The organism is Rhodococcus sp. MSC1_016, assembly GCF_023667485.2.
GTDB lineage: Bacteria > Actinomycetota > Actinomycetes > Mycobacteriales > Mycobacteriaceae > Rhodococcus_F > Rhodococcus_F oxybenzonivorans.
This window is the reverse complement of sequence record NZ_JAMOZI020000001.1, coordinates 3,274,571-3,505,256: the sequence shown is the minus strand read 5'-3', so window position 1 is coordinate 3,505,256 and position 230,686 is coordinate 3,274,571. Positions and strand designations below refer to the sequence as shown.

Here is a 230,686-nt window from a genome sequence, read left to right as displayed (position 1 = left end):
CAGGAACTGGGATTGACCGTGTCGTCCGAGCAAGTGATCAGCGGCTCCGACTGGGACACCCTGTCGCATCGTGGTCAGGAGGAGGCCGTCGAGAAGTGCCTCGTGTTCGCGCGGATGACTCCGGAGAACAAGGTGCAGGTGGTGCAGACTCTCGAGCGCGCCGGACGGGTGTGCGCCATGGTCGGGGACGGTGCCAATGATGCGGCGGCCATCCGCGCGGCCAGCGTGGGTATCGGTGTCAGTTCTCGCGGCAGCGATCCGGCCCGCAGTGCGGCCGATGTGGTCCTCCTCGACGGCCGGGTGGACGCACTGCTCGACGCCCTGGACGAAGGGCGGCAGCTGTGGCGGCGCGTTCAGGCGGGGGTGTCCGTCCTCCTCGGCGGCAATGCCGGTGAGGTGGCGTTTGCACTGATCGGGAGCGCGACTGCGGGTAAGTCGCCGCTGACCGCGCGTCAGCTGCTCCTGGTGAATGTCCTCACGGATGCTTTGCCTGCGGCGGCGCTCGCGGTGAGTCCGCCCAACGAGGAGGCGCGAGGAGAAGGTCGCGGACCCGACAGTGCGGCCTTGTGGCGCACAGTCGCGATCCGCGGTGCCGCGACTGCAATGGGTGCGACGACGGCGTGGACGATGGCGAGTCTGACGGGAAGGCAGCGCCGCGCCTCCACCGTGGGATTGGTGGCATTGGTCGGAACGCAGCTCGGGCAAACGCTCATCGATTCACGCAGCCCGTTGGTGGTGCTCACAGCGGGTGGTTCGCTCGCCGCCCTGACGGTGCTGGTGAGCACGCCCGGCGTCAGCCAGCTACTCGGGTGCACACCCCTCGGTCCGGTGGGGTGGACGCAGGCACTGGGGTCGGCGGCTGCCGCCACCGCAGCCGCCGCATTCGCACCGGGAATCCTGGCGAAGCTGGCGGGAGATCAGTCGACGATGTCGAGTACGCCCGCCCTCACCAATACGGCATACACCTCGTGCAACGGGGGAGTGAGCGCGCGTGTCACCGCGCCGGTCCAGAAGTCGCCGGGGGCGGAGACGGCACCGACAGCGGTCCGGGCTGCAGATATCAACACATCGGTCACAGTCCTCGATCAACGTGACCGGCAGGTGAACAGCACCGACTAGGGAGGCGAACTATGGCCGACGACACACCGAGGGCCGAAGAAACACCGAGCCGCGACGCACACCGGGACGCCGTCGCACGGGTGCGGGAGGCGTCCGGCTTCACCGTCCAGTTACCGGTACTCGGACGTGTACCCGTCCCACGTCCCGAACAGTTGGCGTTCTTCGCCGCGATCGGGCTCCTCGCGGCCGTCGAAATCATCGAATGGCCGGTTGCGCTGACCATCGCGGCCGGGCACATCCTGATCGCCGATCAGCACAACAGAGCTGTTCAGGAGATCGGGGAGGTCCTGGAAGCGGTGTGAACGCACACGATCAGGCAGGGCATGCCGGTGAGGTGAGCTGTGCGATGGCCACGATCGAGCACGCCGTCGCCTTCGACAGGCGCCACGTCCCGTTCGGTCCCGGTACGAAAATTGCCGGAAGGTTGTTCTGCTGAACCTGTCCGTTGATGGTGAGCTGCAGCTGAGCGCTGGCGCTCCCGTCACCGTTGTCGATCACGGGGTCCAGAACCTGTACCTGCGCACCAGCCTGCTGCGCGGCCGCGGCTACCTGAGCAAACAGATTCGGATCCTGCTCGGACCCTTCCACCATTGCGACCTTCTCCTCGACGGGCGTTGCAGGATCGAGTCCCCTCTCCATCAACTCGTTGAGCTCGGCCGCTGTGGGCAGTTCGAGTGGGGGCGACGTTTCGGCGGTCGACGTTGCCGATGTCGTGGTGGTGTTCGGTGGGGCGGGATCGTCCGACCCGCATGCGGACATGGTCAGCGCTGTGGCGATCGCCATTGCGGCCACCGTCATTCTTCGAAGCGACACTCGCTTACCCCTTCGCTGTGGGCTCTCGATGCGGGACGGTCTCACTATCGAGTGTGGGGGTTCGGCGGCCCCTTCGCCGTCGAAGCAACCGATTTCTCAGAGTTTTGCCACTATTGCCGCGCGCCGCGGCGTCTCGTCGTCGCCGCAGGGCTTCGTCGACGCGCGGGCAGCAGAGCGTCGACGGCATTGTTCACCGCGCTTTTCCCTTACGGTGGGAACATGGCTACCGTCTGGACGATCCCGATCGACATCACTTCTCGCTGGCTCGACTCCGCCGAGGTCCAGGCCTTTCTCGCGTCCAACGACCTGGACAACGCATCCCCCGACCCCCTCGTACGGTTCGCTCAGTTCTCCGACGTCACGAAGTCGCTGCAACGGAACATCGGGCACACCTATTCGTCGGTGCAGGGTGCGGCCACCGCGCTCTTCGACGGAATCGACGGTGGGGTGCCGGTTGCCCTGAAGCTGGCGGCGCTGCGTCTGATCCTTCGTGAGGTCTATCAGACCCGCCGCGCCCCGGAACCGTTTCCGAAAAGGGTGGGCGACGAGCTCGGGTCCTACGTCTACGCACTCCTCGACCCACGGAACCGGTCGGTCTTCTACGTCGGGAAGGGTCGGGGTACCCGGGTCTACGGCTACGTGTGGGAGGCGTTGGCCGTGGACGAGCACAGGAAGACGCTCGAAGACTCCGAGAAGGACGCCCCCGAGGTGACAGCGGCCACGATCGCCCGCATCCGGGAAATCTACGACTCCGGCCACGAGGTGGAGCACTACATCGTGGCGCACCGGCTGAACGCAACCGGTGACGTCGCGGAAGCCATCAGTGATGGGCTGATCGGGGCTCTCGGTCTGCTGGAAGGGTCCGTACTCACCAACCTCGCCGCTGGTGCCGGCGAGCACCGCGCCGTACCCGTCGACGACCTGGTGTTGCAGTACGCGGCTGAGCCCGTGCCCAACCTGCCGACACCCTGCGTGCTTCTCGAGGTGCCGCGCGCCGCCGAGCGCGGAGTGACCCCGGACGACATCTACGAGCGCGCCCGTGGACCGTGGGCGGCCGGTGCCGCCGTCCGCAACAGCGAGAACATCCCGGTGATCGTGTTCGCCGACAACATTGTTCGCGCCGCCTACCGGGCGAAATCGTGGTCCGGAGTCGCTCGGCCGGGTGACGCGCAGTTGTGGAAGCTCACCGGTGACGTCGACCCCGACCTCGAGGCACAGTTCGTGAACAAGCGGATCGTGCCCGCACAGGTCAATCTGAAAAAGTGGCCCTCACACGGGTGGGTGCCGCACCTCACCCAGGCCCGCCCCGGCCGTTGACCGCCAGAGTGGGTACTCGTTGCAGCTCTGCCGGGGTTGTGTCCGACACCGTGATCACCAGTCCGTACCGATCGGACTCGGGAATCGGCTGACCCCGGCGGAAGAACCGTAGTCGGTGGGGGTCGGCTGCCTCGGCTTCCATCGCCTCGCGGTCTTCGGGGGTCGGCTGACGGGCGATGGACGGGGTCGGCGCTTTCGCCACCTCCTGTATTGCGGCTGGAGTCGGTTCCTCGTCGTCCGGAACCGGGTCGGCGTCCAGAATCACCGCGGTCAGGCCGGGACGTACCAAGCTGGCCGCCACGATCGTCGAGGGCGTGGCGGTCTCGGTCGACACGGATTCGCCGCGGTGCAGCAGCCGCAGCACATCCCAGTTGTCCGCGCCCTCGACAAGGGTTTCGGCCTGCACCGGCGGCAGCACCTCGGCCGGGTCGGCGGTGCGGAGCGGCCACCGCGGGTACACCGGGGTCGGCCACACGTACCCGCCGTCACCGCGCCACTGCGGGGGATACGCGTCCGGCGCCTTCTCGGCGAGGACCCGTCGATGGCTGGCGTGCACGTCTGCTCTGCCGAGCCAAGGGGGTAGCAGTCCGTGGTCGCGTAGATGGGCGAAGGTGTCGGTGCGACCACCGCTGTACTCGAGGAGTTGCGGCGCGAGCGCCTCGGTGTGACCTCGCGCGGCCCACTCGCCGCACATGGCGACGCCATAGGCGACCAGGGCGGGGGTGAAACCTCGCCACATCGCCGTCGCGGGATGATTCTTCCAGCCGTACGACGGCCAGACGAGGGCCCGCAGGATCTGGAAGGTCTCGACGCGCTGCTTTCCGAGGCGCCGGTCGTCGAGCAGCTTCGCACTGCGCACGAAGCCGGAGTCGGGCACGAACGTCTGCATCCGCGAACCTTTCCGGGGCCGCGGCGCCGTCGGGCCCCTCTCGAACCAGACTCCCACAGGCGAGCGTTGCGTGCGCCGGAACGTATTCGGCCTCAGCTTCGCAACGTAAGTCGGTGCTCTGTGGTAAGTCTGACCCGACACCGGAGTGGGGAGCGAAGGAGGGTGGTTGCGTGTTCGTACTGCATCGTGCCGAGCGTTCGACCACCCTCGCCGCAGCGCTGGGCGATGTCCTCGCCACTCCACTTGCCGATCCGTTCGCGCGCGAGGTGATCGCGGTTCCCGCGAAGGGTGTGGAGCGCTGGCTGACGCAACGGCTCTCGGCGGTGCTGGGCGCGCGAGCAGACAACGGCGACGGTGTGGCCGCGAACATCGACTTCCCGTCCCCGACACGGCTGGTCGACGACGCACTCGCTGCGGCCACCGGCCTGTCCGCCGATGATGATCCGTGGAATCCCGCCCGACTGCTGTGGGTGCTGCTCGAGGTCGTCGACGGTTGCCTCGACGAACCCTGGTGCGCTGTCCTCTCGAAACACCTCGGGTCCGGCCTGTCGGCGCAAGGTCGAGACGATCACCGGCCGGGTCGCCGGTACGCCACGGCGTCGCACCTGGTGGAACTGTTCCGGAGTTATGCCGCCCAGCGGCCGGCGATGCTCGTCGGCTGGGCGGGTGGCCACGACATCGACGGAACCGGTGGGGCGCTCGACGAGGATCTCGTGTGGCAAGCCGAACTGTGGCGTCGACTACGGACACGCATCGGCGCCCCGAGCCCCGCGGAACGGCTCGACTCCGCCTGTTCCCGGCTGCGGGACGAGCCCGGGCTCGTGGATCTCCCGCAACGCCTCTCGCTGTTCGGGCCCACCCGCCTCGCCACCGACCAGATTGCAGTGCTTACTGCACTGGCCGCGCACCGCGACGTACACCTGTGGCTGCCGCACCCGAGTCCGGCCATGTGGGCCACTCTGACGACAACGCAGGAGGTGACTGCCCGCGCCGACGACCAGAGTGCGCTCGCCGTCCGTCACCCGCTCCTCTCGAGCCTGGCCCGTGACGTCCGCGAACTCGAAGCGCGCCTCGTGCGCCTCGACCTCGACGACGTCCACCACGACGCGCCACCGGGTCCGCAGACGCTACTGGGTCGCCTGCAAACCGACATCCGGGACGATCGGACACCGGTGCATGCCGGGATGGATCCCGACGACTCCGTGCAGGTGCACGCCTGTCACGGGCCGGCCCGCCAGGTCGAGGTCCTGCGTGAGTGCCTCCTTCATCTGTTCCAGGACGACCCCACCCTCGAACCCCGCGATGTCGTGGTGATGTGCCCCGACGTCGAGTCCTACGCACCGCTGATTCGTGCCGCATTCGGCCAGGACGTGCTCGGGCATCCCGGACACCGGCTGCGGGTACGTCTCGCCGATCGTGCTCTGCACCAGACCAATCCGGTGCTCGCGGTGGTCGCGACGCTGCTGGGGCTGGCCGATTCCCGCGTCACCGCCAGTCAGGTACTCGATCTCGCCGCCGCGGTCCCGGTGCGCAAGAAGTTTCGTTTCGACGACGACGATCTCGAACGTATCCGGGAATGGGCTACCACCACCGGTGCGCGGTGGGGGATCGGGCCACGTCAACGCGCGGCCTACGGCCTGGGTGACTTCCCGCAGAATACCTTCACGACGGCACTCGATCGGATTCTGCTGGGCGCCGCTGCCGACGAGTCGGACAGCGAATGGCTCGCGCTGGCCCTGCCCCTCGATGACGTCGACAGCAACGACATCGACCTCACCGGCAGGCTGGCCGAGTTCGTCGATCGCCTCGACGTCGCCCTGCGAGGACTCGGTGGGCCACAATCGGTGGCGGAGTGGTCGCGGGCGCTGGCCAGGGCTCTGGACCTCCTCGTGGAGGTGGGTGCGGCAGACGCCTGGCAGTCGGCGCAGGCGCGGCGCGAGTTGGGCGCCGCGATGGAACACGGGGGAGAGATGGTGCTGCGGCTGTCGGACGTGCGCGCCATGCTCGCCGGCAGGCTGGCGGGACGCCCCACACGGGCCAACTTCCGTACCGGCGAACTGACGGTGTGCACGATGGTGCCGATGCGGTCCGTCCCGCACCGTGTCGTCGTTCTCCTCGGGCTCGACGACGAGGTTTTTCCCCGTTCGGCAGGCGTGGACGGGGACAACGCTCTCGCCCGCAATCCTCTGCTCGGCGAACGTGATCCGCGCAGCGAGGATCGGCAACTCCTCCTCGACGCGGTGATGTCCGCCGGTGAGAAACTGTTGCTCTTCTACACGGGCGCCGACCCGGTCACCGGTATGGTGCGGCCGCCGGCGATCCCGTTGTCCGAGTTGCTCGACACGGTGGCCGTCACGCTCGGCGGCGACGCGTTGAGCCAGGTGATCACCCGTCATCCCCTGCAGCCGTTCGATGCGCGCAACTTCGAGCCCGAGCATCCGTTCAGCTTCGATCGTGTGGCCCTTGCCGGGGCTCGGGCGGCTCGGTCTCCCTCCGTGCCGAATCCGGCTTTCCTTCCGGACCCGCTGTCCGCGCCGCCGCCCGAAGACGTCGACCTGGCAGACCTCATCGCCTTCCTCGTACATCCCACGCAGGCGTTCCTCCGGCAACGGCTGGGTCTGCGCATTCCCGAGGTGGCTGAGGACATCGCCGACGCACTCGATATCGCGCCCGACCCCCTCGCGCGGTGGGATCTCGGACAACGGATGCTCGTCGCGCGGCTCGCCGGAACCGAGCCGGCCGATTTCCGCGCCGCCGAGTGGCGCCGCGGCACACTGCCGCCGTTCAAGCTGGGGGAGTCGGTGCTCGGGGCCATCGAACACGGTGTCGAGGCGCTCGTCGCCGTCAGCGCACCCGTCCATGTGGGCCGCGCGCAGACCGTGGATGTGGACGTCGACCTCGGCTCCGGCCGGCGTCTCACCGGGACCGTCGGCGGCGTCCACGGTTCGGTGATCGCGAACACCACCTATTCACGGCTCGGTCCGAAACATCGCCTCGCCGCGTGGGCGCAACTGCTGGCAGTCGCGGCGTCGTGCAAGGGCGGCGCATGGTCGGCCGTCACCACGGGCCGCGGCGCGTACAGCAGACCCGCGTGGCGTTCCACGATGACCGCTCCGACCGACGCCCTCGAGCAGCTCACTCGCCTCGTCGAACTCCGCGACCTCGGGTTGCATGCGCCGCTGCCGATCGCGACCGGCGCCTCGGCGGCCTATGCGGAGCGGCGGTACGGCGGAAGCAGCGTCGAGGATGCGATCGAGGCGGCGCGGCGGGAATGGAGCAGCGACTTCGGGGATGCCAAAGACCGTCACATCGTCTATGTTCACGGACCCTCGCCGAGTATCAACGTTCTCGGTGATTCGGTGGTGTTCGACGACTACGCCCGGAGACTGTGGGCGCCGCTGCTGGCGGCCGAGACATTGGCGCAGCCATGACCGACACCCGAGGCTTCGATCTGCTCGGACCGCTGCCGTCGGGCACGACCGTGCTCGAGGCCAGCGCTGGGACGGGGAAAACCTACGCGATCGTCGGACTCGCCGCCCGCTTCGTCGCCGAAGGTGGAATCGACCTCTCGCGACTCCTGCTGGTCACCTTCAGCCGCGCGGCAACCCAGGAACTGCGCGAGCGCACCCGGGAACGCTTCCGCAGTGCGGCAACCGAATTGGCCGATCCTCGGCAAGCTCTCCGCGGCGAGGACCAGGTCATCCGGCATCTGGCCGACGCCGACCCCGAGGAGGTGGCACTGCGACGTCGACGACTTCTCCAGGCTCTGTCCGACTTCGATGCGGCCACCATCGTGACCACCCACAGCTTCTGCCAGCGCATGCTCGACGGCCTCGGCATCGCCGGTGAGCGGGACCCCGACGCGGTGCTAGTCGAGGCCGCCGACGACCTCGTCACCGAGGTGATCGACGACCTCTACCTCAGCGCCTACAGCCGCGCCGAGTCCGCACCGTTCACCCCGGCGGAGGCCACCGCCGCCGCACGGGCCGCCATCTTCGATCCCCAGGCCGTGCTCGCACCGGAAGACGCGCGCGGCACCCCCGCAGGCGAACGGGTTGCGTTCGCCGAGGCGGTGCGTGCCGAGGTGGAATGTCGCAAACGCGCTGTGGGACTGCGTGACTTCGACGATCTGCCGGCACTTCTCCATCGCGTGCTCACCCATCCCGAACACGGTGAGGCCGCCTGCCGGCGAGTGCGGGACCGGTACGACGTCGTCCTCGTCGACGAGTTCCAGGACACCGATCCGCTGCAATGGGACATCCTCGGTAGAACGTTCCACGGGGGCGGTCAGGCTTCTCGGCACCGCGCGGGAACGTTGGTGCTCGTCGGTGATCCGAAGCAGGCGATCTATGCGTTCCGTGGAGCCGAGGTACTCAGCTACCTCGACGCAGTCCAGTCGGCCGACAGTCACGAAGAACTTGTCACCAACTGGCGCAGCGATCAGGAACTGCTCGACGCACTGGAGTACCTCCACGGAGGAGCGGCCCTCGGCCATCCCGACATCGTGGTGCACCGGGTGGACGGCGCCCGGCCGAAGTCGCGGCACACCGGGTCGGCACCGCTGCGTCTGCGTTACCTGCCTCGCACCGGCGCGGGTGCGATCAACAAATCGGGCTACCCCGCCGTCGGTCCGCTGCGCAACCGGGTAGCCGCCGACCTCGCAGCAGACATCGTCCGCACCCTCGACGGCGGTGTCACACTCGACATCGGCGGCGTGTCCCGGGCGGTTCAACCGGGCGACATCGCCGTTCTGGTGCGGACCAACGCGCAGATCACGCTGGTGCACGATGCCCTCGACCGCGCCGGGGTCCCGTCGGTCCTCGCAGGCGGAGCCAGTGTGTTCACCACACCCGCTGCGCAGCACTGGCTGTGGGTTCTGCAGGCACTCGAGCAACCGCACCGTTCCGATCGCGTCCGGCTCGCCGCCCTCACACCGTTGCTCGGACACACCGCGGAGGAACTCGATGCCCGCGGTGACGACATCGTCGCCGAAGTCGGTGGGTTGCTGCGTGAACTCGCCTCGGTGTTCGCGCTGTCAGGTTTCGCGGCCCTCTTCGAACGCCTCGCGGCGATAAAAGGGCTCGAGGCGCGGCTGCTCGCCGTCTCCGCCGGAGAGCGCGCCCTCACTGATCTCCGCCACGTGGCGCAGTTACTCAACGGCGCCGCCGTGGAGCAGTCCCTCGGACTCACCGCCATCACCCGGTGGCTCACCGAACGGATGAAGGACCCGTCGTCCGGCGGCGTCGACCGCAGCCGGCGTCTCGACAGCGACGCCGCGGCAGTGCAGATCGCCACCGTCCACGCCAGTAAGGGTCTCGAGTTCCCCCTCGTCTACCTGCCCTACGCGTGGGATGCTGCGAAGAATCCGAAACCGAACAAGCTGCTGCTGCACGACGAGAACGGGCGGCGCATCCTCGATGTCGGAGGCCCGAACAGTCCGGGCTATGCGGAACGTAAAAGCAGGCACGACGCGGAAGAAGCGGGCGAGGAGCTTCGCCTGCTGTATGTTGCGCTCACCCGGGCGATGTGCGGACTCGTGCTGTGGTGGGCGCCCGCGTTCTCGACGGCGGGTGCGCCCCTGCACCGGATGATCCTCGGCCGCACGCCGGGACAGCGCGACGTGCCACAGAAAGCGAACGTTCCGGAAGACCCGGTCGTCGCCGATCGATTGTCGGCCTGGGGTGCCGGCGGCCCCGACACCGTGCACGTCGAGCCCGTCGGCTCAGAGGCGGTGCCACCCGCGCAGTGGTCACCGCCCAAAGAGACGGGTGGTGACCTCGAGGTCGCCCGGTTCCAGCGCCTTCTCGACACTCGGTGGCGGCGAACCTCGTACTCGGCGTTGACTGCGTCCGCGCACGAAAGCCCGGCAGTGGGCAGTGAAGCGGAGGTCGATGTCAAAGCGGACGAACCAGACGAGCCGCCGCTGCACGCGCCGGAAGACGGGGGCACCGGTATCGCCTCGACGATGAACGACCTCCCCGGCGGCGCGACGTTCGGAACCCTCGTCCACGCCGTGTTCGAAATCGTCGACACCACCGCCGCCGACCTCGAAGCCGAACTCGTGCGCTGCTGCAACGACGTGATCGCTTCGACCATGTCGGCGATCGATCCGGCGCGGCTCGCTGCCGCCCTGCTGCCCGTACTGCACACACCCCTCGGATCCGCGGCGACACGGACGCTCGCTGAGGTTGCGCCGGCAGACCTGCTCGCGGAACTCGAATTCGAGCTTCCCCTCGCCGGCGGAGACACACCCTCGATCACGGTGATGCTCGACGGCGTGGGCAGACTGTTGCGCACCCACCTTGCCGCCGACGATCCGCTGCGGCCGTACGCGGATGCCGTGACCACTCTGGAACCGACGCCGTTGCGTGGATACCTCACCGGCAGTATCGATGCCGTGATACGGCTGCCCGGCCCTCGCTACGTCGTCGTCGACTACAAGACGAATCGACTGGCGCAGGGTGAGCTGACCACCGCCCATTACACGCGGGAGCGGATGGCCACGGAAATGATCCGGTCGCACTATCCGCTTCAGGCGCTGTTGTATTCGGTTGCACTGCATCGCTATTTGCGGTGGCGTCAGCCCGGCTACGACCCAGCCCTACATCTCGCCGGCGTGCAATATCTGTTCGTCCGCGGAATGGTCGGGCCCGACACGCCGCCGGGATGCGGGGTCTTCGACTGGGCGCCCCCGGCCGCGCTGGTGACCGAACTGTCCGACCTGTTGTCCGGGATCGAGGCGACGCCATGACCGACGTCCGGGTAGCCCAGCGCGGCAAGGGTGTGCTGCGAATCTTCAACGAGGCAGGAGTGCTCGCGGCTGCGGATGTCCATGTGGCGCTGCGGTTGTCCGCTCTCGCCGGGGAGACGTCGCCGGACGTCTACCTGGCCACCGCCCTCGCGGTCCGGGCAGTGCGGGCCGGCTCTGTGTGCCTAGATCTGACTCGGCTTCGGGAAGTGACGGTCGACGAGGAGTCCGAGGTCGACCTGGACGATCTGCCGTGGCCGGACGACTCCACGGTCATCGAGGCGCTGCGCCGCAGCCCGCTCGTCGTCGGTGGACCGGCCGGACCGCTGCGACCGCTGCGACTGGTCGACACCGCTGAAGGCGAATTGCTCTACCTCGACCGGTATTTCCGGCAGGAGCAGACGATCCGCCGCGTCCTCGACCAGCGCGTTTCCGGGCACCCCGTCGTCGACGAGGCATCACTACGCCGCGGGTTGGACTCTCTGTTCCGGGATCAGAACGATCCGGCCGGCTCCTCGGCCCCGCCGGATCGGCAACGGATCGCGGCCGCTGTCGCCGCGACCCACTGGACCTCGGTGATCGTGGGAGGACCGGGTACCGGAAAAACACACACCGTGGCCCGCGTGCTGGCCCTGCTGTCAATGCAGACCGACCGACCACGACGCATCGCCCTCGCCGCACCCACGGGCAAGGCGGCGGCGCGGTTGCAGGAATCGGTGCGTGATCAGGCCGGCGAGCTGGGCTTGCCACCCGATCTGACAGCGATGACGCTGCACCGCATGCTGGGCTGGCAACGTGGACCGGGCAGCCGATTCCGCTACAACGCCGACAATCATGTGCCCTACGACGTGATCGTGGTGGACGAGACCTCGATGGTGTCGTTGACCATGATGTGCCGGCTCCTCGAGGCGCTTCGTCCTGACACACAACTCGTGCTCGTCGGCGACCCGGACCAGTTGACGTCCGTCGACGCGGGCGCGGTGCTGGCCGACCTGGTGGCTCGACCCATGTCGGGGAAGGAGAATCCGCTACTCGCACGTCTGGTCGGGAAGGACCTGAATGCGGCGGACGACCCGGACGAGGCTGCGCTGAGTGCGGCGGAACGGGATCGGCTGCGTGGGGGAGTCGTGCGGCTCAGCCGGGGCCGCCGTTTCGGCGGTGGCATCGCCCAACTCGCTGTCGCGGTGCGAGACGCGGACGAGGACCGCGTGATGGAGTTACTGCGCAGTGATGCCCCCGAGGTGTCGTTCCACGACGTCGACGATCTCGGGGCGCTGCGGAAGGACGTGGTCGACACTGCAGCGGGTGTCACCGAGGCCGCGTCGGGCGGCGACGCCTCGGCGGCACTGCAGCTTTCGGAGGCGCATCGCCTGCTCTGTGCGCACCGGGAGGGTCCGTACGGTGTCGCGTGGTGGGCGCGGCAGGCCATGGAGTGGATCGGTGAGGCTTCAGGGGAGCGGCTGGACCCGGAGCGTTGGTATCCCGGTCAGCCGCTTCTGGTCACGGCCAACGATCACGAGACGCGCATTTACAACGGTGACACCGGGGTGATCGTGCGACGCGCCGATGACGAGCTCGTTGCCGCCTTCGCGCGCGGCAACGAACCGTTTCTTCTGCATCCCACGCACCTGTCGGCGGTGCAGACCGTCTACGCGATGACGATTCACCGCAGTCAGGGCAGTCAGTACGACACGGTGTCCGTGGTGCTACCGGGAGCGGAGTCGTCGCTGCTGACCCGGGAACTGCTGTACACGGCAATCACGCGGGCCCGTCGGCACGTGCGGATCATCGGGACGGAGGAGGCGGTGCGGGCGGGAGTGCAACGCCGGGTGCTGCGGGCGAGCGGGCTGCGGCGAACCTTCCGGTAGACCGGCTTTGCCGGGAGGTGACCATGACGGCGAGGGTCGCGCTCACGAACACGATCTGCAGGAGGGTGCGGGGCAGGAGTTCTTCGAACGGACCGGACGAAAGTCCTTCGGCCGCAGCGTACACATTCGCCGGGAACATCAGAATCAGCAGAAGGGTGAGGCATCCAGCCGCCGAACTCGCAGTTCGTCGTATCAGCAGTCCCGCAGCACCGGCCAATTCGAGCAGGCCGGTAATGGTAACCAGCAGCTCGGGATTCGGCAGGGCGGGCGGGACCATCGCGACGAGTTCGGCACGCAATCCGAAGAAGTGGGCGCCTCCCGTCAGTGCGAACATTGCCGCGAGTCCGCCCCGCAGCGCAACCGGCCACGGTCGCAGACGATCGATCCCCGCGGCGCCGGCGAGAAGGAGTGCCGCGGTGACGGCGACGAGGGTGATCAACGGCTCCATGGCTGTCTCCTCAACTGTGAGTGCTTGCTGTTGGTGTGGTGTGGGCCAGTCGATTGCGGGCCCGATTGCCTGCCGGTGTGACGGGAACGCGTGCGGTGAACCGCGCCAGCCCGAGCGCCGGGGCGCCGACATAGATCGACTCCGCGCGATCGACCGAATAGGTTTCGTGCCACACCCCCACTGCTCCCGGCGCCCGGCGGGCCCGTCGATTGAAGGCAGCCCAGGCAGGCCGGTGTCGGGCGTCGGGGTTGCTGGCGTAGGCGTACAGCTTGTCGGCCGAACTCCAGTACTGGATCAACGTGGGTCCGCGCCCCTCGATCACCAGGCGGTAACCCAGCAAACCCGAGTCGGTGTCCTGCGACAGTTCACGCAACATCTTCGGCATGGCGAGGAAGGCGGGCAGCCACAAATCCGGGCGCCACGGTCGGTTGATGGTCATCCCGATCAGGAAGAGCACCAGGTCACCGTCGTAGTGGTGGGTGGAACGGCCGGGTTCGATCGTCGACATCGGATGCCTCCCGAGATTGGATAGCTTCACTATCCAATAGTGGATAGTAAAGCTATCCAATGTCAAGGGGTAGGGGCATGTAAGTTGCCGGGATGCGCACTGCGCAGCCCGGTCGTGAGGTCGCGGATGGGGACTACGGGGACGGAGCGGGAGGCGTTACCGGGACGACGGAGGCGAGCGCGCGCTCGTGGGCGTCGGTGGACCAATTCGGGTCGGTCGTGATGTCGAGGTCACCGACGATTCGGCCGAAGATGTCGATGCCCGTGCTGTACAGGACCATGGCGTTGCGCTGCGAGTCCGTAAAATTCGTGTCCGTGAGGTTGGCGTCGCTCAGATTCGCGTACGACAGGTTCGCCGCCGTGAAGTTTGTGCCGGCGAGATTGGCGAACGTCAGGTTTGCGCCTGACAGGTCGGCGAAACTCAGATTCATGCCCGCGAGATTCGCCCTGCTCAAATCGGCGCCGGGGCAGGTCGTGCGATGCTCGGGTGTCGGGTCGGCCACGATCGTGCAGCCGTTGATCTGGGTGTCTGCGGAGGCAGCGCCCACACCGCAGGTGAGCGCGACACCAGCGGCCACCGCCACCGCCACAGTTCCGAAATATGTCCTGCTCATGCCGGACCGCCCCCTCACCGATAAAACTCAACCGTCACCGCCGAACATAGTGCGGAGCGCACTGCCTCGCACGAGGAATGGTGACACCGGTTCGTCGTGCGAGGCGTTGCGAGACTGCGAGGTGTTGTGAGACACCCACGCACCCCTTCTCGGTAGACGCACCCGTTCTAGGGCCCGAAAAAGGGTGCGTGGGCGCAGAAGGGGTGCGTGTGTGGGTGCGGCGCCGTGGGATCGACGGTGCGTGGGTGGGTGCGGTGCCGTGGGATCGACTGCGCGGGCTTCTACGCACCGGGGAGCATCCGTGCGTCGATTGCCTCTGCGATGGTGTGCCAGATCCGGCTTGTCGGATCGATGACGGCGAAGTGATCGCCCGGCCCCTCGATCAGGGCGACGTCATCGGTGGTCGCCGCGGCGGCCGCGGAGTACTCCCTGCTCATTTCCAGCATGTCCGGTTCGTCCTCGAGGGCGCAGGCGACCACCTGTGGGATGCCGAGGGGGAGTCGGTCGATCGGCGATGACGCCTCGTACGTCTCGCGGTCCTCGGACCAGTGATTGCCGACGGCCATCGCCACGGCACCTTCGCCGAGGTGGCGATTGTCGGCAAGTCGCAGGTTGAGCACACCGGCGAGGCTGACGGCGAGCGCGAGGGGAACTGCTGGCGCATCGGCGGCGGCGCGAAGCGCGAGCTGAGCACCGGCCGAGTGGCCGAGTACGACGAGGCGGCTCGGGTCCACACCAGGAAGAGTCGATACGGCCGCAACGGCGGCGGCGACATCGGACGACATGTCCGCCCAGCGATGTTCGGTGTTCCGTCGATACTCGACGTTCCACGTGACATACCCGCGGGCGGTCAGATCGACCGCGAGGGCATCCATCAGGTCGAACTCCCACCGTGTGCGCCAGAACCCGCCGTGGATGAGTGCGACGGCGGGGAAGGGGCCGTTCCCGTCCGGGATTCGGAGTTCGGCGCGCTGATCCGGGTGGCTTCCGTACCGGATCAGCGTCCCGGGATGGAAGCGGTGGTGGTACCAGCTGTCGACGGCGTACCGCAGGCCGTCGAGTCCTCTGCCGCGAATGTGGGCGCGGACGCCCGCCGAGCGATCGGCGTCGCAGCCACCGAAGTCGACGCGGATCACGCCGCCTTTCGGGGGTGTGAAGGATTTCCCGGTACCGGGTACGACGATGAACTCGCCTCGCCTCGCCGCCGAAAGCGTGGCCCGCTCCAGCTCGGCGGTGTCCGTGGTGAACGTCAATTCGCCGGTCAGCCCGCGTGCACTCAGTGCCCGGTGCAGGAGCTCTTCCACGGTTCCGCGGTGTGCCACGACCCCGGGGGCGAAGACGACATCGACTCGGCGAGTGGGTGCATTCACGGATCCACCGTACTTTCCGATAATGACATCTGCCTAGCGGTCGCCACGATTATGTAATATGAAGGGCGAGGGCTCGGTACTCGAACACCAGCAGTGAGGACAGTCATGGGCGTGCAGGCCAACACCAGAGCCATCGAGAAAGACATCGTCACCGACTTCAGCGAGTGCATGAGCTATGGCTCGTACCTGGACCTCGACACCCTGTTGAGCGCCCAGAAGCCGGTGAGTCGCCCGGAGCACCACGACGAACTGCTGTTCATCATCCAGCACCAGACCACCGAACTCTGGCTGAAGCTCGTCCTTCACGAAACCCTCGCGGCGCGTACCTCTTTCGACGACGACGACATCGGTAAGGCGCTCAAGTGTGTGGCGCGCGTGAAGCACATCCAGAAGACGCTGACCGAACAGTGGTCGGTCCTCGCCACGCTGACGCCCACGGAGTACTCCGAGTTCCGCCAGTTCCTCGGCAATTCGTCCGGGTTCCAGTCGTACCAGTACCGCGCGGTCGAGTTCGTGCTCGGCAACAAGAACGCGGGAATGCTGAAGGTGTTCGAAGCGGATCCTGCCGCCCACGATCTGCTGGGGCGGCTCCTCACCGAGCCCAGTCTCTACGACGCGTTCTGGCAGTGCCTGTCGCGGCGGGGGTACGACGTGCCGGCATCCGCGCTGAATCGCGATGTGACCGCCGCCTACACACTCAACGAGGACTTGATGCCCCTGATCAAGTTCGTCTATGAGAACCACGACGACCACTGGGCCGTCTATGAGGCGTTCGAGGAGTTCGTCGATCTCGAAGAGAACTTCCAACTGTGGCGCTTCCGGCACATGCGCACGGTGCTGCGCACCATCGGCATGAAAACCGGGACCGGAGGTTCGAGCGGAGTGGGATTTCTGCAGAAGGCACTGGAGCTGACATTCTTCCCGGAACTGCTGGCCGTGCGCACCGAGATCGGACGATGATGACCACGTCCACCGATGCGCTGACCACCCGCGCCGAGCACCTCGACGCCGCGGACCCGCTGCGTTCCTACCGTGACCTGTTCATCGGCGCCGATGATCCTGCGGTGGTGGCGTACCTCGACGGCAACTCGCTCGGACGGCCCACCCGGGCGAGTGCCGAGCGGATCAACTCCTTCGTCACCGGGGCCTGGGGTGGCCGGCTGATTCGCGGCTGGGACGAGGAGTGGTTCGAACTCCCGATCACCATCGGCGACACCCTCGCGCGGGTTGCGCTCGGAGCGGCCCGTGGGCAGACGACCATCGGTGATTCGACGACGGTCCTGCTGTACAAGCTTGCCCGCGGCGCCCTCGCGTTGCGGCCGGGGCGCACCGAGATCGTCGTGGACCGCGACAACTTCCCGACGGACCGGTACGTGCTGGAGTCCATTGCCGGAGAACTCGGGCTCACGTTGCGGTGGATCGAGTCGGATCGGCGCGGTGGCGTCAGCGTCGACGACCTGGAATCCGTCGTGTCGGAACACACGGCGCTCGTCGTTCTCAGCCATGTCGCATACCGCTCGGGTTACCTGGTGGACGCCGCCGGGGCCGCGTGCGTGACTCATGAGGCGGGCGCACTACTGCTGCTCGACCTGTGTCACTCGGTGGGGTCGGTTCCACTCGAGCTCGACAGCTGGGGTGTGGATCTGGCGGTCGGGTGTACCTACAAGTACCTCAACGGCGGGCCCGGGTCACCCGCGTTCGCGTACGTCCGAGCCGAGCACCAGGGGAAATTTGTTCAGCCGATCTGGGGTTGGATGGGTCGCGACAACCCGTTCGCGATGGCCCAGGGCTACGAACCGGCCCCCGGCATCCGTCGGGTGATCAGCGGAACGCCGTCGGTCCTCGGCATGCTCGCGATGCAGGACACTCTCGCACTGATCGACGAGGTCGGTATGGCGGCCATCCGGGCCAAGTCGGTGACCCTGACGGAGTACGCGCTCGAGCTCGTGCGAACGTTGCTGTTTCCGCTGGGCGTGGAGATCGGATCGCCGGAGGATCCTGCCGAGCGGGGTGGTCACGTCATCATCGATCACCCGCAGTTCGAGGCCGTCATCGAGAAGCTGTGGCGCAAGGGCGTCATCCCCGACTTTCGTGCCCCCCACGGGTTGCGTCTCGGCCTCAGCCCTCTGAGCACGAGCTTCTCCGAGGTGTGCGCCGGAATATTGGCGATCCGTAATGAACTCACCGCCTGAACCGGCAAGCGCGATCCTCGACGACTTCGATTCGCGGCCCGGCAGCGCGACGTCGCTGATCCGAACCGTCCTCGGCGCGTACGTGCGCGACCTCGGCGGGTGGGTGGCGATCGCCGACTTCGTCGGATTGATGCAGGCCGTGGGCATCCCGTCCGAATCGACGCGCATCGCGGTGACCCGCTTGAAGAAGAAGGGGGTGCTGCGGGCCCGCGTCTGCGACGGGCGGAACGGGTACGAGGTGACCGAGCAGGCGGAGGCGATGTTCCGCCGCGGCGATCCGCGGATCTTCGGCTTCCGTCAGATGGCGGAAGGCGACCCCTGGCGTCTGATCTCGTTCACCATTCCCGAAACGCAACGGGCCGCGCGACACCAGTTGCGCAGGCGGCTCGGGTGGATCGGGTGCGGAACGGTGTCACCGGGTCTGTGGATTGCCCCCGAATATCTTGCGGAGGAGGTGGGGGCCATCGTCGACGCGCTGGGTCTGTCCGCGTATGTGACTACCTTCGTGTCGACGTCGATGTTCGTGCCCGACTCGCAAGCGGATGCGGCAGCGAGGTGGTGGGATCTCGACGGCATTGCTGCTCGCCACCGGGACTTCCTGACCCGTCACCGCGCCGCTCTGTCGACGACAGAGGAGGTTTCACCGCGCGAGGCCTTCGTTCGTTTCGTTCCGCTGCTCGACGAATGGCGGATCATCCCGTACATCGACCCGGGACTCCCTGCCGGAATGTTGCCCGACGACTGGCCCGGCTCCGACAGTGTTCGCCTGTTCGCGTCGGCGCGGGACCGTTACCTCACCGGAAGCCGAGAGTGGGTGCGCAGCATCCAGTCCCGACTCCCGGCGTGAGGCGGCTATGCCAAAAATTCCTCACCGATGATCTTGGCCCATTCCTCGGCCTGGTCCTTGGGGCGGATGCTGCTCGAGCCGTCGTGCCGGCCGTGTTCGCCCACCTGGACGGCGCCGAGGGAGACGAGCTTCTCGGCGAGGATCTCGCCGCCCCGGTTGTAGGTGTCTTCGTAGACCTTGTCGCCGAGGCCGAAGAGCGCGAAGCGCAATCCGTTCAGGTCCGGTTCGTCCTCGTCGAGTCCCTCGAAGAAAGGTTCAGCGCCGGTGGGCAATTCACCCTCACCGTAGGTGGAGCACACGATGACGTGGAAGTTCTCCGGGTCGAGATCACCGGCGTCGTACTCCATCATGTCGTACAGGGACGTGTCGTCGTAGGTGCCGAGCACGTCGGCGAGATGATCGGCAACCAGTTCGGCGGTACCGCCCTCGCTACCGTACAGAATCACCACTGCCATGGTTCTTGCTTCTCCTCGTAAGTCGGTGCGGCCGTGCTCAGTACACGTCGCGTAGGTAGCGCTTGTCCTTCTTGAGCTTGTTGACGTACTCCGACGCGTCCTCGGCCGAGAGACCGCCGTGGGTGGCGATCACCTTGTGCAGCGCGCGGTCGACGTCCTTCGCCATGCGGGTGGCGTCGCCACACACGTAGAAGTGGCCGCCGTCCTCGAGCCAGGCGAAGAGGTCCTTGCCGTTCTCGAGCATCCGGTTCTGGACATACACCTTCTCGGCCTGGTCACGGGAGAAGGCCAGGTCCAGGCGGGTGAGGAGACCGCTGTCGCTCATGGCGCCGATCTCGTCCTCGTAGATGTAGTCGGACGCGCGGTGCTGGTCGCCGAAGAACAGCCAGTTGCGCCCTGCCGCGCCCCGCGCCCGGCGTTCCTGCAGAAACGCGCGGAACGGTGCGATCCCGGTTCCGGGCCCCACCATGATCATCGGCGCGTGGTCGTCGGCGGGCACGCGGAACGACTTGTTCTTCGACACGAAGATTCCACTGGTACCGCCCTCGGCGACGCGGTCGGCCAGGTACGTCGAGCACACACCACCGCGGTCGCGCCCCGCGGAGGTGTGCCGGACGCTGGCCACGGTGAGGTGCACGCTGCCCGGGTCGGCGAGGGGACTCGACGAGATGGAGTACGCGCGGTGCTGCAACGGCTTGAGCACGCCCACGAACTCGTCGGCGGTCATCGACAGCGCGGGAGCGAGGAGGAGCAGATCGAGGACGTCCTTACCCCACAGCCACGCGTCGAGCGCCTCCTTGTCGCCGTGCCGGAGAACGTGAGTCAGTTCGTCGTTTCCGGCCCGCTTCTCGATTTCGTCGAGGAACTCGTGGGACGGCGTGGAGATTTCGTAGCTGTGCATCAGCAGATCGCTGAACGGGCGTTCCTTGCCGGTGACGGCGGCGTCGGCGGGAATGCCGAGCCGCGACACCAGAGCGTCCACGAGCTGCGGATCGTTGACCGGCATCACGCCCAGGGCGTCGCCGGCCTCGTACTCGAGACCGCTGTCGGTGAGCGCGAACTCGTAGTGCCGGATCTCCTTCGCGGAGGCGTCACCCGACAGTCTCCGATTGACGGCCAGCGTGGACACATAGGGATTCTTGCGATTCCACTGCGAACGCTTGCGCGCGGGCTTCGCGTCCGGTGCCGCGACATCGGCGACCGGCGACTCCCCGCGAATGCCCTCGACCGCCGCCAACAACGGCAACGTTTCCGCCACCCAGGTGGCAGCGGCGTCCTCGTAGTCGACGTCGCAGTCGACGCGCGGAGTGACGCGGCGGGCGCCGAGCTGCTCGAGCCGGGTGTCGATCATCTTGCCGGCCTGGCAGTACCCGTCGTAGCCGGTGTCGCCGAGTGCGAGCACCGCGAAGTCCGTGGCCTCGAGACGGGGCGCGGTCTCGGCCGACAGTGCCTGCCAGAACAGTTCCGCGTTGTCGGGCATCTCGCCCTCACCGTAGGTGGAGGTGACGACGAGAACACGCTGCATCGACGCCAGGGCGTCGACCTCGACGTCGTCGAGCGCACTGACCACCGGTGCGAAGCCGTGCGAACGTGCCGCGGCGGCAGCATCTTCCGCGACGCCCTCGGCATTGCCGGTCTGGCTGCCGTACAGCACGTGGACAGCGGGGAGTTGCCCACCGGAGGCGGCGGGTGCGGCGGAGCTGCTGCCGACCGCGAGACGCGAGCTCATTCCGGCCAGGAAGCCGGTGAGCCACACGCGCTGATCGTCGCTGAACGGCGCGTCCTGGGGGATGTACGGCATCTTCATGAGGGAACAGCGTCCTTCGTGGGGATCAGGTCGGGCAGAGCGTGCTGAGCGAACAGTTCCTCGAAGCCGGGCAGCCGGCCGATCTTGTCGACGTTCTTCGCGTCCTGGTGCAGGATCCAGCCGTACGTGCCGGGCGCGTCGATGGACCGGACGTTGCGTTTGCGCAGGGCGTCCTTGTAGTCGGCGAGGCGCTTGGCCGCCACCATCACCGCCAGGTCCTCGTCGCTGTAATCCTTCAGGGCTTCGCGGGCGTACCGCTGCAGTCGCTGCATCAAGAAGAAGTCCTCGGTGAGCAGCAGGTTGCGCACGGCCTTGTCGACCGCCGGATCGGACGGGTCGGCGGCGCCCGGCAACTTCGACAGCGCCATTTCCTGCGCGGCATTGAGCACCGTGTAGTTGTTGAGCAGCGCGAACATGGCTTCGGTGTCGGCCTCGCCGTAGCCGGGAACGGCGCCGCCCAGAACTGCGTGTCCGTCGCGGTAGTCCAGCTTGAACTTGCGCACCTGGTGGGCCACCAGCGCGGCCGCGAGTTCGTCGGCCAAGTCCTTGCGCGACTTGGCTTTCAGGATCTCGTCGCTGTCCTGGTACTGCAGCAGCGCACGCGGCATGCCGTACACGAAGTGGTGCTGTTCGGTCTCCCAGTTTTCGAGTAGCCAGGCCGCCTTCGCGGACCCGGTGGCCTCGAGGTGCCAACCGAGCAGCAGGTGCACAGCCTGGTGGTGCAGTGCCGCGTGCTCGTCGTCACCGGTGATCGAACCGAGCAGGATGGAATCGGCGCTGGCCTTGCCGGCGAGCTTGCCCTCGGGGTCGTACTGGTAGACGAACCCACCGCTCATGCCGTTGCCGACACCCTTGCCGAACCCGCCGAGGTTGAGCACCGCGCCGTTGGTCATGTACTCGCAGGCGAAGTCACCGACGCCCTCCACGACTGCGGTGGCGCCGGAGTTGCGGACGGCGAAGCGGTCACCGGCCTGACCCTCGACGAACAGGCGTCCGCCGGTGGCCCCGAACAACGCGAAGTTGCCGATCAGGACGTTGCCGCCGGCTGCGGTCGACCCGCCGCCGGGGGAGCGGACGACGATGCTGCCGCCACACGCCCCCTTGCCGACACCGTCGTTGGCGGTGCCGGTGTGGACCAGCGACATGCCGTCGTTGCTGAACGCACCGTAGGAGAGGCCGGCGGACCCGGAGGTGGCGATCCGGACGCTGCCCTCGCGCAGGTAGCCGCGACCGCGCTCGTCACGCAGTACGGCCGGCAGATCCTGTTCGGTCAGTTCGTGATTGAGCATGCGTTCGATGTCGACGGCCAACTGTGCGCCGACGCTCTTGTTGCGGTTGCTCAGTCGTACATCGTCACCGAGTTCGACGGTGCGCTCGCCGTGCTCGACCAGGGCCGCCCGCAACTGGACGAGCCAGCCGTCGTCGAGCGTGTAGTCCTTCTCGAGGTATACCGGATCGCCGATCGTGACCTCGTCGACTACAGCGAGCATCGCCCGCAGGTCGAGCTGGCCGACGCTCGACGGGTGATCGAGCAGGTGCAGCAGGTCGGACCGGCCGCGAGCCTCTCGCAGCGAGGTCATGCCCAGTTCGGCGAGCACCTCCCGCGTCTCGTGGGCGATGTTGAGCAGGTACTGCGCCATCGCCCGCGGGTCACCGTCGAACAGTTCCGGGTTGGTGGTGAGGCCGGCGGGGCACTTGACGTTGCAGTTCTTGGCCATGACGCACTTGAGCATCATCAGCGCGGTGGTCCCGAACTCGAAGCTGTCGGCCCCGAGGAGCGCAGACTTCACCACGTCGCTCGCCGTCTGGTGTGCGCCGGAACACCGGAGCAGCACCTTCTGCCGTAAGCCGTTGGCGCACAGCGCCTGGTGAACCTCGGCCACGCCGATCTCGGCGGAACGCCCGGCGTACTTGAGGCTGGTGACCGCAGCGGCGCCGGTGCCGCCGGTGTTGCCGGCGACGTTGATGACATCTGCGCCCGCCTTCGCGACACCGACCGCAATGGTCCCGATGCCCTCCGACGACACCAGCTTGACGATCACGCGGACCCGCGCGGCCTTGCAGTCGTGGATCAGCTGAGCCAGATCCTCGATCGAGTAGGTGTCGTGGTGCGGGGGCGGCGAGACCAGCTCGACGCCGGGGGTCCCGCCGCGCGCGGCCGCGATCTCGACGGTCACCTTGGGGGCGGGAAGCTGCCCGCCCTCACCGGGCTTGGCGCCCTGCGCGATCTTGATCTCCAGCTCTTCGAGCATGGGATCGGCCAGGTAGCCGGCCCACACGCCGAACCGGCCCGAAGCGAACTGCTTGATCCGCGAACCGCGGATGGTGCCGTAGCGAGAGATGTGCTCGCCGCCCTCACCGCTGTTCGACATTCCGCCGACCATGTTGGTGCCGTGCGCGACAGCCTCGTGCGCATTGGAGTTCAGCGCGCCGTGGCTCATGGCCCCGGAGGTGAGGAACGGCGTGATCTCACTGGCCTTCTGGACCGTGGCGAGCGGGATGCTGGGGGGTGCGGTGCGCAGCAGGGCCAGGCATCGCAGCGCCTCTCCGGACGCCCGTACCACCAGGGCATCACCGTCGATCCGGTGCTCGCACAGGTTGTCGCCGAACCGCAGGACCAGTGACTCGCCCAGTGCGGCAAGCACGGTGGGGTCGCCGGCGTGCGGGCCGGTGAGCCGCAGGCGGAACTCGTCGCCCCCGACCTGCTCGGAGGCGAGCCCACGGACCGCGAAGCTGTTGTTGCCCTTACGGGAGAACCGGCCCATCTGCCGGCGGAACTCCTGCGCGGTGGTGAGGAAGGTGACGTCGGCGGGCAGGTCGAGGACGTCTCGCAGCGCGGCGGGGCGGCGGGTGCGCTCCTCGGCCATGGTCCGGACGAATGCCCGGTAGCCGGGGGTGATCTCGAACCCGTCGATCGCCTCGGGGGTGAGCTTCTGGAAGCCGGCGTTGCGGTAGGCGTCGTCGTCGAGACCGAACGCGTCCTCGAGCCGGTTCAGGGGAAGCAGGCGCAAGGACTCGGTGTGGTCCTGGGTGCCGGCGGTGTCGAAGGCGATCGGCTCCTCGGTGAGGTCGACGAAACCTCGTACGGCAGCCGTGCCGTACGAGTGCCCGGCACCTTCGGCGCGTTCCTTGAAGAGTCCGAGCAGGGGGACGTCCTTTTCCCCGGTGACGGTCGCAGCCCTCGCGTGCCAGTCGGCGACGGCCTGGGCGATCACGGCGAATCCCACGCCGCCCACGGGCGTCTTGACGTTCGCGAAGAAGCGGCGCAGAACCGGGTCGTCGGTGTCGAGGTAGTTGGGTTCGAAGAACTCGCCGCCGATGTAGCTTTCGGCGGTGCACAGACCCACCCGGCCCATCGTCTTCATCAACGACTTCTCGGCCGCCTTGGCGAAGCGGGTGAACGCCTCGTCCGCGTTGTCCGCGAACTTCTCCTCGGCCCGCAACCGGACGGCGAGGGGGTAGATCGCGGCGGCGCCGAACCCCAGGGCAGCGGCGACGTGGTGCGAGGACGAAATCTGCCCGCTCTCGGCCACCACCGACACCCGCAGGCGCAGGCCCGCCTCGATCAGCCGCTGATTGACGGCCGAGATCGCGATGATCATCGGCAGGGCGGCGCGGTCCGTGGCGACGTGCCGGTCCGTGAGGATGGCGATGCCGCCGCGCTCCCGGGCGAACGCCTCCACCTCGTCGCACAACCCGTCCACCGCCGCCTCCAGCGCGGCCGCGTTGGCAGCGGCGTCGCCGGGAACAGGGCTGTAGAGCATCGGGAAACGCTGCACCGGTGTGTCGGTCTGCTTGCGGATCCGCAGCATGTCCAGGTGAGTGAGGATCGGCGACGGCACCACGATCTGCGGGGCAGATTCCGCACCACTGTGCAGCTTGGCGCCCAGCGCGACTCGCAGAGTCATGCCGTCCGACTCCCGGATGCTGTCCAGTGACGGGTTGGTGACCTGCGCGAACCGCTGCGAAAAGTACTTGGCCACACCGCCTTCCTGATCGGACAGTGCGTTGATGGCGTTTCCGTAGCCCATCGCGGAGATTTTCTCCTGACCCGAAGCCAGCATCGGGTCCATCATGAACTTGAAGCTTTCCTGGTTGTGCGAGTACGCGACGTACCGCTGATGGCGTTCCAGGTCGCCGTTGTAACGCAGAGGGCCGGGCTCGGCCTCCACCTCGGGCAGGGCGTCGATCGTGCGGCGCGCCTCGGCGACGAGGGCGCGGTAGTCGTGCCGTGCGGCCAGCAACTCGAGCGCCTCGTCGGAGGAGTACGCGCGGCCCTCCCTGTGGTCGAAGTACAGCATGCCGCCCGCCTCGATGCGGCCGCGGTGACGCACCGTCTCGGGGTCGAAGTCGATCTGCCCGGCCTCCGAGGTGACGCACAGGTAGTCGTCTGTTTCCACGCTGCGCAGCGGACGCAGCCCCAGCCGGTCGAGACGCGCTCCGACGACGGTGCCGTTCCCGAAGATGACCGCGGCCGGGCCGTCGTTCTTCTCCTCGTAGAGAGAGAAGTACTCGAGCATCGCCCGCACCTCGGGGGAGAGGTTCGTGTCGTTCTCCCATGCCGGGGGCATCATCGACACCACGGCGGTGACGAGGTCGAGACCGTCCTCGACGACCCGGCTCTGCAGCGTCTGATCGAGACGGCAGCTGTCCGACTGGCCGTGCGGACGCACGATCTCCCGGTTCCGGGCACGGGCCACGGCCGTCTCGGAGAGGCGGTTCTTCTTGTCGGTGTTGAGTTCGCCGTTGTGCGCCATGAGCCGGAACGGCTGCGCCATCGTCGGGTGCGGGTCGGTGTTCGTGGAGAACCGGGTATGGAAGAACAGGGTGTGAACGGCGTGCGCCGGATCGACCAGGTCGCAGAAGTACGGGATCACCTCGTGCGAATTGAGGCGACCCTTGAGCACCTGGGTGCGGGCGCTGAGCGAGAGCGGGTACATCCCGGCGAGGTCGGGCTGGGTGTAGGCGACGGCCTCGATGGCGAGCAGGGCGTCGTGGATGCGGCGGTCGAACTCGACCCCATCCGTACACGCCTCGGGAGCGGTGAACACCCACTGCCGAATGGGCAGCTGGTACTTGATCGCGGCCGGACGCAGGACGGTGGCGTCGACGGGGACGTCACGTTCGAGCAGCACCTCGAAGCCCTGCGCGGCGAGTGCCTGCTCGATGACGGCCTCGGCGTCGGCGTGGAACGCGACGTCGGTGGGGAGGAAGAAGTTGCCGACACCGAAGCGGCCGGATTCCAGCTCACCCCGCCCGGTGAGGGCGCGGAAGAAGGGCACCGAGAGGTCGACACAGATTCCGGCCCCGTCGCCGACGCCCTCGGCCGACATGCCACCACGGTGAGGAACAGCACACAGGGCCTCGTTGCCCAGGGTGAGAATCTCCGGGGTCTGCACGCCATCCTTGCGGGTGATGAAGCCCACGCCGCAGCTGCTCTTGTCGAGCGTCTTGTCGTACAGGCCGAACTCACTGGCACTCGTCTTCAACGGACTGTCTCCTCGCGATACTCGCCGAAATGGGGTCCGTGCAGCAGCACACGGGTGGCGTCGGCGAGAGGATCACGGCGGAGAACCGGCCCCGAACCGATACGCCGGTGAGGCAGACGTCGTTGTCTGTGGTGCGGACCCTGACGAGTCCACGCGAAACCGCAGATTAGCGGAGGCTAAGTCCCTACTGCAAGCGGCTCGTTTCCCAGCCGCCGAGCGCTCGCAAATCCGCTCCCGACGTGCGGGCAGAACGCCTAGTTGCGAATGTCACACCTGGCCAGGACGCTGGGCCGACTCGTAGATGCAGGGACATTGGTCGGGTGCCGACGCTTCTGCGGGTGCGGATGACTATTCCGTGGGCGGATGTGAGGGCATCTCAGTCGGTGAGATCGATCCGCACGGTCAGGAGGTCGGTGCCGACCGCCCGGACCGCCGCGCTGTTGAGCCGCGGGAGCTGCGCCAGCCGGGCGACGGCGTCGTCGTCGGGTAGTAGCGTCGCGGTGCCGGTGTGCCAGGTGCCGTGCAGTCGCAGCCGCACCGCGTTGTTCGCGCGAATGTTGCGGATGTAATGAGAACGCTCACCGAACTCGGACACCAGCCAGAATTCGGTGCCCTGTCGTCGGCCACCGATGGGCGTGACGCGGGGCTGTCCGCTGACGCGGCCGGTGGTCTCGAGGAGCGTCTGGCTCGACAGTCGCGTGGAGAGCGGGTTGGCGACGTGCCGCTGGAATTGCATGACGATCCGTCGTTTGATCGCGTCGAGGTCGGCCATGACGAGAGCCTTCCACGTGGGGAAGGCTCTCGTCGAGCGTTTGGCTACGACGCTGCGACCGCGTCGTCGTCCTGGAACGGGTCGCCGGTCCGTTCGGCGTTGTACCGAGCCTCGTCGAGGATGCCTTCACGCTTGGCGACGATCGTCGGGACGAGTGCTTGACCGGTGACGTTCACCGCGGTGCGGCCCATGTCGACGATCGGTTCGACGGCGAGCAGGAGGCCCACTCCGGCGAGGGGCAGTCCCAGCGTCGACAGGGTCAGCGTCAGCATGACCGTGGCACCGGTGGTGCCTGCGGTGGCCGCCGACCCGATTACCGACACCACCACGATCAGCAGATAGTCGGTGACGGACAGCGGCACTCCGTAGAACTCGGCGACGAAGATCGCGGCGATGGCGGGGTACACGGCGGCGCAGCCGTCCATCTTGGTGGTCGCTCCCAGGGGGACCGCGAACGACGCGTACTCCCGGGGAACGCCGAGATTGCGTTCGGTGACGCGCTCGGTGAGGGGGAGTGTGCCGATCGACGACCGGGAGACGAACCCGAGCTGGGTGGCGGGCCACACGCCGGAGTAGAAGGCACGCACCGACAGCCCGTGCGCGCGGATCAGCACCGGGTAGACGACGAGAAACACCAGCGCCAGCCCGATGTAGACGGCTGCGGTGAACCAGCCGAGCGAGCCGATGGCATCCCAGCCGTAGGTGGCCACCGCATTGGCGATCAGTGCGGCGGTGCCGATCGGAGCAAGGCGGATGATCCACCACAGCACCTTCTGCACGATCGCCAGCAGCGAGGCATTGAACTGCAGGAACGGCTCCGCCTTGGCCCCGACCTTCAGCGCGGCGATACCGATGGCGGCGGCCACGACCAGCAGTTGCAGGACGTTGAAGCTCAGTGACGTGCTCGCGACGCCTTCGGTGACAGTCGTTTTCGCGCCCAGGCCCAGGAAGTTGCTGGGCACCAAGCCGGTGACGAACGCCCACCACGATCCGGTGGTCGCCGGCTCCTTGCCTTCGCCGGACACCGTCGTATGGGCACCGGGCTGTGTGAGAAGCCCGACGACAATTCCGATGACCACCGCGATGAATGCGGTGATCGCGAACCACAGAAGGGTCTGCACCGCCAGCCGGGCGGCGTTGGCCACTTCCCGTAAGTTGGCGATCGAACTGACGATGGCCGTGAACACCAGCGGGATGACCGCAACGGTGAGGAGTTTGACGTAGCTCGTGCCGATGGTGTGGACGGTGCCGACGAGCCAGTTCTCGTTGCCGTCGGCGGCCGCGGGGAGGCTTCGGGCGACAAGCCCGAGGATGACGCCGACGACGAGGCCGGCGACGATCTGCGGGCCGAACGAGCCGGCCCATTTCGGTAGGCGCCGAGAGGTGTTCTCGGCGCGCGTGGACAGCGCGGAACTGGGCATGGGTGTGCCTTTCGCATGAAGCCGTCAGCCGATGCCGGGTAAGGCGGGATGCGGCGGGGAAGGTTCCTGAGAGGTGTGGGAAGGGTCCGTCAGAGCGGGTGCGGACAGATGGCGCTCGCCTGCAGCCGGAGGTCGACGTAGCGTCGAGAAGTCAGGAACAACACCGAAGCGACTGTACTCGCCGACTCGATCACTTCACGAGATGGGCGGCGTCCGCGCGGGCTTGCCGGGCATTCTCGAGTTCGAGTGCGTACAGCAGGCCGAAGGTAAAACCGTTCTCGCCCTCCGTAACTCCGGCGCGCGCTCCGAGAGCGCGAAGGTTGTCGGCGGCGAGGACGCTGTCCTGGTGCTCACCGAGCACCTTCTGGACGTGCTTGAACTCGGACACCTTCTTCTCCGCTTTTCCGCCGAGCAGTGGTGTGGCCAGCTCGGCCGCGTACCTGGCGCGTTTGGCCGCTTTCCGGGCGCGGTGCAACTCCGTCGCGTCGGAATCGGCCACAGCGGCAGTGAGTCGTTTCCGTGCCTTGCGCCCCGCCCTTGTGACAGCCTTGGCGATCACTTTCGGACCGGCGCCGGGTTCGATGGTCAAGGGTGGGGCCGTACGCCATTGCGCGAGCGTCACGAGAAGATCGCGGTAGCGTGCGTCGTCGAGAGCGGACATGACGACGGTCAGGCAACGCTGCTGTTCCCCCAGCAGGTCCTGTTCGATTCGTGCGGCGACGGGACCCATGACCAGCTCGACGGGCAGGCCGGCGACCAATTCCCCGAGCCGGTGCCGTTGCACCTGACGATCGCGCACCTCGCCGAGTAGCCCCGCGTACCAGACGAGTTCGTCCTCGAGCCTCGACCGAGCATCCGGGTCGACCAGATCCTTGAACACGCGGAGAGTACTGCGGAACCGGCGAATGGCCACGCGGGTGGCGTGTATCGGATCGAGTCCGCGGCGCAGCCACACATCACCCGCAACGATTTCGTCGATCTGGGTGCCGAGATAGTCGGTGAGTGCTCGCCGTGCCGGGTTCTCGGAATCGTCGTCCGCGCGGTGCGGCTCGAGTGCCAGCGCGCGCGCCAGTTTCGACGCGTACGACGACGTGTGCGCCCCGCTCCGAACGAGGCGGCCACCGATGTCGCGCAGCAGTCGTTCTTGACCGTGCTCCCCGAGTTCCACCTCGACTTCGCGCCACTGACTGGCAATGGCTCCACCGTTGTGGGCGGTTGCGGTGGCGCGCACCGAATCGTCCGCCAGTTCGGCCAGCGAGTTACCTGAGGAGTCGACTACACGGTGGCGCCGCCGGACGGTCGAGAGCGAGGCCACCCGCAGGAGAGGTTTGCCGAGCGCCACACCCGATACCGCGTTCGCCAGCTCGTCCGGGACGGACTCGTCACTTGTGGGCGGAAGCCGGACCTCGGTGCGGGCGTCGCCGGCGGGCACCTTGAGCTGCCATCCGAGGTCGTCGTCCCCCGAGCGGCGGCGAAGTGTCAGATGGTGACGGAGAAGGTCACGGTCGGCGGTGTCGAAGTAGACACTGTCGAGCCGGATGGTGTCGATGTCTTCCCGGCCCTGGTCGGGAACCAGGTCTCCGAGAGCCGGTACGACGAAGTCGAGGCTCACGTCGTATTTGTCTTCGCGTTCTGTCTGCTCCGCCGCCATCAGTCCAGTTTGCACCCCGCCTCTTTCGGATACCACCGGCGGAAAACATCGGGGTGCGCGCGGGTCCGGCTCTTCCACGCGTTCTCGCCGTATGTGCGGTACAACGGGTTGGCGGGGTCCCGTTCGACTCCGCGGGCTCGCGACGCCAGGTGCGGGGGCAGGGTAATCGTCGGAACTGTCGCGTCGAGTGCGGGATTGAGGAAGTACGGCACCGACAGCCGCTCCGGTGCCCCCGCCGGTGTGAGTACCCGGTGTCGGGTGGCCCGCAGATATCCACCCGTCGCGACCTCGAGTAGTTCGCCGATGTTGACCAGGAACGAGCCCGCGCGCGCCGGAGCGTCGATCCAGCTGCCGTCCTCACTCTCCACCTGCAGTCCCGTCGAGCCGGGCTCGAGGAGTAGGAGGGTGAGGACGCCCGAGTCCTTGTGGGCGCCCACACCCTGCTCACCGGTGTGATCGTCGCTCGGCCGTGCCGGGTACCGCACTACTTTGATGAGCGTGGCCGGGGCGTGAGCGAAGGCGTCGTCGAAGATGCCCGGATCGGCGTCGAGGGAGGCTGCCCAGTGTCGGAGCAGACGCATCCCGACCTCGGCCAGTGCCGCGTCGAACTGCTCGATTGTGGACTTCAGTGCTGGTAGTGCTGCGGGCCACTGGTTCGGGCCCTGCAACCGCAGGTAGTCGGTCGCATCCGGAACCGGGTCCCGTTCCGGTCCGATGTCGATCTGTTCACGCCAGTCGATCTCGCCGTTGGTCAGTTCCCCGCCGACCCGGTTATAGCCGCGGAAATGGGGACTGTCGATCATGGCGATCGACATCTTCGACTCTTCGGGCAGCGCGAAGAACTCCCGGGCAACCGAGAACACCCCGTCGAGGAGGCTGCGATCGACGCCGTGACCGTCGAGGTAGAAGAACCCGACGTGATGGGTGACCTCCCGCAGCCGCTCACGCCCGGCGGGGGTGTCCAGGTCGGCGAGGTCGATGACGGGAAGCACGTCTCCACGGTATCCCCGTGGTGAACTCCGGGCGAATGTACCTTTCGACGCGACCAGTGAGTCCGAAGGTACATTCGCCCGGCGTACTACGGGGCCGTGATCAGCGATTCAGCACTGGCTCGCTCTCGTGGACGATCACTGCCGGGGGAGCGTCGACCTGAGCGATCCTGCGGGGAATCAGCGCGGCGAGGATCGCTCCCACGGCGGCCGCGACGGCGCCGATCAGGAACGCGACCTGGAATCCCCTGTCGGTGTACAGGATTGCGCCCTGCGTCACCTCCGGCGGGATCGGGGCGATGTACGAGTTGTTCATCACCGTGAACGCGACCACCGGCAGGACCGCGGCGACGATGCTCTGTGTCACGCTCACGATGCTCGCCGTTGTGGCCTGCAGTTGCGGCGGAACGGCCTCGATCAGCAGGTTCGGCACCGCTGCGTAGGCCAGCCCCATGCCTGTGCCGGTCAGGCCGGCGAAAATCAGAAGCAGCGCTTTGGAGTCGTGCAGCTGGGCGGTGAGCAGGAATCCGGCCGACATGAACAACATGCCCACGATCATCAACAGTCGGGGTCGGACGTTCTTGCCGACCAGGATGCCGACGACGATGCCGCCGACCACGACCATGCCCCCCAACGGAACCTGAAAGATCGCGAATCCTTCGGCGCTGACCCCGAACCCGTAACCCAACCCCAAAATCGCGGGAGTCATGGCCATCATCGGGAGCAGGATGGTGAACAGCGCGCTGCAGCCGTACGCGAGCCCGGAGCCCATCGACGTCAGCAGGATCGGCCGCCTGCGGAGGACGTCGAGGTCGACGAGGGGTTCCCGCACGATCCGGGCGGAGACGAGCCAGGCCGCTACCAATGCGACGCCGCCGGCGAGGAAGGCGAGCGTCGACGAGTTCGACCAACCCCAGATCGGTCCGAAGCTGACCGCGATCAGAATGCCCGCGATGCCGCCGCCGAGGAGGACCGCACCGAGGACGTCCATTCTCGACTGCAGACGTACCGGTGATTCGTCCGTGCTGAGCAGGATGAGCATACCGACGACGCCGAGTCCGACGACGAAGAACCAGAAGATGCTGCGGAAGCCGTGATTGTCGAGGAACCAGCCGGTGAGAAACGGTGCCGGGATGGCGATGAGGCCCATGCCGCTGGTGGCGACACTGACCGACAGGGCGACGGTTTTCGGCGGGAAGATGTCCCTGATCAAGGAGTAGCTCAGGAAGATGCAGGGAATCAGCACGCCGGACAGCGACCGGCCCACGATCAAGACCGCGTAGCTGGGTGCGACCGCGGAGACGAACGATCCGAGTGCGGCAATGAACGTGCACGCCAGCAGAATCTTGCGCTTTCCGTACACGTCGGCCGATTTGCCGAGGAGGGGCCCGGTGACGGCTCCGACCAGCAGGAACGAGGTGAGCAACCACGCGCCCTGCGTAGTGTGGTAGTGCTGGGAAATCGCCGGAACCGCCATCGAAATCATGATGTAGCTGACCGCGAGAATCTCCAGCAGCAGCATGATCGAGGCCAGGGAGAAAAGTAGCCGCGGCGACCAGTTCGGTGGTTCTCCGGGCAAGTCGATGGACGTGGTAGCAGGATCTATCATCGGGGTCCTCTCGGGTACCCACACGGTCCCTGTTCGGGATTGCGCCGTGCAGTGTGTCGGTGACCGCACCCGCCCTCCATTAGATGGAAGTGCGTGGGGTGAGAAGTGCGTGTTCGATATCACACTTGGCCACGGACGCACCCACCATGGGTGTGACCGCTCAGCGGAAGAACTGACCGCGTTGCGTCCGCTCACCGGAACAGTGCGCAGGCGAACGGGTCTAGAACCCCCAGCCCATCTGCGCGGAGTATTCGGAACCGAAGGCGCGGTCCAGGGCGTCGAGGGTTGACGAGTCGACGGCCCACAACCTGTTCGCTGCGGCGAACGCGCGTGCGCGGTGCGCACCGAGGTACAGGCTGCCCAGCACGTCCAGGGCGAGCACCACCTGCGGGTCCGCTTCGGTGCGGGTGCACACCGCGCGGCCGTCCCGCACGCGCAACGCGAATCGGCCGCCGGCATCGAGGAAGCCATCGTCGACCTGCATCACGACGTCGAGATCGCACCGGTATACCCGAGCCTCCAGCGCGGCGGGAACGTCCATGATCCGTACCCACAATTCGTCGTGACGGGAGGTCGTACGGACCAGCCTGCTGTCGGTCAACAGGTACGGCAGCGGATCGTCGGGAACAACGGAGGCCTCGATCCGCCGGACTAGGTCCAGTCCGAGCAGGGCCCGCCACAGGGCGATATGGCTGTCGTCGGTGACCGAGCGGAACTCCTGGACGCGCGCGGTCGTCCCGTGCTCTCCGGAGACGCAGCGGTAGAGGACGTACCCGTCGTCGTGGAGCAGTCCGAACAGACTCGTACCGCCGCCGCGCTCGTTCTCCGGGTCGGCGAAAATTCGGTCCCACACGTTGTCCGGGCGTACCTGGGCACCGGGTGTACGTCGCTGCCACTGGTCGTAAATATCGGTGATCGACGGACGCGCCTCGACTGGGCGGACCATGCGCACACCACCGGGATCGGGGACATCCTGGTGTAGTGCAGCGAACCGGCGATCGATTCTGACCGTGGATTCGACAGTGGCTGGACCATACCCGAACCGGCCGTAGATCCCGCCCTCGCTGGCGGTCAGAATCGACAGCGGCACACCCGCCCGCCGGAGACGCGCGTGTTGTTCTGTGTAGAGCGCGCGAAGGATGCCCCGCCGGCGATGTGTGGGGGCAACGGTCACCGCGGTGATCCCGGCCGCCGGGACGCCGACACCACCGGGCACTGTGACCGTCATCGGAATGTCCATGGTGGCGCCCACCACGGCAGCACCGTCCAGTGCGATGACAGGACGGTCGGCGCCCACCAGTCCTTTCCAGAAGGCTGTGAGCTCCGGCGTCTGCGGCGTCGCAAAACAGATTTCGTTGAGCAGCACGATCTTCGGCCAATCCTGCTCCGTCGCCGTCCTGATCGTGATCCCGCCGGTGGTGGTCGTCATGCCCCGACACTGGCACACCACACTCTGCGCTGCACGCGAATATCAGCCGACCCGTGAGCGACGACGGCGCACAAGCTCAGGCTTGTTCGGCGGCGATCCGTCCCGAGTGCACCGCGTCGACCAGTACCGCGTGGTCGGCTTCCGTTCGATCGGCGTAGCGGACGGCGTACCGCCCGATCGCTTCGTCCAGTTCTTCGTCGCCGGCGAAGTAGCCGGCGAGTAGCCGCGGATCGAGCGAGCGGGTGTGTGCACGTGCGAGGAGGGCGCCGGCCAGGCGGCCGTAGTCGTCGAGATGGTCCTGCGCGAGACCGGTGGGATCGATGTCACCTTTGAGGTTCCGGAACTGCCGCACGATGTAGGGAAGGCCGTCGATTGTGGTCCAGCCCAGGAGAATATCCGACTCCGCCTGCACCAGCCGGGCGCCGTGCACGATCCGCTTGCCTTCGTGTTTCGGCGTGCTGACAGGCAGGTACGGCGACAGCGCCGACGGCCGAGCCTGCTTGAGCTGCAGGACGAGCGCCTCGTCCCGGTTGCCCTGCAGCAGGGCGATGTAGCTGCGCAGTCCCACACTGCCTGTTCCGACGATCCGGAAGGCGACATCGGAGACCGCGAACCGGCTGATCAGGTTGCGGCGCGACTCGCGCAGTGATTCGACATACAGTTCGAGTCCGTCGATCACGGCATCGGCAGTGGCCTGTTCGACACGTGTGAGAACCGGCGGGTTCTCCACGAATCGCCGTCGCCGTGTCCCGGTCTCGTGGTCGTCGAGTTGCTCGGTCCATTTGGCCGCCACCTTTTCGCTGGTGTTGCGGCGGGCCTTCTGCGCGGCCTTGTCGAAGTCGTCGAGCAAGTCGTCTGCTTTCGCCCGTTCGAGCGCCGACTTGTCGGGGAGAGCGTTCCACGACTGCAGGAATGGCTGTTCGGCGAGCTCACGAATGGTGCGCCGATACGAGGTGACTGCATCCTCGGCGGCCTCGATGCAGCCGCGCTCGGGAACACTGCCCTCGCGTCCGGCGAGGACCAGGCTCGCGGCGAGACGTTTGAGGTCCCACTCCCACGGACCCGGGAGCGTCTCGTCGAAGTCGTTGATGTCCATCACGATCTGTCCGTCCGGTGTCCCGTACAGGCCGAAATTGGCGGCGTGCGCGTCGCCGCACAGTTGCGCCGTCAACCCGGTGACCGGTGAACCGGCGAGGTCGGCTGCCATGAGACCGGCAGCGCCTCGGAAGAACGAGAAAGGGGAGGCGATCATCCGCCCGATCCGCAGCGGCAGCAGAGAAGTCAGCCTGCCCTCGTTGGTGGCGTCGACGAACTCGAGCACGCCGGGCCGGTCTGCCCCGGCGGCGGGGTGGTCGTGCGCCCTGGACGGCACGGATGCCCGCAGTGCGTTGCCACGCGCAGCGACGTCGTCCGCCTCGACCCTCGTTCGCAGGTCGACCCGCGCTCGGTCGGTCGTCACGATGGTGACCATATCCCAGGCACTCGGCATTCGACTAAGGTCCGGTGCATGCGGAGCAAGTGTGGCAACCGTGCCGCAGGGTGAGGCCGGAACCTTCCGACGTCGGGAACCGGTCATGCGCCGGGAATCGTGGGGTTTCGCTATCGGGTCGGTGTTGTTCGCGCTCGGGGCACTGCAGGTGTACGGGGACGCCGTCGGCCGGGAGATCGACAATGCGACGTATTTCGTCGGATCGCTGTTCTTCACGTCCGCCGCGTACATCCAGCTCCGACTCAGTGGGCGACCGGTGCCCGGTGCCGAATCCTTACGCGTCGAGCGCTACGACTGGTGGGCGGCGCTGATCCAGTTCGCCGGCACACTTCTGTTCAACCTCAGCACGGGGGTGGCACTCGTCCACGGCCTGACGGTCGAACAGGACGAAGCGTGGCAGTGGCGGCCGGACCTGTTCGGGTCGACCGCCTTCCTCGTTGCCAGTGGCCTGGCGGTAGTGGCCACCACCGAAACCGACAAATTGTGGGATCCCCATGCTCGCAACTGGCGGAGCACCTGGCTGAACATGATCGGGTCGGTGGCGTTCGGCGTGTCGGCCGTCGGCCGTCGGCTCCTTCATATTGCCTGGAACGGACATGCCGGCCGATCCGGTGGCTGCAGATCTCGGAACGTTCGTGGGCGCGCTCTGCTTCTTGGTGGCCGCGCTGTTGATGCGCCCGCCTCACCGCACGTATTCGTCGAACCAGTCGAGTACCCGGTCGTAAGCTTCGCTCGCCGCCGCGGGGTTGTAGCGTTGCCCGGTGTCGTTGAAGAAGGCGTGGTCGGCACCCGGAATCGTGACGACCTCGTGGGGCAGTGCGGCACGAGCCAATGCGGCGGCTGCGGCGTCCCGGCTCGCGTTCACCCGGGCATCGTGCTCCGCATAGATGGCCAGCACCGCGGCCCGGGAACTCGAAAAATTCGCGTTCTCCGGCAGGGGTCCGTAGAACGGGACGGCGGCGGCCAGTCGGGGTTCACCGGAGGCCAGAAGTAGCCACACCATTCCACCGCCGAAGCAGAACCCGACCGCGGCCGTTTTCTTGTTCGGCACCCGTCGTTCGAGTTCGTCGACGCCGGCCTTCATGTCCGCGACGAAGCGTTCCGGCGGCACCTTCGCCAGTGTCGCCGTGGCCTGAGCGGGATCCGTGAAGGACGCGGTGCCGCCCTCTTCCGACAACAAGTCGACAGCGAGAGCAGAGTACCCTTCCCCTGCGAATCGACCTGCCACCGAACGAATATGGTCGGTGAGCCCTTTGTTCTCATGGATGACGAGTACTGCTCCGCGGGGCGAGGCCGCCGGCGCCCAGGCTCCTTGGAGGGTTCGTCCGTCGGGTCCGGGTAGCGTCACCGATTCTGTGGCGACGGCGCCTGCCGCACCGGGTGGTGGGGATGCCTCACTGGACGCGGTGCTCGCCGTGGTCGTGCCTGGGTCGTTGGTGCAGGCGGCGAGGAGTGAGGTGGCGGCAGCCACACCGAGGCCTATCAGGCCCAGTCTTCGCAGGGCTTCCCGTCGGGTGAGGAGGCCGTCGGCATGGTCGACCGCGATCTCCTCGGCGATATAGCGTTGCAGTGGCGTCATGATCGTCCCCGTCCGAACGGCCGTTGCAGAGCATTTTCGCGCGTCCGCGCCCCTACCGGAGCTACGCCGGTGCGAAGAATTCCAACGCGATGTTGTCGGGATCGCGGAACGAGATACCCGATCCGTAGTGGGCGGTCTTGATGCCTCCGTGCTCGATGCCGAGGGCGTCGAGCCGATCCCGCCACACCACCAGATCGGAACACTGGAACGCCACGTGGTCGAGCCCCACCTGCCGTTCGTCGAACGTGCTCTCGGAACTGCCGCCGGTGTGCGCGTGTAACCCGAACAGCATCCCACCGTCCAGTGCGAACACGGTGTGATGGAAGGTCCCCGACTCCTCGTCCTCGTCGAGGACGGGTGCCGAATCGAACAACGCGCTGTACCAGGCGGTGCTGGTCGGCAGGTCGGAGACCGTGATCGCGATGTGGGCCAAGCCCGGGAAACTGGACATGTGTGGCATCCCTTCTCCGGCGAAGTTCGTGCGCGGATCCATACGACAGTATCGACTTCCGCCACCCGGCACACCCAGAAACCGCTCGAGCGCACTCGGCTGGGGCGGCTAGCCTGGGACGATGCGCACCGTGGGCGTCGATCTCGCCGCCGAACCGAACAGAACGGCAATGGCAGTCGTCGAGTGGTCGGAAGGCGAGGCCCGCGTCGAATCGGTGATCCTGGGCGTACGCAACGACGCCATCACCGCCGCAATCCTCGACAGCGACCGGGCGGGAATCGATGCACCTTTCGGCTGGCCCGACGCCTTCGTGCAGATGGTGTCCGCACATCATGCCGGCCGGATGGCGGCCACCGAAGAACTGTCACACCGCGCCGGCCGGCGACCCCTGACGAAACGTCGGACCGACCTCGTCGTCCAGGCTGCCACCGGCATCGCACCGCTCAGTGTCTCCGCTGACCTCATCGCGCACGTGGCACTGCGCTGCGCCGGAATTCTCGCCGAACTCGGCGACCTCGGCGCCGACGTCGACCGCGTCGAAGGCCGGGCCGTGGAGGTGTATCCCGCCGCTGCCCTGCGGCGGTGGGGACTGCTGTCGCGCGGCTACAAGCGGTCCGCGAATCGGGTGACCCTGGGGGAGTTGGCCGACACCCTTCTCACCTCGGCGCCGTGGATGGACCTCGGGGCGCACGAACCACTCTGTCGCACCTCGGACGACGCCCTCGACGCCGTCCTGTCCGCTGTGATCGCGCGCGCGGCGGCCGTGGGACGCACGGAGATGCCCGACGACGCGGACCGCAGGATCGCCCGTCGCGAGGGCTGGATCCACGTGCCCGTGGGCAGCCTGCAGTCGCTGCGGCCGACGCTGTGAACCGAAACCAGGCAAAGTGGACAGCACACGCACAGTGCGTGGCGAGGACAAAGGAGACCCATGGCTTTCTGGGATCAGCTGAAGGCAAAGGCGTTCGAAATGAACGGCCAGCTCAAGACGAAAACGGCACAGTTCCAGAACAAGGAGTTCGCCAACGCCAGCATGGCTATGTGCGCGCTCATCGCCGCGGCTGACGGCACGATCGACCCGTCGGAACGACAGAAGACTGCGACGCTGATCACCAGCAACGAAGCGCTCAGTGTCTTTCCCTCGGACGAGCTGCGTCAGAAGTTCGAGTGGTACTGCAGCAAGCTGCAGTCGGACTTCGAGTTCGGCAAGATCGAAGCCACCGCCACCATCGCGAAGTTGAAGTCCAAGCAGGATCAGGCGCGGGCCGTGATTCAGATCGGCATCGTCATCGGCGGCGCGGACGGCAACTTCGACCAGCACGAGCGAAATGTGGTGCGCGACGCCTGTTTCGCCGTCGGGATTGCTCCGGCGGAATTCGAACTGTGACGTAAACGGTGGCGCGCCCCTAGAGGTGGCGCGCCACCGACTGCGACGTCGATCCCATGATCGAACAGTGGCTGACACGAGAAGTTGGCGTCACCCGGCGCAGCGGAACCTCCACGCCGGGGGCGTGCTCATCCGGGTCGCGGGTGTCAGCGGCACCAATGCCGAAGGACCTTTGCCGTGAGCTCGGCCCGACTCAGGTGGTGATGGTGATGGCGCGGTCCCCGCTGGTGCTGCACCTCGGAATGGACTTCGCGAATGATTTCGAACATCCCTCCGCCCTCCATTCTCTGCATCCTGCCCCGGAGCAGGACGCACCGGGGCGTCTAATTCCGTTTTACCCCATCGGTGGGCTTTCAGACGGGTTTCGGGCATACCTTTTCCAGCGTCGTTCAGCGGGGCCGCCGTAGGGTCGAGGCAGTGGCACAACCCGATATCGATGGAGGCTGACCGATGACCGAAGTTCTGGACCGCAGCAAGATCTACATCGACGGAGCGTGGGTCGATTCGCAGGGGACGGGGCGTATCGATGTCGTCAACCCCGCCACCGAAGAGGTCATCGCTGTGGTCGCGGACGGCACCGCAGAGGACGTCGACCGCGCCGCCGAGGCCGCCCGCGCCGCGTTTCCCGCGTGGTCGGCGCTCAGCGGAGAAGAGCGCGGCCAGTACCTGCGCAAGGCGGCCGGTCTCGTGAAGGAGCGAGTCGACGAACTCGCCGCCCTGGTATCGAGCGACATGGGGATGCCCGTGCGGCTAGCGAAGCCTGTGCAGATCGGGATGCCATTGGCGAACCTCTCTGCCTTCGCCGAACTGGCCGCCAACTACAACTTCGACGCCCAGGAGGTTGGGAATTCGCTGATCGTGCGGGAGCCGATCGGCGTGGTCGGTGCCATCACCCCGTGGAACTTCCCCCTCCATCAGGTGGTCCTGAAGGTCGGTGGCGCCCTCGCCGCGGGTTGCACCGTGGTGCTCAAGCCGACCGAGGTGGCACCCCTCATCACCTACGCCCTCACCGACATCTTCCACGAGGTCGGTCTGCCGGCCGGCGTGTTCAACCTCGTCAGCGGGTACGGCCCCGTGGTCGGGGAGGCAATCGCCGGACACCCCGAGGTAGACATGGTCTCCTTCACCGGCTCCACCCGCGCCGGTAAGCGCGTCGCCGTCGTCGCAGCCGAGACGGTGAAGAAGGTGGCGCTCGAGCTGGGCGGCAAGTCGGCCAACGTCATCCTCGACGACGCGGACCTCACCAAGGCCGTCACCGACGGGGTGGGCAAGTGCTATTTGAACTCGGGTCAGACGTGTTCGGCCCTCACCCGCATGCTCGTCCCAGCCGACAAGGTGGACGAGGCGGCCGCGATCGCTGCGCAGGTCGCCCAAAATTATGCCGTCGGCGACCCGACCGCGGCCACGTCGGTCCTCGGGCCGCTGGTCAATTCGAATCAGCTCAAACGCGTCCGAAGCTACATCGAGCAGGGAATCGCCGAGGGTGCCGAGCCTGTTCTCGACGGACGCGAAACCGGTCAGGAGAAAGGTTATTTCGTCGGCCCCACCATCTTCTCCGGGGTCACCGAAGACATGACGATCGCCCGCGAAGAGATCTTCGGACCTGTGCTCTCCATCCTCGGGTACCAGGACGAGGAGGACGCGGTCCGGATCGCCAACGCCACCGAGTTCGGGCTCGCCGGCGGCGTCTGGTCCGGCGACAAGGACCGTGCCGATCGCGTCGCCCGGCGGCTACGGGCCGGCCAGGTCGAGGTGAACGGCGGCGCCTTCAACACCAACGCCCCGTTCGGTGGGTACAAGCAGTCGGGTATCGGGCGTGAAGCCGGTGTACTCGGCTTCGAAGAGTTCCTCGAGGTCAAGTCGATCCAGCGGTAGGCGGCTCCGCCGCCTGTGCGCCTTTTTGGTAGTGACTGCTACCAAAAAGGCGCACAGGCGCGAAGCGCCATTGGCCTCACGCTGAACCGAATCCGTGACCGCACCTCCGCCTGGTCCTACCCTCGAATCGAGGGGTGGACAGCGGAGATGAGGAGAACGACATGGATCTCGGTCTAGGCGGCAAGCGGGCGATCGTCACCGGCGGCAGCCGCGGAATCGGTCTCGCGATCGCGCGCAGCCTCGCGTCGGAGGGGGTCGACGTGGTGCTCGCTGCCAGGGGCGTCGAGGCGCTGGAATTGGCGGCGAAGACGCTGTCGCAGGAGACCGGACGGCGGGTGCTCGGGGTTCCCACCGACACCGGCGACGACGACTCGGTGCGCGCCCTCGTACAGCGAACGGTGGACGAACTCGGTGGTGTCGACATCCTCGTGAACGCCGCCGCAACCCCGTGGAGTGCGGGCAAGCCGAGCGACTTCGCGTCCACCACCGACGACGTGGTGCGCGGCGAACTCGAGATCAAGGTGCTCGGATACCTGCGGACCGCCCGGGCCGTGGCACCGCACCTCGTGGAAGAGGGGTGGGGGCGGATCATCAACATCAGCGGACTCGGTGCACGCCAGGCCAACTCCATCGCCCAGACCGTGCGGAACGTCGGTGTGTCGGCGCTGACGAAGAACCTCGCCGACGAACTCGGACCGCACGGCGTGAACGTCACCGTGGTGCATCCGGGACTGACGCGGACGGAACGTCTCGTAGACCGCCTTGCCAAGCAGTCCGAGGACGAAGGTGTGCCGGTGGCCGAACTGGAGTCGCGGCTGGCCACCAACTCGATCCACCGGTTGATCGACGCGAGCGAGGTTGCCGACGTCGTCACGTTCCTCGCGTCACCGCGCAGCGTCGGGATCACCGGCGACGCGGTTGCCGTGGGCGGCGGTGTTCCGGGGGCCGTCTACTACTGAGGTCGGGCGAGGGACAGCGCGCGGTCGCGTTCGGTGACCTCCCGTGCGGCGCGTTCACCGGACCGGACGGCTCCGTCGATCCAGCCACACATTACGGACGAACTTTCCGTGCCGGCCCAGTGAATGCGGCCGCAGGGCTCGCGGAGGGTGTAACCGAACTGGGTGAGGACACCCGTCGGCGCATGGCTGAGCATGCCGCCGCCGGAGTACCGCTCGACGCTCCAGTTCTGCTCGATGTAGTCGACGGGGGAGGCAGTCTTGGCTCCGAACCTCGCGGTCAACTCGCCGAGCACTGCTTTCTTCCGCTCGGCCTCCGAGAGTCGTCCCAGCCGGCGGGCGATCGGTCCCTCGACGATCACGCACAGAACACCGGGACGTCCTGTGTCGGTACTGGCGTCGATGGTGATCGTCGCGGGGGAGTCGGGTGCCGCCGACTGTCCCGACAGTCCGGCGGCGCGCCAGAAGGGTTCGTCGTAGAGGACGGCGATCTTCATGACGGCACCGCTCGGCATCCGCTGGTGCAGGAACGACCGATCCATCGGCAGCAGCGGTTCGTAGAGGATCTGGCTCGCGATCGCGAGGGGTACCGCGACGATCGCCCTCCGGGCCCGGACGGCCAGATCCGCCGAGCGGACGGTCACGCCGTCGCCGTCCTGCGTGATGTCCCGGACGGGTTGTGACAGATGGAGTGCGTCGCCGATCTCGGCTGCCATCGGACGGTAGACGGCACCCATTCCACCGACAGGTCGCGCGTCCTCGGCGGCGTCCTTCACACCGAGGACGAAACTCGGACCGCCGCCGGACGCCATCTGGTACAGGACGAACAGCATCGACACCTCGGACGCCGCGGACGTGTAGCAGCCGGCGATGGCGGTCTCGAGAAGGTCATGGGCCGGCTTGGACAGCGTGTTGTCGCCGAGCCATTTGGCGAGGCTGATCGAGTCCCACTTCGCTGCCTTCTTCGCCTCCCACGGCGCGTCGAGCGGGATCGTCTTACACATCTCACCCAGTTCGACGAACACGGCCCCGAGATTCGCTGCCGCCCAGGGACTCATCGTCAGGGGAATCGTGCCCTTGTACCGGTACTGTTTGCCATCGACGACCATCATCGACTCGCCGTCGGTGTACTGCTTGTAACTCTTGACGCCGAACTCGTCCATCAGGGCGTAGATCCGGTCCTGTCCCGGCCCGATCCACGCGCCGCCCCGATCGATCCACGAACCGTCCTCGCGGACCTCGGTGAAGGTCCGCCCCCCGATCCGGTCACGCGCCTCCACCAGCGCGACCGATTGTCCGGCCTGCTTCAAACGCAGTGCCGCCGTCAGTCCGGCGAACCCTGCGCCTACGACGCAATAGTCGACTTCGATGTCTGCCATGACAAATTCCCTCGCGCTCGCCCCGCGACCTCGTGCGGCCGTATTAATGGATGCGTCGCGATTGGTCCTGGGGTGTGAATTCCTCTCTCCGGGAGCGAAACCGCCGCGCACAGAACGTCTTCATCCTTACTCGCGGCGAGTAGTGCGGTCAAGGCCCGACCCGTGAGTACTTGTTAACCGCCCGCGGTTAACAAGTACTCACGGGTGGGGACCAGCGGAAACACCTGCTCGGCGATGCGCTCGAGCTCTTCGTGCGCGGGGGAGCACTGGATGAGCAGCAGAGTGAGACCGGCGTCCTGGTAGGCGCGGATCTTTTCGGCGACTTGTTCGGGGGTGCCGACGAGGTCGGGTCGCAGTCCGCGCGTGCCGACGGAGTATTCGCGCTTGGACAGCTCGACGTCGAGTTCGGAGTTCTTCACGAATTCCTCGAACGACGCGTACCCGGGCGAGTGGGGGTCGACGGTGGTGATGCGTTCGAGTTCGGCGCGGGCCTCGGCTTCGGTGTCGCGCACGATGATGTATGTGGACATGCCGAATTCGGCCATGTCCCGCTGGCGGATTCGCTGTGACCGCGCGTTCATGTCCGCGATCTTCGACCGCACCTCGTCGACGGTGCCGCCGTGCAGCACGTACGAGTCGGCGAAGGTGGCGATCGATTCGCGGCCGCTCTCGCTCTCCCCGCCGGCGAAGACCGGGGGATGAATTCCGGGCTTCGGCGACAGAATCGAGTCGCGCACGCTGAAGTGCTCGCCCTGGTAGGTGAACGGAGTGTGCTCCCAGAGCCCACGGAGAACGTCGACGAATTCGCCGGCTTGCCGGTATCGGTCGTCGTGCCGGGTGAAGGCGCCGCCGTACTGCCGGGCTTCCTCCTCCCACCACGCGGCGACGACGTTGAGCGCGAACCGTGCCGTACCGGCATCGGTTGTTCCGGCGATGTCGGTGATCGTCGCCGATTCCTTCGCGGTGACCGCCGGTAGGTGGAATCCGGGTCGCACCGCCGTCATCACCCGGAGTTGTTCGGTGACCGCGAGGATCGCCGACGACAGCGACCACGCCTCGAGGCTGGGCGCGTCGACGCCCTTGCGGTCGTTGAGATAGAGCTCCGGCACGAGGGTGGTGTTGTACCCGAGACGATCGGCGAGCTGTGAGAGCTTCTTGACGTAGTCCCAGGTGGCGGGCATCCCTTCGTCGCCGAGGTTGCGCAGGAAGCCGCCGTAGATGGGCGTCCAGTAGCCGAAGTGCATGTCATTCCTCCGTGATGGCGTCGAGCGAAGCACGCAGATCGTCGACGAGGTCTTCCAGGTTTTCCAGTCCGATCGACAATCGGACGGTGCGGTAGCCGAATCCGGCGTCGTGGAGTTGCGTGTCGTCGAGGTGACTGTGCGTGGTGGTGGCGGGGTGCACTACCAGCGACCGCGCGTCGCCGATGTTGGCGACGATGGCGAACAACTGCAGCGAGTCGATGAACTTCGCCACCTTCGAGTCGTCGACGGCGAGATCGAAGGAGAAGACCGAGCCGGCGCCCCGCGGCAGGTACCGCTGGGCGGCGTCGTGCCACCGGTTGTCCGGCAATCCGGGGTAGTTGACCTTGGCGACCGTGGGATGGCGGTCGAGAAAGTGTGCGATCGCCAGTGCCGAGCCGACTTGTCGTTCCAGCCGCAAGTCCAGCGTCTCCAACCCCTGAAGCAGCTGAAATGAATTGAACGGGGACAGTGCGGGACCGAGATCGTGGACGATCTTCGTCTTCGCGTAGACGAGATACGCGCTCTGCTCGCGGCCGAACTCCTCCCACAGCACGAGGTCGCCGATGCGCGGGTAGGGCTCGGTGAACTGGGTCCACCGCTGCGGCTCCGCGCCGAAGTCGAACGTGCCGAGGTCCACGATCACGCCACCCAGCGAACTGCCGTGCCCGCCGATGAACTTGGTGGCCGAATAGACGGTGATGTCGGCGCCGAAGTCCCTCGGGCGGAGCAGATACGGGGTGGCGATCGTGTTGTCGACGATCAGCGGGACCCCCGCCTGGTGCGCGATGTCGGCCACCGCCCGGACGTCGAGCACGGAGGCGACGGGGTTGCCGATCGTCTCGGCGAAGAAGGCCCTTGTCTCGGGACGCGCGGCCGCACGCCAGGCGTCGAGGTCGTCCTGATCGACGAGCGTGACCTCGATCCCGAAGTCCGCGAAGGTGTCGGTGAGGAGATCGACGGTTCCCCCGTACAGCTGCCGGGCCGCGACGATGTGCTGTCCGGACTTGGCGAGGGTGAGGAGTGCGACCGCGACGGCGGCCTGCCCGGACCCCGTGGCCAGGGCGGCGACTCCACCGTCGAGATCGGCGAGGCGCTGCTCGAACACGGCCTGGGTGGGATTCCCGGTGCGGCTGTAGAGGTTTCCCTTCCGTCGGAGGGAGAAGATGTCTCGCGCCTGTTCGAAGCTGCCGAAATCGTAGGCAACCGATTGGTAGATCGGGGGGATCGCGGTGTTCTGCGGCGTTCCGGGTTGATAGCCGGTGCGGACCTGCCGGGTCGCGAACCCTGTGGTCTCGGGCATCGGTGTGCCTGTCCCTTCGTCGATACTTCTGAATGGGCATGGGTGAACTTCAAAGCGGATGAATGGCAGAGCAAAACGAATATGTTCGGAACAAAACACGAAGCGCGGCGAGAAGGCACGCGTTTTGTTCTGCTCGAGCTTTAGTCTTGTTCGATCTCGCGCGTGTGGGTCAGGGTGACGCAGTCAATCCTGCGAACAACCCCCGAATGAGGTAATCAGTGGACATCGACTGGCTGGAACCCGAAGCGACTGTGCGTGGCTCGGTGATCGTCGTCGCCGGCCGCGGTGAGCGTGCTCACGTGTACCGCCGGTTCGCCCGCCGGATCGCCTTCGATGGTTACCGTGTCGCGGTGGTGGAGAACGATCCCGCGGCGACTGCTCGGGTGATCGCCGATGCGGAGACCGATCTTCCGGTCACCGTCGTCGGGTCGGACAGTGGCGCCCTGACCGCCCTCGACCTGGCCGCGACGCATCCGGCCGTGTCCGGGGTGGTGGCCGCCGGTCTTCTCGTCGCGGGGACCGAGGCCTTCACCGGAGAGTGGGACGGCGAACTCGAGATCCGCTCCGCGTGTCCCGTGCATCGAGGGGTCCTGTCGTCGGCCGACGCTCTCGAGCGGGGAACGCTCGGTGCGGAGACTCCGGTGGCCACGGCGGATTCGCTGACCCACGTGCAGGTTCCGGTCCTCGTCGTGCACGGAGGCGCCGACGTTCTGAGCCCGGCAGCGGACGTGCTGGTTGTCACGTCCGCGTTGCCCGACGCCCGGGTCGTCGTGGTTCACGAGGGGCTGCACGACATCCTCAACGACGTGTCCCACCGGTCGGTCGCCGCCGAGATCGTGCAGTTCCTCGAGCGTCTCCGCCTGCCCGGTACGCCCGACATCATCCTTCGCGAACCGGCCGGGGCACTCGCGCAGTCACCGTGACCCGCACGGCGAAGGGCCGGTAGTGGTTGTCGATCGAAGGGGTGTGGATGTCAGCGGTTCTGGAGTCGGAGGCGATTGCTCCGGAGTGGTTGCTCGACAAGATCGACGGCCGCACCGCGGAACTGGCCGATGCCGTCGCCGACCTCATCAGGTCGGGTGAGCTCAGCCCCGGCGATCGCCTGCCGACCGTCCGCGCACTCGCGAAATCGACCGATCTCAGTGTCGGTGCGATCGTCAGCGCCTGGGGCCGCCTGCAGGAACAGGGGTTCGTGCAGACCCGCCGCCGCGGCGGCACCGTCGTTCTTCCGCCGCTCGACAGTGTGCCCGAGCGTGGCATACCGGACTGGCGTGGCGTCGACCTGGCGCAGAATGCACCCGACCTGGCGCTGCAGCCGTCCCTGTCCGACGCTTTGTTGTCGAGTCTGGACGCCGAGACGTTGAATGTGTTCGGCCGGGAACTGATGACCGAGCGGTTGAGGAATGCCGTCGCCCCGGGGTGGCCGTTCGAACCGGAGGCCTGGGCCACGGCGGGCGGCGGCACCGAGGCGCTGTTGCTGGCCGTGGAGGCGGCCGCCCCACCCGGTTCGATGGTGGCCGTCGACGAGCCCCTGGGCCCGGGCGTTCTCGACACCCTCCGCGATCTGGGGCTGGATGCGGTCGGGGTGGGCGCCGATCGCGACGGCCCCCGGCCGGACGCTTTGGACGCGGCTCTGACCGCCGGTGCCGTGGCCTTCGTGTTTCAGCCCGGTGCACCGTTCGCAGTCGACCATGCGGTCAGCGCGCAGCGCACGAGTGAACTCGCCGAGGTGCTGCGACGGCATCCGGCGGTGTGGGTCGTCGAAGACGACTCGATCGGACCGCTCGAACCGCAGCAGCCTCCCTCTCTGGGATCGGTACTACCGCAGCGTGTCGTCCGGATCCGTAGCTACTGCAAGGCATATGGGATCGATGTGCGGACCTCCGTTCTCGGCGGATCCCGCGAACTGATCGAGAAGGCCATGAAGGTGCGCAGTCACGGAGTCGGCTCGAACAGCCGGATCCTGCAGAATACCCTCGCCCACCTGATCGTCAGCGACGACGCCGAGCAGGCGGTCACTACGGCGCACGAGCGCTACACCGCCAGACGCACGTCGCTGCTGGCGGCGCTGATCGACCGTGGCATAGAGGCTTTCGCGGGCCCGCACAGTCTGGTCGTGTGGGTCGCGGTGTCGGACGAGACCGCGGCCCTCGTCGCGTTGGCGCGGCAGGGCATCTCGGTGGGGGCCGGCTCCCGCTCGTTCGTGCAGGCGCCCGCACGTCAACTCCTGCGCCTGTCGGCCACCCAGTTGCCGGACGACCCGGACCTGATCGGGCAACTCGCCGACGTCGTCGCGGTGGCCGTCGCGGAGTCGTCGCGCGAATTCTTCGACTGATCGGACTTTGTTCGACAGCCCTGCGGGACATACGAAATATGTTTTGAAACATCGAGAATTTAATACTCTGCACGCGTCTGTTTGCTCCATACACTTCAACGCGGCGTGCCGAGGCAGGTGCCTGACGGCGAACGACGAAGGAGCGAGAACATGACGAGACGGCAACTGAAATTGGGAGCTGTCCTCACCCCCACGGGTGGGCCCGGGCACCCGTACACCTGGCTGGACCCGGAGATTCCCGCCGACGCGAGCGTCGACATCGACTGGTACATCCGGTACGCGCGACTGGCCGAGCAGGCGCGGTTCGACCTCGTGTTCATCGTCGACAGCCAGTTCATCACCCCGGACTCGCCCCCGCACTACCTGAACCGGCTCGAGCCGCTGACGCTGCTGTCGGCGCTCGCGGTGGCCACCGAGCACATCGGGCTCGTCGGCACGCTGACCACGTCGTTCAACCAGCCGTTCAACCTCGCGCGACGGTTCGCGTCCCTCGACCTGATCAGCCGCGGCCGCGCCGGCTGGAACGTGGTCACGAGTGGCGACTCGGGTACCGCCGGAAACTACGGCCTCGAGGAGCATTACGACTACGCCACCCGCTACGGCCGGGCCCTCGAGCACGTCGAGGTCGTCAAGGCTCTGTGGGACTCCTACGAGGACGACGCGTTTCCGCGCGACCGGGAGGCCCGCCGCTTCCTGGACCCGGACAAGCTGCACACCCTCGACCATCGGGGTGAGCACTTCTCGGTGGTGGGCCCGCTCAACATCGAACGCTCGCGGCAGGGGCAGCCGGTGATCTTCCAGGCCGGCGACTCCGACCAGGGTCGCGACCTCGGGGCGCGTATCGCCGACGGGATCTTCACGCACGCGCCGAGTTTCGAGGCGGGGGCGGCGTTCTACGCCGACATAAAGACCCGCGCGGCAGCCTACGGGCGCGCTCCCGAGGACATCGTGATCCTGCCGGGAGTCAGCGTCACCGTGGGCGACACCGACGCCGACGCGCGCGAGATCGAACGCGTGACCCAGCTGGCCGACAACGACTTCGGAAAATCTCTCCGGGAACTGGGCCGGCCGTTCGGCTGGCACGACTTCCGGCAGTACGACCTCGACGCGCCGTTCCCTGCCGAGGCACTGCAGCACGCCGAGCGCAGCTTCTACACGCAGGCCAAGAAGATCGCCGACCTCGCCGCCGATCGCGGGCTGACACTGCGGCAGACGGTCGAGGCACTCAGCGCGCCGAAGACGTCGCCGTTCACCGGCAGCGCCGAGACCGTCGCTAACGAACTGCAGCGCTGGCTGGACGGCCACGCCCTCGACGGCATCAACATCCACATCGGCCACCCGGCACAGTTCCAGCGCTTCGTCGACGAGGTGCTGCCGATCCTGCGTGAGCGTGGGGTCGTCCGGGAGGACTACGAGCAGAACACGTTGCGCGGCAACCTCGGCCTGCCCTTCGCGGAGAACCGTTACACCCGCGCGCGGCGTGAGGGAATCGACCCCGCCCCGCTGCCCGGCACCACCGCATCGCTGTCCGCGAGTGTCTGAATCACCACCCCCTTTGCATGGTCAGGAGCATCCAGTGAGCAAGAAGAGCCGGCGGATCGTCGGCGCCGTAATACTCGGAGTGATCGTCGGGATCGTTGCCACCGCGTGCGGCGGCGGCAGCAGCTCGGACGGCGCCGAGGTCAAGTGGGCGTTCAACCTCCCCACCTCCTGGGATCCGGTGACGAGCCGGACCGGAAACGACATCAACACGATCAGCCTCGCGTACGCGTCGCTGACCCGGCTCGACGCCGAGGGCAACGTCGAGCCGTCGCTCGCCGAGAGCTGGAAGTACAACGCCGACGGCACCGCCGTGACCTTCACCCTGCGTGACGGTCTGACGTTCTCCGACGGGACCGCCCTCGACGCCCAGGCGGTGAAGGCGTTCTTCGACCGCGGCAAGTCTCAGGACGATTCGTTCCTCCGCGACCAGCTCGCCGGCGTCACCGAGGTCACGGCCGACAGCGCCACCGACGTCACACTGCATCTTGCCGACGCCGACTACCAGATCCCCTACCTGGTCGCCGGGCGAACCGGGGCCATCGCCAGCCCGACCGCGGCCGCCGACCCGCAGAAGCTCAGTGTGTGGCCGGTCGGCGCCGGTCCCTTCAGGATCACCGACTTCGTCGCCGAGGACCACGCGTACTTCGAGAAGAACCCGAACTACTGGGACGCCGACAACATCCACATCGACCACTTCGAACTCAGCGTCGCCCCGGACCCGGCCACTCTCGTCGCCGGTGTCCAGTCCGGCTCCATCGACTTCGCGACGCTACCGGCTCTGCAGGCCAAGGAAGCCGAGGCCGCCGGTCTCGATGTGACCGTGAAGCCGTCGCTGGCCGCGAACGACGTCTCCATCAACCTCAACAAGGCCCCGTTCGACAATCCGAAGGTCGTCGAGGCATTCCGCTACGCATTCGACCGGCAGGCGTTCGTCGACGTCATCACGAACGGGTTGGGCAGCACGACGAGCCAGCCGTTCCCCAACGGATACCTCGCCTTCAACCCCGAGATCGAGAAGCTCTGGAACTACGACCCCGACAAGGCATCTCGTCTCCTGACCGAGGCGGGATACGGTCCCGGGCAATTGTCGATCGAGATCACCGCGCAGTCGGCGGCCACCAACCGGGCGGAGCTGGTGCAGTCGCAGCTGAAGAAGATCGGCGTCGAATCCACCATCAAAGTGGTGCCGCCGGGATCGTCGACGTGGCAGAGCGAGGTCTATATCGCGAAGAACCCGCAACTTGCGACGGACGGCACCATCGGGCGTGAATCCCCGGTGCAGAACCTGCTCGCCGTCTACGGTCCGGAAGGCATCATGAACCTCAGCGGCCCGCATGCGTCGCCGGAGTTCATCGCCGCGCTCGACGCCGTGCGTCGCACACCCCTCGAGGACCCGGACTACAAGCCGCGGCTGTGGCAGGCCGTCAAGGTCGGTGTCGAGCAGTCGCCGACCAACTACATCTTCAGCAATCCGTGGATCATCGTGTCCAACCCGGACCTGAAGAACCTGAACATCCTGCCGTCCCAGGTGCGGTGGGAAGGCGTCACGGTCTCGTGACCACCGCAGACGTCCAGACCGCCGGCACCAGGAGAACATTCGCTCTCCCGGTGCCGGCTGGTGCGCTCGGCACGGCGTTTCGGGTCGTGCTGAGCACCGTGCTGATCGTGGTCCCGGTCTTCCTGTTCTCCACCCTGATCACCTTCCTGCTCGGAGCGGCCAGCGGGCTGAATCCGGCCGCCGGGATCGCAGGCGACGCCGCGACCCCGGAGACGATCGCCCGCATCAACGCCGAATTCGGGCTGGACAAACCGGTCTGGCAGCAGTACGTCGACTGGATGTCGAGCATGCTGAGCGGTGACCTGGGCGTCTCGTGGTTCAGCAAGATCCCGGTCAGCGAGTTGATCGGCGAGCGGCTCGCCGTCAGCGCCTCGATCGCCGGTGTCGCACTGGTCATCGGACTCGCTTTCGGCGTCGGACTCGGAATACTCGCCGCCGTGTACAAGGGCAGCCTGCTCGACCGGCTGATCACCGCATACACGTCGGTGGCCTCCACGCTGCCGCCGTTCGTCATCTCGATCGGACTGATCCTCGTCCTCAGCGTCGGGTTGCACTGGCTGCCGTCGGCCGGGTACGTCCCGCCAGACGAGGACTTCGGTCGCTGGCTGTCGCTGATCATCATGCCCGCGATCGCGTTGAGCATGGACGTCGTCGCCGACATCGCGCGACAACTCCGCACCGGATTGGTCGCGGAGCTCGACCAGAACTACGTCACCGGCGCGGTGGTCCGGGGCATCAGTCCGGCCCGGATCCTGTTCGTGCACACACTGCGTAACGGCAGCGGTCCGGCGCTGTCCATCCTGGGGATGAAGATTCCTACGCTCATCGGCGGCGCCGTCGTGATGGAGACCATGTTCTCCATGCCCGGCTTCGGTCGCCTCGCCGCGGACTCGGCGCTGCGCGGAGACGTTCCCATCGTCCAGGGAACGCTCGTCGTGGCGATCGTGTTCGTGCTGTTCTGCAACATCGTCGTCAACATCGCGCAGAGCGCGTTGCAGCCGGCAACCAAGCGGAGAGACTGAAATCCCATGCTCACAGCAATCCTGCGTTATCACTCCGCTCGCGCCGCGGTGGTTGTCCTCGGGCTGATAGTGGTGCTCGCGGTTTTCGGGCCCGCCCTCGCGCCCTTCGACCCGCTCGTGCAGGACACGTCGGCAATCCTGCACGGCCCGAGCGGAACTCACTGGCTCGGGACGGACAACGTCGGGCGGGACGTGTTCAGCCGGCTGCTGGCGGGTTCGACCGTGTCGGTGCTGTCCGCACTGCAATGCGTCGTCGTCGGATTCCTCCTCGGCGTGATCCCGGGATTCCTGTCGGTGTACCTCGGACGCGGCGTGGAATGGTTCACCCTCCGGTTGATGGATGCGCTCATCACGCTGCCGTTCCTCGTGTTCGCCGTCGCGATGACCGCGCTGCTCGGAAACGGGCTGGCGCAGGCGATGTTCGCGGTCGGCATCCTCATCGCACCCGCGTTTTATCGGATCACTCGCGCCGCTGCACTGACCGTGGCCAACTCCCAGTACGTCGAGGCCGCCGAACTGATGGGGGCCGACACGTCCTGGATCATCCGTCGTCACGCGGTACGCAAGGTGCTGCCGGCGGTGGGGGTGACGTTCGCGGCGATGACCGGAGCCAGCCTCGTCATCGTGTCTTCGCTGACGTTCCTCGGGATCGGCGTCGTCCCACCCGACCCGACCTGGGGTGGACTCCTCGCCAGCGGACTGCAGTACCTGTACCAGGTTCCGTTCGGCCCCGTCGTGCCCGCGCTGTTGATCGTGGCGACCGTCTGGGCACTCAACGCCATCGCCGACGCGCTGCGGGATGCGACCGGCCAACCCCAACGCCGCGCCCGCAGGAAACAGGAGGTCACCTCGGATGTCCACTGACACATTGGATGCCACGTCGACACCCGCACCCATCCGCCCCGACCGGCCGGTGCTCACCGTGAGCGATCTGCGCATCGCGCTCGACGACGGAATCGAACTTGTCCACGGCGTCGACTTCTCCCTCGCACGCGGCGAAGCCCTGGGGATCGTCGGCGAATCGGGAAGCGGTAAGTCGCTGACCTGCCGGGCCATCCTCGGAATTCTGCCCGGCGGAATCAGTGTCACCGCAGGCTCGATCGACTTCGACGGCATCGAACTCACGGACCTCGGTCGCAAACACTGGCGGCCACTGCGGGGTACCCGCATATCCGCAGTCTTCCAGGACCCGGCGTCCTATCTGAACCCGTCAATCCGGGTCGGTGAACAACTGGCCGAGGCGCTTCGGTCGACCCTCGGGCTGTCCCGCGCGGACGCCCGGCGGCGCGGTGTCGAACTGTTCCGGAAAATGGGGCTGAACGACGCCGACACCGTGTACCGCCAGTACCCGCACGAACTGTCGGGGGGAATGCTCCAGCGGGTGCTCATCGCGATCGCGGTGTCCGCGGAACCGGAACTCCTGATCGCCGACGAGGCGACCACCGCCCTGGACGTCACCGTTCAGGCCGAGGTGCTCGACCTCCTCGAGGACCTGCGCGACGAACTGGGCCTCGCGCTCGTCGTCGTCTCGCATGACCTCGCCGTGGTGGCTCAGGTCTGCGACAACGTGATCGTGATGCGGGACGGCGCCGTCGTCGAGTCCGGGCGAGCAGGGGACCTGCTCACCGCGCCCCGACACGAGTACACCCGCCAACTCGTCGAGAACCACCGGGAGTACGGGCTCGAGTCGGTCATCGGAAAGGAGGCGGCTCGTGTCTGAGTCGTTGCTGCGCATGACCGGCGTCCGGGTGGAGCTCGGACCCCGCGCGGCCCGCAAGCAGATCCTGCACGGCGTCGACCTGACCGTCGATGCCGGCGAGAAGGTGGGACTCATCGGTGAAAGCGGTTCCGGAAAAACGACACTGGCCCGCACGATTCTCGGTCTGATCACCCCGACGTCCGGATCGGTCGACATCCGCGGGCAGCGCGTCGACGACCTGTCCGCCGCGGACCGCCGGGCGCACCGCCGCACGGGGACCGTGCAGTACGTGTTCCAGGATCCGCTCCTGAGCCTCGATCCGGACATTCCCGTGGGCGAGTCGATCGCCGAGGGACTATTCGTGCGCGGCGGACTCGACCGCAGCGTGGTGCGGTCGCGGGTGGCAGCGGTACTGAGCAGTGTCGGACTCGACGCCGACATCGCGGGGCGGATTCCCGCCGACCTGTCGGGTGGGCAGCGCCAGCGGATCGCGATCGCGAGGGCCCTCGTCCTCGATCCGGCGCTGCTGCTGCTCGACGAACCGGTCAGCGCCCTCGACTCGGTCAACCGTATTCAAATCCTGAAACTGCTCACAGAACTCGGGCACTCGCGGCAGCTCGCTCAGCTGTTCATCTCGCACGACCTAGGGGCAGTCGCGGCGCTGGTCGACCGGATCGTCGTGCTGTACCGCGGCAACATCGTCGAGGACGGACCCACCGATCAGGTGATCTCCGACCCCCAGCACCCGTACACGGCGCTTCTCGTCGGATCGGCTCCAACGTTGAGCGGCGGCGCGGTGACCCGGGAACGGCGCCGCGAATTGAGGCTCCGCCTCCTGTGAGTACTTCTTAACTACCTGTTGTTAATAAGTACTCACGGGTCGGCAGTGTAAGCCCGACCATTCGTGAACGGAAGGGTTTGATTCGACGTGATCCGAATGATCTGCGATCGAAAAAGGCTGGCAGTCAGTCATATTCGACTATGAACACTTGGCTGTTCTATCGTGGCACCGACAGTCCATGAGAGGCGAGGGAACGATGAAGGTAACGGTAGTCGCGGGCAATCCCAAGGCGGGTTCGCGCACACTGGACGCGGCGACGTTGGTGGCGACGGCGGTGACGGAATCCCCCGTGGACTCGGTCGTCGACGTCATCGAGTTGGGTGCCGGGCTGCTCGGCTGGGGTGACGACAAGGTCGCGCAAGCGGTCGAGACGGTGGCAGAGTCGGATCTGGTGGTGGTCGCGAGCCCGACCTTCAAGGCCACGTATACGGGAGTGCTCAAGCTCTTCCTCGACCAGTTCGCGACAGCCGAAGGACTGCGAGGCGTGGTCGCGGTCCCGGTCATGCTCGGCGCGGGCCCGGCGCACGCGCTCGCACCCGAGCTGCTGTTGAAGCCGGTATTGGTGGAGCTCGGCGCAACAACGCCGGCGCCGGGGCTGTATCTCGCCGACACCACCTACACCGCCGATTCGCGAATCGCCGAGTACGCCGAGCGTTGGGGTCCGGTGCTCACCGCGGCGGCAACGTCACGAACGGAGTTGTGATGAGCGGGACGGTAACGCTGGACCCAGGTTCGTTGCGGGAGGCGTTCTCGCACGTGCCCAGTGGTGTTGTGGCGGTGTGCGCAGAGGTCGACGGTGAGCGGGTCGGAATGGCGGCGAGCACCTTCGTGCCGGTGTCGCTGGATCCTCCTCTCGTCGCGTTCTGCGTGCAGAACACCTCTTCGACGTGGCCGAAGCTGGCGGGATTGGAACGCATTGGAATCAGCGTGCTGGGGGAGGTGCACGACACCGCGGCGCGGGTACTGGCCGCGAAGACCGGCGACCGGTTCGAAGGACTCACCACGGAAACCAGCGACGGCGGGGCGGTATTCGTCGGTGGTGCCTCCGTGTGGCTCGATACGACAGTGTCGGAGCAGGTGCCCGCCGGCGATCATGCGGTCGTGCTGTTGAAAATTAACGAGGTGCGGGTGCAATCGGACGTGGAGCCGATCGTTTTCCACCGCAGTACCTTCCGATGGCTGCAGGCCTGAGAAAGTCTCCACCGTGCGGCCGCGAGAACGAAGAGTGCGATCGGCGACCGCGGAACTGATGGCAGGGCGGGCCGGGCAACCCGCACCGTCGCCGACGTTGCAGCCATAAATCCCGGTCTCGTTGTGGTGGCCGGCGCGGATGCAAAGGGCCGCCGCTTCGAGGAGTTGTGAGCGTCCGATGCGGATTCAGGAGGTTGAGGACGGTGCCTGAGCCGGGTCGGCCCGGTCGGAGTGTATTCCGCTCCGGCCGGGCCTCGCCGGAACGTGCCGTGGGATACCGCCGCGCGAACTCGCGTGGCCGTTGGCCTCGCCGATGCCGCCTCGGGCGTTGACAGCGTGGGAAGCGCGCAATCGCATCAGAAAATCTTGGTATCGACTGCAACGGGGCCCGCATCCAGTGCGTTTCGTGCGAGGTAAATGGTAGATCCAGCAGCTCGTCGCACTGCAGCAATGTGACCCACACCACATCCATTTTTGCGTGTTGGCCGAACCGGGAGGGCGGTGGACGAAGGCTGACCGACTCGACGTCGAGGGCGGCCGCGCCGATGTGGATCAGAGTATTGGACACATGTCTAGGTGGCAGCCGCCGTGACGTGTGCTAGAACTATTCGGGCATCGGTAGTGACATGACTCACACTTTATGACCGCTTGGGATTGGTTGCCGGCACACCGGCGCATCCCGGCCGATGCACGAGAGCAAAGGACAACGTCACATGATCGAGGACACCGCGGACTTCTCCCTCACTCCTGTTGCCGGCCCCACTCGCCTGATTCCCCGACGGCGTCCCGACGGTCGCGAGCTTCTCGCCACCGCGAAGGGCATCCTGATCGCAGCGCGCCGCTGCAGCGATGCCCAGGCATTCGATGAACTCCTCGACGTTTCCCGCCGCCATCACCTGACCGTTCTCGGTGCCGCCCGAAGCTTGGTCGACCTCGCCGCCGGATCCGCGCCCCATCGCCGCACAGCTGACGCCGTCCGGTTCGACGAGTGGGAGCAGCTGCTCGCCCAGCTCCCCTCACACCCGCACGCGCACGCGAGCTGACGCAGCAGGCACGGTTCGCGTGTGAAGGCAAGGTCGGATTCTGTGCGCGCGCAGGACCACGTCGTGGGTGTGGTGCGCTCCCGCGCCGCCGCTGATCGAGCGCTCCCGCACCTCGTTCACATCGATGTGCCAGCTGGTATCCAGTAGCGCCGCCACATCACCGGGAGCGACCCAGTCATCGGGATCGAAGCCGTGCTCGCGTGCCGCATCCCCGTCGCGCATGTCGTGATGAACAACCAGCAAGATGCCGCCGGGGGCGACCGCGGAGACCAACGCTCGTTCGGCGGCATGGTCGGCTGTGCTGCGTAAGGCGGGGTACTGGGCGGAGACCAGGTCGTAACCATGTGCGGGCAGATCGGCATCCAGCAGTCCGCTGCACACCCAGGTGATGTCGGTGTTCTGGTCGGCGGCATGTGCCGCCGCCCGATCGAGCGCGACTCGCGAAACGTCCAGCGCGGTCACTGCCCATCCTTGGCGGGCGAGCCAGAGGGCATCAGCGCCTTCACCGCAGCCGACATCGAGGGCGCGCCCGGGCGGTGCGCCGGTCAACTCGGCGACAAGTGCGCCGTTGGGTTCGCCGCTCCACACTTGATCCCGCTCGTTGTAGCGCGCATCCCATTCGGCTGCCTCGCTCAATACTGACGTGACCTCGATGACCTCGCCGGAATCTTCCATACCGACACAGTGCAATAGCTGCGACCATTCTGGCGAAGGTTCTTGCCGCATCGGCAAGAACCCCGGACGCGTCAGTGCGCCGAGATGCTCTTCTTCCGCTTCGGTATCAGGTGCATGATCAGGACGACGATCGCGCCGACGACGAGCCCGACGAGGGCAGACACCACGGTCCCCGAAGTCCAGGACAGAGCCCCACCGAAACCGCCGTGCGCGAGGTCGCTGAACCAGTGTTCGACATCGTGGAGGCGATCGGCCGGCCAGTGGAATCCTGCCTCGCCGACATTGACGAGCAGGATGTGGCCGCCGACCCACAGCATCGCGGCGATTCCGACCACGGTGAGCACCGCCATCACCTTCGGCATCGCGGCGACGAGGCCTCGGCCGATCCGCTGACTGAACGTCGACTCGCGTCGGGCGAGCGCCAAGCCCACGTCGTCCATCTTCACGATCAGGGCGACCACACCATAGACCAGGATGGTGATGAGGAACGCCACGACGATGAGCACCAGCAGCCGAGTGACGAACGGTTCGCTCTCGACCGAGGACAGGGAGATCACCATGATCTCGGCGGACAGGATCAGGTCGGTGCGGATCGCGCCGCTGACCATGCTTTTTTCGAGCTCGGGGCCCTGCAGCACTACCGGCGCATCTTCGTCGCCGTGGTGCCCGCCGGTGATTGCTTCGTAGACCTTCTCAGCTCCCTCGTAGCACAGGAACAGACCACCGGCGATCAGCAGATAGGGCAGTGCCTGCGGCAGGAACTGACTCAAGATCATCGCCACCGGCAGGATGATCAGAAGTTTGTTGCGGATCGACCCGATCGCGATCTTGCGAATTATCGGCAATTCGCGATTAGGGGAGAACCCATGGACGTAACGGGGGGTGACGGCGGTGTCGTCGACGACCACACCCGCTGCCTTGATGCTGGCCTTGCCTGCCGCGGCTCCGATGTCGTCGACGGATGCCGCAGCCACTTTCGCGAGTGCCGCGACGTCGTCCAACAGGGCGACGAGACCACCAGCCACGGGAACCTCCCACAGTTCAAAATGTGCAGAGCCGATCGAATGACACGCGGTCGCGGGTCGATACCGAACGCTACCGAATCCATGGTCCCACGCAACAATCATGCGGGCGCTGACCAAGGTGCCGCGTGCGGGCGCGGAGCCATGACGCTCCCTCGCACCCGAACCGAGAGGGTGGCCATCTCGTCACCCAAGGGCATCTGGTCGCGGGTTTCGCTGTCGCAGACGATGGAATCACCGCCGAACACGGTGACCCCGGCGGCCCTCGAGTTCTCGGAAGGAACCCGCCCATGTCGAAGAGTGGAACTACTCGCGGACGTATCGCTGTGCTGATCGCGGGGGCTGCGGCCGCGTTGTCGATCTCGGCCGTCGGCCCTGTGGCCGTGGCGTCCGCTGTCCCATGCAAGGGAGTCAGCTGTCACGACACCAATCCCAAGCCGCCTCCCAAGGATCTCGGCGACGGAGGTTGCCAATTGTGCCCACCTCCCAGTCCCGGCCCTGGGAATTTCCCGACGCCTAAACCTCCGACTCCCGCGCCCCCGCCGTCGTGACGGTGACCTGAGTATTCACTGCCGAGTGCGGCCCCCATCGATTACCGGTGGGGGCCGCACTGTGGTGTGCCAACCGCGGTTGCGGGGGCGATGCCACTCACATGGCGTCGAGCGCCCGGCCTATCGCGTCGGCGAACGCGGTGGGATCGTGGATCAGCCAACCGTGACCGCCCGCCACGGTGAGAACCGGTGGATTGCGGAGCGCTGACCTCAGCGACTCCAAGCTGGCCACCGGGATCGTACGGTCACCGAGGCCCCACAACAGCGTCACCGGCAGTCCTCGGTTCGCAAGAGTTCTGAGTTCGGTCCGCAAGTCCGCACGCCGGGCCAGATGTGCCGTCCGCCACACCGCACCTGGATCGCGCACGGTGTTGGGGATGAAACCGTTGACGAGGGATGCTGCCGTGTGGACGATCGACCGGATCGACAGGGCCTCGCCCAGCGCCGATGCGCCCCAATCCCACAATGGTCTCTCACCGATGTGCCGGATTGCCTGACCGCCGGCAGACCATGCCCCGCCGCCGACGGAGTTGACGAGAACGACTCGTGCTACCCGCTCGGGAAGGTCGTGGGCGGTCTGAATCGCGACACCACCGCCGAAGGAGTGGCCGACCAGGGTCACCGGCTCGTCGATTCCGGCCGAGTCGAGAAACCGTCCGAGCCAGGCGGCGTAGCCCGCGAAGCTGCGCGCGTGCGGTGGATGGTCGGGAGTCCCTCCGAAACCGGGAAGTGTCGGTGTGACGACGCGATGTCCCTGTCGGGCGAGGGTCGAGAGGCCGCGGCCATACACCCGCGGGGTAAGTCCCCAGCCGTGGAGGAAGACGATGGGCGGACCCTGCGCCACCACGGTGAGGGTCGGGGCCTTCGGACCTGCGAGCGGCTCGAGGATCTCGGGTTCTGAGTTCTGGGTCAGTGACACGCTCCCCAGCGTGTCCGACGGGTGTTCCGGCGGTAACGGCCGAATTACCCGCGGACATACCTGTTTTGCGTTTTCGTCACGACCGGTCTGTTCGTTATAGCCCTGTGATCTACGTGGTTTTCCGAAAATAGGTATGTGTATGGGCCATTCGGCCGTTGCCCGCTGAGCCCGTGACCGCGATGTTATAAAACGTCTCGTCCGATCGGCACGAAAGTCGTCGGACATCGAAAAAATGAAGGACTCAGCTCAATGGCCAAGCATAGATTGCGTCGGGGCAATCGTCTGCAGATTTCGACCGGTGGCGTTCTGGTTGCCACCGCGGTGGGGCTGGGAGCATTCATGCTCCCAGCTGCCCCTGCTGCAGCGGAGCCGATCACCATCCCAGGTATTGGGACGTTCGACGTTCCAGGTGTACCGCCGCTGCCGCCCGCGCCGCAGGCGCCGGCACCGAACCCCGCTCCACCATCGAACCTGCTACCCGACCTGCCATCGGCCCCCGCCATGCCCTCCACCCGTGGTGCGCAGGCGCTGACAGCCGCCCAGTCGAAGATCGGCTCACCGTACGTGTGGGGCGCCACCGGACCGAACGCTTTCGATTGCTCCGGATTGATGCAGTGGGCATACAAGCAGGCGGGTGTCTCGATCCCGCGTACCACCTACGACCAGGTGAACGGTGGGGCGCCTGTCGCCAAGGGAAATCTTCAGCCTGGCGATCTGGTCCTGTTCTACGGGGCGTCGCATGTCGGGATGTTCGCCGGAAACGGCATGGTGGTCCACGCCCCCAGCTCCGGCCAGCCGGTGAAGCAGGCACCGCTCGATTCGATGCCGTTCCACTCGGCCCGCCGGTACTAGGCGGCTCCGCCGCCCGTGCGCCTTTCTGGTAGCGGCAACTACCAGAAAGGCGCACGGGGCGCTAGCGCCCTATGAGGTCGGCGGCACGTTCCCCGATGAGCACGGCGGGTGCGTGTGTGTGGCCCCGGATAATCGTGGGCATGATCGACGCATCGGCGATGCGCAGGCGCTCGACTCCCCGCACCCGTAGGTCCGGGGTGACGACGCTGGCGGGGTCCTTGCCCATCCGGCAGGTGCCCACCGGGTGGTATAGCGTGTGCGCGTTCTCGGCGAGTGCGCGTTCCAGTATTTCCTCGAGCGGAGTATCCGGCTCGACCGAGGGCCGAATCAGTGTGCCCAGCTTCGACTTCAGCGTCGGAGCCGAGGCGAGGGCATCGCACAGGCGCAGTCCTTCGAGCATGGCTCGCCGGTCCGCGCCCTCGGGGTCGCTGAGGTAGCGGGGATCGATGATCGGTTTCGCCGCAGGATCCGCAGACCGCAGGGTGATGGTGCCGCGACTTTCCGGTTTCACCAGAATGGTGCCGATGACGGCGGCGTGGTCGGTGGCCGGGATCAGCCCCTCGTCGAAGAACGGTGCGGGGCCGTAGATCATCTCGAGGTCGGGTAGTGGCAAGTCGTCCCGGCTCCTCACGAACCCGTATGCCTCCGCGACATTGGAGGTGAGCATGCCGCGTCGGCGCGTGAGGTAGTTGATCAGCTCGGGGATCTTCTCCGCCGCGTACAACGAGTCGGAGTCCACGCTGTAACCGAGGAACGAGACCAGGTGATCCGCCAGGTTCTTCCCGACCTCGGGAAGGTGGTGCTGCACGGGGATGCCGTGCTCGCGCAGCTGCTGCTCGTCACCGACACCGGACAGCATCAGCAGCTGCGGCGTGTTGATCGCCCCACCGGCGAGTATTACCTCTTTCGCCGCCCGGACGGTGTGGCGTGCACCGCCCTTCTCGTATTCGACCCCGACCGCGGCGGTTCCGTCGAACACCACGCGGGTGGCCAGTGCCTCGGTCACCACGGTGAGATTCTTGCGTTTCATCGCGGGCCGGAGGTAGGCGTCGGCGGTGCTCCACCGCGCACCACGCTTCTGGGTGACCATCGTCTGGGAGAAACCCTCGGGCTGTGCGGTATTCGCACGCTCCACGGGATATCCGGTTTCCCGAACCGCGTCGAGGAACGCTCCTGTCAGTGCGCGTGGGCTCCGCTGATGGCACACGTTGATCGGGCCTTCGATGCCGCAGTCGGCTTGGGTGGCGCCTTCCACTTTCTCGATGCGCCGAAAATGTTTGAGCACCTCCCGGTACGACCATGACTCGTCGGCGAGTTCCGCCCATTCGTCGTAGTCGGCGGCGAACCCGCGCACCCACATCATCGCGTTCATCGACGAGGATCCGCCGAGCATCTTGCCTCGCGGCCAATAAATTTCGCGGCCACCAAGAGTGTCTTGCGGCTCGGTGAGGTAATCCCAGTCCACCTCGCTGCGGAACAACTTCGAGAAGGCGGCGGGGATGTGCGCAAATTTGTTCTTGTCCTCGGGGCCGGCCTCGAGAACCACCACTGTGTTTCGGGAGTCGGCGCTGAGGCGTTCGGCCAGTGCGGCACCCGCCGAGCCCGACCCCACCACGACGTAGTCCGCCACCGACGGTGTCTGTTTCATTCGTTCCTCTCCAGTCGAGACAGCGGTGCGTCAGCCACGCAGCGCGGACGCGAAGATGGCCGGGAGCCGCTTCCATGACGGTGCTCCGGCGAAGGCGGTCAGTAGGCGCCCCGTGGTGGCGGCGGTGCGATTGTTCACGAACCATGGCGGTTTGGGTGAAATGGACAGCTCCCGCTTCATCACCGATCGCGGTGACGGGCGGAACGGTCCTCGCACCACGGTGCGTTCGGGGTGGTCGATCAACAGCGCGTTGTGGACCACACCGATTCCGCTCTGGACGTCGTTCACCGTGTGGCCGGGGAAGGCGCCCCAGGTGGCGGTGGCGGTGAGGTATCCCACGCCGGTCCAGGCGTTGATGGCGATGGTCCCGTATCGCAGACTCTCCACGAAGGAGTCGAACGCCGAACCCATCGAGCGAATGGTCTGCGGTGTCGCGACGATGTTCACCCCGAGCGTACCGACGAAGTCGTCGTTCACGAATTGTGCCGCCCGCCTCGCGAACTCGTTTCCCTGGTACGGAAGGTCGATCACGCCGAGGACCGGAGCGAAGTACTCCGTCTGCAGCAGTGGCTCGTATTCGCCGGGGTCGAGGTTCGTCACCAGCACGCGCCTACCGTTCTTGCCCAGACGCTCGGCCTTGGGGAACGACGCAACCGCTCCGGCCACACGGTTGTCGCTGCCCGGGTAGTAGGCGGAACGGTCCGGTGCTCGATCGAGGGCGTCGCGCAGAGCGGCGAGGAACTCGTTACGCTGCTTCCACTCCGATGACACCACGACCGCTTGTGCCGCGACACAGTTGTAGCCACCGTTGTGTAGCCGCTGGGTGGCGATGTGCTCGGCCTGGAACTTGATGTCGGCGTGGCTCCATTCACCGGGCAGCACGATGGTGGGGGATACGCCACCGAGTTCGCTCGAGATCTCCTTTTCGAGGATCGGCTCGTTCGCGGCCTTGCGCCCCGCGCCTTCCTCGCCTGTGCCGAAGACGATCGCATCATGGGTGAGTGCGCTACCCGTCATGTGGACGTGATCGATCTGCTGATGGTGCACCAGATAGGTCCCGACGTCGGCGCCACCGGTGAGGAGGCGGACGGCGCCCACGGAGATGAGTGGCTCGAGCACCCGTGTGAGGACCGGCAGCAACGGGTCGGTGATCGGGTTGAGCTTGAGCGCGACGACGCGGTTGTGGGCGATCAGTTCGTAGAGCGTGTCCAGCGGGGCGATCGAGGTGATGTTGCCCGCGCCGAGCACCACACCGATGCCCCGGGTGTGGGAAGGGTCTCGCTGAGCCAACCCGGCGTCCCGCTGTGCCGTTGCACGATCGATCCCCGGCTGCAGCCACACCTCGGCGCTGAAACCACTGAGGAGTAGTTTGTCGAAAATGTTGAGGGGAAGAACCTTGACGGTGGTGCGGTTGCCGGGCGCCGTGCCGAAGGTGGCGCCGTCGAGGGGACTGCCGCCCGCCTCGAGTTTTGCCAGGCTTGCGGACAGTGCGGCGGTGGCGGTCGCGACGGAATACGGGCCGGACATCCATTCCTCACCGACCAGCGGCGACTTCGGGTCGAGGCCCTTGATCCCGACTGCAGCGTCCACCCAGTCCGCGGCGTGCTGCACGGTGAGGTCGTGGACTTTGTCGAGAAGCTTCCGGCGTTCGGACAGGGACAGGTCAGCCCAGTTCTCCTCGCCTTCGGCCAGGTCGGCGAGGGCTGCGTCGACGGCCGCGTGCTCGGCCGCGCCGGAGGGTGGGGGAGTGGCCTCGGGGTTTGAAGTGCTCACTGTGGACATCTCCGCTCGGGTCGATTACATGGAGAACATCGCCACAGACGCTGAACGGCTGTGGGCGTAGGACTGTGATTCTCGTCGCATCCCCGGCTGCTGCGCCATAGGCGGCGGCTGTCAAATGTCCACTTTGTCCCTATGCCGTCGCACAACAAGGGTGTGGCGGTACGGACGGCCGGTCGATAGTCTTGCCGAATGGTTGCCAGTCCGGACATCGCGCCGTCGCCCACTGATTTACTAGGTGACATGCTCGAATCGGTGAACGAGCTGTCCCAGACCCTCACCGAAAGAATCCTGTCTGCCGAGCACGGCTACATCGAGGCGACTCTGCTCACCCCCGAGCAGCTGTACGGGGCCTGCCTCGACAACCTGACGGCGATGCTCGGCAACCTCGCCGGCATCGCGCCGATCCGTCTGGAGGCGGCGCGGGCAGCCGGCCAGCTGAAGGCCGAACAGGGTGTGCCGCTCGCCGCCCTGCTCCACGCGTTCCGACTCGGTGGCCGGCTCATCTGGGATGAGCTGATGGACCGCTCGGAGGGCCGGGCCACCAACGCGCTGCTCGAGATGGCTGCGCAGGTGTGGGCGCTGGTGGATGTGTACTCCGACAGTGCCGCGGAGTCCTACCGCGAGACCGCTGACCTCCGTGCCCGGGAGGACGCCGAGTCGCGCGGCCGGCTCGTGAGGACGCTTTTCGGGGAGCACTCGGCGAATCCGGCGGGAGCTGCCGATGCGTTGCGCACGTTCCGCATCCCCGAGCACAGCACCTTTGTGGTCGTGTCGGTCGAATCGGCGGCGTCACCGTCTTCGGCGGATCTGCTGGAGGCCGAGCTGCGCGGCGTGGGAGTCGAGTCCGTGTGGGACACCGAGGTCGACGGCCGAATCGGGTTGTTGTGGGCATCCACCGCCGACTTCGTCGAGGCAGCGCTCGCATTTCTCGGCCGCGCCGATGCCCGGGTCGGAGTCAGCTCCACATTCACCCGGCCTGCGGGGACGAGCGCCGCCGTCGAGCAGGCCCGTGTCGCCCGCCGGTGCGCGGGACTTGGTGGTAGCACGGTCACGCGATACGAGTCCGTGCCCGTCTCGCTGCTGCTGGTCAGTGCGCCGGAAGCGAGCAAGCTTGCGGCGGGCCAGATTCTCGGACCGGTGCTGGCGCTGCCGCCGGAGGAGCAGGACAGTCTGCTCTCCACACTCGACGCGTGGTTCGCCTGCCACGGCTCCACCACTGCGGCCGCCGCGCAGCTGCACTACCACCGCAACACTGTGCTGTACCGGTTGCGCAGGATCCACAGCCTCACCGGGCGGAACTTCTCGGATCCCATCGACGCCGCCGAACTTTATGTCGGCCTGCGGGCGCATCAACTGCTCGCTTCCTGAAATCGAGTCCCCGAACACGTCGCAGGCCCGACAATGAGTGCCAGTCGGCCGTCGTAGCCCGGGATGCCGGGCAGTGGGGCAGTGCAATGGGATTCGTCATCGGATTTGCGCCGTGGATCGTCTACTGGATTCTCGTGGGCAACACGGGGTTCGTCACTGCAGTCGCTGTCGCGTTCGGTATCGCACTGGCCGGGCAGGTGCTGCAACGGGCGCGCCGTCAACCGTGGCGCACTCTCGAAGTGGGCACCGTTGCCGTTTTCGCGCTGCTGCTCATTGCCGCCCTCCTCGTCGACGACGCCGTTCTGGCGCGATGGTTGCAGCCGCTGAGCAACTTCGGGCTGTTCGCGATCGCCGCGGTCGGCGTACTGGTGGGACGGCCGTTCGTTCGCGAATATGCGGTGGGAAGCGTCGACGCCGCGACCGCCGCAGGCGGCGGCTTCCGGTACGTCACCACGGCGATGACCTGGATGTGGGTGGCCGCATTCGGTGCGATGACGCTGGTGTCGCTGATACCGCCGATCGTCGATGGTGACGCAACCATGCGCGATGACGGGGACACCCTGTCGATCGTCTGCTACTGGGTTCTGCCCTACACGCTGATGGGTGTGGCCGGGTTGGTCTCGGCGATGTTTCCCGGGTGGTTCGACAAGACGTCGCATCTTCTCGCGAAGCAGTCCTCGATGGAGCCGACGGTGGTATCGCAACCGTCGCCGCCCGAGGACCGGGCGGAAGGGAGCCTGGTCCTCGACGTCGTCGAGGATTCCCGCCACGATCAACCCTTCGCGGTCGCCGTCCGCGGCGCGGAGCCGGGTGCCGCGCTCACTGTCCGGACCACAGGAACGGATCTCTTCGGCTCGCGGTGGCGTTCGGAGGCAATGTTCGTGGTCCCTGCCGACGGAACCGTCGACGTCGCCTCGCGGGCACCGGTGCGCGGCGACTGGGATGTGGCAGACAGCGACGCTCCGCTGTGGGCGATGCGGTCCGTGTCGGACGATCGCGTACCCGACCTGTTCGTGCCCCCGGCCGGTCCATGGAACGTCACGGTCGACGTCACGTCTGCGCGGGGAAGGGTGCGACGGACCGTGATTCGCCGCGCTGCCGCCCCGGGCGTCACGGTCACCGAACGGGAGGTCGACGGCCGCCCCGCGCTCCTCGCCTTACCCGCCGGCGACGCGCCCGCCGCGGGGTGGCCGGGAGTCGTGTGTTTCGGTGGCTCCGAGGGTGGCGTCGACTCGCAGCGCTCCAACCTGGAGATGCTCGCATCACACGGCTGGGCCGCGCTGGCGTATTCGTGGGTCGACGAGTCGGGCACGGAGCCGACATTGGTCGACATCCCGCTCGAACGGTTCGCGACTGCGGTCACGTTCCTGCGGACACTCGCACAGGTGGACCGCGATCGCGTAATCGCCGTCGGTACGTCCCGGGGTGCGGAAGGACTGCTCGCCGCCGCCTGCGACGGATTGATCGACGTGAATGGTCTCGTACTGACGAGCCCGAGTTCGGTGTCGTGGCAGGCCATCGGACCCGAAGGGGAAATCCCCGATACGCCGTCGTGGACGCGTCGCGGCCGGGCAGTTCCCTGGGCGCCGCTCCCCGGCGGGACCCTGATGCCGCAGCTCATCCGGAACGCGTGGCACGCCCACCGCGACATCGCCGCGGGGCGGCCCAGCCTGCTTCGGCTCGGCACCGCCTATCGTGCCGGTTTCGCCGCCGCACCAGCGAATTCGACACTGCACTCCGAGCGTGTCGCAGCGCCGCTCCTGTGCCTGACCGGTGAGGACGACGAGCTCTGGCCATCGGTCGACATGGCCACCGCCCTTCTGGCGCGGCGCGCGGAGCGACACGACGAGCACCGATGCTTTCCCGGCGCCGGCCACCTGGTTCGGTGGGGAATGTTTCCGTCGGATGCCCAGTGGACCGGTGGCATCGCCCTCGGTGGGGGCGGCATCGGGCAGGCGCGGGCCCAACGTGAAGCGATACAGTGCGTCCTCGGTTTCCTGTCCCGCACGGCCGCCACGACGAGTGCCTGATGGGCACCGGAGGCGGGAATACCGCACCCTCGGACCGCGTCGTGGGATCGATCGTCGATATGGCGGGTGTCTCGCGGGCCAAAGTGTTTCCGCGTTCACGGTTGTCGGCCTTCGCCGAAGCGGGGGCGGGGGCGTCATCGAGCTGGAGTGTGTTTTGCGTCGACGACCATCTCGCGTTCACGCCCTCCTTCTCCGTGACCGGCGATCTTCGGCTCCGCATCGACCCCGACGAGGTCCGGGACCTCGGCAACGGCACGTACTGGGCTCCGGCGGATCTGTGCGAGCAGGACGGAACACCGTCGGAGGCGTGCACCCGGGGCGCGCTGCGGCGGGTGACGACGCGGCTGGCGGAGTCCGGTCTGAGCGCACGAACCGGCCACGAGATCGAGTTCACGCTCTTCGACGCGGCGAGCACCGAAGAATGGTCCGCGTACGGCCTCAATGCCGTTCTCGCGCAGGAAGAATTCTTCGAACGGCTGCTGGCGGCGGCGTCGAGCGCGGAGCTGCCGATCGAACAGGTCCACGCCGAGGCTGGGCTGAGTCAATTCGAGGTGTCGCTCGCCCCCACGGGTCCCGTCGAGGCGGCCGACAATGCGGTGCTGGCCCGCGCCCTGATCAGCCGGGTCGCGCGCGTTCAGGGACTCCGGGCGTCGTTCTCACCCGTGCCCGTCGCAGGTGGGGCGGGTAACGGTGCCCATTAGCACGTGTCGCTCACCGAACGCGGCGTGCCGATCCTGTCGGGAGGGCCGGGCCCGCACGGGCTGACTCCCGCCGGTGGCGCCGCGGTCGCCGGGATTCTGCGGGCGCTACCCGAGTTCACGGCCGTTCTCGCCGGATCGGTGCTGTCGCACCTGCGCTTGCGCCCAGGCATGTGGTCAGGGATGTTCCGCTGCTGGGGCCTGGAGAACCGCGAGGCAGCCGTCCGCCTCTGCGCGGACACTGCCGGGAATCCGCACGGCGCGAACCTGGAAATCAAACCTATCGACCCGTCCGCGAACCCGTATCTGAGTAGCGCCGCCATTCTCGGTGCCGCCCACGACGGCATCACCGGCGAGCTTACGCTCCCGGACGAGGTGTCGGTCGACCCCGCTGACTTGTCCGGCACCCACGCCGTCGATCTTCTCCAGACCCCGTCGTCCGACATGCTCGGAGCATTCGAGTCGTCGGCGCTCGCGCGCGACCTGTTCGGGCCGCTGGTCATGGAAGCGCTCGTGGCGGTCAGGGGTTACGAGCACGCCGAATACCGGGCGAAACCGGTCGACGAGGTCGCGCAACTTTTCCGGTACGCGTGGACGTCCTAGTCAGTTGCGGAACTCCGGATGCGGAACCGCGGTCACACATTCGTGTGAGGACGTCCGCTATTCTTTGCACGGTCGCCGAGCATGTCGGTGACCCGGGTCCGGGGGTGGGCCTCGATGCGGATATCAGGGGGAGAATTCGTTGTCAGAGGGCGATATGTCGTGGCCGGACAGTGTCATTGCGTCGCTGGACGGGACCGGTGCGACGCAGCTTCCGCTGGACACAGTCCGGGGGTTGCCGCCGATACTCGGCGGACCGGACGTTGCGGTTGTCAAGGTCGACCCCGACATGCTGCGCGCGATGTCCACTGCGCTCGACATCATTGCGCGCGAGGTCGAGGCGTTGGGTGGCCGCCGTAGCTTCGAGCATGCGGTTCGGGCCGTCGAGGGGTCCGACATAGCGGCGGCGTGCCGTGACGCCGGCGACATCCTCGCGTCCGCGCTGGGAGTCGCGGCCAGTCGCATCGACGAAATGGCGTTCATCGCGGGTGACGGGGCCGAGAATTACGAGGTCACCGACACGTCGTTCGCGTCGCAGTTGTCGGCGATGGGGGAGATGTGATTCCGCGTAGGTCGCAACTGCATGTCTGGAATCCGCGGGATCTCACACTGGCGGGCGAGGAAATCGGACGGACCGCCGAAGACACGCGAACCCGGGCGGACGACGTCCAGCGTGCTGTCGCGGATCTGGGCCGGAACGACGACTGGCGCGGTCCGGCGCAGGCGGCTGCCGAGCAGCGAGCGAACAGTGAACGCACGGAAATCCGAAGGCTCGCCGACGATCTGGAGGATCTGTCGAACGCACTCGTCGGTGGGGCCGATCGCCTCAGCCATGCGCGGGACTATGTCGCCACCGTGATCGACAAGGCGGCAACCGACGGATTCACCGTCTCCGACGACTGGCAGATCGTCAGCCTGCCGACGACGATGAGCGAGGCCGCGGCCGCCGAACATGCCGACTTGATGGAGTACTGGCGCAGCCAACTCAGTGGAGCGCTGACGGACCTCGACACCGCCGATCGGGACATGGCGACGGCGATCCGGGACGCGCTCGGCGCCGTGGCGGCGAGTGCCCCGGCGTCCGCGGGCCTGTCGGGGCACGAGGGCACCGCGCTGGGCGAGCAGGTTGCGCGAGCCGGTTCCGACATTCCGCAGGACGTCCGTGACCGTGTTGCCCGGGAGATCGCGGCCGCAGGGCTCACTCCCGAACAAGTGAAGACGCTGGCCGACGGCGGCAAGGTCACCGATCTTCCACAGGGAACGATCGACTTCCTGCAGCAGTTCTATACGGCGGCCGGCAAGGACGGCTTCCTCGCCCTGTCCGAGCAGTACAGCGAGAACGGACGCACCGAGGCCGCCAGCGCCCTGTCCAACGGTCTCGCCGTGGTGTCGAACTACAACGTCGGCAGTGCCGGCGGAGACGTCGGTGGTCGGAGCCACATCCCGGAAAGCCTTCGAGGGCTGTTCGTGGGCCCAGTGACGTCGACCGGCAACCTCACGAAGGGCGCGCACGACGCCCCACAACCGTCTGTGGTCGTCAACAACGGCGACGACCTGGCACGCTTCACCAAAGCCTTCGGTCTCGCGGACCCGGGCGTCCAGCAGGGCAGTGAGCTGAGCGAGAGCCTCCTCTCCCGTGCCGGCGAGATCGCCTCGGCCACCAACGACAAGAGTCTCTTGATCGGGGACTCGTTCGACCACAACACGCTGGGTCGCGACAGCGTCGACACCCTCCTACAGGACATGGTCGGCGTCGGTGGTCGCGATCATGTCGCCGTCCACAACATCCTGTCCGGCGAAGGCATGCCGGCCGACTACAACCGCGACGACATCATCATGCCTCTGCTGCAACGTAATTGGGTTGACGGCGGCGAACAGAAGGTGGCCGGAATGTTCGACTGGATCGCCGACGACGCAAGGCCCTCAGATCCGTCCGATCCCGGCGAAATCTTCCGGTCGCGACAGGCCGGCGAATCGGCATTCGGACTCGCACAGATCCTCGCCGCGAAAGACGCCGAGCTACTCGACATACCGGGGATGAAGGGGCAGGCAATCGGTGAGGTGAACCCCGACATCACGCAGGCGTTGGGCGCAACGCTCGCACCCTACATCGGCAATATGGTGGGGGTACCCGGCGACTTCGCAGGCACTTCGGGTTTCACTAGCTCGACCGGTGGAGAATTCGGGCTCGAGAACGCGCCCCGCCTCTTTTCGGTGATCGACTCCAACGTCGATGCGGCAAGCTACTTCAACGCGCAGGCGTTCGGAATGTCGGCTCAGCTCGAGCAAGCGTGGGCGTTGGATTCACCTGCTCCTCATATCTCGCACGATCAATACGGATGGTGGGCAGGAAGCATTCAGGGCGTCGTAGATAAAGGATTCGACCTCGAGTTCGCCGACCGATCTGGGGACGAAGCGTCAAGTACTTCGTCCGGGTTCGAGAACAAAGGCGTTGCCTACGACACCATCAGAACAGTTGTGAGTAAAAGCGTCGAGTTCATTCCTGGTGCCGGCCCCCTGATATCGAGTGGGATCGATCTTGCGGATCCGGCATTCAAAAGCGCGGTGATGGGCGCGGTGCCCGATAATACTGCGCAGCAGAACACTCAATTCTCCGATGAGTCGCACCTCGCGAAGCAGTACTACCAAATTGCCCTGGGGATTCAGTCGGCGAATGGTGGAGTGCTTGATCCCTACGAGGGTCTGGACAGATTCCGCGACGGGGAGAACGGCCCCTTGCTGTCATACAACGAGATCGCGGGTGACCGCCCCGATTCGAATCTCCCGGTTCTCGGTGCGAACCTTTCCAGTTACATCGTCGAGTCGGGATACACGGGATTGGGTGAGTTCATAGACCAACTGAACGCAGGGCGTGAATACGTTCAGAATGCGACGTACGGCCAGTGAAGAGACGTTTGATCGCCGTAGCGGTCACGGCATCCGTGCTGGCAGCAGGGTGCGGATCGAGTGGGTCGGAGCCCGAGCCACCAGCGGTCGAGACGGTCTCGAGGTACTCGGTTCCCGACAATGTGGGCTTCAATTATCGGTGGTCGGCTGATCCCGGCATCGATCTGCACAGCCGGCAGGCGACGGTTGTTCGCGCGTATGTGGAGTCCTATTACCTCTCGATCAACAGCAATTCTCTCTCGGCCGCGTATCCCGGATTCGCCGAGGCGGTTCCCCAGCGCAAGCGAGCCGACTTCGACCACCCCGTCGACCCGACCGAGCGGCGGTACGTCGGCACCCAGTTCCAACACCTGATGTGGATGATGAAGACCGAACGTGGTTGGTTCGCCACGATCTGCACGGGCGACTACTCGGTGATGGAAGTGGGTCAGGACGAGAAGTTCTACAACATCGGGTCGAAGTATGTGAATGCGGAGACCGTGGAACTGATCGCACCGAATGACACGTCAGCGACGTCGGTGAGGTCCTACGGACCGGAACGCGCGCCCACCATCAACGTGTTCGATGGTTGGACACTTGCCGAGCATGTGAAGGGCGCGCGCGATCAGAACGCTTATGCCGAGTGCGACTCGCGGATGCCGGATGGGAGGGATGTGCGACCGCAGAAGGCGAACCTCCCACACGACACCCCCTACCCGACGCTTGCTCCGTATCCGGGGTGGCCGCGGTACGACGAGAGCTGACGGCCGGCCCCGACCGCCGGTGGAAGGGCACCGTCACCGCCGCGTTCGCCCGGTCCTATCCTCGACTGCGGCCCCTGTGCTCGGCGGGGGTTCGTGGGAGTGATCGGACGGTATGAAGTGGGCAGCAGAAACGGCGTCGTCTACGCAGATGACCTCGCGGCGGGTGACAGGTTCGAGCTGGGCTCGTACACGGTGACCGAGCAGGAGCTGGTGGAATTCGCCGGCCAATGGGATCCGCAGTCTTTTCACATCGATCGCGAATCTGCAGAGGGCGGATATTTCGGCGGGTTGATCGCCAGCGGTGTGCATACGATCGCGATCTGCCAGCGGCTGACCGTGACCAGTCTCTTTAACGACTGGAGCGTCATCGCCGGCAAATGCCTCCGGAACGTCAACTTCCTCCGCCCGGTCCGACCGGGGGAGGTCCTCACCGGTTCCATGCTGATCGACAATGTCGTGCTGGACGACCGCGGGCGCGGCCTGGTGACTGCTGCCGCCGAGATCGTCAACGGGGACGGCCAGCCGATGCTCACGATGGTCACCGAGATGTTCATGCGCAGCAGGCCCTGACAGGAATTCCGAGGGAATTTTCGCCGTAAAGGATTGTTTGTCGATTCTTTGGGTATCGCCCATGGGCAGAGTCACCTACCTATGGAGGCATCATGAAGGTCGGCATCAGATTGGCCGCGGTCGCGGTGTGTGCGGCTGCGCTCGGTGTGGGAACCACCGGCGTTGCGTGGGGCGACGCTCTCGACTCGGCTGTGGTCCCGGTGCGAGCACCGGATGTGGTGCAACCATTGCCCCCCGGAGTTCCGCAGTACGGCCCCGCCGGTTGCGACGACTGGGCAGAACCCTACGAGAACAACGTTCCGGCCTGGGGTGCCGACCCCTACAACCAATACGACAACTGGTGCGACGGCCCCGACGACGGCATCCCGCAGCCCGCCACCTACAACGGTGACGAGGGCGGCGGCGACTCCCCGAACGAACCGTAACCTCGGCTCGGCCCGACGCGCCCCGGCAGTGTCCAGGCCGGGGCGGCGACGTCATGCGCCGGCTGGAGGTTGGTGTAGGCCGAACGCGGATCCCTGGTCGTCGTGGCAGAGCGTGAATCGTCCGAACCGTGCCACCGACTCGGGCTCTTCTCCGAGGTCGACCGCATCGACCGTCCCTCCGAGCGCCAGGACCTTCTGCTTGGCGGCGTCGAGGTCAGCTACCCGGAAGAACACGTACGGGCCCGCGCCCGGGTCGCCGCCGTGGATGCCGCCCGGAACATTGGGCGTGTTGATCGCGTATCCGGACCCGCCGGGACCGGGTTCGAACTGCCAGCCGAACAGGGCCGAATAGAACTTTCGGCCCTGTTCGGGGTCGGCCACACCCAACTCGAAAAACGACACGTCACCTGACATGAGCACTCCTCCGTCCGAGATCGTGGAGGTGACGCTACGCCGGGCGACCGACTTCCGGACCGGCCTCGGCAGTCGAGTGACGGTGTCGTGAACTGTCACCGGGTGGCATTTCGGCTCCCCTAGGGTGGGTGGTGTCCGCGGCGAGGCGACCGCATCCTTGACGAAACCGATTCCGAACGATCCCGATCTCCGATGGTCGGCATCACGGATTTCACATCCCGGTCGGGTTTCGAAATGGAGGAACAGATGTCGCCCTATTGCCGTGCCGTTTCCGTGGCGGAAAGCTCAAAAGCAGGAGCGGACCGCCTCGAGGGAAGGACGCTGGAGGAGGACGGCTACGTCCTCGTCCGCGACGTGGCCGATCGAGCCGCTGCTGCGGAAGTGGTTCGCTCCCTTGGGAATTTGGTACCGCAGTACAACGGTCATCTCACGCATGACGTGACTTACCGGCCGGGAAACGATCACCGGGCGTACTCGCAGAGCGCGAACACGATTCTGGCGCACACCGAGGCTCCCGGATGGAATCCGAGTCCCGCCTATCTCGCGTTGTTCTGTCACCGCCAGGCGCGCTGCGGGGGAGGGCACACCGACCTCCTCGACGTACGGCGATTGGTCGAGGCCCTCGAACCGGCCGAGCTCGCGCTGATGACCGACGCCGAACTCGTCTTTCCCGGCCCTGACGGCGGTGTGCGCACCACCATGCTGGGATCGGACGCCACCGGGCGCACCGTTCTGCGGTTCAGCTACAACCTGCTCACCGCCGCCGACTACGATCCCCACCGCGACGCCGACATCGACGACTCCCTGCTGCCGCTCGGTCAGGCCGGCCGCCGGTTGGCGCACCGCGTCAGCGACCTGTTCCACACGCTGCGCACGCGTGTGCTGATCCCGGAGAACGCGCTGCTCATCTGGGACAACCAGCGCATGTTGCACGCCCGGTCGGAGTACGCCGACCGCACCCGTCACCTCACTCGTTTCTGGGCCGGCGACCGGAGCCGCGCATGACCATCGACGACCTTCAACTGCAACGCTCCGATGCCGATGGGCTGGTGCACTTTCCGGGACTGCCGGCGTTCGACCCCGCCGACGAAACCGAGAACGCCATTATCCGCCGCCTCGCGGGGAACTGGCACCGGCGGTCGACGGTGAAGCGCGACGAGCCCGACCTCGACGAGCTGTTCGTTGCCGGCCGGGCGGACTATCCGGAGAAACTCGTGCCGTTCCGCGCCCACCCGACGTGGCAGGCGATGCCCGATGCGATGCGGTCGCGGCTGCTGAGCTGGGCGTGGATCGCCTACAACCGGCACACGGTGCTGGCCGAGCAACGTGTCGCCAACCCGGCATTTGCGCTGGTAATGGACGGTGAATTTCCCGGACTCGGTGGCCCGGATTTGGAGATCGCGCTCGCCCAGGCCATGGTCGACGAGCAGTACCACTCCCTGATGCACATCAATGCGAGCGCGCTGACGAGACGCAAACGGGGGCACCTGTTCCCCGACAGCGCGCTTCCCGAGTCGCATACCTCCCGCATGCACAGTCGTTTGCGGGACGAGGCCGCGGAGCGCTGGCAGCGCAGCCTCACCACCTTGGCGTTTGCCACCGTCTCCGAAATTTCGATCAACGCGTACCTCGATCTTCTTGCCGGCGATCGGGACATCCAGGTGGTCAATTCCACCACCGCGCAACTGCACAACCGGGACGAGTACTGCCATGCGTCGATCTCCGACGAGATGGCGAAGCTCGTGTACGACGTGCTGGACGCCGAGAAGCGCCGCTTCTTCCTCGACATGCTCGTGGCAGGGCTGGAGGCGTTCGTGGCCACCGACTACTCCACTTGGGAGGCAATCTTGCGGATCGAGCGGGTGCCGGGCTGGGAACGGATGGTCGCCGACGTTCGCTCCGAGAGTTCCGGGGCGCGGCTCGTGCGCGACTACAGCGGCCTCCACTCGCTGATGTCGGACATGGATGTCCTCGGGGAAGTCGACTTCGACTGGGGTCTGGCGGTGACCAACACATGACACTCGCCCTCGATACCCACACGGCCCTCAACCCCCGGTCGATCAGCGGCGACCGGCTACGCAAGCTCGTCGTCGAACGCACCGGCGACCCGGTCCTCGCACACGAGGCACACGTGGTGTCCCAGGTACTGCCGTTCAAGGTCAGCAGCTACGTGGTGGACGAACTGATCGACTGGGACCGTGCACCCGACGACCCGATCTACCGCCTGACCTTTCCGCACCGCGACATGCTCGAAGCCGAACACTTCGCGGTGATCGAACAGGCGGTGGTGCAGGGCGACCGGGCCGGAATCCGCAAGGCGGCCGACACGGTTCGCGGCTCCCTCAACCCGCACCCCGGCGACCAGATGAGCATGAACGTTCCCCAGCACGACGACATCGACGGCTCGGGGATGCAACACAAATATGCCGAGACACTGCTGGTGTTTCCCCGCCAGGGACAGACCTGCCACAGCTACTGCGGCTACTGCTTCCGCTGGGCCCAATTCGTCGACCAGCCCGACCTCAGGATGGCCGTGTCCGGGCCGGAGGCGATGACCCGGTATCTCGATCGGCACCCGATGATCACCGACGTCCTGTTGACCGGCGGCGACCCGCTGGTCATGCGGACCGATCTGCTGGCGTCCTACCTCGAGCCCCTTCTCGAACCCGAACGCGCACACGTCGACACGGTCCGGATCGGAACGAAGGCCGTGTCGTTCTGGCCCTACCGCCTGTTGGCCGGACCCGAAGCGGACAGCGTGCTGCGGTTACTCGAGCGGCTGACCGCAGCGGGTAAGCACGTCGCGGTGATGCTGCACCTGTCCCACGTCGCGGAGTTGCAAACCGATGCGGCCAAGGCGGCGCTCGCTCGGCTGGCGTCCACGGGAGCGGTGCTGCGCGCCCAGGCCCCGGTGGTGCGTCACGTCAACGACGACCCGCGTGCGTGGGCAGATCTGTGGCAGGCGCAGGTGCGTCACAACGTGGTGCCCTACTACATGTTCGTCGAACGGGACACCGGCGCCCGGCCGTACTACGGTCTGCCGCTGGCGAGGGCCTACGACATCTATCGAGAGGCGTTGCAACAAGTCTCCGGTCTCGGCCGGACCGCACGTGGACCGGTGATGTCGGCATCACCCGGAAAGGTCGTGATCGACGGCGTCGTCGAGCTGGACGGCGGACGCGCGTTCGCGCTGCGTTACCTGCAGGCCCGCAACCCGGAGATGGTCGGCAGGCCGTTCTTCGCCGCATACGACGAGCACGCGCAGTGGTGGGACGAACTACGCCCGTACGGCCCGCGCGACCGCGAATTCTTCGGGGGACTCTCGTGAGAGTCACTGCACATGAAATCAGCCTGACGCAGAGGCACGTGTGGCGTTCGGCCAGGGAAGCGATCCCGGTCCAGCGGGCCCTCGTGGTCGAGGTCGAACAGGACGGTGCCACCGGATTCGGTGAGGCTTCCGCTTTCATGACCGCCCACTACAACTCCGGGGTGGACCAGCTCCACGCGGATCTGCGCCGGATCGCCCCGCTACTGGCCGACCTCGGCCCCGACGACCCGCTTGCCGTGTGGCGCAGGCTGTTCGCGGCGCTGCCCGATTCGCCGTTCGTCCTGGCCGCCCTCGATACCGCGGTGCACGACCTGCGGGCCCGACTGCTCGGCGTGCCGTTGTGGCGGGCCCTCGCTCTGGACTCTCCGCAGGAATTGCGCTCGAGCTTCAGTATCGGGCTCGACGAGACCGAGATGATGGTCCACAAACTGTGCGAGCGGCCCGGATGGGCGGCGTACAAGATCAAGCTCGCCGATCCGGGTGATCTCACCGTGCTCGAGGAACTCCGCCGCCACACGAGTGCACCGTTCTATGTGGACGGCAACTGCGGCTGGACGCTGTCCCGACTGCTCCCGGTGCTGCCCGCCCTGCAGAACCTCGGCGTGCAGTTGATCGAGCAGCCGTTTCCGCGGTCGGCGTGGTGGGACACCCGAACCCTGAAGCAGCACAGCCCGATCCCGGTGATCGCCGACGAGAGCATCACCTCGATGCAGGATTTCGCCGCATGCGCCGAGGCGTTCGACGGCATCAACGTCAAACCGATGAAAGCCGGGGGCATCACCCCGTCCCTCGTGCTGCTGCGCCGGGCCCGCGAGCACGGTCTGCTCACCATGCTCGGTTGCATGCCCGAGTCGGTGGCCGGGGTGTCGGCCACCGCCCACCTGGGCGGACTGGCCGACTACCTCGACGTCGACGCCGTCGACCTGCTGGCCGTGAACACCGGCTTCGGGGTCTCGCTCGACGGTTCCGGCCGCGTCAGTCTCCCGGATCGGCCCGGGTCCGGTTACCTGCCCGACCCCACCGCCCACGGCTGGCGCGTTCGGCCGGTGAGCGCCGAAGCGGTACGACCGGTCCGCCACCGAGTGCTGCGGCCCGGGCAACCCCTGGCGACCTGCGCCTATCCCGAGGACTCTGCTCGCGGCGCCCGGCATTTCGCCGCCCTCGACGCAGGGCGCGTGGTCGGGGTGGCCTCCCTCTACGACGAGGATCCCGAGTACACCGTGCCGGGACTGGCCGCGGGCCGCGGTCGTCGCCTGCGCGGCATGGCCACCCTCGAGGAGGTCCGCGGCACCGGCGCGGGCAGCGCGCTTCTCCGCACCGTGCGCACCAACGCGGTGCTGTCCGGCGCCGACGCGCTGTGGTGCAACGCGCGCACCACCGCCGCGGGCTTCTATCTCGCACAAGGCTTCCGCGTTCTCGGACCCGAATACGACATCCCCGGCATCGGACCCCACGTCTTCATATATTGGAGTGCTTCATGATCAACCCCACTCGATGGCCCGAGCAGCAGGCGCGCACCCTCGCCGCGCGGGCGTTCCGCGAGGCCGGTGTCCCGGCGGGCAACGCCGAGCAGGTCGCCGACGCCCTGGTCGATACTTCCCTGCGCGGCATCGACACTCACGGTCTGCGGCTGCTTCCGCAGTATCTCGACGAGCTCGCGACCGGTGTCGCGAAGGCAACGGCCACGCCGACCGTGGTCTCGGACCGCGGGGCGGGCCTCCTGCTGGATGCGGACGGCGCGCTGGGCGTACTCGCAGGATTGGCCGCCGCCCGGCTGGCCGCCGAGCGAGCCCGGGAATTCGGTGTCGCGGCGGTGGGGGTGCGCAATTCCAACCACTTCGGTGCGGCGTCGGTGTACACCCGGCACCTGGCCCGGCACGGGCTGGTCGGCATCGCGGTGACCTCCGCCGCCTCGCGGGTGGCGCCGTTCGGCGGGGTTGAGCCGCTGTTCGGTACCGACCCGATCAGCGTGGCGGCCGGCGTCGGAGACGACGAGTTCGCGCTCGACATGGCCACCAGCCAGGTGTGCTTCGGTGAGGTGAAGCAGCGCCGGGCCGAGGGACGCCCACTGAACAGCGGCTGGGCGACCGACCTCTGCGGCCGTCCGACCGAGGTGCCCGACGAGGCGTACGCACTGTCGCCGCTTGGCGGGTACAAGGGGCAGGGCCTCGCGATGGCGGTCACCCTCCTCGGGGCCGTGCTGACCGGATCGCCGCCGGATTGGCGGCTCGCGCAGGTCGGCGACGGAACACCGGGCCGCAGTCGCGGCGTCGGTCACTTCGTCCTGGCGCTGGACCCGGGTGCCTTCAGCGGGCAGACCAGTTTCACCGCCGGACTGGTCGACCTTCTGGATACCGTCCGCGCGGCGACGCCGGCGACGGACGCCCCCGTGGTGGCGCCCGGCGATCCTCAGCGCGCCCACCAACGAGAACGGTCGGAGCGGGGAATACCGCTGGACGCGCGAACCGCGGAAGTGCTGGCCGGTCTGGCCGGGAACGTCGCTGCCGACCCGGAGAAGGAGATGGTCCGATGATTCTCGTGCTGATCAGCCCACGGGCTGCGGGGCTGCCGTTCGCCGAGTGGCTTCCCGAGGAGCGTGGACGGATGGTGGCGGTCTGTGCCGCGGGAGCGGAACCGGCCGAGGGATTCGCCGAGGTCATTCCGGTCGCCGACTACAGCGACGACGCCGCGGTGCTGCGTGCCGCTCGCGCTCTTGCGCGCTGGCACCGCCCGACCGCCGTGCTCGCCTTGGCCGAGGTCGACGTCGAGCGGGCCGCGGTGTTGCGCGGCGACCTCGGTCTGCCCGGGCTCGACACCGGCACGGCGGCCGCCTACCGCGACAAAATTCTGATGAAAGAACTAGCCCGCGCGGCAGGACTGCTCGTGCCGTCTTTTGCGGCGGTGTGCACCCCGGCCGACATCACCGGCTTCATGGCGGACCACCCGGGACGTGTGGTGGTCAAGCCGCGCAGTGGATCCGGTTCGTCCGGCGTATACGTCCTCGATTCGCCCACACAGGCGGACGGCCTCGCCGACGACCTCGCGGCAACTCCGTACGAGGTCGAAGAGTTCGTCGACGGCGCGGTGCACCATGTAGACGCATTCCGGGTGGCCGGACACCCGGTGGCGGCGGTCGCCTCCCGCTACACCGGCCAGGGCTGCCTCGAACACTGGACCGATGCCCCGTTCGGCTCGCAGTCGGTCGATACCGCAGACCCACTCCATGCGCGCCTGGTGAAGGAGACCTGGCGACTCGTCGATGCACTCGCCTCGCCTCCCACGATCTGTGTGCACGCCGAGTTCTTCGTCACCGGCAGCGGCGACATTGTCCTGTGCGAGGTGGCTGCCCGAATCGGCGGCGGACCGATTCCGATTATGTTGCGGCACATTCTGGGAATCGATCCACGGCACCTGTGGGCGCGCGTGGAATGTGGCCTTCCCATCGACGTGGACGCGGTACGCCGGCACGTGACAACGGCACCACACGCCGCGTTCTACGGCGTGCCACCCCGGCAGGGCCGGGTGCGGCGAATCCCCGACGCACCGCCCGGTGTCCACGACTTCACGGTGAACACCCACGTCGGGGACCACTGGAGCGCCACCCGATACAGCGGGCGTAAGTCGGCGGACTTCCTCGCTTTCTGGGTGCTCACCGACTCGGACTTCACCGCTCTCGGGCGCCGGCTCGTCGCCACCGCCAACCGTGTTGCCGCCGAATTCGAATGGGACCGCGACGAAACGGAGAACGCAGCATGACCGGCAGCAGCATCCTCACCGGCGGCCTCACCGCCCACCTCCTTCCCTCCGGTGCCCGCCCGAGCGCCCTGGATTTCGCGGGATTCGCCGAGCCGGACATCATCTGGGAGGACGCGAGGTGGTGCCGGTTCGTCGAACGCACCGACCTGCACGACGTTCGCTATCTCGAGGTGCGGGAGGACGGACAGACCGTCGCCCTGGCTCCGCTGCTGTTCACCGCACAGCCCGGTGGCCTGCTCTTCTATGATCCGCCCAGGCTGGTGGGAACTCCGGGTGCGCTGGCCGAACCCGAGCTGCTCGACGAGACTGATCGGCAGCGCTGGGCGGAGCTCAGCGCCGCGCTGCCCGGCGCGCGCGAGGACCAGTATCCGTCGCTCGCGCTCGCGACGTTCGGGAACCACCACGGGGTCGCGCACACTCCCGGCCGCACGCACGACGAGCGCCAGGCCGTCATGGCCGTCCTGCCCGAGCTGCTGCAGCAGGCCGGCGACGAACTCGGCTGCCGAAGTGTGGCATTGCTGTATGTCGGCGAGCCGGAAGCCGAGGCGGTAGACCACTGCGCCTCCCGTGCCGGATACACGGCAACACTGCTGGGCGCTGAGGGCGTGCAGGACCTGGCCGGTGACAGCTGGGCGGAGTACGTGGCGGGGCTGAGTAAGCGCCGGCGTGTGCGGCTCCGCAAGGAGGTCGCGGACTACGAGCGGGCAGGCATGCGCACAGCGGTCCGGTGTGGGCCGGAGGCACTCGACGACGAGGTGATCGCCCTCCAGGTCGCACACCGGGCCAAGTACGGACTGCCCGGCGGCGAGTATCGGGTTCGCCGCGACTTCGACGCCGTCCGCGAGGAATTGGGTGACGCGTGTGTAGTGCTGCGCGCCGAACGCGCGGATCGGCTGGTGGGTTTCGTGCTGTATCTACGCACCCGGGACACGCTGTTCGCGCGGACCGCGGGATTCGCCGCCGATGTTCGCGGTTGCTATCTCACGCTGACGTACCACGAGACGGCGAGGTGGGCCGTGGAGCACGGCATCCGTCACGTCCATTACGGCATGGCCGCCTACGAGGCCAAACATGCTCGCGGGTGCCAACTACGCCCTCGCTGGGGCTGGTTCTCCTTCCGCGGCGCGGGCTCCGACATCTTTTCCGAGACCCTGGCGCTGCAATCACAGAGCATCGAACGCCGGCTCGAACTGGTCGGTGCGCCCGCGGCGCCGGTCGCGTCCCGACACCTCACTGCCCCTACCGAACCGAAAGTGGAACGATGAAACTGACCCCGACCAGCACTGTATGGATGGACGGCGAGTTCGTCGCGTGGGACGAGGCCCAGGTCCACGTGCTGACACCGAGCCTGCACTACGGATGGGGTGTCTACGAGGGCATCCGTGCCTATGACACGGAGAGCGGCCCCGCGGTGTTCCGGCTCCGCGATCACCTACGACGGCTCCACGACTCGGCCCGGGTGTATCTGATGGACCCGGGGTGGTCGGTGGACGAGCTCACCGAGGCCTCCCTCGAGTTGCTGCGCCACACCGGCCTGGACTCCGGCTATCTGCGCCCGATCGTCTACCTCGGTTACGGCTCGATGGGCGTCGCTCCGGCGTTGGACAGCACCCGGGTGGCGATCGCGGCCTGGCCCTGGGGTTCTTACCTCGGTGAGTCCGCGGAACAGGACGGCTGTCGCCTGATGGTCAGCAGTTGGCAGCGCAACGGCATCCACTCCGTTCCACCGCTCGCCAAAGCGACCGGAGCCTACGTCAATTCGGCACTGGCCAAGGTGGGCGCGCTGCGCGCCGGTTACGACGACGCGCTGATGCTCACCGCCACCGGTCACGTGGCCGAGGCGTCCGCAGCGAACATCTTCACCGTCCGCGACGACGTACTGATCACGCCGCCGATCAGCGACAATATTCTGCCCGGGCTCACCAGGGACACCGTGATCACCCTCGCCCGGGATCTGGGGCTCACAGTGAAGGAGCAGAGCCTGACCCGCAGCGAACTCTACGTCGCCGACGAAGCTTTCCTCACCGGCACTGCGGCCGAGATCGTCCCGGTGGCGTCGGTCGACGACCGCCCGCTCGCCGCAGGTGGTTGCGGTCCGATCACCAAGCAACTGCGCGACGTCTTCCACGACGTGGTCCGGGGGCGCGTGCCCGCCTACCGACACTGGCTGGAGTTCGCATGAACACACGTTCTCTGCTCTCGACCACCGACCAGGTCGCCGACGCCTGGGCCGGTGGTGGCCTCGGTATCCTGGAAGGATTGGTCGCCGAGTTCGTCAGCGGGACAGATCAATCCGAAGACGCACCCACCGCTGTCGCTCGACGGGAGGAGGTCGCCGACCGGGTGGTGACCGTGCTGGGTGCGCGGGCATGGCACGCGCTGCCGGAGGCGTCCCACGGTCGGGCACGACGCGCGGCACGGCGCGCCGTCGCATACTCGCTCGCCGTGGATGTCGCTTCCGCCGGCGGGCCCACCGGTGCGCGGAGCGACTGCTGGGTGCTTACCGTCCACGCACTGGAACTGCTCACGGTGGCCGCGCATTTCGACGCCGTCACCGACCGGACCCGCGAACTGCTCGGACCGGCGCCCGAAGGGCGGTTGCTCGCCGCCTGGCAGATGGTGAACGACGGCCTCGCCGTCGTGGCCACCACACGCCACGAATGGGTCGGGGCAAATCCCGCGACCGTGGCTGCCGCGGGATGGGTGCTGGTGGACAGGATGAGCCGGCTACTGATCGCCGCCGCTCTGATCGCGCAGGCCAACTCGACCGTATTGACCGCTCCGACAGTCGAACTGCTCGTCAACGCGGCACGCCGGTATGCCTGGAATCATGTGCGCGGCCATGCGCCCGAGGCCGCCACCGCCACCCACGTGCACCGTTCGGCGGATCTCGTCCGAGCATTCGCGACCCGAGGAATCCTCCCGTGAACCCGGGCCTACGGCGACTCGGTGGTCTGCTGCTTCCCAGCAGTCCCGCCGGTCGCACGCTGGCCGTCGGTGCCGGGATCGACTCGCTCGGTACCGGCATGTTCTTCGCGTCCTTCGCCCTGTACTTCATCGGCGTCGTCGGCCTCAGCGCCAATCAGATCGCCCTTGCGACCACCATGGCGGGGGCGCTCGCCCTGCTCGCCCCGGTGCCCCTGGGCAGGCTTGCCGACCGGGTGGGTCCGGCGCGGTTCTACGTCGCCCTGCTGGTGGTGCGTGGTCTCGGCTACGGCTGCTTTGCTCTTGTCTCCGACTTCACTGCCTACTTGCTGCTCACCGTGGTGCTCACTGCCGCCGACCGATCGAGCAGTCCGATCCAGCAAGCCGTCATCACAGCTGTGATCGGCGGTCACGACCGCACCCGGACGATGGCCACCATCCGCGCTATCCGAAATGTGGGACTGACCGTCGGGTTCCTTCTGGCAGGCATCGTCTTCGCGACGGGCGCGCAGGCGGCCTTCACGGCGCTGTTCGTGGGAAACGGGATCTCCTTTCTCGCCGTCGCGGTGGCCGTGCGACTCGTCCTGCGCAGGACGGGAACGGTTGTGGCACGCAGACCTTCTCGCGCCGAAGAGGATCCGGCCGCGGCCGCGGTGCGCTCACCACTGCGTGATCGGTGGTTCATGGTGTTCACCGTCGGGAACGGCGTGCTGGCGCTGTACGACACCGTGCTGATCGTTCTGCTGCCGATCTGGATTCTCGAGTACACCGCGGTGCCGCTCGTGTGGGTGCCGGTGTTCATGGCGGTCAACACCGTCCTGACCGTGGTGCTGCAGGTGTATGTGGCCCGATTCGCCCGCGGTACGGCCGCGGCCACTCGACTCATGATCGCGACCGGAGCCCTGATGGCGATCTGCTGTGGATTGCTCGCACTGGGACACCTGGCCGCGACCCCTACCGCGGTGGTGGCCGTTCTGCTCGCGGTCGTAGTGCTATCCGTTGCCGAGAACTTCCACTCGGTGGCGGCGTGGGAGTTGTCGGCGGAACTGTCGCCGCAGCCTGCCATCGCCCGCTATCTCGGCGCGTTCAGTCTCGGAATGACCGGCCAGAAGGTGGTCGGCCCCACCCTCCTCGTCGTCGTCCTGTTGCCGGCCGGGCTGATCGCCTGGCCTGTCCTGGCCGGCACGTTCGGTGCCGCAGCGTTTCTTTCGCGGACGGCGGCGCGTCGCTGCCACGCCGAACGTGCACGCGCACAAACTCTCTCGGACCAGCAGCTACCGGCGTCCCCACTCCAGAAAGCACGGTGAAAACATGACCGAACACGTCTTGGTCGTCGGCAGCGGCCGCGACCTTCCGAGCCGGGTCCGCAGCGCCCTCCCCGGCACGCAGACCTCCGTGATCTGCCGGCTCGACTTCGTTGCCAAGCTCCGGCAGCTGACCGAGCACGCCCGGGTGATCGCCGTGCGGCACGATGCCCCGGACGAGGAATGGATAGCACTGGCCAGGGCGGCGCACGCCCGGCATCCGTTCACCCGCATCGCGACGTTCGGTGAACGCGATCAGGACCGCTGCGCCGCGATCGGCGAGGCGCTAGGCCTGTCCACCCACTCGCCGCGCACGGTCGCGTTGATCCACGACAAAGACGCCATGCGCGCGCAGCTCCGGGACGCAGGCATCGACTCCACCGCCTCCGCCATCGTCGCCGACGTGGACGCACTGCACACGTTCGTGGGGAAACACGGCCTGCCCTGTGTCGTGAAACCGGTATGCGGCGCGGGCAGCGCCGGGGTGGCCGTGGTTCGGGAGGAGGCCGCGCTCGCGGCGGCGTTCGAGCGCGCGGGAGGCAGCTTCGACGGCCTTCCGAACAGCGGCGTGCTGGTGGAGCAATTCCACGAGGGACCGCAATTCAGTGTCGAGGCGTTCTCGGAAAGCAGTGAACACCAGGTCGTCGCCATTACACGCAAATTCTCCGACCCGGCCACCTTTGTCGAACTCGGCCACGTGGCACCGGCCGAACTTTCGGCGGCCGAGGAAGAACAGGTGCACACCTATGTGGAACGGCTGCTCGACGCACTCGGAGTGGAATTCGGGGCCACGCACACCGAGATCGTCCTCGGATCCCAGGGACCGAAGGTGATCGAGACCCACGTGCGAATGGGAGGCGACGAGATTCCAGCTCTCGCCTTCGACGCCACCGGCGTCGACCTCGCCGACTGTGTCGTGCGCCAAACGGTAGGGGAGAAGGTTCTTCCGGGAATTCGGGCGGTTCTCGCCGAGGAGCGGCCCGGTCGGTGTTCCGCGATCTGGTTCGCGGCCGCCCCGGTTGCAGGAGTGCTCACGGAGGTCGGCGGCCTCGACGACGCCCGGAACGTCGACGGTGTGACCGAGGTGCAGTCGCTGGTCCGACCGGGCAACAGGGTCGAGGTCCTGGAGTCGTCGGACTCGCGGGTGGCTTACGCACGGGCCCTCGGAGACACGGCCGAGCAGGCGCTCGTCGCCGCTCGCGAAGCTGTCGGCTGCCTCGAATTCCAGGTGCGGGTGGCGGCAGCGAACGTGGTGTCGGTGTGACGTGGGGTCGGACGCGAGGAGTGCGAGCGACCTCGTCGCGGGTTGCGACTGGAAACCGATCGGTTTAGGGTGTGGAGGTAAACCGATCGGTTTCAGAAGTCAGGGAGTCCAATGATGACGTCAACTCAGCAGGTGGCCCTCGTTACGGGTGCGTCATCCGGTATCGGGCGAGAATCGGCTCTCGCGCTGGTGAAGGCAGGTTTCACAGTTGTCGGTACCAGCCGCGACGCCTCGCGAAGCACCCCGCTCGACGGTGTGACGTTCTTCGACCTGGACGTGTCCGACGAAGCATCGGTCAGCGCCTTGGTCGAGCAAGTGATCGCACGGTTCGGGCGGATCGACGTCCTGGTCAACAACGCCGGCATCGGTTTGATGGGCGCGGCCGAGGAAAACTCCGTTGCACAGTCACGGGGCGTCTTCGATATCAACGTCTTCGGCGTGATGCGTATGACGAGGGCGGTACTGCCGCACATGCGAGCGCTGGGACGTGGGCGCATCATCAACCTTTCGTCGGTCTACGGGCTGATCCCGGGACCGTACCTGGCCGCCTACGTCGCGTCGAAGCATGCGGTCGAGGGCTACTCCGAGTCGGTGGACCACGAGGTCCGCGAACACGGCGTGCGGGTTCTCCTGGTCGAGCCCGGTGGGACGAACACCGGGTTCGAGGCGAACAGTGCGCGGCCTGATTCGCCGTTGCCGGCCTACGAGAAGCAACGCCGGATCGCCGATCAGGTGCTTGCGACGTCGGTCGAAGGCGGCGACACCCCGGCCACCGTCGCACGCGCGGTCGTAGCGGCGGCGACGGATTCGAAGCCGAAGCAGCGCTATACCAGCGGCCCGCTGGCCTCACGTGTCAGCATGTTGCGCCGCTTCGCCCCAGTCCGGATCTTCGATACCCAGATGCGCAAGTACCATCGCTTGACCAACTGATGCCTGCTCGGCATCACTTGGAATCTCGGCCCTTGGGGGCAACTGATGGGACAGTCGCGATTCGCGTCGCCTTGTCTCGGGGGAACTACTTGGAGGCCGCCAGTTCCTCGGCGATTTCGATGTCGATTTCCTGCTCGGTCATTTCTCCGAACAGGTGATTGGTGAACATTTTTCGACTCGATCCCGTGGTGGTGGTCCGGTCGCTGGAGGCTCCAGCAGCGGCTCTACTGAATGTATCGCCGTGGGGTGCGCTGGTGTTTCACCCCAGCTCCGGGTTCTTTCAAGGTGGTCGGCGGGACCGGCGGTGTGCGCCGGACCCCGCTCATTCGCGCATTCCGTCGGCAAGCTCCAGAACGCGCCCGACGTATCGGCTCATGAATGTGTTGAACGCCAGTTGTGACAGTTCGGGGCACCCGGCCTTGCGAAAGAAGTGCTCCAAACCGACGAGTTCGGTGCCGATACAGACTCGTTGGTCATCGAGGTCGGCGAGCCGGCGTACGAGGCGCTCGAGTTCGTCGGCCTTGCTCATCACTTCGTCCATCGGACTTCACCTCGTACTCGATGCGATGGTGGTTTCTCGGTAGGGCGAGCGCGTCAGATGGGGGTCTTTCCGCGTCGCGACTCCGAGTCTACCAGCTATTCGAACGTGTGTGCGAATAGCTCGCCTGCATGCGAACGGGGCCTTCGGCACGGCGCCGTCGAGTGGTGTTCAGTTGTGGGGCGCGGCGCTCAATCGGTTATTGCACCGCATGGTTCCTGTGATCTTGCTGCACGTGCCTTCGCGGCCGAGCAGCGTTCGGCTCAGCAGTACCAAGCCCCAGGGGCCGATCACCCAGACAGGCCAGAAGTAGATCATGACGCCGGTGGCGAGCGAGATGATGCCCCAGATCACGATGTTGAGGCTTCCGGCGGCGAGCCAGGCAAGCCACTCGATGCGTTGGTGGCTCGGGAGACGACGGCGTGCAGGCTGGGGTGATCGGATCTGGCGCGGGGCAGGTGCGGGGGCGGCTGGAAGGTCGCGCAACACCTGACGTACCTGTGCTTGGGTGACCGACCGATACACCTGGGCTACCCGCTGGTCGAACTCGTCGATTGTCAGTCGCCCAGCGGTGAGATGCCGGCCGAGTTCGTCGACGACCTTCTCGCGTTCGGAATCGGATATCCGGATGTTGTCCGCGTACTCCATCGGACCCTCCTCGGCGGTGACATTCCACTGTGGAATGTCGATGTCTTCTATGATCGATATGACACAGTGGAATGTCAACCCCTCGCTTACGAAGGACGATGTCATGAACGAACGCCCCCTCAATGCCACCGCCGCGTCGCTTCTCGGTTTCCTCCACGAGGGATCGAAGACGGGGTGGGACCTGGTGGTCACCGCCCAGGAACGCATCGGCAAGTTCTGGTCGATCACGACCAGCCAGGTGTATCGGGAGCTTGCTGCGATGGAGCGTGCCGGGTTGATCGAGGCGGGGGAGCGGGGCACCCGCGAGCGTAAGCCCTACACCCTGACCGATGAGGGTCGGCGGGCGTTCGCGGACTGGATCGAACTCGACCCCGCAGCGGAGAACATTCGCTATCCATTGCTGCTCACCGTCGCGTTCGGCGCGCATCTTCCGCCCGAGCGGTTGGACGCGATGCTGGACTCCCACCGCACCGCACACGAGCATCAGCTCGCCGAGTACGAGCGCGAGGCCGAAGTGCACAGCTCCAACGAATATGCGTTGGCGACACTGGACTTCGGGATCGTGTACGAGCGCGCCGTCCTGGAATGGTTCGATCGCGTCGGCAAGCGGCTGGGGCGCGGGAGGCGGAGCCGCTGACGGGTCATCTCGTGCGTCGGTACCCGCAACGAGGGGCGTCCTCCTCGCCCCTCGGAGTCTTCCACCGTGAGATCGGCGAACGCCGTCAGTACTCCGCCGGCCGGCGGCGTGGCGAGCTCACCCGCAGTGGGTGAGGTGCGGGCTGGCTACGCCCGGGCACGCTGAGGTCAGGCAGTGCTGTGCACTCCGGGCCCAGCAGAGGACCCGCGAGCGTTCCGACGACACGCGAAGAGGTTGTGAGTAGTCATGGTGGAGCGGCGTGAGGTTTTACCGATACCCGACCGGCAGCACCTCGGACTGATCACCTATGACGCGAAAGACCCGGACACCGCTTTCCCACCGATCCAACCTCTGCTTCCACCGGAGGACGCCCCGAACGTTCTGGTGATCCTCCTCGACGACGTGGGTTTCGGCGCCGCCAGCGCCTTCGGCGGCCCGGCACACACCCCGACCGCGGAGCGACTGCAACGGGGCGGCCTCACCTACAACCGCTTCCACACCACCGCCCTCTGCGCACCGACCCGAGCCGCGCTGCTCAGCGGCCGCAACCACCACTCGGTGGGGATGGGCATGATCACCGAAACCGCGACCTCGGCGCCGGGCTCGTCCGGGCTGCGGCCGAACACCAAGGCCGCACTGCCGATGACCCTGAAACTCAACGGTTACTCGACCGCCCAGTTCGGGAAGTGCCACGAGGTGCCGCCGTGGCAGACGTCCCCGATCGGGCCGTTCGACGCGTGGCCGACCGGCGGCGGTGGCTTCGAGCACTTCTACGGCTTCATCGGCGGCGAGAACAACCAGTACTATCCGGCGCTGTACGAGGGCGTGGCGCCGATCGAGGTGGACAAGACACCCGAGGACGGCTACCACCTCACCGAGGATCTCGCCGACCACGCCATCGACTGGATTCGGAGCCAGAAGTCCCTCGCCCCGAACAAACCGTTCTTCGTGTACTTCGCACCCGGGGCCACGCACGCCCCGCATCACGTGCCCCCGGAGTGGGCGGACAAGTACGCCGGCCAGTTCGCCGGCGGATGGGACGCGCAACGCGAGTCGACTCTCGAGCAGCAGAAGCGGCGCGGCGTCGTCCCTGCCGACACCGAACTCACGGCGCGCCCGGAGGCTATCCCCGGGTGGGAGGAGATGGACGACGCACTCAAACCGGTGCTGGAACGCCAGATGGAGGTGTACGCGGGATTCCTCGAGCACACCGACTTTCACGTCGGCCGCGTGATCGACGCGATCGAAACGATAGGCGCCCTGGACAACACCCTCGTCTACTACATCATCGGCGACAACGGTGCCTCCGCCGAGGGAACCATCAACGGCGCATTCAACGAGATGGCGAACTTCAACGGTCTCGCCGCCATCGAGACCCCGGAGTTCATGGCCGAGGTGAAGGACAAACTCGGCACCCCGGAGGCCTACAACCACTACTCGGTGGGCTGGGCGTGGGCGATGTGTGCGCCGTTCCAATGGACCAAGCAGGTCGCCTCGCACTGGGGTGGCACGCGCAACGGCACCATCGTCCACTGGCCCGCCGGGATCCGCAGCAAGGGTGAAGTTCGGTCGCAATTCACCCATGTCGTCGACGTGGCGGCGACGGTGCTCGAGGCCGCCGGACTGCCCGAGCCCACGTTCGTCAACGGGGTGCAGCAGACTCCGCTCGAGGGCCCGAGCATGCTGTACAGCTTCGATCAGCCGGAGGCTCCGGAACGACACGACCTGCAGTACTTCGAGATGGCCGGTAATCGCGGCATTTACTACAAGGGCTGGAGCGCGGTCACCCGGCACAGCACCCCGTGGTTGCCGAACGAGGTGCTGCCCGCTCTCGATGACGACGTGTGGGAACTGTACGACGGGTCGACCGACTGGTCGCAGGCCCATGACCTCGTCGCCGAGATGCCCGATAAACTTGCTGCACTGCAACGGCTCTGGTTGATCGAGGCGGTGAAATTCAACGTTCTTCCCATCGACGACCGCCGCTTCGAACGGCTGAACCCGACCATCGCCGGCCGACCGCAACTCGTGACGGGAACCTCGCAGGTGTTGTTCCCGGGGATGAAGCGGCTCAGTGAACACAGCGTGATCGACATCAAGAACCGGTCGTTTTCGGTAACCGCGGCGATCGAGACGCCGAAGGACGGGCCCACCAACGGTGTCATGATCGCCCAGGGCGGTCGCTTCGGCGGCTGGGCTTTCTACGTCAGGGAGGGACGAGTGAGATTCGTCTACAACCTGCTCGGCATGAGCGAATTCGTCGTCGGGGCAACGGAAGACCTCGACACCGGCAGTCACCAGGTCCGCGCCGAGTTCGCCTACGACGGGGGCGGTCTGGCGAAGGGCGGGACCGTCACCCTCTACATCGACGGCCGCAGCGTCGGCAGTGGCCGGGTCGACCAGACGCAACCGATGGTCTTCTCGGCGGACGAGACCACCGACATCGGCAACGACTTCGGTATGCCGGTGAGTACCGACTACATCGGCGCCGCCAAGTTCAATGGGCGTATCGAGGTCGTGAAGATCGACGTCGGCGAAGACGACCACTCCCACCTCGTCGACCCCGCCGAGGTCGTCCGGGTCGCGACCTCCCGCCAGTAATCGGTCCGCCATGACCTGGGCACTCCCCGCAATCGCTGCGATTCTGCTCGCCTACGCGGCGGTCTCCGGCCGGACTGCGGGCACGCCGATCACCGCCCCGATCGTCTTCACCGTCGGCGGTCTGCTCCTCGGTGCAAGCACAGTGGGGCTGATCGACGTGCATCCCGCCGCCGAAACGGTGAAACTCCTCGCGGAGGTGACGCTCGCGCTCGTGCTCTTCTCCGACGCCTCCCGGGTCAACCTGTCAGCCCTCCGTGCCGAAATCGCCCTCCCAGCCCGTCTGCTGGGTATCGGCCTGCCATTGACCATCGCGACCGGTTTCGGTGCCGCCCTGCTCCTACTCGGTGATCTGGCGTGGCCCGAGGCGCTCCTGCTTGCGGTGATCCTCGCGCCGACCGACGCTGCTCTCGGCCAGGCCGTGGTCACCCTGCCGATCCTGCCGTCCCGAATACGGCAGGGTTTGAACGTCGAGAGCGGGCTCAACGACGGAATCTGCGTGCCGCTGTTCTTGATCGTGCTGGCGATTGCGCAGGCCGAGGCAGGGGCGATCGGCGGCGGCGCCGCGGCCCGGTTGGTCGCCGAGCAGATCGGTTACGGCATCGTCGCGGGAATCGGTGCCGGGGCGATAGCGGCGGCGATCCTGGTGATAGCCGGCCGCCACCGCACGATCGACCCGTTGTGGGCTCAGACCGTTCCCTTGACGGCGGCCCTGCTCGCCTACACCGTCGCCGTGCCGTTGGGCGGTTCCGGTTTCATCGCTGCGTTCGTCGGCGGACTCACCTTCAACGCCATCCGCCACCGCGCCGAGGTCAACCACGGCGATGGCGAGAGCAGTGACGGTGCCGACTCCCTCGACGAGGCCGGTGACCTGTTCAGCGCGATCACCTTCATCGTTTTCGGCGCCGTGCTGCTCGGACCCGCTCTCGGCCATCTGTCGTGGGCCGTGCTCGGCTACGCGGTCGTGAGTCTGACCGTCGTCCGGATGGTTCCCGTCGCGCTGTCGCTGGTCGGGACACGTCCGCGCGCCCCCACCGTCGCCTTCCTCGGATGGTTCGGGCCGCGCGGACTCGCGACCATCGTCTTCGTCATCCTCATCTTCGAAGAATCCGGCGAGCTGCCCCACGAGGAATTACTGCTGACCACCGCCGTCATCACCATCGGACTTTCGGTGCTTGCCCACGGACTCACTGCCGCGCCGTTGGCCGATCGCTATGCCACATGGTTCCGTCGCCACCCCCGAGGTGAGGGTCTCATGGCACCAGATCCCGGTCGATGACATGGCCGCACCGACTGATCACCCACCGCCGAGGCCGACCACGGCGATCATCAGGGGCAGGAAGACGATGATCAGAACCGCACCGACGATGTCGAAGGTGATTCCGCTTCGGATCATCGTGGTAATTCGGACGGCTCCGGAGCCGTAGACCACGGCGTTCTGCGGCGTCGAGACCGGCAGCATGAATCCGAACGATGCGGCGAATGTGGCCGCGAGCGCAGGCACGAAGGGGTTGACACCGGCCGCCAACGCCACCGGGATCACGATCGGCACCACGACCGCCGCCGACGCCGTGTTGCTCGTCGTCTCCGATACGGCGATGGCCAGCAGCACCGCGAACACGGTGATGGCGACGACGCTGGTCAGGCCTAGCGAGTCCGCGACGGATGTGCCGATCGTCTCGGCGAGTCCGGTGTCGGCGAGCAGTGAGCCGAAGATGATGCCGCTACCGAACAGCACGATCGTGCCCCAGTCGATTTCTGCTGCGTCCCGCCAGGTCAGCGTGAATTCGCGATTTCCCCAATCTGTCGGCAGCAGATAGAGCAATGCCGCTCCGAAGACCGCAACCATGCCCTCGTCGAGTCGGTCGCTGATCGTGCCGTAGAGGTCCGAGTCGTTGCCGGCGATCACCGCGACGACACCGGGCAGGATCCACAGCGTCACTGTGACTCCGAACGCGATGAGCGTGTTCTTCTCGGCACGCGACAGCGGACCCATTTCTGCACGCTGCTCCGCCAGGTAGTCGGCGACGCCTTCGATGCGCCGGATCTCCGGTTTGTTGATGCGCAGCAGGATGATGGCGAGCGCGATGAACATCAGCAGGCAGATCGGGATGGCCATCACCATCCACTGCCCGAAGCTGATCCGCTCCCCGGTGGCCTCCTCGATGAGCCCGCGTCCGATCAGGTTGGGTGGGCTTCCGACCGGTGTCAACAGGCCGCCCACGCTGGCGCTGTATGCCAACATCAGCATGATCGCGGCACCCACCCGGACCCGCAGGGGGTCGAAGTCCTCGGCCACGACGCCGCGGCGCTGCATGAGTTTCGCGATGACGCCGAGGATGCCCAGGGCGGTGGGCAGCAGCATGGCCACGGTCGCGGTGTTGGATACGAACGCCGAGAGTCCGCACGTGATCGCGCCGAACGCCACGATCACACCGGTGGTGGACTGGCCGACACGCGGCAGGGTCAGGATCCGAAACGCGAACCGCCGTGCGACGCCGTGTTTGAGCATCGCCTGGGCAAGGATGAACGCTCCGATGAACGTGAAGATCGTCGACGACCCGAACGCGGCGAGCACCTCGTCGGCCGGCGCCACGCCCAGAAACACCACGATCGCCACCCCGAGCAGCCCGCCGATCGGGATCGGCACCGCCTCGGTCACCCACAACACGATGACGCCGAGCAGCACGCCTGCCAACGTCTGCTGGTTGGGCGGTATGTCGATCGGCAGGGCGAGGAAGACGATCGTGATCAGTGGCGCGAGAAAGAGCCCGATCGTGCGGCGGCCCTTCTCGAATCGCTCCTCGGCGGGTGAGAGCTGCTGTTCGCCGAGGCTGCGATAGGTGGTGTGCCCGAGCAACGCCTTGTCGACGTCGGTGCGGTTGCCCTGGTTCTCGGTTGTCATGGTCCCTCCCCGGCACAGATCGGTACGGAAGTAGTACCCGTGAACGAGCGTGATAGTCGTGTCACGACCTGTTCTCTCGGCACGACCGAGGCCTGTGACCAGTGTCGGACCCGACCCGTCCTGGGACTACGTGTCCGGTCAACCGGCGGAGCCACCCGTGCACGAAGCGCGCCGGCACCTGCGAGTCCGCGTCGGGGTCCTCCAGATACCATGCGCGATAGCAGAATCGGAATTGGTGATATTGCTCAGCCGAGCGCCTTCGCTTTGAGAGTGTCGTACTCGGCCTGGTTGATGGTGCCCGCGTCGAGGAGTGCTTTCGCGTCGGCGATCTGCTCGGCAGCCGACTTGCCGGCCACTTCCCTGATGTAACGGTCGGTTGCCTGCCTCGCCGAGTTGTGTGCCTCGAGTTGCCTTTCCGCAATCCCGCGACCGCGGGCGATGAGATACACGAACGCGGTGATGTACGGCAGCACGATCAGAAAAATGATCCAGAGAGTTTTCGTGAATCCGGACATAGCGCGATCGCGGAACAGGTCACCGAAAATCTGGAACAGAATCATCAGGTAAGCGACGAACGCGAACACGACCACCGTGTACCACAGGAAGTCCCAGAATGAGTCCATCATGAGTTAGCTCCTTCGCACTTGTGGACTGCGCTGGTGTGCAGCCCGAAACGTGCACCACTTACCTGGTCAGCATCGTCCTTCGTGCCCGCGATTGTGCGCAGTTCCGCATAACGGGCAGCACGACGCACGCCGACATCGGGTTGCTCCTGCGACCGCACCGTGGTGTGCTTCTGCTCGTGGAAGGGAGACGATGAGATGGCCGTGACTTTCGTCTTGTTGCCCGGCGCCGGATCCGACTCGTGGTACTGGCACCGAGTCGTGCCCATTCTGACCAGCCACGGGCACGCCGCCATCACCGTCGACCTGCCGTACAGCGACGAGAGCGCAGGTCAATACGAGTTCGCCGACGTCGTCGTCAAGGCGTTCCGCGACGTCGAGGGTCCCGTCGTGTTGGTCGCGCAGTCGATGTCGGCGTTCACCGCGGCGATCGTGTGTGAACGAACCGACGTCGACGTCGATCTGCTGGTCCTGGTAGCTCCGATGCTTCCGGCGCCCGGGGAGTCGGCGGGCGAGTGGTGGGCGAATACCGGGCAGTCCGCGGCGCAGCGTGCGTTCGCGGTCAGCGAGGGACGTGACCCGGCTGCCACCAACGATCTGCGGGAACTGTTCTTCCACGATGTGCCGGAAGAGCTCATCGAGGAAGCGTTCCAGGCCGAAGAGGTCGCCATGTCGGACACTCCGTTCGAGACGGTATGGCGGGCGGAGGAGTGGCCGCACGTGAAGACCCGTGTGATCGCGGGCAGTCGAGACCGCCTCTTCCCGGTCGACTTCATGAAACGGATCGTGCGGGAGCGTCTGGGCATTGCACCCGACGTGATCGATGCGGGACACCTGATCGCCTTGGCCCGACCCCGGGAACTGGCCGCGGCGCTCGAGGGCTACGTCGAGGGCCTCTGATCGTCACGGTGACCGTCGCCGAGCGCCGACCCCTGAACCGCGGTTAGTCTGCCGAGAACGGCGCAATCCGTTCCCGAGGTCCGAACACATGGAGGTGCGAGACACGATGTCGTTGTCGGTATCAGGCGAGTTCGAGATCGAAGCAGCCCCCGAACAGGTCATGCGTGCCCTTGTCGATGTCGAACGGATCCCCGAGTGGTCGGCGGTGCACAAGGAAGTCATCGTGGAGTCGCGGTTCGAGGACGGACGACCGCGGACCGTGCGGATGACACTCTCGGTGCTCGGTGTCTCGGACACCCAGTTGGCCGAGCACAAGTGGATCGACGACGAGCAGATGTCCTGGGTTCTCGTCGAGAGCGACAAGCAGCGGAGTCAGGAAGGCGAGTACCGCCTCACGCCCACGTCGCGCGGCACCTCTGTGCGGGTCACGATGTCGGTCGACCCGAAGATCCGGTTGCCCCAGGCGGTGCTGCGGCAGGGGCAGAAGCAGGCGATCCGGACCATCCGCAAGGGCCTGACGAAGTTTGTCGTCGACAACTACGTGTGATCAGCACGAGCGTGAGCGAGGGGACAGATGGCGGTCGAGGACAATCCCACACGCCTGGGGCGGTTGTCGGCACGACTTGCCGGAATTCGTGACGGCACCGACGACGACACGTTGTCGGCCGGCTTCCTGCTCGTGGCCACCGTTCTGGCGTTGGTGTGGGCGAACATCGGGACCACGTACGAGTCGTTCTGGCACACGCCGATCACCATTCAGGTCGGGGATTACGGAATCAGTCTCGACCTGAAGCACTGGGTCAACGACGCATTGATGACGCTGTTCTTCTTCGTCGTCGGCCTCGAGGTGAAGCGGGAACTCACTATCGGTGAACTCACCGACAGAGCCCGTGCCGCAGTGCCTCTGGTCGCCGCCATCGCCGGTCTGGCGTTGCCGGCCGCGCTGTTCCTCGTCCTCAACCCGAGCGGCGACGAGGCCGCCGCGTGGGGTGTGGTGGTGTCGACGGACACGGCGTTCGTGCTGGGTGCGCTGGCGCTCGTCGGACCGAGGTGCCCTGCGCGACTCCGCGTGTTCATCCTCACCCTCGCGGTTGCCGACGACATCGGCGCGCTCGCCATCATCGCCTTCTTCTACACCGACAATCTGCGGCTCGGTCCGTTGGTGCTCGGCGCGGTGGGACTACTGCTGATCATGCAGTTGCGTCGACTGGAGGTGTGGCGTGGAGTCGCCTACTTCATCGTCGCGGCCGGTACGTGGGTGGCCTTCTACGAATCCGGTGTCCATCCCACGCTCGTGGGCGTGCTGATCGCCCTGATCCTTCCCGTGTATCCGCCCAGGCGTCGCGAGGTGGAGCGGGCGGGCGAACTCACTCGCGCGTTTCGGCAATCACCGAACTCGGAGTACGCCCGGGCCGCCCAGCTCGGCGTCCTCCGGGCTGTCTCCGTCAACGAGCGGCTCCTGCGGTTCTATCAGCCGTACACCGCCTTCCTCGTGGTGCCGATTTTCGCGCTGGCCAATGCCGGCGTGGTCGTCACCGGGCAGACCCTCGCCGACGCTGTGAGGTCGCCGCTCGCCTGGGGCATCGTGCTCGGCCTCGTGGTCGGCAAGTTCGTCGGCATTACCGCCTCCACCGCACTCTTCTCGAGAATGCGGCCGGGCAGCCTGCCACCCGGACTCAACTTGTCCCAGATCAGCGGCGGCAGCGCGCTGGCGGGCATCGGCTTCACGATCTCACTGTTCATCGTCGATCTCGCCATCGAATCGCCTGTCCTGGCGAACGATGCCCGTGTCGGCGTCCTGACGGCAGCGGTGATCGCGACCGTCCTCGGGTGGGCGCTGTTCCGGTTCTCGGACTGGCGCACGCCGCCGACCGAGGCGATCGGAACCACCCTTCTGCGGCCGGTGCAGCCGGGGCGTGATCACCTACGGGGACCGGTAGACGCACCGCTCACCTTGGTGGAGTACGGCGACTTCGAGTGCCCGTTCTGCACCAAGGCCACCGGCAGCATCCGTGACGTGCGCGCGCATTTCGGTGATGCGCTGCGCTACGTGTTCCGGCATCTGCCTCTCGACGAGGTGCATCCGCATGCGCGTTTCGCTGCCCACGCCGCGGAGGCAGCCGACCGGCAGGGCCGGTTCTGGGAGATGCACGATCACCTGTTCGCCAACAGCGATGCCCTCGATGAGGACGAAATCTACGGGTATGCGGCGGAACTCGGCTTGGACATGAACCGGTTCGAGGAGGAACTGCGGACCGGTGAGTACCTCCACCGCGTCGACGACGACGAACTCGACGCCCAGACCAGTGACTTCCGGCAGACACCGACGTTCTATCTCGGAGCCACGGGCGCCGACCTCACCCGGCACACCGGACCTTTCGACGCAGCGACGCTTATTCGCCGGCTCGAAGAGGCACGGGACGCGCAAGGCGACTGATCTCAGTTTCCGCCGCGCCCGTTTTCCTTCTCCTTCTCCTTGTCCTTGTTATTTCCGTTCCCGCCGTTGTTTCCATTCCCATTCCCACTGTTGCCGTTCGGGTTCGGCGGTTCGGGGTTCTGTACCGGTGGGACAGGAACGGGAACGCCGACCGACACAGGTGGTGCAACCGGAAGTTCTTCGGTGCCGGTGGGCGTCGGCATGGGTGTAGGAGCCTGACTCGACGTTGCCGGTGCCACAGCGGGACTTCCGCCACCGTCGTTATCGCGCGAGGCGATCGCCAGGGCGCCCACGATCACTGCTACCACGACAGCGGCGATCGCTGCCAGGATCAGCCCCGTCTTGCGTGGCCGCCGGGGATCGGTCGGGGGGAGTGGGGCCGCGGACAGAGTGGCGGGCGCGAACGCCATGGTTCGAGGTGGCGCACCCATCGGAGGGGGTGCCGTGACCCGCCCCGCATTGCCCAGAATCGCGTTGCGCATGGCCGCGGCGTCGCCGAATCGGTGCGCAGGATCGTGCGCCATCGCCTTCTCGACGGTGGACGCCAACTCGGGGTCGACGTCGGGTCGCATTTCGGTCAGCGGGGGAGCGCCGCCTGCCAGGATCGCGCGGGCCAACGACAGAATGTTCTCGCCGGCGAACGGGCGGCGTCCTGCGAGAGCCTCGTATCCGACAACACCGACCGCATAGAGGTCGTCGGCGACCGTCGCCGGTTTCTCCGCGATGCGACTCGGGCTCAGGTACGCGACGGTGCCCAGCACCTGACCCGTCGTGGTGTGGCCACTGTCTGCACTCTTCGCGATGCCGAAGTCGGCGACCTTCACGACACCAGTGCTACTGAACAGCACATTGGCCGGTTTGATGTCGCGGTGCAAAATCCCGCAGTCGTGGGCAGCGCCGACGGCGGCGAGTATGTCGGCGAGAATCGCGCGTGCTCGGGCCTCCGGAAGTGGTCCGCGGGCGATGTCGTCGGCGAGGGTGCGGCCGGGGAGGCGTTCCATCACGATGTACGGAACACCGCCGTCCTCGCCGCAGTCGTGAACGGCCACCACGTTCGGGTGGTTCAACGTGGCGGCCACCCGGGCCTCCACCTCGAACCGTCGCCGGATATCGGGAATGGACGCGTACTCGGGACGCAGCACCTTGACGGCGACCGGCCGCCCGAGCCGCAGGTCCCAGCCGTCGTGGACATCGGCCATCCCGCCTCGGCCCAGCACTGCGCGCAGCTCGTACCGAGCTGCGAGAGTCTGGGGCGCCGACATACCTTTCACGCTAGCGCCAGCAGTCCCTTCGCGGCCAATGGAGCTGTTGGCGGAGAGCGCTGGTAGTCGGCGCCATCCGCGAGGTCGTCACACAGGCCCCGGCAATTAGCTGTATCTGTCTCCCTTGGACCGGCTTGGTGCCTAGGCAGGACTAGGGGAAGCTCCTGTGTTCACTGTCCCGCCGTTCGGGGAGTCTGAAGTGACGACGGGCAACGTCGGCGGCCACGGGCAGACCACCCGCCGGTTGCCGCCTGCAACGACTGCACCGCCGACACAGCAGAAAGGACTTCTCGTGCCTACCGACACCTCAGTAGTTCCCGGACGAGGCCTTTCGTTGATCAGTTCCGCCACGCGTGAGGAGACCGTCACCCTCGTTCCCGGTGACTGGCAGCTGCGTGCGGCGTGCCGTGGCGCCGATCCGGCGGTGTTCTATTCGCCCGACGGCGAACGCGGTTCGGCTCGCGTCCTGCGCGAAGCGAAGGCTCGGCAGATCTGCAGGCCCTGCCCCGTGCTCGCGCCGTGCCGCGAGCACGCTCTGGCGGCGGGTGAAACCTACGGCGTGTGGGGTGGCTTGACCGAGGCGGATCGAAGAAAGCGCACCCACCGACTTCGCCGCGGCGAGCCGGCCACTCGGCTCGACCCATTCGGTCCCGGTGGCGGCCGTTCGAGCAACGTCGACTCGCCCCGACAGTTACGGTGAGAACACACTGTGCCGAGGTCAGGAGTCGTCGTGCCCAAGTTGGAGATCAAGCGGACGTCCGAGCTCACCCGGAAGGAGGTGTCCGACAGGCTAATCGCGCTCGGACAGGCCCTCGCGAGTGGCTCCGAGGTGGAGCTGGGATCGGGTGGCGACTCGATCACCATCGATGTTGCCGACCAGGTTCGCTGGGAGCTGGAGATCGAGGTCGAAGGTGACCAGATCGAGTTGGAGATCGAAATAAGTTGGCGCGATGGCCCGTCCGGTAACGAGGAGGTCGAGGAGACGCCATCGGAATCGGAGACTGAGGTCCCGGCCAAGCCGGCACGTCGTGGGCGACCGCGCAAAGTAACCGCCAAGTGATCTGCCTGCGCATGCCGGTCAGTTACTCACCGTCGCCGTAGATCGGGCCACGGCGGACGGCGCAAAACGGCCAACGTGGCGATCACCGCCGACGCCAACCCGATGAACTCACCGAGTAGCGCGATGCGCGTGGAATCGACGGCCGGCTGCCACCACACCCGGCCGGCGTGGATGACGAACACCCCGACCGGTGACGCCGTGAGATCACCGCCCCGCCTGGTCTCTCGTCCGCTCGGCTTGCCGAGGCGAAACCCGCGGTGAACCCGCGCGACGGTGATGACCGTGGAACCGTCCGCCGTCTCATAGGGCTCACCGAAGACGCGCGGCGCCCCGGCATCGTCCTGCCGAAGGTCCACGACTTTCCGAACTTCCATTTCGCTCTCCACACGGTCCCGGGATGCCGACGAACTTCACCATCGTCACACGCCTCGGTGTCCCAGATGCCGGATTGGACTCGCCAGCGTTGTCGCGGCTGTCCGGAGCTGGCCCTACCATGACCCCATGGCAGCTTCGGGCTCACGCAGACACCTCTCCGTCGTTCCCGACCAACCGGTCATCGACCGGCCTTCGCAGCGCTCGGGACGACTCGACGTCGTGAGCTACCAGCTGCGCATCGAGCTCGACGACGTTTCCCCCACCATCTGGCGGCAGTTCGTCGTCCCGTCGAATCTGCGGCTCAACCAGCTGCATCCGGTGCTGCAGACAGTGATGGGGTGGTACGACAGCCACCTGCACGTGTGGGTCGGTGGGGAGCCGCCCGCATCCGAGCGGTACGAGATGCAGGAGAGCATCGACGAGGGTTTCGCCGACGAGGACGACGAGTTGTGTGAGGACGACATCCGGCTGGACCAGGTGCTGGTGCAGCCGGGCGACCAGTTGTCGTATGCCTACGACTTCGGGGACGGCTGGGACCATACGATTGTCCTGGAGCAGATCAGGGCCGGCGATCCTGAGCCGAAAACGCAGTGCCTCGCCGGTGCCCGGGCGTGCCCTCCCGAGAATTCGGGCGGTCCCGGTGGATACGCCAATCTGTTGAGGGTGCTGGCCGACCCGAGTCATCCCGAGCACCACGACGCGAGCGAGTGGGTGGGTTCGGGATTCTCGCCCGAGTCTTTCGACCCCGCAGTCGTCAATGCGAGTCTGGGAGGACATGAGGCGGTCCGGGCGCACGGTCCGGTGTCGGACTCGGCATTCGCCGAGTTGCTCCGCCACATGCCGCCCCGCGCTGCGCCGCAGGTCTATTCGATGCTCGAACGTGCCCACCTGACTCAACGATCGGGTGACTACCTGGTCGCGCAGGAGGCGGTGACACTGCACCTGCGCTGGTTCCTGCAGCGCATCGGACCCGACGGCATCACCCTGACGAAGGCCGGTCACCTTCCGCCGGCCGTGGTGGCCGAGGCCCGGGAACTACCGGGATTCGACGGCTGGCCGTCGACTAATAACCGCGAAAACGACCAGCGGCCGGTGCACCTGCTGCACATGTACACGAAGACACTCGGGCTGGCGCGCAAGTACAAGGGCAAGCTGGTGCAGACCAAGTTGGGGGCCGAGTTTGCGGGCAACGCGCGCGGAATGTGGAGCCACCTCCTCAACAGGCTGCCACTCGGCGCCGACCGGGTGGAGCGGGAGGCCGGATACCTGGTGCTCCTCGCCCTCGCCGCCGGTGCGTCACCGAAGGAACGCCAGAGCGTGGTCGCCGAGGGACTCGCGGCCCTCGGGTGGCGGGCGAGCGACAAAACCGTGGTCGAGGGTCTGGAGGCCTACTGGATCGCTCGGCCCACCATCGAATTCCTCAAGCTCACCGGTGCGATCGGTGAAGGTTACGGCGTGCACGACACCAGCGACCCGGAGTGGGGTCGACTCCTCGCGCGCATGGTGTTGTCGATGTGAGGTGGCGGCTCAGACAACGAGGGGGACCTGGAACCCGCCTCGTGACGGAGTGATCCTGCCAGTCTGGCGTCGTTGATCGCTGACTTCTGCGAAATCGATCACTCGATCGCTTGGCAGTCCGGTGGATCGAGGGCGAGTGCAGTGTCGGCTGGCGAGAACCTGGTGCTGATACGTACGTGGTCGACCGAATGCTGCTGCCCCAATAAGGAATAGGGTTCGTAGGGTCCGAACTCGACGTCGAGTGAACGTAGCGCACCCTCGTCGGTGAGCTCGACGGCAATGGGGCCACCCAGTCGCCCAAGAATCCAACGATCTCCCCAGACCCGGTCCGGTGTGTCCACGAACTCATCTTCCGGCTGTGTGGCCGAGGGCGTGAGTTCGACCTCGAAGGTATCGAGTGCTGGATCGATCATTCGGGCCTGTTTGATTTCGCCGCGCAGGCTCTCGACGACTGCTCCAGTGACCCGCAGCGCTTCTTCGACACTTATGGTGTCGGTGAAGTAGCCAACCGGCGCGTGGGGGTTCATCCAACAGCGCTGCCCGGCGGCACCGATGGATCCACCGACAGTCTCGCTCACCGTGTTTTCTGCGCCCTCCCCACCAAGCCCGATCACCGTCCCGATCTCGAACTCCGCGTGGGGCTGCGTCTCACCGACCTCGAACCGGAATCGACCCTCGGATAGGGCGATGCGGCCTTCGCCTGCCCAACGCGCATCCGCACTCTCGGCCCCTACTGACACCGTGAGCACCTCTGCGACAAATGCGTCGTTCGCCGCCGCCCGTACGAGTGACTCGGGCGCGACCCCTCCTCCGGGTGGCGTCGGCGTGTTATCGGAGCAGCCAACTGTCAGCACTGCAGTGATCATGCACAGGACGCTTACTGCGAGGGTTCTCATGCCGCTATTTTCCGGCCAACTCGACATGCACGGCATCCCTTCGCTCGACTAACGCCCGTGGGTGCCCTGCCACATGTCGCCTGTGCGGGGGGATCGAGGCAAAGCTTATCGCGACACCGTCCAGTAGCTTCCGCGTCGCGTTTCGAGGTGCAGGCTCGGTCGATTCCGGCACACTGATTCCATGACCACGCCGCCGCACCGCAGGTGGGTGCTGCATGTCGATCTCGACCAGTTCATCGCGGCGGTGGAGGTGCTGCGCCGGCCCGAGCTGCGGGGCAAGCCCGTGGTGGTCGGTGGACGCGGCGACCCCACCGAACGCGGAGTGGTGTCGACGGCGTCGTATGAGGCCCGCGAGTTCGGGGTGGGGTCCGGGATGCCGTTGCGGACCGCGGCCCGCAAGATCCCCGACGCCGTGTTCCTGCCCGTCGACGCCGAGGCCTACACCGAGGTATCCGCGGTGGTGATGGATACGTTGCGGAAGATGGACGCCGTGGTGGAGGTGATGGGCTGGGACGAGGCATTTCTCGGTGTGGAAACCGAGGATCCCGAAGGGTTCGCCCGCGCCATTCAGGCGGCGGTGCTCGAGGCGACCGGACTGCATTGCTCAGTGGGGATCGGCGACAACAAGTTACGTGCCAAGATCGCGACCGGATTCGGGAAGCCGCAGGGCATCTTCCGTCTGACGGGTGCGAACTGGTTCGACGTCATGGGGGAGCGGGACACCCGCTCGCTGTGGGGGATCGGCAGCAAGACCGCGAAAAAGCTTGCCGCCCTGGGATTGAACACGGTGAGCGAGTTGGCGGCGGCCGCGGATGAGGACCTCGCAGCAACGTTCGGACCGACCATGGGACCGTGGTACGGCAGGATCGGCCGCGGCATCGACCGTTCCCCTGTGACCGCCGACCCATGGGTTGCCCGCTCCCACAGTCGTGAGACGACTTTTCAGCAGAACCTCGCCGACTGGTCCGCCGTCACAGAGGAGATTCGCCGTCTCGCCGTGCGGGTGCGGGAAGACATTGTGGCAGAGAATCGTCCGGCCGTGCGCGTCGCGTTGAAGGTGCGCTACGCGCCGTTCATCACCCGCACCACCAGCAAGGCGCTGCCGGAACCGACGTTCGACGTCGACATCATCTGCGACGCCGCCGCGGCCCTGGTCGACCGGTTCGACCACGACCGCGAAGTGCGCCTCCTCGGCGTGCGGTTGGAGATGACACCGCCCACAAGGACGATCACCACCCGTATGGAGGGGCATTGAATGTCTGAGCCGTTGTCCGTTCCTCGGGCCGCCCGCCACGTGAGGGGGCAGTGGACGAGCTTGGCGAATGTGTATGGGACCGGGGAACAGTTTCATGCCACACTCGCCGAGGATCTTCCACTCGTGGCCCGCCGGTGGATCGTCCGTGCCGTCGCCGAGAACTCGCCGCTTGCTCGGGCGGTACAACTCGAGATGCGTGGACAGATCCGGCTCGGAGAGTGGCGGCACTTTACCGCCACCCAGCTCATCGCCCCGGGGGAAGGGTTTATCTGGGCCGCTACGGCGAAGGTTGGGGGTTTGCCGATTATGGGTTACGACCGTTTCACCAGCGGTAGCGGTGAGATGCGGTGGCGACTCGGCGGACTGATCCCCGTGATGTCCGCCCGTGGTCGTGATGTCACCGCCAGTGCGGCCGGACGCCTCGCCGGGGAGAGTATCTTCGTGCCGACCGCATTTCCCCTGGCACGCTGGACCGGCGACAGGAACGATGTCTCGGCGACGTGGACCGTGGCTGGTCGCGAGGAAACCGTGCACCTGAACATTGCCGACGACGGCACCCTGCGCGGTGTGCGGATGCAGCGGTGGGGCAATCCCGAAGGGCAGGGGTTCGGCCGCTATCAGTTCACCGTGGCCGTTGAGTCCGAGCGCACATTCGCCGGTATCACCATCCCGGCGCGCCTGCGCGCGGGATGGGACACCGGCGACGCGTCGACCGGCGAATTCTTTCGCGCCGAGATCACCGACGCCCACTTCCGCTGACGCCACAGCCGCACGTCGCGTTGGGTGCAACTGTGCAAGCCTGCATGCGGAGGGAACATGTCTGGCATCCTCGGATCATGGCGGAACAGCGCAGAATTGAGCGCCTAGGCCCGAGCGACCTGACGGAACTCGCCTCAGACGTCGGGCCGGTGCCCATGAATGTCGGTGCCGTACTCTTCCTCGTCGGTGATGGGACAGCCGGTGACGGGACAGTGGATTCGGCGACTATCGAGGCCACCCTCACGAAGCGGATCAGCGGGATTCGCCGGTTGCGGCAATGCCTGGTCGACCCGCCACCGGGCCTGGGCCGGCCGTACTGGGCCGACGACGAACACTATGACGTCGGTGCCCATTTCGCACGGGTGCGCTGCCCGGTTCCAGGCGACCGCGACACCGCTCTGGCGATCGCGGTGGACGCAGTCATTCAGCCGCTGCCTCGCTCACGGCCGCTGTGGAGAGCGATCATCATCACGGACCTTGCAGGCGATTGCGGATCCGTCGGCCTGGTGATGGTGCTGCACCATGTTCTCGCCGACGGAATCGGTGGCCTGGCGATCTTGGCGCATCTGGTCGATGGCATGGCCGCGGCGGGATCGGTGGACGAGATCCCCACTTCGTCCCCGCCACCACGGCCGATGGAGCTTCTCGCCGACTGCGCCGTCGAACGCCTCCGCGCGCTGCGGCGATTCCCGGGAGCCGTGGCAGGCGTGCGCGGAGGCTGGAATGAGCTCGGGCACAGTATCGGTCGCCCCGCACCCCGCTGTTCCCTGAATGTGCCAACCGGGCCGCGCCGCAGGGTGACGACGGTGGAGACCGACCTCCGCACTCTTCGGGAAGCAGGGCGGAGTTCCGGGGCAACCGTCAACGATGTCCTCCTTGCCGCGATCACGGGTGCCCTCGCCGTACTCCTGCACCGACGGGGCGAGTTTCCGCAGGAGCTTGTGGTCTCGGTACCGGTCTCTGCCCGACGGTCGACAACGAGCGGGCACCTCGGGAATCAGGTGGGGGTGATGCCGGTCCGGGTACCGCTGGCGGGAGGTTCGGCGGAGCGGTTAACCGCCATTTCAGGCATTACCCGTGTCCAGAAAAGGAGAACCCGTGGTACGTCAGCGGCACTGATCGGGCCCCTTTTCCGGTTTCTGGCAGCTGTGAAGCTGTTTCGGTGGTTCGTCGACCGTCAACGGCTCGTCAACTCGTTCTTGTCCAACCTGCCAGGGCCGCCGTCCCCACTGGCCATCGCCGGGCTTCCGATCGCGTCGATGGTGCCGATTACCGTCACTGCGGGAAATGTCGGTGTCGCGTTCGCGGCACTGTCGTATGCCGGCACACTCACGGTCACGATCATCGCCGACCCCGATGTGGTACCCGAGATCGACGACCTCGCCGCAGCCCTGCACGAACAATTCCAGGTGATCGACGAGGAAGGTTAGCTGGCTCCCGCCGCAGCCGGGACTGGGATGATGCGACGTCAACGCGGCTTGGTGCGGGTGCGCGGAAGTTTGGTGGCGATGACGGCGGCCTGAGTGCGGCGTTCGACGCCGAGCTTGCTCAACAACCGGGAGACGTAATTCTTCACGGTCTTCTCCGCGAGGAACATGCGCTCCGCGATCTGCCGGTTGGTCAATCCTTCGCCCAGAAGGGTCAGGAGTGTGCGTTCCTGATTGGTCAGTCCGGCGACCAGTCCTTCTTCGACGCTGGGTTTTGCCCGCAGTTTTTCCATCAGGGCGGCGGCCGCGCGGTTGTCGAGCAGCGACTTCCCGGCACCGATTTCGCGGACGGCGTGGGCCAGTTCGGTGCCGCGGATGTCTTTGAGGGCGTATCCGCTGGCACCGGCAAGGATGGCGTCGAGCATGGCCTGTTCGTCCGCGAAGGAGGTCAACATCAAGCACCGCAGGTCGGGCAGCTGGGAGAGGAGGTCGCGGCACAGTTCGATGCCGTTGCCGTCGGGCAGCCGCACGTCGAGGACGGCGACGTCGGGTTGTACTGCGGGAATTCGTGCAAGAGCCTCGGCGCAGTTTCCGGCCTCGCCGATGATGCTCAGTTCCGGATCGGTGGAGAGCAGATTCGCGATACCCCGGCGCACGACCTCGTGATCATCGACGAGGAAGACTGTGATCATGCGGCTCAGAACTCCATTTCCGGTGGTCAGCGCCCTGCCTGACAGGGTACGTGATGAGGCGGACGCGCAATTGCTGTCTCGAAAATCATCGCGATGGGTGTCAGCGGAGATCACCTGCCGGGCGGAGCAGCGTGGTGCGGTGCCCGCTGATCTGTTCGATGTCGATCACGAGGTAGCGGTCGTCACGCGAGCTGCTCCACGGTATGCGGGCCGGATCGGCGAACCCGATCAACCCGTCGGTGCCGGACAGTAGCCGTGACCTGCCCATTGCCAGAACACTCCAGCCGGTGCGGGTGGCCGGGTCGATGGTCCCCGCCTCGAATGCGAGCACAACCCGGTCGAAGCGGTCGAACCACGGGTTGTTGCCGGTGGGGATGACGAGATCGCCGTCGAGGGCGGCGAACGTGACCGGCCGCACCGCGGGCAGGGCGTCCTCGGTGTAGACAAGCCGGCCGGTCGGAACCGAGCGCAGCAACTTTCGGCATTCGGCAGTGGGGAGCGGACCGTCCGATCGCGCGGTCACCACGGGTGGCTTTTCCTGATACATGACTGCTTCTTCCGCGGGGAGAGTACCGACCCCACCAGCATCGGGCCCCGTCCTAGGGGTGCAACAGAGGACAAAGTCGTCACTGTCCTGATCGATCGGGAGAACCGCCCTGCCGGATTCGGTGGGCGTGGTGTGATGGATGAGTGTCGATACTTGGCAAGTAGGAGAGCGAACGATGACCGCCGACGAGGAACCGTTACTGACAGGTGCATTGTCGCAATTGCGGCTGCGAGAGCTGCTGGTCGAGGTTCAGGACCGCATCGGCCAGGTGATGGACTCCCGCGACCAGATCGACGCTCTGCTCGAAGCGGTGCTCACCGTCGCGTCCGGACTGGAATTGAATGCGACCCTCAAACGGATCGTGCACGCGGCAATCGAGTTGGCCGACTGCCGGTACGGCGCCCTCGGAGTGCTCAATCCTTCTCGGGACCGCCTGCAGGAATTCGTCTACGAGGGTATCGACGAGCACACCCGGGAATTGATCGGTGAACTCCCGACCGGCCACGGGTTGCTGGGGTTGTTGATCGAGCAGCCGAAGCCCATCCGTCTCGACAGCATCGCCGCACACACGGCGTCCTCCGGATTCCCTGCCTACCACCCGCCGATGCGCACATTCCTGGGCGTACCGGTGCGAGTGCGCGGGGAGGTCTTCGGAAATCTTTACCTCACCGAAAAGGCAGGTGGGCAGTCCTTCACCGAGGACGACGAGGTCGTTGTCCAAGCACTCGCCGCCGCAGCGGGTATCGCCGTCGACAATGCTCGACTATTCGAGGATGCCCGGCTGCGACAGCGGTGGCAGCACGCGACCAGTGAAATTCGCGGGGAGCTGCTCGCGGCCACCGATACCGGGGAAGTCCTCGACCTCATCGCCCAGCGAGCGCGCACACTCGCCGGCGCCGACCACGTACTGATCGCCCAGCCCGACGATCCCGATGTCGAGACGGCGGAAGTCACCACGCTGACGGTCACTGCATACGCCGGAGACGCCACCGCCGCCTTCCACGGCCGGCAGATTCCCGTCGACTGCTCCGACATAGGACGAGCGTTTCGCACCGGAGAGCAGATGCGCGTTCCGCAGATCACGGAATGCAAGAGCTACGGCACTGCGCTCCTACTGCCACTGCGGGTATCCGTCGACACGATAACCGGGGTGCTGGCGATCATCCGAGAACTCGGGGCGGATTCGTTCGACGATCGGCAACAATCGTTGGCCGCCGAGTTCGCCGATCAGGCTGCCTTGGCGCTCAAGCTGGCTGATGATCAACGGCAGCTGGCCGACATGTCGCTGATCTCGGACCGTGACCGGATCGCGAGGGACCTTCACGACCACGTCATCCAGCGTCTGTTCGCCCACGGTTTGAATTTGCAGAGCACCCAGGCACGCACCCGGGCGCCCGAGATTCGCGCACGACTCGAGGACATGATCGACGACGTGCAGCAGATCATCACCGACGTCCGGACGACGATCTTCGATCTGCACCGCGGAATCGATCAGAACTCCCGACAGCTGCGGCACGTACTCAACACCGTCGTTGCCGAGCAGACCGAAAACAGTGGCCTGCGCACCACGGTCCGGATGGCCGGGCCGCTGAACGTGGTGACCGGTCCTCTCGCCGACCATGCCGAAGCGGTAGTGCGGGAGGCGCTCAGCAACGTCGTGCACCATGCGCGAGCCCGCGCGGTCACTGTCACCGTCTCGGTCGGTGACGACCTCACCGTCGACGTCCTCGACGACGGCATCGGCCTCCCACCGACAGTGGCACGTAGCGGTTTGCACAATCTCGCCGCTCGAGCCGAGCAGGCCGGTGGAACTTTCACGGTTGTACCCCGGGACACGGGCGGGACTCGATTGACGTGGGCGGCCCCGCTACCGGACGTCTGAGCTGGTGGTCGTCCGGGCTTTTCCCACCCGTGGCGTCGGCACACGCGCAATTCCCGGGTCAGTCACGGACGATCATCACCGGGTATCGCGCGGAATGGAGCACCGCCCGGCTGGTCGACCCGAGGAGCAGGGAGGTGAAGCCGCCACGTCCGCGACTGCCGGTGACGACGAGCTGCGCCTGTCGGGACAGTTCGACGAGGTGGTCGATCGGCCGATCCCGGACGACCACCTTCCGGACAGTGACGTGCGGGTACGACTCGTGCCAGCCGGCCAGGCTTTCGGCGAGTACGGCCTCTTCCGCGACAGCGATTGCGGGCCAGCTCAAATCGTGAAAATCCGCCTCGTCGGTGGTGAAGACGGTCGACAACTCGACATCACTCCACGCGTGCACTGCGACAAGATCGGAGCCGCGGAGAGCGGCTTCCTCGAACGCCGCGCCGATTGCCGGTGTGCTGCGCGCCGAACCGTCGACCCCGACTACTACCGGGCCGTCGAGAACAGCGTCCACCGGGTCGGGCATGCCACGAACCACGACCACCGGGCACGGCGAGTGGCCGGCGACCGCCGTGCTCACCGACCCGCGCAGACCCCCGGCGACACTGCCCAGCCCCCGGGATCCCACGACGAGCATGCGGGCCGATTTCGCCAAGTCCAGAAGGACGGCGGCTGGGCTGCCCTCCCGAATGGTGGTGTGCACCGTCAGCGGTGAGTCGCCGACCGCCTTGGTCGCCAGTTCCGCCGCCCTGTCCAGACGTTGCTTCCCGACGTCCTCGAGATCCGTGAAGGCACCCGCCGAGAGGTTGATGGCGTCACCGTAGGTTCCGCGCCGCACCACAAGGGATGAAGCCAGCAGCAACGGAGCGCCGCGAACCACCGCATCGTGTGCCGCCCAACGCACCGCGTCCAGTGCATGGGCCGAGCCGTCGACGCCGACGACGATGGGAATGTCTACGCGCATGGTGGCTCCTGCCAGTGTGACCGGTCTCCGACCAGAATCTCTCAGCGACTGTTTTCTCGCCGAGACCTGTTCACCGAGAGCACGGTATCCACCTCACGCCGGGGAGTCTGCCGGGGAGCGCGGACAACGACCGTGCCCAGGCGAACCAATGCCTGGGCATAAGAGGGCTCGGGGAGAAGATCTCCGATCATCGCTCGGCTCTGCGGGACCTCGGTCACGTGGGTGAGCGGGCAGGTGGCAACTTTGTTCACCGTTGCGTCGAGTAGTAAAGCGGAAAGCGCTTCGCCGCAGCGCAGCCAGTCCATCCGAGTGTCGGTTCCGGTGCTCAGCACCACCACGGTCGACTGATCGATCTGCGTCGAGTCAGCTCCGTGTGTGTCGGTTCCGGAGGGGAAGTTGCGCCCGATGCCGACGCGCGCTCGCTCGTCCGCGGTGGCCAGCGCGGTCGGTGGGATTCCTCCCGCCGGAATCGAATGACCCGCCCACCAATGCAATTCGGTGTGATACATCGCGTCGTAGCGTCGCGCAGCCGCGGTAAGTTCCGTCGCCTCTGCCAGCGTACGACGCGCGTCGGCGGGGAGCACGGTCAAGCGTGCGCCACGTCCGCGAACCATGTCGGACAGGGTGCCCGGACCCCAGGTCTTCACGGGGTCGAACGCCCGTCGATCCGAGTAGCGATGCCTCATCGCGGCCGCGAGGTCGAAGTCGTGCGATTGGGGGCGAGCATCATGCTGGAAGCGAATGGTCGCGAGATGGGGTGAGCGAGGGCCTTCGGGGAGACGAACGATCTCGGCTGTCCATCGCACCGCAGTGAGAGCGACCTGCAGATGATGGAGGGCCGCTCCGCAGCTGATCACCATTTGCCGACCGTTGGGGTCCGCTGTTTTCAGGAGTCTTTCCGGATCGGTATGAAGTTCGAGGCGATCGTCGGTCAGCGTCCAGTGCCATGGCTGGCTGTTGTGGACCGACGGCGCTCGGCAGGCCAAGTCGACCGCGTGCCGCACCACATCAACACCGGGAATATCGACATTCATGGTCTGCTCCTCACCCACACGCTCGCCGACACCCCGACGGAATCGGCGCAGCGCCCTTCCGTACCCATCCTCGTCCTCGCCTGGCCTCCGCGGGAGGGCCGATGGTCACCGCAGTGGGGGTCCGAGCGTCCCGGTGTGTGCCCTGCGTGTCCGGCGGGGCATCAACATTGCTGCCGCAAGGCACAGGATTCCGACAAGAATCGCTGCCGCACCCACACCGACGAGAGGCGTCGCGAGCCAGACACCGAGAAAAGCGACCAACCCTGCCACAGTCGCCCCGCACAGCACCGCAAGCGCCATCCCGGCCGGGTGCAAGTATCGAAGATCGTCGCCCTCCTGGCGGTACTCACCGGCGAATGAGCCCTCGCGATGCTGTCCCACGATGTCCTCTCCGTTTCGCGCCGATCGGTGTGTGTCGGCTTCCATGACTACGGTCCGATAGCGGCGGGCCTTATTCCAGGGCCGAAGGTCACCGATTAGGCACTGTGGTCGTCGCCGGGTATGGGCGCTCGTGGACGAGTCGGGGACCGGAACGGAGAACGCACTTTGGAGCATCGATTGGCTCGCCCGACACGATGGGCGAGCCAATTCGCCTGCGCTTGCGTCTCCGGATCAGACGCGCACGAACAGGGCGGGATCGCTGCCCGGAACCTGCGCGACGAGGCCGCGGGCGACCAGGTGCCGCAGATGGGCGGCGCCCTCGGACAGCGCCATGTGCTTGCCCATCGGGGAGATGTCGGCCCACGGCTTGTACCACTTCATCCGTGCGGCCACATCCCACACGCTGAGCTGGTCGTCACCGAACGCGTGATGGAGATGGTCGAGTCGTTCCTCATGGTGTTCGATCAGCTCGCCGGCGCGACCCGCGACATCGTCGATGGGGATGCCGTGGGCGCCGAGACCGCGGGTGATCTCCATCTTCTGCACACGGCGCAGCGAGTCGAAGAACTCGGCCAGGGCATCGCGTTCCTCGAGGGGGTAGACGAAGTTGCCGACATGCGGGGTCGTCTTCTGCAGCACGTGGTCACCGGTGAACATGACGTCGGCGTCTTCGAGATAGAAGCAGACGTGCCCGGGTGTGTGGCCGGGGGTGTAGACGGCGCGCAGCCCTCTGCCGGTGAGGGCGATCAGTTCGTCGTCGACGAGAACGCGGTCGGGAGCCGAACTCGGGCCCGTGGGCGGCTCGGTGGTCGCCGCCTGCTCGAACGCCGCTACCTCGTCCGCGCCGGCGCCGGCACGGACCATGTTGAGCCGCTGAAACTCCAGCCACTCGTCGCTGCGACCCGAAGACATGTGCGCGAACAATTCGTGGTCGGACTCGTGCATCGCGATCCACGCACCCGACGCCTCCCGCACCCGTCCGCACAGCCCCGTGTGGTCGGGATGGAAGTGGGTGAGGACTACGCCCTCCACGTCCTTCACGGAGTGGCCGATCTCCTCCAGCCCGGAGGTGAGCCCGGCCCAGGCGTTGTCGTCGTCCCAACCGGCGTCGACGAGGATCAGTCCACCGGGGGATTCCATCGCGTAGACCAGTGTGTGACCGAGGGGGTTGTCCGTAATAGGGACAGGTATCTGGAAGATGCCATCACCGATGGCCGCCGCACCATTCATCTGCTTTACCTCGCACTAGAAACTGCTCTTGGGTTCCGAAACCAAATCGGTCTATCACTCCTTCATAGCCGCTGCAGACCGGTCGCGAACAGCCGGGTCCCGTTTAGCGGGCGTTCAGACTTTTCTCGATCCCTCGATCCGCCGCGGACCGGCAAACGCTGTGGGATGCTCCGAACCGACACGATCGATTGAGATCAGCCTGCGACGGGGGACGACTGACATGACAGATCAGCACACGAAAACACGGCGCCGCTGGTACGCGAGCGGGGTGTGCGGGATGGCCTTCGTCGGCGCATCCGCGCTGCTCGCGCCCAGTGTCGCCGTGGCCGCCCCGGCACTGCCGGCGGGTTGCGTGCAGGGGGCGGGCAGTGCGGTGACGTGCACCTTCACGTTCACCGGTGGTGCCCAGTCCTTCACGGTTCCTGAGGGCATCACGAGCCTCGACGTGACCGCTACGGGTGCTCGCGGTGGAAACGCCGGTTCCGTTCTCGGAGGCGTCGGCGCTGTCGCAACGCGCGCACTTCCCGTTACGCCCGGCGACGCCCTGTATGTGCTCGTCGGCGGCAACGGTGGTGACGGCACAGGCGCGGCCGGGTTCAACGGCGGCGGCATCGGTGGCACGGGTGCGGGCGGCGGTGGCGGCGCGTCCGACGTTCGGACCGGAACGGGTGAGCTGGCCGGTCGGCAGATCGTCGCGTCGGGTGGCGGCGGGGCAGGCGACACCTACATCGGTGGATCCGGCAACCTCGCTCCCAATGCGCCCGCGGGCCAGGCCGGTGGCGGGGGAGGAGCCGGGGGTGGCGGTCAGGCCGATGCGGGTGGTGTCGGCGGCAACGGTGGTGACAACCCCGACGGATCGGCTGGCCTCGTCGGCGCCGGCGGAGCGGGATCCGAGACCGGGGGCGGGGGCGGCGGCGGCTGGTTCGGCGGTGGCGGCGGCGCCGAGAACTTCGGTGGTGGCGGAGGCGGAGGTGGTTCGTCCTACGCACCGGACGGGACCATCGCTGCGGCGGGTGTCGACGCCGTCTCGTCCGTGGTGATCACCTACGGGACTGGCTCGGGAACCGGGTCGCTGGGCGGCTTGTTCGGTAGTAGCTGAACGACCACCGTCGCGGTAGTTCCGCCCTCGCAGCGGGCGGAAGTGACTGCGGCTCAATGACAACGGCAGCAGCCCGGACTTTTGTCCGGGCTGCTGCCGATGAAAAACGCTGGGTGATTACAAAACACGAACCGCCGAACTAGACAGCGACGGCGGTGGTTTCGTAGATCGATTCGATACGGCGTCTCGTGGCCTCGGGGGTCGTCTTCATGGCGAGGACGAGCTCGGAGATGACGAGCTGCATTGCGTGCTCGAGCTGGCGCTTCTCTCCGGCCGAGAGCGGCTTGGCCTGCGCACGCGTCATCAGATCGCGGATTACTTCACTCACCGTGAAGATGCCGCCGACGGTGATCTTTTCCTGGTTGGCCTTGAATCGCCTGGACCAGTTGGACGGGTCGTCGATCGTCGGACCCTGCAGGATCTCGAAGACGCGGCCGACTTCGTCGAGATTGATCGCGTTGCGCACACCGATCGCCTCGGCTTTCGCCACCGGGATCTCGATCGACAGCCCATTCTGGGCGACTTCGAACTGCACGTATGCAGTGGGTAGATCGTTGAACATCCGGGTCGTGAGCTTCGTTACCGTCACGGACCCATGGTGCGGGTACAGGAAGATTTCACCGATATTGAGATTCATTGACTACCACCCTTCCCTGTCATTATGGCACACGCTGCCATATTGACAACCGGTGACCAGATGGGAACGATGACCGGTGAGTGCCCCTACTGATTGCGAGGGCCGTTGATGACCAGACTTGGAACCCTCCCCGTGTCGCCTGACCTGCCTGCCGGCCCGCTCGGGCTGCGTGAGCGGCGGCGTGTGCAGACGAGTGTGGAGATCAGCGAGGCCGCACTCACCCTGTTCGAGAGCAAGGGTGTCGAGGCCACGACGGTCGGTGAGATCGCGCAGGCGGCGGGAGTGTCTCAGCGAACCTTCTTCCGATACTTCGCCACCAAGGAGGAGGCCGCGCTCCGGGATCACTGGGCCTTCGAGGCGATCCTTGGGGCGGGGCTCGATCGGCTCGATTCCGACGTCTCACCGAGGCTCGCGCTGGAAGCGTCCTTCGCTGCGGCCCTCACGGTGTACTCGGACAGTTCGTCGATCGCTTGCCAGCGACTGTTGCGGGTGAACAGGATCATTAAGAAGGAGCCGACGCTGCGTGCGGTGCTGGCGCGTGCGAGCGTGGCGCGGAACGCGACTCTGGTCGACGCAGTGTCGAAGCGATTCGACTGTTCCGAGCTGCAGATTCGACTGGCAGTCGATGTGTCGATCGCAGTACTCCGAGCTGCCCTGGAAACGTGGGTGGACCGTTCATCCACCGACGAGGCTGCCAACCTGCCCGAAACCTATTCCCTGGCAAGGACACTCGCGTACAAGTGACTGGGAGTTCGTCCCGGCGTCAGCTCATCCGGCGAGGAAGCTGAAGCGGACGCGGCGCACCGGGTTGTCGACGTTGGTGTCGACGAGGCACACGGATTGCCAGGTCCCAGTTGTGAGCGCGCCGTCGATGACGGGCACCGACGCGTAGGGCGGCAGGAACGCCGGCAGCACGTGGTCGCGGCCGTGTCCGTGGCTGCCGTGGCTGTGCCTCCAGCGGTCGTCGCGCGGAAGCATGTCGTCGATTGCCCGCAGGAGGTCGTCGTCGCTGCCCGCGCCGGTTTCAATGACGACGAGCCCCGCCGTGGCATGCGGCACCCACACATGCAGCAGGCCATCGCCGGCGCCTGCCGAGGCGAGGAACTTTTCGATCTCACGGGTCAGGTCGTGCACCACCGGCTCAGCGCCCGTGCGCACCTCGATCTCAGTACTGAACATGCTCCGACGTTAGCGCGGGTGCCGGCGACATTCGATTCGAAGCGGTGCAGCCCGCGCTGCTACTTGCGGCCGGCTGCCCATTTCATGCCCCAGCTGTAGGCCTTGTCGAGGTCGGCCTGGCTGCCTTCGATGTACTTCACTTCGCGGGTGACGGTGATGCCTTGTCCGGTGTTCTGCAGCATCGCGATGGCACAGATGCGAGCGGAGCTGTTCGACGAGTCGAGTCGAACTTCCACCTCGGGTCCGCTGGTGGGGTAGAGGGTGACGACGCCGTCCACTGCGGCCCAGTTGGGTGCACCGTCGTAGATCATCGCGAAGATGAGGATGCGCTTGAACATCTCCGGTCGATCGAGGTTGATGTGCATGTTCTCGCCCCCGGTCACGGTGCCGGTTCGGTCGTCCGCGTCGAGCTTGATGAACGGGGCGTCCTGCAGCGAACCGAACGTGTTGCCGAGTGCCTGGACTACGCCCTTCGATCCGTCGGCGAGTTCGTAGAGGCAGCCGAGGTCCAGGTCGATGCCGGTGTTGCCGCCTGCGGCGGCCGCGAGCTTCGCGAAGAAGCCGGTCTTCTTCGGTTGCGGCGCCGCGCCCGTCGACCAGTTGAGGTTGACCCGCATCGCGCCCTGCCGCTCACCCGACTTGGTGAGGCTGACCGAGGGTGCTGCCTTCGACAACGTCACCTTGCTCAGATTCACCCCGCCCTGCGGTGCGGCCGGGGTGGAGGGGCGACGGGTGTAGTCGATGGCCATGGGTAGAACCTTCCGTTTGACGACCGGGCGCCGTGCGGGATCGCTGTCCGATTTGCACGTTTTCGGTCCAGGGTAGTCATACGTTGGAAACTGCCCGACTCGACCTACACCGGGATCGGCCAGTCAGCTCCGCTTGTTCCACTCGATTGCCGGGCACGTATCCATCACCATGGCCAGTCCCTTTTCGGTCGTGCGTCGGAACGCTTCTTCGTCGATGACGCCGAGCTGGAACCACACGCCCTTCGCCCCCACCTGGACGGCTTGGTCGGCGAATTCCCCCGCAGCGTCGGACTGACGGAACACGTCCACGACATCGATGGAAAAAGGCACGTCCGCGAGAGTGGGGTAACCCTGCTCGCCCAGCACCGTCGGGGCGGACGGGTGGATGGGAACGATGCGTTTCCCGCGATCCTGCAACAGCTGGGCGATGCGGTACGCCGTCCGGTCCGGGTTGCCGGAGAGTCCAACTATCGCCCACGTCTCCCAGTCGTCGAGCATCGACGAAACGGCGTCAGGGTTCTGCCATGGAGTGCTCATAGCCGCAAAGCTACTACTGGGGTGTCTCGAACAGGTGCCTCTGGAGGCATCCGGCTTCTTCGTGTATCTACCGTCCATCCGTGCTGAGCGCGTCGTAGAGTGCCATGACTTTAGAAGAGATGCTTCTTCTGGCGAGTGCGTTCGATCATGGACTGAACGATGTTGTTCGAAGCAATGAATGAGGTATCTCTTGCAGATAATCGACGACTCCATGCGATAATCCGGTCCGTCCATCCGTCCGTACTTTACCGATTTCGAGTGACGGACGCCGGATCGTCAATCCGCTGGCCGGGCGTGCAGTCCAGGATCGATACTCTTCCTAACAGTCCGCTACTGTCAGTCTGTTGCGGCGGAACTGAGTACGTGGAGGAACGGTTTATGGCGAATATCGCTTTGGGTACCGACGTCGCACCGGATTTTGACACACGCTTGCGCCGCGAGGCGATGAGATTTCTCGCAGTCCGCACGAATGACGGTCTCGATTCGATCAGCAGGCAGGAATTGCTTGACTTTTCTATCGACGGTGAGATGTTCCGACTAATGGATCCCACTCGCGGCATTCGAAAGCCACGTCAGCTTGCCTCCGCGTTGTCGATCAGTACCACGTATCGTCGCGCTGGTGAAGAACGACCGTACGAGGATACCGTCGGTGCAGATGGGCTCCTTCGCTACAAGTGGTCGGGAAAGGACCCCGAGAACATGGATAACCGGGGTCTTCGTGCGGCGATGGAGCTGAAGGTTCCGCTCATCTGGTTCTATGGCGTCGGTCCGAGCCGGTTTCAGCCGATCTACCCGGTATTCATTGTCGCCGAAGAAGCTGAGGCGCATCAATTCGTTGTCGCAACGGAAGTGGCGCGCGATTTGCACCGGACAGCATCGCCTGTGGAGGAGCATCTTCGCCGCTACATCGTGGCGGAGACCAAGCGGCGATTGCATCAGCCTGTCTTCCGGTCCACGGTGATGCGTGCCTATGACACCCGTTGTGCAGTTTGCGCGCTCGGGCACAGCGAGCTTCTCGATGCGGCACATATCGTTCCAGACTCTGACGAAGATGGGATCGCCTCCGTCCGAAATGGTCTTGCTATGTGCAAGATCCACCATGCAGCTTTCGATGCACACATTCTGGGTATCCGACCGGACCATGTTGTCGAAATTCGTCAGGATCTGCTGATAGAGATTGACGGACCGATGCTCGAATATGGGTTGAAGGAACGTCATGGTCAGAAGCTCATGGTAATTCCATCTGTGCGGGCCGAGCGGCCAGATAGAGAATTGCTAGAGGCCAGCTACCAAAAGTTCAGATCGGCGGGGTGACCGGTACCGATTCGGCTCAAATCTGTCGGATCCAGGTTCGCACGTCTGACCGCGTCGCTAGACCCATCGAAACGGAAGGGGATGCTTTCTGATCCGACGTCTGGGCGGCATAATCGAGGGGGCTGCGGACCCGAGAGTCTACGGACTCTGAGGAATGGTTGCCCAGTCGCAACTTTCCCTATGGCGGCGTAGAGCGTCGCGGTCCGGATGATGGCTTCGGTTCTCGGGCAGTCTTAAGACCTTGCCCTCGTGATTTCCGTACTCGGTATGAATGAGGTCGGGTCCGACCCGTATCCGCAGGTCCTGGTCAATGGTTATACGTTGGAGGTCGAACAGGGTGTGAATATCGGCGCGAAGTAATAGCCCGTTGGTCACATGATTTGTGTGGACCCCGTAGTAGCGGTCGATGTGCGCGGCCTCCAATACGGCGAGAACCGTTGATCCAGTAACTGCGCAGGTGCTGCCGTAAGAATTGACCAAGGAGTCGCGGAATTGCCCCTGCCCTTGACGCACTGCGATGTCTCTCTGCGCGCGCTTGCGCAGATCGTCACCGGGCGCATAGACAGCGAGTCCGTCCGGAAAAGCCTCATCAAATGCGGGCTTCTTCTTGAACAGATCGCGCAAATACGCCCGTCCCTTCGGATCCTTCACCTCGATGCGGCCATTGCTTGTCGGCACCGTGATTCCGGCAGACGCGGCCATCTCCTTCCACCGTGGCTGTCGTACCGGTGTGGAGCTCTGCGGCTCTAATGTGAAGCGCCACCGGTATCCGCCGGTGGCCACATCGTGCCAATGCGCAGGTGGATGGGACGAATGCAATTCGAAGGTTGCGGATGTCGCGCGTGCCCATCCGATGAGACCTGTGCCCGCCATCCAGAAGAAGATGTCATCAGCCGGTTCGATCTTGGTGCGGGGTCGAGTATCCCAAAAGCCATCTTTCTGTGCGAGGTCCCAGTGATCTGGATACTCCTTAGAAATAACCAATACCCATGCATTCAACGCTCATGCGCCTATCCGGTATCGCACCGGGTGGAGGCATGTCCTGAAGCGGAAGCCTGTCGGGCCGTGCTCGTGTGCAGTATTCTCTTCGGTAACGCTGTGGCTCAGTTGGTTTCGCTCACCAGTGCGTGAAGAGCGTCTCGTGTCTCTTCGTCCGTCGAGTAAATGATTGTGCCCACCATTCCGCGGGTGAGGAGCACCTTGTAGACATTTCGCACCAATTCGTTGAATCGCACATCGCCGACCTTCCTCACGTTCCGCATGTCGGGGTCGCGGTTAGCTGAGCGGACAGTCTTGAAGTGGTCATCGCGCCACACGAGATCGGGCCCGAGGATTACGCCATTCCAGTCGTATTCGAATCCCTGCGCGGTGTAAATGCATCCGACTTGATTGAAGCCACCGTCCTCGGTGGCCCACAACGGTGCTGGGGGTGCATCTCCGATGCGTCTGTCGCTCTTGCTGTTCCACGGCCGTGACCAGTTACCAATCTGAACGTCGGCAGGTAGCGAGCCATCCTTGTTTGCGTCGCTCCATGGCCAGCAGTATCCGGCTGTCATTCGTGCGGTGTAGCCGCGCTCTTGCTGATGCAAGAGGAGATGTTCTAGTTCTTGCGGTGTATCGGCAACGCGAACCGCGAACTGCGGATCGCCCCTCCAAGCGTACGGCCCACCCTCTACTAACCCGAGGAGGCGCTTCACCCAGAGCACGTACTCCTCACTGCCCCCGCAGCGAAATTGCTCGCCAAGATGGACGTGCTGTGTCTCGAGGCCGATGGACTTCGCGTGACGCTGGATTTGTTCGAGGGAACCCATTTCACCGGGACGAACCACCTGGTGCTCATCCAGGAGGAATACCGGAACGCGAGCAGCGGCGATCAGCTCGTCGATTTGAGGTCGGTCGGTTCGCAGTTCCGCCTTGGTATACCGGTCAACGGACGTTTCACGGATACGGTGGGCCTCGTCGAGAACGAGCACGTCGAGACCATTGCGATCTGCGGTCATGAACTGGTTAAAGTACTTGAACATCTTCTGCACTCGCGGGGCACGTGCCCCCGCGACCTTCCGGAGCGTCTGCGTGAAGGATCGGGATCCGGTCGCGTGCAGGACCGTCCGGCCACGGCGGGCAAGCTCGCCGACGAGAGACAGCGCAATCACACTCTTGCCACTGCCCGGCCCGCCCGTGACGACGATGATGCGTTTGCCATCGTTGGCGCGCGCCTGCTCGACGGAATGCAGCACCAGGTCGACGGCGAGCTGTTGCTCGCCGAGGAGGTGGAACTGTGGCCGCTCTTGAACTTCCGCAGCGGCAACCTTGAGAAGCTGCTGAGAGGGAGCCACCGCTGAGCGGATGAGGGTGTCACCTGCCGTGTGACCTGTGGCGGCGGACAAACGCGATTTGAGGAACGCGATCATGTCGCCCCGATCCGCGGCTGTATATAGTCGTGCGGTCGTAGTTACGGGGAAAGCGCGTAGATCGGCGACTGCGCCAGGATCTGTGGCGTTATGAAGGTACGCGATTCCTGCGAGCGCGTCAGGCTGATCTGCGAGCGCTTTTGCGAAGTCGGAGAGATAGTCACAGTATCCCTTCACCTGAGCGACGGGGTGCAGCTTCGGCCCTCCAGGCATACCTGGTACTTCTACGAGTTCCACGCTGTCCTCATAACGGTGGGCTGCTGACCACTGTTTGAGTTCAACGACCACATACGAGGGCGCCCCCGTTTTTGGGTGAGTGCCGGCGAGCACGACATCGGCCCGCTGTGAAGTCAGTGGAAGGTGATATTCGACGAGCATCTCCACACCGCCTAACCCTGCGTCGGCTAAGTCACGGGCTAAAACTGGGAGACTGCGTCTCCAGGACCTCTGCTCAGCGTCGCTCGCCCGGTGACCGGTCCGAAACAGCATCTGCTCGAGAAGCTGTTCAGCCAAGGACTCGGGATGAGCCATGCCGACGATTCTGTCGGCAGAGGTACGAAGCAAGGTCACAGTGAGGTCCCCCGGGCAGCACGAATCAGTTCGTGCGGGTGGGGGCATGTCCGTGGCTGTGAGTCACAGCGGAAGTCCGTCGGGCCGCAACACACAGATTAGCTGAGTTGGATCCGCTGCTGGTGCAGCGGTGTCTCGCCAGCCGAATGCGCGCGGAATTTAAGCCGTGGCTGATTGGTGGAAAGGTCGCGGCCTTTTCCGATCGCCACCTCAGTACATGGATTCCACTTCGTTGAATGTGTCACGGGTCGGCAGGCGATAGGAGGGACGCGTTTCGAGAATTCGACAACGGTCTGAAATATGCTGCCGGGCGAATTCGCCGGACGTCAGTCGATTCCCTCGATTTCCGATCATTTCGATGGAATGCGGTCGCCAGCGGAGTTGAGTCCGGACCTCGAACTCCGAGGCGTACTAGATATATGGTTGCATTTGATAAGTCTTGAGCGTCACGGGGCCGGAGTTGGCCCGGCAGGTACGCGACTAAACAAGGCGGTCCCGCGCGGCACCGACGTCGTCCAAATCTTCCCCGATCACGCCGGCCTCACTCGAGTCGTCCGAGCTATCCTCGCCGAACAGCACGGCTTGACGTACGCGCCCGACCAGAGCGAGACCCCCGCCGAGGCCGTCACATTTCGACAGGTTAAGCCGACACAAGCAGCAAGCGATACTGAATCAGGACTGTGTCTTGTGCGTTTCAGCCATGACTTGACCTGACTCGGAGCCAGTACGTTGCAGCACCACGAGCAGACTTCATCTTCCTAGCTGTGTGTGCTTCGTGGCCTTGCCCCGCGACTCTTCTTCGGGATACTTCTTGTCGTTCAACTCAACCTTCTTGCTCACGACTTCGGCGAGGTCGATGTCCAGCACCTCAGCGAGCCGCAGCAGGTAGATGAAGACATCGGCGACCTCTTCCTCGACATGCGCGCGCGCCTGCGCATCCTCCCCGACTGTTGCGCTTTGCTCCGGAGTCAGCCACTGAAAGATTTCGGTGAGTTCGCCGACTTCGCCGCTAAGCGCCATTACAAGGTTCTTTGGGGTGTGGAACTGGGACCAGTCTCGGCGCTCCGAGAAGTTCGACACTAGCGCCTGGAGGTCTTCGATTCCCATGCCAGAGTTTTATCATGCAGATCGAGTCTACCTGTGCGCAGACGCGGAACTGCCTCGATGCGCGGTGTCGTGTGGGCCATTATAGGTCCACATCGGTGCGATTCAACATCTGTAACGCGGAAATGTCGTGGTTCTTGGAGGCCTCAGGGTTCCGGAGCTGTCGGTTGCCGTGTCGAAGTGAGCAGGCAGGACCTGTCTGAAGTTCGGTCACAGACGATCAGCATCGAAAGAGAACCGCCCTCATTGGCGGAGTCACACGGGCGTGGAATTTCGGTGAAGGGATTTCCAAACGAGCGCCGTCAACGAAGTTGATCACGTCTAGGTCAAGTATGAGACCGGCCAACAACCGAACAACTTACTCAGTACCACTCGGCGACACCACCGTGGCCGGAGCACGTTCCACGCCTGCTCTCGCTGTACGAGTATGTGCCGTCCTTACAACGGGCACTTGCGCCGGTCGGTGACGCGCCGGGGACGGGTATGCAATTGCCGGCGGAATTTTCGTAATACCCCTCACCGCAGCCGTATCCTCCCCAAGGTTCTGGATCGGGCGCGGGAGCAGGTGCCGGCGGCGGGGGTGGTGGCGGAGGTGGTGCCGGCGCAACGGGCGCTGGTGGCGGCGCGATGGGCGCCACTCGGGGTACTTCCTGTTGAACCGAGGGAAGCGTTGTGGCTGGCGGGGGAGGCGGCGCAACGTTCGTAATCGTCTGTGCGACTGGGGGAGGTGGTGGCGGTGGAAGTGTCGCGCCACATCCACCGAGTACGCGCGCGATCGTGTCTCGTTCTTGTTGCGAAACCGCCAACCGGTAGATCGACTTGACATCCACCTGCTGTGCGACGTAGGTGCAGTGATAAGTCGCATTCGGAGGCAACCAGGCGGAGGCGTCGCGGCCTGCCTTTTGCCTGGATGCCGTGCCATCTACCGCCTGCAAATTACGGGGGTCGTTCGCCAGTGCGCGCACCGTCTGTTCGTCAAGCTGCTGAGCACCCGTCCGCCGAGCATCCGCGAGCGCGACAACACGGTCGATCTCTACCGTTGCAAAGGGGCCTTCGTTGTCGCTCGTGAAGGCCAGTATCTTACCCGAGTATGGGTCCTGCAGTTGGCCTGAACGTACGACGCAGCCGCGACTGCCTGGCACCAGCACGACCGTGGTGAGATCCCGTCTCAAAATGTCATTGCGGGTGTCACAACCGTTCCTTCCGCCCTCGACCGCAACGTCATCGGACCAGGTCGATAGCCCCGCGTCATCGAAACCTGTCATCGGCGCCGGTTCGGCGATGGCCAGGGCGTCGAGCTTTGCAAGTACTGCGTCGGCTGCCACCGATCCATCGATGGGCATGAATTTAGACGCGACCGCTAGAGGGCGCTCCGCAGTTGTAGTCGGCGCAGATGTCGGCGGCGCGCTCGTCGGTTCGGAGACTGCCGAGCCCGCGCTCTTGGTCGCCTGCTCGCTCTCATACAGTTCGGGGTGAATCGCCGAATCAAGGGCCGTCGAGGCTATGAATAACACTGCTACTGCGGTGCCCCACAGAATTCTCCTCCCGACGGGAGACTTGCCCGGATTCTGCTGCTTCCAGGCGCGAACCCGTGACGGCCGCACGGTGGCAAAATACAGGGCGCCTGCCGCGATGAGTAGGCAAACTACGTAAAACGCGATACTGACCTCGCCTTCCATCGCGGCGCCGATGAGACCGATCAGGAACATGATCCCTATAAGTCCAAACACGACGCGAATGACTGACGACAGTGTGCGACCGAATCCTCCGCGGCCGCGCTGGTCAACGGATGGATTTGTTGCGGGGTCGAGAGGGTCGTGCATGGGTATCTCCGAGGCATTGCTAGCAGTGACGCGTGGGCGTTGTTCCTGGTTATCGAGACTTTGTAGTGGACTGTTACGCACGCGTCGGGATAAGCGTCTCGATCTGCGTGCGAAGCGTCCTGCGGCCACTCTGAGTTGGGCCAAATGGATGGATTCCGGAGTCTGGAGTGAGGCGTCGTGTAGCAATCCGGTCGACGATGACGAGGTGTCCGGCGCGCCGTCGACGCTTCTGGAAGTGACGACCGACCGCGGGTTGGTGTAGGGAATAGGTTGGAAGAGCGGCTACATCTACCAGGGGTTCTCCTACCTCATATCGCAGACCCATAGAGGCGACGAACATCGGCGCGCCGAGGGCTTGATGCTCCATCCGGTCGTCGACGGACACTTCGACGAGCAGGTAGTCATTCAAGGGCGCCGAATTCTATCCGCGACGGCGGAATCCTCGCGCTGACGCACGATCGATCGCCGGCCAGTTCTCCGCTGTAACAAACACTGGTCTCAGCTCACTGACATGATTGTGCCGTTCCCGGAATCCGTCACCGTTTCGCGCAACAGCAGGTTCAATCCCCTTCGCCGCAATGGATTCCACCCCAGGTCGGCGAGACGTGCCTCCTCCACCGCGGCGAGGGATCTGTCACCCGCGAGGCCCGGGCGAAAAATTGGACGCAGCGCGCCACGTCATCTGGGTCGGTATCGAAGGTCGAGTCCAGGGTTAGCAGGTCGTCGACCTTCATTTCCGCGACGTAGCCCGACAGGCGGCGCTGAAAAGCCGACCAGGCCCGCTGCACACTGCGGTCGTAATCGAAGTCGTCCCAACAGGGCATCGGCACTCCCGGGGTTTCGTGAGAAGCGAGGCGATGACTGCGCCTCGCGATGATCGATAACTGAAATGTAGCGGCCGGCACCGACATGTTCGGGGCTATCGGGCTCGGCGCGCCCTTGTGCCGCCGAGAGAACTCAGGTCCCCGCGGTGCGCTCGGTTGAGAGCTGAAGTAACTTGATCGGGATACAGAAGTCGGCGTGTGCCGCTTCGAGCTGGTTCGAGTGGGGTTGTGCTTTGTCGATCGGGGTGAACTCGTTCTCTGCCGATGAGCTGAGCGAGACATTGTGGGTGGACCTGCTGCCCTGGTTGGACGACTATGTCTCCGACCGCGCGGTTCTGCTCGAGCCCCTCGCACCCTCACCGGACTGGTGGTTCAGCGAGTCGCCGTCGTTCACCGCACTCGAGGTCGACCTGGAGAAGGTCCTCGAAGAGCTGGCTGAGGTCTACGTCGCCCACCACGGGCCCGCTGTGCTTGCGGAGAGTTTCCCGGCGCTGGATGCTGATCTGCCGGTCGCCGCCTTGGCTCTCGACACCCGCGCCACCACCGCCCTGCGACGCCTGACGTCCGAGTCGACGCTCGCCTGCGTGCTGCCTCACACTGTCACCGATCTGTTCGGGGTCCGCGGCACCAGCGCCCAGACGGTGCAGGACATCGTCTATGGCCTCCTCGTCTGCACGGTGATGCGCGATCCGCGGGCCGGCATTGAGGACGACGCGACACCGGACGCCCCACCCGTCATCACGGCCCTCGTCGATGACCTCCGGCAACTCGCGGTCTGGCGGCGTGCCCGCGGCCAGGGTGACCGCCCCCTGGTCACGGTCGAAATCGACGACGAGTCACCCGAACCTATCCAGGAGCTTGCAGCACGAGTTTCCGCATTGACCCCCGCCGACCTCCCCGACAACGACCGCAACGACGCGGTCGACGAGATCGAGAATCTCGTCGCGCAGCTCGACGAGCGTGAGTCGTTGGTGCTTCGTGAGCGTCTCGTCGCTGTCGACCGCATGCGTCTCGGTGCTGTCGGCGCCAAACTCGCGGTCAGTGCTGGACGCGCCGGTCAGATCGAAGCCGACGTCAAAGCCAAGCTCAACGCGGCGTGCGGATTCGGAACCGGCGTCGGCAACCTGCTGGCGAGTCTGCGCGTCGAGATTCAGCCCGTCGCGTCCCTCGACCGCCTGCTGTCCGCCCACCCGGTCCTGGCCGCCGAAGTCCCCAGTCTCCACGTCCCGCTGTGGCTCGTCCTCGACCGCCTCGATGACTACTTCGAGGTCACTGACAGCTGGGCCGCCGCACCCAGCGTCTCGGCGGCAGTGAAGCGCACGCAGACCCTGCTCGAAGACTATGAGTCACCCAACGGTGTGGTCGCGCTCGACGACGTCGCCGCCGCGGTGTCGATGCCGCGCGCCGAACTGGAAGTATGGCTGACGCGCTGCGGGTTCACTGTCGTCGCCGACTCCGCTCTCACCCACTCCAAGCGGATCGCCGACCTTGCTGTCGGCGCGCTCGAGGCGATCGGTGCGCCGCGGTCGGCTGAGCAGCTGGTGGGTGCGCTTGCATCGGACCGGCCGGCACGGTCGGTCGACACTGCATTGAAGAACGACGAGCGGGTGATCCTTGAAGATGGAGTGTGGCGGCTCGCGGACTGGGAGACAGCGAAACCTGCCGCCGCCGAAGCAGAAGAAGCACCGAATTTTAGCGAGTTCGGCGTCCACGATGACGGTTCGCTGCGGCGCACGCGCGCTTCGAAAGGCAAGACACCGGAGCAGACGCGACAGCTTTACAGGTCGGGCGTCACCTGGTACTTCCGCATCAGGGTGACGGCCGATCAACTCCGCGGCTCGGGATTCGCGGTACCGGCCGGAGTCGCGGCGGTGGCCGGTTGCCGGCGAGGTGAGGTGGCAGAACTGTCCAGTGACCTCGGCGCACAGATGATCCGTTGGACCGGCGCCCAGCCGACGTTCGGCACTATCCGCCGATTCCTCCGCGCCCTGTCCGCCGACGTGGGTGATGTCGTGCTGCTCGAGTTCGGCCCCGAACGCAGCTTCGGCGTCCGTCGTCCGCCGACGGTGCCCGAGGACGCCGAGCCGTTGCGTCGTGCGCTCGCTGAGATGGGCCATCCAGAGCCATTGGAGGTCAGGGGTCGGGACCTACCGCGGGTGGTCGCCGATGCTATCGGCCTGTCCGGCGAGACGCGGCCACGCCGGATCCTCAGCGCCTACCGTGACCGCGGCGAGGACACCATCACCGAACTGCTGGAGCAGGCATGGGTGCACGGAACGGACACGACCGATGACTGACCAAAATGTGGATGTCGTCGACACGCGCACCCTGGCGCCTGACGAATCACTGTCCAGCGCACTCGGACTGCGCCACACCATTCCGACCGCGCTCGCCGACCTGGTCGACAACAGCGTCGACGCCGGCGCCCGCCACGTGCTGATCCGCTTCGTCAGCGAGGGCACCCGCATCGTGGCGATGCGGGTGATCGACGACGGTGCCGGCATGGACGGTGACACCATCGAAGCCGCGATGACTTACGGCCGCCGCCGTGAGTACGCGTCCGGCGATCTCGGGCATTTCGGGGTCGGGATGAAGGCGGCGTCGCTGAGTCAGGCGCGGATGTTGCGGGTGTGGTCGCGGGCTACCGGTCAGCTTGCTCAGGGCCGCATGATCGATACAACGGACGGTCAAGGGCGGCACACGGTGTCGGTGCTCGACTCGGCGCAAGTCGCCCAGCAGTTGGACGACACGGCGCCCCGCTTCCCGTTCACCACGGGCACGATCGTCGAGTGGCGGGGCATCAAATCGTTTCTGATGTCTGCCGACAGGGATGAGCAGGTCAGCTGGCTCGAGCAGACGATCAACGACGTGCGCAGTCACCTTGGCGTCGTGTTCCACCGGCTCATCGACGCCGAACGTGTCAGCATCACTGTCGACGTCTACGACACCGAGGCCGGTCGGGCGGGGGCACCGAGGACGGTCAATGCCCTCGACCCGTTCCGCTACCCGTACCCCGGCGACACCCAGTACCCGCGGCCGTTGACGCTGTCTCTCAGTGGGTCGTTGGCGACGGCTATGGCCCACCTGTGGCCGGCGCGCAGCAATGCTCCGGAGTTCCGGCTGCACGGTATTCCAGGCCGCGAGCATCAGGGGCTATACGTTTACCGTCACGACCGGCTATTGCAGGCCGGCGGCTGGAACGGCGTGGTGCGGGGCCGTCCCGATTACGGGCTCGCGCGCATCGCGATCGACCTCGACGCGCAGCTGATGCGGCACTTCACCATCAACCCGGAAAAGTCCGAGGTGACGCTGGACGCGACCGCGTCAGCCGCACTCGACCAGGCGGTCTTCGCCGACGGTGATGGGAACTTTCAGTCGTATCTCGCCGACGCCGAATCGGTGATGCGGTCGGCCCGCAAGCGGCAGCCGCGACCGATCAGCGTCGTCGAACCGGCCTCGGGCCTTCCTGAGGACGTTCTCGACTCCTTCAGCGATGCTTTGGAATTCACGGTCGCCGACGACCCGGTGTCAATCGGGTGGCGCTCGCTGGCGCGGGACAAGTTCTTCGAGGTCAACCTCGAGACCCGGACGCTGTGGCTCAACGCGCGCTTCCGGCGTGACCTCCTCGGCCGGCGCAGCCTCGACCCCACCGACGCCCCGGTTCTCAAGTCGCTACTCTTCCTGCTCACGAGCGAGATGTTCGAGGGCGTCCGGCATAGTGCCCGGCAGAAGGACAAGATGCAGGCGTGGCAAGAGGTGCTGCTCTCCGCGATGACTGCAGACAAGGGGCGGGTGGCGACGTGAGCGATGAGGTCTATTCGGCGATTGCCCGCGAACTCGGGGACGGCTTCCCGCCCGAGGACGTGCTGTATCCCGTCAACGCGCGTCTCCGCAAGAGCTATCCGAACGGTCTGACCATCGAAGACATCGTGAACGTCTTCCTCGACGAGGACGCGACCGCGGTCCGGACAGCGCTCCGAGCGCGGTTGCGGCAATGGGACGCCGAGAGTGCAGCGTCGTGGGTCGGTTTCACCACGCCGAACACGGACGACCGCCGCGCCATGATCTACGACCTCCTCGGCATCCCCGCCGAGGGACACGCAGCCCTCGACGAGGTGTATGCGCGAGACGGGGGACCGGTGGTAATCGCGGCGCCGCAGCCCTGGGCTCCCTGGTACACCCCGGAACGGCGAAACGAACACAACTTTTACTGGCGCGCCTACCGTCGAGTGCTCGAGGGCAAGAGCTGGGACGACGAGACGATCGGCAAACTCGATGTCGCGACCACCGAGGTGGTGCAACGGCTGGCCGACCCGAGCCGGCCGGAGCCCTACCAGTCGAAGGGCCTCGTCGTCGGATACGTGCAGAGCGGAAAGACCGCGAACTTCAGTGGCGTGGTCGCGAAGTCGATCGACGCCGGTTACCGGCTGATCATCGTGCTCACGGGCACCATCGAGATTTTGCGCAGCCAGACCCAGCGTCGCCTCGACATGGAGCTGGTCGGCAGGCAGAACATCAGCGCCGGTGTGGACGACGACTACGCCCACGACGAGGACTGGTTGCGTGGCAGGTTCCTCGAGCATGAGGTCGACCCGAACAAGACGCACGACGTCCCGGCGATCCGACGGCTCACGACGTCGACGTTCGACTACAAGAGCTTGCTGGCGGGCCTGAGCGCTCTGCACTTCGAGATCAGCGACCACGCGCTTCCGCTCCACGACCCGAAGAACCTGCATACCAGCAACGTCCGCATCGCCGTGATCAAGAAGAATGTGACGAGCTTGAAGAAGCTTGTAGCCGACCTGAAGAAAGTGCCCACCGAACTCGACCAGATTCCGGCTCTGATCATCGACGACGAGGCCGACCAGGCGTCGGTGAACACGATCGACCCGAAGAAGGCGGCGTCACTGGACCAAATCGAGCGCACCGCAATCAACGCGCAGATCGCCGAGATCCTCGGGTTGCTGAAGCGCGCCCAGTACGTCGGCTACACGGCCACTCCCTTCGCGAACGTCTTCGTCGACCCCGACGACAGTGTCAACGTGTTCCCGTCCGATTTCATCGTGAGCCTCGAACGCCCCGGTCCGTACATGGGAGGGGCGGACTTCCACGATTTCGAGGACGAATTCGATGACGCCGAGCGAACACCGGCGAATTCGAACGAGAAGGCCTACGTTCGCGATCTCCGCGCGGACAGTGACGAGGAGCGCACCGCCGAGCAGCTCTGTGCGCTCGATTCCTACGTGCTGGCCGGCGCAATTAAGCTGTTCCGCGAGTCGCGTGGTGCGTCGCCGTTCCGGCACCACACGATGCTCGTGCACGAATCGGTGAAACAGGCCGAGCACGAGGCGGTGGCCGACGAGTTCAAGGCGTTGTGGACGTCTGCCGGTTACAGCCAGCCGTCGAGCCTGGCGCGGCTCGAGAAGCTATGGATCGACGACTTCGCCCCGGTGAGCCTTGCCCGCGCGGAGGCAGGTTCTGCCATCCCGAAATCGTTTGAGGAGATCGAGCCGTTCATCGGCGCGGCCTACGACAAGATCTCCGAGGGCACGAGTCCGGTGATCATCGTGAACGGTGCAGCGGAGAAGGACTACACCCAGGATTCGCTCGACTTCCAAGAACGCGGTGTCTGGAAGATCCTCGTCGGCGGCACCAAGCTCAGCCGCGGGTTCACCGTCGAGGGACTGACGACAACGTACTACACGCGCCGAACCGGTCAAGCTGACACGCTGATGCAGATGGGCCGCTGGTTCGGCTTCCGGCCGGGATACCGGGACTTGGTGCGTCTCTTTATCGGTCGCAGTGTTCCCGGTGCGGCCGGCGCCGACTTCGACATGTACAAGGCGTTCGAGGCCGTCGTCCGGGACGAGGAGGAGTTCCGCGCGGAGCTCGCCCGGTTCAAGGGAACCAACGCCCAGGGTGAGCCGTGGGTAACACCGCGCGACGTGCCCCCAATGGTGTTCCAGCAACTGCCGTGGCTCAGGCCGACCGCCCGGAACAAGATGTTCAACGCGGAGCAAACATACCGGGGGATCGGTGGTGAAAGTTTCAGCTTCACAATGCAGCCGCCGCGAGGTGACGGCTCGAACAATGTCCGGCACTTCAACGCCGTCCGGCCCTTGCTACACAGTCTCACGGAGACGGGCAGTTTCGAGTTTGCCGACAAGGACGGCCGGCGCCGCAGCTTCTCTGCGCGACACGGCATTGTCCCGGCTTCGGTGGTGCTCGAGGCCGTCGACCAATTTGTCTGGGACCGAAAGTGGGACTTCGGTCCGCACCGCGAGGCATTGGTCAGCGCGATGGATCGCGGGCTGCTCGACGACTTCGCCATTCTCCTTCCGCTGCCGAAAACACGCTTGCCAGTCGACATCAAGGGGTGGCCGGAGCAGCTACCGATCGTCAACCGCAAGCGCCAGGAACGTGAGTATCGCACCGGTTTCACCGGAACCGCCGTGCGCGAGCGGGACGCCATCGAGCACATCGCGGGCAGCCCGGACAAGAACGGCGGCACGCAGGCACAGAAGCTGCACCGCCGAACGCGTGGCGCCCTGATATTGGTGTTCGCAAGCGACCCGGAGGCAGGGTCGCGCCAGATGAAGCGGGCGAAGACGGGGCCCGTCGATCCGAGCGACTTCGCGACGTTGTTCTCGTACGCGCTGCCCTATGCAGCGGAACCGCTCGGTCGGATCGGGTTCCGGGTCAAGAAGTCGGGAGCGGGAGCGATCGTCGATGCGCAGTAAGAGAAGGGCGGCCGACGGCCGCAGAAGGAACGGTGCCTGATGGCCAAGACGATTGCGACGATCAACCTCAAAGGTGGGGTCGGAAAGACGACGATCACCGCGGGGCTGGCAGAGTTCATGTCGCTCGAATTCGGTCAGCGGGTGCTGCTAATAGACCTCGATGCGCAGATCAACCTCACCACCATGATGATCAGCGAGGATACCTGGCTCGAGCTGAACAAGCAGGGCCGGACCATCGCGACCCTGTTCCGCGACGCCGTCGATGGCACCTCGCATTTCGACGTCAAAGAAGCAATCCAGCGTTCGGTGTCGCCGGTGAAGCGGGTGACGGGCGTCGATCTGCTGCCGTCTTCGCTCGACCTCATCGAACTGCAGGAGGAGATCAGCGCCCTGCGGGTGGCGGACCGATCGTCGACGAAGCCGGTGGAACTGCTGCGTGACGCGATCGCACCGGTCGCGGACTTCTATGACTACATCCTCATCGACTGCCCGCCGAACCTCGGACCCATCACTCTCAACGGACTGGCGATGGCGGAGGGCTACATCATCCCGACGATCCCGGACGTGTTGTCGACGTATGGCATTCCGCAGATCCAGACGCACATCGCGAAGTTCGGCAAGGAGATCGGCCGGGAGCTGTTCGAGCTCGGCTTGGTGATCACGAAATACAAGTCGAACTCCGCGGTGCACCGGACGACCGTGATGAATTTGCGGCGAGACCCCAACGTCCCGCATGTACTGCCCGAATACCTCGCGGAGTCCAACCAGATTGCCGCGTCGGCAGAGTTCCACCCCTACAGCACCCTGAAGGTGAAGTACGGGAATCAGGGTCAGTTCGACCAGATGCGTGCGATCACGCAGAACATTCTCACGGAAGCGCAGGCGAAGCTATGAGTGCCCAGATCGAAGAAGCCCGCCGACGGGTGCAGGTATCCGAAGCCAGTGCTGCGCTGCTCAAGCTCGATGCCACCAACTCATCCGCGTCGGTCCTACTCGCGAAGCTGGTTCAGGTGGTAGCCGAGGAGGCCGCGCGGACTCCGCGTTTCGCGAAGGCCATCGCCGAGGCGTTCGTCGTCCCGAAGTCGGAAGGTGCCGAGGCGCCCGCACCAGTCGTCGCGGCGCCCGCACCGCGACGGCGTGCGGCCGCCGCCCCGAAGGCCAAGCGTGCGGCGGGTGCGTTCGATCCCTTCGTCGTGTTCCGCGAGTCCGGCGAAGAGGTGTTGCTCGAACGACTCTCGGAACTGGACGCGGACGGCATCAAAGACATCATCGCCGAGCAGGAACTCGACACCCACAAGGAAACCGGGCGCAAGCGGAAAGTGGAAGTCCTCGCCGTCTGGACCGTTGAGCGTGTCAAGGCACTCTCATCGAAGGGGAGTGCGTTTCGCTAGCAGCGCAGGTCGAAGAATCGGCACTGACACTGTATCCGCAACAGGCATGGTTGGCGTGCGTTGGTGACGCACAGGGGGTCCAACCCGTGGCGGTCGGTCGGTCCCCTTGCAGTTGGCCGTGGTCATGTTGGGGAAACCATCGATCGGCTGTGGCATTGCGGCAGGGCGTCCGCCGCTTGGATCAGCTGATCAGGGACGTATGGGCTGTCGGCGTAGGGACCGGTAAAGCACGCAGGATCGCCGGACCTTCGCCTGCCTAGAGGCCCGACTCCAAGTGGCAACGCCGTCGTCAATAGCGGGCACTCAGAGGAGTCCGTCCGGTAGCCCCAATGAGGGAATAAACGACGCGAGATCGATGATTTCGATATGTGCGGCGGGTCCACCGGTAAATTCGGCGATGGTGAATCCTCCGCCAGGCCCGAACTTCTCTTCGAATCGGCGCCGAGTGTGGGGGGATGAGCGTGCCAAGGCCCATTCGGCTGTTGCTTTGGAGGAAGTGAGGAACTTCCTCGGGAGTGGTCCGACGATAAACATCTGCGCGCGCCGATCAGATTCGTCGAAAGCCAGGTGCACAAGGTCCGCGAACACTCCGCGCTTGCGCATTGTGTCAGCGCCCTTCCACTGTGCAACCTTGAATTCAGCCACTCGCCGGTCCGTTTCGACATCGAACGGTCTGCTGGGATCGTTGCCCGCACCGAGAGATGGCCTCACAGTCACCGTCTCACCTGGTTCGAGGATGAGCGGTAAGCAGCGCGCGATTACGGTCGCATGAATAACGTCACTGAGACGCCCGACATGCTGACGAATGGCCAAGGCGGCGTCGAGAAGATCCTCGCTGAAACGAAACTCGGTGACGACGTCGTTACAACCCGTGATCGCGGCACCAGCGAGTGCTTCCTCCGCGGATGCCAAGTGATTTGTGAGTTTGTGGTCGGTGAGAAACGAGAGCAGCGTCGCAAAGGACGCCGACAACTCACCGTCAATCGTCTGCGATTCAACGAGTGTGGCCTTGCGGTGGGGCCCATCCTTACGTGGTTGGTAAGTGCTGGTTGTGAAGCCCATTCTGCGGAGGCGCGCAAGAGCTAGATGTGACGTGAAGGTTGACCGGGGATCTCCGCTGAGTGCTTGGTACACCTGTTTCGGTGGATAGCGCACCCCGCCGGCATCTACCCAATGTTCTCGGATCGGTTCGGGCGTGTGGTTTCCGAGGAGTTTTGTTACTTCCTGAACATCTGCCGGTCCTTCAAGCTTGCCCGTGTATGTCACGTCGAAGATTGAACCATTGCGGGTTCAGGAGCCGGTCGTGCGGTAGGGGTTGCTCGTGGCGTGTTCCCCGTGAGCGGGACCAGCCAGTCCCGATTGGCTGAACCCCAACCTCGGCCCGCATCGACAGGGCGGGGACGCTGGCAATGGGGTGCCATTTCGCGGGATCGGAACCCGGCTCGTCGGTCGTAAGGATCGGCTCGTCATTCGTGAACGAATCTGATCAGACCCTGTCTATTCAACCCTGGTAGTGCTCCTGTCTTTGCGACACTGATTACAGGGATCGTCCGTCTCTACTGTGTCGGGGTGACATGAACGGGGCACCATGGCCCGGTTCCACCGCGTCAAGATTCGTGTGAGCCGGAAGTTGCGGACCCTCGCGGTCCTCGCGATCGCAGCGGGTGTCGCGCTGTTGAGTCCAGTCGCCGTCCAGGCCGCTCCCTCTGACTATCAGTTCCCGAGCCCGGTCTACGGGACCAGCGTAGTTCCGAGCGTCGGCTGCTCAGCTTCGGTGGCGGTTGGGTCGTAGCGCGAACTGATCCGAGCACACCCGGCATCACGCGGTTCCTCAGCGATCCGAGAGTTGAATGTATGTGCGTCGTCCATTGGCAGAACTTGACGACCGGCGCGTCCGGTGTCGCGGAGGTTGGTGCGGACTTGGACTACCTTCCCCAACCGAGATACGGCTTCGCGAACACCGGGTCAGGAGTCGTCGTTGGGTCGATATGGATTACCGGTTATCAGCCGGTCACGTGGCTACCGACCGTGGGGGTTTTGAATGTTCCGTAGCATCGCCGCTGTTGCCGCGGACGCAGTCGCATCCTTCGGGATCGCGTTAGCTGGCACGTCCACGGCTCAGGCCGCTCCATCCGACTACCAGTTCCTACCCGTCGCAGGAATAACCGCAGCCCCGCCGTTCATGTTTGCAACACCAGTGCACGGGTGGTTGTCGGCGCGGACTGACCCCGCAACACCAGGGGGTAACGCGTTTCGTCGCGGGTGATCCCAACTGGGGATGCTATTGCAGTGTCCAATGGCGGAACCTGAACACCGGCGCAACTGGAATCACTGATATTCGGCGAGGTGGCGATCGGGTACCGCTCAACGGCCACGCCAACACTGGCTCAGGAGTTCTGCTCGCGACTGTCGGCCTTACAGGTGGTGCGATGAGTACGACACTCATCCCGTCCGCTGGCATGTGGACGGTTCCGTAAGGTTGAGCGACACGACAACTTAAGGATGTCAGCGTGGCGAGGAACCGCAGGTAATTGCGGTCTGACTCTTCGGTATGTAACGCAGATCACACCCGCGCGATAGGTAGGTGTCGGCGTCAACCTCAATGTGTGGAGGAAGCCATGGACAGTCTGAGCTTCTATGGAATTCCCGAGTGGGCTGAGCCTGGAATTCGTGCGGTTGCCTTCGTGTTAGCGCGAGTCGGCTACTGGTGGTTCAGCGTCACCTAAGGAGAACAAGCACGGACGATCCACGGTTCGACGGACCGCCCGACGCGTTGTACTCCAGTTACGTGGCGGTTACGCAATGGTTGTCCGAACCACGCAGACCCAACCACTTTTGGTGGACAGAAATCACGGTGTGAAGGAGACAGTTATGCATGTAAACGCCCTTCCGACAGCATTCTTCCGTACCCAAGGACTTGACTAGGACGACCTTCGTCTCTGGGGCGTCCCAGAATTCATGATCCCAGCGATCAACGATGGATTCTACTGGATCGCGCAGACATTCGGCCCCGCCATCGTTTGGTGGCAACAGAACATGATGTGACCTCACTGTTCATACCAGGCGCGGCGCATGAGACCGCGCTTCCGCCGACAGCCGCAGACGGAGTGATTTGACATGGAAACGCAAGGCTTTTCGCCATGATCCCCGGCATGATCTGACGTAGTGCCTTGGGTGCCTACTGAACTCACTGTTGACTGCTAGCCGTCCATCCACACGGCTCGGTGCGGGAGATGGACGTTGGCTGACCCGCCACCGAGTCCACCACCGCCGGATGCTCCCTTGTTCCTGCGTATATGCCACCGCTGTCACCACGACGACGGCTCGGCACATCGTGGCGTTCAACCGCGAGGAGAATCTCGATGCGGATGTTTTGGCCGGGTTTATATTCGGCACGGACTCCAGTGCGTGTGACCCATGGTGGAGCCGTTACGCGATCTTCAGGACGATCTCTGTTTCTATTGCTGCAGGCCGATGGCCGCGACCTCAACATCGATCACATGTTGGCGTGGTCCTGAACTCGATAGACGGTGTCGCCAACTGGTTGCGACCGAACGCCGCTGCGTTCTGGACAAGTTGATCGTGGTGGCGGCGTGCGTGGATTTGAAATCCAGGAGCAACCCGTCGACGAGTAGGTCCGCATCGGCACCCCACCAATGAGGCCGGAACCAGTCAAGGACCCCGGCGAACAGTATCTGAAGACTTCGGCGAGAGTAGCCACTACAAATCAGATTGCCAGCCTCTCCTGGCCTTGTTTCCGTCAAGCGGGGGCGCATAAGGAGTTGTTCGGTACAAACTTAAGTAGTCAGCCGTATTTTAGTTTGTATTCCCATTTGGGGGGCGGAGGTGACGTCGGAGCGGCTCGACCCGGCGCCCGGTCGGTTGATGTGTTCGCGCATCGAAGGGTGGCGGACCCCGAACTGGTCGAGGTCGGTGAGGTCCCCGGTTACGAACCGGGCGGGACTTGGTGGAGGCGGTGGCTGCGCTGGGGTTCGTGGTGGTGTTTGACACGACAAGGCCCGTCTCGTCCGCGGAGCAGGCCGGGATGTGGCCGAAAGAGATTGGATTTCCAGCGGGCCGGGCCCTGGGTCTGTGTTTGTCGGCGTTCTCGACGAGGAACCGGCGACCGTGGACGCTCGGCGGTCCCGCGGGGTGAGGACGCACTCCTTCGACGTCTTGTCCGGGGCGCGGGTGCGGGAGCTACGGGCGGGAGGCAAACCGGCCACAAGGTGCACCAGCCACGTCGGCAGCGACATAGGGGCAGCCGTACCGCAGGCACGGCACGGTGACACAAAGAGCGGCTGAGCCGATCCTGCTGACTGGGGGTGGACCGCAAGGAGAGGCCGGAGCACGAGGGCTGTGGTGCCGCCGCGGTGCTGCTGGCCTCCGCGGCACGACGTCACCGGAGGCTTGCGCTGAGCTCTTGTGGCGGCCCTTTACTGCCTGGAGCTTCACCTATAAGATTGCTTATAGAGGAGGTGCGGGTTATGACGATCATGATCGACCGGGACCGGTTGTTCTCCAGCATGGCCGAGAACCGGGCGCGTGAGGTGGTGGCGCATATCGGATTCCTCCGTAACCTGCGGCAACTGTACGAGGGTGGAGTCACCCAGACACGGTTGGCGGAGGTCAATGGCGTCAGCCAGCCGGCGATCAGCCAAATGCTCCAGCGTGCCCGGATTGAGGCCCCGGATGTCCGTCCGGGCACCCACGGCGGCACCGCCTACGAGGTCGCCGCGCGGTGCGCGGCCGGTGAGATCGATCCGGAGACGATGCGCGCCGAGCTGATCGGCTGGGAGTACGACAAGCCCCTCGCTTCGACCGGTTACCCGGACGTCGACGACGTCCGCCCCCATACGGAGGGTGGCTTCAATCACCAGGTCGGTCGCGCGCTGGCCCACGGGTTCCTCACCGACGAGGACTACGACTTGATCCTCGACGCACTGGCTGACTGACCTGTGCCGACCCGTGAATCCGAGGATCGCCGTGCCTTCCTCGCCTCGCTGTCCACCCCGGGTGGCCCGCTGACGATCGATGCCCCCCACGCCACGGTCAATGACCGCCGCTATTTCCGTCGGATCGATGGCGAACCGATCCCCACCCGGGCACGGTTGCGGTTACATGAGCGGATCCTCGCGGAGGGGCGTGCATCGCGCACTCAGGTGCGCCGCGACCGGGTAGCGATCCTCATGGCCGGCCCGCCCGGTGCCGGCAAATCCACTGCCCAAGCCCATCTGGTGGGGGAGCATTCGCAGGGGTGGCGGCATCTGGATGCGGACGAGTTCAAGCTCCGCCTCCTCGCGGCTGCCGTAGAGGACGGCTCACTGCAGGAACTCCTACCCGAGCAGGTTCGGGCGCAGCCTGGGCTGCCGAGCCGGTTCCATCCGAACGAGCTGTGCGCGCTGGTGCACATCGAGTCCAATCTTCTGCTCGAAACGGCCGTGGCGCAGTCGTTATCGGTCGGTGAGAACGTGATCATCGACGGCACGATGGCCTGGAAGCCGTGGGCGACCGAGCTGGTGTCCCGCCTCGAGCGGGACCACTACACAATCCACATCGCCGACGTCGAAGCCTCTCGGGAACTCGCCGCCGCCCGGATCGTGCACCGGTGGCAGCAGGGCTTCACTGCCGCTTTGCACGCGTCAAAGGACGACCCGGCGGCGCGGATGGGTGGGCGGTGGCTTCCAAACTCGGCCGTCGATCGTCTGTTCACGGAAAATCGGCTGCCCGACGGCAAACCGCTCCACGGCAGCTCCGTCAGTGAGGTCAACGCCCGGGAGGTCAGCGAGGAATCGCCGGCCGTCACCCGTTACGACCTGTACCGCACCGTCGAGGTGGACCGGGGACCACAGCACATCGAACGCCGTGAACGCGCGGCGGGTGGACAGTTGGAATTAACGTGGGGCGCAACGGACACCCAGGACCGCGAGTGTGCAGACCGAATACCGGAGCCCGAGATCGACAATCGGTAGCAGACTACGGGTTGGTGACGCGCTCGCGCGTTCCGCAGGGATAAGCCGGATGTGTGAGTGCGGAGCTCTGCGTCGACTCACTGTTCGTGCACCCCTGGTGTGATGACATGTTCCGTCAGGTTCTCCACCTCGCGGTCTCCCAACGACAGCCCGCCCAGATCCACTAGCAAACTGCGCGCCTCGGAGGGAGTGCAGTCGTACAACGTCGTCGTGCGGAACTGGACGCGACGTTCGGCAAAAATTCGGCTCGTCAGCGGCCGGACGTATCGACGCCTGCGGCTTGACGTGTCAGAGCAACCGTCGCCGCCCGCAGCTGGTCGGCCGAGTGAAGTGGCTCCGCGTACCCCACCCGCGTCATGGCGGCGCCGCGCGGAGTGACGACGCGCAGGTCCAATCCGTAGCGATCGGCGCCCTCACATGTGGCGGTGGTGGCGTCCGGGAAACCACCCAGCGCCTGGGCCATAGACAGCAGCGCGTCGGCGTGGTCGGCGTTGAGGTGCTCGACCGCGCGGCCGGCGTGCGGAGTGACCGGGTCCGGGGCTGCGTTCACATACGCCTCGGCGGTTGCTGAGTCCATACGCCCGTACCCGCCGACCCACCGCACGCGCTGAACGCGCAGCACCCAGAGGGCGAAGTCGCTGAAGTCGATGTAGACGTGCGCGGCCGGGATGGCTGCCAGATGCGCCTCGCGTGCGGCGGCGAGCTCGTCGCCCTCGGGTCGTTCGACGAACCCGGCAAGGGTGATGCGGGTGCTGGCCAACGGATCGGAAGGTGGATTGGGTGCGACGATGGCGATGCTGGCCCGGGGATCGTGCGCGAGGTTGCGGCCGTGCTCGGCCATGTGCGACACACACAGCACGGGGGAGCCGCCCAGCAGACCGTAGGTCACGAACGACGCCCAGGGATCACCGTCGGCGGTGAGGCTCGCGAGGGTGCCGATGTTGGTCGAGGCCGCCACCGTCCGGGCTTCCTCGGCCGCGGAGGGGCGGGCCGGATTCACGACCTCTGCCAGCGGCGGCGGCACAGTGGGGGCGTCGCCCGGATCTCCGTGATCTAAGTTGGTCATTCCCGAACGGTACGCCCGCATCGAATCTTCGCTCACCATGCCTCGAACCGTGCGTGGACGTCGGCGCTGAGCGTGATGTTCTCCGGCTTCAGCGCGATGGCGTCGTTCGAACCGCTGGCGGCGAAGGCGCGGGCCCCCACAGCGGTGTATGACGACCCGGCGTCGACCCCGAGCATGCCGGGGTCGGCGATCGCGACGGGGTGAACGGTGTTGCGGCCGAGACTGCGGGCGTAGGTTTCGGCCTTCGACTGCGCGTCGCGGATGGCGAGTTCCCGCACCTGCACGATGCGGGCCGCCCGACTCTTGCTGGTGAGCGCCCAGTCGAAGTTTCCGACGTTCACGCCTTCGAGCGTCGACACCGAATCGACGAAGCCGCCGACGGCGCCCAGCTGGCTGAATTTCACTTCCAACGCGGCCTCCGCCCTGTACACATACGGCAGCTGGAGACCGTCCTTGTTGTACGGGCGGTGCCGCGAATGACGGACCTGATCGAGCGACCACCAGTTGATCGGACCGTGATGGCTGTCGAACTGCGCGTTGATCAGCTCGGTGAGCCGGCTGACGGTGGCCGAGGCCGCCTTCACCGACCGTTCCACGTCGCCCGTCTCGATGCGGACGACGACCGTCACCGTGCACCGCTCGGGCGCAAACGTGGCCTCACCGTGGCCGGCGACGGTGACGACAACAGGGCTCGTATGCATGAGAAGGAGTGTGCCATCCGGGCCGGAAATTGCTGGTGGCGTGACCCCGCGCGCTCGCATACCGTGGATACCGAGGGCCCGATCGCCAGGTGGCTATGCGATGCGGCCGGGCCCTCGCGAAGCGTGATCGTGGGTGATGCGAAATGGCCGCGTTGGGTGTGCTGGCACTGATACTCGGTGTGCTGCTGATCGTGATCGAGGCACACGCACCGACCGCGGGTGTGCTCGGCGGGCTCGGTGCCCTGGCCTCCGCGGCCGGGGTGTGGCTGCTGTTCACGTCCAGCGACACCGCGCAGATGATCGCCGTCCCGGCGGCCGCGGGAGTCGCGGTGGTCGGACTCGGCAGCGCGGCCGTGATCGGCCGAAAGGCATTGTCGGCGCGGCGTATTCCCATCCGCTCCGGCCCGCAATCGCTGATCGGCACCGACGCCACGGTCCGCAGCTGGGCCGGGCGGCAAGGACAGGTGGAAACGGCCGGGGGACTGTGGAAGGCGCAGACCCAGTTCGGCGACGACGAGGAACCGACCGCCGGTGACGCCGTCATTGTCGAACAGATCCGCGGCCTCACCCTCACCGTGCGCCGCCGCGAACCGTGGGAGCTGTTATGACCGAACTCATCGTCATCCTGTGCGTCGTCATCATCCTGCTCGCCATGCTGGCGAGCAGCTCCATCCGGGTGCTCCGCGAATACGAGCGGGGCGTCGTGTTCAGGCTGGGCCGGCTGATCGACCTCAAGGGTCCGGGGTTGGTGCTGCTGATCCCGGCCATCGACCGAATGGAACGCGTCAGCCTGCGGACCGTCACACTCAAGATTCCGGTGCAGGAAGTGATCACCCGCGACAACGTGCCTGCCAAGGTCACCGCCGTCACCTACTTCCGGGTGATCGATGCCGATCGGGCCATCGTCGAGGTGGAGGACTTCCTTTCCGCCACTTCGCAGATCGCGCAGACCACCCTCCGCTCGATCCTGGGCAAGGCCGACCTCGACGCCCTGCTGTCCGAGCGCGAACGGCTCAACGAAGACCTGCAGCAGGTGATCGACCAGCAGACCGAACCGTGGGGTGTGAAGGTCACCACCGTCGAGATCAAGGACGTCGAAATCCCCACCAACATGCAACGGGCCATCGCCCGGCAGGCCGAGGCCGAACGCGAACGCCGCGCCAAGGTGATCAACGCCGAGGCCGAATTCCAGGCGTCTGCAAAACTCGCCGAGGCCGCCGACGTCATCAGCCGCAACCCCACCACCCTGCAGCTGCGCTACCTGCAGACGCTGGGGGAGATGGGCGGCGACAACAACTCGACCATCGTCTTCCCGCTGCCACTCGACCTGGTCCGCCCGTTCCTCACCACCCCAACTGCCAACGGCCAGGACAAGGATCGGCCCGACGAACCGTCACAACTCGAGGCCAGACCCGACGTCGACCCGATGCGGGCCATGACGCGACCGGAACCTGTAGCGCACCCGCTGCGTAACTGAGTACAAGCGAACTCACGCCCGCGACTGCAGCAGCTGTGAGAGGACGTGCGCCTGCTCGAGGAGCAGGGTGCCGAGTTCGGGGTGGCGTTCGGGGCGGAAGCGGGTCTCGACGCCGGTGAGGCTCAGCGCCCACGCCGGCCGGCCGTCCCGGTCGAACACCGCCGCACCCATGCCCCAGCTTCCCTCGACGATCAGACCGGGGTTGACCGCGTACCCCGTGTGGCGGGTGAGGGCGATGCGTTCGCGGAGTGCGTCCGTGCTGTGGTTCTCGCCCCAGCGTTCGGAGAGGTCGGTGCGCGCCAGGTATTCGTCGATGTCGCGGTCGGGGAGATGCGCCAAAATCACCAGTCCCGCGGAGGCGACGCCGAGCGGAAAGCGGATGCCCTCGTGCAGGACGTGGGAGCGAAGGGGGAAGCTGCCGTCCTCGGCGGCGATGCACACCGTCTCGTCGCCGCGCCGGGCCGAGAGGAAGGCACTCTCCCCGGTTTCGCGGGCGAGCCGGTCGAGGACGCCGCGGGCGTGCCGGGTGATGTCGTAGCGGGTGGCGGCCGCCGCGCCCAGCAGATACAGCTCCGGGCCGAGGGTCCACCGGCCCGTCTTCGCGTCGCGGTCGAGGAGACCCTCGTCGGCCAGCGAAGACAGCAACCGGTGCGCGGTGGGACGGGCCAGCCCGGCTGCGCGCCCGAGCACCGTCGTGGATGCGCCGGCAGGCTCGTGTGCTCCGACTGCCCGCAACAGCGCACCCACCCGTCCGACCACGTGCGGTCCGCGTGTCTCCTCCGTCATGATGCCATCGTAGCGTTCACTCAGTGAACGCTCAGCGCTCCGGTGTCCAGGCTGCGAACAACCTTGCCGAACTCCTTGAAACGTGAGGAAGAGCACGTTCTACTAGGGCTTACGCGTTCACCACGTCGGTCAGTGAAGCCCGCCAGGCGGGAGATCAGCGTCTGCTGGATGAACGCATAGAAGTGAACACCGGCTCGGAGGTCGAGCGGTAGCGAAGGGAGACACGATGACAGGAAAGGTTTCCGAGTCCGCGGCAGCGGCGGTCGCGGGCATCACCAGCGGCTCGTCACTGGCGGTAGGAGGGTTCGGGCTCTGCGGCATCCCCGATGCACTCATCGCCGCACTCGAAGAAGCGGGCGTCGACGAGCTCGAGGTGTTCTCCAACAACTGCGGAGTGGACGATCATGGGCTCGGAATCCTCCTGTCGGCGGGCCGGATTCGCCGCGTCACCGCGTCGTACGTGGGGGAGAACAAGGAGTTCGCCCGTCAGTACCTGGCCGGGGAACTCGAAGTGGAGTTGACCCCGCAGGGCACGCTCGCCGAGCGGCTGCGGGCCGGCGGCGCGGGTGTTCCCGCCTTCTTCACCCCGGCCGGTGTCGGCACCCCCATCTCGGACGGCGGCATGCCCTGGCGTTACGGCCACGACGGTTCCGTCGCCATCGCGTCACCGCCCAAGGAGACCCGCGTCTTCGGGGCCAAGCGGTACGTGCTGGAAGAGGCGATCAACGCCGACTACGCGCTGGTCCATGCCGCGATCGGCGACACCGACGGCAACCTCGTCTTCGACAAGACGGCCATGAACTTCAACCCCCTCGCCGCGATGGCGGGCAAGGTGACCATCGCCCAGGTGGAGACCCTCGTCGAGCCCGGCGAGATCGACCCGGCCCACGTGCACCTGCCGGGAGTGTTCGTCCAGCGGATCGTGCACACCGGACCCCAGAACAAGCGAATCGAAAAGCGCACCGTGCGCGCGGAAGGACGCCCCTCGTGACCACACTTGCTGCCACCGGCTGGACCCGCGATCAGATGGCGCAGCGCGCCGCCGCCGACATGATCGACGGCGAATACGTCAACCTCGGTATTGGGCTGCCGACCCTCATCCCGGGCTACCTCAACGACGACGTGCGGGTGATCCTGCACTCGGAGAACGGGATCCTCGGCACCGGCCCGTACCCCACCGAGGAGGCCGTCGACGCCAACCTGATCAACGCCGGCAAGGAGACCGTGACCGTCAATTCCGGTGCGGCCTTTTTCGATTCGGCGTTGTCGTTCGGCATGATCCGCGGCGGCCACATCGACACGGCCGTACTGGGCGGCATGCAGGTGTCGCGCACCGGCGACCTCGCCAACTGGATGGTCCCCGGCAAGATGGTCAAGGGAATGGGCGGGGCGATGGATCTGGTGCACGGCGCCGAACGGGTCATCGTCGTGATGGAACACACCGACCGCGACGGCAACCCCAAGATTGTCGACGCGTGCACCCTGCCGCTCACCGGTCAGGGAGTCGTGAACCGGATCATCACCAACCTGGCCGTGATCGACGTACTCGGCGACGGCACCCTGGCCCTGCGCGAACTCGCGCCCGGGGTGAGCGTCGACGACGTGCAGGCCGCGACGGGCCCCACACTGATCGTCGACCTGGAGACCGCTGCCTGATCGGCACTCCAGTTCGACGACCCGCGGGATCGGGGTCTAGACGCTGTCGTCGACCGTGTACTTCGTGAGGACCGGTGCGCCGGCCAGCAGAGGTCCGAGGTCGGTGATGGCGCCCGGTCCCGCGCGGAAGGTGCGGTAGGCGGCGTCGTGCTCCTCCGACTCCCACTTCTCGATCAGCAGCCAACGGGCGGGGTCGGCGGCGTCGACGAGCACCTCGACGCCCAGGCAGCCGTCGAATGCGCGGGTGGCCTTCAGCTCGCGGGTGAAGATGTCACGGGCAGCGTCCACGGATTCGGGCTTGAACTTCAGTTCCAGTGTTGCGGTGATCGGCATCTGGTCTCCTCGAAATCGATGTAAATGATATGACGTCGATCACGTTAGAGAACGCCCGCTCAGCATCGGTGGGCGGGCGGTCGATCAGCCGGATTCCGTCTGCGCCAATCGGTACGCGGGATCGTCGTGCCACGTTCACCCGGCATCCGTCCGGCGTGCCCCTGGACGTTGCTTGCACGCACTTGTCTAGTGTGGATACCCAGCGGGAGTCCGCCTGGCTCCTGTCCCTCCGGGCGAGCGGAAGCGAGAGACCGATCAACGGTACCGAGGCAGCCGACCTACGTACGGCCGAGTATCCACGGCCGTCGCACTTCGTGCTCCATCTCAGCGACACGCATCTGGTCGACGAAACCCTGCTCTACGGGGCTGTCGACAGCGAAGCCAAACTGCGCCAGATTTTCGCCGAGGTGGAGGCATCCCACGCCGCGCCGGACGCTCTGGTGTTCACCGGCGACCTCACCGACAAGGGGGAGCCGGGCGCCTACGAGAAGCTGCGCGACATCGTCGAACCCGTCGCGGAGTCGCTCGGTGCGCAGGTGATCTGGGCGATGGGCAACCACGACGACCGCGGCCATTTCCGGACCGCGCTGCTCCGGGAGGAGCCGTCGTACGCGCCGATCGACCACTCCTACGACGTCGACGGGCTGCGCATCATCACCCTCGACACCACCGTCCTCGGACACCACCACGGCGAGCTCGAGCAGGACCAGCTGGACTGGCTGGCCGCGGAGCTGGCCGTTCCCGCGCCGCACGGCACCATCCTGGCTCTGCATCACCCGCCGGTTCCGTGCGTCCTCGACCTGTCGGTCCTGGTGGAGCTGCGTGACCAGCCACGACTCGCCGACGTGCTCCGCGACAGCGACGTGCGGTCCATCCTCGCCGGGCACCTGCACTACTCGACGACGGCCACCTTCGCGGGCATCCCCGTCTCCGTCGCCTCCGCCACCTGCTACACCCAGGACCTCAACGTCCCGGCGGGAGCGCTGCGCGGGCAGGACGGCGCGCAGGGCTTCAACCTGGTGCACGTCTACCCCGAAACCATCGTCCACTCCGTGGTCCCGCTGGGCTCCTACGACACCGTCGGTGAATACGTCACCGCCGACGAGACCGCGCGCCGGCTCGCCGACAAGGGTGTGCGGATCCCGGACGCCGGGGAAGACGTCGTTCCGCGCCCGACCGTTCGGGTGTAGTCAGCTTCGACGCGGAAACTGCTCACGATGCGCCAGCACATCGGAGAGCCGGAACCGGCGGTGGGTGCCGCGCATCTCGATGGGCAGCGCCCCCGAATCGGCGAGCCGGCGCACATACGTGTCCGAGACACCCAGAACCTCCGCCGCCTGTGAGGTGGTGAGCAGATCCGCCACTGTCCCGAGTGCCAGGCTCTGGCCCTCACCGAGCAGCGTGAGCAGTTGGACGACGGCGTCGCGGACGGGGGCGGGTAGTTCGACGCGGTCGACGCTCACCGTGGGAGTGGCGTCGCCGGACAGCGCAGCGAGGACCGATCGGAGCTCCGTGACAGTCTCGGCGTCAAGCGCGGGAACGATGTGGTCGATGCTCATGCTGGACGCTTCCTGCCGGGGGACGGACGTTTCACGATCTCATGACACCCGCAGACGGACCGTCGCGGCGGTAGCCTTTCACTGTGGACGAGCTGCACGCTTCCGACCGATTCGAAGCCGCCGGCGACAACGACATCGATGTGACGCCGGAAATCGACGAGATCGGTGAGTTGCTGCGCAAGTCCGGCCGCAAACGGGGCATCGCCGAGGTGGACCAGCCGTGGAAGCACGGATACCCATACGACGAGAAGATGACCCGCCGCCAGTACGAGGCCCGCAAACGCAAGCTGCAGATCGAACTGCTCAAGCTGCAGGCCTGGGTGAAGGAGAACGGCGAGAAGGTGGTCATCATCTTCGAGGGCCGCGACGCGGCAGGCAAGGGCGGCGCGATCAAACGGTTCACCGAACACCTCAACCCCCGTGGTGCGCGGGTCGTGGCGCTCGAGAAGCCCACCGAACGCGAGCGCACCCAGTGGTACTTCCAGCGGTACGTCCAGCACCTCCCGGCGGGCGGGGAGATCGTCCTGATGGACCGGTCCTGGTACAACCGCGCCGGCGTCGAACGCGTCATGGGCTACTGCACCCCCAACGAGTATCTGGAATTCACCCGGTCGGCCCCCGAGTTCGAGCGGATGCTGGTGCAGTCGGGCATCCGCGTCGTGAAATTCTGGTTCTCGGTGGGCAGGGAAGAACAGCACGCCCGGTTCGTCGCCCGCAGCACCGACCCCGTCAAGCAGTGGAAGCTCTCACCCACCGACCTCGCCAGCCTCGACAAATGGGACGCCTACACCGAGGCCAAAGAGGCCATGCTCTTCTACACCGACACCCCGCACGCGCCGTGGACCGTCGTGAAATCGAACGACAAGAAACGGGCCCGCATCGAGGCGATCCGGTGGGTGCTCCACAAGTTCGACTACACCGGCAAGGACGAGAAAGTGGTGGGCACGCCCGACCCGCAGATCATCGGCCCACCCGCCACCGTCTACGACGAGGGCGAGCGGCCCGGCGACTCGATCCCCGCGGTCTGACGGAGCCTTCCCGGGGGCGGTCGCTCAGGCCCCGGTCTCCCACGGCGCCGGGATGGGGAAGTAGCTTTCCAGGAAGTCGGTGACCCTTTTGGTGCGCAATTCGAGGTCGATCTCCGGTGCGCTGCCGTCGTTGAGGCAGAAGAAGTCCATGGACCGCTTGGCCAGCAGTGAGTCCATGTCGCGCAGTCCCGCCTTGACGGTGGTGTCGACGTACTTCACGCGCGCCGACGTCTGCACCACAGCGCGCCCGCTCATCAACGCGTAGTAGTGATACAGCGAGTTGGTCACCGAGATGTTGGAGCTGGCGCGGAAGGTGCTGGCCGCGGTGTCGGCGAACTCGTCGGGGAACTCCTTTTCCATCTCCTCGAGTACGCTCCGGCGGAGCGGGGTGGCGGCATGTTCGAGGTGCCGGGTGGTGGTCACGCCGAAGCGGTTCTGCAGCAACCGCCGGTTGACGCGGGCTGCATTCTCGAAACCGCTGCGCTGTTCGTCGTTGTGGCCCAGCCCGATTCGGGTGGTCGCTTCGATGAACATGCTGATGCCGCCGGGGGAGAAGAACATCTCCGGACCGACGGGACGGCCGAAGAACATGTCGTCATTGGAATACAGGAAGTGCTCCGACAGGTCGGGGATGTGGTGCAGCTGGCACTCCACCGCCTGCGAGTTGTGGGTGGGCAGCACCGACGGGTCGGCGAAGAATTCCTCGCTGGGCACGAAGGTGATGCGGGGGTCGTCGGCCAGCCACGCCGGACGATCGGAGTCGGTGGCGACGAAGATGCGGCGAATCCACGGCGCATACATGTGCACCGAACGCAGCGCATACTTCAGTTCGTTGATCTGCCGGAACCGGGCCTCGGAGTCGTCGCCCTCGCCCACCACATAGTTCTGCATCCGCTTGGCACGTTGCGCCTGAAACTCTTTGGACGATCCGTCCACCCACGAGAACACCAGATCGATATCGAAGTTGATGTCGGAGGCGTGGTCGGCGAACATGTTCTCGATCGTCGGCCACACCCGGCCGAACCGTTCGACGGTGCCGCGGACCGCTTCTTCCGGCCGCACGACCCGGCGGGTCAAAGAGTTCTCGATGGGCAGCACGATCTCGTCGTCGGCGAACTTCCACAGTTCGATCTGCACACCCGTCGACGCTCCGTAGCTCAGGCCGCTCGCCACGTGCACCCGCGGCCGGAATACCCGGAAGATTCGCGCCTTCGAGTTCGCGGAGAGGGCGCCGTCGGCGACGAGAACGGCTGAATCACGCTTGGCGTCGACGGGTTTCGAGTAGAACGGGCGGTTGCGGCATGCGGCCACGAGGGCGGTGCGCAACTGCTTGCGCAGAGCCCAGTCGACCGCGATTACCGGACGCTCGTCGTTGCCCCGCACCAGCAGATAGTCGATGCCCGCGCCGTCCAGCACATCGCGGATGAACAGCAGATCCTCCACCATCGCCTCGTGCGGCGTCGTGGTGGTGATGGTCAGCGCGAAGCGACCCTTGACCCGCACCACATCGGGTCGGTGTTCCAACCTGGACTGTGCCGCGGCGGAAGCGTGAGCGACGGCGTCGCCGCTCTCCTGCTCGGGTGGAACCAGGTAAACATCGTGCGGAGCAGAAGAATGTGTAATCTTGGGGGCCTTTCCGGTGACGGCTGCGAGTGCGGCGAGGCCTATTCTATGCCCTGAACCGGCGTTCCGAAGGACGGCGCCCTGCGAAGCCTCCGCCCCAATCTGTTAGACAGGGTAAATGCCGCATAACGGGAATTCCGATACGACGCAGCCCGACGCCGGACAGGCGTTCGAGGATGTCGTCGCGTTGCTGAACTATCCGATGTTCGTGGTCACCACCCGCTGGGAAGAGCAGCGGTCGGGGTGTTTGGTCGGGTTCGCGTCGCAGGTCAGCATCAACCCGCCGCGATTCCTGGTGGGGTTGTCGAACAAGAACCACACCTACGGGGTCGCGGTGAACGCCGAACACCTCGCGGTCCATCTGCTGACCCGGGAGCACCTCGCGCTGGCGACTCTCTTCGGTGAACAGACCGGTGACGAGATCGACAAGTTCGCGCAGTGCGAGTGGCGCACCGGCCCCCACGGGCTGCCGATCCTCGACGACTCCGCGGCCTGGTTCAGCGGCCGAATCCTCGAACGCCTCGAACTAGGCGATCATGTCGCGTTCCTCCTCGCACCTGAAAGCGGCTCGGCGCCGGATGATCTGGGTGAATTGATCACCTTCTCGGACGTGCGGGACCTCGAACCCGGACATGAGGCATGATGCCGACCATGCGCAAGTTGAACATGGGCACGGACGAGGTGTCGGCCGAGGAGTTCTACCGCGACCCGCCCGACGGCGTCCGGGTGAACATGGTGGCCAGCCTGGACGGCGCCGCTGCTTTCGACGGCCGGGTCCGGCCGCTGTCGGATGCGGTGGATCACCAACTTCTGCGCGCCCTGCGCACCTACGCTGATGTGGTTCTCGTCGGAGCCGGAACCATCCGGGCAGAACGCTACGGGCCGGCGGTGCTCACCGAGGAGCAGTCGCGCTATCGCCTCGAGCAGTGGGGCTTGGATTCACCACCACCGATCGCCGTCGTGACCCGCACCGGCAACATTCCGCTCGACACGCCGTTGTTCACCGGGGACGTGCGGCCGCTCGTCATCACCTCGCAGAGAACTGCGACCGAGCGCGGCTCAGCACTCGAAGAGGTCGCGGACATCGTGGTTGCGGGCGAAGGCACCGTCGAGATGCCCACCCTGATCGCCGCACTCCGGGACCGCGGGCTCCGCCGGATTCTGTGCGAAGGAGGTCCCACGCTGCTCGACGACCTCGTCACGCACGACCTCGTCGACGAAATGTGCCTCACCGTGGCGCCGAGACTGGCCGGACCGCAACCCCAGCAGGCGACCGCCGGCCCCACCCTGGGGGCGCCGCGGACGCTGTCACTCCAGCACGTTCTGACCCACGACGACTTCCTGTACCTCCGATACGGCCGGATTCGCTGAATCAGTCGACGACGGTGAAGAACGAGTCGCCATCCTCCGCGGCGCCGTCGATCTGTCCCCGGTCTGTGCGCGAATCCTCGACGATGACACCCTCCACCACATCGGCATGCTTGGTGCCCAGCACCGGGATCACGATGTCGTCCTCCCCGTCGATGATGCGGTCGACGTCCTCGGACAGCTGATCGTCGGGCAGCTCGGCGATCGGGATGTCGAGTTGCTCCTCGAACGCGACGTCGGGCTCCTCCTCGGCCAGCTTCTCGTCCAGCGACTCGCCCTCGCGCTCCTCCCGCGCCGTGGTACCGAATTTGTCGGCCTCACTCCAGCCGTCGGGAGGATCGACCACATCGTCTCCGTCGTTGTTGCGCACATCGTCGGAGTCGAGGCTTTCGCTGGGACTCAGCGTCTCGCCGGGGCCGTCTTCGATACTCATGGTGCAGAAATGCCCAGTTCAGGCGCTCTCGAAACGCGGCGGTCGTGAAACCGACGTCATCGCGACGGTGTGACTGATGCGGTGCTCAGTGTCTCCAGAGCTGCAACCTGAGCCGGTGACCAGGGAGCCGAACCACGACGGCTCGAATCGAGCTGAACGAGTGTGGCGGTCACCTCGGCTGCCTGCGTGCCGTCCTGCTCGATGCCGATCTGCAGGGTGAGCGAGGTGGTGCCGATCCGGGTGGCGGTGACGTCGACGTACGCCTCCTCGGTGAACAGTTCGCGGCCGAAGTTGCTGACGACGTTGACGACGGCGATCTGCGTGACCGGGTCGAGGAGCTCGCCGCACGCCTCACCGAGCGCTCGCACCCACGCTGCGGCGGCCGCCTCGTGCGCGACGTGAAACGGCACGTGCCGGCTGATGGACGCCGGCGCGTCGGGATCCGCGCGGTTGTGCAAGGTCGTCGTGTATCGGGGCATGCTCCGGACATTACCCAGCACCGGCGGCGACCCTCGCGCCCGACTCCGTCTCGGCGAACCAGGACCGAAGTCGACCTCATTCCCTTCCAGTTTCGAAATCGACGTGAAGGCCGCGTTCAGAGTTCGGTGCGGATGTGGTCGGCCAGCCGGGCGATCGTCTCCTCGTCGCGGCGGTAGTGGGTCCATTGGCCGATCCGATGGCTGGTGACCAGTCCGGCGCTCTGCAGGGCGGCCATGTACTGCGAGGCCGTCGACTGGGAGACCTCGGCCCGCGCCTGAATGTGTTTCAGGCACACGCCGACCTCTTCGGCTGGTTCGAGCTGCGGGGGAAAGGTGTCCGGCTCCTTCAGCCACTGCAGGATGCGCACGCGGGTCGGGTTCGACAGCGCTTTGAAGACCGAGGCCAGGTCGGTCGGGTCCGGAAGTTCACTCACGGTGTTCATCGTACCGCTATATCGCGATTTTCCGATATGTGTGCTTGACTCGGTATATCGCAACTTCGCGATATACCGATAGGAGTGAGTGATGACGAAGCGCAGAGTGGCAGTGGTCGTCGGTGCGCGCGGGGTGATCGGCGGCAATCTGATCGACCACCTCGAGGCGACCGGGGAGTGGGACGTCGTCGGACTGTCGCGCCGGGGCGGACTCGACACCGATCGGGTGCGGCACATCGCGGTCGATCTGCTCGACGAGCGCGACGCCGCCGACAAGCTGGGCGAACTGCGTGACGTGACTCATATCTTCTACGCCGCCTACCAGGACCGTCCGTCGTGGGCGGAGCTCGTCGCGCCCAACGTCGCCATGCTGGTCAACACGGTGAACGTGCTCGAACCCGTGGCTGCGGGACTAGAGCACATCAGCCTGATGCAGGGTTACAAGGTTTACGGCGCCCACCTCGGACCGTTCAAGACGCCGGCGCGCGAGAGCGACCCGCCGCACATGCCGCCCGAGTTCAATGTGGACCAGCAGCAGTTCCTCGAGGACCGTCAGCGTGGCAAGCGCTGGACGTGGTCCGCGATCCGCCCGTCGGTCGTGTGTGGATTCGCGCTCGGGAACCCGATGAACCTCGCGCTGGTGATCGCGGTCTACGCCACGATGTCGAAGGAACTCGGAGTGCCGCTGCGGTTTCCGGGTAAACCCGGCGCGTACACGAGTCTGATCGAGATGACCGACGCCGGACTGCTGGCGGAGGCCACCGTCTGGGCCGCGACCACGCCCGAGTGCGCCAATCAGGCGTTCAACATCAACAACGGCGATCTGTTTCGCTGGGACGAGATGCTGCCGAAGATCGCGGACTTCTTCGAACTGGACGTCGCGCCGCCGCTACCGATGTCGATGGACGTCGTCATGGCGGACAAGGAGCCGGTGTGGGACCGCCTCGTCGCGAAGCATGAGCTGAAACCCACGCCGTACAAGGATGTCTCGTCCTGGGCGTTCGGCGACTTCGTCTTCGGCTGGGACTATGACGTCATCGCCGACGGGTCCAAGGCGCGCCGGCTGGGTTTCCACCGTTACGTCGAGACCGAGCAGATGTTCCTCGACATCTTCCGCGACCTCCGGGCCCGGAAGATCATCCCCTGAGGGCGGCCGCGGTAACAGCACAGCCGGCGTTTGCGACGTTGAACGTGTGCGGACACTGACATTGATCGGAACGGCCCTCGGTCTCGGTGCGGGCCTGGTGTGTATCGGCCTGTTCTCCTGGTGGCTCTCGTACCCGGTGCACTTCTACGTGGGCAGCTACGAACCCCTCGGCGCCGGGGGAAGCGCCGCGCACATGGACTCAGTGGATCCCCTGCCGTTTCTCGCGGCCGGCCTGATTCTCAGTGCACTCATCGGTGCGGTATCGGGTTTCATCGCCGCACGCCGTGGCTGGCGGCTGACCCGACTTGCTGTCTGAACCGGTGAGCGGGCTCGGCACGCACGCTGACTCGACTGGGTGTTGATGCTCGGGATCGGGCACTCTTGGGTATGGGATCGAAGGCAGGTCGTCCCGACAGCCCGTCGGCTGCAGCTTTGGGTGGTCGACTGATGAAACTGGTCGGCGACCGTGACGCCGCCCTGTTCTCGCGGGAGATCTCCCGGGTGTGCGCCGAACCGCAGCCGACCGACGGTCAGCCGGACTACGGCGAAGTGCTGGCCTGGGTCGTCGATGCCATCGTCGGCGTGATCACCGCTCGTCTGGGCGCCGCGGGGCCAGGGGAGAGGTTCGTCCTCGACCTCCACTTCACAAACGGGACGCCTGTCGACGTCGACGACTTGGCGGCCTCGGAGCGTTGGGTGCTGCAGACGGTAGCGGCCTTCCTCGCCGAAGAAGTCGCCGCGGGGGAACGGCTACTCGCCGTCGCCGAACAATTCGACCCCGCCCTGCGGGCGGACACTCTGGCCGACGCGATCATCTGGCTCGACTTCGTTCTCGACGTCGATCTTCCCGACCCACCCGACGTCACCACCACATGACTTGACGATGGGCGGCGGCGGGCTCTTCGTCCGGGGGGGACACACCGCGGGGCGTACGAACGGTGCAACCCGGTGGAGGGTGCTGGAGACTGATCAGTCATGACCGATCAGCTGCATGCCGACCTCGTGGAACGCCTCGGCAGGGCTGTAGCCCGCGCTGCGATGGATGGTGATCCCCTGTTCGGCACCGTCGAGATAACCATTGCCGAGCTGGCTGAGCTGCTCGAACGCCGAGTTCATTCCTGCGAATGACCGCGTTATGTGGGAATGTCAACGAAACTGAGGGGCACCGTCTGCGTGTTGATGGAGAGAAGGTCCCGGCGGCGGAGCGGGGCGACCGCCGTACCGATTCACCGCGGAAGAGTGGTCGCGGTGGCGTTCCCTCGGTTGTGGTGCTGCCGTAGCGGGTGTGTTACCGCGGTGACGAGCCGTTCGGCGGGTACGCCGGGTGTGGCGGGCGCGCTCATTCTCGGACATGCCACCCCAGATGCCGTACGTCTCGGCGGCGGTGAAGGCGTGGGCGCGGCAGTCGGCGAGCACGGGGCAGTCCTGGCAGATCTGTTTGGCGGCGCGCTCACGCTGGGCCCGGGTCGAGCCGCGTTCACCGTCAGGGGAGAAGAAGATCTCGGTGTCTGCACCGCGGCAGGAGGCGCGGCCTTGCCAGGCAAGGTTGATGAGGTGGTGCGGATGATCAGGCACTGCGGGATAAGTCGCTTTCGGAGTCGAACGGTCACACGATTCGCCGGCAAGAGCGGGCACGCACTAGTGCGAATGGCGGGGTTGGGCCAATCGCCGACGGTGGGTGCGCAGAAAATCGATACGGGTATGGGTGGTGTGGCCTCCTTAGAGAGAGGGGAGTCAGACCGAGTCCGCGCAACAGCGCTCGCAAAAGCGTGGTGCGACACGACTCCGCGAACGCATCAGGGTTTCACTTGTGATGCTGAAGAGGAGTTCGTCAGGCAGCGACTGCTGCAGTCTCTGCGGCACCTCATCCGCAGCCGAAGCGGGACTGTGTTGCGCTGATGCCTGTTCTCGACATCGGGTGGGTTGGGAGGCGTCCAGATTGTCCGGAGGTCTCCACACACCGTCCTTCGTCTCGCGAGCATGTGAAACGGTGTGATTTTGATGCTATCGACACTCTGTTGACGGTTCAGAGGAATGGCTCGAAAGTAACTGGCGTCACATCGGAGGCTCCGATACACCAGCTCGCCGCGAGGCAGCCGAAGCCGCCCGTAGTGGACACCAGTGCCCTCGTCACCACGGCTGAAGCGTGTCGTTATCCGTTCATATGATGTGGAACGATCTCACGCGGGCACCGCTTCGATGACGGAGGAGCGGGGGCCGGGTGTGATTGATTCCAGCGTGAAACCGTGACCACTCAACAATCGGCGCCATTCGGTGGCCGTCCGTTCCCGACCACCCAGCAGAACCAGCATGTGGAGGTCCAGTAGGGCCATGGGGTGGGCTGTAGCCACTTCGGGCAAGACTTGCTCGACGATCAGCAGGCGGCCGTTTCCTGAGATCGCTCGCCGACAGTTGCCGAGGATCTTGCCAGCGGATTCGTCGTCCCAGTCGTGCAGAATCTGGGACAACACATATACATCACCATTCTGCGGGACCTCTTCGAAGAAGTTGCCGCCTACAACAGTCGTTCGGTCACCGATGTCGGCCGAGCAGAACTTCGATGCCGATTCCGCGACGACGTGCGGCAAATCGAACACTGTGCCCCGCAGGTGGGGGTGACTCCCGAGTAAGGTTTCGATCAATGTGCCGGCCCCGCCGCCGATGTCGACGACGGTCGTTGTTTTCGCCCAGTCGCGGTTGAGCAACGGCAACAAGCGCACCTCGACCAGTCCTGCTTGGCACCGGTCGAATTCATCGGAAGCCGACGGGTTATTGGACAACCACTCGAAGTATGGCCTTCCGAACGCCTCGGTGAACGACTCTTTTCCGGTTCGGACAGAGTGGAGCGCGTGTCCCCACACTGTGTAGGCCTCCTTTGACATCAGTCCGACCAGGTGACGCAGTGAACCGGAAGTGTCGACCCGTAGGAGCTCGCCGGCATCCGTCAACGCAAATCGTCCCGCGGCCTCTTCCGTGAATAGTCCTTCTGCCACGAGAACCCGCATGAATCGACCGAGAGCATCCGCGTCGGCGCCGACACTGGTTGCAAGATCGGGCAGCGAGCGGGATCCATTCGACAGCTTGTCGGGCACCCCCAGTTCGCATACGGCAGCAATAGCCTGGGACACGATGTATCCCATGATCTGCTTTCTGACCCGGTTGTTGATGTCGCTCATGCTCATGCCACCTCGGGGAGTCCGGGAAAGAGTGACACCTTTGCGGCACTCTGCAAATACGACGCGCCTGCCGTGCCACCGGTTCCAGGTACTGTGCCGATGACCTTCAAGGTGATGCCCCAGTGGCCACGCTTCATCGCACCCCACGCGCGGTCGAGACGGCGCATCGATTGCTCGAGAGGCACTGCATCAGGGAGTGCATGCCGCATCGCCAGAAACACGGCCTCCAGAGTCGGCTGCTCGTCGTGGACCTTCGAAACGTGGTCAGTGCTGCGTTGGCTACGCGGCGCGCACGCGAACTCGACGTCGCGGAATGCGCGCGACTGAACAGCGCTCCGCCCATGGGTGAAGCCGCGAATGATGGAGAAAGCGTCAACCGGCATCGTCGTCAGAACCCGGAAGAGAGCAGGTATCGCCTCGAGGCGACCTGACGCCCGATCGAGGCGATCCTTCGCATCAGCGGCATTTCCGTCGAGGAGATCCGTGATCGCCGTCGATATCGCCGTTGCAATCTGCCGGTACAGTCCCTCGAATATTTGGATACATCGGATGAACATCTGCTCGTCGTGCAGACGAGTCGTCGGCAGCAAAGTCAGCCGAACTGCGGCTCCGATGTCTTCGGGAACACTTCTCAGCGCCAGCGTCGCAGCAGAACCAAACGAGTCGTAGTTAGTGCCTGTCTCGGCAAGCGCTGCGACACCCTCCGCAGCCACCCTGGGATTGAGCTTGAAATCGGGTGCGAGCCGGAAGAGTTGCGACACGACTCGGACGGCCGCACGCGTCCTGACCGATTGGGGAGGTCGGGGCGCCGCCGCTAACGCTCTTGTCTCCAGCAGAGCGAGGTCGATGGCTGTCGCGGCTACGAATGCGTCGACACGCTGGCAGTCGGCCGATCGGGCGACCTGATCGAAGTAATCGAGTCCGACATACGACGAATAGGACGCATCGTTGTCGTCGAACGTCATCGGTAGCCATTCGGCGAGCACCGGGTCGGATCGGGATTTGCCGTGGATATCGCGCAACATGGTCGCCACGTGTGGCCGCACACCGTTTCGTCCGACCACCTGATAGTGGTCGACGACGGCCGTGAACGGAAAATCGGTATGTCCCGCGGCCCATTGCCGAAGCGCTTCCGGTACCTTGCGACCGGAACGGGTATCGGGTGACGCGTCAGCGGCCTGGAAGCACGTGCCGCCGACACCGATCGGGGCGCTGTGGACGAGTTCGGCCTCAGCTTCGAGCAACGTTTCGGAAATCAACAAGGGATGTACCTTTCATCCGTTCTGCTCAGCGGTATTCCGCAATCTTGTGTTCCGACAGGCAGAAACGATAGGCACCCTAGGGAGCCGCATCGGCCACCCCTGCTGCTGGGGTGAAGCTTCGGGCCCCCTAGGGTGCCTATTCGCCGGGCCGACGCGCGCTGACCATTGGGTATCAGAGAAGCCAGGGTTTGGATAGCGAGGGCAATTGACCACCGACGACGGGCAGCGCCGGCGACACATCGTCCTGATCGGCGGGCATGATGAAACGTTCCCGCATTTCGCGGGGCTGGGCTTCGAGTTCACCGTTCTACAGCTGCAAGGCGCGATCGGTCCCAACCTCCGCGGCCTTACCGAACGCATCAGTCCCGTGGCTGATTTCGGACCGGACACCGTGGTCGCTGAGATCACACGAATAATGAGGTCCCAACGGGTCGACTACATTTTCTCCTTTACCGAGGGTGGGTTGCTTTCCGCGGCCCTTGCGAGCCACCGCCTCTCGGTCCCGGGTCTCGACCTCAGCGCATGCGAGCTGTGTATCGACAAGCAATTGATGCGGACATTTCTTGACAGCACCGAGTTCGCCGTCGCGAACACGATATGTCGCACGCCGGCCGAGGTACGAGCCTTCCTCCTCCATCACCCCCGGGGGGTCGTTCTCAAGGATCCGGCTGGGTCGGGCAGCGAAGGCGTGTTCATCGTCCGCGACGAACGTGAGCTGACCGCGGCGCTCGCCGAGCTGACAGCGGACGGTTTCGTGATGCTCGCCGAAGAGTACTTGCCCGGACGCGAAATCAGTGTCGAGACCCTGACCATCGACGGCAATCATCGAGTTCTCGCTGTGACGAACAAGAAGCTGCACAGGAATTCCCTTGCAGAAGAACAGCACGTCATCTCACCGGATGCCGTGGATGACGACATGTTCCACATTGTCAGTGCCTACTGCGAAAGACTGCTCAGCCGAATAAATTACCAGCACGGGCCGTGTCATATCGAAGTGAAGATCACGGCTGGCGGGCTTCGCCTGATCGAGATCAACAACCGGGTCGGCGGTGACTACATCGGACTTCTGGTCGAACTCACGACCGGCGTCAGCCAATTCAGAGAAACGCTTCGTTTCTGGAGTGAAGTCGACAACTCCGGCGTCGGCCGGGAACAGGCGCGGTATGCGTACGCCGCGTCGCACCAATTCTACGAACCCATCGACCCCGAGTGTCTTCGGAGCGCGCTCCGAGGCGTCGACATCATCAGGCTCCATATCGAGCCTGCACCATCGCGACTCGACAGACCCCGGACAAACGACGACAAGATCGGTTGGATTGTTTTCGCCTGCAACGAGAGCGAGCCATTCAAGCGAGCCATCGACTATCTCGACGTCAACTGTTCCTGAAAATCGACGCGATCATGAAAACCGCATCCTCTCATCAAGAAGGGAAGAAATCGATGCAGATCATAGCCAGAAGCGCACTCGACACGATCAATGAGGTGGTGGTCGACGGTCACGTCCACAACCTGGGTGTCGTCAAGATCTTCTCCCAACACCCCGAACTGGCCCAGTTCATTCCCGCTTCCAGCAATCTGGCGATCAGCTGGGTCAGGTTGGAATGTGGTCAGGTGCTCTCTGTGCACAAACACCCGGAAGCGAGCCTCATCCTGGTCTGCGAGGGTTCCGGACGAACAATGGGGAGCGCAGAGCAGGACGTCGCTGCGGGAGATATGATCCTCGTACCCGGCGACTCATGGCACGGCTTCGAGGGAACTCGCAACGGGTTCTGGGCGCTGTCGATCCAGTTCAACGGCAAGGCCCTGTACGAGGATACCGACAACCCGAATGCCATGTTCGCAGCCGCTGAGTCCGATCCCGCGGCCGCGCTCCTCGAGGACAACGAGAAGTACCTGGAGCAATTCAGGAACAGCAGTCTGCTGCGGTTGATCGACACCCCTTCGATGACCGACTCGGGCGTTCGCGAAAGACTACTCGACTGCCAGCAAACCTGGTCGGATGTGTTCCAAGATCTGCTGCACCTGCGTGTGGCGATGACTACTGACCCGCAACACAAGCATGTCGCACTCGATCATCTAGTCGAAGAACTGGGACACAACAACAACCTCAGACAGCAACGGAACTCGTCGCACTCGCCGGTCTCCGACGCGACGTTCGTATCGACAATGGACTGGTTCAGGCAGCAGATGCTCTGCAGGAGCGACATGGTGCGAACATTGCTGATGCACGTGGTGCTGGAAGGTAGTGGCGAAATCTGGCACCGAGAAGCGGCGCGCGCGTTTCCCGACATTCCACACTTCGAAGAGCACGGTGAAGACGACGGCCACCATGTGAGCATGGGGATCGACCTTCTCGATCGAGCAAACCCAACGGAGATCCACGAATTACGGGAAGCGCTCGGCGAGGGATGGACGATGATCACACGACTGTGCGACCGAATCGCTTCCATCGCCGTAGACGACACACTGTCCACATGCTGAGTGTGCTCGAGAGAGTCGTCTGGTTCGAGGTTCCTCGTTCTGGAACCCAGTTCGACCGGCATACCAACGCATTTCACCTTTCGCGATGGCAGCGCTGGTGCGATGCTGCGCGACGAGACGACCTGAATGCGCCCCAAGACGAGCGACTCCACAGATCCGTACTCAGAGCGCTCCGTCGCGATGTTCTGCTTGCGCTCCTCGCCATAGCCTTCAACGCTGGTTGCGCATTCGGTGCAGCCGTCACGCTGCGATCACTGATCCAGCACCTCGTCGAACCCGGCACACCGCCGATGGTGAACCTGACGCTGGGGATCACCTGCATACTATTGACGTACTCGGCGTGGTTGGCTCTCAATCACACCTTCCTGTTAGCCGAACTGGCAGGCATCGGAGCCCGGACCTACATCGAGCAAAGACTGCTACGGAAGAAGCGCGGCGGTGGCAATTCCGACCGACCCTCCGGTGTTGTCACGCTAATGGACCGTGAGGCGGCGCGCGTCGAAGCTGCCTGGTCCGGCCTGGTATTCATGATTCTGTCGCTCGCCACGTTAACTTTCACCTCTGCGTTCTTCTTCGTGGCGCTGGGGCTGAGTGCATTGTCGGCGCTGGCGATCATTGTCATCAGTTCGATGGCGATATTCTGGATCGCCACACAACTCACCAAGGCCCACACAGAACTATCGGCAATTTCGGCGGAACGCATCGACGTCGGCATGTTCTCGATCAACAACCGAGGGGTTGCGTGGCTGAAGAACTGGAACCACGAACTGATCCGGCGCTACGCCGACAAGCGAGATGGCGAAGAGCGCTCACTCGCGAGGGCGGCGCGTCTTGTCGCGGCGATCAACCTCATATCTACTCTGACACCGGTCGTAGGGATGCTCGCTGCAGCATTTACCCAGCTGGCTTATCTAGGTCATGTGGATCCAGCGGGCCTGCTGTCGGCAATGGCGTTGATCGGGGGTCTGAGATCGGTCGCCAACAATGTGCCCGAAATTGCCCAGAGCATGTCCCAAGGCGTAGTCGGGCACACCAACGTTGCGAAATATCTGTCCGGCACCGGCCCGTCAGACGCCGGTGCGAGCGCCGTCCAGCTGCCGACGACAACGGCAAAGCACATTGCCGTCGTCGGCGCAGCGGGCAGTGGCAAAACATCGATTCTGAAAGCCGGCGCACGGCTCAACAACCGACTCGATACGACGACAATCTTCGTCCCGGACGAACCATGGATCTACCCGGGCGGACTGTACGAGAATCTGTGCCTCTATCGACGCGACGTTTCGGACGACGAAGCGGTCCGAGCACTGGCGCAGTCCAGACTGCCCGACACCTTCTATGCCGAGTATCTCGAGAGCAAGTCGCCACCTCGAACCGAGGCCTGGGACGTATCCCGCGGGCAAGGAAAGCGGCTGGAACTTGCGCGGGCATTGCTGGCCGAGCCGGCGTGCGTTCTCATTGATCAACCCACATCAGGTCTGGACGACGACCTGGGGAGAGGGTTGCTGAGCTCACTCCTCCGGGGGCCGTGGAGCGACACCACCGTTGTCTATGCAACAGACAAACCCGACGAGATCGACTCCGCGGAGGAAATCTGGGTGGTGGCCGACGGCGCAGTGGTCGAAGTCATACGTGATCTGACAACGCAGTCGAATCTTCTACCCGAAAGCTCGGGGTGGCGCACTCCCGACGAACGTCCACTCCCTCGCCACCCTTCCCGCCGCACGGATGTGGCCGAAGTCCGGACGCCGTCCAGGCGTAGCTTGATCAGGTTCGGCATCGCGAGAATCGCATTCGTTGCGTGTGTCCTGTTCGTGTGCCGAGAAGTTCTGACGATAATCGGTGACTACGTGGCTGCGAGTGGACTGTCGACCGCGAATGTGGGTGCGTCGTCGATGATCCTGGTCTGCGTGGTGGCGGCCGGTGCACTCTTGTCGATCTCCGGCGCCTTGCTGACCGTGCGGCGCGGTATCGGTGCGGCATCCCGACAGTGCGTGCGGTACTTCTCGTCGATCATGAGCCCGACGCTCGATGGCTCGGCAGTCGATCAGGTCAACCAAGACTCGCAGAGCAAGCTCACGTGGGATCAACGACGTGTCGACGAAGTGTTGCCCGCAATACTACTGCATACGTTGGGTGCGGCGGCGCTTCTGATCACAACCACCGGTTTCGTCCTGAGCAAGAACATCTTTGCGCTGCTTCCTTGTGCTGTGATGTGCCTCGTCTACTGGCACACTTCACGTCGATCAGGCAACCGACTGCGGTACTTCAACGAGTGCGAGATCGGAACGACGTCGGCTTTGTTCGCGCGGGTCGAGGCAACGACACGGAGTTCGAGCAGATTCGAGTTGGCGAGAGACAACGCGGTTCTCGTGAGTTGGCTGAACAGCAGCCTGATGGAACGCGCCCTGGCTTCGATGAACAATGCGGCGGCGCGGCGATGGTTTACCTACAAGCTCGATCTGATGGGGGTGCTGTTCCTGTCGGCCATCGTGGGTTCAACGGTATTCGTCTACGCCCAGGGCGGCCTCGGCCTGGTCAATGTCCTGGCGCTGAGTCTTTCCTACAGCCTGATTGCACTCTTCGCACGGTTGGGTAGTTGCCTGGTCGAACTCAGGCAGGTGCTGGACAGCGCGGATCGTCTGCTCACACCTCCGCTCCCCGCCGCGCCGAACCGAACGTGTCCGGCGATGAAAGACGACGCACTCGTGTCCTTCACCGATGTCGCATTCGTCGCCAGGCACACCGGCGCAGTGCTGCTCGAGAACCACACGGAGTCGTTCTATCGCCGTGACATCGTGGTGATCACGGGAGCCAGTGGGGTGGGTAAGTCGACCTTCGCAAAGCTTGTCGTGGGTACGTTGCGTCCGACCACGGGTGTCGTCTCTACGTTGGGCCGCACGACAGGATACGTGTCGGATTCGCACGACCAAGACGTCCTCCTGCTGACATCGAGCCCGATATTCAAGCCAGGACGATTGTCCGAGCACTTCCACAGCCCCTCACGTCAGGAACTGGCTCGCGTGGTCCGCTACCTCGACGCTGAGGATGTCGTCGAGCGACTACCTTCCGGGTTCGACGAGATAGTCCCCAGCAGCGGTCTGTTGACGCTGAGCAAGACGGAACTGCAACGACTGGCACTGCTCGACGTGATGATCAACCCACCCGCGATCGCGATTCTCGACGAAGCCACGTCGGAGTTGAGTGCCGCAGCGGAGCTCTCCGTATTGCGTGCCCTGACCTCTGCACTTCCGGACACCCTCTTCTTCATCATCACCCACAATCGCGAGCTGGCGAGACTTGCCAACCGAATCTTCCATTTCAACGATGAAAGACGTCTACTCGAGATTTCGGGCGAGCCGCCCGCAACAGCCATCGATCGACGCTCGACCGACAAGGAGGAAGTCGATGGAATGGCAACCCCAGCGAATTGCATTCTGTGACAGCCATAATGTTTCGCAGCCGCACCTCCCACTGATGGATATCGCTCACTGGGATGCTGTCCTCCAGAGAAGGGAGGTCAGGAACTACGCGCTACACCAAGAGCGCGCCTATGTCGGCCCGGGGTACTTCTATATGCCGGTGTCCGACGAGCCCGACGAAGGGAGACTGGCGGAGTTGCTGGAGCTGGCTTCCGCCGCCGACTGGTTGTTGATTCCCTCTCTTCTCAGATCCCCACGCGTGCCCGATTCCCGCGTCATCGCGGTTCCGTTCATGCAAGCAGCGTACTTTCGGTCATCCGGACGTGTGGATTCGACTCTGCGAGCAACCGTCGGAGATCGGCAATACAAGGCAATCAGAAAGCTCACCGCGAAGGCCGAGGCGGCGTGTGAAACCCAGATACATCGCCTGTCAGAGCTGGCGGACGGCGACCGTGCGCTGCACGATTTCGCCGTTCTGCAAGCCCTGAATGTGGCGAAGTATGGGCACTCCAGGAATCTATATACTGCCGACGTTCTGCGAATGTTGGCACGTTCGTCGGAAGGAACAAAATACTATCTGAAGCTGGACTACGAGAACGCGACCAATGCCCCCGTAAACGGATCGCTGAGCTATGCCGACGACGAGCGCGGTGTGTTCACAATGCTCGTTCAGGGGCTGGACCGTGATCGAATTCCGCGGGGGCTTAACCTGTATATCACCGACTATTACCAGTTGTACCAGTTCGCCGATCGGCTGGGTTTCGAAGACATTTGCCTGGGCCGCGGCGCAATCGAGAGCAAGGTGCGGGTGGGCGCAAACCATATTGTCGACCTGGACAACTGGCTGATTCCGGTCAACACACGCCAGAGGCAAGCGATGCACGACTATGCGATATCGGGTAGGGAAACCAGATGATCAGCGACATGTCCTGGGCGGACGGTAGCTTCGTCCGATACGACGATATGACGCTGTCACCGGCGACTCATTCATTGTCCTATGGGTCCTCGGTGTTCGAGGGTATCCGTAGCTACGGCGGGAACATCTTCAAGCTCGACGATCACTTGGACCGGCTGCGGCGGTCTGCTGACGTGTTCGGGCATACGGTGCCGTATTCGAATGCAGATTTGGCCGATGCGTGCTACGAGTTGCTGAGAGTGAACGGGCTGAGCGACGCATACCTGAAGTGCCTCGTTTTCTACGACGATTCGGATGTCAGCTTCAGGGCGCAAGGATGCTCCAGTCGGGTAGTCGTTTTTGCGCTTCCCTTTCCTGCGAATTCTGCACCAGCGAATTATCGGCTTGCGACAGCAACGTGGAGGCGTGCGCCGGCATCGTGCCACCCCTATCAGGCGAAGACATCGTCGACTTACGCGTTGAGCTATCTGAGCTACCGTCAAAAGGCCGATGGTTATGACGACGTCATCTTCCTCTCGACCACCGGCACGGTGTGTGAGTCAAGTGGTTCGAATGTGTTCTTCATCAAAGGTGACGCCTTGCTCACACCCACCACGGAATTGGCGCTCGCCGGAATTACCAGAAAGGTGATCATCGACGAGCTGGCCCCGCGGCTGGGCGTATCTGTCACGGAGCGCAATATTTCCTACGCCGAGCTCGAATCGTTCGACGGCGCATTCTTGTGCGGAACGGCAATGGAAATCACGAGGATCTCCTGCATCGACGAGATCGAGTATGGGGCAGCTCCCTTGATCGACGCGGTCGCAACCGAGTATCAGCTCCTGAGGGGCGGGGGGTCGGCGATGTAAAACCGAGGCTACCTACCTCACTTCAGGTGCCGGGCGAAGAAGCGGTTGCCGTCGTCTCCCTCCAACTGCGGGACGCCGGTGTGCCCGCCCATATTGGCGTGCAGCGTCTTTTCCTTGGAGCCGAAGGCGTCGAACAGGTCCAGGGCCTGCTGCCGGTCGTTTCCTTCGTCGTCCCACTGCAGTAGGACCCGCAGCGGAATGGTGACCTGCCGAGCCTCGTCGAACATGCTGCGGGGCACGAAGCTCCCGGCGAACAGGAGGGCGGCCGAGATGCGTGGTTCCACCACCGCCAACCGGATGCCGATGGCGATCACCCCTCCCGAGTACCCGACCGGGCCGCTGATCTCGGGCAACTCGAGGAGACCGTCCAGGGCGGCCCGCCATTCCGGGGCCGCCTTGTCGACCAGCGGGAGGACGAGCCGGTCGACGATCTCGTCACTGACCGGATCACCGGCCTCCAGCGCCCGGCGCAGGTCGGCGCGGGCCTGCTCGGCGGCGGCGGAACGGGGCCGGTCACCGCTCCCGGGCAGTTCGATGGTGGCCGCGGCGTATCCCGCCGCCGCGGCGTGCCGGGCCCGGGCCGCCAGTCGCGGGTACATCATGTGCAGTCCGCCGGGATGGCCGATCAGGATCAGCGGCGCCGGTGCGGATGCGGATCCGGGCGTCCACAAGATGCCAGGGATCTCGCCGAGGGTGAATTCGCGTTCGAGGACGCCGTCGTCGAGGCGTTGCTCGGAGGTGAAGTGCATGATGGTGCCTTTCGGGAGTGCTCGTGAATGGGGCTCCCGGGCGACCTATCGCCCGATCGTGACCCCGGAGGGGAGCACCCATGTCGATACTGCGTTCACGGGTGCCACCTCCTCGTTCTCGAGCACGGTCTCCGAAAGGTAGCAGTGGCCGCCGTGGTCCGCCAACAGGTTTTTCTGCGCGACGCCAGGGCGGACCTCGATGCCCATGCCATAGCTGAGAACCTTGACTGTGCTCGCACACCCTGCCCCTGGAAGGCCCCTGATGACCGTTCTCACCGTCAGCACCGATGCAGGGGAAATCTCCGGAAGTCGTACCGACGGGGTGGCCCGCTTCCTCGGAATCCCGTACGCCGCGGCTCCAACGGGCGACCGCCGCTTTGCACCGCCACACCCCACCGAGCGATGGGAAGGCACCAGGGACGCCACCGAGTACGGTGCCACCGCACCGCAACCGGGATTGCACCCTGCCCACACGCATCTGGCGCCACTGACCGGGCCCGGATGGGTCATCGGCGACGGCCATTACCTCAACCTCAACGTCTGGACACCCGACCCGGGCACCAGTGGGATGCCGGTGATGGTCTACATCCATGGTGGTGGATTCATGATCGGTTCGGGCAGGGCCCCTGCCTTCGATGGAGCCGCGTTCGCGCGCGACGGCGTCGTCCTGGTCACCATCAACTACCGACTCGGCACGGACGGCTTCCTTGCCCTGTCCGGTGGAAGCACGAACATCGGGCTGCGCGACCAGATCGCCGCACTTCACTGGGTCCACGACAACATCGCGGGATTCGGCGGGAATCCCGACAACGTCACCGTCTTCGGAGAATCCGCAGGCGGCACGTCGGTCGCATTCCTGCTGCACTCCCCGAAAGCTTCCGGCCTGTTCCGACGAGCGATCGTCCAGAGCGGCCACGACGAAATGGCCCGTCCGCTCGCACTGACCGAGAAGCTGACGCACGGTCTCGCCCGGCGGCTCGCGATCCCCGCCACCGCAGACGCGTTCCGCGCACTGCCGGAGTCCGAGTTGTTCCGTGCCCAGGCAGCGCTGCTCAGAGGCGAGCCCCGCCTGGATCTGCGCGACGACAGCGGCGTCGACCCAGGGCACGGCCGCGCGCTGTTCCTCCCGACCACCGGCGACGACGTCTTACCCGACCCGATCGGAGTCCCGGGCGCACACTCGCACGACGTCGCCCTCCTTGTCGGCACCACAGTCGAGGAGGCCAACCTCGTTCTCGGTGCCGAGGAGTTCGCCGGCTTCGACGCCCACCGTGCCGTCGCCGAACTTGCCGCCACCTATCCCGGCGCTGAGGCGCTCCTCGACCGTCACGGCATCCGCGACCCGGCGGTCACCGCCGCGCAGGCCCTCACCTCCGCCTATACGGACTTGCTGTTTCGATCACCGAGCCGGCGCACCGCGCTGCGCCACCCAGGCAGCAGCTACGTCTACGAGTTCGCTTGGCGTGCACCACACCACGGCGCCGCACACGGCCTCGACGTCCCCTTCGTCTTCGACACCACCGACGCCTGCCGAGGCCTCATAGGCGATGCGGCACCAGACACCCTCACCGACGCGATGCACAATACCTGGATCGACTTCGCAACCCACGGCACTCCGGGCTGGCCCGGCTACGGCGACACCAGAGAAGTTATGATGTTCGACGAAAGTTCGCACGTCTGCGAGGACACCGCGCCCGTCGGCATCGGTGCCGAGAACCTCCCGGTGAGACAGGATGAGTGTGGCGACTGATGCGCGGGGCGCTCACCCCGGGAGTAGGGCGCGCACGGCGTCGATGGTGTCGGCGTCGGCGGGGTCCTTGTCGGGCCTGTACCGCAGAACCCGGGCGAATCGGAGCGCGACGCCGCCGGGGTAGCGGGAGCTGACCTGCACGCCGTCTAGTTCGATTTCGACGACGATCCTCGGGTGCAGGAACACGGTGTGGGAGTCGCGGGCGCGTTCGTGTCGGGGAAATTCGTCCGTCTGCCACTGCAACAACGCGTCGGTGAGACCCTTGAACGTTTTGCCGACCATGACCGGATCACCGCCGTCGGGGTCGCGGGCACCGAGATGCAGATTGGAGAGGTAGCCGGTACGCCGGCCGTAACCCCACTCGGCACCCAGGACCACCAGGTCCAGGGTGTGCTCCGGTTTCACCTTCTGCCACGCCCGACCACGACGCCCCGCCGCATAGGGGGCCGACAGTGACTTCACCATGACTCCTTCGTGCCCGGCGGCAAGGGCGTCGTCGAAATGTGTTGCTGCGGTGTCGGCGTCGGGTCGGCGCAGTCCTGGGATGCGATGCTGCGGGGCCACGCTTTCGAGGGCGTCGAGACGCTGCTCGAGCGGGGCATCGAGCAGGTCGATCCCATCGAGATGCAGACAATCGAAGAAGTACGGGTGCAGCAGTAGCTCGCGGGCACTTTCCGCGCCGAAACGACTCATCGTTTCCTGGAAGGGGCGGGGACGACCGGAGTCGGTCAACGCCAGTGTCTCACCGTCGAATACCGCGGACTCGCAGGGACGGCCGGTGACGAGTTCGACCAGTTCGGGAACACTGCCGGTGATCTCACGCAGCGTGCGGGTGAAGATGTGGACTTCGTCGCCATTGCGGTGTACCTGGATTCGGGCGCCGTCGAGCTTGTACTCGACGCTGACGTCGCCGCCGAGTTCCGTCCAAGCGTCCACGAGGGATTCGGCGGGAGAGGCCAGCATCGGACGGATCGGCCGCCCCACCTCGAGTCGGAACGCGCCGAGTGCCTCCACTCCGCCGGCGAGCGCCGCGGTCGCAGTGGCAGGCAGTCGTCCCGACAACATGAAGGCGCGCCGAACCGGCTCGACGGGCAGAGCGGCCGCGGCGGCGATGGCGTCGGTCATGATTCCTTCGAGTGCGCCCTGTCGCAGATCTCCTGTCAGTAGTCGAACGAGGAAGTCGCGTTCGTTCGGCGTCGTTCGGGTGAACAGGTCGGTGAGCAGAGTGCGTCGTCGTTCCGTCGAGCCCGATCCGGAAGTCCCGGCCACCTCGGTGAGCAACCCGTCGACATCGGCGACGGTCACGGTGGAGTGATCCGCGGGCGTGGCGGGGAGGTCGGCGAGCGTCCGCCAGCCGATACCGATACGGCCCTGCCGCAGTTCCCCGGAGAGCCAGGCCACCACCGGTTCGACCTCTTCGGGCTCGAGGTCGGCGAGCAGTGCGCGCAGCGCCTCGATCTTGACCTTGCGGGACCGGGTGGCCCCCACCGCACGCGACGTGTCCACGATCCGCGAAACCAGCATGCCCCGACGGTAGCGGGATCGATGCTGCGGCGCGCGGCGTTTCCGGCCTCGCGAGGATCAGGGGTCGGCGTGCAGCACCTTCGGTCCGAGCAGGTGACACACCTGCAGGGCGAGTGCCACGTCGAACCGATCGTCACGGATCGTGCCGCGGTCGTGCAGCACCTTGGCCACCCGGTACTTGACGGTGATGCGGTGCACTGTTAGCAGCTCGGCCGTGTGGACGTAATTCTCACCGGTGAGGAAGCTCGCCCGCGGTTATGACCATCAGTTCTCGAGATGCTTCAGCGCCGACTGGGCTGCGTTGAAACCGCACATGCCGTGGACACCGCCCCCCGGCGCGGTCGCGGAGGAGCACAGGTACACCCCCGGGATTCCGGTGGAATATGGGTCGAGGCCGATGCGGGGCCGCATCGCAATCTGCAGTGCGGTGTTGGCGCCCACTCCGATGTCGCCGCCGATGTAGTTGGCGTTGTACTGTTCTATCTGCGCCACCGAGCGCACGTGCTGCCCCACGATGCGATCCCGGAACCCGGGTGCGAACCGCTCGATCTGGTCGATGATCGCCTGCGTGGCATCGCCCGAATACCCATGGGGGACGTGCGCATACGCCCAGATCGGGTTGATAACCCCAGCGGAGCGGGACGGGTCCGCGAGGTACTGCTGCCCGACGAGCACCGTCGGCCTCGCGGGCATGACACCCCGCGTGATCTGTCCTTCGGCCTCGGCGACCTCTTCGAACGTTCCGCCGAGATGCAGCGTCCCCGCCGCGCGGCAGTGCTCGTTGGTCCACGGAACATGGCCGTCGACGGCGAAATCGACCTTGAAGGCCGCCGGCCCGTACTTGTATCGGCGGTAGGCGCGGGCGACCCTGCCCGGCAACCGATCACCCGCTATTCGCAGCACCGCACGCGGTGCCACGTCGAGCATCACGAGGTCCGGTGAGCCCAGCGAATCGAGCGAATCCACGTACACCCCGGTCTCGATGGTGCCGCCGAGCTTGCCGAGCAGTGACGCCATCGCGTCGGTGATCGACCGGGAACCGCCCTCGGCGACCGGCCACCCGTACGCATGGCCGGCGGCGGTGAGCATCAGACCCACGGAACTGCTCATCGGGGTGTGCAGCGAACTGAACGCGTGCGCCGCCACCCCGCCGAACAGTGCTCGTGTCTCCGGTCGCTTCCACCGGCGGGCCGTCAACGCCGCCGGGACGAGCGCGTTGACGCCGAATTTGGCGAGCTGCAGAGGATGTGCAGGCCAGTGCGCGATCGGACGGAACACGTCACCGGTCAGCTCGTCGAACGACGTCGACAGCCGGCCGAACATCCGCTGCCAGGCCTTGCCGTCCTCACCCATGTTCGCGGCGGTGCGGTCGATGTCACGCCACAGCACCCCGGCCGATCCCGAGTCGAGGGGGTGGACCAGGTCGATCTCCGGCCACAGCCACCGAAGTCCGTAGTCGCCCAGACCGAGCGACTGCAGAAAGGGCGAAGCCACCCCGGTGGGGTGGAACGCCGAGCAATCGTCGTGGATGAGGCCCGGGAGGGTGAGTTCGGAGGAGCGGGTGCCGCCACCGATCGTGTCCTTGGCCTCGAGGACCCGCACCGACACCCCCTGTCTGGCCAGGTGGATGGCGGCAGCGAGCCCGTTGGGCCCGCTGCCGACCACTACCGCAGTTGTCACGAGGTCGTCCTCACTTCAGTGCCGTCGGCTTCGGCGCCTCGGTCACCACTTCGTGCGCGCTTTGCGAGGCATCCCGCCAAGACCATTCAACCTCGAGGGGGATGGGCCCGTAACCAGTACACGGCGACGCCGACACCGAGGACGACGGTGCCCCACACCACCGAGGGAAGGGGAAGGAACGCGGCGAGGATCAGACATCCGGCCGCACCCGTCGCCGCGACGAGCCGGGGCCATAGCTGGCCAGACAACGTCCACGCAGAGGCGTTCGCGATCAGGTAGTAGACCAGCACGGCGAACGACGAGAACCCGATGACGCCCCGCAGATCCGCTGTCGCGGCGAGGACAGCCACGACGGTTCCCACGGCCAGCTCGGCGCGGTGCGGTACCGAGTACCGCGGGTGGACGGCGTCGAGGAACCGGGGCAGGTTTCCGTCGCGGGCCATCGCGAACGTGGTGCGGGATACGCCGAGGATCAGCGAGAGCAGCGAACCGAGTGCGGCGATCACGGCGGCCACCCGCACCACGGGCTCGGCACCAGCGAATCCGGCCGCAGCGACCGCCTCGGCCAGCGGGTCGGTCGCTGCGGCCAGCCGGTCCGGACCGAGGACGGTCAACACCGCGACCGCGACCAGCAGGTACACGAGCAGGGTGACGGCGAGCGCAAGGGGGATAGCCCGGGAGATGGTCCGGCGCGGGTCCCGAACCTCTTCACCCAAAGTCGCAATACGGGCGTACCCGGCGAAGGCGAAGAACAACAAGCCGGCCGCTTGCAGAACACCGGTGATGCCGTATCCCCGGGTCAGTACCGGGCCGTCGAAACCCGTGTCGGTGGCGGTGAGGCACAGCAACACGACCAAGGCCAGGACGGCGAGGACGAAGAACACGATTCCGCGGGTGGCCCACGCCGATTTCTGAACACCCAGATAGTTGACCGCGGTGATCACCGCGACGGCGACGACCGCGATGACGTGCTCGTAACCCGGCCAGGCGTAGGCGCCGACGGTCAGGGCCATGGCCGCACAGGAAGCAGTCTTCCCGACAACGAAACCCCAGCCGGCCAGATATCCGAAGAAGGGGCCGAGCCGTTCGCGGCCGTACACGTACGTCCCCCCGGACTGGGGGTAGAGCGCCGCCAGGCGGGCAGAGGAGTTGGCGTTGCAGTAGGCGATCACGGCTGCGACCGCCAACCCGAAGAGTAACGCGCCGCCCGCCGCGGCAGCAGCCGGAGCGAGCGCCGCGAAGATGCCGGCCCCGATCATCGACCCGAGGCCGATCACCACCGAGTCGAACACACCCAGTCGGCGTTTCAGCTGCGGCGCCGATAGTGGCTCGGTCATGCGGTCCCTTCCAGCGGTCGACGGTGGTCGGTGGCCGACGCTACCGCGCCCGGTCCGATACCGCCGACCACGCCGATCGGGTCACTCGCTGAATTCGCCCATCACCGGATGCCATTCGCTGACTCGCATGTTCGACACGAGTTTCGCCTGAACGAACGGATCCTGCTGGAACAGTCGAGTGACCGTTTCTTCGTCGGGCCCATCGGCAATGATGAAGGCGCCCGTGCCGTCGGCGAGGGGACCGGTCGAACGCACCACCTTCCGCCGGATCATTTCCGCGATCCAGCCGCGATGATCACCCCGGTGATCGTCACGCCGCGACGACGTCTCCGGGTTGTAGGTGTATTCCACGACGAACAGAGACATGCTGTTCTCACTTCCTCAGGAGAATCGCGATGTTCTCAGTCTGCAGCACTCATTCTTCGAGCGATTCGGTAGGCGCAGAGCCTCAGGGGGTGATGGTGTTGATCACGTCGAACACGGCCGGTGGCGGGATCTCCTGCGGCAACTTCGGGCGGATCACCTCGTCGAAGAACTTGTCGTGGTCGGCCTGGGACTCCCAGATCTCGGAAACCGTCATGCCGTCACCCTCAGCGAATGCGTAGTGGGCGATGAAACCGCTGGCATTCCGGAGCGCATCGGTGGTGGGCGTGGCAACCGCGGAGTACTGATCGGCCGTCATCCCTGAAGCGTGGTGTCGTACTACAACAGACATTGGTTTTGTCCTCTCGATGACTGGAGCCGTACCTGCCGGTCACACGGGACGGGAGAGCACGGTAGATACAACCCTTCTCGGTCGAAAACGGGCGGTCAAGGCTCGACACGCCGCGAGTCGACGCCCCGGCTCACCACCAGTGCTGCGACTCCGGCGCTGACCACCCAGAGGGTGAAGGGGTACAACGCAAGCCGTTCGGCGGTGCCGAACGACGTGCCGGGGACGACGATGGCGATGGTGCCGAGCATTCCCGCGAGGCAGCACGACCCCGTCCATACGGCGAATCCTCGCCACCGCTCGAGCAGCGCCACAGCGAGGAAGGCGAGTGCTGCGTTGCGGGCCACGAATGTCGGGGTGGCAACGATCTGGTGCAGGTCGGCGTCCACGTTGATGGGCACCAGTCCGGTCAGTGCCGCGCTCAGTGCGGCCAGCCCGAGTAGAGCCAGGGCGGTCACCCGCAGCCGCCCAGCGGGGAGGAATCCCCGCAATCCGAAGGCACCGACGATGATCAGCACACCGGTCATGACGAAAGCGCCGTTCATCAGCGCGTGGAGGGGTGAGCAGATTCGGGCGACCGCCAGTTGGGACGCGGATCCGTCACATCCCGTGGCACCGAGCTTGCTGATCGAGTCGGTAGTCGCCTCGTACCGTCTGGGCCACGCTGCTGCGGTGACCACCTCCGCGACGAAGTACAGCGAAATCAGTACCCACGCAGCGCCGCCTACGCGCACGGCACGGGCATCGTGTGCTGAGCTGATGTTCAGAACGCTCACCTCTTGTGAACCGTCGCGTGGTGCGCGGCCTCGACCCACGCTACAGACGCTCGATCCACTATCGTGTGATTGTTGACAATCTCAGGGCGCGACTCGACCATGTAGCCATGGCCTTGCCGACTACGCTTCCTGGACGGGACTTCGAGACGGAGGGACAGGACACGCGTGGCTGAGCTGACCGGTGTTGCCGCCGGCCTCCGCGCTGACCTGGCGGCGCGGGGCATCGACCTCGACACCGGGTCGCGCAGGCGGGCCGAGTACTCCTTCGACGCCTCGAACTACCGCGTGCCGCCGCTGGCCGTGGCGTTTCCCCGCACCGTGGACGATGTGGTGTCGATAGTCCGGGCATGCACCGAGCGCGCGATACCCATCACCAGTCGCGGCGGCGGTACCTCGCTCGCCGGCAACGCCATCGGCAGGGGAGTGGTCCTCGACTTCTCCCGGCACATGGCCGCCGTCCACTCGGTGGATGCCGCCGCGCGCACCGCCGTCGTCGAACCCGGGATCGTGCTCACGGACCTGCAGAAAGAGGTCCAGCTGGCGACGGACGGGGCCTTCACCTTCGCCCCGGACCCGTCGAGTAAGTCCCGCGCCACCGTCGGTGGTGCGATCGGGAACGACGCCTGCGGCAACCACTCCGTGCGATACGGGCGCACCTCGGACCACGTCATCGCACTCGACCTCGTCACCGCCGGGGGACATCGGTTGACCGCGACCCGGAACGGTGTCCGCGCCACCGACCCCGACGACGCGTCCGCCGTGGCCGAAGCGGAACGGATCGGGACCGGGCTGCGGGACCTGGCCGACAGTCACCTCGGCGAGTTCCGGCTCGAACTCGGTCGGATCCCGCGACAGGTGTCCGGATTTCATCTCGCGAACCTGTTGCCGGAGAATGGTTTCGACGTCGCACGCGCCCTCGTCGGCAGCGAGGGAACGTGTGCGGTGATCGTGGCCGCCGCCGTGGCGCTGGTGCCGGTGCCCCCGGCGGCGATGCTGTTGTGCCTCGGCTACCGCGACCTGGTGGACGCGGCGCGAGACAATGCGATGCTCCTCGCGTACGCACCGGCGGCGATCGAGGGCATCGACTCGGCGATCGTCGACACCATGCGTCACCTCCGTGGCGCCGACTCCGTCGTGGGACTTCCCGAAGGCTCGGCGTGGTTGTACGTCGATCTCGACGGGGACGATTCCGCCGAGGTCGAGAGGCGCGGCACCGAACTGGTGTCCAAGCTGCGGGCGGCGGGACGCCTCGTCGACGCCCGCGTGGTCGCGGATCCCGCCGAACGCGCGTCGCTGTGGCGAGTGCGTGAGGACGGCGCCGGGCTGTCCGCGCGGCTCGTCGAGGGCGGTGAGTCGTGGACCGGATGGGAAGATTCCGCGGTCGCTCCCGAGCAACTCGCCGACTACCTGGTGGACATCAAGGCGCTTCTCGCCGAGTTCCACCTCACCGGAGTGATGTACGGCCACTTCGGTGCCGGCTGCATGCATATCCGCATCAACTTCGATCAGCGCACCGAGGAAGGCCGGGACGTCATGTCGCGGTTCATCCACCGGGCGGCGGAACTGTGTGTCCGCTTCGGCGGTTCGATGTCGGGGGAGCACGGCGACGGACGCGCACGCTCGTCGCTGCTACCGCTCATGTACTCGCCGACCGTGATGTCGGCGTTCGCCCGGTTCAAACAGCTCTGGGATCCGGCCGCACTGCTCAATCCGGGCAGCATCGTCGATCCGGAACCGTTGCTCGGAAGTCTCGCGCTCGACGGCGTCGACCCACGACCCTGGCAGACCAGCTTCGACCTCACACCCACCAGTGAGGTGCCCGTCGCCCCATTCGTCCATGCGGTGCAGGGCTGTATCGGCGTGGGGCGGTGCCGCGCGTCGACGGGCGGCGTGATGTGCCCCAGCTTCCGGGCGACCGGCGACGAGAAGGACTCCACCCGCGGCCGGGCGCGTGCCCTCCAGGAGATGGTGCGCAACTCGCCGACGATCGCCGACGGCTGGGCCTCCGAGGACGTCAAGGAATCCTTGGACCTGTGCCTGTCCTGTAAGGCGTGCTCCACCGACTGCCCGGTGGGTGTCGACATGGCCACCTACAAAGCCGAATTCCTCGACCACCACTACCGCGGCCGGATCCGTCCACTGTCGCACTACTCGCTCGGCTGGTTGCCGGTGTGGCTGCGGGCCGCGGAACGGTCGGCTCCCGTCGTCAACAAACTCACCACCGGACGGCTCGCGAAGATGGCTGCCCGCCTGGGCGGTATCACACCACACCGAGAACTGCCGGAGTTCGCTTCGCGCAAGCAGATTCGACGCGAGGTCGGGAGCACGTCGGGAAACACGACCGCGGATGTCGTGCTGCTCGCCGACACCTTCACGCGGGGTTTCCGGCCGCAGGTAATCGGCGCGGCCACGCGGGTGCTCGAGCAGGCGGGGCTCAGTTCCCAGTGTCGCAGCGACGCATGCTGCGGCCTGACCTGGATTTCGACCGGCCAACTCGATCGTGCCAAGAAGACCCTGACCAAGGCGGCAGAGCTGCTCGACGACGGCACAGATCGTCCCATCGTCGTCCTCGAACCCAGTTGTGCTGCGGCACTGCGCAAAGATCTGCCCGAACTTGTCCACACCGACGCCGCACGACGCGTCGCGGCCAGGGTGCAGAGCTTCGCCGGTGCGGTGCTCGACCGCGTCGCGGAGGGGTGGCAACCGAGCGCCGCGCTTCCGGAAGACGTCACCGTGCAGACCCATTGCCACGAGTACGCGGTGTTCGGTGCGGCCACCCAGCGCAAGTCCCTCCAGGCAGTAGGTGTGGCGCGGGTGCGGGAAGCGACCGGATGTTGCGGCGTCGCAGGGAACTTCGGATTCGAGGACGAGCACTACGACGTCAGCATGCAGGTGGCCGAACAAGCCCTCGCCCCGGCCCTACGCGCGACCCCCGACGAGGCCGCGGTCCTGACCGACGGATTCAGCTGCCACATGCAGGTCCGGCAACTCGCGCCGTCGAGGTCGTCGATGCACCTCGCTGAACTCCTCGACCCGGGGCCCTAGGCGCTCCGCGCCCGTGCGCCTTTTTGGTTGTTCCAGCTACCAGAAAGGCGCACGGGCGGCGGAGCCGCCTGTTCGGTTCACGCTGATTCTGACGATGGCGGCGGCCGCGGTCGTGGTGAAGCGTGGAGGGGCAGATGTCCGCGCCGACAGGAGTGTCCTTCATGACCGAACTTCTCGACCTGAGTACCGACGTTCTCGTCATCGGCGGTGGGCCCGCCGGTGCGTGGGCGGCTCTGCGCGCCGCCCAGTCCGGCGCCGACGTCGTCCTCGTCGACAAGGGGTACTGCGGGACGAGTGGTGCGACGGCACCCTCGGGAACCGGGGTCTGGTACGTGCAGCCCGATCCGGCAGAGCGCGCCAAGGCGAAGGCCAGCCGCGAGACGCTCGGCGGTCACCTCGCCGACCACCAGTGGATGGACCGTGTCCTGCACCAGACATACGTCAACATGAACCTTCTCGGCGAGGACGGAAGGTACCCGTTCCCCGTCGACCCCGACACGGGACAGCAGATCCGCACCGGACTGCAGGGACCCGAGTACATGCGCCGGATGCGGGCGTGGATCAAGAGGGCGGGCGTCCGGATCCTCGACCACTCACCGGCGCTCGAGCTCCTCATCGACGCCGACGGCGTGGTACGCGGCGCGGCGGGATACCAGCGTCAGGATCACCACGACTATCGCGTCGCTGCCGGCGCGGTCGTGATCGCCAGCGGGGGTTGCGCGTTTCTGTCCCGCGCGCTCGGCACCAACGTCGACACCGGGGACGGTGCGCTGATGGCGGCGGAGGTGGGGGCCACGTTCTCCGGGATGGAATTCTCCAACGCCTACGCCATCGTGCCCGCCAACTCGACCATCACCAAGACCGCCTACTACGGCTACGCCACCTTCTTCCGCGCCGACGGCAGCGTCCTCGAGGGTGCCGGCTCGACCAAGGGTCGCTCGGTGATAGCGCGCACGTTGCTGTCCGAACCGGTCTACGCGCAGCTCGACCGCGCCGACGACGTGGTGCAGCGACAGATGCGACTGGGTCAGCCCAACTTCTTCCTGCAGTTCGATCGTCGGGGCATCAACCCGTTCACCGACCGCTTCGAGGTGAGCATGCTCGCCGAAGGCACCGTGCGAGGAACCGGCGGCATCGAGGTGGTCGACGACAGCTGCGCCACCACGGTTCCCGGATTGTTCGCGGCCGGGGACGCCGCTACCCGGGAACGTATCTGCGGAGGATTCACCGGTGGTGGCAGCCACAACTCGGCATGGGCGATGTCGTCGGGCAGTTGGGCCGGGACGGGTGCCGCTCGCTTCGCTCGCTCGGCCGGCCGGATTCGCGCGTCCGAACTCCGGGCGGTGGGCCGAGCGGGACTGCGGCCGACGTCGCGATCCGAATTGGACGCCCCGGCCGTCGTGGCGGCCGCGCAAGCGGAACTGCTCCCGTACGAGAAGAATCTGCTGCGTGACGGAGGACGCGTGCAGGGTGCCCTCGACGAACTGGAGTCGTTGTGGACGGCGGTGTCTTCGGGCCTCGGCGCCGACACCGGTGACCAACGGGTCCGGGCCCGGCAGGCGGCGGCGATCACTGCAGTCGGCCGCTGGATGTACCACTCGGCGCTGGCACGCACCGAAACGCGGGGCATGAGCAAGCGAGCCGATTTCCCCGACCTCGACCCCGCCCAGCATCATCACATCCTCACTGGCGGCCTGGACGAAGTGTGGACCGCGGCCGGATCGCTCAAAGGTGCAGAACTGCAGGTGGCTTCGTGATCGAGGTGGTGCTGGCCGAGGCGTGCATCGGCTGCGACAAGTGCGTCGACGCATGCCCCACCAACGTCTTCGACCGCACCGAGTCGGGGGTTCCGGCGATCGCCCGCCAATCCGACTGCCAGACCTGCTTCATGTGCGAGGCGTACTGCCCCGTCGACGCCCTTTACGTCGATCCCCGGTCCACTCCGCTGCCGGACGGTCAGCACATCGCCGACGAGCACATCGGCCGCTACCGGGAAAAACTCGGATGGGGGAAGGGGCGAATCGCCGGATCGCTCACGGCGATCGGCCCCACCCTGCCGCACGGCGCACCGCCGCCGAGGCTCCGCCCGTGAGTGGTTGAGGAGTCCAGGGACTCGTTTACCGCTCACAGCGAGGAATACCGTCGTATCGTCGCGAGTTGGTGCTGTTGCCTGCACCGGCGAATCCGAGCGAATCGAGTAGATCGGAGCACGACGTGTCCGAGATGACCATGAGTAAAGCCGATCGTGAAAAGTTCCTCGCGGCACTCCATGTGGGCGTGATCGCGGTCGATAGGGAAGGTCGTGCGCCTCTCGCCGTTCCCATCTGGTACGGCTACGAACCCGGCGGTGAGGTCTATGTGTGGACGGGGCGGGGATCGCTGAAAGAACGCCTGATCCGGGCGGCGGGTCGGTACAGTCTCGTCGCCCAGGACGAGGCGCCGCCGTATCGGTATGTCAGCGTGGAAGGTCCCGCCACATTTGACGAGTCACCGACTGCCGACGACATCCGTGGCCTCGCCACCCGGTACCTCCCCGCCGACGAGGTCGACGCCTTCGTGGAGCAGTCCTTCGACGCAGCCAGTGCCGTCCTCATACGCATGCGGCCCGAACACTGGCTGAGTGTCGACTACGGCAAGGGTTCCTGACACCCGAACGCGCAGAGCAGCGCTCAGAAATCGACGTTATCGTCGGGGCCCTCGCCCGTGAGCGCGTCGACGACGGCAGCAAGGTCGGTGGTCGAGACCGCGCCGGCCGGTTCGCAGCGCCGGTCCTCGAGGCGGACCGGGCGCGACTGCTCGACGTGTGATCGTGCATCCGTCATGGGAAACAACTCCTTCAGCGAGTGCCCGAGCGGCCCAGGGAGGAACCGTCTCGACCCCCATCCTCCACCTGCCGTATTGCTCAGTAGTTACCAGCTAATTACTGGACGCTGCGTCCTGGGTAACGGAACACCGCCGGTCATGCCACCAGCTCATTCTCACCACTCCTGGTTCTCACGCTGTCTACCTCCACGATCCGCGACTTCGGTGGAAACCGCTGCACCGCCCGCCAACTCGGAGGTCTGGCTGTGACGTTCGCCCGCAGATAGCTGATTTGGGCGAACGTCCGGGTACCGTCGACAGGAAGGACTGTTTTCGAGTTGTGGGGGAGGAATGGCATGGCACGCATACGCACGGCGGCAGAAGCAGAGGTCAACGCAGCCGAGCAGATGCAGCGACTCGGGTACCACGACGCCACCGCGCTGCTCGGTGGTGTGGACGGCGGTATCGACGTGTATTCGGCGCGGGCCTATGCGCAGGTGAAATGGCGCGGCGGACGCGCAGACCGGGCGGATCTGCAGAATCTCTACGGTGCCCGCGGCACGAGCTCCGGCCGCGACCTTCTGTACTTCGCGGCCGCCGGATACACCGACGACGCCGTCGAATACGCCGAGGCACTCGGCATCGCCCTGTTTCGCTGCGAGCCCGACGGCGAGACACCGCCGGTGGGCAGCCACGCTCCGAAGTTGATTACCGCCGCGCGTCACTCGGCGGTTGCGGTGGCGTCGGCACCATCGCAGGCGCAGGCGCCCGGCAAGGCGTCGCCCGTGCTCTCCGTCGCCCGCACCGTCTGGGCGCGGGTCGCAGCATTCCTCGGTACTCACTGGCGCCTGATCGGCGCGATCGTGTGCACGCTGGTCCTGCTGATCGCCCCCTTCGGCGAGGGAGACGTCGGACTGCGCGTCTTCGCCACCGTCGCGAGTGTGGTCGGCGCCCCGGTGTTCTGGTTGCTCTACCTTCAACACCGACAAGTGCCGGGCAGGTAGCAGGGCTATTCGGTGGGCAGTGCCTTCAAAGACCTGACGGTGGCGACGCAGGCGCGCGCGGCCTCGGCGCCCTTCTTGACGAAGTGCTCCCCGAAGAAGGTGAGGTGCTCCTCGTGCTCGTGGAAGTGGTGCGGGGTGAGCACCACCGAGAACACCGGCACATCGGTGTCGAGCTGCACCCGCATGAGGCCGTCGATCACGGCGGTGGCAACGAATTCGTGCCGGTAGATTCCGCCGTCGACCACGAGCGCAGCCGCCACGACGGCGTCGTATCGTCCGATGAGCGCGAGGCGGCGAGCGTGGAGCGGAATCTCGAAGGCGCCCGGCACCTCGAAGAAGTCCAGCTGGTCCTTCGAGTACCCGAGCGTGGCCACCTCGTCGGTGAAGCCGTCGCGGGCGCGATCGACGATGTTGCGGTGCCACGTGGCCTGGATGAACGCGATCCGTCCCTGACTCTCACTCATGGTCTGAAACTACTGCACCGGTCCTAGCGTTGCGAACGCGGCAGGGCCGTGGATCGACCCCAACCGGACTCACCGGTGAGGTGTTCGAGCAACGGCTGGATCCGATACGGCAGCGGGCTGGTCAGGGCAATCGTGGTGGTGGAGTGGGTGATCCCGGGGAGATTGGCGATCTTCTCGAGCAGCTTCTGCAGTTCGGCGTGCGTCGACGTGGCCACGCGCACCAGCAGGTCCTCGCGGCCGGTGGTCGCATGAATCTCGATGACTTCCGGCAGATCGACGAGCCGGTTGCCGACCGCGGTGAGTTTGCCCTGCTCCAGTTCGAGTCCGACGAAGGCCTGAATCGGAATGCCCACCTGAGCCAGGTCGAGGTTGGGGCGGAAGCCGGTGAGCAGTCCGCTGGTCTCCATCCGCTTCATCCGGGACTGGACGGTGTTGCGGGCGACGCCCAGCGAGTTGGCGAGTTCGGCCACGCTCATGCGTGAGTCCTTGCCGAGCAGTCCGAGCAACTGCACGTCGAGCTTGTCGATGCTGAGCACTTTGGGCACCTCCGGGAAGTGACGACCGTCACCTGTTGCGTGAACTGATCAGTTGATCCGATTTGCGTTGACCAAATCTTAGACCAGATACAGGATCAAGCTCACGAAATGCTCAACGCGACGGATCGGGAATCGCAGATGACTCAGCTAGACGACGCTCGTACCAGTGCAGCATCCTTTGATCTCGCCGACCGATACCGGGCCGACTCGGGCCCGGTGTTGATGACCGGTGTCCAGGCCATCGCCCGCCAGCTGGTGGAGCAGCACGAACGCGACCGCCGCGCGGGACTGAACGTCGCAACGTTCGTCTCCGGCTACCAGGGCAGCCCCCTGGCCGGCCTCGACCGCACCATCGCCGCGATCCCCACGTTGAGCACCGATCACGACGTCAAGTTCGTGCCCGGCATGAACGAGGAACTGGCCGCGACGTCGGTCTGGGGCAGCCAGGTGGACCTTCCCGCCGGCGAGCGTACCCACGACGGTGTCGTCGGCGTCTGGTACGGCAAGGGTCCCGGTCTCGACCGCGCCAGCGACTCCATCCGGCACGCCGCCATGTACGGCGCCAACGCCCGCGGCGGTGTCCTCGTCCTGGTCGGCGACGACCCCAACGCCAAGTCCTCCACCATCCCTTGCGCCAGCGAGCGGTCGATGGCCGCGATGGGCATGCCGGTGTTCTTCCCGCGCAACGCCGAAGAGGTCATCGCCTTCGGCCTCTACGGGGTGGCGTTGTCGCGGATCTCCGGCTGCTGGTCGGGCATGAAGATCGTCGCCGACGTGGCCGACGGACTCTGGACCCTCGACCGCAACTTCGCCGACCTCGACATCGTGCTCCCCGAGATCGAGTGGAACGGCAGGCCGTGGTCGTATCAGCAGCGCGTGCTGGCGTCCCCGCCCGACAGTGTCTACGCCGAGGCCGACCTCTACGGGCCGCGCTGGGCGATGGTCGAGGCGTTCAACGCCGCCAACGATATCGACCGGATCGAGGTGAACCCGCGCAGCGCGTGGCTGGGCATTGCCGCCGTCGGCACCGCCTACGACTCGCTGCGCCAGGCCCTGCTCGACCTCGGGCTCGGCGACTCCCAGCTCGAGGACGCCGGCATCCGCATTCTCCGCGTCGGCATGCCCTACCCGCTGGGGGCCGACAAGGTTCGCGAACTCGCCGACGGCGTCGAGCAGGTCCTCGTGGTCGAGGAGAAGATGCCGTTCGTCGAGTCGCAGCTCAAGGACATCCTTTACGGCGCCGCGAGCGCTCCCGCCGTGCTGGGCAAGAAGAACGCGCAGGGCAAGAACCTGATCCCGGTCGACGGTGAACTGACCGCCGCTCGCCTCACCGGGCCGCTGCGCCGCGTCCTGAAGGATCGGGTCGCGCTGACGCCGGCGCCGCCGCCGCGTCTCGAGCTGACCGTCCTCCCGACATCGCGCACCCCGTACTTCTGCTCCGGCTGCCCGCACAACCGGTCCACCGCGGTGCCCGAGGGATCGATCGCGGGCGGCGGCATCGGCTGCCACACGCTGGTCACCATGTCGGGTCGCACCGACAGCTCCGTCACGATGCTCACGCAGATGGGCGGTGAGGGCGCGCAGTGGATCGGGCAGGCCCCGTTCACCGACGTCCCGCACATGTTCCAGAACGTCGGCGACGGCACCTACTTCCACTCCGGTCAGCTCGCCGTGCAGGCGTGCGTCGCCGCCGGCGTCAACATCACCTACAAGGTGCTCTACAACTCCGCCGTCGCGATGACCGGTGCGCAGGACGCCGAGGCCGGGCTGACCGTGCCGCAGCTGACCCACAAGCTGGCGTCCGAGGGCGTCAAGCAGATCATCGTCTGCGCCGAGGACCCCAAGCGGCACAGGGGTGCCCGCTTCGCGGCCAACACGCTGCTGTGGGACCGCACCCGTCTCGACGAGGCGCAGCGCGTCCTGCGGGACGTCGAGGGCGTCACCGTGCTGATCTTCGATCAGCAGTGCGCCGCCGAGGCCCGCCGCAAGCGCAAGCGCGGCAAGCTGCCCGCCCGCCGTACCCGCGTCGTCATCAACGAGGCCGTCTGCGAGGGTTGCGGTGACTGCGGCGTGAAGTCCAACTGCCTGTCCGTGCAGCCCGTCGACACCGAATTCGGTCGCAAGACCAAGATCGACCAGACCAGCTGCAACACCGACTACTCCTGCCTCGAGGGCGACTGCCCGTCGTTCGTGACGGTCGAGCTGCCCGAGGAAGGCGCGCCGAAGACATTGCGCGAGATCCCGGTTCCGCCGGAGGTCGGCGACCCCGATCCCGCCGTGTGGACCGGAACGCACAACCTGTTCATGGCCGGTGTCGGTGGTACCGGCATCGTCACCGTCAACCAGGTGCTGGGCATGGCCGCGTTGCGTGCCGGGCTGCACGTCGAGGGACTCGACCAGACCGGTCTCAGCCAGAAGGCCGGACCCGTCACGTCGCACCTGCGGCTCAGTGATCAGAAGACGCGTTCGGGGAGCTCGGCGCCGTCCAACCGGATCAGCCCCGCGACCGCCGACTGCGTCCTCGCTTTCGACCTGCTGACCGCAGCCGACGCCAAGTACGCCGGATACGGCAGCTCCGAGCGCACCATCACCGTCGCATCGACCAGCCAGACCCCGACCGGCGACATGGTTTACGACCCCGCCGTCCGCTATCCGGACGAGGACAAGCTGCTCGAGCGTCTCGACGTCTCGGCCCGCGAACTGACCGCGATCGACGGGCTCGCCGCCGCCACCGCATTGTTCGGCAGCACCGCCGCCGCCAACTTCCTGCTGGTCGGCGCGGCCTACCAGGCCGGCGGACTTCCCGTTCCGGCCCGCTTCATCGAGGAAGCCCTCGAAATCAACGGGGTGGCCGTCGAGTCCAACAAGGCCGCCTTCCACTGGGGACGCGTCGCCGTCGCCGACCGGGAGGCCTTCCTCGCCGCCACCAGCTCGGCCGCCGTGCCGCAGCGCAGCGACACCGTCGTCCCGACGCACCTGTTCGCCGGGTCCACCCTCGGCGGTACGACGCGCGAGCTCACCGAACGCCGCGCAGCCAACCTTGTTGCCTTCCAAGGCGACCGGGTCGCCGCCCGCTACATCGCCCTGGTGCAGCAGGCATGGGACGCCGAGCGCGAGCTGGGTGACCGCACCGAGTTCAGCGAGTCCGTCGCCGCCGGGCTGCATAAGCTCACCGCCTACAAGGACGAGTACGAAGTGGCCCGGATGCTCACCGACCAGGCCTTCCTCGACGCCGCAGCGGGCGAGGTGCCCGGCGCCGGCAAGCTGACCTACAAGCTGCATCCGCCCGTCCTCAAGGCGATGGGCCGCAAGAACAAGATCGGACTCGGGCCGCGCTCGCACGTCGCCCTCAAAGCCCTCGCCAAGGCGAAGTTCCTGCGCGGCACCGCCTTCGACCCGTTCGGCTACGCCAAGGTCCGCCGGCTCGAGCGTCAACTGCTCGCGCATTACGAGTCGACGGTCAGCGAACTGATCGCCGATCTCACCGCCGAGAACTACGACACCGCCGCTCAGATCGCCGCAGCACCCGACCTCGTGCGGGGCTACGAAGACGTGAAACTCCGCAATGTCGCCGTCTACCTCCAGCGTCTCGCCGAACTCGGCGTCGACACCTCAGCCATCACGATCACCACTCCGGAAAGGTCCTGAGAAAAGATGACTCTCACCGTCGAACGTACCGATACTGCGCTGCCCGAGAAGGCTGGTGTCTTCGGACGCACCGACTTTCCCGCCGACTCGGCACACGAGCAGGTCACGTTCTTCCAGGATCCCGCCACCGGTCTGAAGGCGATCGTCGCGATTCACGACACCACACTCGGACCTGCCCTCGGGGGCACCCGCTTCTACCCGTACGCCGACGAGGCCGCCGCGCTCGAGGACGTGCTGCGGCTGTCGCGGGGCATGACCTACAAGTCGGCGATCGCCGGAGTAGACCTCGGCGGCGGCAAGGCCGTCATCATCGGCGACCCGGCCACCGGCAAGTCGGAAGCGCTGCTCGAGGCGTACGCCCGCTTCGTCCAGACCCTCGGCGGCCGGTACATCACCGCCGGTGACGTGGGAACCAACTCCGACGATCTCGACGTCATGGGCCGCGCCACCGACTACGTCGTCGGACGCAACACGTCCGCCGGCGGATCCGGCGACAGCGCGCCGATGACCGCGCTCGGTGTCTTCCAGGCCATGAAGGCCGGCGCCCAGGCCACGTGGGGGACCCCCAGCCTCGCCGGGCGCACCGTCGGCGTCGAGGGCACCGGCAAGGTCGGCTACCAGCTGATCAAGCTGCTGCTCGCCGACGGCGCATCCGTGGTCGCCACCGACGTCAACGCCGCCGCCCTCGACCGGGTGGTCCGCGACTTCCCCGAGGTGAAGGTGGCGTCGAGCGTCATCGATCAGGAACTCGACGTGTACGCGCCGTGCGCGATGGGCGCCACCCTGACCGACACCTCCGTCACCGCGATCACCGCCGAGGTGATCTGCGGTGCCGCCAACAACCAGCTGGCCCACCCCGCGGTCGAACACGACCTCGGCGAACGCGGCATCACCTGGGTGCCCGACTACGTCGCCAACGGCGGCGGCATCATCCAGGTGGCCGGTGAACGCATCGGCACCCCGGCAGCCGACGTCCGCGCGCAGGTCGAGAAGATCTTCGACACCGTCGTAGAGATCCTCGACACGGCCCGACGGAACGGCATCCTCGCCGGCGCCGCAGCCGACGCCGTCGCCGAGGCCCGCATCGCTGCAGCCAGGTAGGCGGCTCCGCCGCCCGTGCGCCTTTCTGGTTGCTCCAGCTACCAAAAAGGCGCACGGGCGCGAAGCGCCTATGGTGGTGCGATGGAAAACGAGTTCGTCCGCTGGACCGAGGACGGCACCGAGCATTCGGCGGTGTGGCGGTCTACCAGCGGTGCGAGGCCGCCGAAGAAGATCCGGTTGGCAGACGACACCATGACAGCCGACGAGGCTTACCGTCTCGCTTGCGAGGGGACGGCGCTGTTGTGGCGCGGCGACTTTCACAACGCCCGGCAACTGTCCGTCGCCGTCGCGAAGCGGACCGACCGCAAACCGCGCAAGGCCTCGGACGACCCCGCGACCGCCTTTCACCTGCACCGGCAGACGCAGTCGAGGCGGGCGGGCATTCTCGGCATGCTGCTGGTCCCGTTCGACGCCGATCAGTCCGTTCCGTTGCGACGGGCCCCCGACGTGCGGCAGGCCGTGCTGGAGGCCTACGGGCCGAGCGATCAGCCCACGGTCACCACTCTGCGCGACCTGCTCGGCGCGATCGGTGCCCACGAATGGCAGAAGAAGGGCGTCGACATTCCGGCCCTGGGCGCCCGAATCCACCCCGGGTACGGCGTGTTCTCCCCGATCCGCGGCGAATACGTCGACCTGGTAGCGGAAACCCCGCTGCCGTCGCTCGAGAAGGCATTCGACATCGGCACCGGAACGGGCGTGCTCGCGGCGGTACTCGCCCACCGCGGCGTAAAGAAAGTGTTTGCCACAGAGGTTGATTCGAATGCCCTCGCCTCCGCCCGGGCCAACCTGGAGCGACTCGGCTACTCGGACCGCGTGCAGCTGGTGGAGGCGGACTTGTTCCCTGAAGGTCGTGCGCCGCTGGTGGTATGCAATCCGCCGTGGATCCCCGCGAAACCCACCTCGCCCATCGAGTACGCAATCTACGACCCCGACAGCGCGATGCTCCGCGGCTTCCTCGCGGGTCTGATCGAGCACCTCGAACCCGGGGGAGAGGGCTGGCTCGTGCTCTCCGACATCGCCGAGCATCTGGGACTGCGCAGCCGGGACCAACTTCTGGCCCTCTTCGACGAAGCCGGGCTTACTGTCGCCGGACGCCGCGACGTGACACCGCGGCACGGAAAGGTTGCCGACCGCACCGACCCACTGCATGCCGCGCGCGCTCGGGAAGTGACGTCGCTGTGGCGGTTGGTGCCCTCGACGCGATAGGCCGGGACGTGGCGCACCGAGAAATACCCGTGCGCCATAGGGTGGTGAGTTGTGCCGCCGCCTTCTCCTTCTTCGCCTACCCGCTTCCAGGGTGTGTTTCCTCGGGCACGGGCGTTGCCGCCGCCGGTGAAACTGCTGTTGTCGTCGATGGTCTTGTTCAACGTCGGCTTCTATCTGGTGGTCCCGTTTCTCGCCGTCCACCTGTCCGACGACCTGGGCTTCGCGGGTTGGGCCGTCGGGCTCGTCCTCGGTCTGCGGATGTTCAGCCAGCAGGGCATGTTCTTTCTGGGCGGCAGCGTGGCCGATCGGTTCGGCGTCCGCCCGGCCGTGCTCGTGGGGATCGCGATTCGGGTGGTCGGCTTCCTGGTGCTCGGGTTTTCGGACACGATGATCGCGGTGGTTGTGGGCGTGCTGCTGATCGGTGTCGCCGCCGCCCTGTTCGCCCCGGCCGTCGAGTCGGCCAATGCCGTGTACGGCAGAAAGCTGCAAGAGCAGGGCGTCATGCGGCGCACGGATCTCTTCGCGATGGAACAGATGTGCAGCCGCACCGGGACGGTGATCGGCCCCGCCCTGGGGGCGGTGTTATTGGCCTTCCCGTTCTCGTGGACCGCGGTCACGGCGGCGATGCTGTTCGCGGCGATGTGGGTGGGTTTCTACCGTTGGCTGCCCGCCGACGACGACGCCGCCGTGGCAGTGCGGGAGGCAACCACGCTGCGGTTGGTGTGGCGAAGTGTGCTGACCAACAAGAGCTTTCTGGTGTTCGCCGCGCTGTGCAGCTTCCAGTTGCTGGCCTACAGCCAGCTGTATTTGATGTTGCCGGACCAACTCGAGCGGGGGCTCGGCTCGCAGGCCGCCCTCGGCTGGTTCTACGTCGGAGCCGCCGTGTTCGTGATCGTCGGTCAGACTCCGACGGTGGCCTGTGCCCACCGCATCGGGCACCGGGCGGCAATCCTCGGCGGGCTGACCCTGATCGCCGTGTCATTCCTCGCTCCGGTGGCCGGCGCCGGGCAGGCAGCTACGCCGCTGGTCCAGATCGTCCTGTTGGCAGTGTGGGTGGTCGTACTGCACCTGGGTCAGATGCTGATGATTCCTCCGATGCGCGACACGATCGGCGCCCTCGCCGGCGAGGCCAACCTGGGTGCGCACTTCGGGATGCTCAACACGATCGGCGGGGTGCTCTGCCTGCTCGGGTCGCTGGCGGTGGGGGCGATCTTCGACCTCGTCGATCTCGGTCGTGTCCCAGCGGCCACCTCCTGGGTGGCGGTGTCCGCTGCCGTGTTCGCCGCCACCGCCGCCCTCGCCGTGTGGACGGCCCGCGCCGGAGCCGTGCGCGCGATTATGCCCCGACGGGTGTCCGGTTGATCCTGTCGACGAACTGGTCGAGAACGAACGGGATGGTCAACGGGTTCGGCATCGACACGGCATCGCTCACGACGGGATCGAGTCCGACGAGCCCACCGGATCGCACGACCTCGAGATTGGTGAACGCCGGCAGGGACGTGAGTCGCTCGCGGGCCGCGTCGTAGTTGTCGACGAGCAGCACATCGCCGTCCAAGAGGTCGAGGTTTTCGGGGGAGACGTCAAAGTAGAGCGCGTTGTCGAAGCGGGTGCCCAATGCGGCGGGCAGCACGAAACCGAGCTGGGTGAGCAGCTGGCTGCGAGCAGCGGAGGGGCTGAAGGCACGCAGCGACCCGTCACCACGGACCGTCACCAGGACGGCCGACTTGCCGGCGAAGTGAGGGTTGGCGGTGCGCGCGCGAACGACGGCTTCCTCCACCTCACGGACCTGCTCGGCGGCGCGTTCGGGCAGCCCGACCGCGGCACCGATCCGCTGGGTCACCTCCTGCCACGGCAGCACCCAGTCGGTCTGATCGGCCGCATGGAGCACGGTCGGGGCGATAGCGCTGAGCTGCTGATACGTGCTCTCGTTGATCGCGTTGTTCACCGCCACGATGAGGTCGGGAGTCGATGCGGCAATCGTTTCGACGTCGAATGAGCTGGTGGCGTTGGCCAGCGCTATCGGGTCGGCCCCGCCCAGGCTCGCGTCGGCCCACTGGCCGATACCGTCGTCGACAGAACCCTTCCAGACCGGAACGAGGACGGGAATCACGCCGAGGGAGAGCAGGACGTCGGCGTCACCGATGCCGACAGCAGCGACCCGTGTCGGTGCCTGGGTGAGGGTCGTGGATCCGTGCACGTGGTCGATGGTGACCGGAAAGGCCCCCGGCTCTGCGCCAGAGGCGTTTTCACCGGCTGCGGCGGGTGACGAGTCGCTGTCCGAGCCGCATGCTGACACGGCAAGACCTGCGACGGTCGCGAACGTCAGGGACAACACGGCACGTCGACTGAGGGTGGGAGGCATGAGGCAGGGTCCTTTCGAGCGCTTTGGGTACCCTAATATAGGCGACGGGCCGGGCGGCCGGTTGGGCGAGCACTCGGGCCCCGATGGCGACGGGTGCGGGCTGGGGACAGCACAGTGCGCCGTCACGGTAGTCGGAACTACCACAACGGCGCACTGGTAAGGGTCAGCGCTTCTTGACGTGCGAGACGATCTCTGGATCGACCTGCCCGTTCGACTTCGACTTCTTGTCGGCGCGCTTTTCTTTCAACGACTTACCGGACTTCTTGGACATGGAATTGCGGGGCGATTTGTCGGCCATGGACTCATCCCTGAACAGCGGAACCTGGACGGCGCCGATAGTGCCGACACTACGCCACATTTCGCGTAGACCGGACCAATCACAGAAGAGGGCCGTCAGGACGACGGGTCGTCGAAAAGGGTCTGCTCTTCCGGGTTGTTGAACAGCCCCATCTGCTCCGGTCGGGGCTTCGTTTCGGAAGCTGGATGAGGGGGCGGAAGGACGATCGTGCGCAGCGCGTCACGCAGATCCCCGACTACCCGCTCCCAGCCGTCGGCATGCGAATCGGACGTCTCGGCCATCGCAGTCTCGGCGTGCTGACGGAATTCGTCGGCGTCCCGGCGGAGCTGCGCGACCCACTCGGTGCCGGTGTTGAGCAGCGACACGATGAGGTCGCGGTCGTGACCGCAGACGTCGGCGACGACCGCGGCATCGGTACCGCCGTCGCCCTCGGGGTCGAGGTGGAACAACGTGAGCAGTTCGTTGGGCAGTTCGGCGGCCGTCATGCGGCTTTCGACGATGATGGCCGGCTCCTCGTCGGGGTCGTCGTCCCGGCGGAAGAACAGCTGTCCGCCGAACCGCGCCGCGAAGTCACCGTCGACGGTCCTCAGGAAGTCGGAGAACACCTTGCAGCTGTCGGTGAGGTGCTGCGGGACGAACGGATTGCCCGACACCTCGAGGAACGCCGACAACCGATCGTCCACCAGCACGAACTTGATCCGCGACCACGTCCGGTTGAGGTCCGCGGTGACCTCGGCTGCCCGGGTGCGGTCGCTGATGTCGTGGATGAGCGGCGCGAAGAGCTGAACATCCACCGAGTCGGCGAGCGGGCCGATGAACAGGATGGTGTTGCCGACCCGAATCGGAACGTCGCCGTCGGGGTCCCGCTCGGGTAGCAGGCCGAGCATCGGGACCAGGGACAGCGTGATCAGCTCGTGGAGATGCTCCGCGTCGCGTGGGACGACTGCTGCGGCGGGATCGAGCTGGGTGACCAGGGGCGGACGCACCGCGACGGGATCGAATGCCGCGGCCGGGTCGGTGCTGGATGTTTCGGTGCTCAGGAAGGCCGGATGCGTCACTCCCCACACGTCCCGGAACGCGGCGACGGTCATCGCGGCGAGCTGATCGGACCACGACTGCTTCTTGTCGACGAAGAACGCGGGCGACCCGTCGTCCGCCTCGTCGTCCGGACCGCGGGTCGGTCGATTCCAGCCCAACTCGGTGAGGTAGTGCTGTTCGGCGTCCGACAACATGCGGTCGGGGTGCAGATAGTGGTTGGACGGCACCTCGCAGCGCACCGTGTCGCCGTCCCAGACGACGAATTGGATGCAGGGCATCAGTCCACGAGATTCGTCGAGCTCCTCGAAGCCCGACTCGAGTACCAGAAGGTCCTCGTCGTGCATCGCTGCCAGGTAGTCGGCGAGGCGACGCTGGAACTCGGCCCAATCGCGATTCACGCTGACGTCCAGATCGAAGTCCTGCATGTCTGCTCCGTCCGGCTCGGCCACGGGTCACCTACTTTCGCCCTACACGGTAGTCGCGAACGCCGACACCGCAGCGCGGGAGGGGACGAAACGCTCAGACGGGGTGCCCGGCGTCGATACGTCCGGTCACCCGGTCGACTGCGGCGAGGAGGTCCCAGGACGTGCCCGGCTCCACCGCCACCGTCGTATCACCCCACACCAGGTAGCGACCGTCGCCGTCGATGTCGCGCCAGGCGAGACCGCCCACCGGTTGCGAGGAGTGCCGCCCACCCCGGATCACCGCGATGGTGCCCTGGCTCGTCGATGACTGCTCGAGCAGCTTCGTTACCGCACGGGACCGCACGGACCGCTCTGCTGGTCCGGTCATCTCGGCGCGGGTGACCACGGTGCCGGGGGCGTGGCCGGCGTTGACGTCCGGAAGCTGGGCAATCAACTGGCGGCCGAGGTCGTAGGGCTCGCAGCGGCGGAGCACCACTTCGGCGCCGGCATGCTGCTGGGCGGCGATCGCGTGCCCTCGGGCCGTCGCCCCGAGCAGTCGGATCGGGGTGTTGCTGCCTTCGCCCAGACAACCCGAAATCTCGATCCGCAGTTCCGGCTCGGCGAGTACCACGAGCGCGGCCGCGAGGTGGTCGTGTTCGGGACCGGAGAATTCGTCCCTGACTCTGCTCTGCTCGGCTGCATACTCCGCGGCGTCGGCTTGTCGGCTCCCACCACGGAAGGGAAACGGGAGACGATCCTGTCCGGTCTTAGCCCACAGCGCCGGGAATTGCCCGACGCTCAATGTCCACTGCGTCACGCTCAGCGGCCGATCACAGCCGGGGACACGTGGGGCAGTGGGCCGACGACCGGACTCCCAGGATCGATGTTCTCGAGATACGCGGGCTCCTCTGCGGGCGCCTGCTCACCGGTGCCCGTCGACTGAGACTTCGCAGCCGGCTTCTGGGCAGGCGCGGCTGCCGCCGCCTGGTGCGCGGCGACCACCCGGTGCGCGTACTGAGCGACCCCGCCGCCGACCGCGCCGGCCAGGGCCGCACCCGCCACGGACCCGGAGCCCGTTCCGGCGGGCACATCGTGCTGTCGGGGTGCGTCGGTGACATCGTCGTGAGGGCTTTCACTTCGTCGGTGCTCGTTGTGGAAGTCCTCCGGGCGAGTGCCTTCTGCTACCTGTGGAGCGCTGGGAATCCCGTGTATTCCGTTGGGGCCGTAGTCGAATCCGACGGGCTGGCCAGCGGCGGCGGCGTGCGTCGAAGTGATCTCGGCTGCGTCGGGCGTTCGAGCATCCAGGGTGGGGAGCTGTGCGCCCGCAGTCTGGTATGCCGACGAGTAGACAGAGCTCATCGCCGCTTTCGCCGCGTCCTCCGCAGCCACGGATTCGGCTTCACCGCTCCAATTCCACGGCATCACCCGCGTCCAGTCGGTGGCGTACCCGACCGGTTCGCCGACAGCCGCCCGGACCGCTTCGGCCCCGGCAATCGCCTCCCGTAGCGCCGCCCCGACGTCGCGGAAGCCTTCACCCGCCGGGTGCGCGCCCACGACGTAGGAGTCGATTGCGGAGGCGGCAGCCCCGGCAGCGGGTCCCCGCCACCCGCTCGCGAGCGCACCCCGGGTGGCGTCATGAAATGCGGTGATCGAGTCCTGGAATCGGCGGCCGATCTCGTCCCAGGCGGCCGCCACCGCCTCGGACGTCGCCGGCGACATCGCCTCGACGGCGCCTCTGATCGCGCGGTGGTCCCACTGCTCCGACTGGAAGTTCTCGCCACTCGCCCGGTGGTCGTACTCGTCACTCATGTGAAGCCCTCCCATGCCGGCCACTCTCGGTCCCCGAATGGATCCCCCCGACCCGGCGGGAAGCCACCTTACAGGCGGCTCGACGCGTCACACCATCACGAATCTTCGCGACGGTCCGGCGACGTTCAGCGCTGCGGACGGGTGGTCACCGGCGGAATGGTGATCACCGGACGGGTCGTCGTGGTGGTGGTCGGGGCCGGTTGGGCGGGAATTCCCGCTGCGGCCCGTGCATCGGGCGCCTCGGTGGTCGTGATCACCGGCGCGCGCGTGACCGCGGGCTGGGTAACCGGGGGCTGAGTGACGGGCGCCCGGGCGACCGGAGGCTGGATGACGGGGGCAACGTTGACGGTGGGGCGAGGAACGATCGTCGCAACCGGGGCCGGAGGCAGGGGCGCCGCCGCGGGCGGCAACGTGGTGGTCGGGGCGGGCTCGGTGGTGACCGGGATCGCTCGCGGTGTGGTGAGGTCCGCCATCTGCCACGTCGGGGTCGGTGGCACAAAAACCTGGTAGGTCGCGGGCTCGGCGCTGTAAGCACCGGCGGCCTGCAATCCCTCCGAGGACAGCGGGGGCGGCGCCACATACGCATTACTGCTGTCGAACACCCCGCCCGCAGCGCCCACCATGATGCCCGAGACCGCGGATACAGCGGCAATCGCAAGTGCCCCGATCGCTACGGTTCTGTCGTCCATTCGCTACCTGTCGTCGGCGTCCAAATGCGTCCACCATAGAGGGTGGCCTGCTCGAACGCCGCACGTGTACGCCCGCCGAGCGCATCCGGAGGGTTCGCTCGATAGTTGCCGGGTTCGGCGCACGTTGACGAGAACTCTTGTTCGGTACAGCCCCCACGATCACGATCGATCGGTGTCCATGTCGCTCCGACCGGGGGTAATGATGTCTCTACTCGACAAGTTCTTCCGCCGCACGTCGCTGTCCGCGCGAGCCGGGGTGGCTGTCGCTGCGTCCGCCATCCTCTTCGCGTCGTGACGGTTAACTCACCCGTGAGTACTTGTTAACAGCGGGGTGCGCAGAAGTGCTCACGGGTGTGGACTCACGGATGAAGCGGCCGATCTCCCGAATCGCCTTTCTGCCCTCGGGGAGCAGCCCCGCAGCGGCCTGGAAGACGTGCACCTGGCGTTCCCAGATCTGCAGTTCGCACGGGACGCCCGCCTGGGAGAGTCGTTGCGACATCAACTCCGCGTCGACGTACACCATTTCCTGTGAACCGGTCTGGATCAGCGCGGGCGGCATCGCAGCGAGGTCGCCGTCCACGGGCGAGGTGGACGGTTGGTGCCCGCCGCGGGTATCGAGCCGTTCGATGAGTGTCGACAGTGCGCCGACCGCGCGCCGGGGGAACACCGCGCACAGGTCGGCGTTGGGGTGTGCCAGCTTGTTGACCGGGTCCAGGTCGGTCAGCGGCGACAGCGCGACATCCGCGGCGGGGCGGGGAAGTCCCTGCCGTAATGCTTCGAGCGTCACCATGAATGTCAGGAAACCGCCCGCGGAGTCGCCGGCGATGACGATCCGATCGGCGGTGTAACCGTGCGCGAGGAGCCAGCGGTAGCCGTCGACCCCGTCGTCCACCGCCGCGCGGATCGGATTCTGCGGGATCATCCGGTAAGCCACGTTCAAGGTGGACGCCTGGGATTCGGTCGAGATACGGGACACCATCTGCCGGTGCGAATTGATTCCGCAGCACAGAAAGGCGCCGCCGTGCAGGTACAAGATGGCCCGGTTGCCGTTCTCGCCGGCGGGGCGGATCCATTCGGCGCGGCAGTGGGGAAGTCGGATCGGCCTCCGCTGGGTCCCGCGGACGGGGCCGAGGGAGTACCCGAGATAGTCGACCACCCCGGTGGGCCACGGCAGGTCGGGGTAGCGGGCCCAGCCGTCGAGGAACGGCCGGACGGTGCGCCGGAGGGTGTGCGCGAGGGCAGCGGACTGCACGCTCGTCCCCACGAAGTCGCGCCGGGTCAGCGGTAGCGGCGAGGGGCAGAACTCCGCAGCTGCAGTGCTCATGGCCTGCCTCCTTCGGTCCGCGGTCGTCCGGTGACGCCCGTGGTTGGAGTCACCGTTTTTGCGCCGCACGATCTATATCGGAGTTGTGCGCACGGACGCTACGCCCGACGTACCATCCACAGGAAAGTCGTAATGGGATAGTGACCGAGCGGGGGTGAACGTCCAGGTGGGGATAATGCCGGTTACCGATTCGATATTCCTGTTAGGCGAATCGAGGGAGCATCCGATGCATGTCGGGTCGCTCGAATTGTTTACTCCGCCCGATGATGCCGGGCCCGGCTACGTGAAGACGATGCTCGACACGATGCTGTCGCACACGACCGTCGACTCCACGTTCCGGAAGAAGCCGCAGGGTCCCGTCGGCAGCGTCGGCAACCTGTGGTGGGCGGACGAGGGCGACAACGTGGACCTCGAATACCACGTTCGGCATTCGGCGTTGCCGGCGCCGTGCCGGGTCCGGGAGCTGCTCACGCTCACCTCCCGGCTGCACGGCACGCTCCTCGACCGTCACCGCCCCTTGTGGGAGATGTATGTGATCGAGGGGCTCAGCGACGGACGGTTCGCGATCTACACCAAATTGCATCATTCGCTGATGGATGGCGTATCCGGGCTCCGGTTGCTGCAACGCACGCTGACCACGGACCCCACGGTGCGTGATGCCCCGCCGCCGTGGAACTTGCCGCGCGGGGAGAAGAAACCGGACAGCGGCGGTGGTCTGGACCTCGGTTCGGTGTTCGGCGGCCTCCGCCGAACGGTCGGTGAGGTGGCCGGTCTCGCCCCGGCTTCCCTGCGCATCGCCCGTACCGCGCTGGGGCAACACGATATGAAGTTCCCGTACGAGGCGCCCAGGACCATGCTGAACGTCCCGATCGGGGGCGCGCGGCGTTTCGCCGCCCAGTCGTGGTCGCTCGAGCGCGTCAACGCCGTGCGTAAGTCGGCGGGGGTGAGTGTCAACGACGTCGTGCTCGCCATGTGCGCCGGAGCATTGCGCCACTACCTGACCGAACAGGATGGATTGCCGGACGCGCCGCTCATCGCCATGGTTCCCGTCTCCTTGCGTGACGAGAAGAAGGTGGACGCCGGAGGCAACTCCGTGGGTGTCACGTTGTGCAATCTGGCGACAGACATCGAGGACCCGGCCGATCGGCTGTCGGCCATCTCGGCGTCCATGTCCCAGGGAAAAGAGTTGTTCAGCAGTCTCACCCCGATGCAGGCGCTGGCGTGGTCGGCGGTCAACATGTCGCCGATCGCCCTGACTCCGATTCCGGGCGTGGTGCGCCTCACGCCGCCGCCGTTCAATGTGATCATCTCCAACGTTCCAGGACCACCGAAAACGATGTACTTCAACGGTTCCCGTCTCGACGGGCTTTATCCGACGTCGGTGGTGCTGGACGGGCAGGCCCTTAACATCACCCTCACCAACAACGGTGGCAATCTCGACTTCGGGGTGGTGGGATGCCGACGATCGGTTCCGAGTTTGCAGCGGATCCTCATCCACCTCGAAACGGCGCTCGCGGAACTCGAGAAGGCGCTGTTGTGACGTGACGTTGCTCGAGCGGGGGCGCGGCGTGGTCAGCCTCGCCGCGACTCCTGCTCGACCAGCGCGCGCTTCGACTCCTCGTGCAAGACCTCGAGAAGTTCGTGTTCGACGTCCGCGAACTCCGGGGACGTCATCATCGACAGCTCCCGGGGGCGGGGCAGATCCACGGTCACCTCACGCCGGACGGTGGCCGGTCGTGCCGACAGCACGACCACCCGGTCCGACAAGTACACGGCTTCACGAATGTCGTGGGTGATCATCAACACCGTCCACCGATAGCGCTGCCACACCTCCTGCAACCAGGCCTGCATCTCGGTGCGGGTCAAGGAATCCAGGGCACCGAACGGTTCGTCGAGGAGGAGAACGGGGCGCTCCTGAACGACGGTGCGGAGCATCGCAGCGCGTTGCCGCATCCCGCCCGACAACTGGCTGGGTCGCGCGTCCTCGAACCCGGCGAGGCCGAACACGGGGAAGAGGGCGCGGGCGCGTTCGCGTGCGTCACGTCGGGGCATGCCCTGCACCTCGAGACCGAGGGTGGTGTTGTCGAGAACGGTGCGCCACGGGAACAGAAGGTCCTTCTGCGGCATGTAGGCACACTGTGCCGAACCGCCACCGGCCGCGGGCACCGGCGTGCCGCCGATCGTGACGGTGCCGGAGTCGGGTCGGTCGAGTCCGGCGAGCATCGCGAACGCTGTGCTCTTCCCGCACCCGCTCGGTCCGATGACCGACACGAACTCGCCCGGTTCGACGGTGAACGACACCGTGTCGAGTACGGGCCGGACGCCGCCGCGAACCGGGAAGGCCTTGGACAACCCGCACAGTTCGACCCGCGCGTCGTCAGTCATTACGGCCCCTCTCGGCGGCGATCCACGGCGCGACGGCACGTTCGACCGCGAAGGTGAGCAGGTAGAGGCTGACGCTGATCACCGCGGTCACGAGCACCGCGGCCAACACCAGGTCGGTCCGGAACGAGTTCTTCTGGGTGGCCATGTAAATGCCGAGACCCGAGGTTGCGCCGACGTATTCGGCGAACACCGCTCCCACGACGGCGTAGGTGATGCCGATCCGCAGGGCCGTGAAAAAGCGCGGAATTGCCGAGGGCAGTCGGACGTAGCGGAACTCCTGCCACCGGGACGCGCCCATGCTGCGCAGCAGTGATCCGGCCTCCCGATCGGCCGCCGCGAACCCTTCGATCAGGCCGATCGTCATCGGGAAGAAGGTGGCGAGCGCGATGACGAGAATCTTGGGCAGCAAGCCGAAGCCGAACCAGATGATCATCAGTGGTGCGATCGCGATGATGGGCAGTGTCTGCGACACCACGAACAGCGGCACGAACGCGCGCCGCAGCCATGGCGAGAAATCGACCAGAACCGCGAGCGCCCAGGCACACAGCAGAGACACCGCGAAGCCGATGATGGTGACCTGAAGGGTGGCGGAGGCATGTCCGGCGATGACGTCGCGGGCACGCCACCCCTGCGCGACCACACGGAGTGGCGATGGCAGCACCTGCGGACGAATTCCGCTGACACTGACATAAATCTGCCAGGCGACCACCAGCGCCACGACGACCACGAGCGCAGGGAGTCCCCGCCGCAGGACCGAGGACGTCCCCGGCCCCGCGGAACGCGAACTCGTCTCAGGGTGTGTCGAGGTACTCATTGGTGAAATATGTCGACCAGTCGGGTTCGGCGGTCAGCGGCGCTCCGTCGGGTCCCGTCAGCAAGCCGTGTTCGAACAGGAAGCCCGAGTACCCTGCCCATTTCTCCGTGGTCTGTGTACCGACGGTCCCGGTGGAATCTTTCATGTACTGGGACGAGAGCATCTGCTGGCTTTCCCGCACCAGCGACTCGTCCGGGAACGCACCGGGATTGGCGTCGATCAGCATCTGCGCGGCCTGATCGGGCTGGTCGGCCGCGAACTGGTAGCCCCGCTGCAGGGCCTGGACGAACTTCCGTGCCTCCTCGGGGTGCTCGGCCATCCATCCCTCGTTGCCCTCGATCACGAGTGCATACGCGTCGGGAAATCCGAAGTCCGTGTAGTGGAAGTACCGCATCGGCGTTCCCTGGTGCGCGGCCTCGATGCCTTCCCACGCGAAGAAGGACACGGTGAAGTCGGCGGTGCCGGAGTAGACCGCCTCGTACGCGGACGTGCCGAGGGTGACGGTGGTGAACTCACCCTTGCCGCCGTCGTTGCGGATGATCTGTTTCAGCGTCGCTTCGCCGTCGGGGTCGGCGAAGCCCGCGTAGATCTTGCCGTCCAAGTCCCGAGGACGGGTGATGTCGGGGCGGTCTGCCCTGACCGCGATGCCCGTGGCCCAGTGCTGCAGAGGTGCGAGCACGGACTTCGTCTGGGCACCCGCAGCCTTGGAGAACGTCGCCGAACTCTGGAAACTCACGCCGAACTCGGCATTGCCGGCGTCGACGAGCGTGTCAGGGGACGTGTCGTTGTACGGCAGAACCTCCACGTCGAGTCCGGCGTCGGCGAAATAGCCCTGTTCGAGGGCGACGAACAAACCGGTGTGATTGGTGTTCGGCGTCCAGTCGAGGGCGAATCTGATGGTGTCGTCCGACGACCCGTTGCCGGCGCACCCGGCCAGTACAGAGAGTGCGGACACGAGGACGACGGCTGCAGCGGCGGCGCGCTTGGTGCGCGCGAAGAACGTCACGACTTCGGCCACTTCTGCTCGTTCAGGGCGGTATCCCAGAACAGGAGTTCGTACCGGCTGGCGACGACGAACGCCTCGATCATGGCCTCACGCTGCGCTTCGGTGGCGGCATCGGCGGCAGCGTCCACCAGTTCGCGGGCGGTGGCCACGGCAGCGTGGAATTCTTCGGCATCGTAGGTGGTCACCCACTGCGCGTACGGATGCGACGGGTCCGCGGAGAGCACCTCGCGGGCGCTGGCGGCGAGTCGTCGTCCCACGTCGGCGTAGATCCAGAAGCAGGGCAGTACCGCAGCCGCGGCAACCGGATACGGCTCGGTGGCGGCGACGGCCGTCAGGTAGGAGACGTACCCGAGGCAGGCCTGCGAATGCTGCGGCTGAGCGTCCGACGCGGGCAACTTTCCGCCGCTCAGCAGATTCTGGTGCAGGCTGGCCTCGACGGTGGCTGCGGTGGCGGCGGAGTTGGCCCAGAATCCGGCCGCGACCGGGTCCGGAGCGTGCGCGGCCACCAGTGACAGCGCTTTCGCGTACCCGGTGAGGTACAGAAAGTCCTGTTCGATGTACGTGCGGAACACGTCCAGCGGAAGCGTGCCGTCACCGAGTCGGCGGAGAAATTCGAGCTCGTCGATCGCGTCCCGCAACACCGTGGTCCGGTCCCATAAGAGGTCCGTGAATCTGGTGTGCCGGCCCACGACGGCGGCATCATGGACAGAGCTGTTCACTACAATGACATCCCTTCGTCAGCATTACCTGAGCAGGTTCCCGGGTGTGATCTCAGCCCCGCCCGTGCGGAGCACCCCGTGTCAGAACAAGCCGACCCTAGCACCGCCCGCCGGGAGAGCGGAAAAGCCCCGTTCACCCGGACGCCCCTGCGCATCGTTGGTACCTTGGCCGGAGATTCCCGGTGAGGGGGTGTCAGTCGTGGAAGTCGAGAAGTCCGGCGACACGCTGGTCGTCCGCGCCCGCGACGGAGCGGTGTGCGGGCACGCCGACGGTGACGTCTACGCATGGAAGGGCATCCCGTTCGCGGCAGCCCCCGTCGGAGCGCTGCGGTTCCGGGCGCCGGCCCCACCGTCCCCCTGGAACGGTGTGCGCGACTGCGCCGTCTTCGGGCCCATGGCGCCGCAGGGGCACGGCACCGCCGTGCCGATCGACGCGGGACTCGAGATGGACGAGGACTGCCTCTCGATCAATGTGTGGGCCCCGGAACCGGACGGCACACCGCGGCCGGTGATGGTGTGGATCCACGGGGGTGCGTACTGCCTGGGAACGGCGGCGCAGAGCATCTACGACGGGCGCATCCTGTCCACCGTCGGTGACCTGGTGGTGGTGTCGTTCAACTACCGGGTGGGTGCGCTCGGCTTCCTCGACCTGTCGTCGTTCTCCACGGCTGAGCACGTGTTCGAGACCAACATCGGACTACGCGATCAGGTCGCGGCACTGGCATGGGTGCGTGAGAACATTTCGGCCTTCGGCGGGGATCCGGACGAGGTCACAGTGTTCGGCGAATCGTCCGGCGCCGGATCGATCACCACACTGATGACCTGTCCGAGCGCGGAAGGACTGTTCCACCGTGCGATCGCGCAGAGCCCACCGGCCACCTCCGTCTACGGGAGCGAGCGCGCCGCCACGGTGGCCCGGCAATTCCTCGACATCCTCGGGCTGGCGCCGGAGGCATCCGCCACTCTCCTCCGCCTTCCGTACGACCAGATCATCGAAGCCAGCGACACGCTGGTCAACGAGGTGCCCACCAAGATTCCGGGCACACTTGCCATGGCGCCTGTCGTCGACCGCGATTTCCTGCCGCGGTACCCGGTGGCGGCATTCCAGAAGGGGTACTCCCACCGGATCCCGCTCATCATCGGGTCCAACAAGGACGAGTCCTCGCTCTTCAAGCTGATGAAGTCGCCATTGCTGCCGGTCACGTCCGATTCGGTGCAGGAGATGCTCCGGGCCATCGCCGCCGATCATCCCGACCTCCCCGCCAACCGGCTCGCCGACATCCTGGCCGCCTACCCGGACCGCGCAAAATCTCGGGGTGCGCTGGCGATGTCCCGAGATGCCGCGTTCCGGATGCCTGCCCTGTGGGTGGCCGACGCACACAGTCGCCACTCACCGACGTGGATGTACCGGTTCGATGCCGCCACCCCGATCCTCAAGGCTGCGCGCATCGGGGCGGGGCATGCCACCGAGCTGCCGTACGTGTTCGGCAACTTCGGCACGCTGAACGTCGATCCCACGTTCTGGCTGGGCGGGCGGAAGACGGCACTGGAGGTGTCCGGCCGCGTTCAACGCCGATGGCTCGCGTTCGTCCGGCACGGCGTTCCGGCGGCGTTGGACGGGTCGAAACACTGGGCTCCCTACGACGAGAACACTCGCGCAACGCTGCTGATCGACAGCTCCGACACCCTCGTACAGGACCCGGACCGCGAGATGCGCCTGGCCTGGGGCAACGAGGTGATGGGCTTCAGCTGACGGTCGCCGGGGCGTCCAGTTCCTTCAGGACCGGAAACGCGCAACAGGCGATACCGAGGACGAGGACCGGGACGGCGAGCACGAAGAACGTCGGCTGAATGCCCCAGGCGTCGATCATCGGCCCGGCAAGCAGATAGCCCAGCGGACCGGCAGCGTACGCGGTGGACGTCATGACCCCCGTGATCCGTCCGCGCATGTGCTCGGGGCTACGAGTTTGCATGGCGTAGTTGGCAATCGGGCCGACCGGCCCGAAGACGAGTCCCTGCAGCAAGGCCAGCGCGAGGATCGCCCACAGGGGCGGGAGAAACGCCATGGCCACCATGGCTGCGCCCAGGACGATCACCGCGACGAGCATGATCACCCGTCTGGACACGAAGGGGGAGAGCGGCCCGTACGCCAGGGCGCCCACGACTCCGCCGACGCTCAGTGCCATCAGCACCGAACCCAGCTGTGCGGGTTTGTCGAGTTCGGTGAAGTACACCGGGAACACGACGGACTCGACAGGCAGGTACAGTGCGACCACCGCCATGTCGACCAAGGCGATCGTGCGCAGAAGGCGGTTGTGCCACACGAACTTCAAACCCTCGACGGTGCCGCGCCAGAGTGAGGTCGGCGCCGACGAGGCGTCGGGCCGGCCGGCATTGTCGAGCCGGAGGAAGGTGATGGTGACGATGGACAAGACGAAGCCGAGGGCGGTCACCCACAATGTGTTCTCGGCCCCGACCGTGGCGATCAGGACCCCGCCGATACCCGGTCCGACCAGGTAGGCCACGTTGTAATTGGCCTCGTAGAGGCTGTTCATCCGGTCGAGCGACCACCCGGCCGACGTCGTGGCTGCAGGCAGCATCGATTCCCTCGCCGCGATGCCTGCCGGGTCGAACGCGGCGCCGACTGCCGCGAGGACGGCTATGACCAGGACCGACAGGCCCGCCGTGTTGGCCACGATCGGGATGGCGGCAGCCGAGAGTGCGGAGAGGCAATCGGAGATGATCGAGGTTCGGCGCCGACCGAACAGGTCGACGACTGTGCCCGCGAACAGACTCGACAACAGAAGGGGAAGAGTGGCCGCGCCGGCGACCACCGCGGCGTCGGAGGCACGGCCGGTTCGCTCCAGCACCAACCACGGCAACACGACGATCGCGATACCGTTCCCGGTGGCGGAGAACAGGGTTGCCAGATTGAGCAGCACCAGAGGGCCGAGTCGGCGAGGCGCTGCCGTCTCGGTGGCGGTCACGGCTGAGTCCTCTGGTCGGGGCGGAAAGGTGTTTACTCGACGCTAACAGCGCCGCCGAGACCGCCGCGACCCATTTTGTACTCGTCACTGATTGCGCTGCAGCGTCAATTCCGCGAGGGTCCGAGCCCCCGCACAAGGATCGCCCGTACCCGAACGGTTCTGCACCCACCAGGTGATCACTCCGGAGTAGGCGGCGGTGATTCCGCACGTCGCACTGTCACCTGGCCGCCGGGCGGTGAAGGCCGACGCACCTGCGACGGAGGTGGTCTCCACCTGGTAGCCGAGCCGATCGGCGACATCACGCTCGCGCTGCAGCGAGTTGTTCTCGAACCAGCCGAACGTCACGTCGAGGGAACCGGCGTGCGACAACACCGTCCACATGCAGACAGCCCCGTAGAAGTACTGGTCGATTCCGTCACCGCCGAGCACCTCCGCGATCTTCTCGTTCGGGACCGCCTCACACTCGCGCAGCACCTTGTCGAATCGGTCGGAGCCACCGACGCTCATACCTGCACCTTCAGGGAGGGGAGTGCCGGTGATCGAGTTACCGCACCCGGTCAGCAGGAGCACTGCCGCGACAACGGCGGCGAATGTGCGGACGGCTCTCATTTCGCCTTCTTCAGAGTGAGGTCGACGAGAGCGGTAGGAGCCGCGCACGGATCGGACGGTGTGACGCCGACGCCGTACCGGACCAGCCAGTGCACGAAATCCGCCCCCGTCGCCACCGCCACCTCGCAGAATCCCTCGTTCTGTGAGGAAAACCCCCGATGCCCGGCGATGTCGAGGTCGTGGACCTCGTGCCCGATTCCCTGCGCCACCGACCGTTCCCGGTCGATCGGGCTGCCGCGGTACCAGGTGAACATCACATATCGGGCTCCGCCGTCGGCCTCCCAGCGGCATTTGATTCCATTGCGGGACACGGGCGTGAGCCCGGACATCCCCGCCCGCTCGTAGACCTCGCCGTCGGTGAGTGAGCCGCACTCGCCCACGAAGGCTCCCGGCCGGGCGGCCGTCGACGTCCGCGGAAGGGTGTCCGGCATGCCGGTATCGTCACCGTTTCCTGATGCGCAGCCGACCAGTGTGAGGGCGGCGGCAGCGGCACACATGCCGCGGACGGCCAGACGGTCCGACTCAGACGAGCTCCGCATAGCTCGGATTCTCGGCGATGTAATGCTCGACGTACGAGCAGGACGGAACCACGGAGAAGCCACGGTCCTTCGTGTCGTCCAGGGCAGCTTTGACCAGTTGAGCGGCCAGTCCCTGCCCCCGGAACTGCGGGTAGGTGACGGTGTGGTGGAAGTCGCGGACACCGTTCCTCTCGGCGTAATCGGCGTACCCGGCGAGCTGACCGTCGAGGAAGATCTCGAACCGGGACTCGGACACGTCGTGCTCTACCTTGACCGCCACAACCACTCCTCTGTTCGCATCGAGCGTGCAGTGCTGCGCACACTCGCAGATTACCGTCAGTCGGCGAGGTTGGTGCGCAGGAGCATGACGTTGTAGTCGGACCAGGTGGTGGCGAGGAAGTACAGATCCGACCCCTTCGACCACGGATGCATGTAGGCGCCGTACAGCTCGGGCACGTCGCGGCTGCTCACCAACACTTCCGGTGCACTCCAGCCGGATTCGAGCCGATCGGACCGCCGCATGACCACCGAGTTGCCGGCGTCCGTGTACATCGCGACGAACTGGCCGAGGTACTCGTTGAACTGCACGGACAGCTCGCTGACGGGCCCTGGGATCACGGGGGCGGCAAGGGCGGCATTCGCCTTCACCCATGCCTTGCCGTCCCAGTACTCGTACGCGGTGAGGTTTCGAATCTCCGCTTCCGGCACCCGCGACAACCGTGCGTCACCCGAACGGCCGGACGGCGTGCCGAAGGCGTAGACGAAACCGTCGTGTTTGACGTAGGAGCCCATCTGGAAGTTCTCGGCACCGGTGCCGGGCACATTGGGACGCAGGGTCAGCGGATCCGTGACCCAGTTCTCGCCATTGTCGACGGAATACGCGATTCCCGACGCGTTGGTGTCCCATTCGCCGGGAGCGCCCCAGCTCCGCACGGACATGTAATTGATGTACTGCACGGGACCCACCGAAATGCCGGTGGTGGGGATGACAGTTTGCTCGACGCCCGGAATCTTCTTGCTCTCGATGATTTCCTTGGAATGATTCGGGCGGTCCACGGGCGAGTTGTCGATACTCATACCGTTGGCGAGATCGCGGTCGCTGCTGCGAAGCAGAATGTTGCTGCGCCAGTCGCCGACGAGCCCGCACAGGGGATTGTCGCTGAGGCCGACCGTATCGCCGAAGGCGGTGAGAACCTGGCCGGCTCCGTTGTCCCACATGATGCCGAGGTCGGTTCCGAGGACGCTGAATCGGAAGATCGTGTCGTTGGGACTGCGGGGCCCGGTGATGTGTGCGACGGCCTGCGTGTGGCCGCGTAGTTCGGGAAGGCGGCCGTCGCTGCCGTTCAGCCATGGAATCGGATTGATATCGTTGTTCGAGCTCGAACCCAGGCTGCCTGATCCGAGGCACGGCGCCGCCATCGCGACGGAGGGTGACCACGCGAAAAACGTGCAGCTAGACGCCAATAGGGCGGGCATGGCCAGTGAAACGACACGGCGGAGCTTGGTCACGGGCGCACCTCTCTGCGACATTTCGAGCAGGTCCGGTCACGCTAGCAACACCTCAGCTGTCACACCAGCCCCTTGCATAACCATTTGGGTACCGTGACGGCCGCGGATACCTACAGAATGGCGCCCGGGTTGAGGATTCCCAGAGGATCGAGCGCCTGCTTCACCCGGGCCGTCACATCCATGACGTCCTTACCCACTTGGTCGGGAAGCCACGCCTTCTTCAGCCTTCCCACCCCGTGTTCACCGGTGATCGTTCCCCCGAGGGAAATGGCGAGATCCATGATCTCGCCGAACGCGAGCCGGGCCCGTTCCGCCATTGCGGCATCCGCGGGATCGAACACGATGAGTGGATGCGTATTGCCGTCGCCGGCATGAGCAATGACGGCGATCAGCACATTTCGTGTCCGTGCGATGGATGCAATGCCTTCGACCAGCGCGGGCAGCTTCGGCAGTGGGACTCCGACGTCCTCGAGGAGAAGGCTTCCGAGTCGCTCCACTGCGGGAATGGCGAATCGCCTTGCCGCCGCGAAGGCTTCGCCCTCCTCGGGATCGTCGGTGGTGAACACCTCCGACGCGCCGCTCGCGGTGCAGGCGTCGGCCATGCGGGAGATCTCCTCCGAGGCAATCGCCCCCGGTGCATCCGAGCGGGCGATGAGCATGGCTTCTGCAGTCCGGTCCAGGCCCATCTTCAGCGCATCCTCGACGGCGCCGATCGTCGTGCGGTCCATGAACTCCAGCATCGACGGGCGCAGCGAGCGCGTGATGGCCAGCACCGTGTCGGCGGCCGCCTGCACCGACGCGAACGTCGCGACCAAGGTGCACGACGGTGGTTGCGCCGGGATCAGTCTGAGGGTCACCTCGGTGACGACTCCGAGGGTGCCCTCACTGCCGACGAAAAGTTTGGTCAGCGACAGTCCGGCGACATCCTTGAGGCGGGGTCCGCCCAACCGCACCGCCGTTCCGTCCGCAAGCACCACTTGGAGGCCGAGCACGTAGTCGGTGGTGACCCCGTACTTCACGCAGCACAGCCCGCCGGCGTTGGTCGCCACGTTGCCGCCGATGGTGCACATCTCGAACGACGACGGGTCGGGCGGATACCACAACCCATGTTCCGCGGCCGCCGCCTTGACCTCGGCGTTGAGCAGGCCGGGCTGGGCGACGGCGATACGGGTGACGGGGTCGACGTCGATCCGGCGCATCCGCTCGGTACTGACGACGACGCTGTCCCGTACCGCGGTGGCACCTCCGCTGAGACCCGAACCGGCCCCGCGGGGGATCACCGGGACCCGATGTCTGCCGGCCCAGCGCAGCACCGCCTGGACCTCCTCGGTGCGCGTCGGCCGTGCAACGGCGGCGGGCAGGACAGCGTCCGGGTCGCGTGCCCAGTCGTGGCTGTAGGACGCGAGAAGATCCGGATCGGTGAGCAGGCATCCATGGGGGAGGGCAGCGTCGAGTTCCGCGAGAACGTCCGGTGCGATCGTCATGTTGTGCTCCTCGCGGGCGGTGGCGGCGTACCCGACGGTAGCGCCGCCCGGACTGGCCTGCACCCGATTTGGTCGAGCGTCCAACTGAACCGATTCGGAGGCTTCCCTTCAGATATGGCCTCAACCTGGACGTTCAGTACAGGTCGGGGCGGGTCTCGACCGCTCAACTTGTTACCGACGCGTACGAGTCCCACTATGTGAGAACAGGGGTGTTAATTTTTTTGCCTTGGACGACGGAGGGGTATAGAACCCTCCCGTGCGGGAAACCTGCAGGTAGTCGCGCCTCGGGGCAAATTCGGACTTGGGAGTTTTCGATGTAACTCAGGTCACATTCGTAACTCTGTTACCGGATCGTATCGAGGGGGCAATGCAAAAAAGCGCTTTCCCGGGTTAGCGTTCTGCATCGTCAAACACCGGCGAGGCGTTACACCCAAACGGAGAATCTCACGAAATGTGAGTCAGATCGCAACTTGGGGCCGGTTTTGCCGCACCGACCCCGGAAGGACCCGCACGATGCACGCACTCCACCGAGACCCCAGCAGCTACATTTCCGCGATGTTCTCGTACGAGTTCATCGACGGTGGTATCGACTACGACTCCATCGAACAGATTCACCGCGGGGAATTCGATGAGTGGGTCTTCGCCCTGGCCGGCTCGGGATTGTTCACGAACGACGAAGTTCGCGCGATGGTCACCGAGTGGAGTCTGAACCCCAAGGTTCTCCTCAACACCCTGCTCGCCGACGCCGATGAGGTCACCGCCAAGCGCTGCGAGGTCACCTGGGCAGCACTCGACCGCGTCGCCCCGTTCGCGCCGTCGATGCCCGTCGCCGTATTCGGCTGACGTCCTCCTGGCGTCTCCGCAACTGGCACTCGCGGTGCTTCGTCACATGAGCTCGGTGGACTCTCCGTCCACCACGATTACCTGTTCGTCCGTCAGGGTGCGGTATTCGATTCCCGCGACACGCAACGCGGCGACGGTACGCCGGACAGCGGCCGCGTCTTCCAGGGGCACCGTCTCTTCGCCGCCTGAGGGCGTCGCAGGCGGGTGATGCGGCACGATCGCGAATGGCACCACCCCGAGGCCTTCCCAGATCGGCTGCATGCCGCAGGTCCCGAAAACCTCCGACGGGTCATCGGAGGAGTCGAGACCGCGCAACGTCGGTGTCATGACGCAGGCGCCCGCGCTGTATCCGGCGTAGACGAGCGAATCGTTTCTCAGCAGGTCGCGAAGAACATCGTCCGCACCACTACGCGCCATCTGGGCACGCAGGACGAACGTGTTTCCGCCCCGCACCCAGAGCATGCCGAATCCCGCCAGCCGATCTCGCAGCCCGCTCGTGCCGCCGTTCTGCGTTCCGATGTAGTCGCGAAGATCGACTTCCTCCGGTGAGAACCCCAGGCGCCGCAGCGGCGCCACATCACTGACCACCGCTGAGGCGCGGGCGGACGGTGGCCAAGCGTCGGCTGCTGCCGCGATCACACCCACCCGTCCCGGCTTTCCGACGAGCGACATCAGCGGTGCGGGGTCGGCTCCGAACCGGTAGGACGACAGGAACAAGCGCATCGCGGTCAGATCGTGAAAGTGAGATTGTCGACGATCTGCTTGCCGACGGCGGTGTCACCGCCGAGGGTGATGGCGTCGCGGTGATCCGCGGCCTTCACCCGGCCCCCGGCAAGACGGGTGAACAGCCGGGAGTCGAGTGTGATCGTCGTGGTGGCGTCGCCCGGCAACTCGTCCACCACCGCTGCGCGCCCGTCGACGGCGACGTGGATTTCTCTCGCGAGCGGACCAGTCAACTCGAGGGCGATGCGCGAGCCCGACGGCGCCTTGCCACGCTTTCCGACGAGGAACCCGACCGCTCCCATGATCTCCTCGAACGCGGTGTCACCGCGGACTCCGCCCTCGTCCCCGGCAACACCCAGCGCGTCGCGGATGTCGAGTTCGTGCATCCAGCAATCGAACACGCGGACGCGCATGAACCGGAGATAGGGTGCTGGGCCGACCGGTGTGGCGGTCTCGGCGTCGAACATCTCATCCGTCATCTGCGCCAGTTCGGAGCGCCTGCGCTCGGTGATATCCCGGAAGCGGTCGAGCATCTCGGTGCCGGGCCGCCCGCGCAGTCCCTCCACCCACCGTTCGTTGAACGCTCCGATCTCGTTGCGCACATGCGCGAATCCGTGGACATCGACGGTGGTGTGCGGTGCCGGTATCCCCGCGAGCATCGATTCGGTACCGATCAGGTGGGCGGTGACGTCGTGCACGGTCCACCCGGGCAGGGGGGTGGGCGTGAACCAGTCGTCACCCGTCACCGAGGACAGCAACTGGTCGAGCACGTCCCATTCTTCGAACAGCGCGTCGAGTATCCGTTCCTTCTGTAGGGCAGTCACGTCTGATGGCCCTCCTCTCGCTTCAACTGTAGGACCTTGCCGGGTGGTGGCCCGGTGTTTTGGCCACGGGAAAGTCTGCGGCCGGTGAGCGTGAACGGGCCCCGTCCGCGGATGCCTGTGGTAGACCGATGATGAGAATCTCCATTAACAAAGGAGCGTGGATGTTTCCCGGAAATTTTGTCGCCACCACCCCGGACAAGCCGGCCGTCGTCCGGCCGTCGACGGGGGAGCAGCTCACCTACCGGCAGCTGGATGAGCGGTCCATCCGGTTGGCGCGACACCTGCGTGGGCTCGGCCTGAAGGTCGGGGATCACCTGGCTCTGGTGTCGAGCAACGACCTCCGTGTTCTGGAGGTCTACTGGGCGGCCCTGCGATCGGGCCTCTACATCACCGTGGTGAACTGGCACCTCACCGCGGACGAAGCCGGCTACGTCGTGAACGACTGCGGAGCCGCCGTTCTCATCGCCTCGGCTGATGCGGCACTGGCAATTCCCGCCGACCCGGCCCAGTTGCCCGGCGTCCGGCACCGGCTCGTCTACGGCGGTGAACTGGACGGCTTCGACAGCTACGACGCGGCGGTGGCGGCGCAGTCCGGCGAACCGCTGGAGACGCAACCTCGTGGGCGGGACATGCTCTACTCGTCGGGCACCACCGGCAGGCCGAAGGGAATCAAACCCGCGCTGCCGGAAGGTGAAGTCGACTCGACGACGGACCCGTACACGGCGGTGTTCGCGCCCATGTACGGATTCGACGCGGACACCGTCTACCTGTGCCCCGCGCCGCTGTATCACGCGGCACCCCTCCGCTTCTGCGGCACCATCACGTCCGTCGGCGGAACCATCATCCTCATGGACAGGTTCGACGCAGAGGAGGCGTTGCGCCTGATCGAGAAGTACGAGGTGACGCACAGTCAATGGGTTCCCACCATGTTCGTGCGAATGCTCAAGTTGCCGAATGAAGTTCGCGAGAAGTTCGACGTGTCGAGTCTGAAGGTGGCGATTCATGCGGCAGCCCCCTGTCCGCCCGAGGTGAAGCGTGCGATGATCGACTGGTGGGGCCCGGTGATCCACGAGTACTACGCCTCCACCGAAGGTGCCGGCGCCACGTTCATCGACAGTGCGCAGGCACTCGCCAAGCCGGGATCCGTCGGGCACGACGGGGTGATGGGCATCGTGCACATCTGCGACGACACCGGTGCGGAGCTGCCCACCGGTGAGATCGGAACGGTGTACTGGGAGCGCGAGGAGCGGCCGTTCGAATACCACAACGATCCGGCCAAGACCGAAGCCGCAACGCATCCCAGTCATCCGACGTGGACCACCAGCGGTGACATCGGATACCTCGACGACGATCGGTTTCTGTACCTCACGGACCGGGCGGCCTTCATGATCATCTCCGGCGGGGTGAACATCTACCCGCAGGAGTCCGAGAACATTCTCACCATGCATCCCAAGGTCTTCGACGTCGCGGTGATCGGTGTGCCGGACGAGGAAATGGGCGAACAGGTCAAGGCTGTGGTCCAACTCGTCGACAATGTGGAGCCGTCGGAGGCGGTCGCCCGTGAACTACTAAACTTCGTGCGGGACCGGGTGACGCACTTCAAGGCGCCTCGGAGCATCGATTTCTCGGACGACCTGCCGCGCACGCCCACGGGCAAACTCGTCAAGCACAAGCTGCGGGCACGGTATCTCGCGGGGGCGAAGACAATTGGCTGATCAGAGAGTGCCCGCGTTACTGCGCGCGGGGACTCTCGGCGTCCGTTCTCGTGGAACGACGGCGGGAGACTGCGTACAACACGACTCCGACGGCAAGGAGTAGCGCCGCACGCAGCCAGGTGGCCGCGCTCTGCTGGGTGAGCAACGCCACGCACGTGACGAGGGCGAGGATCGGGAACACCGTCGGCGCCCGGAAGTGGTGGTGCTCCACGGCATCACGACGCAACACCAGGACCGCGATGTTGGTGCTGATGAAGACGACGAGCAGCAGCAGAACCACCGTCTCCGCCAAGGCCGACAGCGAACCGGTGACGCACAGAGCCATGGCGACGGCAGTGGTCGCCACAATCGCCACCCAGGGAGTCCGTCGCCGCGGGAGAACCCGTGCGAACGGACGCGGAAGCAGTCCCTCGGACGCCATTCCGTACGTGAGCCTGCTTGCCATGATCATCGTCAGCAGTGCGCCGTTCGCGACGGCGACGAGCGCGATCAGACTGAACAGGCGAGGTGGAACGCCGACGTCGGCGGCGGAGACCACTGCCAGCAGCGGGCCGGACGATGCGGCGAGTTCGCCGGCGGGTAGGACCACCGAGACTGCCAGTCCGACGAGGACATAGACGGCGCCCGCCGTCAGCAACGCTCCGAACAACGCCCGCGGGTACACCGTGCGCACGTTGGTCACCTCTTCGGCGACGTTCGCGGACGTCTCGAACCCCACGAACGAGTAGTAGGCGAGCAGTGCGGCGGCCAGCACCGCGAGCGCCGGCGAACGGCTTTGGTCGAATTCGACCACCCGGCCCAGGGTGCCGTCACCACGTCCGAGCACGATGCCGGCCAGAACCACCACCAGGACCAGGCCGGTGACCTCCACCACCGTCATGACGACATTGGCGCGCACCGACTCCTTGATCCCCCGGGCGTTGAGCAATCCCACGAGGAGAAGGAACACGAGTGCCGCCGGGACGGTCGGCACATCGACGAACGCGGCGAGGTAATCGCCGGAGAATGCGAGTGCGAGCCCCGCTGCGCTCGTGACTCCGGCGGCGAGCATCGAGAACCCGACGAGGAACGAGATCAGCGGTGTCCGATACGCCCGCTGGGCGAACACCGCCGCCCCACCGGCGCGCGGATACTTGGTGACCAGTTCGGCATACGAGGTCGCCGTCAGCAACGCCATCACCAGTGCCAGCAGCAACGGCACCCAGACTGCGCCGCCCACCTCGCCGGCGATGACCCCCACTAACGCGTAGATTCCGGCACCCAGCACGTCGCCGAGAATGAAGACGAAGAGGAGCGGGCCCGTGATCGCGCGGGCGAGAGGGGTCCCGTGTCCGGCGTCCTCGTCGAAGTGCTCGGCATCTCCCTCGTTCACTGGCCGGGCGGCGCGTCGCATCTGCAAGGTTCATCCCGTCTGCCACGGTGACGTGCCGCCACCTCAGGTGCAGTCATGTACCCCCGAGACACGGTCCCAAACTGAGGACAGTTACGCGGTCCGTTCGCACCCGCACCGTGGACACCGCGGTGCCGTCCGGTCCGTCAGGAACAGTCCGCAGTCGGGGCAGACACGGTCGAGCCAGCACACGGAGTCGCCGCCCAGATCCTCGTCCGCAAGGTTGCCGGGGTCCGCCTCGCCCGTCACAGCTGACCGCGCAGATAGTCGGCTAGGACTTCCGCATGACTGTGGGTGACGTCCTTGGTGGCGGTCAAGAGAACGATAGGGCGTCCGTGCGCGAGCTCCCGAACCCTCGCAACAGCCTTGCGTCCCGGCGGGGAGTCCAGCTCGGACACGTACCGTTCCCGGAACTCGCCGAATGCGGCGACGTCGTGTGAGTACCAATGGCGAAGCTCGGTCGAGGGTGCGAGATCACGGGCCCAGTCGTCGAAGTGAAACGCATCCTTACGGAGGCCGCGCGGCCAGAGGCGGTCGACGAAGAGCCGGAGTCCGTCGCCGTCGGTGGGGTGGTCGTAGACCCGTTCCACCACCACTGGTGAGTCGACGTCCGTCTCCGGACGTCCCTGTCGTTTGTGCATCACCGAACCTCCGCTTCTGTGCGGGTTTCTCTCCTCACCCTACGACGCGGCCGTGTGTGACTGGCCTCACAAACTAGAGGAAAGGTGGGTGAGAACGGCTGTTCGGACTCGATTCAGACAGACTCCGGCCGGCTTCTCTGTTCACTACGTCACGCGGTCTCTGGCTATCATCAGCTGAAATCAGTCGAGGCTGGGGACATATTCCGCTCATCAACGGTTGGTTGCCGCTCGTCGCGGCATGCAGACCATCTACCGCAGGAAGTCGATAAATGGATACATCGCAGAGCGCGGCGCAGCCGCGCCCGACGGTTGGCGTTCCTCGTGAGTCGAACGAGGGCGAACGTCGGGTAGCGCTGGTGCCGAAGATCGTGGCCGCATTGACGGGTAAGGGTGTCGATGTGGTGGTCGAGTCGGGTGCCGGATTGGGCGCCTTGATCCCGGACGAATTGTACGTCGGGGCGGGCGCCAAGATCGGCGATCCGTGGTCGGCGGACGTGATCGTGAAGGTCGCGCCGCCGTCGGACGAGGAAGTGGGCCGGCTGCATGCCGGGCAGACGTTGATCGGGTTCCTCGCCCCCCGCAATCAGGACAACCAGGTCGCCGCGCTGAAGTCGGCGGGGGTGCAGGCGTTCGCGGTCGAGGCGATCCCGCGGATTTCCCGCGCCCAGGTGATGGACGCGCTCTCCTCGCAGGCGAACGTGGCCGGATACAAGGCGGTGCTGCTCGCGGCGTCGGAGTCGACTCGGTTCTTCCCGATGCTCACCACCGCGGCCGGCACCGTCAAACCCGCGACCGTGCTGGTGCTCGGTGTCGGTGTCGCCGGCCTGCAGGCATTGGCGACGGCGAAGCGGCTCGGTGGCCGGGCCACCGGCTACGACGTGCGCCCGGAGGTGGCCGATCAGGTTCGCTCGGTCGGTGCGCAGTGGCTCGATCTGGGGATCGACGCCGCCGGTGAAGGGGGGTACGCCCGTGAACTCACCGAAGCTGAGCGCGCGCAGCAGCAGCAGGCGCTCGAGGACGCGATCAAGGGCTTCGACGTCGTCATCACCACCGCCCTGGTGCCGGGACGTCCGGCCCCCCGGTTGGTGACCGCCGCCGCGGTGGAGGGCATGAAACCCGGCTCCGTGGTGGTCGACCTGGCCGGAGAGACCGGCGGTAACTGCGAGCTCACCGAACCCGGTCAGACCGTGGTCAAGCACGGGGTGACGATCTGCTCGCCGCTGAACCTGCCCGCGTCGATGCCCGAGCACGCCTCGGAGCTGTACTCGAAGAACATCTCCGCGCTGCTCGAGTTGATGTTGGTCGAAGGCCGGTTGGCCCCCGATTTCTCGGACGAAGTCCTTGCCGCGTCCTGCGTCACCCGTGAGGAGGGTGTGTCCTAGATGTATACCGAATTGTTGGCGAACATCGCGATCCTGGTGTTGTCCGGGTTCGTGGGGTTCGCGGTGATCTCGAAGGTCCCGAACACGTTGCATACCCCGCTGATGTCGGGGACGAACGCGATCCACGGCATCGTGGTGTTGGGTGCGTTGGTGGTGTTGGGCAAGGTCGACAATCCGCCGTGGGGTCTGCAGGTGATCTTGTTCGTGGCGTTGGTGTTCGGAACGATCAACGTGGTCGGTGGTTTCGTGGTGACCGACCGGATGCTGGGCATGTTCAAGTCCAAGCCCGCTTCTCCCGCCGCTGCTGTCGCTGAGAAGGGTGGGGACAAGTAATGGGATATATGGTCAACGTGTTGTACATCGTGGCGTTCTCGATGTTCATCTACGGTCTGATGGGTTTGACCGGGCCGAAGACCGCGGTCCGCGGTAACCAGATCGCCGCGGTCGGCATGGGTGTCGCCGTGGTCGCCACCCTGATCGCGATCCGGGACACCTCCAACTGGGTGCTCATCGTCGCCGGTCTGGTGATCGGTGTGGTCCTCGGTGTGCCGCCGGCGTTGCGGACGAAGATGACGGCGATGCCGCAGCTGGTGGCGTTGTTCAACGGGGTCGGCGGCGGCACCGTCGCCCTGATCGCCTACGCCGAATTCCTCGACTCGGACGGGTTCACCGCCTTTCAGCATGGTGAGTCGCCGACCGTGCACATCGTGATCGCCTCGCTGTTCGCGGCGATCATCGGATCGATCTCCTTCTGGGGATCGGTGATCGCGTTCCTCAAGCTGCAGGAAACCCTGCCCGGCCGCCCGATCGGCATCGGCCGGTTGCAGCAGCCGCTGAACGCTTTGTTGCTGATCGGCGCGGTCGCGCTCGCGGTGATCATCGGGATCAAGGCGATCGACCCGACCGGGCCCACCAGCGGGTGGTGGATCGTCGGAGTCCTCGTCCTCGCCGCGATCTTGGGGTTGATGGTGGTGCTGCCGATCGGCGGCGCCGACATGCCCGTGGTCATCTCGCTGCTCAACGCGCTCACCGGTCTGTCCGCTGCCGCCGCGGGTCTGGCCCTGAACAATCAGGCGATGATCGTGGCCGGCATGATCGTCGGCGCGTCGGGTTCGATCCTGACGAACCTGATGGCGAAGGCGATGAACCGGTCCATCCCGGCGATCGTGGCCGGCGGGTTCGGTGGCGGCGGGGCTGCCGCGGTCGCCGACGACGGCACGGTGAAGACGGCGAAGTCGACCTCGGCGGCGGACGCGGCGATCCAGATGGCCTACGCCAATCAGGTGATCGTGGTCCCCGGCTACGGGTTGGCCGTCGCGCAGGCCCAGCACGCGGTCAAGGACATGGCCAAGCTCCTCGAGTCGAAGGGCGTCGAGGTCAAGTACGCCATCCACCCGGTCGCCGGCCGGATGCCCGGGCACATGAACGTGCTGCTCGCCGAGGCCGATGTCGAGTACGACGCGATGAAGGAAATGGACGACATCAACGACGAGTTCGCTCGGACCGATGTCACCCTGGTGATCGGGGCGAATGATGTCACCAACCCGGCCGCCCGCAACGACCCGTCCTCGCCGATCCACGGGATGCCCATCCTGAATGTGGATCAGTCGAAGTCGGTGATCGTGCTCAAGCGGTCGATGAACTCCGGGTTCGCCGGTATCGACAACCCGCTGTTCTTCGCCGACACCACCTCCATGCTCTTCGGCGACGCGAAGAAATCCGTCGCCGACGTCACCGAGGAACTCAAAGCCCTGTAGGCCCTCCGGGCTCGTGCGCCTTTCTGGTTGCTGCTGCTACCAGAAAGGCGCACGAGCGGCGGAGCCGCCTAGCGGTGGCGGGAGAAGACAATAGCCGCGGTGTCGGGCCGAAGCGCCTCACGCTCCGCGGCGACGGGGGAGTACAGCATCAGTATCGACGCCAGCGCCCACCAGATCGACGCCACCACAAGGCTCGCGACGAGCGCGTAGACGCTGATCGGTTCGACGAGGGCTGCGGCCCCTGCGACGCCGAGGATCAGAGCGAAGCCCAGTCCAGCGACCACGGGCCGAAATCGGGGCGCCGACACGAGGATCGCCGAGCCGTACAGGGCGGCGACGGCGACGACATGGCCGCTGGGCAGCAGAACGGTGGGTGCATCCGACGCCCACGCCCGGACGGCGGCGCTGGTGAGGTTCGCGCCGAGACAGAGCAACAGGATCGCGCCGATTCCGTACGACAGTTTCCGCACCGTCGCGACCACCGCGAGGACGACGGTCGCGACCAATACGGAGTTGACGTCGACGACACTGATCACCTGGTCCGCGATGGACCGTAACGGCTCCGGGAACGAGAGCGCTGTCGAGGCGGGTTTGACGAGATACAGCGCGCACAGCAACACCACACCTGCCGCCGATAGGGCAAGACGGTGAACGCTGCGGCGCAGCGTGCTGTTCGATTCGGTCACGGTCTCCAGCATGCCAATCCACGCTGAACGAACTATGAGAGTGCGCTGTGATCCCGGTGTACGGAGTGGGGCGTTCGCCGGACCGCACCGGCACACGCTGCGGCGATCAACACACATCCCAGCGGCACCACCATCGCCGTTGTGAGGGGAATCACCTGAGTGATCCAGCCGATGGCGGCCGGGCCTGCGAGGAATCCCACGTATCCGAGTCCGACGACGCGGGACATGTTGGTGCCCGCGGATCCTGAGCCGAGGTTTCCGGCGGCGGTGAAGATCTGGGGGACTCCACCGGACAGTCCCAGGCCGAACAGCGCCCAACCGAAGACCGTAAGCGGGAGTGCGCCGGACACCAGCACGAGCGCCATTCCGCCGCCGGCGAGCAGTGCGCCGTAGCGGACGACGGCGACGGGCCCCACTGCACCACCGACGCGGTCGGCGGTGAACCGTCCTACGGTCATCATCACCGAGAAGGCACCGAAGGCGAGGGCGGCGACCGAGTCGGAGGTGGCGAGGTGCTCCTTGACTTGCAGTGCGCTCCAGTCGTTGGCGGCGCCTTCGGCGAGCATGAGCACGAACGCGATGCCGCCGAGCCCCAGGACTCGCGCCGACAGTCGTCCGTGTGCCTTCTCGGCGGATCCGTCCGTCTGCGCGGTGCGCGGCCGATCCTGCATGAGCCACCGCGCACTCGCGCCGACGACCGCGATCCCGACACCCCCGGCGACCAGGAGTGCCGCGGCGGGTGTCCAGTCGGCGGCGAGTGTCGCGGCGCCGACGAGCGATCCCACGACCCCGCCGACGGAGAAGAGAGCGTGGAAGGCGGACATGATGGGCCGCCGATAGCGCTGTTCCACCTCGACGGCCTGCGAGTTCATCGACACGTCGAGGGCCCCGTTGGCGAACCCGAAGACGAGAAGTGTGAGACCCAGCTGCCACGCCTCGGTGGCCAGTCCGGGGCCGATCGTGGCGACCGACAGTGTGAGCCCGGCGGCGATCACGGTCCGCCTGCTTCCGAACCGGTCGGCGAGGGGTCCGGTGAGTTGCATGCCGAAGATGGCGCCGATCGCGAGAAGGAGGAGCAGAGATCCGAGCGTTGAGTGGCTGATGCCGGTACGGTCCTCGATCGCGGGAATGTGCACCACCCACATCCCGAGGAGGAACCCGTTGATCCCGAAGATCGCGAAGATCGCCGACCGGGCGGATCTGAGCGGTTCGGGTACCCGTGCGCGCTTGTTCACCGCGGGCGGTTGAGAAGTACTCACGGGGCCAACGTACCCAGCCTCACAGTTGTGCGAGCAGCGCTACCGGGTCGTGCAGCATCGCGGCGACGGACGACAGGAACTTCGACCCCTGATCGCCGTCGACGACGCGGTGATCGAAGGACACACTCAGCGTGGTGACCCAGCGGACGGCGAGCTCGCCCTCGTGTACCCACGGCCGCTGGGAGACGCTGCCCAGGCACACGATCGCGGATTCGCCGGGGTTGATGATGGGTGTGCCTGTGTCGACACCGAAGACACCGACGTTGGTGAGCGAGACGGTGCCGCCGGTGAGCTGAGCGGGATCGGCTTTACCGCTACGCGCGATGGCGGTCAGTTCGGTGATCGCCCGGCAGAGTTCGAGCAGGCTCAGCGACTGCGCTTCTCTCACGTGGGGGACGACGAGACCACGCGGAGTGGCCACGGCGATGCCGAGGTCGACGTAGTGCTTGACGACGATCTCCTGGTGCTCTTCGTCCCAGGAGGCGTTGAGATCGGGGTGCTCTCGTAGGGCAACGATCATCGCCTTCGCGGCAATGCTGAGGGGAGTCACCGATAGTCCCTCGAATTCCCGCCGGCCACGGAGATGTTCGAGGAGTTCGACCGAACGCGTGACGTCGACGGTGACGAATTCTGTGACGTGGGGCGCGGTGAACGCACTGCGGACCATGGCTGCGGCCGTCTGCTTCCGCACGCCCCGCACAGGGGTGCGAGTCTCTCGCTCGCTCGGCCCGGCCGCCACGCGCGGTGCGGCGGAACCGGCGTACTCCTCGACGTCGTGCCGGGTGACGGCCCCGGACGGACCCGTGCCCGGGACAACGGTGAGGTCGATCCCGCGCTCGCGTGCTGCCAGCCGGGCGGCCGGCGAGGCGTCGGGACGCACGCGTTCGGGCGGTGCGGTGCCCTCCGGCGTCGCGGCCGCGCGTGGGCGTCCACGCCTGCTCTGGGCGGCGGCCTCTGGTCCGTACCCGACCAGCACTGGAGTCCGCGTAGGTGGCGTGTCCGACGCCGAGTCGGTCGCGATCCTGATGAGCGGTGTGCCCACCGGCACGGTGGCCCCGGCGGGAATCAACAGCTCCTCCACGACACCTGCGTAGGGCGACGGTAGTTCGACCAAGGCTTTGGCAGTCTCGACCTCGGCGATGACTTGATTCAGTTCGACGCTCTGGCCGACCTCGACGGACCACGACACCAACTCGGCCTCGGTCAACCCCTCGCCGAGGTCGGGCAGGCGGAATTCCTGCGCCAACGGACACTCCTCTCCTTCGGGCCTCTCCTTCGGGCGGAGCCGGTCAGGCCGCGAGGCTGCGATCCACGGCGTCGAGCAGGCGATCGGCGTCGGGAAGGTGGTGACGTTCCAGCTTCGCCGGGGGGTAGGGAATGTCGAAACCGCCGACGCGCAGAACCGGGGCCTCGAGCTGGTAGAAGCACCGCTCCGATATCCGGGCGGCCACCTCGGCGCCGAGGCCGAGGAACGTCGATGCCTCGTGTGCCACGACGAGTCGGCCGGTTTTGCGGACCGACCGTTCGACGGTGGGGAAATCGATCGGGGAGAGGGACCGCAGGTCGATCACTTCGAGGGAGTTGCCCTCCTGCTCGGCGATGGCCGCAGCCGACAACGCCGTCGGTACGACGGAACCATAGGTGACTATCGTGGCGTCCGAGCCCTCGCGCAGTACACGCGCGCTGTGCAACGACAGGTCGGGTGCGGCGTCCACATCGAATTCTGCTGTGTCCCAATACCGCCGCTTCGGTTCGAAGAACACCACCGGGTCGTCCGACGCGATCGACTGCTGGATCATTTGGAAGGCGTCACCGGGGTTGCTCGGGGTGACCACCCGCAGTCCGGCGGTATGCGCGAAGTAGGCCTCGGGGGACTCCGAGTGATGTTCGACGGCCCCGATTCCACCGCCGTAGGGAATCCGGATGGTCAGGGGCGCCGTGACCTTTCCCTCCGTGCGGTAGTGAATTTTCGCGACCTGCGAGACGATCTGGTCGAAGGCCGGGTACACGAAGCCGTCGAACTGGATCTCGCACACGGGCCGGTATCCGCGCAGCGCCATACCGAAGGCCGCACCGATGATCCCTGATTCGGCGAGCGGGGTGTCGATCACGCGGTTGTCGCCGAAATCCTTCTGCAGGGTGTCGGTGACCCGGAAGACGCCACCGAGGCGTCCGACGTCCTCACCCATGATCACGACCTTGCGGTCCCGTTCGAGTGCGCGCCGCAGACCCGCTCCCACAGCCGCACCGAGCGACATTCTGGTGGTGCTCATGACAGTGCCTCCTCGGTGTCGGTGACCGCTGCGAGGTACGCGGCGTACTCGGCGCGCTCCTCCTCGAGGAGCGGATGTTCGCTGGCATAGACGTGATCGAACACGCTGAGCGGCGGCGGCGTGGGTGCGCCCACGGCCCCCGACCGGAGTCGCGCGGCGATCTCGTCGGCGGTGGTCCGAACCCGGGTCAGGAACGCCTCGTCGAGCAGGCCTTCCCGGTCGAGCAGGCGGTGCATGCGGTCGATCGGATCGCGGGCCTTCCATTCCGCGGTCTCCGCCGAAGATCGGTACCGCGTGGGGTCGTCGGAGGTCGTGTGGGGACCCATCCGGTAGGTGATGGCTTCGATGAAGGTGGGGCCGCTCCCCTCGCGTGCGCGCTGTGTGGCCTGGCGGGTGACGGCGAGGACGGCGAGGACATCGTTGCCGTCCACCCGGACGGCCGGCATCCCGTAGCCGGCGGCACGCTGGGCGATCGGAACGGGACTCTGCAGGTGCACCGGTTCGCTGATCGCCCATTGATTGTTCTGGCAGAAGAACACGACCGGGGCGTTGAAACTCATCGAGAAGCCCAGTGCCTCGGCGATATCTCCCTGGCTGGTGGCACCGTCACCGAAGTAGGCGATGGTCGCGATCTCGGCACCGTCGAGGTGGGCGCCCATTGCGTATCCGGTGGCGTGCAGTCCTTGAGATCCGACGACGATGGCCGGGTTGGTGACCTTCACCGCGTGTGGATCCCAGCCCGAATGGGCGGTTCCCCGCCACATCCGGGTCATTTCTGCGGGGTCGACGCCGCGGCAATAGGCGACGGCATGCTCGCGGTAGCTGACGAAGGCGTAGTCGTCGGGGCGGAGGGCTCGGGCCGAACCGACCTGCGCTGCCTCCTGGCCGAGCATGGGCGCCCACAGGCCGAGTTCGCCTTGTCGTTGCAGAGCAGTGGCTTCCACGTCGATGCGGCGCGTGACAACCAGATCTTCGTACAGTCCGCGCAATTCGTCCGGACCGATATCGCGCACCAGGTTCGTGTACTCGGGCCGTAGGACCCGTCGGCCGTCCGGCTGTAGGAGCTGGACCGGATAGGCAATCTTGTCGACCATCGGACTCACCTCGCTGTGTCGAGTCCCGGAGACCTTGTGAGTTCGCGGGAGACGTGCGCTGCGTTCAGGACGTGTATGTGTCCTACTTCACAGCATCCACGGGAACGCGAACTGCGCAAGTGGTCGCATTTCGGTAGAGCACATTGCCCAGTCGACGGGCCCGCGGAGGAGTCGTACTGCGTCTTATGACCAGTCCGGACGCCGCCGAAGCTGAACTGTTATGGAGTGGTGATCCGAGGATCCGTCCGGCGTGGAGGTCTCGGACCGAATCCACCTCACCGTTACCGCCGGTGCGTCACGGTTCCCAACGCACCAGGCTCCCGAGCGGTTAGCATCGAGCGCGTGAATGCTGTGGGGTTGAACGAAGATGCCGTCTCCGCGTGGATTGCCGGACTCGGTGTAGGAGCGATCGCACCGCTGAGCTTCGAACGGATCGGAAACGGTCAGTCGAACCTCACGTATGCGGTCAGTGATGCAGGTGGCGGCCGATGGGTGCTTCGGCGTCCGCCGCTCGGAAACCTGCTCGCCTCGGCGCACGACGTGGTCCGGGAACATCGAATCCTGTCCTCGCTGCAGGGCTCGGACGTGCCGGTGCCGAAAATTCTCGGACTCACCGAAGATCCCGAGGTGACCGACGCCCCACTCGTGTTGATGAGTTACGTGGCCGGCGTGGTGATCGACAGCATCGGGGTCGCCAAGAAATTGACACCCGAGCAGAGGCGCGGTGTCGGGCTCGCGATGGCGCGCGCGCTCGCGAAGATTCACGCCGTCGACCTGGCGGACACCGGGCTCGAGGACCTGGCGAGCCACAAGCCCTATGCGGCAAGGCAATTGAAGCGTTGGGCAGACCAGTGGGAAAAGTCCCGTACCCGGGATGTCCCGGAGGTCGAGCAGCTGGCGGACATTCTCCAGCGCAACATGCCCGAGCAGAAGGAACTGTCGCTCGTGCACGGTGACTTCCATTTGAGCAATGTCATCACGTCGCCCGAGGAGGGCGAGGTGCTCGCCGTGGTGGACTGGGAACTCTGCACCCTCGGAGATCCGCTGGCTGACGTCGGTGCACTTCTGGCCTATTGGCCGGAGGCCGGTGACGAGGATGCCGGACCCTTCCCTGCTTCCACGCTGGAGGGTTTCCCGACGAGGGCCGAACTCGTGGAGGCGTACACCCAGGAAACCGAGCGCGACGTCACGCACGTGGGTTATTGGCACGTGCTGGCACTGTGGAAACTGGCGATCATCGCCGAAGGCGTCCTGCGCCGGGTGACGGACGATCCACGAAACCAGGCCGAGACAGGTGCGCCCACGGTCAAGCTGATCGACGGCATCATCGCCCGGGCGGTGGCCACGGCGGAGGCCGAGGGCCTGCGCTGAACCGAGGCGCTGCTCAGTGGTGCCGGGCGCTCACTTCGTGCCCGGCACCACCAATAGCTCTGCCGCACTGAGAATGTCGGGTGGGATGGGCACCGGCTTGCGTGTCTTCGCGTCGACGTACACGTGGACGAATCGGCCGAGAGCCGCCAGGTCGAGGGCCTTGTCGCGTTCGTCGAGGGCCTCGCCGCGTTCCCGGAAGATGGCGAGCGCGTACACGATGCTGCGAGTGCCGAGCCGCTCTATCGACAGTCCCACCTGGAGGCGGTCCGGGAAGGTCAGTTCGCTGAGGTACTTGCAGGATGTCTCGGCAACGACGCCGATCGCCGGCAACTCCCGGATGTCCGTGCCCGTTTCCGCGATCAGCCAGGCGTTGACCGCGGTGTCGAAGTACGAGTAGTAGGTGACGTTGTTGACGTGCCCGTAGTGGTCGTTGTCTGCCCAGCGGGTGGGTACCGGCCAGAGGACCGGGAAGTCGTCGGCGGTCGGCAAGGCGGGAACGTCGTCGTGTGTCATCGCCTCGACCTTAAACGTCGTGGTTCCCGTGCCCTGGGCAGCCCCGCCGGGCGTGCCGCGCATCGGGCAGAATCGCGTCCTATGTCCGTACCCGACAGCGACGTGCGTTCGCCTTCTTCGGCCGCCCAGCCGGTCAGTGCGGGAATCGTCACGGCCTTGGTGGGATTCACCAGTTCCTTCGCCGTGGTCCTCACGGGTTTGACCGCGGTCGGCGCGGATTCCGCCGAGGCGGCGTCGGGCCTCCTCATACTGTGTGTGACGCAGGCACTGGGGATGCTGTGGTTGTCGCGGCGTTATCGTATGCCGATCACCCTCGCCTGGTCGACGCCCGGCGCCGCGCTCCTCGCCGGGGCCGGGACCGTGGGCGGTGGCTGGCCCGCTGCGGTGGGCGCGTTCGCCATCGTGGGTGTTGCGATCCTTCTCACCGGGTTGTGGCCTCGGCTCGGGCGGGTGATCGCCTCAATTCCTTCCGCGTTGGCGCAGGCGATGCTGGCCGGGGTGCTGCTGCCCCTGTGCCTGGCCCCGGTGCTCGCGCTACGGGACGCACCGCTCGCCGTCGCCCCGGTCGTGCTGGTGTGGCTGGTTCTGCAGCGGTATTCCACACGGTGGGCGGTCCCGGCAGCATTCGCCGCCGCGGGTGTGGTGATCGCGGTCAGCCTCGTCGTCGGGAAAGTCGGACTCGATGCCAACGCCTTGCTGCCGGAGCTGGTGCTGACGACACCGACTTGGTCCTGGCAGGCATTGATCGGGATCGCCGTGCCGCTGTACATCGTGACCATGGCGTCGCAGAACATTCCCGGCACCGCAGTGATGAAGTCCTTCGGATACGAGGTCCCGTGGCGGCCCGCGATGCTGGTGACGGGGATCGGAACCCTGGTGGGGGCACCCGCCGGTGGGCACGCCATCAACCTCGCGGCGATCAGTGCCGCCCTCTCCGCGGCACCCACCGCCCACCCCGACCCCCGGAAACGGTGGCGTGCGGCCTTCACCGCAGGCTGGGCGTATCTGGTCCTCGCGGCCTGCTCGGCGGCTGTGGCCGCGCTCATTGCGGCGGCTCCGGTGGGCGTCGTGGAGACGGTGGCCGGTCTCGCCCTCCTCGCGACTCTGGGTGGTGCGCTCGCGTCCGCGCTCGCCGACATACGCGAACGTGAAGGGGCTGTCGTCACTTTTCTGATCGCGGCGTCCGGGGTCAGCGTCCTCGGAATCGGTTCGGCGTTCTGGGCGCTGATCGCCGGATTGATCGTGCGGACGGCCCTGCACTTCCGGAGATAATGGGGCGATGACGACCATCGAGGTAGTGCAGGGCGACATCACGACGGTGGCGGTAGACGCGATCGTCAATGCGGCCAACTCCGCCCTTCTCGGCGGCGGCGGCGTGGACGGAGCGATCCACCGTGTAGGCGGACCGGACATCCTGGCCGAGTGCAGGAAGTTACGGGCGACGACACTGCCTGACGGACTGCCTGCAGGGGAGGCCGTGGCCACGACGGCGGGGAGATTGCCGGCCCGGTGGGTGATCCACACCGTCGGACCGGTGTATTCGTCTTCCGAGGATCGGTCACACCTGCTGCGGGGCGCGTATCTGAGCAGCTTGCGCGTGGCGGCCGACCTCGGCGCGGAATCGGTTGCGTTCCCGCTGATCTCGGCCGGTGTCTACGGGTGGCCGGCCGACGACGCCGTCCGTCAGGCCGTCAGTGCAGTGCGCCGATCGGACAGCGGTGTGCCGCGCGTCGTGTTCGTGGCGTTCGACGCGCAGATGGCGGAAAGGCTTCGCGCGGCGGTCGGGTGATCCGCGACCCGCGCCTGTTTCACGACCGCGAATACTCCGACGCCCGCCGGATCTCTTCCGGAGAGGGGCGGACGCCGGTGTAGAGGACGAACTGCTCGGCCGCCTGCAAGGCGATCACCTCGGCGCCGGTGATCACGGTCTTGTGGCGTTCGGCCGCTGCTCTGATCAGCGGCGTGGTCGAGGGCATCGCCACCACGTCGAACACCGCATCCGCCGCCTCGATCGCGTCCAGTTCGAACGCCAAAGCGTCCTCCTCGGCGCCACCGGCCATCCCGATCGGTGTCGCGTTGATCAGCAGGCCCGGACGAGCGTGACCCAATTCGGATTGCCACGAAAAGCCGTACTGCTTCGCGAGCGCGCCGCCCGTCTCCGCGTTTCTCGCCACCACGGTGACATCGGTGAACCCGAAGTCGCGTACTGCTGCCACCACCGCCTTGGCCATCCCACCGCTGCCTGCGACGGCCACGGACAGCGAGTGTGGAAGTGCGTTCTCCCGCAGCAAGTTTGCCACTGCCTGATAGTCGGTGTTGTAGGCGTGCAGCACGCCGTCCTCGTTGACAATGGTGTTCACCGACTCGATGACCGACGCCGACGAGTGCATGACGTCTACGTGGTCGATCACCTGCTCCTTGAACGGCATCGAGATACCGGCACCGCGGATACCGAGTGCGCGAATCCCGCCGACCGCGGCCGGCAGGTCGGTGGTGGTGAACGCCTTGTAGACGTAATTCAGACCAAGCTCACCGTAGAGATAGTTGTGAAATCTGGTGCCGATGTTGCTCGGTCGACCGGAAAGCGAGATGCAGAGAACGGTGTCTTTGTCGAGCGTGTTCATCAGCGCAATACTAGTGGTGGGCTCCCATCCGCGCGTGTTGCCGGCTCCGAATACCCCGTGACCACAACTAAGGAGCACGGCTGCATGACTACCACGATCGGTGACCGGCCCCACGCCGCACGAGCGCCCGAGCGGCGACGGCATCTGTTCTCCCGTGCACTCGCGGGAGTGATCGCCGCCGGTGTCGTTCTCGCGGTCGGTGAACTCGTGTCGGTGTTGATCGACCAGAACAGCTCGCCCTTCTATGCGGTGGGTTCCACCACGGTCGACCGCAGTCCGGCCTGGGCGCGCGAGTTCGCCATTTCGACGTTCGGAACGAACGACAAGCCGGCGCTCTTCGTGGGGATGACACTGCTGATCGTGTTGCTTGCCGCAGTGGCAGGCATCGTCGAGCGACCGCGCGCCCCCTTCGGTAGTGCCATCCTCGGAATTCTGGGCGCTGTCGGCGTATTTGCCGCCACACAACGCCCGAGCGCCTCGTGGGTCTACGCGGTGCCGACGCTCGCAGGGGTCGCGGCCGGAATCGTCGTACTCCGCATCTTGACGGCGGCGGCGCAGATGCCGGAAGGGGCCGATGGTGCGGATTCGCGGTTGCCCCGCCGAAAGTTTCTGGTGCTCGCGGCCACTGCTGCTGCGGCGGCAGCGGCGGCGGGAGCTGTCGGACGGTATCTGGGCCAGCAGATCGCCGGGGCCATCGACAACCGTCGGAATTTCGCGATTCCCTCGGTCGCGGACAAGGCGTCTCCGATCGCTCTGGGAACCGACATCGGTGTACCGGGCGCCACCCCGTTCGTCACCGCGAACGACGAGTTCTACCGCATCGACACCGCGCTGCGGGTCCCGCGGATGACGACGGACAACTGGGAGCTGCACATCCACGGAATGGTGGATCGGGAACTCACCCTCACGTGGGACGACCTCGTTGCACGGACCCCGGTCGAACGAATTATCACGTTGACGTGCGTGTCCAACGAGGTTGGGGGAGTCCTCGCCGGCAACGCCGCCTGGATCGGGTACCCGATCAGGGATCTCCTCGACGAGGTGGGCGTCGGTGCCGAGGCCGACATGCTGCTCTCGACGAGTATCGACGGCTTCACCGCAGGTACCCCGATCGAAGCATTGCGCGACGGGCGCGACGCAATTCTCGCGGTGGCGATGAACGGTGAGCCCTTGCCGTTCGAGCACGGCTACCCCGTGCGCCAGGTGGTGCCCGGTCTCTACGGTTACGTCTCCGCCACCAAATGGGTGGTGGATTGGGAGTTCACCCGCTTCGACGCGGCCGAGGCGTACTGGACGCAGCGGGGGTGGGCCGAGAAGGCGCCGATCAAGACCGCCTCCCGCATCGACGTGCCGGCTCCCTTCGCGCCCTTGGTGCCGGGTCCGGTACTCGTCGCCGGAACCGCCTGGGCGCAGCGCCGAGGAATCGAGGCGGTGCAAGTGCGGGTAGACAACGGCCCATGGGAAAAGGCCACGCTCGCACAGCAATACACCATCGACACCTGGCGTCAATGGACCTGGGAATGGCAGGCGACACCGGGCCTGCACACACTGCAAGTGCGGGCGACAGACCTCAGCGGCAACGTACAGGTCGAGGAACGGACGCCGCCGATTCCAGGCGGCGCCACCGGGTGGCACACACGCTCGTTCACGGTGTCCTGAGGAGCTCACGGGCACCTTTCCGCCACGTCGGCGAGTGCCTTCCGGTCGGCGACGGTGACAGGAAGGCCGTACTCGACGGCGACGCTGAGATACTTGCCCGCATAGAAACAGTGATACGCGGGATTCGGCGGAAGCCAGTCGCCCGGAGTTTGGTCTCCCTTGTTCTGGTTGTCGTCGCCGTTGACGGCCAGCAATTCGAACATCACGTCGTTGGCGAACCGGATTCGGCGCTCCAGTGGCCACGTGGACGCACCCATGTCCCAGGCCGCGGCCAACGGGTAGACGTGGTCGATCTGCACGGCCTTGGCGTCGCTGCGGTCGAAGGTGACGAGCTCGCCGGAGTACGGGTCGGCGAGGATTCCGCTCAGCACGACACACTCCTGGGTGCCGTCCCGGAAGGACACCGATCGCAGGTCGGTGGCCAGCACGTTGTTGCGGGTGTCGCATCCGTCGTGCCCCGCTGGAGCGCTCTGGGCGTCTGTCCACGCCGGACCGAAGACGCACTGTTCCTTGCCTGAGCACCCGCGTTGGTACCCACCCGGGTGCGGGCGGGACTCGACCGTCTCGACCTGTGCCAGCAACT

At 66.0% G+C, this 230,686-nt stretch carries 207 protein-coding genes, 4 pseudogenes and 1 riboswitch (2 of these 212 cut by a window edge); of the genes and pseudogenes, 107 read left to right on the top strand and 104 right to left on the bottom strand.

All coding sequences use genetic code 11. The features are described 5' to 3' along the window. Both L1080_RS16170 and L1080_RS16165 read left to right on the top strand, forming a co-directional pair. A protein-coding gene (locus L1080_RS16170; protein WP_250770528.1) for a cation-translocating P-type ATPase crosses the window boundary here: on the top strand, positions 1 to 1,119 show its 3' portion. 3,426 nt of this gene lie to the left of the window's left edge; only the last 1,119 of its 4,545 coding nucleotides appear in the window; the start codon falls outside the window, past its left edge; its stop codon occupies positions 1,117 to 1,119. An 11-nt stretch (positions 1,120 to 1,130) separates the two neighbouring features. Continuing rightward, on the top strand, positions 1,131 to 1,421 hold the full coding sequence (locus L1080_RS16165; protein ID WP_250770525.1) for a hypothetical protein: 291 nt from the start codon (positions 1,131 to 1,133) through the stop codon (positions 1,419 to 1,421). Between the two features lie 10 nt (positions 1,422 to 1,431). Here the strand turns inward: L1080_RS16165 and L1080_RS16160 are convergent, their stop codons facing one another. Next, positions 1,432 to 1,902 carry a hypothetical protein gene (locus L1080_RS16160; RefSeq protein ID WP_284707852.1) on the bottom strand — a complete coding sequence of 157 codons (471 nt, stop codon included), beginning with the start codon at positions 1,900 to 1,902 and terminating at the stop codon, positions 1,432 to 1,434. A gap of 249 nt (positions 1,903 to 2,151) precedes the next feature. Here L1080_RS16160 and L1080_RS16155 point away from each other — a divergent pair, with 249 nt between their 5' ends. Further along, positions 2,152 to 3,249, top strand: a complete 1,098-nt coding sequence (locus L1080_RS16155) for a GIY-YIG nuclease family protein (RefSeq protein WP_250770522.1) — start codon at positions 2,152 to 2,154, stop codon at positions 3,247 to 3,249. Here the strand turns inward: L1080_RS16155 and L1080_RS16150 are convergent. After that, entirely contained in the window at positions 3,224 to 4,138 is a 915-nt protein-coding gene (locus tag L1080_RS16150) for an MSMEG_6728 family protein (protein ID WP_250770519.1), read from the bottom strand. The genes L1080_RS16155 and L1080_RS16150 overlap by 26 nt on opposite strands. A 170-nt stretch (positions 4,139 to 4,308) precedes the next feature. On the opposite strand from L1080_RS16150, the gene recC reads away from it, so the two are divergent. From recC to recD, 3 genes are read left to right on the top strand one after another with little or no spacing between them, the layout of a single operon-like run. Then, a complete protein-coding gene (gene recC / locus L1080_RS16145) occupies positions 4,309 to 7,569 on the top strand; it encodes an exodeoxyribonuclease V subunit gamma (protein ID WP_250770516.1) in 3,261 nt (1,086 codons plus the stop codon). After that, positions 7,566 to 10,889: a UvrD-helicase domain-containing protein gene (locus L1080_RS16140; protein WP_250770513.1), complete on the top strand. Its 3,324-nt coding sequence runs from the start codon at positions 7,566 to 7,568 to the stop codon at positions 10,887 to 10,889. Before recC ends, L1080_RS16140 begins: the two co-directional genes overlap by 4 nt. Further along, positions 10,886 to 12,754, top strand: a complete 1,869-nt coding sequence (gene recD / locus L1080_RS16135) for an exodeoxyribonuclease V subunit alpha (protein WP_250770510.1) — start codon at positions 10,886 to 10,888, stop codon at positions 12,752 to 12,754. Before L1080_RS16140 ends, recD begins: the two co-directional genes overlap by 4 nt. Here recD and L1080_RS16130 read toward each other — a convergent pair. From L1080_RS16130 to L1080_RS16115, 4 genes and pseudogenes are all read right to left on the bottom strand, one after another. Then, positions 12,672 to 13,202 (bottom strand): DoxX family protein, encoded by a 531-nt coding sequence (locus tag L1080_RS16130; RefSeq protein WP_250770508.1) that lies wholly within the window; start codon positions 13,200 to 13,202, stop codon positions 12,672 to 12,674. The genes recD and L1080_RS16130 overlap by 83 nt on opposite strands. Before the next feature lie 10 nt (positions 13,203 to 13,212). Continuing rightward, the gene (locus L1080_RS16125) at positions 13,213 to 13,710 is read right to left on the bottom strand and encodes a DUF4188 domain-containing protein (RefSeq protein ID WP_250770505.1); all 498 of its coding nucleotides are present in this window, start codon (positions 13,708 to 13,710) and stop codon (positions 13,213 to 13,215) included. 133 nt (positions 13,711 to 13,843) lie between these two features. Continuing rightward, entirely contained in the window at positions 13,844 to 14,323 is a 480-nt protein-coding gene (locus L1080_RS16120) for a pentapeptide repeat-containing protein (protein ID WP_250770503.1), read from the bottom strand. A 446-nt stretch (positions 14,324 to 14,769) separates the two neighbouring features. Further along, positions 14,770 to 15,459: pseudogene (locus L1080_RS16115) on the bottom strand (alpha/beta hydrolase family protein); the annotation flags it as partial. A gap of 339 nt (positions 15,460 to 15,798) precedes the next feature. Between L1080_RS16115 and L1080_RS16110 the strand changes: the two are divergent. The 3 genes from L1080_RS16110 to L1080_RS16100 are packed head-to-tail and all read left to right on the top strand — an operon-like array spanning position 15,799 to position 18,732. Further along, the gene (locus tag L1080_RS16110) at positions 15,799 to 16,653 is read left to right on the top strand and encodes a tryptophan 2,3-dioxygenase (protein WP_250770497.1); all 855 of its coding nucleotides are present in this window, start codon (positions 15,799 to 15,801) and stop codon (positions 16,651 to 16,653) included. After that, complete coding sequence (gene kynU, locus L1080_RS16105; RefSeq protein WP_374433607.1) at positions 16,650 to 17,885, top strand: kynureninase; 1,236 nt, start codon at positions 16,650 to 16,652, stop codon at positions 17,883 to 17,885. The genes L1080_RS16110 and kynU overlap by 4 nt, the downstream gene beginning before the upstream one ends. Beyond that, complete coding sequence (locus tag L1080_RS16100; protein WP_250770491.1) at positions 17,869 to 18,732, top strand: PaaX family transcriptional regulator; 864 nt, start codon at positions 17,869 to 17,871, stop codon at positions 18,730 to 18,732. The genes kynU and L1080_RS16100 overlap by 17 nt, the downstream gene beginning before the upstream one ends. 5 nt (positions 18,733 to 18,737) lie before the next feature. Here the strand turns inward: L1080_RS16100 and L1080_RS16095 are convergent, their stop codons facing one another. The 10 genes from L1080_RS16095 to L1080_RS16050 all read right to left on the bottom strand — a co-directional run bounded on the left by L1080_RS16095 (position 18,738) and on the right by L1080_RS16050 (position 35,813). Beyond that, complete coding sequence (locus L1080_RS16095) at positions 18,738 to 19,187, bottom strand: flavodoxin domain-containing protein (protein ID WP_250770489.1); 450 nt, start codon at positions 19,185 to 19,187, stop codon at positions 18,738 to 18,740. Between the two features lie 37 nt (positions 19,188 to 19,224). Next, positions 19,225 to 20,994, bottom strand: a complete 1,770-nt coding sequence (locus L1080_RS16090) for a sulfite reductase subunit alpha (protein WP_250770487.1) — start codon at positions 20,992 to 20,994, stop codon at positions 19,225 to 19,227. Then, entirely contained in the window at positions 20,991 to 26,483 is a 5,493-nt protein-coding gene (locus L1080_RS16085; RefSeq protein ID WP_250770485.1) for a glutamate synthase-related protein, read from the bottom strand. Before L1080_RS16085 ends, L1080_RS16090 begins: the two co-directional genes overlap by 4 nt. Before the next feature lie 376 nt (positions 26,484 to 26,859). Then, a complete protein-coding gene (locus L1080_RS16080) occupies positions 26,860 to 27,255 on the bottom strand; it encodes a nitroreductase/quinone reductase family protein (protein WP_159920792.1) in 396 nt (131 codons plus the stop codon). Positions 27,256 to 27,299: 44 nt separating this feature from the next. Continuing rightward, entirely contained in the window at positions 27,300 to 28,676 is a 1,377-nt protein-coding gene (locus L1080_RS16075; protein ID WP_250770483.1) for a dicarboxylate/amino acid:cation symporter, read from the bottom strand. A 190-nt stretch (positions 28,677 to 28,866) separates the two neighbouring features. Next, positions 28,867 to 30,327, bottom strand: a complete 1,461-nt coding sequence (locus tag L1080_RS16070) for a CYTH and CHAD domain-containing protein (RefSeq protein ID WP_250770481.1) — start codon at positions 30,325 to 30,327, stop codon at positions 28,867 to 28,869. Continuing rightward, entirely contained in the window at positions 30,327 to 31,319 is a 993-nt protein-coding gene (locus tag L1080_RS16065) for an isopenicillin N synthase family dioxygenase (protein ID WP_250770479.1), read from the bottom strand. Before L1080_RS16065 ends, L1080_RS16070 begins: the two co-directional genes overlap by 1 nt. 100 nt (positions 31,320 to 31,419) lie before the next feature. Beyond that, positions 31,420 to 32,925 (bottom strand): MFS transporter, encoded by a 1,506-nt coding sequence (locus tag L1080_RS16060; protein WP_250770477.1) that lies wholly within the window; start codon positions 32,923 to 32,925, stop codon positions 31,420 to 31,422. A gap of 220 nt (positions 32,926 to 33,145) precedes the next feature. After that, positions 33,146 to 34,354, bottom strand: coding sequence for an enhanced intracellular survival protein Eis (locus L1080_RS16055; RefSeq protein WP_250770474.1), 1,209 nt, complete (start codon positions 34,352 to 34,354; stop codon positions 33,146 to 33,148). A 76-nt stretch (positions 34,355 to 34,430) separates the two neighbouring features. Beyond that, on the bottom strand, positions 34,431 to 35,813 hold the full coding sequence (locus L1080_RS16050) for a DUF2252 domain-containing protein (protein ID WP_250770471.1): 1,383 nt from the start codon (positions 35,811 to 35,813) through the stop codon (positions 34,431 to 34,433). Between the two features lie 115 nt (positions 35,814 to 35,928). On the opposite strand from L1080_RS16050, the pseudogene L1080_RS16045 reads away from it, so the two are divergent. Continuing rightward, positions 35,929 to 36,568: pseudogene (locus L1080_RS16045) on the top strand (hypothetical protein). On the opposite strand, the gene L1080_RS16040 reads toward L1080_RS16045, so the two are convergent. Both L1080_RS16040 and L1080_RS16035 read right to left on the bottom strand, forming a co-directional pair. Beyond that, on the bottom strand, positions 36,526 to 37,422 hold the full coding sequence (locus L1080_RS16040) for a dienelactone hydrolase family protein (RefSeq protein WP_250770468.1): 897 nt from the start codon (positions 37,420 to 37,422) through the stop codon (positions 36,526 to 36,528). The pseudogene L1080_RS16045 and the gene L1080_RS16040 overlap by 43 nt on opposite strands. A gap of 61 nt (positions 37,423 to 37,483) precedes the next feature. After that, a complete protein-coding gene (locus L1080_RS16035; RefSeq protein WP_250770466.1) occupies positions 37,484 to 37,873 on the bottom strand; it encodes a VOC family protein in 390 nt (129 codons plus the stop codon). Positions 37,874 to 37,994: 121 nt separating this feature from the next. On the opposite strand from L1080_RS16035, the gene L1080_RS16030 reads away from it, so the two are divergent. The 4 genes from L1080_RS16030 to L1080_RS16015 all read left to right on the top strand — a co-directional run bounded on the left by L1080_RS16030 (position 37,995) and on the right by L1080_RS16015 (position 42,094). Then, positions 37,995 to 38,744 carry a DUF429 domain-containing protein gene (locus tag L1080_RS16030; RefSeq protein ID WP_250770463.1) on the top strand — a complete coding sequence of 250 codons (750 nt, stop codon included), beginning with the start codon at positions 37,995 to 37,997 and terminating at the stop codon, positions 38,742 to 38,744. A 60-nt stretch (positions 38,745 to 38,804) separates the two neighbouring features. Continuing rightward, on the top strand, positions 38,805 to 39,260 hold the full coding sequence (locus L1080_RS16025) for a tellurite resistance TerB family protein (RefSeq protein WP_159920810.1): 456 nt from the start codon (positions 38,805 to 38,807) through the stop codon (positions 39,258 to 39,260). A 450-nt stretch (positions 39,261 to 39,710) separates the two neighbouring features. Beyond that, positions 39,711 to 41,135 carry an aldehyde dehydrogenase family protein gene (locus L1080_RS16020; protein ID WP_159920812.1) on the top strand — a complete coding sequence of 475 codons (1,425 nt, stop codon included), beginning with the start codon at positions 39,711 to 39,713 and terminating at the stop codon, positions 41,133 to 41,135. 161 nt (positions 41,136 to 41,296) lie between these two features. Further along, positions 41,297 to 42,094: an SDR family NAD(P)-dependent oxidoreductase gene (locus L1080_RS16015; RefSeq protein ID WP_250770460.1), complete on the top strand. Its 798-nt coding sequence runs from the start codon at positions 41,297 to 41,299 to the stop codon at positions 42,092 to 42,094. Here L1080_RS16015 and L1080_RS16010 read toward each other — a convergent pair. From L1080_RS16010 to L1080_RS16000, 3 genes are all read right to left on the bottom strand, one after another. Then, positions 42,088 to 43,470 carry a flavin monoamine oxidase family protein gene (locus L1080_RS16010; RefSeq protein WP_250770457.1) on the bottom strand — a complete coding sequence of 461 codons (1,383 nt, stop codon included), beginning with the start codon at positions 43,468 to 43,470 and terminating at the stop codon, positions 42,088 to 42,090. The genes L1080_RS16015 and L1080_RS16010 overlap by 7 nt on opposite strands. Before the next feature lie 173 nt (positions 43,471 to 43,643). After that, a complete protein-coding gene (locus L1080_RS16005) occupies positions 43,644 to 44,714 on the bottom strand; it encodes an LLM class flavin-dependent oxidoreductase (protein WP_250770455.1) in 1,071 nt (356 codons plus the stop codon). 1 nt (position 44,715) lies between these two features. Next, complete coding sequence (locus L1080_RS16000; RefSeq protein ID WP_250770452.1) at positions 44,716 to 46,014, bottom strand: O-acetylhomoserine aminocarboxypropyltransferase/cysteine synthase family protein; 1,299 nt, start codon at positions 46,012 to 46,014, stop codon at positions 44,716 to 44,718. Positions 46,015 to 46,232: 218 nt separating this feature from the next. Here L1080_RS16000 and L1080_RS15995 point away from each other — a divergent pair, with 218 nt between their 5' ends. The 11 genes from L1080_RS15995 to L1080_RS15945 all read left to right on the top strand — a co-directional run bounded on the left by L1080_RS15995 (position 46,233) and on the right by L1080_RS15945 (position 57,245). Then, on the top strand, positions 46,233 to 46,937 hold the full coding sequence (locus L1080_RS15995; protein WP_250770449.1) for an alpha/beta hydrolase: 705 nt from the start codon (positions 46,233 to 46,235) through the stop codon (positions 46,935 to 46,937). 47 nt (positions 46,938 to 46,984) lie between these two features. After that, complete coding sequence (locus tag L1080_RS15990) at positions 46,985 to 48,349, top strand: aminotransferase class I/II-fold pyridoxal phosphate-dependent enzyme (protein ID WP_159920824.1); 1,365 nt, start codon at positions 46,985 to 46,987, stop codon at positions 48,347 to 48,349. 150 nt (positions 48,350 to 48,499) lie between these two features. Then, on the top strand, positions 48,500 to 49,891 hold the full coding sequence (locus tag L1080_RS15985) for an LLM class flavin-dependent oxidoreductase (RefSeq protein ID WP_159920826.1): 1,392 nt from the start codon (positions 48,500 to 48,502) through the stop codon (positions 49,889 to 49,891). A 34-nt stretch (positions 49,892 to 49,925) separates the two neighbouring features. Then, entirely contained in the window at positions 49,926 to 51,449 is a 1,524-nt protein-coding gene (locus L1080_RS15980; RefSeq protein ID WP_250770446.1) for an ABC transporter substrate-binding protein, read from the top strand. Continuing rightward, entirely contained in the window at positions 51,446 to 52,471 is a 1,026-nt protein-coding gene (locus L1080_RS15975) for an ABC transporter permease (RefSeq protein ID WP_159920830.1), read from the top strand. Before L1080_RS15980 ends, L1080_RS15975 begins: the two co-directional genes overlap by 4 nt. A 6-nt stretch (positions 52,472 to 52,477) precedes the next feature. Beyond that, positions 52,478 to 53,335 carry an ABC transporter permease gene (locus tag L1080_RS15970; RefSeq protein WP_250770442.1) on the top strand — a complete coding sequence of 286 codons (858 nt, stop codon included), beginning with the start codon at positions 52,478 to 52,480 and terminating at the stop codon, positions 53,333 to 53,335. Beyond that, positions 53,325 to 54,191: an ABC transporter ATP-binding protein gene (locus L1080_RS15965; RefSeq protein WP_250770439.1), complete on the top strand. Its 867-nt coding sequence runs from the start codon at positions 53,325 to 53,327 to the stop codon at positions 54,189 to 54,191. The genes L1080_RS15970 and L1080_RS15965 overlap by 11 nt, the downstream gene beginning before the upstream one ends. After that, entirely contained in the window at positions 54,184 to 55,011 is an 828-nt protein-coding gene (locus L1080_RS15960; RefSeq protein ID WP_250770437.1) for an ABC transporter ATP-binding protein, read from the top strand. The genes L1080_RS15965 and L1080_RS15960 overlap by 8 nt, the downstream gene beginning before the upstream one ends. 196 nt (positions 55,012 to 55,207) lie before the next feature. Further along, the gene (locus L1080_RS15955) at positions 55,208 to 55,714 is read left to right on the top strand and encodes an NADPH-dependent FMN reductase (RefSeq protein ID WP_250770590.1); all 507 of its coding nucleotides are present in this window, start codon (positions 55,208 to 55,210) and stop codon (positions 55,712 to 55,714) included. Beyond that, positions 55,714 to 56,202, top strand: a complete 489-nt coding sequence (locus tag L1080_RS15950) for a flavin reductase family protein (protein ID WP_159920840.1) — start codon at positions 55,714 to 55,716, stop codon at positions 56,200 to 56,202. The genes L1080_RS15955 and L1080_RS15950 overlap by 1 nt, the downstream gene beginning before the upstream one ends. A gap of 713 nt (positions 56,203 to 56,915) precedes the next feature. After that, positions 56,916 to 57,245 (top strand): ANTAR domain-containing protein, encoded by a 330-nt coding sequence (locus L1080_RS15945; protein ID WP_109328269.1) that lies wholly within the window; start codon positions 56,916 to 56,918, stop codon positions 57,243 to 57,245. Here L1080_RS15945 and L1080_RS15940 read toward each other — a convergent pair. The 3 genes from L1080_RS15940 to L1080_RS15930 all read right to left on the bottom strand — a co-directional run bounded on the left by L1080_RS15940 (position 57,219) and on the right by L1080_RS15930 (position 60,412). Beyond that, a complete protein-coding gene (locus L1080_RS15940; RefSeq protein WP_250770435.1) occupies positions 57,219 to 57,920 on the bottom strand; it encodes a class I SAM-dependent methyltransferase in 702 nt (233 codons plus the stop codon). The two genes, L1080_RS15945 and L1080_RS15940, sit on opposite strands and share 27 nt — an antisense overlap. Positions 57,921 to 57,991: 71 nt before the next feature. Further along, positions 57,992 to 58,945: a DUF808 domain-containing protein gene (locus L1080_RS15935; protein ID WP_250770433.1), complete on the bottom strand. Its 954-nt coding sequence runs from the start codon at positions 58,943 to 58,945 to the stop codon at positions 57,992 to 57,994. Between the two features lie 645 nt (positions 58,946 to 59,590). Then, the gene (locus L1080_RS15930) at positions 59,591 to 60,412 is read right to left on the bottom strand and encodes an alpha/beta fold hydrolase (protein ID WP_250770431.1); all 822 of its coding nucleotides are present in this window, start codon (positions 60,410 to 60,412) and stop codon (positions 59,591 to 59,593) included. 249 nt (positions 60,413 to 60,661) lie between these two features. Here L1080_RS15930 and L1080_RS15925 point away from each other — a divergent pair, with 249 nt between their 5' ends. After that, the gene (locus L1080_RS15925) at positions 60,662 to 61,264 is read left to right on the top strand and encodes a C40 family peptidase (protein ID WP_250770429.1); all 603 of its coding nucleotides are present in this window, start codon (positions 60,662 to 60,664) and stop codon (positions 61,262 to 61,264) included. Positions 61,265 to 61,325: 61 nt separating this feature from the next. Here L1080_RS15925 and L1080_RS15920 read toward each other — a convergent pair whose 3' ends face one another. Together L1080_RS15920 and L1080_RS15915 are read right to left on the bottom strand one after the other, a co-directional pair. Then, positions 61,326 to 62,912 (bottom strand): GMC family oxidoreductase, encoded by a 1,587-nt coding sequence (locus L1080_RS15920; RefSeq protein ID WP_250770427.1) that lies wholly within the window; start codon positions 62,910 to 62,912, stop codon positions 61,326 to 61,328. Positions 62,913 to 62,942: 30 nt separating this feature from the next. Beyond that, on the bottom strand, positions 62,943 to 64,685 hold the full coding sequence (locus tag L1080_RS15915) for an aldehyde dehydrogenase family protein (protein WP_250770424.1): 1,743 nt from the start codon (positions 64,683 to 64,685) through the stop codon (positions 62,943 to 62,945). Between the two features lie 198 nt (positions 64,686 to 64,883). Here L1080_RS15915 and L1080_RS15910 point away from each other — a divergent pair, with 198 nt between their 5' ends. The 8 genes and pseudogenes from L1080_RS15910 (at position 64,884) to L1080_RS15875 (ending at position 74,035) form a co-directional block, all read left to right on the top strand. Then, complete coding sequence (locus L1080_RS15910; protein ID WP_159920854.1) at positions 64,884 to 66,062, top strand: PucR family transcriptional regulator; 1,179 nt, start codon at positions 64,884 to 64,886, stop codon at positions 66,060 to 66,062. Between the two features lie 86 nt (positions 66,063 to 66,148). Then, positions 66,149 to 68,092, top strand: a complete 1,944-nt coding sequence (locus tag L1080_RS15905; RefSeq protein WP_159920856.1) for an acyl-CoA thioesterase/bile acid-CoA:amino acid N-acyltransferase family protein — start codon at positions 66,149 to 66,151, stop codon at positions 68,090 to 68,092. Next, positions 68,092 to 69,393: pseudogene (locus L1080_RS15900) on the top strand (type I glutamate--ammonia ligase). The gene L1080_RS15905 and the pseudogene L1080_RS15900 overlap by 1 nt, the downstream one beginning before the upstream one ends. Positions 69,394 to 69,547: 154 nt before the next feature. Next, positions 69,548 to 69,952 carry a hypothetical protein gene (locus L1080_RS15895; RefSeq protein WP_159927026.1) on the top strand — a complete coding sequence of 135 codons (405 nt, stop codon included), beginning with the start codon at positions 69,548 to 69,550 and terminating at the stop codon, positions 69,950 to 69,952. Continuing rightward, a complete protein-coding gene (locus L1080_RS15890; RefSeq protein WP_159920860.1) occupies positions 69,949 to 72,297 on the top strand; it encodes a WXG100 family type VII secretion target in 2,349 nt (782 codons plus the stop codon). Before L1080_RS15895 ends, L1080_RS15890 begins: the two co-directional genes overlap by 4 nt. After that, on the top strand, positions 72,294 to 73,040 hold the full coding sequence (locus tag L1080_RS15885) for a hypothetical protein (RefSeq protein WP_236603424.1): 747 nt from the start codon (positions 72,294 to 72,296) through the stop codon (positions 73,038 to 73,040). Before L1080_RS15890 ends, L1080_RS15885 begins: the two co-directional genes overlap by 4 nt. A gap of 99 nt (positions 73,041 to 73,139) precedes the next feature. Continuing rightward, entirely contained in the window at positions 73,140 to 73,610 is a 471-nt protein-coding gene (locus L1080_RS15880) for a MaoC/PaaZ C-terminal domain-containing protein (RefSeq protein WP_159920862.1), read from the top strand. A 92-nt stretch (positions 73,611 to 73,702) separates the two neighbouring features. After that, on the top strand, positions 73,703 to 74,035 hold the full coding sequence (locus L1080_RS15875; protein WP_159920864.1) for a hypothetical protein: 333 nt from the start codon (positions 73,703 to 73,705) through the stop codon (positions 74,033 to 74,035). A gap of 51 nt (positions 74,036 to 74,086) precedes the next feature. On the opposite strand, the gene L1080_RS15870 is transcribed toward L1080_RS15875, so the two are convergent. Then, positions 74,087 to 74,449, bottom strand: coding sequence for a VOC family protein (locus L1080_RS15870; protein WP_250770421.1), 363 nt, complete (start codon positions 74,447 to 74,449; stop codon positions 74,087 to 74,089). A gap of 246 nt (positions 74,450 to 74,695) precedes the next feature. Here L1080_RS15870 and L1080_RS15865 point away from each other — a divergent pair, with 246 nt between their 5' ends. From L1080_RS15865 to L1080_RS15810, 12 genes are all read left to right on the top strand, one after another. Continuing rightward, a complete protein-coding gene (locus L1080_RS15865) occupies positions 74,696 to 75,454 on the top strand; it encodes a TauD/TfdA family dioxygenase (RefSeq protein ID WP_374433646.1) in 759 nt (252 codons plus the stop codon). Continuing rightward, positions 75,451 to 76,467 carry an AurF N-oxygenase family protein gene (locus L1080_RS15860; RefSeq protein WP_250770413.1) on the top strand — a complete coding sequence of 339 codons (1,017 nt, stop codon included), beginning with the start codon at positions 75,451 to 75,453 and terminating at the stop codon, positions 76,465 to 76,467. Before L1080_RS15865 ends, L1080_RS15860 begins: the two co-directional genes overlap by 4 nt. Next, positions 76,464 to 77,777 (top strand): KamA family radical SAM protein, encoded by a 1,314-nt coding sequence (locus L1080_RS15855; protein ID WP_250770410.1) that lies wholly within the window; start codon positions 76,464 to 76,466, stop codon positions 77,775 to 77,777. Before L1080_RS15860 ends, L1080_RS15855 begins: the two co-directional genes overlap by 4 nt. Further along, positions 77,774 to 79,258 (top strand): GNAT family N-acetyltransferase, encoded by a 1,485-nt coding sequence (locus tag L1080_RS15850; protein WP_250770405.1) that lies wholly within the window; start codon positions 77,774 to 77,776, stop codon positions 79,256 to 79,258. Before L1080_RS15855 ends, L1080_RS15850 begins: the two co-directional genes overlap by 4 nt. Beyond that, complete coding sequence (locus tag L1080_RS15845; RefSeq protein ID WP_250770402.1) at positions 79,255 to 80,310, top strand: Ldh family oxidoreductase; 1,056 nt, start codon at positions 79,255 to 79,257, stop codon at positions 80,308 to 80,310. The genes L1080_RS15850 and L1080_RS15845 overlap by 4 nt, the downstream gene beginning before the upstream one ends. Next, a complete protein-coding gene (locus L1080_RS15840; protein ID WP_250770399.1) occupies positions 80,307 to 81,533 on the top strand; it encodes an ATP-grasp domain-containing protein in 1,227 nt (408 codons plus the stop codon). Before L1080_RS15845 ends, L1080_RS15840 begins: the two co-directional genes overlap by 4 nt. Next, positions 81,530 to 82,798 carry a GNAT family N-acetyltransferase gene (locus L1080_RS15835; RefSeq protein ID WP_250770396.1) on the top strand — a complete coding sequence of 423 codons (1,269 nt, stop codon included), beginning with the start codon at positions 81,530 to 81,532 and terminating at the stop codon, positions 82,796 to 82,798. The genes L1080_RS15840 and L1080_RS15835 overlap by 4 nt, the downstream gene beginning before the upstream one ends. Further along, positions 82,795 to 83,715: a branched-chain amino acid transaminase gene (locus tag L1080_RS15830; RefSeq protein WP_250770393.1), complete on the top strand. Its 921-nt coding sequence runs from the start codon at positions 82,795 to 82,797 to the stop codon at positions 83,713 to 83,715. The genes L1080_RS15835 and L1080_RS15830 overlap by 4 nt, the downstream gene beginning before the upstream one ends. After that, positions 83,712 to 84,461, top strand: a complete 750-nt coding sequence (locus L1080_RS15825) for a hypothetical protein (RefSeq protein WP_250770390.1) — start codon at positions 83,712 to 83,714, stop codon at positions 84,459 to 84,461. The genes L1080_RS15830 and L1080_RS15825 overlap by 4 nt, the downstream gene beginning before the upstream one ends. Continuing rightward, entirely contained in the window at positions 84,458 to 85,765 is a 1,308-nt protein-coding gene (locus L1080_RS15820) for an MFS transporter (RefSeq protein ID WP_250770387.1), read from the top strand. The genes L1080_RS15825 and L1080_RS15820 overlap by 4 nt, the downstream gene beginning before the upstream one ends. Positions 85,766 to 85,769: 4 nt before the next feature. Then, the gene (locus tag L1080_RS15815) at positions 85,770 to 87,026 is read left to right on the top strand and encodes an ATP-grasp domain-containing protein (RefSeq protein ID WP_250770384.1); all 1,257 of its coding nucleotides are present in this window, start codon (positions 85,770 to 85,772) and stop codon (positions 87,024 to 87,026) included. Positions 87,027 to 87,140: 114 nt separating this feature from the next. Then, on the top strand, positions 87,141 to 87,956 hold the full coding sequence (locus tag L1080_RS15810; protein WP_250770381.1) for an oxidoreductase: 816 nt from the start codon (positions 87,141 to 87,143) through the stop codon (positions 87,954 to 87,956). Positions 87,957 to 88,278: 322 nt separating this feature from the next. Here L1080_RS15810 and L1080_RS15805 read toward each other — a convergent pair whose 3' ends face one another. Both L1080_RS15805 and L1080_RS15800 read right to left on the bottom strand, forming a co-directional pair. Continuing rightward, positions 88,279 to 88,497, bottom strand: coding sequence for a hypothetical protein (locus L1080_RS15805; protein WP_109328315.1), 219 nt, complete (start codon positions 88,495 to 88,497; stop codon positions 88,279 to 88,281). Positions 88,498 to 88,665: 168 nt separating this feature from the next. Then, on the bottom strand, positions 88,666 to 89,142 hold the full coding sequence (locus tag L1080_RS15800) for a DUF1707 SHOCT-like domain-containing protein (RefSeq protein ID WP_250770378.1): 477 nt from the start codon (positions 89,140 to 89,142) through the stop codon (positions 88,666 to 88,668). A 103-nt stretch (positions 89,143 to 89,245) separates the two neighbouring features. Here L1080_RS15800 and L1080_RS15795 point away from each other — a divergent pair, with 103 nt between their 5' ends. From L1080_RS15795 to L1080_RS15785, 3 genes are all read left to right on the top strand, one after another. Continuing rightward, a complete protein-coding gene (locus L1080_RS15795) occupies positions 89,246 to 89,779 on the top strand; it encodes a PadR family transcriptional regulator (protein ID WP_250770375.1) in 534 nt (177 codons plus the stop codon). 246 nt (positions 89,780 to 90,025) lie between these two features. Then, positions 90,026 to 92,380: an arylsulfatase gene (locus tag L1080_RS15790; protein WP_159920894.1), complete on the top strand. Its 2,355-nt coding sequence runs from the start codon at positions 90,026 to 90,028 to the stop codon at positions 92,378 to 92,380. A 10-nt stretch (positions 92,381 to 92,390) separates the two neighbouring features. Continuing rightward, complete coding sequence (locus L1080_RS15785; protein ID WP_250770372.1) at positions 92,391 to 93,656, top strand: cation:proton antiporter; 1,266 nt, start codon at positions 92,391 to 92,393, stop codon at positions 93,654 to 93,656. Positions 93,657 to 93,674: 18 nt separating this feature from the next. On the opposite strand, the gene L1080_RS15780 is transcribed toward L1080_RS15785, so the two are convergent. Together L1080_RS15780 and L1080_RS15775 are read right to left on the bottom strand one after the other, a co-directional pair. After that, positions 93,675 to 95,282, bottom strand: a complete 1,608-nt coding sequence (locus L1080_RS15780) for an SLC13 family permease (RefSeq protein WP_159920898.1) — start codon at positions 95,280 to 95,282, stop codon at positions 93,675 to 93,677. A gap of 245 nt (positions 95,283 to 95,527) precedes the next feature. Beyond that, positions 95,528 to 95,908, bottom strand: a complete 381-nt coding sequence (locus tag L1080_RS15775; protein WP_201453543.1) for an SHOCT domain-containing protein — start codon at positions 95,906 to 95,908, stop codon at positions 95,528 to 95,530. A 195-nt stretch (positions 95,909 to 96,103) separates the two neighbouring features. Between L1080_RS15775 and L1080_RS15770 the strand changes: the two genes are divergently transcribed. The 3 genes from L1080_RS15770 to nhaA all read left to right on the top strand — a co-directional run bounded on the left by L1080_RS15770 (position 96,104) and on the right by nhaA (position 99,242). Then, complete coding sequence (locus tag L1080_RS15770) at positions 96,104 to 96,805, top strand: alpha/beta fold hydrolase (RefSeq protein WP_159920900.1); 702 nt, start codon at positions 96,104 to 96,106, stop codon at positions 96,803 to 96,805. A 106-nt stretch (positions 96,806 to 96,911) separates the two neighbouring features. Then, positions 96,912 to 97,352, top strand: a complete 441-nt coding sequence (locus L1080_RS15765) for an SRPBCC family protein (RefSeq protein ID WP_159927032.1) — start codon at positions 96,912 to 96,914, stop codon at positions 97,350 to 97,352. A 27-nt stretch (positions 97,353 to 97,379) separates the two neighbouring features. Further along, the gene (gene nhaA, locus L1080_RS15760; RefSeq protein ID WP_159920902.1) at positions 97,380 to 99,242 is read left to right on the top strand and encodes a Na+/H+ antiporter NhaA; all 1,863 of its coding nucleotides are present in this window, start codon (positions 97,380 to 97,382) and stop codon (positions 99,240 to 99,242) included. 2 nt (positions 99,243 to 99,244) lie between these two features. Here nhaA and L1080_RS15755 read toward each other — a convergent pair whose 3' ends face one another. After that, positions 99,245 to 100,504 (bottom strand): protein kinase domain-containing protein, encoded by a 1,260-nt coding sequence (locus tag L1080_RS15755; RefSeq protein ID WP_159920904.1) that lies wholly within the window; start codon positions 100,502 to 100,504, stop codon positions 99,245 to 99,247. Positions 100,505 to 100,838: 334 nt separating this feature from the next. On the opposite strand from L1080_RS15755, the pseudogene L1080_RS15750 reads away from it, so the two are divergent. Both L1080_RS15750 and L1080_RS15745 read left to right on the top strand, forming a co-directional pair. Beyond that, a pseudogene (locus tag L1080_RS15750) lies at positions 100,839 to 101,123 on the top strand (WhiB family transcriptional regulator); the annotation flags it as partial. 111 nt (positions 101,124 to 101,234) lie between these two features. Next, positions 101,235 to 101,564 (top strand): amphi-Trp domain-containing protein, encoded by a 330-nt coding sequence (locus L1080_RS15745; RefSeq protein ID WP_159920906.1) that lies wholly within the window; start codon positions 101,235 to 101,237, stop codon positions 101,562 to 101,564. Between the two features lie 26 nt (positions 101,565 to 101,590). Here L1080_RS15745 and L1080_RS15740 read toward each other — a convergent pair whose 3' ends face one another. Beyond that, positions 101,591 to 101,938: a hypothetical protein gene (locus tag L1080_RS15740; protein ID WP_159920908.1), complete on the bottom strand. Its 348-nt coding sequence runs from the start codon at positions 101,936 to 101,938 to the stop codon at positions 101,591 to 101,593. A gap of 127 nt (positions 101,939 to 102,065) precedes the next feature. Here L1080_RS15740 and L1080_RS15735 point away from each other — a divergent pair, with 127 nt between their 5' ends. Then, on the top strand, positions 102,066 to 103,457 hold the full coding sequence (locus L1080_RS15735) for a plasmid pRiA4b ORF-3 family protein (protein WP_159920910.1): 1,392 nt from the start codon (positions 102,066 to 102,068) through the stop codon (positions 103,455 to 103,457). A gap of 98 nt (positions 103,458 to 103,555) precedes the next feature. Here the strand turns inward: L1080_RS15735 and L1080_RS15730 are convergent, their stop codons facing one another. After that, positions 103,556 to 104,197: a hypothetical protein gene (locus L1080_RS15730; protein ID WP_159920912.1), complete on the bottom strand. Its 642-nt coding sequence runs from the start codon at positions 104,195 to 104,197 to the stop codon at positions 103,556 to 103,558. Positions 104,198 to 104,534: 337 nt separating this feature from the next. On the opposite strand from L1080_RS15730, the gene L1080_RS15725 reads away from it, so the two are divergent. From L1080_RS15725 to L1080_RS15715, 3 genes are all read left to right on the top strand, one after another. After that, positions 104,535 to 105,608, top strand: a complete 1,074-nt coding sequence (locus tag L1080_RS15725; protein WP_159920914.1) for a DNA polymerase IV — start codon at positions 104,535 to 104,537, stop codon at positions 105,606 to 105,608. Continuing rightward, entirely contained in the window at positions 105,609 to 106,367 is a 759-nt protein-coding gene (locus L1080_RS15720) for a DUF6920 family protein (RefSeq protein WP_236603427.1), read from the top strand. 77 nt (positions 106,368 to 106,444) lie between these two features. Then, positions 106,445 to 107,797, top strand: a complete 1,353-nt coding sequence (locus L1080_RS15715; protein WP_159920916.1) for a wax ester/triacylglycerol synthase domain-containing protein — start codon at positions 106,445 to 106,447, stop codon at positions 107,795 to 107,797. A 38-nt stretch (positions 107,798 to 107,835) separates the two neighbouring features. Here the strand turns inward: L1080_RS15715 and L1080_RS15710 are convergent, their stop codons facing one another. Then, entirely contained in the window at positions 107,836 to 108,486 is a 651-nt protein-coding gene (locus L1080_RS15710) for a response regulator transcription factor (protein ID WP_159920918.1), read from the bottom strand. A 100-nt stretch (positions 108,487 to 108,586) separates the two neighbouring features. Further along, positions 108,587 to 109,033 carry a pyridoxamine 5'-phosphate oxidase family protein gene (locus L1080_RS15705; protein WP_159920920.1) on the bottom strand — a complete coding sequence of 149 codons (447 nt, stop codon included), beginning with the start codon at positions 109,031 to 109,033 and terminating at the stop codon, positions 108,587 to 108,589. Between the two features lie 175 nt (positions 109,034 to 109,208). On the opposite strand from L1080_RS15705, the gene L1080_RS15700 reads away from it, so the two are divergent. After that, on the top strand, positions 109,209 to 110,915 hold the full coding sequence (locus L1080_RS15700; protein ID WP_250770370.1) for a sensor histidine kinase: 1,707 nt from the start codon (positions 109,209 to 109,211) through the stop codon (positions 110,913 to 110,915). 58 nt (positions 110,916 to 110,973) lie between these two features. Here the strand turns inward: L1080_RS15700 and L1080_RS15695 are convergent, their stop codons facing one another. The 4 genes from L1080_RS15695 to L1080_RS15680 all read right to left on the bottom strand — a co-directional run bounded on the left by L1080_RS15695 (position 110,974) and on the right by L1080_RS15680 (position 114,518). Further along, positions 110,974 to 111,873: a universal stress protein gene (locus L1080_RS15695; RefSeq protein WP_159920924.1), complete on the bottom strand. Its 900-nt coding sequence runs from the start codon at positions 111,871 to 111,873 to the stop codon at positions 110,974 to 110,976. Positions 111,874 to 111,914: 41 nt separating this feature from the next. Then, positions 111,915 to 112,907, bottom strand: coding sequence for an Acg family FMN-binding oxidoreductase (locus L1080_RS15690; protein WP_159920926.1), 993 nt, complete (start codon positions 112,905 to 112,907; stop codon positions 111,915 to 111,917). 105 nt (positions 112,908 to 113,012) lie between these two features. After that, on the bottom strand, positions 113,013 to 113,288 hold the full coding sequence (locus L1080_RS15685) for a hypothetical protein (RefSeq protein WP_308202135.1): 276 nt from the start codon (positions 113,286 to 113,288) through the stop codon (positions 113,013 to 113,015). A gap of 231 nt (positions 113,289 to 113,519) precedes the next feature. After that, complete coding sequence (locus L1080_RS15680; RefSeq protein ID WP_159920930.1) at positions 113,520 to 114,518, bottom strand: MBL fold metallo-hydrolase; 999 nt, start codon at positions 114,516 to 114,518, stop codon at positions 113,520 to 113,522. A gap of 277 nt (positions 114,519 to 114,795) precedes the next feature. Here L1080_RS15680 and L1080_RS15675 point away from each other — a divergent pair, with 277 nt between their 5' ends. Continuing rightward, complete coding sequence (locus tag L1080_RS15675) at positions 114,796 to 115,617, top strand: glycine-rich protein (RefSeq protein ID WP_159927036.1); 822 nt, start codon at positions 114,796 to 114,798, stop codon at positions 115,615 to 115,617. 139 nt (positions 115,618 to 115,756) lie between these two features. Here the strand turns inward: L1080_RS15675 and L1080_RS15670 are convergent, their stop codons facing one another. After that, positions 115,757 to 116,206: a CarD family transcriptional regulator gene (locus L1080_RS15670; RefSeq protein ID WP_236603428.1), complete on the bottom strand. Its 450-nt coding sequence runs from the start codon at positions 116,204 to 116,206 to the stop codon at positions 115,757 to 115,759. Positions 116,207 to 116,362: 156 nt separating this feature from the next. On the opposite strand from L1080_RS15670, the gene L1080_RS15665 reads away from it, so the two are divergent. Further along, the gene (locus tag L1080_RS15665; protein WP_201453544.1) at positions 116,363 to 116,998 is read left to right on the top strand and encodes a TetR family transcriptional regulator; all 636 of its coding nucleotides are present in this window, start codon (positions 116,363 to 116,365) and stop codon (positions 116,996 to 116,998) included. 24 nt (positions 116,999 to 117,022) lie between these two features. Here the strand turns inward: L1080_RS15665 and L1080_RS15660 are convergent, their stop codons facing one another. The 3 genes from L1080_RS15660 to L1080_RS15650 form a co-directional block, all read right to left on the bottom strand. Continuing rightward, entirely contained in the window at positions 117,023 to 117,433 is a 411-nt protein-coding gene (locus tag L1080_RS15660; protein ID WP_159920936.1) for a secondary thiamine-phosphate synthase enzyme YjbQ, read from the bottom strand. Between the two features lie 59 nt (positions 117,434 to 117,492). Further along, positions 117,493 to 118,182: a TerD family protein gene (locus tag L1080_RS15655; protein WP_159920938.1), complete on the bottom strand. Its 690-nt coding sequence runs from the start codon at positions 118,180 to 118,182 to the stop codon at positions 117,493 to 117,495. A 123-nt stretch (positions 118,183 to 118,305) separates the two neighbouring features. Further along, positions 118,306 to 118,719, bottom strand: coding sequence for a CoA-binding protein (locus L1080_RS15650; RefSeq protein WP_250770368.1), 414 nt, complete (start codon positions 118,717 to 118,719; stop codon positions 118,306 to 118,308). Between the two features lie 378 nt (positions 118,720 to 119,097). Between L1080_RS15650 and L1080_RS15645 the strand changes: the two genes are divergently transcribed. Continuing rightward, positions 119,098 to 120,033, top strand: a complete 936-nt coding sequence (locus L1080_RS15645; protein WP_236603429.1) for an HNH endonuclease — start codon at positions 119,098 to 119,100, stop codon at positions 120,031 to 120,033. Between the two features lie 138 nt (positions 120,034 to 120,171). Here L1080_RS15645 and L1080_RS15640 read toward each other — a convergent pair whose 3' ends face one another. From L1080_RS15640 to L1080_RS15620, 5 genes are all read right to left on the bottom strand, one after another. Then, positions 120,172 to 121,032, bottom strand: a complete 861-nt coding sequence (locus L1080_RS15640; RefSeq protein WP_250770366.1) for an HNH endonuclease — start codon at positions 121,030 to 121,032, stop codon at positions 120,172 to 120,174. A 104-nt stretch (positions 121,033 to 121,136) separates the two neighbouring features. Further along, positions 121,137 to 123,014, bottom strand: a complete 1,878-nt coding sequence (locus L1080_RS15635) for a DUF2075 domain-containing protein (RefSeq protein ID WP_328799826.1) — start codon at positions 123,012 to 123,014, stop codon at positions 121,137 to 121,139. 750 nt (positions 123,015 to 123,764) lie between these two features. After that, a complete protein-coding gene (locus tag L1080_RS15630; protein ID WP_159920946.1) occupies positions 123,765 to 124,121 on the bottom strand; it encodes a nucleotide pyrophosphohydrolase in 357 nt (118 codons plus the stop codon). A 359-nt stretch (positions 124,122 to 124,480) separates the two neighbouring features. Continuing rightward, positions 124,481 to 125,383, bottom strand: a complete 903-nt coding sequence (locus L1080_RS15625) for a DUF3761 domain-containing protein (protein WP_159927040.1) — start codon at positions 125,381 to 125,383, stop codon at positions 124,481 to 124,483. 1,118 nt (positions 125,384 to 126,501) lie between these two features. Then, positions 126,502 to 126,765, bottom strand: coding sequence for a TY-Chap domain-containing protein (locus L1080_RS15620; protein ID WP_374433642.1), 264 nt, complete (start codon positions 126,763 to 126,765; stop codon positions 126,502 to 126,504). Between the two features lie 245 nt (positions 126,766 to 127,010). On the opposite strand from L1080_RS15620, the gene L1080_RS15615 reads away from it, so the two are divergent. The 5 genes from L1080_RS15615 to L1080_RS15595 are packed head-to-tail and all read left to right on the top strand — an operon-like array spanning position 127,011 to position 134,896. After that, positions 127,011 to 129,062 (top strand): sigma-70 family RNA polymerase sigma factor, encoded by a 2,052-nt coding sequence (locus tag L1080_RS15615; protein WP_236603430.1) that lies wholly within the window; start codon positions 127,011 to 127,013, stop codon positions 129,060 to 129,062. After that, positions 129,055 to 130,569, top strand: a complete 1,515-nt coding sequence (locus tag L1080_RS15610) for an ATP-binding protein (protein ID WP_159920950.1) — start codon at positions 129,055 to 129,057, stop codon at positions 130,567 to 130,569. Before L1080_RS15615 ends, L1080_RS15610 begins: the two co-directional genes overlap by 8 nt. Next, positions 130,566 to 133,505 carry a Z1 domain-containing protein gene (locus L1080_RS15605; RefSeq protein ID WP_159920952.1) on the top strand — a complete coding sequence of 980 codons (2,940 nt, stop codon included), beginning with the start codon at positions 130,566 to 130,568 and terminating at the stop codon, positions 133,503 to 133,505. Before L1080_RS15610 ends, L1080_RS15605 begins: the two co-directional genes overlap by 4 nt. A gap of 39 nt (positions 133,506 to 133,544) precedes the next feature. Next, the gene (locus L1080_RS15600) at positions 133,545 to 134,399 is read left to right on the top strand and encodes a ParA family protein (RefSeq protein ID WP_159920954.1); all 855 of its coding nucleotides are present in this window, start codon (positions 133,545 to 133,547) and stop codon (positions 134,397 to 134,399) included. Further along, positions 134,396 to 134,896, top strand: coding sequence for a hypothetical protein (locus L1080_RS15595; RefSeq protein ID WP_159920956.1), 501 nt, complete (start codon positions 134,396 to 134,398; stop codon positions 134,894 to 134,896). The genes L1080_RS15600 and L1080_RS15595 overlap by 4 nt, the downstream gene beginning before the upstream one ends. A gap of 303 nt (positions 134,897 to 135,199) precedes the next feature. Here L1080_RS15595 and L1080_RS15590 read toward each other — a convergent pair whose 3' ends face one another. Next, entirely contained in the window at positions 135,200 to 136,162 is a 963-nt protein-coding gene (locus L1080_RS15590) for a hypothetical protein (protein ID WP_159920958.1), read from the bottom strand. A gap of 3,221 nt (positions 136,163 to 139,383) precedes the next feature. Here L1080_RS15590 and L1080_RS15585 point away from each other — a divergent pair. Together L1080_RS15585 and L1080_RS15580 are read left to right on the top strand one after the other, a co-directional pair. Further along, positions 139,384 to 139,851 (top strand): hypothetical protein, encoded by a 468-nt coding sequence (locus L1080_RS15585; RefSeq protein WP_159920960.1) that lies wholly within the window; start codon positions 139,384 to 139,386, stop codon positions 139,849 to 139,851. A 3-nt stretch (positions 139,852 to 139,854) separates the two neighbouring features. Then, on the top strand, positions 139,855 to 140,868 hold the full coding sequence (locus tag L1080_RS15580; protein ID WP_159920962.1) for a zeta toxin family protein: 1,014 nt from the start codon (positions 139,855 to 139,857) through the stop codon (positions 140,866 to 140,868). Between the two features lie 250 nt (positions 140,869 to 141,118). Here the strand turns inward: L1080_RS15580 and L1080_RS15575 are convergent, their stop codons facing one another. Continuing rightward, complete coding sequence (locus L1080_RS15575; protein ID WP_159920964.1) at positions 141,119 to 141,934, bottom strand: HugZ family pyridoxamine 5'-phosphate oxidase; 816 nt, start codon at positions 141,932 to 141,934, stop codon at positions 141,119 to 141,121. 32 nt (positions 141,935 to 141,966) lie between these two features. Continuing rightward, a complete protein-coding gene (locus L1080_RS15570) occupies positions 141,967 to 142,635 on the bottom strand; it encodes an SIMPL domain-containing protein (RefSeq protein ID WP_159920966.1) in 669 nt (222 codons plus the stop codon). 143 nt (positions 142,636 to 142,778) lie between these two features. Here L1080_RS15570 and L1080_RS15565 point away from each other — a divergent pair, with 143 nt between their 5' ends. Both L1080_RS15565 and L1080_RS15560 read left to right on the top strand, forming a co-directional pair. Next, on the top strand, positions 142,779 to 143,243 hold the full coding sequence (locus tag L1080_RS15565) for an NfeD family protein (RefSeq protein ID WP_109328458.1): 465 nt from the start codon (positions 142,779 to 142,781) through the stop codon (positions 143,241 to 143,243). Beyond that, entirely contained in the window at positions 143,240 to 144,112 is an 873-nt protein-coding gene (locus L1080_RS15560) for a slipin family protein (RefSeq protein WP_159920968.1), read from the top strand. The genes L1080_RS15565 and L1080_RS15560 overlap by 4 nt, the downstream gene beginning before the upstream one ends. A gap of 12 nt (positions 144,113 to 144,124) precedes the next feature. On the opposite strand, the gene L1080_RS15555 is transcribed toward L1080_RS15560, so the two are convergent. Beyond that, positions 144,125 to 144,898, bottom strand: a complete 774-nt coding sequence (locus tag L1080_RS15555; protein ID WP_159920970.1) for an IclR family transcriptional regulator — start codon at positions 144,896 to 144,898, stop codon at positions 144,125 to 144,127. Positions 144,899 to 145,124: 226 nt separating this feature from the next. On the opposite strand from L1080_RS15555, the gene L1080_RS15550 reads away from it, so the two are divergent. Next, the gene (locus L1080_RS15550; protein WP_159920972.1) at positions 145,125 to 145,889 is read left to right on the top strand and encodes a CoA transferase subunit A; all 765 of its coding nucleotides are present in this window, start codon (positions 145,125 to 145,127) and stop codon (positions 145,887 to 145,889) included. Next, positions 145,886 to 146,554 carry a 3-oxoacid CoA-transferase subunit B gene (locus L1080_RS15545; protein WP_268962577.1) on the top strand — a complete coding sequence of 223 codons (669 nt, stop codon included), beginning with the start codon at positions 145,886 to 145,888 and terminating at the stop codon, positions 146,552 to 146,554. The genes L1080_RS15550 and L1080_RS15545 overlap by 4 nt, the downstream gene beginning before the upstream one ends. Before the next feature lie 36 nt (positions 146,555 to 146,590). Here L1080_RS15545 and L1080_RS15540 read toward each other — a convergent pair whose 3' ends face one another. After that, the gene (locus L1080_RS15540; protein ID WP_159920974.1) at positions 146,591 to 146,887 is read right to left on the bottom strand and encodes a putative quinol monooxygenase; all 297 of its coding nucleotides are present in this window, start codon (positions 146,885 to 146,887) and stop codon (positions 146,591 to 146,593) included. Positions 146,888 to 147,141: 254 nt separating this feature from the next. Between L1080_RS15540 and L1080_RS15535 the strand changes: the two genes are divergently transcribed. Continuing rightward, the gene (locus tag L1080_RS15535; RefSeq protein WP_159927044.1) at positions 147,142 to 148,077 is read left to right on the top strand and encodes a phosphodiesterase; all 936 of its coding nucleotides are present in this window, start codon (positions 147,142 to 147,144) and stop codon (positions 148,075 to 148,077) included. Here the strand turns inward: L1080_RS15535 and L1080_RS15530 are convergent, their stop codons facing one another. Next, positions 148,078 to 148,446, bottom strand: a complete 369-nt coding sequence (locus L1080_RS15530) for a helix-turn-helix domain-containing protein (protein ID WP_159920976.1) — start codon at positions 148,444 to 148,446, stop codon at positions 148,078 to 148,080. It abuts the gene before it with no gap. Positions 148,447 to 148,529: 83 nt separating this feature from the next. Here L1080_RS15530 and ppk2 point away from each other — a divergent pair, with 83 nt between their 5' ends. After that, positions 148,530 to 149,474 (top strand): polyphosphate kinase 2, encoded by a 945-nt coding sequence (ppk2, locus tag L1080_RS15525; RefSeq protein ID WP_159920978.1) that lies wholly within the window; start codon positions 148,530 to 148,532, stop codon positions 149,472 to 149,474. 24 nt (positions 149,475 to 149,498) lie between these two features. Here the strand turns inward: ppk2 and L1080_RS15520 are convergent, their stop codons facing one another. Beyond that, positions 149,499 to 150,998: a stealth family protein gene (locus tag L1080_RS15520; RefSeq protein ID WP_284707844.1), complete on the bottom strand. Its 1,500-nt coding sequence runs from the start codon at positions 150,996 to 150,998 to the stop codon at positions 149,499 to 149,501. A 217-nt stretch (positions 150,999 to 151,215) separates the two neighbouring features. Here L1080_RS15520 and L1080_RS15515 point away from each other — a divergent pair, with 217 nt between their 5' ends. Both L1080_RS15515 and L1080_RS15510 read left to right on the top strand, forming a co-directional pair. After that, positions 151,216 to 151,740, top strand: a complete 525-nt coding sequence (locus L1080_RS15515) for a flavin reductase family protein (RefSeq protein ID WP_250770364.1) — start codon at positions 151,216 to 151,218, stop codon at positions 151,738 to 151,740. Continuing rightward, the gene (locus tag L1080_RS15510; protein ID WP_250770585.1) at positions 151,740 to 152,468 is read left to right on the top strand and encodes a pyrimidine reductase family protein; all 729 of its coding nucleotides are present in this window, start codon (positions 151,740 to 151,742) and stop codon (positions 152,466 to 152,468) included. Before L1080_RS15515 ends, L1080_RS15510 begins: the two co-directional genes overlap by 1 nt. Position 152,469: 1 nt before the next feature. Here the strand turns inward: L1080_RS15510 and L1080_RS15505 are convergent, their stop codons facing one another. The 3 genes from L1080_RS15505 to L1080_RS15495 all read right to left on the bottom strand — a co-directional run bounded on the left by L1080_RS15505 (position 152,470) and on the right by L1080_RS15495 (position 153,811). Then, positions 152,470 to 152,898 carry a hypothetical protein gene (locus L1080_RS15505; RefSeq protein ID WP_250770362.1) on the bottom strand — a complete coding sequence of 143 codons (429 nt, stop codon included), beginning with the start codon at positions 152,896 to 152,898 and terminating at the stop codon, positions 152,470 to 152,472. 56 nt (positions 152,899 to 152,954) lie between these two features. Further along, positions 152,955 to 153,377 carry an acyl-CoA thioesterase gene (locus L1080_RS15500; protein ID WP_250770360.1) on the bottom strand — a complete coding sequence of 141 codons (423 nt, stop codon included), beginning with the start codon at positions 153,375 to 153,377 and terminating at the stop codon, positions 152,955 to 152,957. A 116-nt stretch (positions 153,378 to 153,493) separates the two neighbouring features. Then, positions 153,494 to 153,811 carry an ArsR/SmtB family transcription factor gene (locus L1080_RS15495; RefSeq protein WP_250770357.1) on the bottom strand — a complete coding sequence of 106 codons (318 nt, stop codon included), beginning with the start codon at positions 153,809 to 153,811 and terminating at the stop codon, positions 153,494 to 153,496. Between the two features lie 91 nt (positions 153,812 to 153,902). Here L1080_RS15495 and L1080_RS15490 point away from each other — a divergent pair, with 91 nt between their 5' ends. The 3 genes from L1080_RS15490 (at position 153,903) to L1080_RS15480 (ending at position 155,834) form a co-directional block, all read left to right on the top strand. Continuing rightward, positions 153,903 to 154,958, top strand: a complete 1,056-nt coding sequence (locus L1080_RS15490; RefSeq protein ID WP_284707842.1) for an SDR family oxidoreductase — start codon at positions 153,903 to 153,905, stop codon at positions 154,956 to 154,958. A gap of 46 nt (positions 154,959 to 155,004) precedes the next feature. After that, entirely contained in the window at positions 155,005 to 155,274 is a 270-nt protein-coding gene (locus tag L1080_RS15485; protein ID WP_250770351.1) for a hypothetical protein, read from the top strand. A gap of 71 nt (positions 155,275 to 155,345) precedes the next feature. Next, positions 155,346 to 155,834, top strand: a complete 489-nt coding sequence (locus L1080_RS15480) for a hypothetical protein (RefSeq protein ID WP_250770349.1) — start codon at positions 155,346 to 155,348, stop codon at positions 155,832 to 155,834. A 93-nt stretch (positions 155,835 to 155,927) separates the two neighbouring features. Here the strand turns inward: L1080_RS15480 and L1080_RS15475 are convergent, their stop codons facing one another. From L1080_RS15475 to L1080_RS15460, 4 genes are all read right to left on the bottom strand, one after another. Beyond that, positions 155,928 to 156,074, bottom strand: coding sequence for a hypothetical protein (locus L1080_RS15475; protein ID WP_250770347.1), 147 nt, complete (start codon positions 156,072 to 156,074; stop codon positions 155,928 to 155,930). Positions 156,075 to 156,104: 30 nt separating this feature from the next. Then, complete coding sequence (locus L1080_RS15470; RefSeq protein ID WP_250770345.1) at positions 156,105 to 156,533, bottom strand: WhiB family transcriptional regulator; 429 nt, start codon at positions 156,531 to 156,533, stop codon at positions 156,105 to 156,107. A gap of 605 nt (positions 156,534 to 157,138) precedes the next feature. Further along, complete coding sequence (locus L1080_RS15465; protein ID WP_250770343.1) at positions 157,139 to 158,134, bottom strand: acetylserotonin O-methyltransferase; 996 nt, start codon at positions 158,132 to 158,134, stop codon at positions 157,139 to 157,141. A 2-nt stretch (positions 158,135 to 158,136) separates the two neighbouring features. Further along, on the bottom strand, positions 158,137 to 159,396 hold the full coding sequence (locus tag L1080_RS15460; protein WP_250770341.1) for a tryptophan 2,3-dioxygenase: 1,260 nt from the start codon (positions 159,394 to 159,396) through the stop codon (positions 158,137 to 158,139). Between the two features lie 205 nt (positions 159,397 to 159,601). Here L1080_RS15460 and L1080_RS15455 point away from each other — a divergent pair, with 205 nt between their 5' ends. The 5 genes from L1080_RS15455 to L1080_RS15435 are packed head-to-tail and all read left to right on the top strand — an operon-like array spanning position 159,602 to position 167,060. Beyond that, the gene (locus L1080_RS15455) at positions 159,602 to 160,783 is read left to right on the top strand and encodes an ATP-grasp domain-containing protein (protein ID WP_250770339.1); all 1,182 of its coding nucleotides are present in this window, start codon (positions 159,602 to 159,604) and stop codon (positions 160,781 to 160,783) included. Between the two features lie 14 nt (positions 160,784 to 160,797). After that, positions 160,798 to 161,877 (top strand): cupin domain-containing protein, encoded by a 1,080-nt coding sequence (locus L1080_RS15450; RefSeq protein ID WP_250770581.1) that lies wholly within the window; start codon positions 160,798 to 160,800, stop codon positions 161,875 to 161,877. After that, a complete protein-coding gene (locus L1080_RS15445) occupies positions 161,871 to 165,317 on the top strand; it encodes an ATP-binding cassette domain-containing protein (protein ID WP_250770336.1) in 3,447 nt (1,148 codons plus the stop codon). The genes L1080_RS15450 and L1080_RS15445 overlap by 7 nt, the downstream gene beginning before the upstream one ends. Beyond that, positions 165,283 to 166,212 carry a hypothetical protein gene (locus L1080_RS15440; protein WP_250770333.1) on the top strand — a complete coding sequence of 310 codons (930 nt, stop codon included), beginning with the start codon at positions 165,283 to 165,285 and terminating at the stop codon, positions 166,210 to 166,212. The genes L1080_RS15445 and L1080_RS15440 overlap by 35 nt, the downstream gene beginning before the upstream one ends. Beyond that, positions 166,209 to 167,060, top strand: a complete 852-nt coding sequence (locus tag L1080_RS15435; protein ID WP_250770329.1) for an aminotransferase class IV — start codon at positions 166,209 to 166,211, stop codon at positions 167,058 to 167,060. Before L1080_RS15440 ends, L1080_RS15435 begins: the two co-directional genes overlap by 4 nt. A 17-nt stretch (positions 167,061 to 167,077) precedes the next feature. On the opposite strand, the gene L1080_RS15430 is transcribed toward L1080_RS15435, so the two are convergent. Together L1080_RS15430 and L1080_RS15425 are read right to left on the bottom strand one after the other, a co-directional pair. Further along, positions 167,078 to 167,809 carry an alpha/beta hydrolase gene (locus L1080_RS15430; protein ID WP_250770326.1) on the bottom strand — a complete coding sequence of 244 codons (732 nt, stop codon included), beginning with the start codon at positions 167,807 to 167,809 and terminating at the stop codon, positions 167,078 to 167,080. A 45-nt stretch (positions 167,810 to 167,854) separates the two neighbouring features. Then, positions 167,855 to 168,016, bottom strand: a complete 162-nt coding sequence (locus tag L1080_RS15425; RefSeq protein ID WP_250770323.1) for a hypothetical protein — start codon at positions 168,014 to 168,016, stop codon at positions 167,855 to 167,857. Positions 168,017 to 168,071: 55 nt separating this feature from the next. Here L1080_RS15425 and L1080_RS15420 point away from each other — a divergent pair, with 55 nt between their 5' ends. Then, complete coding sequence (locus L1080_RS15420) at positions 168,072 to 169,559, top strand: carboxylesterase/lipase family protein (protein WP_250770321.1); 1,488 nt, start codon at positions 168,072 to 168,074, stop codon at positions 169,557 to 169,559. A 12-nt stretch (positions 169,560 to 169,571) separates the two neighbouring features. On the opposite strand, the gene L1080_RS15415 is transcribed toward L1080_RS15420, so the two are convergent. The 7 genes from L1080_RS15415 to L1080_RS15385 all read right to left on the bottom strand — a co-directional run bounded on the left by L1080_RS15415 (position 169,572) and on the right by L1080_RS15385 (position 175,588). Then, positions 169,572 to 171,083 carry an ATP-dependent DNA ligase gene (locus tag L1080_RS15415; RefSeq protein ID WP_250770318.1) on the bottom strand — a complete coding sequence of 504 codons (1,512 nt, stop codon included), beginning with the start codon at positions 171,081 to 171,083 and terminating at the stop codon, positions 169,572 to 169,574. A gap of 57 nt (positions 171,084 to 171,140) precedes the next feature. Next, positions 171,141 to 171,281 (bottom strand): hypothetical protein, encoded by a 141-nt coding sequence (locus tag L1080_RS15410; protein WP_250770315.1) that lies wholly within the window; start codon positions 171,279 to 171,281, stop codon positions 171,141 to 171,143. Between the two features lie 66 nt (positions 171,282 to 171,347). Then, complete coding sequence (locus L1080_RS15405) at positions 171,348 to 172,763, bottom strand: phytoene desaturase family protein (protein WP_250770312.1); 1,416 nt, start codon at positions 172,761 to 172,763, stop codon at positions 171,348 to 171,350. Between the two features lie 86 nt (positions 172,764 to 172,849). Then, entirely contained in the window at positions 172,850 to 174,100 is a 1,251-nt protein-coding gene (locus L1080_RS15400; RefSeq protein ID WP_250770309.1) for an APC family permease, read from the bottom strand. An 81-nt stretch (positions 174,101 to 174,181) separates the two neighbouring features. Then, positions 174,182 to 174,466, bottom strand: coding sequence for a YciI family protein (locus L1080_RS15395; RefSeq protein WP_159921020.1), 285 nt, complete (start codon positions 174,464 to 174,466; stop codon positions 174,182 to 174,184). An 82-nt stretch (positions 174,467 to 174,548) separates the two neighbouring features. Further along, a complete protein-coding gene (locus L1080_RS15390) occupies positions 174,549 to 174,782 on the bottom strand; it encodes a hypothetical protein (protein WP_236603434.1) in 234 nt (77 codons plus the stop codon). Positions 174,783 to 174,910: 128 nt separating this feature from the next. Continuing rightward, positions 174,911 to 175,588 carry a DUF998 domain-containing protein gene (locus L1080_RS15385; protein ID WP_250770306.1) on the bottom strand — a complete coding sequence of 226 codons (678 nt, stop codon included), beginning with the start codon at positions 175,586 to 175,588 and terminating at the stop codon, positions 174,911 to 174,913. A gap of 165 nt (positions 175,589 to 175,753) precedes the next feature. Here L1080_RS15385 and L1080_RS15380 point away from each other — a divergent pair, with 165 nt between their 5' ends. From L1080_RS15380 to L1080_RS15365, 4 genes are all read left to right on the top strand, one after another. Then, complete coding sequence (locus L1080_RS15380) at positions 175,754 to 178,633, top strand: FAD-binding and (Fe-S)-binding domain-containing protein (RefSeq protein ID WP_250770302.1); 2,880 nt, start codon at positions 175,754 to 175,756, stop codon at positions 178,631 to 178,633. A 161-nt stretch (positions 178,634 to 178,794) separates the two neighbouring features. Next, a complete protein-coding gene (locus L1080_RS15375) occupies positions 178,795 to 180,390 on the top strand; it encodes an FAD-dependent oxidoreductase (RefSeq protein WP_250770298.1) in 1,596 nt (531 codons plus the stop codon). Next, positions 180,387 to 180,725 (top strand): 4Fe-4S dicluster domain-containing protein, encoded by a 339-nt coding sequence (locus tag L1080_RS15370; protein ID WP_250770294.1) that lies wholly within the window; start codon positions 180,387 to 180,389, stop codon positions 180,723 to 180,725. The genes L1080_RS15375 and L1080_RS15370 overlap by 4 nt, the downstream gene beginning before the upstream one ends. A 137-nt stretch (positions 180,726 to 180,862) precedes the next feature. Next, complete coding sequence (locus L1080_RS15365) at positions 180,863 to 181,279, top strand: pyridoxamine 5'-phosphate oxidase family protein (protein ID WP_284707866.1); 417 nt, start codon at positions 180,863 to 180,865, stop codon at positions 181,277 to 181,279. 23 nt (positions 181,280 to 181,302) lie between these two features. Here L1080_RS15365 and L1080_RS15360 read toward each other — a convergent pair whose 3' ends face one another. After that, entirely contained in the window at positions 181,303 to 181,455 is a 153-nt protein-coding gene (locus L1080_RS15360; RefSeq protein WP_250770292.1) for a hypothetical protein, read from the bottom strand. 336 nt (positions 181,456 to 181,791) lie between these two features. Between L1080_RS15360 and L1080_RS15355 the strand changes: the two genes are divergently transcribed. Further along, the gene (locus L1080_RS15355) at positions 181,792 to 182,439 is read left to right on the top strand and encodes a restriction endonuclease (RefSeq protein WP_159921030.1); all 648 of its coding nucleotides are present in this window, start codon (positions 181,792 to 181,794) and stop codon (positions 182,437 to 182,439) included. A gap of 5 nt (positions 182,440 to 182,444) precedes the next feature. On the opposite strand, the gene L1080_RS15350 is transcribed toward L1080_RS15355, so the two are convergent. Together L1080_RS15350 and L1080_RS15345 are read right to left on the bottom strand one after the other, a co-directional pair. Beyond that, entirely contained in the window at positions 182,445 to 182,903 is a 459-nt protein-coding gene (locus tag L1080_RS15350; RefSeq protein WP_159921032.1) for a 6,7-dimethyl-8-ribityllumazine synthase, read from the bottom strand. A 23-nt stretch (positions 182,904 to 182,926) separates the two neighbouring features. After that, positions 182,927 to 183,439 carry an Lrp/AsnC family transcriptional regulator gene (locus L1080_RS15345; protein ID WP_109328528.1) on the bottom strand — a complete coding sequence of 171 codons (513 nt, stop codon included), beginning with the start codon at positions 183,437 to 183,439 and terminating at the stop codon, positions 182,927 to 182,929. A 138-nt stretch (positions 183,440 to 183,577) separates the two neighbouring features. Between L1080_RS15345 and L1080_RS15340 the strand changes: the two genes are divergently transcribed. The 4 genes from L1080_RS15340 (at position 183,578) to L1080_RS15325 (ending at position 190,756) form a co-directional block, all read left to right on the top strand. Then, a complete protein-coding gene (locus tag L1080_RS15340) occupies positions 183,578 to 187,087 on the top strand; it encodes an indolepyruvate ferredoxin oxidoreductase family protein (RefSeq protein ID WP_374433553.1) in 3,510 nt (1,169 codons plus the stop codon). A 6-nt stretch (positions 187,088 to 187,093) separates the two neighbouring features. After that, positions 187,094 to 188,188, top strand: coding sequence for a Glu/Leu/Phe/Val family dehydrogenase (locus L1080_RS15335; RefSeq protein ID WP_250770285.1), 1,095 nt, complete (start codon positions 187,094 to 187,096; stop codon positions 188,186 to 188,188). Positions 188,189 to 188,269: 81 nt separating this feature from the next. Beyond that, positions 188,270 to 189,394, top strand: coding sequence for a methyltransferase (locus L1080_RS15330; RefSeq protein ID WP_250770282.1), 1,125 nt, complete (start codon positions 188,270 to 188,272; stop codon positions 189,392 to 189,394). 93 nt (positions 189,395 to 189,487) lie between these two features. Further along, positions 189,488 to 190,756, top strand: a complete 1,269-nt coding sequence (locus L1080_RS15325) for an MFS transporter (RefSeq protein WP_250770279.1) — start codon at positions 189,488 to 189,490, stop codon at positions 190,754 to 190,756. On the opposite strand, the gene L1080_RS15320 is transcribed toward L1080_RS15325, so the two are convergent. The 6 genes from L1080_RS15320 to L1080_RS15295 all read right to left on the bottom strand — a co-directional run bounded on the left by L1080_RS15320 (position 190,731) and on the right by L1080_RS15295 (position 195,994). Continuing rightward, positions 190,731 to 191,756 carry an ABC transporter substrate-binding protein gene (locus L1080_RS15320; RefSeq protein WP_250770276.1) on the bottom strand — a complete coding sequence of 342 codons (1,026 nt, stop codon included), beginning with the start codon at positions 191,754 to 191,756 and terminating at the stop codon, positions 190,731 to 190,733. The genes L1080_RS15325 and L1080_RS15320 overlap by 26 nt on opposite strands. A gap of 163 nt (positions 191,757 to 191,919) precedes the next feature. Continuing rightward, complete coding sequence (locus tag L1080_RS15315; RefSeq protein WP_257792473.1) at positions 191,920 to 192,054, bottom strand: hypothetical protein; 135 nt, start codon at positions 192,052 to 192,054, stop codon at positions 191,920 to 191,922. Positions 192,055 to 192,149: 95 nt separating this feature from the next. Beyond that, positions 192,150 to 193,541, bottom strand: a complete 1,392-nt coding sequence (locus L1080_RS15310) for a T3SS (YopN, CesT) and YbjN peptide-binding chaperone 1 (protein ID WP_250770273.1) — start codon at positions 193,539 to 193,541, stop codon at positions 192,150 to 192,152. A gap of 70 nt (positions 193,542 to 193,611) precedes the next feature. Further along, positions 193,612 to 194,298: an ESX secretion-associated protein EspG gene (locus L1080_RS15305; RefSeq protein WP_250770270.1), complete on the bottom strand. Its 687-nt coding sequence runs from the start codon at positions 194,296 to 194,298 to the stop codon at positions 193,612 to 193,614. Positions 194,299 to 194,315: 17 nt separating this feature from the next. Then, positions 194,316 to 195,305 (bottom strand): hypothetical protein, encoded by a 990-nt coding sequence (locus L1080_RS15300; RefSeq protein ID WP_250770268.1) that lies wholly within the window; start codon positions 195,303 to 195,305, stop codon positions 194,316 to 194,318. A 125-nt stretch (positions 195,306 to 195,430) separates the two neighbouring features. Next, positions 195,431 to 195,994, bottom strand: coding sequence for a hypothetical protein (locus L1080_RS15295; RefSeq protein WP_159921046.1), 564 nt, complete (start codon positions 195,992 to 195,994; stop codon positions 195,431 to 195,433). Positions 195,995 to 196,166: 172 nt separating this feature from the next. On the opposite strand from L1080_RS15295, the gene L1080_RS15290 reads away from it, so the two are divergent. Further along, positions 196,167 to 196,289 (top strand): hypothetical protein, encoded by a 123-nt coding sequence (locus L1080_RS15290; protein WP_284707823.1) that lies wholly within the window; start codon positions 196,167 to 196,169, stop codon positions 196,287 to 196,289. A gap of 3 nt (positions 196,290 to 196,292) precedes the next feature. Here the strand turns inward: L1080_RS15290 and L1080_RS15285 are convergent, their stop codons facing one another. After that, a complete protein-coding gene (locus tag L1080_RS15285) occupies positions 196,293 to 197,318 on the bottom strand; it encodes an alpha/beta hydrolase (protein WP_109328548.1) in 1,026 nt (341 codons plus the stop codon). A gap of 175 nt (positions 197,319 to 197,493) precedes the next feature. On the opposite strand from L1080_RS15285, the gene L1080_RS15280 reads away from it, so the two are divergent. After that, a complete protein-coding gene (locus L1080_RS15280) occupies positions 197,494 to 198,858 on the top strand; it encodes a WS/DGAT/MGAT family O-acyltransferase (RefSeq protein WP_250770265.1) in 1,365 nt (454 codons plus the stop codon). Between the two features lie 32 nt (positions 198,859 to 198,890). Here the strand turns inward: L1080_RS15280 and L1080_RS15275 are convergent, their stop codons facing one another. The 4 genes from L1080_RS15275 to L1080_RS15260 all read right to left on the bottom strand — a co-directional run bounded on the left by L1080_RS15275 (position 198,891) and on the right by L1080_RS15260 (position 202,242). Beyond that, positions 198,891 to 199,703, bottom strand: a complete 813-nt coding sequence (locus L1080_RS15275) for an ABC transporter ATP-binding protein (RefSeq protein WP_159921050.1) — start codon at positions 199,701 to 199,703, stop codon at positions 198,891 to 198,893. Beyond that, complete coding sequence (locus L1080_RS15270; protein ID WP_159921052.1) at positions 199,696 to 200,517, bottom strand: ABC transporter permease; 822 nt, start codon at positions 200,515 to 200,517, stop codon at positions 199,696 to 199,698. Before L1080_RS15270 ends, L1080_RS15275 begins: the two co-directional genes overlap by 8 nt. After that, on the bottom strand, positions 200,495 to 201,523 hold the full coding sequence (locus L1080_RS15265; protein ID WP_374433638.1) for an ABC transporter substrate-binding protein: 1,029 nt from the start codon (positions 201,521 to 201,523) through the stop codon (positions 200,495 to 200,497). Before L1080_RS15265 ends, L1080_RS15270 begins: the two co-directional genes overlap by 23 nt. Then, the gene (locus L1080_RS15260) at positions 201,520 to 202,242 is read right to left on the bottom strand and encodes a TenA family protein (RefSeq protein WP_159921054.1); all 723 of its coding nucleotides are present in this window, start codon (positions 202,240 to 202,242) and stop codon (positions 201,520 to 201,522) included. Before L1080_RS15260 ends, L1080_RS15265 begins: the two co-directional genes overlap by 4 nt. Continuing rightward, positions 202,236 to 202,331, bottom strand: a riboswitch (TPP riboswitch). (Overlaps the previous gene by 7 nt.) A gap of 110 nt (positions 202,332 to 202,441) precedes the next feature. Here L1080_RS15260 and L1080_RS15255 point away from each other — a divergent pair. Continuing rightward, complete coding sequence (locus L1080_RS15255; protein WP_250770579.1) at positions 202,442 to 203,995, top strand: carboxylesterase/lipase family protein; 1,554 nt, start codon at positions 202,442 to 202,444, stop codon at positions 203,993 to 203,995. Here the strand turns inward: L1080_RS15255 and L1080_RS15250 are convergent. From L1080_RS15250 to L1080_RS15225, 6 genes are all read right to left on the bottom strand, one after another. Further along, positions 203,988 to 205,229 carry an MFS transporter gene (locus tag L1080_RS15250; protein ID WP_250770259.1) on the bottom strand — a complete coding sequence of 414 codons (1,242 nt, stop codon included), beginning with the start codon at positions 205,227 to 205,229 and terminating at the stop codon, positions 203,988 to 203,990. The two genes, L1080_RS15255 and L1080_RS15250, sit on opposite strands and share 8 nt — an antisense overlap. A gap of 84 nt (positions 205,230 to 205,313) precedes the next feature. Further along, positions 205,314 to 205,838, bottom strand: coding sequence for a DUF3558 domain-containing protein (locus L1080_RS15245; RefSeq protein ID WP_250770256.1), 525 nt, complete (start codon positions 205,836 to 205,838; stop codon positions 205,314 to 205,316). After that, complete coding sequence (locus L1080_RS15240; RefSeq protein WP_250770253.1) at positions 205,835 to 206,377, bottom strand: DUF3558 domain-containing protein; 543 nt, start codon at positions 206,375 to 206,377, stop codon at positions 205,835 to 205,837. The genes L1080_RS15245 and L1080_RS15240 overlap by 4 nt, the downstream gene beginning before the upstream one ends. Next, positions 206,361 to 206,636: a GNAT family N-acetyltransferase gene (locus tag L1080_RS15235; RefSeq protein ID WP_109328564.1), complete on the bottom strand. Its 276-nt coding sequence runs from the start codon at positions 206,634 to 206,636 to the stop codon at positions 206,361 to 206,363. The genes L1080_RS15240 and L1080_RS15235 overlap by 17 nt, the downstream gene beginning before the upstream one ends. 56 nt (positions 206,637 to 206,692) lie before the next feature. Continuing rightward, positions 206,693 to 207,865 carry a DUF4185 domain-containing protein gene (locus tag L1080_RS15230; RefSeq protein WP_250770250.1) on the bottom strand — a complete coding sequence of 391 codons (1,173 nt, stop codon included), beginning with the start codon at positions 207,863 to 207,865 and terminating at the stop codon, positions 206,693 to 206,695. Between the two features lie 110 nt (positions 207,866 to 207,975). Next, the gene (locus L1080_RS15225; protein WP_250770247.1) at positions 207,976 to 209,349 is read right to left on the bottom strand and encodes an FAD-binding oxidoreductase; all 1,374 of its coding nucleotides are present in this window, start codon (positions 209,347 to 209,349) and stop codon (positions 207,976 to 207,978) included. Positions 209,350 to 209,862: 513 nt separating this feature from the next. On the opposite strand from L1080_RS15225, the gene L1080_RS15220 reads away from it, so the two are divergent. Further along, positions 209,863 to 210,192 carry a hypothetical protein gene (locus L1080_RS15220; protein WP_109328568.1) on the top strand — a complete coding sequence of 110 codons (330 nt, stop codon included), beginning with the start codon at positions 209,863 to 209,865 and terminating at the stop codon, positions 210,190 to 210,192. A gap of 42 nt (positions 210,193 to 210,234) precedes the next feature. On the opposite strand, the gene L1080_RS15215 is transcribed toward L1080_RS15220, so the two are convergent. Further along, the gene (locus L1080_RS15215; protein WP_374433636.1) at positions 210,235 to 210,654 is read right to left on the bottom strand and encodes a Type 1 glutamine amidotransferase-like domain-containing protein; all 420 of its coding nucleotides are present in this window, start codon (positions 210,652 to 210,654) and stop codon (positions 210,235 to 210,237) included. Between the two features lie 266 nt (positions 210,655 to 210,920). After that, the gene (locus tag L1080_RS15210; protein ID WP_250770242.1) at positions 210,921 to 211,739 is read right to left on the bottom strand and encodes a maleylpyruvate isomerase family mycothiol-dependent enzyme; all 819 of its coding nucleotides are present in this window, start codon (positions 211,737 to 211,739) and stop codon (positions 210,921 to 210,923) included. A gap of 161 nt (positions 211,740 to 211,900) precedes the next feature. On the opposite strand from L1080_RS15210, the gene L1080_RS15205 reads away from it, so the two are divergent. After that, positions 211,901 to 213,454 carry an AMP-binding protein gene (locus tag L1080_RS15205; RefSeq protein ID WP_250770239.1) on the top strand — a complete coding sequence of 518 codons (1,554 nt, stop codon included), beginning with the start codon at positions 211,901 to 211,903 and terminating at the stop codon, positions 213,452 to 213,454. A 16-nt stretch (positions 213,455 to 213,470) separates the two neighbouring features. Here the strand turns inward: L1080_RS15205 and L1080_RS15200 are convergent, their stop codons facing one another. Continuing rightward, positions 213,471 to 214,847 carry an APC family permease gene (locus tag L1080_RS15200; RefSeq protein ID WP_250770577.1) on the bottom strand — a complete coding sequence of 459 codons (1,377 nt, stop codon included), beginning with the start codon at positions 214,845 to 214,847 and terminating at the stop codon, positions 213,471 to 213,473. A 242-nt stretch (positions 214,848 to 215,089) separates the two neighbouring features. Beyond that, the gene (locus tag L1080_RS15195) at positions 215,090 to 215,485 is read right to left on the bottom strand and encodes a DUF488 domain-containing protein (protein ID WP_159921074.1); all 396 of its coding nucleotides are present in this window, start codon (positions 215,483 to 215,485) and stop codon (positions 215,090 to 215,092) included. A gap of 269 nt (positions 215,486 to 215,754) precedes the next feature. On the opposite strand from L1080_RS15195, the gene L1080_RS15190 reads away from it, so the two are divergent. Genes L1080_RS15190 through L1080_RS15180 form a run of 3 tightly spaced genes read left to right on the top strand, consistent with a single transcriptional unit; the run spans position 215,755 to position 218,624 of the window. After that, positions 215,755 to 216,867, top strand: a complete 1,113-nt coding sequence (locus L1080_RS15190) for a Re/Si-specific NAD(P)(+) transhydrogenase subunit alpha (RefSeq protein WP_159921076.1) — start codon at positions 215,755 to 215,757, stop codon at positions 216,865 to 216,867. After that, positions 216,868 to 217,200 carry an NAD(P) transhydrogenase subunit alpha part 2 gene (locus tag L1080_RS15185; RefSeq protein ID WP_109328582.1) on the top strand — a complete coding sequence of 111 codons (333 nt, stop codon included), beginning with the start codon at positions 216,868 to 216,870 and terminating at the stop codon, positions 217,198 to 217,200. Further along, positions 217,200 to 218,624, top strand: coding sequence for an NAD(P)(+) transhydrogenase (Re/Si-specific) subunit beta (locus tag L1080_RS15180; protein WP_250770236.1), 1,425 nt, complete (start codon positions 217,200 to 217,202; stop codon positions 218,622 to 218,624). Before L1080_RS15185 ends, L1080_RS15180 begins: the two co-directional genes overlap by 1 nt. A gap of 68 nt (positions 218,625 to 218,692) precedes the next feature. Here L1080_RS15180 and L1080_RS15175 read toward each other — a convergent pair whose 3' ends face one another. Genes L1080_RS15175 through pdhA form a run of 5 tightly spaced genes read right to left on the bottom strand, consistent with a single transcriptional unit; the run spans position 218,693 to position 223,936 of the window. Then, entirely contained in the window at positions 218,693 to 219,310 is a 618-nt protein-coding gene (locus L1080_RS15175) for a hypothetical protein (RefSeq protein ID WP_250770232.1), read from the bottom strand. Between the two features lie 32 nt (positions 219,311 to 219,342). After that, positions 219,343 to 220,569 (bottom strand): MFS transporter, encoded by a 1,227-nt coding sequence (locus tag L1080_RS15170; protein WP_250770229.1) that lies wholly within the window; start codon positions 220,567 to 220,569, stop codon positions 219,343 to 219,345. 19 nt (positions 220,570 to 220,588) lie between these two features. After that, complete coding sequence (locus L1080_RS15165; RefSeq protein WP_250770226.1) at positions 220,589 to 221,815, bottom strand: dihydrolipoamide acetyltransferase family protein; 1,227 nt, start codon at positions 221,813 to 221,815, stop codon at positions 220,589 to 220,591. 43 nt (positions 221,816 to 221,858) lie between these two features. Beyond that, positions 221,859 to 222,842: an alpha-ketoacid dehydrogenase subunit beta gene (locus L1080_RS15160; protein ID WP_250770223.1), complete on the bottom strand. Its 984-nt coding sequence runs from the start codon at positions 222,840 to 222,842 to the stop codon at positions 221,859 to 221,861. Beyond that, positions 222,839 to 223,936 (bottom strand): pyruvate dehydrogenase (acetyl-transferring) E1 component subunit alpha, encoded by a 1,098-nt coding sequence (gene pdhA / locus L1080_RS15155; RefSeq protein ID WP_250770220.1) that lies wholly within the window; start codon positions 223,934 to 223,936, stop codon positions 222,839 to 222,841. The genes L1080_RS15160 and pdhA overlap by 4 nt, the downstream gene beginning before the upstream one ends. Positions 223,937 to 224,278: 342 nt before the next feature. Here pdhA and L1080_RS15150 point away from each other — a divergent pair, with 342 nt between their 5' ends. After that, a complete protein-coding gene (locus tag L1080_RS15150) occupies positions 224,279 to 225,307 on the top strand; it encodes a phosphotransferase family protein (protein ID WP_250770218.1) in 1,029 nt (342 codons plus the stop codon). 30 nt (positions 225,308 to 225,337) lie between these two features. Here L1080_RS15150 and L1080_RS15145 read toward each other — a convergent pair whose 3' ends face one another. After that, the gene (locus L1080_RS15145) at positions 225,338 to 225,820 is read right to left on the bottom strand and encodes an acyl-CoA thioesterase (RefSeq protein WP_250770216.1); all 483 of its coding nucleotides are present in this window, start codon (positions 225,818 to 225,820) and stop codon (positions 225,338 to 225,340) included. An 81-nt stretch (positions 225,821 to 225,901) separates the two neighbouring features. Here L1080_RS15145 and L1080_RS15140 point away from each other — a divergent pair, with 81 nt between their 5' ends. After that, positions 225,902 to 227,092: a benzoate/H(+) symporter BenE family transporter gene (locus L1080_RS15140; protein WP_250770214.1), complete on the top strand. Its 1,191-nt coding sequence runs from the start codon at positions 225,902 to 225,904 to the stop codon at positions 227,090 to 227,092. A 7-nt stretch (positions 227,093 to 227,099) separates the two neighbouring features. Beyond that, the gene (locus tag L1080_RS15135) at positions 227,100 to 227,609 is read left to right on the top strand and encodes an O-acetyl-ADP-ribose deacetylase (protein ID WP_109328598.1); all 510 of its coding nucleotides are present in this window, start codon (positions 227,100 to 227,102) and stop codon (positions 227,607 to 227,609) included. A 19-nt stretch (positions 227,610 to 227,628) separates the two neighbouring features. Here the strand turns inward: L1080_RS15135 and L1080_RS15130 are convergent, their stop codons facing one another. Continuing rightward, the gene (locus tag L1080_RS15130; protein ID WP_250770211.1) at positions 227,629 to 228,444 is read right to left on the bottom strand and encodes a shikimate 5-dehydrogenase; all 816 of its coding nucleotides are present in this window, start codon (positions 228,442 to 228,444) and stop codon (positions 227,629 to 227,631) included. Between the two features lie 84 nt (positions 228,445 to 228,528). Here L1080_RS15130 and L1080_RS15125 point away from each other — a divergent pair, with 84 nt between their 5' ends. Further along, positions 228,529 to 230,103 carry a molybdopterin-dependent oxidoreductase gene (locus tag L1080_RS15125; RefSeq protein WP_250770209.1) on the top strand — a complete coding sequence of 525 codons (1,575 nt, stop codon included), beginning with the start codon at positions 228,529 to 228,531 and terminating at the stop codon, positions 230,101 to 230,103. Between the two features lie 5 nt (positions 230,104 to 230,108). Here the strand turns inward: L1080_RS15125 and L1080_RS15120 are convergent, their stop codons facing one another. Beyond that, positions 230,109 to 230,686: the 3' portion of an HNH endonuclease family protein gene (locus L1080_RS15120; RefSeq protein ID WP_159921104.1), read on the bottom strand. Its footprint extends 118 nt past the window's final position; only the last 578 of its 696 coding nucleotides appear in the window; the start codon falls outside the window, past its right edge; it ends in the stop codon at positions 230,109 to 230,111.

Bases quoted from the DNA above. Each gene is read 5' to 3' on its own strand.
- L1080_RS16165 (WP_250770525.1), top strand. From the start codon at position 1,131: ATGGCCGACGACACACCGAGGGCCGAAGAAACACCGAGCCGCGACGCA.
- L1080_RS16160 (WP_284707852.1), bottom strand. From the start codon at position 1,902: ATGGCGATCGCCACAGCGCTGACCATGTCCGCATGCGGGTCGGACGAT.
- L1080_RS16155 (WP_250770522.1), top strand. From the start codon at position 2,152: ATGGCTACCGTCTGGACGATCCCGATCGACATCACTTCTCGCTGGCTC.
- L1080_RS16150 (WP_250770519.1), bottom strand. From the start codon at position 4,138: ATGCAGACGTTCGTGCCCGACTCCGGCTTCGTGCGCAGTGCGAAGCTG.
- L1080_RS16140 (WP_250770513.1), top strand. From the start codon at position 7,566: ATGACCGACACCCGAGGCTTCGATCTGCTCGGACCGCTGCCGTCGGGC.
- recD (WP_250770510.1), top strand. From the start codon at position 10,886: ATGACCGACGTCCGGGTAGCCCAGCGCGGCAAGGGTGTGCTGCGAATC.
- L1080_RS16130 (WP_250770508.1), bottom strand. From the start codon at position 13,202: ATGGAGCCGTTGATCACCCTCGTCGCCGTCACCGCGGCACTCCTTCTC.
- L1080_RS16125 (WP_250770505.1), bottom strand. From the start codon at position 13,710: ATGTCGACGATCGAACCCGGCCGTTCCACCCACCACTACGACGGTGAC.
- L1080_RS16120 (WP_250770503.1), bottom strand. From the start codon at position 14,323: ATGAGCAGGACATATTTCGGAACTGTGGCGGTGGCGGTGGCCGCTGGT.
- L1080_RS16110 (WP_250770497.1), top strand. From the start codon at position 15,799: ATGGGCGTGCAGGCCAACACCAGAGCCATCGAGAAAGACATCGTCACC.
- kynU (WP_374433607.1), top strand. From the start codon at position 16,650: ATGATGACCACGTCCACCGATGCGCTGACCACCCGCGCCGAGCACCTC.
- L1080_RS16100 (WP_250770491.1), top strand. From the start codon at position 17,869: ATGAACTCACCGCCTGAACCGGCAAGCGCGATCCTCGACGACTTCGAT.
- L1080_RS16095 (WP_250770489.1), bottom strand. From the start codon at position 19,187: ATGGCAGTGGTGATTCTGTACGGTAGCGAGGGCGGTACCGCCGAACTG.
- L1080_RS16090 (WP_250770487.1), bottom strand. From the start codon at position 20,994: ATGAAGATGCCGTACATCCCCCAGGACGCGCCGTTCAGCGACGATCAG.
- L1080_RS16080 (WP_159920792.1), bottom strand. From the start codon at position 27,255: ATGGCCGACCTCGACGCGATCAAACGACGGATCGTCATGCAATTCCAG.
- L1080_RS16075 (WP_250770483.1), bottom strand. From the start codon at position 28,676: ATGCCCAGTTCCGCGCTGTCCACGCGCGCCGAGAACACCTCTCGGCGC.
- L1080_RS16070 (WP_250770481.1), bottom strand. From the start codon at position 30,327: ATGGCGGCGGAGCAGACAGAACGCGAAGACAAATACGACGTGAGCCTC.
- L1080_RS16060 (WP_250770477.1), bottom strand. From the start codon at position 32,925: ATGATAGATCCTGCTACCACGTCCATCGACTTGCCCGGAGAACCACCG.
- L1080_RS16055 (WP_250770474.1), bottom strand. From the start codon at position 34,354: ATGACGACCACCACCGGCGGGATCACGATCAGGACGGCGACGGAGCAG.
- L1080_RS16040 (WP_250770468.1), bottom strand. From the start codon at position 37,422: ATGACGCCACTGCAACGCTATATCGCCGAGGAGATCGCGGTCGACCAT.
- L1080_RS16035 (WP_250770466.1), bottom strand. From the start codon at position 37,873: ATGTCCAGTTTCCCGGGCTTGGCCCACATCGCGATCACGGTCTCCGAC.
- L1080_RS16030 (WP_250770463.1), top strand. From the start codon at position 37,995: ATGCGCACCGTGGGCGTCGATCTCGCCGCCGAACCGAACAGAACGGCA.
- L1080_RS16025 (WP_159920810.1), top strand. From the start codon at position 38,805: ATGGCTTTCTGGGATCAGCTGAAGGCAAAGGCGTTCGAAATGAACGGC.
- L1080_RS16020 (WP_159920812.1), top strand. From the start codon at position 39,711: ATGACCGAAGTTCTGGACCGCAGCAAGATCTACATCGACGGAGCGTGG.
- L1080_RS16015 (WP_250770460.1), top strand. From the start codon at position 41,297: ATGGATCTCGGTCTAGGCGGCAAGCGGGCGATCGTCACCGGCGGCAGC.
- L1080_RS16010 (WP_250770457.1), bottom strand. From the start codon at position 43,470: ATGGCAGACATCGAAGTCGACTATTGCGTCGTAGGCGCAGGGTTCGCC.
- L1080_RS16005 (WP_250770455.1), bottom strand. From the start codon at position 44,714: ATGCACTTCGGCTACTGGACGCCCATCTACGGCGGCTTCCTGCGCAAC.
- L1080_RS16000 (WP_250770452.1), bottom strand. From the start codon at position 46,014: ATGCCCGAGACCACAGGGTTCGCGACCCGGCAGGTCCGCACCGGCTAT.
- L1080_RS15990 (WP_159920824.1), top strand. From the start codon at position 46,985: ATGTCAGCGGTTCTGGAGTCGGAGGCGATTGCTCCGGAGTGGTTGCTC.
- L1080_RS15985 (WP_159920826.1), top strand. From the start codon at position 48,500: ATGACGAGACGGCAACTGAAATTGGGAGCTGTCCTCACCCCCACGGGT.
- L1080_RS15970 (WP_250770442.1), top strand. From the start codon at position 52,478: ATGCTCACAGCAATCCTGCGTTATCACTCCGCTCGCGCCGCGGTGGTT.
- L1080_RS15965 (WP_250770439.1), top strand. From the start codon at position 53,325: ATGTCCACTGACACATTGGATGCCACGTCGACACCCGCACCCATCCGC.
- L1080_RS15955 (WP_250770590.1), top strand. From the start codon at position 55,208: ATGAAGGTAACGGTAGTCGCGGGCAATCCCAAGGCGGGTTCGCGCACA.
- L1080_RS15950 (WP_159920840.1), top strand. From the start codon at position 55,714: ATGAGCGGGACGGTAACGCTGGACCCAGGTTCGTTGCGGGAGGCGTTC.
- L1080_RS15945 (WP_109328269.1), top strand. From the start codon at position 56,916: ATGATCGAGGACACCGCGGACTTCTCCCTCACTCCTGTTGCCGGCCCC.
- L1080_RS15940 (WP_250770435.1), bottom strand. From the start codon at position 57,920: ATGGAAGATTCCGGCGAGGTCATCGAGGTCACGTCAGTATTGAGCGAG.
- L1080_RS15925 (WP_250770429.1), top strand. From the start codon at position 60,662: ATGGCCAAGCATAGATTGCGTCGGGGCAATCGTCTGCAGATTTCGACC.
- L1080_RS15920 (WP_250770427.1), bottom strand. From the start codon at position 62,912: ATGAAACAGACACCGTCGGTGGCGGACTACGTCGTGGTGGGGTCGGGC.
- L1080_RS15910 (WP_159920854.1), top strand. From the start codon at position 64,884: ATGGTTGCCAGTCCGGACATCGCGCCGTCGCCCACTGATTTACTAGGT.
- L1080_RS15905 (WP_159920856.1), top strand. From the start codon at position 66,149: ATGGGATTCGTCATCGGATTTGCGCCGTGGATCGTCTACTGGATTCTC.
- L1080_RS15895 (WP_159927026.1), top strand. From the start codon at position 69,548: ATGTCGTGGCCGGACAGTGTCATTGCGTCGCTGGACGGGACCGGTGCG.
- L1080_RS15875 (WP_159920864.1), top strand. From the start codon at position 73,703: ATGAAGGTCGGCATCAGATTGGCCGCGGTCGCGGTGTGTGCGGCTGCG.
- L1080_RS15870 (WP_250770421.1), bottom strand. From the start codon at position 74,449: ATGTCAGGTGACGTGTCGTTTTTCGAGTTGGGTGTGGCCGACCCCGAA.
- L1080_RS15865 (WP_374433646.1), top strand. From the start codon at position 74,696: ATGTCGCCCTATTGCCGTGCCGTTTCCGTGGCGGAAAGCTCAAAAGCA.
- L1080_RS15860 (WP_250770413.1), top strand. From the start codon at position 75,451: ATGACCATCGACGACCTTCAACTGCAACGCTCCGATGCCGATGGGCTG.
- L1080_RS15855 (WP_250770410.1), top strand. From the start codon at position 76,464: ATGACACTCGCCCTCGATACCCACACGGCCCTCAACCCCCGGTCGATC.
- L1080_RS15845 (WP_250770402.1), top strand. From the start codon at position 79,255: ATGATCAACCCCACTCGATGGCCCGAGCAGCAGGCGCGCACCCTCGCC.
- L1080_RS15840 (WP_250770399.1), top strand. From the start codon at position 80,307: ATGATTCTCGTGCTGATCAGCCCACGGGCTGCGGGGCTGCCGTTCGCC.
- L1080_RS15835 (WP_250770396.1), top strand. From the start codon at position 81,530: ATGACCGGCAGCAGCATCCTCACCGGCGGCCTCACCGCCCACCTCCTT.
- L1080_RS15830 (WP_250770393.1), top strand. From the start codon at position 82,795: ATGAAACTGACCCCGACCAGCACTGTATGGATGGACGGCGAGTTCGTC.
- L1080_RS15825 (WP_250770390.1), top strand. From the start codon at position 83,712: ATGAACACACGTTCTCTGCTCTCGACCACCGACCAGGTCGCCGACGCC.
- L1080_RS15815 (WP_250770384.1), top strand. From the start codon at position 85,770: ATGACCGAACACGTCTTGGTCGTCGGCAGCGGCCGCGACCTTCCGAGC.
- L1080_RS15810 (WP_250770381.1), top strand. From the start codon at position 87,141: ATGACGTCAACTCAGCAGGTGGCCCTCGTTACGGGTGCGTCATCCGGT.
- L1080_RS15805 (WP_109328315.1), bottom strand. From the start codon at position 88,497: ATGGACGAAGTGATGAGCAAGGCCGACGAACTCGAGCGCCTCGTACGC.
- L1080_RS15800 (WP_250770378.1), bottom strand. From the start codon at position 89,142: ATGGAGTACGCGGACAACATCCGGATATCCGATTCCGAACGCGAGAAG.
- L1080_RS15795 (WP_250770375.1), top strand. From the start codon at position 89,246: ATGAACGAACGCCCCCTCAATGCCACCGCCGCGTCGCTTCTCGGTTTC.
- L1080_RS15790 (WP_159920894.1), top strand. From the start codon at position 90,026: ATGGTGGAGCGGCGTGAGGTTTTACCGATACCCGACCGGCAGCACCTC.
- L1080_RS15785 (WP_250770372.1), top strand. From the start codon at position 92,391: ATGACCTGGGCACTCCCCGCAATCGCTGCGATTCTGCTCGCCTACGCG.
- L1080_RS15780 (WP_159920898.1), bottom strand. From the start codon at position 95,282: ATGACAACCGAGAACCAGGGCAACCGCACCGACGTCGACAAGGCGTTG.
- L1080_RS15775 (WP_201453543.1), bottom strand. From the start codon at position 95,908: ATGATGGACTCATTCTGGGACTTCCTGTGGTACACGGTGGTCGTGTTC.
- L1080_RS15770 (WP_159920900.1), top strand. From the start codon at position 96,104: ATGGCCGTGACTTTCGTCTTGTTGCCCGGCGCCGGATCCGACTCGTGG.
- L1080_RS15765 (WP_159927032.1), top strand. From the start codon at position 96,912: ATGTCGTTGTCGGTATCAGGCGAGTTCGAGATCGAAGCAGCCCCCGAA.
- nhaA (WP_159920902.1), top strand. From the start codon at position 97,380: ATGGCGGTCGAGGACAATCCCACACGCCTGGGGCGGTTGTCGGCACGA.
- L1080_RS15755 (WP_159920904.1), bottom strand. From the start codon at position 100,504: ATGTCGGCGCCCCAGACTCTCGCAGCTCGGTACGAGCTGCGCGCAGTG.
- L1080_RS15740 (WP_159920908.1), bottom strand. From the start codon at position 101,938: ATGGAAGTTCGGAAAGTCGTGGACCTTCGGCAGGACGATGCCGGGGCG.
- L1080_RS15735 (WP_159920910.1), top strand. From the start codon at position 102,066: ATGGCAGCTTCGGGCTCACGCAGACACCTCTCCGTCGTTCCCGACCAA.
- L1080_RS15725 (WP_159920914.1), top strand. From the start codon at position 104,535: ATGACCACGCCGCCGCACCGCAGGTGGGTGCTGCATGTCGATCTCGAC.
- L1080_RS15720 (WP_236603427.1), top strand. From the start codon at position 105,609: ATGTCTGAGCCGTTGTCCGTTCCTCGGGCCGCCCGCCACGTGAGGGGG.
- L1080_RS15715 (WP_159920916.1), top strand. From the start codon at position 106,445: ATGGCGGAACAGCGCAGAATTGAGCGCCTAGGCCCGAGCGACCTGACG.
- L1080_RS15710 (WP_159920918.1), bottom strand. From the start codon at position 108,486: ATGATCACAGTCTTCCTCGTCGATGATCACGAGGTCGTGCGCCGGGGT.
- L1080_RS15705 (WP_159920920.1), bottom strand. From the start codon at position 109,033: ATGTATCAGGAAAAGCCACCCGTGGTGACCGCGCGATCGGACGGTCCG.
- L1080_RS15700 (WP_250770370.1), top strand. From the start codon at position 109,209: ATGACCGCCGACGAGGAACCGTTACTGACAGGTGCATTGTCGCAATTG.
- L1080_RS15695 (WP_159920924.1), bottom strand. From the start codon at position 111,873: ATGCGCGTAGACATTCCCATCGTCGTCGGCGTCGACGGCTCGGCCCAT.
- L1080_RS15690 (WP_159920926.1), bottom strand. From the start codon at position 112,907: ATGAATGTCGATATTCCCGGTGTTGATGTGGTGCGGCACGCGGTCGAC.
- L1080_RS15680 (WP_159920930.1), bottom strand. From the start codon at position 114,518: ATGAATGGTGCGGCGGCCATCGGTGATGGCATCTTCCAGATACCTGTC.
- L1080_RS15675 (WP_159927036.1), top strand. From the start codon at position 114,796: ATGGCCTTCGTCGGCGCATCCGCGCTGCTCGCGCCCAGTGTCGCCGTG.
- L1080_RS15665 (WP_201453544.1), top strand. From the start codon at position 116,363: ATGACCAGACTTGGAACCCTCCCCGTGTCGCCTGACCTGCCTGCCGGC.
- L1080_RS15660 (WP_159920936.1), bottom strand. From the start codon at position 117,433: ATGTTCAGTACTGAGATCGAGGTGCGCACGGGCGCTGAGCCGGTGGTG.
- L1080_RS15655 (WP_159920938.1), bottom strand. From the start codon at position 118,182: ATGGCCATCGACTACACCCGTCGCCCCTCCACCCCGGCCGCACCGCAG.
- L1080_RS15650 (WP_250770368.1), bottom strand. From the start codon at position 118,719: ATGAGCACTCCATGGCAGAACCCTGACGCCGTTTCGTCGATGCTCGAC.
- L1080_RS15645 (WP_236603429.1), top strand. From the start codon at position 119,098: ATGGCGAATATCGCTTTGGGTACCGACGTCGCACCGGATTTTGACACA.
- L1080_RS15630 (WP_159920946.1), bottom strand. From the start codon at position 124,121: ATGGGAATCGAAGACCTCCAGGCGCTAGTGTCGAACTTCTCGGAGCGC.
- L1080_RS15625 (WP_159927040.1), bottom strand. From the start codon at position 125,383: ATGACAGGTTTCGATGACGCGGGGCTATCGACCTGGTCCGATGACGTT.
- L1080_RS15620 (WP_374433642.1), bottom strand. From the start codon at position 126,765: ATGCCCTGTTGGGACGACTTCGATTACGACCGCAGTGTGCAGCGGGCC.
- L1080_RS15610 (WP_159920950.1), top strand. From the start codon at position 129,055: ATGACTGACCAAAATGTGGATGTCGTCGACACGCGCACCCTGGCGCCT.
- L1080_RS15600 (WP_159920954.1), top strand. From the start codon at position 133,545: ATGGCCAAGACGATTGCGACGATCAACCTCAAAGGTGGGGTCGGAAAG.
- L1080_RS15595 (WP_159920956.1), top strand. From the start codon at position 134,396: ATGAGTGCCCAGATCGAAGAAGCCCGCCGACGGGTGCAGGTATCCGAA.
- L1080_RS15585 (WP_159920960.1), top strand. From the start codon at position 139,384: ATGACGATCATGATCGACCGGGACCGGTTGTTCTCCAGCATGGCCGAG.
- L1080_RS15575 (WP_159920964.1), bottom strand. From the start codon at position 141,934: ATGACCAACTTAGATCACGGAGATCCGGGCGACGCCCCCACTGTGCCG.
- L1080_RS15570 (WP_159920966.1), bottom strand. From the start codon at position 142,635: ATGCATACGAGCCCTGTTGTCGTCACCGTCGCCGGCCACGGTGAGGCC.
- L1080_RS15565 (WP_109328458.1), top strand. From the start codon at position 142,779: ATGGCCGCGTTGGGTGTGCTGGCACTGATACTCGGTGTGCTGCTGATC.
- L1080_RS15560 (WP_159920968.1), top strand. From the start codon at position 143,240: ATGACCGAACTCATCGTCATCCTGTGCGTCGTCATCATCCTGCTCGCC.
- L1080_RS15555 (WP_159920970.1), bottom strand. From the start codon at position 144,898: ATGACGGAGGAGACACGCGGACCGCACGTGGTCGGACGGGTGGGTGCG.
- L1080_RS15550 (WP_159920972.1), top strand. From the start codon at position 145,125: ATGACAGGAAAGGTTTCCGAGTCCGCGGCAGCGGCGGTCGCGGGCATC.
- L1080_RS15540 (WP_159920974.1), bottom strand. From the start codon at position 146,887: ATGCCGATCACCGCAACACTGGAACTGAAGTTCAAGCCCGAATCCGTG.
- L1080_RS15530 (WP_159920976.1), bottom strand. From the start codon at position 148,446: ATGAGCATCGACCACATCGTTCCCGCGCTTGACGCCGAGACTGTCACG.
- L1080_RS15515 (WP_250770364.1), top strand. From the start codon at position 151,216: ATGCCGCATAACGGGAATTCCGATACGACGCAGCCCGACGCCGGACAG.
- L1080_RS15510 (WP_250770585.1), top strand. From the start codon at position 151,740: ATGCCGACCATGCGCAAGTTGAACATGGGCACGGACGAGGTGTCGGCC.
- L1080_RS15505 (WP_250770362.1), bottom strand. From the start codon at position 152,898: ATGAGTATCGAAGACGGCCCCGGCGAGACGCTGAGTCCCAGCGAAAGC.
- L1080_RS15500 (WP_250770360.1), bottom strand. From the start codon at position 153,377: ATGCCCCGATACACGACGACCTTGCACAACCGCGCGGATCCCGACGCG.
- L1080_RS15490 (WP_284707842.1), top strand. From the start codon at position 153,903: ATGACGAAGCGCAGAGTGGCAGTGGTCGTCGGTGCGCGCGGGGTGATC.
- L1080_RS15480 (WP_250770349.1), top strand. From the start codon at position 155,346: ATGGGATCGAAGGCAGGTCGTCCCGACAGCCCGTCGGCTGCAGCTTTG.
- L1080_RS15475 (WP_250770347.1), bottom strand. From the start codon at position 156,074: ATGAACTCGGCGTTCGAGCAGCTCAGCCAGCTCGGCAATGGTTATCTC.
- L1080_RS15465 (WP_250770343.1), bottom strand. From the start codon at position 158,134: ATGAGCGACATCAACAACCGGGTCAGAAAGCAGATCATGGGATACATC.
- L1080_RS15450 (WP_250770581.1), top strand. From the start codon at position 160,798: ATGAAAACCGCATCCTCTCATCAAGAAGGGAAGAAATCGATGCAGATC.
- L1080_RS15445 (WP_250770336.1), top strand. From the start codon at position 161,871: ATGCTGAGTGTGCTCGAGAGAGTCGTCTGGTTCGAGGTTCCTCGTTCT.
- L1080_RS15440 (WP_250770333.1), top strand. From the start codon at position 165,283: ATGGAATGGCAACCCCAGCGAATTGCATTCTGTGACAGCCATAATGTT.
- L1080_RS15435 (WP_250770329.1), top strand. From the start codon at position 166,209: ATGATCAGCGACATGTCCTGGGCGGACGGTAGCTTCGTCCGATACGAC.
- L1080_RS15430 (WP_250770326.1), bottom strand. From the start codon at position 167,809: ATGCACTTCACCTCCGAGCAACGCCTCGACGACGGCGTCCTCGAACGC.
- L1080_RS15425 (WP_250770323.1), bottom strand. From the start codon at position 168,016: ATGGGCATCGAGGTCCGCCCTGGCGTCGCGCAGAAAAACCTGTTGGCG.
- L1080_RS15420 (WP_250770321.1), top strand. From the start codon at position 168,072: ATGACCGTTCTCACCGTCAGCACCGATGCAGGGGAAATCTCCGGAAGT.
- L1080_RS15415 (WP_250770318.1), bottom strand. From the start codon at position 171,083: ATGCTGGTTTCGCGGATCGTGGACACGTCGCGTGCGGTGGGGGCCACC.
- L1080_RS15400 (WP_250770309.1), bottom strand. From the start codon at position 174,100: ATGACCGAGCCACTATCGGCGCCGCAGCTGAAACGCCGACTGGGTGTG.
- L1080_RS15395 (WP_159921020.1), bottom strand. From the start codon at position 174,466: ATGTCTCTGTTCGTCGTGGAATACACCTACAACCCGGAGACGTCGTCG.
- L1080_RS15390 (WP_236603434.1), bottom strand. From the start codon at position 174,782: ATGACGGCCGATCAGTACTCCGCGGTTGCCACGCCCACCACCGATGCG.
- L1080_RS15375 (WP_250770298.1), top strand. From the start codon at position 178,795: ATGACCGAACTTCTCGACCTGAGTACCGACGTTCTCGTCATCGGCGGT.
- L1080_RS15365 (WP_284707866.1), top strand. From the start codon at position 180,863: ATGAGTAAAGCCGATCGTGAAAAGTTCCTCGCGGCACTCCATGTGGGC.
- L1080_RS15360 (WP_250770292.1), bottom strand. From the start codon at position 181,455: ATGACGGATGCACGATCACACGTCGAGCAGTCGCGCCCGGTCCGCCTC.
- L1080_RS15355 (WP_159921030.1), top strand. From the start codon at position 181,792: ATGGCACGCATACGCACGGCGGCAGAAGCAGAGGTCAACGCAGCCGAG.
- L1080_RS15350 (WP_159921032.1), bottom strand. From the start codon at position 182,903: ATGAGTGAGAGTCAGGGACGGATCGCGTTCATCCAGGCCACGTGGCAC.
- L1080_RS15340 (WP_374433553.1), top strand. From the start codon at position 183,578: ATGACTCAGCTAGACGACGCTCGTACCAGTGCAGCATCCTTTGATCTC.
- L1080_RS15335 (WP_250770285.1), top strand. From the start codon at position 187,094: ATGACTCTCACCGTCGAACGTACCGATACTGCGCTGCCCGAGAAGGCT.
- L1080_RS15330 (WP_250770282.1), top strand. From the start codon at position 188,270: ATGGAAAACGAGTTCGTCCGCTGGACCGAGGACGGCACCGAGCATTCG.
- L1080_RS15320 (WP_250770276.1), bottom strand. From the start codon at position 191,756: ATGCCTCCCACCCTCAGTCGACGTGCCGTGTTGTCCCTGACGTTCGCG.
- L1080_RS15315 (WP_257792473.1), bottom strand. From the start codon at position 192,054: ATGGCCGACAAATCGCCCCGCAATTCCATGTCCAAGAAGTCCGGTAAG.
- L1080_RS15300 (WP_250770268.1), bottom strand. From the start codon at position 195,305: ATGAGTGACGAGTACGACCACCGGGCGAGTGGCGAGAACTTCCAGTCG.
- L1080_RS15295 (WP_159921046.1), bottom strand. From the start codon at position 195,994: ATGGACGACAGAACCGTAGCGATCGGGGCACTTGCGATTGCCGCTGTA.
- L1080_RS15285 (WP_109328548.1), bottom strand. From the start codon at position 197,318: ATGAGCACTGCAGCTGCGGAGTTCTGCCCCTCGCCGCTACCGCTGACC.
- L1080_RS15280 (WP_250770265.1), top strand. From the start codon at position 197,494: ATGCCGGTTACCGATTCGATATTCCTGTTAGGCGAATCGAGGGAGCAT.
- L1080_RS15275 (WP_159921050.1), bottom strand. From the start codon at position 199,703: ATGACTGACGACGCGCGGGTCGAACTGTGCGGGTTGTCCAAGGCCTTC.
- L1080_RS15270 (WP_159921052.1), bottom strand. From the start codon at position 200,517: ATGAGTACCTCGACACACCCTGAGACGAGTTCGCGTTCCGCGGGGCCG.
- L1080_RS15245 (WP_250770256.1), bottom strand. From the start codon at position 205,838: ATGAGAGCCGTCCGCACATTCGCCGCCGTTGTCGCGGCAGTGCTCCTG.
- L1080_RS15240 (WP_250770253.1), bottom strand. From the start codon at position 206,377: ATGCGGAGCTCGTCTGAGTCGGACCGTCTGGCCGTCCGCGGCATGTGT.
- L1080_RS15225 (WP_250770247.1), bottom strand. From the start codon at position 209,349: ATGACGATCGCACCGGACGTTCTCGCGGAACTCGACGCTGCCCTCCCC.
- L1080_RS15220 (WP_109328568.1), top strand. From the start codon at position 209,863: ATGCACGCACTCCACCGAGACCCCAGCAGCTACATTTCCGCGATGTTC.
- L1080_RS15215 (WP_374433636.1), bottom strand. From the start codon at position 210,654: ATGCTCTGGGTGCGGGGCGGAAACACGTTCGTCCTGCGTGCCCAGATG.
- L1080_RS15205 (WP_250770239.1), top strand. From the start codon at position 211,901: ATGTTTCCCGGAAATTTTGTCGCCACCACCCCGGACAAGCCGGCCGTC.
- L1080_RS15200 (WP_250770577.1), bottom strand. From the start codon at position 214,847: ATGCGACGCGCCGCCCGGCCAGTGAACGAGGGAGATGCCGAGCACTTC.
- L1080_RS15195 (WP_159921074.1), bottom strand. From the start codon at position 215,485: ATGCACAAACGACAGGGACGTCCGGAGACGGACGTCGACTCACCAGTG.
- L1080_RS15190 (WP_159921076.1), top strand. From the start codon at position 215,755: ATGGATACATCGCAGAGCGCGGCGCAGCCGCGCCCGACGGTTGGCGTT.
- L1080_RS15185 (WP_109328582.1), top strand. From the start codon at position 216,868: ATGTATACCGAATTGTTGGCGAACATCGCGATCCTGGTGTTGTCCGGG.
- L1080_RS15180 (WP_250770236.1), top strand. From the start codon at position 217,200: ATGGGATATATGGTCAACGTGTTGTACATCGTGGCGTTCTCGATGTTC.
- L1080_RS15160 (WP_250770223.1), bottom strand. From the start codon at position 222,842: ATGAGCACCACCAGAATGTCGCTCGGTGCGGCTGTGGGAGCGGGTCTG.
- pdhA (WP_250770220.1), bottom strand. From the start codon at position 223,936: ATGGTCGACAAGATTGCCTATCCGGTCCAGCTCCTACAGCCGGACGGC.
- L1080_RS15145 (WP_250770216.1), bottom strand. From the start codon at position 225,820: ATGACACACGACGACGTTCCCGCCTTGCCGACCGCCGACGACTTCCCG.
- L1080_RS15140 (WP_250770214.1), top strand. From the start codon at position 225,902: ATGTCCGTACCCGACAGCGACGTGCGTTCGCCTTCTTCGGCCGCCCAG.
- L1080_RS15135 (WP_109328598.1), top strand. From the start codon at position 227,100: ATGACGACCATCGAGGTAGTGCAGGGCGACATCACGACGGTGGCGGTA.
- L1080_RS15130 (WP_250770211.1), bottom strand. From the start codon at position 228,444: ATGAACACGCTCGACAAAGACACCGTTCTCTGCATCTCGCTTTCCGGT.
- L1080_RS15125 (WP_250770209.1), top strand. From the start codon at position 228,529: ATGACTACCACGATCGGTGACCGGCCCCACGCCGCACGAGCGCCCGAG.